The sequence below is a fragment of the Tindallia californiensis genome, assembly GCF_900107405.1.
Taxonomy (GTDB): Bacteria; Bacillota; Clostridia; order Peptostreptococcales; family Tindalliaceae; genus Tindallia; species Tindallia californiensis.
Genome location: NZ_FNPV01000002.1, coordinates 230,686 through 428,605, shown reverse-complemented (window position 1 = coordinate 428,605; position 197,920 = coordinate 230,686). Strand labels below are relative to the sequence as shown.

174 protein-coding genes, 12 tRNA genes, 2 riboswitches and 1 other annotated feature (1 of these 189 cut by a window edge) are annotated in these 197,920 nt (G+C 39.0%); of the genes, 160 read left to right on the top strand and 26 right to left on the bottom strand.

From position 1 onward, the window contains the following. Position 1 precedes the first annotated feature (1 nt). The 6 genes from BLV55_RS04130 to BLV55_RS04105 all read left to right on the top strand — a co-directional run bounded on the left by BLV55_RS04130 (position 2) and on the right by BLV55_RS04105 (position 645). Positions 2-77 (top strand) — tRNA-Val (locus tag BLV55_RS04130). Positions 78-81: 4 nt separating this feature from the next. Continuing rightward, a tRNA-Asp gene (locus BLV55_RS04125) sits at positions 82-158 on the top strand. 63 nt (positions 159-221) lie between these two features. Beyond that, positions 222-297, top strand: a tRNA-Thr gene (locus BLV55_RS04120). A 6-nt stretch (positions 298-303) separates the two neighbouring features. Continuing rightward, positions 304-388: transfer RNA gene (locus BLV55_RS04115), tRNA-Tyr, on the top strand. A gap of 81 nt (positions 389-469) precedes the next feature. Then, positions 470-552: transfer RNA gene (locus BLV55_RS04110), tRNA-Leu, on the top strand. 17 nt (positions 553-569) lie between these two features. After that, positions 570-645 (top strand) — tRNA-Phe (locus BLV55_RS04105). Positions 646-684: 39 nt separating this feature from the next. On the opposite strand, the gene BLV55_RS04100 is transcribed toward BLV55_RS04105, so the two are convergent. Both BLV55_RS04100 and BLV55_RS04095 read right to left on the bottom strand, forming a co-directional pair. Continuing rightward, entirely contained in the window at positions 685-1,308 is a 624-nt protein-coding gene (locus tag BLV55_RS04100; RefSeq protein WP_093311446.1) for a VanZ family protein, read from the bottom strand. 138 nt (positions 1,309-1,446) lie between these two features. Further along, the gene (locus BLV55_RS04095; protein ID WP_093311444.1) at positions 1,447-2,658 is read right to left on the bottom strand and encodes an argininosuccinate synthase; all 1,212 of its coding nucleotides are present in this window, start codon (positions 2,656-2,658) and stop codon (positions 1,447-1,449) included. A 192-nt stretch (positions 2,659-2,850) separates the two neighbouring features. On the opposite strand from BLV55_RS04095, the gene cdaA reads away from it, so the two are divergent. The 59 genes from cdaA (at position 2,851) to BLV55_RS03805 (ending at position 61,516) form a co-directional block, all read left to right on the top strand. Further along, complete coding sequence (gene cdaA, locus BLV55_RS04090) at positions 2,851-3,678, top strand: diadenylate cyclase CdaA (RefSeq protein WP_093311441.1); 828 nt, start codon at positions 2,851-2,853, stop codon at positions 3,676-3,678. Next, positions 3,671-4,900 carry a CdaR family protein gene (locus BLV55_RS04085; protein ID WP_176968248.1) on the top strand — a complete coding sequence of 410 codons (1,230 nt, stop codon included), beginning with the start codon at positions 3,671-3,673 and terminating at the stop codon, positions 4,898-4,900. The genes cdaA and BLV55_RS04085 overlap by 8 nt, the downstream gene beginning before the upstream one ends. A gap of 15 nt (positions 4,901-4,915) precedes the next feature. Continuing rightward, complete coding sequence (locus BLV55_RS04080) at positions 4,916-6,637, top strand: sigma-54 interaction domain-containing protein (RefSeq protein WP_278279992.1); 1,722 nt, start codon at positions 4,916-4,918, stop codon at positions 6,635-6,637. A 213-nt stretch (positions 6,638-6,850) separates the two neighbouring features. Continuing rightward, positions 6,851-7,936, top strand: a complete 1,086-nt coding sequence (buk, locus tag BLV55_RS04075; RefSeq protein ID WP_093311438.1) for a butyrate kinase — start codon at positions 6,851-6,853, stop codon at positions 7,934-7,936. Further along, the gene (gene ptb, locus BLV55_RS04070; RefSeq protein ID WP_093311435.1) at positions 7,936-8,844 is read left to right on the top strand and encodes a phosphate butyryltransferase; all 909 of its coding nucleotides are present in this window, start codon (positions 7,936-7,938) and stop codon (positions 8,842-8,844) included. Before buk (BLV55_RS04075) ends, ptb begins: the two co-directional genes overlap by 1 nt. A gap of 27 nt (positions 8,845-8,871) precedes the next feature. Then, positions 8,872-9,966, top strand: a complete 1,095-nt coding sequence (gene buk, locus BLV55_RS04065) for a butyrate kinase (protein ID WP_093311433.1) — start codon at positions 8,872-8,874, stop codon at positions 9,964-9,966. 1 nt (position 9,967) lies between these two features. Next, complete coding sequence (locus tag BLV55_RS04060; protein ID WP_093311431.1) at positions 9,968-10,654, top strand: nucleotide-binding protein; 687 nt, start codon at positions 9,968-9,970, stop codon at positions 10,652-10,654. A gap of 38 nt (positions 10,655-10,692) precedes the next feature. Continuing rightward, entirely contained in the window at positions 10,693-10,917 is a 225-nt protein-coding gene (locus tag BLV55_RS04055) for a 4Fe-4S binding protein (protein WP_093311429.1), read from the top strand. Between the two features lie 24 nt (positions 10,918-10,941). After that, positions 10,942-12,006 (top strand): 3-methyl-2-oxobutanoate dehydrogenase subunit VorB, encoded by a 1,065-nt coding sequence (locus tag BLV55_RS04050; protein ID WP_093311426.1) that lies wholly within the window; start codon positions 10,942-10,944, stop codon positions 12,004-12,006. Beyond that, the gene (locus tag BLV55_RS04045) at positions 12,006-12,755 is read left to right on the top strand and encodes a thiamine pyrophosphate-dependent enzyme (RefSeq protein ID WP_093311422.1); all 750 of its coding nucleotides are present in this window, start codon (positions 12,006-12,008) and stop codon (positions 12,753-12,755) included. Before BLV55_RS04050 ends, BLV55_RS04045 begins: the two co-directional genes overlap by 1 nt. 1 nt (position 12,756) lies before the next feature. Beyond that, complete coding sequence (locus BLV55_RS04040; protein WP_093311419.1) at positions 12,757-13,311, top strand: 2-oxoacid:acceptor oxidoreductase family protein; 555 nt, start codon at positions 12,757-12,759, stop codon at positions 13,309-13,311. Between the two features lie 130 nt (positions 13,312-13,441). Next, complete coding sequence (locus BLV55_RS04035) at positions 13,442-13,717, top strand: EsaB/YukD family protein (protein WP_093311417.1); 276 nt, start codon at positions 13,442-13,444, stop codon at positions 13,715-13,717. A gap of 1 nt (position 13,718) precedes the next feature. Next, complete coding sequence (locus BLV55_RS04030) at positions 13,719-14,891, top strand: HesA/MoeB/ThiF family protein (protein ID WP_093311414.1); 1,173 nt, start codon at positions 13,719-13,721, stop codon at positions 14,889-14,891. 6 nt (positions 14,892-14,897) lie between these two features. Further along, on the top strand, positions 14,898-15,470 hold the full coding sequence (locus BLV55_RS04025; RefSeq protein ID WP_143033165.1) for a ubiquitin-conjugating enzyme E2: 573 nt from the start codon (positions 14,898-14,900) through the stop codon (positions 15,468-15,470). 59 nt (positions 15,471-15,529) lie between these two features. After that, entirely contained in the window at positions 15,530-16,519 is a 990-nt protein-coding gene (locus BLV55_RS04020) for a LysM peptidoglycan-binding domain-containing protein (RefSeq protein ID WP_143033164.1), read from the top strand. A gap of 6 nt (positions 16,520-16,525) precedes the next feature. Beyond that, on the top strand, positions 16,526-16,864 hold the full coding sequence (locus BLV55_RS04015; protein ID WP_093311407.1) for an RING finger protein: 339 nt from the start codon (positions 16,526-16,528) through the stop codon (positions 16,862-16,864). Positions 16,865-17,016: 152 nt separating this feature from the next. Next, entirely contained in the window at positions 17,017-18,711 is a 1,695-nt protein-coding gene (locus tag BLV55_RS04010) for a sensor histidine kinase (protein ID WP_093311404.1), read from the top strand. Positions 18,712-18,721: 10 nt separating this feature from the next. Continuing rightward, positions 18,722-19,504 (top strand): LytR/AlgR family response regulator transcription factor, encoded by a 783-nt coding sequence (locus tag BLV55_RS04005; RefSeq protein WP_093311401.1) that lies wholly within the window; start codon positions 18,722-18,724, stop codon positions 19,502-19,504. Positions 19,505-19,657: 153 nt separating this feature from the next. After that, on the top strand, positions 19,658-20,155 hold the full coding sequence (locus BLV55_RS04000; RefSeq protein ID WP_093311398.1) for a DUF8052 family protein: 498 nt from the start codon (positions 19,658-19,660) through the stop codon (positions 20,153-20,155). A 37-nt stretch (positions 20,156-20,192) separates the two neighbouring features. Beyond that, positions 20,193-21,806, top strand: a complete 1,614-nt coding sequence (locus BLV55_RS03995) for a carbon starvation CstA family protein (protein WP_093311395.1) — start codon at positions 20,193-20,195, stop codon at positions 21,804-21,806. Between the two features lie 176 nt (positions 21,807-21,982). Then, on the top strand, positions 21,983-23,218 hold the full coding sequence (locus BLV55_RS03990; protein WP_093311392.1) for a patatin-like phospholipase family protein: 1,236 nt from the start codon (positions 21,983-21,985) through the stop codon (positions 23,216-23,218). Between the two features lie 98 nt (positions 23,219-23,316). Beyond that, positions 23,317-23,460, top strand: coding sequence for a hypothetical protein (locus BLV55_RS14550; protein WP_176968247.1), 144 nt, complete (start codon positions 23,317-23,319; stop codon positions 23,458-23,460). Positions 23,461-23,582: 122 nt separating this feature from the next. After that, positions 23,583-23,849: an HPr family phosphocarrier protein gene (locus tag BLV55_RS03985; protein ID WP_093311388.1), complete on the top strand. Its 267-nt coding sequence runs from the start codon at positions 23,583-23,585 to the stop codon at positions 23,847-23,849. Positions 23,850-23,955: 106 nt separating this feature from the next. Beyond that, a complete protein-coding gene (locus tag BLV55_RS03980; protein WP_093311383.1) occupies positions 23,956-24,477 on the top strand; it encodes an RNA polymerase sigma factor in 522 nt (173 codons plus the stop codon). Then, positions 24,470-25,360: a hypothetical protein gene (locus BLV55_RS03975; RefSeq protein ID WP_093311380.1), complete on the top strand. Its 891-nt coding sequence runs from the start codon at positions 24,470-24,472 to the stop codon at positions 25,358-25,360. Before BLV55_RS03980 ends, BLV55_RS03975 begins: the two co-directional genes overlap by 8 nt. Positions 25,361-25,395: 35 nt before the next feature. Next, positions 25,396-26,547: a tRNA nucleotidyltransferase/poly(A) polymerase-related protein gene (locus tag BLV55_RS03970; protein ID WP_093311377.1), complete on the top strand. Its 1,152-nt coding sequence runs from the start codon at positions 25,396-25,398 to the stop codon at positions 26,545-26,547. A 70-nt stretch (positions 26,548-26,617) separates the two neighbouring features. Next, the gene (locus BLV55_RS03965; RefSeq protein WP_093311374.1) at positions 26,618-27,943 is read left to right on the top strand and encodes a diguanylate cyclase domain-containing protein; all 1,326 of its coding nucleotides are present in this window, start codon (positions 26,618-26,620) and stop codon (positions 27,941-27,943) included. Positions 27,944-28,022: 79 nt separating this feature from the next. Further along, positions 28,023-30,413 (top strand): ATP-dependent helicase, encoded by a 2,391-nt coding sequence (locus BLV55_RS03960; protein ID WP_093311371.1) that lies wholly within the window; start codon positions 28,023-28,025, stop codon positions 30,411-30,413. Between the two features lie 19 nt (positions 30,414-30,432). Beyond that, positions 30,433-32,448 carry an NAD-dependent DNA ligase LigA gene (ligA, locus tag BLV55_RS03955; RefSeq protein ID WP_093311369.1) on the top strand — a complete coding sequence of 672 codons (2,016 nt, stop codon included), beginning with the start codon at positions 30,433-30,435 and terminating at the stop codon, positions 32,446-32,448. Continuing rightward, on the top strand, positions 32,441-32,728 hold the full coding sequence (locus tag BLV55_RS03950) for a thiamine-binding protein (RefSeq protein WP_093311367.1): 288 nt from the start codon (positions 32,441-32,443) through the stop codon (positions 32,726-32,728). Before ligA ends, BLV55_RS03950 begins: the two co-directional genes overlap by 8 nt. Beyond that, positions 32,703-33,491, top strand: coding sequence for an ABC transporter permease (locus BLV55_RS03945; protein ID WP_093311366.1), 789 nt, complete (start codon positions 32,703-32,705; stop codon positions 33,489-33,491). The genes BLV55_RS03950 and BLV55_RS03945 overlap by 26 nt, the downstream gene beginning before the upstream one ends. 29 nt (positions 33,492-33,520) lie before the next feature. Beyond that, positions 33,521-34,264, top strand: coding sequence for an ABC transporter ATP-binding protein (locus tag BLV55_RS03940; protein ID WP_242870022.1), 744 nt, complete (start codon positions 33,521-33,523; stop codon positions 34,262-34,264). Between the two features lie 18 nt (positions 34,265-34,282). Beyond that, entirely contained in the window at positions 34,283-34,990 is a 708-nt protein-coding gene (locus BLV55_RS03935; RefSeq protein WP_093311363.1) for a TIGR01906 family membrane protein, read from the top strand. Between the two features lie 15 nt (positions 34,991-35,005). After that, positions 35,006-35,989, top strand: a complete 984-nt coding sequence (locus BLV55_RS03930; RefSeq protein ID WP_093311361.1) for an AIR synthase family protein — start codon at positions 35,006-35,008, stop codon at positions 35,987-35,989. A 123-nt stretch (positions 35,990-36,112) separates the two neighbouring features. Then, the gene (locus BLV55_RS03925) at positions 36,113-38,359 is read left to right on the top strand and encodes an N-acetylmuramoyl-L-alanine amidase (RefSeq protein ID WP_176968246.1); all 2,247 of its coding nucleotides are present in this window, start codon (positions 36,113-36,115) and stop codon (positions 38,357-38,359) included. Positions 38,360-38,437: 78 nt separating this feature from the next. After that, entirely contained in the window at positions 38,438-38,956 is a 519-nt protein-coding gene (locus tag BLV55_RS03920; RefSeq protein ID WP_093311358.1) for a DUF2179 domain-containing protein, read from the top strand. A 23-nt stretch (positions 38,957-38,979) separates the two neighbouring features. Then, positions 38,980-39,720 carry a ribonuclease PH gene (gene rph, locus BLV55_RS03915; protein ID WP_093311356.1) on the top strand — a complete coding sequence of 247 codons (741 nt, stop codon included), beginning with the start codon at positions 38,980-38,982 and terminating at the stop codon, positions 39,718-39,720. 9 nt (positions 39,721-39,729) lie between these two features. Further along, positions 39,730-40,344 carry an XTP/dITP diphosphatase gene (locus BLV55_RS03910; RefSeq protein WP_093311353.1) on the top strand — a complete coding sequence of 205 codons (615 nt, stop codon included), beginning with the start codon at positions 39,730-39,732 and terminating at the stop codon, positions 40,342-40,344. Positions 40,345-40,347: 3 nt separating this feature from the next. Further along, positions 40,348-40,824: a metallophosphoesterase family protein gene (locus BLV55_RS03905; RefSeq protein WP_093311351.1), complete on the top strand. Its 477-nt coding sequence runs from the start codon at positions 40,348-40,350 to the stop codon at positions 40,822-40,824. A gap of 55 nt (positions 40,825-40,879) precedes the next feature. Beyond that, positions 40,880-40,953: transfer RNA gene (locus tag BLV55_RS03900), tRNA-Gly, on the top strand. A gap of 8 nt (positions 40,954-40,961) precedes the next feature. After that, a tRNA-Arg gene (locus BLV55_RS03895) sits at positions 40,962-41,038 on the top strand. 37 nt (positions 41,039-41,075) lie between these two features. Beyond that, positions 41,076-41,151 (top strand) — tRNA-His (locus BLV55_RS03890). A 4-nt stretch (positions 41,152-41,155) separates the two neighbouring features. Continuing rightward, positions 41,156-41,231, top strand: a tRNA-Gln gene (locus BLV55_RS03885). A 28-nt stretch (positions 41,232-41,259) separates the two neighbouring features. Next, positions 41,260-41,334: transfer RNA gene (locus tag BLV55_RS03880), tRNA-Gly, on the top strand. A gap of 8 nt (positions 41,335-41,342) precedes the next feature. Further along, a tRNA-Arg gene (locus tag BLV55_RS03875) sits at positions 41,343-41,419 on the top strand. Positions 41,420-42,272: 853 nt separating this feature from the next. Beyond that, a complete protein-coding gene (locus tag BLV55_RS03870) occupies positions 42,273-44,609 on the top strand; it encodes a cache domain-containing protein (protein WP_093311350.1) in 2,337 nt (778 codons plus the stop codon). Between the two features lie 63 nt (positions 44,610-44,672). Then, the gene (locus BLV55_RS03865) at positions 44,673-44,864 is read left to right on the top strand and encodes a DUF3006 domain-containing protein (RefSeq protein WP_093311346.1); all 192 of its coding nucleotides are present in this window, start codon (positions 44,673-44,675) and stop codon (positions 44,862-44,864) included. 30 nt (positions 44,865-44,894) lie between these two features. Continuing rightward, positions 44,895-46,079 carry a stalk domain-containing protein gene (locus BLV55_RS03860; RefSeq protein WP_093311344.1) on the top strand — a complete coding sequence of 395 codons (1,185 nt, stop codon included), beginning with the start codon at positions 44,895-44,897 and terminating at the stop codon, positions 46,077-46,079. A 32-nt stretch (positions 46,080-46,111) separates the two neighbouring features. After that, complete coding sequence (locus BLV55_RS03855; RefSeq protein WP_207646015.1) at positions 46,112-47,038, top strand: copper amine oxidase N-terminal domain-containing protein; 927 nt, start codon at positions 46,112-46,114, stop codon at positions 47,036-47,038. Positions 47,039-47,267: 229 nt separating this feature from the next. Further along, complete coding sequence (locus BLV55_RS03850) at positions 47,268-47,834, top strand: GNAT family N-acetyltransferase (RefSeq protein ID WP_093311339.1); 567 nt, start codon at positions 47,268-47,270, stop codon at positions 47,832-47,834. A 61-nt stretch (positions 47,835-47,895) separates the two neighbouring features. Beyond that, a complete protein-coding gene (locus BLV55_RS03845; protein WP_093311337.1) occupies positions 47,896-48,882 on the top strand; it encodes a PAS domain S-box protein in 987 nt (328 codons plus the stop codon). A gap of 12 nt (positions 48,883-48,894) precedes the next feature. After that, positions 48,895-52,380 carry a PAS domain-containing protein gene (locus tag BLV55_RS03840; protein ID WP_093311335.1) on the top strand — a complete coding sequence of 1,162 codons (3,486 nt, stop codon included), beginning with the start codon at positions 48,895-48,897 and terminating at the stop codon, positions 52,378-52,380. Positions 52,381-52,421: 41 nt separating this feature from the next. Then, positions 52,422-53,555, top strand: coding sequence for an FIST signal transduction protein (locus BLV55_RS03835; protein WP_093311332.1), 1,134 nt, complete (start codon positions 52,422-52,424; stop codon positions 53,553-53,555). A gap of 4 nt (positions 53,556-53,559) precedes the next feature. Next, the gene (locus BLV55_RS03830) at positions 53,560-56,490 is read left to right on the top strand and encodes a response regulator (protein WP_093311330.1); all 2,931 of its coding nucleotides are present in this window, start codon (positions 53,560-53,562) and stop codon (positions 56,488-56,490) included. An 18-nt stretch (positions 56,491-56,508) separates the two neighbouring features. After that, positions 56,509-57,522, top strand: a complete 1,014-nt coding sequence (locus BLV55_RS03825) for an HD domain-containing phosphohydrolase (protein ID WP_093311328.1) — start codon at positions 56,509-56,511, stop codon at positions 57,520-57,522. A 12-nt stretch (positions 57,523-57,534) separates the two neighbouring features. Next, a complete protein-coding gene (locus BLV55_RS03820; protein WP_176968245.1) occupies positions 57,535-59,739 on the top strand; it encodes a response regulator in 2,205 nt (734 codons plus the stop codon). Positions 59,740-59,744: 5 nt separating this feature from the next. Further along, a complete protein-coding gene (locus BLV55_RS03815; protein WP_176968244.1) occupies positions 59,745-60,074 on the top strand; it encodes an Hpt domain-containing protein in 330 nt (109 codons plus the stop codon). A gap of 158 nt (positions 60,075-60,232) precedes the next feature. Beyond that, complete coding sequence (locus tag BLV55_RS03810; RefSeq protein WP_093311321.1) at positions 60,233-60,595, top strand: response regulator transcription factor; 363 nt, start codon at positions 60,233-60,235, stop codon at positions 60,593-60,595. 18 nt (positions 60,596-60,613) lie between these two features. After that, positions 60,614-61,516 carry a cyclic di-GMP-binding domain-containing protein, MshE-related gene (locus tag BLV55_RS03805; RefSeq protein ID WP_093311318.1) on the top strand — a complete coding sequence of 301 codons (903 nt, stop codon included), beginning with the start codon at positions 60,614-60,616 and terminating at the stop codon, positions 61,514-61,516. A gap of 131 nt (positions 61,517-61,647) precedes the next feature. Here BLV55_RS03805 and BLV55_RS03800 read toward each other — a convergent pair whose 3' ends face one another. Further along, a complete protein-coding gene (locus BLV55_RS03800) occupies positions 61,648-64,149 on the bottom strand; it encodes a PAS domain S-box protein (RefSeq protein WP_093311316.1) in 2,502 nt (833 codons plus the stop codon). 282 nt (positions 64,150-64,431) lie between these two features. Between BLV55_RS03800 and BLV55_RS03795 the strand changes: the two genes are divergently transcribed. The 10 genes from BLV55_RS03795 (at position 64,432) to BLV55_RS03750 (ending at position 78,008) form a co-directional block, all read left to right on the top strand. Next, the gene (locus BLV55_RS03795) at positions 64,432-66,681 is read left to right on the top strand and encodes a PocR ligand-binding domain-containing protein (RefSeq protein ID WP_093311313.1); all 2,250 of its coding nucleotides are present in this window, start codon (positions 64,432-64,434) and stop codon (positions 66,679-66,681) included. A gap of 144 nt (positions 66,682-66,825) precedes the next feature. After that, positions 66,826-67,425 carry a TetR/AcrR family transcriptional regulator gene (locus BLV55_RS03790; RefSeq protein WP_093311310.1) on the top strand — a complete coding sequence of 200 codons (600 nt, stop codon included), beginning with the start codon at positions 66,826-66,828 and terminating at the stop codon, positions 67,423-67,425. Between the two features lie 15 nt (positions 67,426-67,440). Beyond that, complete coding sequence (locus tag BLV55_RS03785) at positions 67,441-69,561, top strand: chemotaxis protein CheA (RefSeq protein ID WP_093311308.1); 2,121 nt, start codon at positions 67,441-67,443, stop codon at positions 69,559-69,561. Beyond that, positions 69,542-70,039: a chemotaxis protein CheW gene (locus tag BLV55_RS03780; protein ID WP_093311305.1), complete on the top strand. Its 498-nt coding sequence runs from the start codon at positions 69,542-69,544 to the stop codon at positions 70,037-70,039. Before BLV55_RS03785 ends, BLV55_RS03780 begins: the two co-directional genes overlap by 20 nt. A gap of 16 nt (positions 70,040-70,055) precedes the next feature. Beyond that, positions 70,056-72,665 carry a methyl-accepting chemotaxis protein gene (locus BLV55_RS03775; protein ID WP_093311303.1) on the top strand — a complete coding sequence of 870 codons (2,610 nt, stop codon included), beginning with the start codon at positions 70,056-70,058 and terminating at the stop codon, positions 72,663-72,665. A gap of 18 nt (positions 72,666-72,683) precedes the next feature. Further along, positions 72,684-73,499, top strand: coding sequence for a CheR family methyltransferase (locus tag BLV55_RS03770; RefSeq protein WP_093311302.1), 816 nt, complete (start codon positions 72,684-72,686; stop codon positions 73,497-73,499). 2 nt (positions 73,500-73,501) lie between these two features. Then, complete coding sequence (locus tag BLV55_RS03765; protein WP_242870021.1) at positions 73,502-74,527, top strand: protein-glutamate methylesterase/protein-glutamine glutaminase; 1,026 nt, start codon at positions 73,502-73,504, stop codon at positions 74,525-74,527. Between the two features lie 31 nt (positions 74,528-74,558). Beyond that, positions 74,559-74,960 (top strand): response regulator, encoded by a 402-nt coding sequence (locus BLV55_RS03760; RefSeq protein WP_093311298.1) that lies wholly within the window; start codon positions 74,559-74,561, stop codon positions 74,958-74,960. Positions 74,961-75,001: 41 nt separating this feature from the next. Then, the gene (gene rnhA, locus BLV55_RS03755) at positions 75,002-75,466 is read left to right on the top strand and encodes a ribonuclease HI (protein WP_093311297.1); all 465 of its coding nucleotides are present in this window, start codon (positions 75,002-75,004) and stop codon (positions 75,464-75,466) included. A gap of 52 nt (positions 75,467-75,518) precedes the next feature. Then, positions 75,519-78,008, top strand: coding sequence for a hypothetical protein (locus BLV55_RS03750; protein ID WP_093311295.1), 2,490 nt, complete (start codon positions 75,519-75,521; stop codon positions 78,006-78,008). Between the two features lie 41 nt (positions 78,009-78,049). Here BLV55_RS03750 and htpG read toward each other — a convergent pair whose 3' ends face one another. Together htpG and BLV55_RS03740 are read right to left on the bottom strand one after the other, a co-directional pair. After that, the gene (htpG, locus tag BLV55_RS03745; RefSeq protein WP_093311292.1) at positions 78,050-79,927 is read right to left on the bottom strand and encodes a molecular chaperone HtpG; all 1,878 of its coding nucleotides are present in this window, start codon (positions 79,925-79,927) and stop codon (positions 78,050-78,052) included. A gap of 73 nt (positions 79,928-80,000) precedes the next feature. Further along, positions 80,001-80,300, bottom strand: coding sequence for an MTH1187 family thiamine-binding protein (locus BLV55_RS03740; protein ID WP_093311289.1), 300 nt, complete (start codon positions 80,298-80,300; stop codon positions 80,001-80,003). A 187-nt stretch (positions 80,301-80,487) separates the two neighbouring features. On the opposite strand from BLV55_RS03740, the gene BLV55_RS03735 reads away from it, so the two are divergent. The 7 genes from BLV55_RS03735 to BLV55_RS03705 all read left to right on the top strand — a co-directional run bounded on the left by BLV55_RS03735 (position 80,488) and on the right by BLV55_RS03705 (position 88,052). Continuing rightward, the gene (locus tag BLV55_RS03735) at positions 80,488-81,336 is read left to right on the top strand and encodes a methyl-accepting chemotaxis protein (protein WP_176968243.1); all 849 of its coding nucleotides are present in this window, start codon (positions 80,488-80,490) and stop codon (positions 81,334-81,336) included. 401 nt (positions 81,337-81,737) lie between these two features. Beyond that, positions 81,738-82,379: a hypothetical protein gene (locus BLV55_RS03730; RefSeq protein WP_093311283.1), complete on the top strand. Its 642-nt coding sequence runs from the start codon at positions 81,738-81,740 to the stop codon at positions 82,377-82,379. Positions 82,380-82,445: 66 nt separating this feature from the next. Then, positions 82,446-83,861 (top strand): Na+/H+ antiporter NhaC, encoded by a 1,416-nt coding sequence (gene nhaC, locus BLV55_RS03725; RefSeq protein ID WP_093311281.1) that lies wholly within the window; start codon positions 82,446-82,448, stop codon positions 83,859-83,861. A 135-nt stretch (positions 83,862-83,996) separates the two neighbouring features. After that, entirely contained in the window at positions 83,997-84,962 is a 966-nt protein-coding gene (locus BLV55_RS03720) for a threonine ammonia-lyase (RefSeq protein WP_093311278.1), read from the top strand. 90 nt (positions 84,963-85,052) lie between these two features. Beyond that, positions 85,053-85,958 carry an arginase gene (gene rocF / locus BLV55_RS03715; RefSeq protein ID WP_093311275.1) on the top strand — a complete coding sequence of 302 codons (906 nt, stop codon included), beginning with the start codon at positions 85,053-85,055 and terminating at the stop codon, positions 85,956-85,958. Positions 85,959-86,106: 148 nt separating this feature from the next. After that, positions 86,107-86,535: a flavodoxin gene (locus BLV55_RS03710; RefSeq protein WP_093311273.1), complete on the top strand. Its 429-nt coding sequence runs from the start codon at positions 86,107-86,109 to the stop codon at positions 86,533-86,535. Positions 86,536-86,714: 179 nt separating this feature from the next. After that, the gene (locus BLV55_RS03705) at positions 86,715-88,052 is read left to right on the top strand and encodes a cyclic 2,3-diphosphoglycerate synthase (protein ID WP_093311270.1); all 1,338 of its coding nucleotides are present in this window, start codon (positions 86,715-86,717) and stop codon (positions 88,050-88,052) included. A 41-nt stretch (positions 88,053-88,093) separates the two neighbouring features. Here the strand turns inward: BLV55_RS03705 and BLV55_RS03700 are convergent, their stop codons facing one another. Next, a complete protein-coding gene (locus BLV55_RS03700; RefSeq protein WP_093311267.1) occupies positions 88,094-89,221 on the bottom strand; it encodes a GGDEF domain-containing protein in 1,128 nt (375 codons plus the stop codon). A 269-nt stretch (positions 89,222-89,490) separates the two neighbouring features. Between BLV55_RS03700 and BLV55_RS03695 the strand changes: the two genes are divergently transcribed. Both BLV55_RS03695 and BLV55_RS03690 read left to right on the top strand, forming a co-directional pair. After that, positions 89,491-89,712: a YdbC family protein gene (locus BLV55_RS03695; protein WP_093311264.1), complete on the top strand. Its 222-nt coding sequence runs from the start codon at positions 89,491-89,493 to the stop codon at positions 89,710-89,712. Between the two features lie 138 nt (positions 89,713-89,850). Next, the gene (locus BLV55_RS03690; protein WP_143033163.1) at positions 89,851-91,413 is read left to right on the top strand and encodes a hypothetical protein; all 1,563 of its coding nucleotides are present in this window, start codon (positions 89,851-89,853) and stop codon (positions 91,411-91,413) included. 33 nt (positions 91,414-91,446) lie between these two features. Here the strand turns inward: BLV55_RS03690 and BLV55_RS03685 are convergent, their stop codons facing one another. From BLV55_RS03685 to BLV55_RS03675, 3 genes are all read right to left on the bottom strand, one after another. After that, a complete protein-coding gene (locus BLV55_RS03685) occupies positions 91,447-93,261 on the bottom strand; it encodes a GAF domain-containing protein (protein ID WP_093311258.1) in 1,815 nt (604 codons plus the stop codon). 15 nt (positions 93,262-93,276) lie between these two features. After that, positions 93,277-94,863 carry a DUF342 domain-containing protein gene (locus BLV55_RS03680; protein ID WP_093311256.1) on the bottom strand — a complete coding sequence of 529 codons (1,587 nt, stop codon included), beginning with the start codon at positions 94,861-94,863 and terminating at the stop codon, positions 93,277-93,279. Between the two features lie 155 nt (positions 94,864-95,018). Then, the gene (locus tag BLV55_RS03675; RefSeq protein WP_093311254.1) at positions 95,019-95,831 is read right to left on the bottom strand and encodes a MerR family transcriptional regulator; all 813 of its coding nucleotides are present in this window, start codon (positions 95,829-95,831) and stop codon (positions 95,019-95,021) included. Positions 95,832-95,914: 83 nt separating this feature from the next. Here BLV55_RS03675 and BLV55_RS03670 point away from each other — a divergent pair, with 83 nt between their 5' ends. Next, entirely contained in the window at positions 95,915-97,222 is a 1,308-nt protein-coding gene (locus tag BLV55_RS03670; RefSeq protein WP_176968242.1) for an MATE family efflux transporter, read from the top strand. A gap of 68 nt (positions 97,223-97,290) precedes the next feature. Here BLV55_RS03670 and BLV55_RS03665 read toward each other — a convergent pair whose 3' ends face one another. From BLV55_RS03665 to BLV55_RS03650, 4 genes are all read right to left on the bottom strand, one after another. Next, positions 97,291-98,397, bottom strand: coding sequence for a leucine-rich repeat domain-containing protein (locus tag BLV55_RS03665; RefSeq protein WP_093311249.1), 1,107 nt, complete (start codon positions 98,395-98,397; stop codon positions 97,291-97,293). 42 nt (positions 98,398-98,439) lie between these two features. After that, positions 98,440-99,339, bottom strand: a complete 900-nt coding sequence (locus BLV55_RS03660; protein ID WP_093311247.1) for a DNA-3-methyladenine glycosylase family protein — start codon at positions 99,337-99,339, stop codon at positions 98,440-98,442. A 142-nt stretch (positions 99,340-99,481) separates the two neighbouring features. Beyond that, on the bottom strand, positions 99,482-100,708 hold the full coding sequence (locus tag BLV55_RS03655) for a DUF4317 domain-containing protein (protein ID WP_093311244.1): 1,227 nt from the start codon (positions 100,706-100,708) through the stop codon (positions 99,482-99,484). 111 nt (positions 100,709-100,819) lie between these two features. After that, positions 100,820-101,494 carry a Crp/Fnr family transcriptional regulator gene (locus BLV55_RS03650; RefSeq protein ID WP_143033162.1) on the bottom strand — a complete coding sequence of 225 codons (675 nt, stop codon included), beginning with the start codon at positions 101,492-101,494 and terminating at the stop codon, positions 100,820-100,822. Positions 101,495-101,710: 216 nt separating this feature from the next. Here BLV55_RS03650 and BLV55_RS03645 point away from each other — a divergent pair, with 216 nt between their 5' ends. From BLV55_RS03645 to BLV55_RS03600, 11 genes are all read left to right on the top strand, one after another. Beyond that, positions 101,711-105,742: an acyl-CoA dehydratase activase gene (locus BLV55_RS03645; RefSeq protein WP_093311238.1), complete on the top strand. Its 4,032-nt coding sequence runs from the start codon at positions 101,711-101,713 to the stop codon at positions 105,740-105,742. Position 105,743: 1 nt separating this feature from the next. Further along, positions 105,744-106,517 carry an ABC transporter ATP-binding protein gene (locus BLV55_RS03640; RefSeq protein WP_093311235.1) on the top strand — a complete coding sequence of 258 codons (774 nt, stop codon included), beginning with the start codon at positions 105,744-105,746 and terminating at the stop codon, positions 106,515-106,517. Further along, a complete protein-coding gene (locus tag BLV55_RS03635; protein WP_093311231.1) occupies positions 106,450-107,487 on the top strand; it encodes an ABC transporter substrate-binding protein in 1,038 nt (345 codons plus the stop codon). The genes BLV55_RS03640 and BLV55_RS03635 overlap by 68 nt, the downstream gene beginning before the upstream one ends. After that, positions 107,462-108,217: an ABC transporter permease gene (locus BLV55_RS03630; RefSeq protein WP_093311228.1), complete on the top strand. Its 756-nt coding sequence runs from the start codon at positions 107,462-107,464 to the stop codon at positions 108,215-108,217. Before BLV55_RS03635 ends, BLV55_RS03630 begins: the two co-directional genes overlap by 26 nt. A 139-nt stretch (positions 108,218-108,356) precedes the next feature. Beyond that, positions 108,357-108,695 (top strand): cupin domain-containing protein, encoded by a 339-nt coding sequence (locus BLV55_RS03625; RefSeq protein WP_093311225.1) that lies wholly within the window; start codon positions 108,357-108,359, stop codon positions 108,693-108,695. Position 108,696: 1 nt separating this feature from the next. Further along, positions 108,697-109,029: a cupin domain-containing protein gene (locus BLV55_RS03620; protein WP_093311222.1), complete on the top strand. Its 333-nt coding sequence runs from the start codon at positions 108,697-108,699 to the stop codon at positions 109,027-109,029. 278 nt (positions 109,030-109,307) lie between these two features. Then, a complete protein-coding gene (locus BLV55_RS03615) occupies positions 109,308-110,255 on the top strand; it encodes a YbgA family protein (RefSeq protein WP_093311219.1) in 948 nt (315 codons plus the stop codon). 210 nt (positions 110,256-110,465) lie between these two features. Next, entirely contained in the window at positions 110,466-110,972 is a 507-nt protein-coding gene (locus BLV55_RS14920; protein WP_330386567.1) for a hypothetical protein, read from the top strand. After that, entirely contained in the window at positions 110,941-113,643 is a 2,703-nt protein-coding gene (locus tag BLV55_RS03610) for a DEAD/DEAH box helicase (protein WP_330386571.1), read from the top strand. Before BLV55_RS14920 ends, BLV55_RS03610 begins: the two co-directional genes overlap by 32 nt. A 44-nt stretch (positions 113,644-113,687) precedes the next feature. Continuing rightward, positions 113,688-114,074: an 8-oxo-dGTP diphosphatase MutT gene (mutT, locus tag BLV55_RS03605; RefSeq protein ID WP_093311216.1), complete on the top strand. Its 387-nt coding sequence runs from the start codon at positions 113,688-113,690 to the stop codon at positions 114,072-114,074. A 110-nt stretch (positions 114,075-114,184) separates the two neighbouring features. Next, positions 114,185-115,309, top strand: coding sequence for a threonine synthase (locus tag BLV55_RS03600; RefSeq protein WP_207646014.1), 1,125 nt, complete (start codon positions 114,185-114,187; stop codon positions 115,307-115,309). An 81-nt stretch (positions 115,310-115,390) separates the two neighbouring features. On the opposite strand, the gene mgtE is transcribed toward BLV55_RS03600, so the two are convergent. The 3 genes from mgtE to gap form a co-directional block, all read right to left on the bottom strand. Further along, positions 115,391-116,761, bottom strand: a complete 1,371-nt coding sequence (mgtE, locus tag BLV55_RS03595) for a magnesium transporter (protein WP_093311214.1) — start codon at positions 116,759-116,761, stop codon at positions 115,391-115,393. A 132-nt stretch (positions 116,762-116,893) separates the two neighbouring features. After that, on the bottom strand, positions 116,894-117,583 hold the full coding sequence (locus BLV55_RS03590; RefSeq protein ID WP_093311210.1) for an MgtC/SapB family protein: 690 nt from the start codon (positions 117,581-117,583) through the stop codon (positions 116,894-116,896). Positions 117,584-117,699: 116 nt separating this feature from the next. Next, positions 117,700-117,870: riboswitch (M-box (ykoK) riboswitch) on the bottom strand. A 73-nt stretch (positions 117,871-117,943) separates the two neighbouring features. Further along, the gene (gene gap / locus BLV55_RS03585) at positions 117,944-118,960 is read right to left on the bottom strand and encodes a type I glyceraldehyde-3-phosphate dehydrogenase (protein ID WP_093311207.1); all 1,017 of its coding nucleotides are present in this window, start codon (positions 118,958-118,960) and stop codon (positions 117,944-117,946) included. A 242-nt stretch (positions 118,961-119,202) separates the two neighbouring features. On the opposite strand from gap, the gene BLV55_RS03580 reads away from it, so the two are divergent. Further along, positions 119,203-120,948 (top strand): sensor domain-containing diguanylate cyclase, encoded by a 1,746-nt coding sequence (locus tag BLV55_RS03580; protein WP_093311204.1) that lies wholly within the window; start codon positions 119,203-119,205, stop codon positions 120,946-120,948. Between the two features lie 107 nt (positions 120,949-121,055). Here BLV55_RS03580 and BLV55_RS03575 read toward each other — a convergent pair whose 3' ends face one another. Next, complete coding sequence (locus tag BLV55_RS03575; RefSeq protein ID WP_093311201.1) at positions 121,056-121,553, bottom strand: QueT transporter family protein; 498 nt, start codon at positions 121,551-121,553, stop codon at positions 121,056-121,058. 347 nt (positions 121,554-121,900) lie between these two features. On the opposite strand from BLV55_RS03575, the gene BLV55_RS03570 reads away from it, so the two are divergent. From BLV55_RS03570 to BLV55_RS03545, 6 genes are all read left to right on the top strand, one after another. After that, the gene (locus tag BLV55_RS03570) at positions 121,901-123,277 is read left to right on the top strand and encodes a tryptophanase (protein ID WP_330386566.1); all 1,377 of its coding nucleotides are present in this window, start codon (positions 121,901-121,903) and stop codon (positions 123,275-123,277) included. Positions 123,278-123,345: 68 nt separating this feature from the next. Further along, positions 123,346-124,092: an IclR family transcriptional regulator gene (locus tag BLV55_RS03565; RefSeq protein ID WP_093311199.1), complete on the top strand. Its 747-nt coding sequence runs from the start codon at positions 123,346-123,348 to the stop codon at positions 124,090-124,092. An 83-nt stretch (positions 124,093-124,175) separates the two neighbouring features. Beyond that, entirely contained in the window at positions 124,176-126,167 is a 1,992-nt protein-coding gene (locus tag BLV55_RS03560) for an alpha-amylase family glycosyl hydrolase (RefSeq protein ID WP_242870020.1), read from the top strand. A 154-nt stretch (positions 126,168-126,321) separates the two neighbouring features. Continuing rightward, positions 126,322-128,256 (top strand): DUF2207 domain-containing protein, encoded by a 1,935-nt coding sequence (locus tag BLV55_RS03555; RefSeq protein ID WP_093311196.1) that lies wholly within the window; start codon positions 126,322-126,324, stop codon positions 128,254-128,256. Between the two features lie 80 nt (positions 128,257-128,336). Next, positions 128,337-128,891 (top strand): LemA family protein, encoded by a 555-nt coding sequence (locus BLV55_RS03550; protein ID WP_093311193.1) that lies wholly within the window; start codon positions 128,337-128,339, stop codon positions 128,889-128,891. 202 nt (positions 128,892-129,093) lie between these two features. Beyond that, the gene (locus BLV55_RS03545) at positions 129,094-131,040 is read left to right on the top strand and encodes a BCCT family transporter (protein ID WP_093311192.1); all 1,947 of its coding nucleotides are present in this window, start codon (positions 129,094-129,096) and stop codon (positions 131,038-131,040) included. 95 nt (positions 131,041-131,135) lie between these two features. Here the strand turns inward: BLV55_RS03545 and BLV55_RS03540 are convergent, their stop codons facing one another. Both BLV55_RS03540 and BLV55_RS03535 read right to left on the bottom strand, forming a co-directional pair. After that, positions 131,136-131,831: a type 1 glutamine amidotransferase gene (locus BLV55_RS03540; protein ID WP_093311189.1), complete on the bottom strand. Its 696-nt coding sequence runs from the start codon at positions 131,829-131,831 to the stop codon at positions 131,136-131,138. Between the two features lie 55 nt (positions 131,832-131,886). Beyond that, on the bottom strand, positions 131,887-132,654 hold the full coding sequence (locus tag BLV55_RS03535; RefSeq protein WP_093311187.1) for an esterase family protein: 768 nt from the start codon (positions 132,652-132,654) through the stop codon (positions 131,887-131,889). A 190-nt stretch (positions 132,655-132,844) separates the two neighbouring features. Here BLV55_RS03535 and BLV55_RS03530 point away from each other — a divergent pair, with 190 nt between their 5' ends. After that, positions 132,845-134,032, top strand: coding sequence for an amidohydrolase (locus BLV55_RS03530; RefSeq protein WP_093311185.1), 1,188 nt, complete (start codon positions 132,845-132,847; stop codon positions 134,030-134,032). On the opposite strand, the gene BLV55_RS03525 is transcribed toward BLV55_RS03530, so the two are convergent. Together BLV55_RS03525 and BLV55_RS03520 are read right to left on the bottom strand one after the other, a co-directional pair. Next, complete coding sequence (locus BLV55_RS03525; protein ID WP_093311182.1) at positions 134,011-134,748, bottom strand: rhomboid family intramembrane serine protease; 738 nt, start codon at positions 134,746-134,748, stop codon at positions 134,011-134,013. The genes BLV55_RS03530 and BLV55_RS03525 overlap by 22 nt on opposite strands. 153 nt (positions 134,749-134,901) lie before the next feature. Beyond that, positions 134,902-135,366 (bottom strand): universal stress protein, encoded by a 465-nt coding sequence (locus BLV55_RS03520; RefSeq protein WP_093311181.1) that lies wholly within the window; start codon positions 135,364-135,366, stop codon positions 134,902-134,904. Between the two features lie 104 nt (positions 135,367-135,470). Here BLV55_RS03520 and BLV55_RS03515 point away from each other — a divergent pair, with 104 nt between their 5' ends. The 5 genes from BLV55_RS03515 to BLV55_RS03495 all read left to right on the top strand — a co-directional run bounded on the left by BLV55_RS03515 (position 135,471) and on the right by BLV55_RS03495 (position 142,465). Beyond that, positions 135,471-136,424 carry a nucleoside recognition family protein gene (locus BLV55_RS03515; RefSeq protein WP_093311179.1) on the top strand — a complete coding sequence of 318 codons (954 nt, stop codon included), beginning with the start codon at positions 135,471-135,473 and terminating at the stop codon, positions 136,422-136,424. A 181-nt stretch (positions 136,425-136,605) separates the two neighbouring features. Continuing rightward, complete coding sequence (locus BLV55_RS03510; RefSeq protein WP_093311176.1) at positions 136,606-137,430, top strand: DegV family protein; 825 nt, start codon at positions 136,606-136,608, stop codon at positions 137,428-137,430. Between the two features lie 242 nt (positions 137,431-137,672). Further along, a complete protein-coding gene (locus tag BLV55_RS03505; protein WP_093311174.1) occupies positions 137,673-138,935 on the top strand; it encodes a Glu/Leu/Phe/Val family dehydrogenase in 1,263 nt (420 codons plus the stop codon). 112 nt (positions 138,936-139,047) lie between these two features. Next, positions 139,048-140,679 (top strand): amidohydrolase, encoded by a 1,632-nt coding sequence (locus tag BLV55_RS03500; protein ID WP_093311172.1) that lies wholly within the window; start codon positions 139,048-139,050, stop codon positions 140,677-140,679. An 85-nt stretch (positions 140,680-140,764) separates the two neighbouring features. Continuing rightward, the gene (locus BLV55_RS03495) at positions 140,765-142,465 is read left to right on the top strand and encodes a phosphoenolpyruvate carboxykinase (ATP) (RefSeq protein ID WP_093311169.1); all 1,701 of its coding nucleotides are present in this window, start codon (positions 140,765-140,767) and stop codon (positions 142,463-142,465) included. A 29-nt stretch (positions 142,466-142,494) separates the two neighbouring features. Here the strand turns inward: BLV55_RS03495 and BLV55_RS03490 are convergent, their stop codons facing one another. Then, positions 142,495-144,108, bottom strand: coding sequence for a putative manganese-dependent inorganic diphosphatase (locus tag BLV55_RS03490; protein WP_093311167.1), 1,614 nt, complete (start codon positions 144,106-144,108; stop codon positions 142,495-142,497). 198 nt (positions 144,109-144,306) lie between these two features. Between BLV55_RS03490 and BLV55_RS03485 the strand changes: the two genes are divergently transcribed. The 7 genes from BLV55_RS03485 to BLV55_RS03455 all read left to right on the top strand — a co-directional run bounded on the left by BLV55_RS03485 (position 144,307) and on the right by BLV55_RS03455 (position 152,763). Further along, complete coding sequence (locus tag BLV55_RS03485) at positions 144,307-145,548, top strand: GGDEF domain-containing protein (protein WP_143033161.1); 1,242 nt, start codon at positions 144,307-144,309, stop codon at positions 145,546-145,548. A 64-nt stretch (positions 145,549-145,612) separates the two neighbouring features. Continuing rightward, positions 145,613-147,796: a TIM-barrel domain-containing protein gene (locus tag BLV55_RS03480; protein ID WP_093311164.1), complete on the top strand. Its 2,184-nt coding sequence runs from the start codon at positions 145,613-145,615 to the stop codon at positions 147,794-147,796. Between the two features lie 66 nt (positions 147,797-147,862). Continuing rightward, positions 147,863-148,810 (top strand): diguanylate cyclase, encoded by a 948-nt coding sequence (locus BLV55_RS03475; protein ID WP_093311162.1) that lies wholly within the window; start codon positions 147,863-147,865, stop codon positions 148,808-148,810. Positions 148,811-148,842: 32 nt separating this feature from the next. Beyond that, complete coding sequence (locus BLV55_RS03470) at positions 148,843-149,271, top strand: peptidylprolyl isomerase (protein WP_242870018.1); 429 nt, start codon at positions 148,843-148,845, stop codon at positions 149,269-149,271. 114 nt (positions 149,272-149,385) lie between these two features. Further along, positions 149,386-149,739, top strand: coding sequence for an ArsR/SmtB family transcription factor (locus tag BLV55_RS03465; RefSeq protein WP_242870017.1), 354 nt, complete (start codon positions 149,386-149,388; stop codon positions 149,737-149,739). Positions 149,740-149,754: 15 nt separating this feature from the next. Then, the gene (locus tag BLV55_RS03460) at positions 149,755-151,878 is read left to right on the top strand and encodes a heavy metal translocating P-type ATPase (RefSeq protein WP_093311160.1); all 2,124 of its coding nucleotides are present in this window, start codon (positions 149,755-149,757) and stop codon (positions 151,876-151,878) included. Positions 151,879-151,962: 84 nt separating this feature from the next. Then, positions 151,963-152,763, top strand: coding sequence for a mechanosensitive ion channel family protein (locus BLV55_RS03455; RefSeq protein WP_242870016.1), 801 nt, complete (start codon positions 151,963-151,965; stop codon positions 152,761-152,763). 65 nt (positions 152,764-152,828) lie between these two features. Here BLV55_RS03455 and BLV55_RS03450 read toward each other — a convergent pair whose 3' ends face one another. Beyond that, positions 152,829-153,140, bottom strand: a complete 312-nt coding sequence (locus BLV55_RS03450) for a hypothetical protein (protein ID WP_093311159.1) — start codon at positions 153,138-153,140, stop codon at positions 152,829-152,831. Positions 153,141-153,377: 237 nt separating this feature from the next. Continuing rightward, positions 153,378-153,483: riboswitch (TPP riboswitch) on the top strand. Positions 153,484-153,573: 90 nt separating this feature from the next. Here BLV55_RS03450 and BLV55_RS03445 point away from each other — a divergent pair. The 9 genes from BLV55_RS03445 to BLV55_RS03405 all read left to right on the top strand — a co-directional run bounded on the left by BLV55_RS03445 (position 153,574) and on the right by BLV55_RS03405 (position 164,092). Continuing rightward, positions 153,574-154,599, top strand: coding sequence for an ABC transporter substrate-binding protein (locus BLV55_RS03445; protein WP_093311156.1), 1,026 nt, complete (start codon positions 153,574-153,576; stop codon positions 154,597-154,599). Positions 154,600-154,715: 116 nt separating this feature from the next. Beyond that, a complete protein-coding gene (gene pgeF / locus BLV55_RS03440; RefSeq protein ID WP_093311155.1) occupies positions 154,716-155,543 on the top strand; it encodes a peptidoglycan editing factor PgeF in 828 nt (275 codons plus the stop codon). Between the two features lie 36 nt (positions 155,544-155,579). Continuing rightward, on the top strand, positions 155,580-156,080 hold the full coding sequence (locus BLV55_RS03435) for a prolyl-tRNA synthetase associated domain-containing protein (protein WP_093311153.1): 501 nt from the start codon (positions 155,580-155,582) through the stop codon (positions 156,078-156,080). Between the two features lie 111 nt (positions 156,081-156,191). Next, positions 156,192-157,040: an HDOD domain-containing protein gene (locus tag BLV55_RS03430; RefSeq protein WP_093311152.1), complete on the top strand. Its 849-nt coding sequence runs from the start codon at positions 156,192-156,194 to the stop codon at positions 157,038-157,040. A gap of 162 nt (positions 157,041-157,202) precedes the next feature. Continuing rightward, positions 157,203-157,871: a hypothetical protein gene (locus tag BLV55_RS03425; protein ID WP_093311149.1), complete on the top strand. Its 669-nt coding sequence runs from the start codon at positions 157,203-157,205 to the stop codon at positions 157,869-157,871. 31 nt (positions 157,872-157,902) lie between these two features. Next, complete coding sequence (locus BLV55_RS03420) at positions 157,903-158,526, top strand: class D sortase (RefSeq protein ID WP_176968240.1); 624 nt, start codon at positions 157,903-157,905, stop codon at positions 158,524-158,526. Between the two features lie 55 nt (positions 158,527-158,581). Then, positions 158,582-160,117: a bifunctional GNAT family N-acetyltransferase/carbon-nitrogen hydrolase family protein gene (locus tag BLV55_RS03415; RefSeq protein ID WP_093311145.1), complete on the top strand. Its 1,536-nt coding sequence runs from the start codon at positions 158,582-158,584 to the stop codon at positions 160,115-160,117. A 15-nt stretch (positions 160,118-160,132) separates the two neighbouring features. Then, a complete protein-coding gene (gene recD2, locus BLV55_RS03410; protein WP_330386565.1) occupies positions 160,133-162,295 on the top strand; it encodes an SF1B family DNA helicase RecD2 in 2,163 nt (720 codons plus the stop codon). Positions 162,296-162,544: 249 nt separating this feature from the next. Next, positions 162,545-164,092: an AbgT family transporter gene (locus tag BLV55_RS03405; protein ID WP_093311142.1), complete on the top strand. Its 1,548-nt coding sequence runs from the start codon at positions 162,545-162,547 to the stop codon at positions 164,090-164,092. 18 nt (positions 164,093-164,110) lie between these two features. Here the strand turns inward: BLV55_RS03405 and BLV55_RS03400 are convergent, their stop codons facing one another. Beyond that, complete coding sequence (locus tag BLV55_RS03400) at positions 164,111-164,716, bottom strand: TetR/AcrR family transcriptional regulator (protein ID WP_176968239.1); 606 nt, start codon at positions 164,714-164,716, stop codon at positions 164,111-164,113. A gap of 144 nt (positions 164,717-164,860) precedes the next feature. Here BLV55_RS03400 and BLV55_RS03395 point away from each other — a divergent pair, with 144 nt between their 5' ends. Further along, positions 164,861-166,045 carry a cation:proton antiporter domain-containing protein gene (locus BLV55_RS03395; protein WP_093311138.1) on the top strand — a complete coding sequence of 395 codons (1,185 nt, stop codon included), beginning with the start codon at positions 164,861-164,863 and terminating at the stop codon, positions 166,043-166,045. Positions 166,046-166,290: 245 nt separating this feature from the next. Next, complete coding sequence (locus BLV55_RS14545; protein WP_176968238.1) at positions 166,291-166,812, top strand: YdcF family protein; 522 nt, start codon at positions 166,291-166,293, stop codon at positions 166,810-166,812. Positions 166,813-166,881: 69 nt separating this feature from the next. Here BLV55_RS14545 and BLV55_RS03385 read toward each other — a convergent pair whose 3' ends face one another. Then, the gene (locus tag BLV55_RS03385; RefSeq protein WP_093311135.1) at positions 166,882-167,064 is read right to left on the bottom strand and encodes a hypothetical protein; all 183 of its coding nucleotides are present in this window, start codon (positions 167,062-167,064) and stop codon (positions 166,882-166,884) included. Between the two features lie 124 nt (positions 167,065-167,188). Further along, positions 167,189-167,407 (bottom strand) — a binding site (T-box leader). Positions 167,408-167,667: 260 nt separating this feature from the next. Here BLV55_RS03385 and rarD point away from each other — a divergent pair. The 4 genes from rarD (at position 167,668) to asd (ending at position 170,863) form a co-directional block, all read left to right on the top strand. Further along, positions 167,668-168,603, top strand: coding sequence for an EamA family transporter RarD (gene rarD, locus BLV55_RS03380; protein ID WP_093311132.1), 936 nt, complete (start codon positions 167,668-167,670; stop codon positions 168,601-168,603). Beyond that, entirely contained in the window at positions 168,600-169,217 is a 618-nt protein-coding gene (locus tag BLV55_RS03375) for a histidine phosphatase family protein (protein WP_093311131.1), read from the top strand. The genes rarD and BLV55_RS03375 overlap by 4 nt, the downstream gene beginning before the upstream one ends. 71 nt (positions 169,218-169,288) lie before the next feature. Continuing rightward, a complete protein-coding gene (locus BLV55_RS03370) occupies positions 169,289-169,783 on the top strand; it encodes a ferritin family protein (RefSeq protein WP_176968237.1) in 495 nt (164 codons plus the stop codon). Between the two features lie 174 nt (positions 169,784-169,957). Next, positions 169,958-170,863 carry an archaetidylserine decarboxylase gene (gene asd / locus BLV55_RS03365; RefSeq protein ID WP_093311126.1) on the top strand — a complete coding sequence of 302 codons (906 nt, stop codon included), beginning with the start codon at positions 169,958-169,960 and terminating at the stop codon, positions 170,861-170,863. A gap of 62 nt (positions 170,864-170,925) precedes the next feature. Here asd and BLV55_RS03360 read toward each other — a convergent pair whose 3' ends face one another. Next, on the bottom strand, positions 170,926-171,483 hold the full coding sequence (locus BLV55_RS03360; RefSeq protein ID WP_093311124.1) for a rubrerythrin family protein: 558 nt from the start codon (positions 171,481-171,483) through the stop codon (positions 170,926-170,928). A 140-nt stretch (positions 171,484-171,623) separates the two neighbouring features. Between BLV55_RS03360 and BLV55_RS03355 the strand changes: the two genes are divergently transcribed. From BLV55_RS03355 to csaB, 29 genes are all read left to right on the top strand, one after another. Then, positions 171,624-172,592, top strand: a complete 969-nt coding sequence (locus BLV55_RS03355; RefSeq protein WP_093311122.1) for a 3'-5' exoribonuclease YhaM family protein — start codon at positions 171,624-171,626, stop codon at positions 172,590-172,592. Beyond that, positions 172,589-173,242 carry a DUF47 domain-containing protein gene (locus BLV55_RS03350; protein ID WP_093311119.1) on the top strand — a complete coding sequence of 218 codons (654 nt, stop codon included), beginning with the start codon at positions 172,589-172,591 and terminating at the stop codon, positions 173,240-173,242. The genes BLV55_RS03355 and BLV55_RS03350 overlap by 4 nt, the downstream gene beginning before the upstream one ends. 96 nt (positions 173,243-173,338) lie before the next feature. After that, positions 173,339-174,358: a TAXI family TRAP transporter solute-binding subunit gene (locus BLV55_RS03345; RefSeq protein WP_143033160.1), complete on the top strand. Its 1,020-nt coding sequence runs from the start codon at positions 173,339-173,341 to the stop codon at positions 174,356-174,358. A 17-nt stretch (positions 174,359-174,375) separates the two neighbouring features. After that, positions 174,376-174,888, top strand: a complete 513-nt coding sequence (locus BLV55_RS03340; RefSeq protein WP_176968236.1) for a DUF1850 domain-containing protein — start codon at positions 174,376-174,378, stop codon at positions 174,886-174,888. A gap of 52 nt (positions 174,889-174,940) precedes the next feature. Next, positions 174,941-178,327, top strand: coding sequence for a helicase-exonuclease AddAB subunit AddB (addB, locus tag BLV55_RS03335; RefSeq protein WP_093311110.1), 3,387 nt, complete (start codon positions 174,941-174,943; stop codon positions 178,325-178,327). After that, complete coding sequence (gene addA / locus BLV55_RS03330; RefSeq protein WP_093311108.1) at positions 178,320-181,841, top strand: helicase-exonuclease AddAB subunit AddA; 3,522 nt, start codon at positions 178,320-178,322, stop codon at positions 181,839-181,841. Before addB ends, addA begins: the two co-directional genes overlap by 8 nt. Positions 181,842-181,977: 136 nt before the next feature. Further along, complete coding sequence (locus BLV55_RS03325) at positions 181,978-182,247, top strand: hypothetical protein (protein WP_093311106.1); 270 nt, start codon at positions 181,978-181,980, stop codon at positions 182,245-182,247. Positions 182,248-182,290: 43 nt separating this feature from the next. Continuing rightward, entirely contained in the window at positions 182,291-182,809 is a 519-nt protein-coding gene (gene dcd / locus BLV55_RS03320; RefSeq protein ID WP_093311103.1) for a dCTP deaminase, read from the top strand. A 54-nt stretch (positions 182,810-182,863) separates the two neighbouring features. Further along, positions 182,864-183,352, top strand: a complete 489-nt coding sequence (locus BLV55_RS03315; RefSeq protein WP_242870015.1) for a CBS domain-containing protein — start codon at positions 182,864-182,866, stop codon at positions 183,350-183,352. A gap of 164 nt (positions 183,353-183,516) precedes the next feature. Then, entirely contained in the window at positions 183,517-183,684 is a 168-nt protein-coding gene (locus BLV55_RS14540) for a hypothetical protein (protein WP_176968235.1), read from the top strand. Between the two features lie 10 nt (positions 183,685-183,694). Then, on the top strand, positions 183,695-184,048 hold the full coding sequence (locus tag BLV55_RS03310; RefSeq protein WP_093311101.1) for a hypothetical protein: 354 nt from the start codon (positions 183,695-183,697) through the stop codon (positions 184,046-184,048). 12 nt (positions 184,049-184,060) lie between these two features. Further along, positions 184,061-184,468: a hypothetical protein gene (locus BLV55_RS03305; RefSeq protein WP_093311098.1), complete on the top strand. Its 408-nt coding sequence runs from the start codon at positions 184,061-184,063 to the stop codon at positions 184,466-184,468. 162 nt (positions 184,469-184,630) lie between these two features. Further along, entirely contained in the window at positions 184,631-185,143 is a 513-nt protein-coding gene (locus tag BLV55_RS03300) for a Na+/H+ antiporter subunit E (RefSeq protein ID WP_093311095.1), read from the top strand. Further along, positions 185,137-185,403, top strand: a complete 267-nt coding sequence (locus BLV55_RS03295; protein WP_093311092.1) for an MrpF/PhaF family protein — start codon at positions 185,137-185,139, stop codon at positions 185,401-185,403. Before BLV55_RS03300 ends, BLV55_RS03295 begins: the two co-directional genes overlap by 7 nt. A gap of 12 nt (positions 185,404-185,415) precedes the next feature. Beyond that, entirely contained in the window at positions 185,416-185,733 is a 318-nt protein-coding gene (mnhG, locus tag BLV55_RS03290) for a monovalent cation/H(+) antiporter subunit G (protein WP_093311088.1), read from the top strand. A gap of 7 nt (positions 185,734-185,740) precedes the next feature. Then, a complete protein-coding gene (locus tag BLV55_RS03285) occupies positions 185,741-185,980 on the top strand; it encodes a hydrogenase subunit MbhD domain-containing protein (protein ID WP_093311085.1) in 240 nt (79 codons plus the stop codon). Further along, complete coding sequence (gene mbhE, locus BLV55_RS03280) at positions 185,977-186,282, top strand: hydrogen gas-evolving membrane-bound hydrogenase subunit E (protein ID WP_093311082.1); 306 nt, start codon at positions 185,977-185,979, stop codon at positions 186,280-186,282. The genes BLV55_RS03285 and mbhE overlap by 4 nt, the downstream gene beginning before the upstream one ends. Then, complete coding sequence (locus tag BLV55_RS03275; protein ID WP_093311079.1) at positions 186,275-186,703, top strand: MnhB domain-containing protein; 429 nt, start codon at positions 186,275-186,277, stop codon at positions 186,701-186,703. The genes mbhE and BLV55_RS03275 overlap by 8 nt, the downstream gene beginning before the upstream one ends. Position 186,704: 1 nt before the next feature. Continuing rightward, a complete protein-coding gene (locus BLV55_RS03270; protein ID WP_093311078.1) occupies positions 186,705-187,085 on the top strand; it encodes a cation:proton antiporter subunit C in 381 nt (126 codons plus the stop codon). Further along, positions 187,078-188,562 (top strand): complex I subunit 5 family protein, encoded by a 1,485-nt coding sequence (locus BLV55_RS03265; protein ID WP_093311075.1) that lies wholly within the window; start codon positions 187,078-187,080, stop codon positions 188,560-188,562. The genes BLV55_RS03270 and BLV55_RS03265 overlap by 8 nt, the downstream gene beginning before the upstream one ends. Before the next feature lie 68 nt (positions 188,563-188,630). Next, positions 188,631-190,700 carry a complex I subunit 5 family protein gene (locus BLV55_RS03260; protein WP_093311073.1) on the top strand — a complete coding sequence of 690 codons (2,070 nt, stop codon included), beginning with the start codon at positions 188,631-188,633 and terminating at the stop codon, positions 190,698-190,700. Between the two features lie 28 nt (positions 190,701-190,728). Beyond that, on the top strand, positions 190,729-192,567 hold the full coding sequence (locus tag BLV55_RS03255; protein ID WP_093311070.1) for a complex I subunit 5 family protein: 1,839 nt from the start codon (positions 190,729-190,731) through the stop codon (positions 192,565-192,567). 33 nt (positions 192,568-192,600) lie between these two features. Next, positions 192,601-193,227 carry a hypothetical protein gene (locus tag BLV55_RS03250; protein WP_093311068.1) on the top strand — a complete coding sequence of 209 codons (627 nt, stop codon included), beginning with the start codon at positions 192,601-192,603 and terminating at the stop codon, positions 193,225-193,227. Between the two features lie 35 nt (positions 193,228-193,262). Continuing rightward, positions 193,263-193,673: a holo-ACP synthase gene (gene acpS, locus BLV55_RS03245; protein ID WP_093311065.1), complete on the top strand. Its 411-nt coding sequence runs from the start codon at positions 193,263-193,265 to the stop codon at positions 193,671-193,673. Continuing rightward, on the top strand, positions 193,660-194,850 hold the full coding sequence (gene alr / locus BLV55_RS03240; RefSeq protein WP_093311062.1) for an alanine racemase: 1,191 nt from the start codon (positions 193,660-193,662) through the stop codon (positions 194,848-194,850). The genes acpS and alr overlap by 14 nt, the downstream gene beginning before the upstream one ends. Before the next feature lie 54 nt (positions 194,851-194,904). Beyond that, the gene (locus BLV55_RS03235) at positions 194,905-195,195 is read left to right on the top strand and encodes a ribbon-helix-helix domain-containing protein (protein ID WP_093311059.1); all 291 of its coding nucleotides are present in this window, start codon (positions 194,905-194,907) and stop codon (positions 195,193-195,195) included. Further along, positions 195,174-195,536, top strand: coding sequence for a type II toxin-antitoxin system PemK/MazF family toxin (locus BLV55_RS03230; RefSeq protein WP_456300628.1), 363 nt, complete (start codon positions 195,174-195,176; stop codon positions 195,534-195,536). Before BLV55_RS03235 ends, BLV55_RS03230 begins: the two co-directional genes overlap by 22 nt. Before the next feature lie 124 nt (positions 195,537-195,660). After that, positions 195,661-197,853 (top strand): DUF5693 family protein, encoded by a 2,193-nt coding sequence (locus BLV55_RS03225; protein ID WP_093311054.1) that lies wholly within the window; start codon positions 195,661-195,663, stop codon positions 197,851-197,853. A 14-nt stretch (positions 197,854-197,867) separates the two neighbouring features. After that, positions 197,868-197,920, top strand: the beginning of a protein-coding gene (gene csaB, locus BLV55_RS03220; protein WP_093311051.1) for a polysaccharide pyruvyl transferase CsaB. It continues 1,021 nt past the right edge of the window; 53 of the gene's 1,074 nt are visible here — the first part of the coding sequence; it begins with the start codon at positions 197,868-197,870; its stop codon lies off the right edge, out of view.

Here is a 197,920-nt window from a genome sequence, read left to right as displayed (position 1 = left end):
AGGGCGCATAGCTCAGCTGGGAGAGCACCTGCCTTACAAGCAGGGGGTCACAGGTTCGAGCCCTGTTGCGCCCACCATTTAGGCCCGGTAGTTCAGTTGGTTAGAATGCCAGCCTGTCACGCTGGAGGTCGAGGGTTCGAGTCCCTTCCGGGTCGCCATATTATACTTGAAATTCAATAAATAATATGGTAGTATAGATAAGTGTCATAACTTAATAACATGCTGGTGTAGCTCAATTGGCAGAGCAGCTGATTTGTAATCAGCAGGTTGCGGGTTCGAGTCCCATCACCAGCTCCATGAAGTGGAGGGGTTCCCGAGTGGCCAAAGGGGGCAGACTGTAAATCTGTTGTCAACGACTTCGAAGGTTCGAATCCTTCTCCCTCCACCATTTTTATGCCTTTTTTTAGTGGTAAGTAAGGTGACGAGAAACAATAACCAGTTATAGTAGACCTTTAGTGTCTATGACCATGCGGGTGTGGCGGAATTGGCAGACGCACTAGACTTAGGATCTAGCGGGCGACCGTGGGGGTTCAAGTCCCTCCACCCGCACCATACATACTCATCGATATGCCCAGATAGCTCAGTCGGTAGAGCAGAGGACTGAAAATCCTCGTGTCCGTGGTTCGATTCCGCGTCTGGGCACCATTAGGTCGGCTTTTTGCAGAGGTTGCGAAGGGTCGATTTTTATTTTTGTTTTTTGAACTTTCCAGTTAGTTCTGGATGTTTGTTTACTTTAGGATACAATGATTTTTTCTTCATTTTTTTATGCTTTAAAAACCGATACCGTTCTCCACTCGTGATGATTAAGGCAAAAAGGATGAAAAGTATTCCAAGTGAAACACCGATCATATCAATAAAAACGTCTACAGCGCTTGCGACTCTTCCTGGTACAAAGGATTGTCTGAACTCATCTAAAACGGCTAAGACAAAACCTAAAAAAAAGGAAAGTATCATAGCAATACTGGCTTTAGAAATATATTGATAAAGAAGAATAAAAATAGCAATAGTAAGAAAGAAAAAGATGATTACATGTGCTAGTTTCCGAAGAAAAAACTCTATAAGAACTGGATTTTCACGAATGTAAGTCAAGAAGTCTCTCATAACAGCATCAATGTACGCTAACTCACCAAAATCTAAAGGTATTCGCTTGGCGATCCACTCAGACAGACTCTGGAAGATATAGTCAAAGCCTGTTGCAATATGAGTTAACTGCCTGAGGACTGGTAGTACTCTTAAACCAGGAATAGAGGAAGCAATATAAAGAAATCCGATAATACCAAGAACGAGAAACCAAGCTGTTTTGCGCATTAAAGATCACCACTTTCTTATAATTATCTGTTTAATCCGTAAATATCTGTGCATAAAGTATATATATCAGAAAAAACTCCGCTGCACAAGGCGGAGTTTTTTCTATTAATATAATAACCATTATAGGGAGCGGAAGTGCTATTTTTTATTTCTTTTCTCCTTCATGATAGCCCGGATTGTTAGTGGCAAAGCAAATAAGTTGATAAATCCTTCGGCATCTTTTTGATTATACACTTCATCTTCACCAAAAGTAGCAAATTCTTCGCTATACATAGAAAAAGGAGAAGAGGAGCCAGCGTTCGTACAGCTACCTTTATATAATTTTAATCGTACTTTCCCGGTAACTGGCTTTTGGGTAACGTCTACAAAAGCGTCCATGGCCTCTTTTAAGGGAGTGAACCATAGTCCGTCGTATACTAGTTGGGAATAACGCTCAGCTAAAGTTCGTTTGAAGCTTTGAGTCATACGATCTAAAGTCAGTTTTTCCAGTATTTTATGTGCTTCATACATTAATGTTCCACCAGGAGTTTCGTATATACCTCGAGACTTCATTCCAACCAATCGATTCTCAACAATATCAATGACACCTATGCCGTTATCCCCAGCTAATTGATTTAATTTTTTCAGTAGAGATACTGGTGCAAGTTTTTCTCCATCAACAGCTACGGGGATACCCTCTTCAAAATCGATAACCACATAGGTAGCTTTATCAGGTGCATCTTCCGGGCGGATAGTCATTTTATAAATTTCAGATTCATGTTCATTCCATGGATCTTCTAAATTCCCGCCTTCATGGCTTAAGTGCCATATATTTTGATCACGACTATAAATATCTTTCTTTGTTACAGGTATTGGAATTCCATGTTTTTCGGCAAAATCGATACAATCTTCCCGGGATTTCATCTCCCATTCTCTCCAAGGTGCAATGATTTTCAAATGAGGATTTAATGCTTTTACAGCTGTTTCAAATCGCACCTGATCATTGCCCTTACCAGTACAGCCGTGGGCAATAGCTACGGCGCCTTCTTTTTCAGCTATTTCAACAAGAAGTTTACCCATTAAAGGTCGAGCGAAGGATGTTCCAAGTAAATATTCTCCTTCATACATGGCGCCTGCCTTCAAGGTTGGATAGACATAATCTGTTAGAAATTCTTCAGCAACATCAATGACATAAGATTTTATCGCACCTGTTTCCAAGGCTTTTTTATCGACGGATGATAAATCTTCATCCTGTCCGACATCAACACATACGGCGATAACATCATAGTCGTAATGAGTTTGCAACCATTTTAAGATGACGGATGTATCTAAACCGCCAGAATACGCTAACACTGCTTTTTCTTTGCTCATAAGATAACCTCCTAAAATAAAACTACTTGCATAAATAATACACTATAATGAATAAAAATACAACCCTAAGACGAAAAAATCTTAAATGAATCTACTAATATTAAGTGTAAAGACCCCATAGGCATATTAAGGCGAGAGTGGTATAATATATAAAATAAGTAAAAAAGCTTATACATAATCAGGGGTGTCGCTATGCAGGAAATATTAAATATATTAAGGAATATTGGAATATGGGATATGGTTGACATGGCAATTGTTGCCTTTGTCTTCTATAAATTATATATGCTCATTCGTGAAACAAGAGCCCAACAGCTGATAAAAGGCATATTGGTATTGCTAATTGCTACTCAGATGAGCGATTGGCTTCAGTTGCATGTCATTAACTGGATTTTAAGAAATACGATGACTGTAGGGCTTATTGCGCTCCTTATTGTTTTTCAGCCGGAGTTAAGAAGGGCATTGGAGTATATCGGCAGAACAAAGTTTTTGACCAAATCAATAGCTGATATCGAACATGAAGAAATAAATCGCTTGGTAGAAGAAGTGGGAGAAGCAACGGGTTCTTTATCCAGACAGAAGATAGGTGCTTTAATTGTTATCGAAAAAGATACCGGGTTAAATGAGGTTATTGAGACGGGAACCCCCATTGCGGGAGCCGTATCAAGAGCTTTACTGATCAATATTTTTATTCCGAATACGCCATTGCATGATGGTGCTGTGGTTATTAGAAAAAATAAAATCATGGCAGCCGGCTGTTTTCTGCCATTAACAGAAAACCCTACTATTAATAAAGAATTAGGGACACGTCATCGTGCCGGACTTGGTGTTACAGAAAAATCCGATGCCATTGTTGTGATTGTTTCAGAAGAAACAGGGGCGATTTCGATTGCTGAAAATGGTAAACTGACTCGTTTCTTAGATGTGGACACATTGAAAAAATATATTGATAACAGTTTTGAGATTAAAAGCAAACAGCAATGGAAGTTTTGGAAGTATAAGTGGAGGCGTAATGATGAGTAAATTTCTTAGTAAAAATTTAGCGGCAAAAATCATCTCGATTCTATTTGCACTTTTATTATGGATTTATGTAATGAGTGTAATCAATCCCAGAATAACAAGAGAAGAATTGAATATACCTGTAAAACTAGTCAATGAAAACATTATACGTCAATCAGGGTTAGTGGTATATGGCAATCCGGAACCCACCATCAGAGTTAGGCTTACAGGAAATAGGGATCAGGTACATCGCGTTACACGAAATAATATTGATGCAAAAGTTGATTTAAGAGGCTATGAAGAAGGGACTAACTCAATTCCAATAGAAGTTAGTGTGCCGGGCGGAGTAGAAGTAGAGTATAGTCCCCGTTATGTCACCGTAGAGCTGGAAAGAATTGTTGAGAAACAAATACCTGTGGGGTTAAATGTCGAAGGTACTCCTGCATCAGGTTTTGTAGTAGGAGAGACACAAATCAAACCGGAGGAAGTGTGGGTTGAAGGACCAGAAAGCTATATAAACTCTATCGAAGAAATCGTTGCACAACTTCAGCTGAGCAATGAAAACAATAATATTTCGAAAAGCCTTCCTTTACGCGCTATTAATAGTAGAGGGGAGGAAGTGGATCAGGTTGAAGTAAAGACGGGCTTTGTTGAGGTTAATGTAATGATTGATCAGATTAAGTCGGTACCGGTAGAAATAGATATGAATATTCAGGGAGCAGAAGGATATAGGATTGTGAGAGTTAACAGCGAACCAAGATCGGTAACGGTTAGAGGTCAATCGAATGTATTGGAGGGCATTAGCCGGTTAAAAACAGAGCTGGTGGAGCTAAGAGATCTTACGGAAAGCAAACAAGTGAGGGTGCCGATTCTTTTTCCTGACCAAGTAAGACCTCACAATGAGAGAGAGATACTGTTGGATATTGAGGTTAAAGCAATGCAAGAACATATACTAGAAATTGGCCGGGAAAATATACGCTACGAGAATAAAGATGCAGATCTCACTCTTGATGAAGGCTCTCTACCGGAGAAGGTTCATGTAAGGCTTACAGCTCTTGGCAATTCTCTGGAAAATCTTGATACACGAACGATAATGATATTTATCGATTTAGAAGGCCTAGAGGCTGGAGTGCACGAAGTCTTTCCAAGAGTGTGGTTACCAATGAATGTGGAAAATATTGCCACGGATGTTGTGATAGAGCCAGAGTCTTTTGAAATTCAATTGTTGGACCCTGAAACAGAATAAAGGTGGATTCTGATAATGATGACTAAAGAAATGGAAACAATTCTAGACTCTACAAATGATGGAATGATGATTATTGATAAAGGTGGCGTGGTTACATTGTTTAACCATGCCGCCGAAATAATGACAGGACTTTCTAAAGAGAAAGTAGTTGGAAAATACATTTCTGAAAACTTTCCGGAAACCCAGTTAGTTGACGTGATGGTTCTTGAAGAAATAACAGCGGACAACTTCTTGAAAATTGGTAATAAAGAAATAACTATCAGAAGGATGCCGATGCATAATGATCTTGGACAAGTGGTTGGTGCTGTAGCAATTTTTCGTGATATAAGTGACCTGACTAGTTTGAACGATCAAATTGATCGATTAAAAGAAATGCAAAGTCTTTTAGAAGGAATCTTGCATTCTACTCAAGATGCTATTTCGGTTTGTGATGAAAAAGGGATTCATGTGTTGATCAATCCTGCCTATACTAAATTAACCGGCTTATCAGAAAAAGATATTATTGGAAAACCGGTAACGGTTGATATTTCTGAAGGTCAAAGCGTACACTTGCAAGCTCTTAAGAAGCAAAAACCAGTAAGCAATACCAAGCTAAAAGTAGGAAAGCATCATAAAGAAATTATAGCAAGTGCGTCACCTATTATCGTAGATGGGGAGTTGCGCGGAAGCGTAGGGATTTTACAGGATTTAACCGAAATGAAAAAATTGAACCGGGAGTTAATGTTAGCCAGACAAATTATTAGGAAGCTAGAAGCTAAATACACCTTTGATGATATCATTGCGTCTGATCAACAAATGACAGATTGTATTGAAAAATCAAGACAAGCAGCAAAAACACCGGCAAATATCCTATTAAGGGGAGAAAGTGGTACGGGTAAAGAACTGTTTGCTCATGCCATACATAATTTGTCAGACAGAAGATATAAACAGTTTGTGCGGGTGAATTGTGCCGCTATTAACGAGTCTCTCCTGGAAAGCGAACTTTTTGGATACGAAGAAGGTGCCTTTACTGGTGCGCGCAAAGGCGGTAAAATAGGTTTGTTTCAGGAAGCACATAATGGGACTATCTTTCTTGATGAAATAGCAGAAATTCCTACCAGCACTCAGGTGAAGCTATTGAGAGTATTGCAGGAAGGAGAAGTAATGTCTGTCGGATCTACCAGATCTATCAATGTGGATGTAAGAGTAATAGCAGCGACTAATGTTCACCTTGAAAAAGCGGTAGAAGAAGGGCGTTTCAGAGAAGATCTTTACTACCGACTAAATGTAATACCCATCCGTATTCCTCCATTAAGAAACAGGATGAACGATATTTATCCTTTGATTCTTAGTTTTCTTAATAAGTACAATCAGGAATACGGTAGAAATGCAAAAGATCTGTCTCCGGAAGCTTTAAGGCATTTGAAACAATACCACTGGCCGGGGAATGTCAGAGAGCTTCAAAACTATATAGGAAGAGCGATGGTGAACATGAAGCTTCAAGATACATTGCTGGAAGCAAAGCATTTACCAAAATTCTTTGATAGCGAAACAGACTTTTCCAACAACTATGCGGCATCATTATCGGATAAAAAGATGAAGGTAGCAAGTCTTGACCAAGCATTGAAAGAAGCTGAAAAAAAGATTATAGAAGATACATTGGAAAGGCATGGAAATAATCGGACCAAAACAGCCGAAACCTTAAATATTTCTATTCGAAGTCTATATTATAAAATTAAAAAGTTAGGAATTGACTGAAGCCATGCAAGATATTGCGTGGCTTTCTGCATTTTATTGCATGCATTTTATTGCACTATCTCTATTGAGTTTTGTTTGTGAACCATGAATCCGGTAAAGAATGTGAGTATAGCAGAGAAGGTAAAGTTGTTTTTCGGAAAAAGATTAATGGCATGGTTATTGCTTAACATATAAGAGTAGTGTTAATCATATTTTGGGAGGTGAAGTGAATCCTTGAGTAAAGAATATGTATTGGTGATCAACCCGGGATCAACATCAACGAAAGTAGCCATTTTTAAGGAAGAAGGAATTGTTCACGAAAAAAAGCTAGAACACGCCGTTGATGAGTTGAAGCAGTTTGAAAAATTGGCTGATCAATACAGCTATCGTAAAGCCTTAATTGAAGACTGGATGAAAGAATGTAGTATTAAGGTAGGCTCTTTACGAGCTGTAGTAGGTCGAGGAGGTTTATTAAGGCCTATGCCAGGTGGTACCTATAGCGTTACAGATGCTATGATAAAAGATTTACAAACGGGATATCAAGGAGAACATGCTTCTAATTTAGGAGGAATCCTTGCAAAAGCAATTGCTGATGAAGCGGATGCCGAATCATATATTGTTGATCCGGTGGCTGTAGATGAATTTGAAAATCTTGCACGTCTTTCCGGTGTACCTGAGTTGGAGCGTAAATCTTTAGGGCATGCATTAAATATCAAAGCTGTTGCCAGGAGAGCGGCAGAGGAACGGCATAAATCCATTGACAATGCCAACTTTGTTGTGGCCCATCTTGGCGGTGGAATATCCGTTGCACCTCTTTTAAAGGGAAGAGCTGTAGACTATAACAATGCTAACGAAATGGGGCCCTTCTCACCTGAAAGAGCCGGAGGAGTGCCATCCGGTGATTTGATGCGCATGTGTTTCTCTGGGAAGTATAACCAAAAAGAAATTATGAATAAGCTTCGCGGTTATGGTGGTATGACGGCTTATCTTGGAACCAACGATGTAAGAGAAGTGGAAAAACAGATAGAAGATGGAAACCAGGATGCTAAACGGGTATATGAGGCAATGGCCTACCAGATTGCCAAAGAGATTGGCGCGATGGCCACCGTTCTAAAAGGAGAGATAGATGCCATTATTATTACAGGTGGCATGGCTTATTCAGAAAAACTAATCGCCGCCATTAAAGAATATATAGGCTTTATGGCTCCTGTGATGGTATATCCAGGAGAAGATGAGATGATTGCTTTGAATGAAGGAGCTTTGCGAGTGCTTCGTAGCGAAGAAAAAGCTAAAGTTTATGAGGAAGAGGTGGAATTATAATGATTAAATCCATGCAGGATCTAATGGACTTTGCTCGTGAAAGAGGACCTAAAACTGTTGCTGTTGCGTGTGCGCAGGATTTGGATGTCTTAAAGGCAGTTACAAGAGCAAAAGAGTCGAGGGTTGCGGACGCTATATTGGTGGGAGATCAGAATAAAATAGAAGCTCTTGCCAGTGAAAACAGTTTGGATCTCAGTAGCTTTGAAATAATAAACATAGTGGATATGATGGAGGCTTCTCTGAAAGCAGTGGAACTGGTTTCTAGTGGCAAAGCACACATGGTGATGAAAGGCCTTGTAGATACTTCTATTTTTCTAAAGGCTGTGCTTAACGCAGAAATTGGCCTTCGGACAGGTAATGTATTGAGCCATGTAGCTGTTTTTGATATTAAAGGTTTTGATCGATTGTTCTTAGTGACAGATGCCGCCATGAACATTGATCCAGACTTGGAAACCAAAAAGCAAATCATTGAAAATGCCGTGGTAGTAGCAAAGGCCCTTGATATTGAAGAGCCTAAAGTAGCTTCTATTTGTGCAAAAGAAAAAGCTAACCCTAAAATGCCAGATACGATGGATGCAGCTGCTTTAACAGAGATGAATGAAAAAGGAGAACTAACAGGTTGCCTTGTCGGTGGTCCTTTTGCTTTGGATAATGCAGTGTCAGAAGAAGCCGCACGGATTAAGGGGATAGAACATCCCGTTGCTGGAAAAGCAGATATCTTATTGGCGCCGGATATTGAAGGTGGAAACATTCTTTATAAAACCTTAGGATTTATGATGTTTGCCAGCAATGCAGCGGTTATTGTCGGAGCAAAAGCACCTATTGTGCTAACTTCCAGAGCAGATAGTGATGAATCAAAACTAAACTCCATCGCCCTAGGCGTTTTATGTGCAGCAAAACTATTTTAAAATGGAAAAAAAGAAGGTGGTGAAAGAATGCCAGATATCTATCGGATATTAGCGATTAATCCAGGCTCAACTTCAACTAAAATAGCCATTTATGACAACGAAAAACCTGTTTTTGAAGAAGTGCTTCGACACTCTTCGGAAGAAATTGCGAAATTTGATAATATTTTTGATCAGTATGAATTTCGAAAAGAAGCGATCTTGGAGACGCTAAATAACAAAGATATTAATATTCAAAAGTTGGCAGCCGTAGTGGGTCGCGGGGGGTTGCTACATCCCATACCAGGAGGCACTTACGAAGTTAATAAAGCGATGCTGAAAGATCTGAGAAAAGGCATACTGGGACAGCATGCTTCCAACTTAGGTGGTGTTTTAGCCTATGAAATTGCAGGACAACTAAATATTCCCTCGTATATTGTGGATCCAGTAGTGGTCGATGAAATGCAAGAGATTTCACGCCTCTCCGGAATTCCGGAAATACCGAGGAAAAGTATTTTTCATGCATTAAATCAAAAGGCAGTTGGCCGAAGAGCCGCAAAAGATATGGGAAAAGAGTATAACGATGTGAATGTCATTGTGGCCCATCTTGGTGGAGGAATATCTGTTGGAGCCCATCAAAAGGGACAAGTAATCGATGTCAACAATGCGTTGGACGGGGAAGGACCTTTTTCACCAGAACGTAGTGGTGGTTTGCCTTCCGGAGAACTGGTAAAGTGGTGTTTTTCTGGTAAAAATACTCAAGAAGAGATCTATCGCAAAATATTGGGAAAAGGTGGTTTAATGGCATACCTTGGTACCAATGATGGGCGCGAGGTTAATCGAAAAATCAGCGAAGGGGATGCAAAAGCACAACAAGTCTATGAAACAATGGCGTATCAGGTTGCAAAAGAGATCGGTGCTTGCTCAGCAACTCTGAAAGGCGATGTTGACGCCATTATATTAACAGGCGGCTTAGCTTATGATGAACTTTTGACTGGATGGATTCAAGAACGGGTTTCTTTCTTGGGAGAAGTGAAAATATATCCGGGAGAAGATGAAATGATTGCATTAGCAGAAGGAGCTCTCCGAATTCTTCGGAAAGAAGAAGCTGCCTGCACCTATGAACCGGAAAAGGGAAGATCTTAGGATGAGTAGCCAATGGTTAAACGATCATCGTATTAGAATTATCACTGGAAATTACGGTACAGGTAAAACTGAATTTTCAGTGAACTACGCAATGAAACTGGCACTGAAGGGCCAGAAAACAGCTTTAGTAGACTTGGACGTGGTAAACCTTTACTTTCGGAGTCGTGAACAGCAGCAGAAACTTGAAAAAGCTGGCATACGAGTAATCTCCAGTTCTATCGAAGGCAGGGGAGCTGATCTTCCGGCAATATCGGCGGAAGTAGTGTCTCCATTACAAGATGACAGCTATCAGGTTGTACTGGACCTTGGCGGCGATTCGATGGGTGCAAGGGTTTTAGCGATGTATAGTGAATACTTTCAAGAAGAAAATACTTTCGATATGTTCTTTGTAGTCAATGCCAATCGACCAGATACGGCAACGAAAGAAGGCGTATTGAATCATATTGATGCCATTGCAAAGGTGTCGAAGGTTTATCCGACAGCTTTGGTAAATAACACGCATTTGCTCAGAGACACCAGTATGGAAGATATTGAGAGAGGGCAAAAGCTTTGCAGAGAAGTGTCGGCAGAAACCGGTCTGCCGATCCGATATATAAGCGTATTGGATCATTTGGCAGACCAACTGCCACCGCATTATGAAGGAATTGTTTTCCCTATAGATCTGACGATGCGGGAAAGCTGGATGTAAAAATCAAAGCAGTCAATACTACAGTGGGAGGTAAGATGATGGCAAAAGCTAGAGGTCGCGTTGAGTTTGATACTGGAAGATGCAAAGGATGTGCTCTTTGCGTCATTGCTTGTCCAGTAAAGATAGTGGAATTAGAAAAAGATAAAATTAACAGCAAGGGTTATCATCCGGCAGGTGTGAAAGATATGGAAAAATGCATTGCATGTACTAACTGTGCAACCATATGTCCTGACCTGGTAATAAGCGTATATAAACAAGACTAATTGTCCATCGAGGAGGAAAAAAAGATGAGTAAAGTACTGATGAAAGGAAACGAAGCAATCGCAGAAGCAGCAATTAAAGCTGGTTGCAAAGCTTTCTTTGGATACCCGATAACACCCCAGAATGAAATTCCGGAGTATATGTCAAGAGAAATGGGGAAACATGGTGGTGTGTTTGTACAAGCAGAGTCAGAAGTGGCGGCTATTAACATGGTGTATGGAGCGGCAGGAGCAGGCGTCAGAACGATGACATCATCTTCTTCTCCGGGAATTGCCCTCAAGCAAGAAGGGATCACCTATATTGCTGGTGCTGAAATTCCTTGCGTTATTGTAGATGTTAGTCGTGGTGGTCCTGGCTTAGGAAGTATTCAACCTTCCCAGGGAGACTATTTTATTGCTACCAGAGGTGGTGGGAATGGTGACTATCGACATGTTGCGCTAGCGCCAGCCAGCATTCAGGAAGCTGTAGATTTAGTGATGGAGGCTTTTGATATTGCTGATCAGTATCGAAATCCAGTGTTTGTTTTAGCGGACGGTATGATTGGTCAGATGATGGAACCAGTGGAGTTCAAAACTCCTCCTAAGAGGGAACTGCCAGCAAAGGATTGGGCGAGTACCGGTACCAAAAATAAACGAAAACCAAATATTATTAACTCTTTAGCCTTAGACCCTGCGCTTTTAGAACAACATAATCTGAAACTGGATGGTAAATATCAGGAAATGATAAAGAATGAAGTACGGGTAGAGACCTTCAATATGGATAAGGATCCGGAAATCGTATTAACGTCTTACGGCATTACCTCCAGAGTAGCAAAAAATGCCATTGAAATCCTTGAAAAAGAAGGTATACGAGCAGGACTTATTCGTCCTATATCTTTATGGCCTTTTCCTGAAAAAGCATACCAGGAAATACCTGCCAGCGCAAAGGCTGTTCTTTCTATCGAAATGAGCATGGGACAAATGATTGACGATGTGAAAATTGCATTAGCTGGTAAGCTTCCGACGTATCTTTATGGAAGACCTGGCGGTATGTGTCCGGAACCACAGGCAGTAGCTGATAAAGCCAAAGAAATTCTTGGAGGTGTTAAGTAATGGAAACCATGATATTTGGAAAAACTCAAGGACTAACGGATAAACAGTTCCATTACTGTCCTGGATGTACACATGGAATTATCCATCGACTGGTAGCAGAAGTTTTGGAAGAAATGGATCTTATTGGTGATACAGTGGGGGTTGCGCCAGTAGGTTGCGCAGTTTTAGCTTACGACTATTTTAATTGCGACATGCAGGAAGCAGCCCATGGTAGAGCACCGGCGGTAGCAACGGGTATTAAAAGAGTCCATCCGGACAATACGGTATTTACGTACCAGGGAGATGGGGATTTAGCCGCTATCGGAACTGCTGAAATTATTCATGTAGCTCATCGGTCAGAAAAGATGACCACCATTTTTGTGAACAATGCTATTTATGGAATGACTGGCGGACAAATGGCACCCACTACTCTTATTGATCAAAAATCAACCACATCACCTTATGGAAGAAGTGCGGCAGAAGCAGGACTGCCACTTAAAATGTGTGAACTGATGGCGACTATTGATGGCGCTGTATTTGTTGAACGGGTATCGGTGCATGATGTGCCACATATCAGAAAAGCTAAAAAAGCGATTCGAAAAGCTTTTGAAGTACAACAAAAGGGGCTTGGATTTGCGATGGTAGAAGTGTTATCTACTTGTCCGACTAACTGGGGAATCACACCGGTGGATTCCTTGACATGGTTAAAAGAAAACATGCTTCCTTACTATCCCCTAGGGAATTTCCGAACACCAGAGGAGGGAAAATAAAATGGCTACAGAAAAAATCATAATGGCTGGTTTTGGTGGACAAGGGGTTATGTCCATGGGACAGCTAATGACATATGCAGGAATGATTCATGGAAAACAAGTATCCTGGCTGCCAGCTTACGGTCCTGAAATGAGAGGCGGTACAGCTAACTGTTCAGTCATTGTATCTGATAGTCTTGTTGGATCTCCTATTATTACGGAAGATGCCAGTTGTGCTATTGTTATGAATCTACCCTCAATGACAAAGTTTGAAAACAACCTGGTTCCGGGAGGAAAATTAATTATCAACTCTTCCTTGGTACAAGAAGATCCTCAGAGAAAGGATATCGATGTTTATAAAGTTCCTGCAAATGCCATAGCGGCGGAAGCAGGAAGTCCAAAAGTTGCCAATATGGTAATGCTGGGTGCCTATATCGAGCTAACAGGAGCCGTTCCTTTTGAAGCTGTTTATGAAACCTTGAAAAAAGTGTATGGAGCAGGTAAAGAACATTTTATCCCAATGAATGAAAAAGCTCTTCAAATGGGAGCGGAAGCGGTTAGAAAAAAAACAGCTTAACTTCATTAGAGCTAGAGACATAAAAACCTGATGTGAGAATGCATCAGGTTTTTTTATGTCTGTTTGCTCGTAATCTGGGAACTGTGGTACAATGAATAAAATAAATGCTGTTATACGAGGAGGAATAAAAATGGAAGAAAAAGTGAATGTGTACATTATTGACACGACTGGAAATAAGGAACAGCAGGCAAGTTTGCCAACGGATGTGCCGGTAAATCGAATTTTAGTGAAGCTGGCAGAAAAAATGGAGCTTCCGATGACAGGACCAGATGGGAATCCAATAAGTTACAAATTTATTCATAAAGCATCCGGGAAGCAGTTGACGGACGAACAGACACTTGCGGAAGCTGAAGTTCAGGAAGATGATGTCCTAAGACTCCAACCGGAGATTACGGCAGGGATATAGCATGAATATAAACCTGGACGAGTTACAGGAAGACCGGTATGCCAGACTACGGTTAATTCCATGGTGGGATCAAGAAAAATTGAAAAACGCAAAGGTAATGGTAGTAGGAGCTGGTGCCATTGGAAATGAAATATTAAAAAACCTTGCGCTTTTAGGAGTAGGAACCATTATTATTGTTGACTTGGACCGGATTGAAAACTCCAACCTATCCAGAGCGGTACTGTTTAGAGAATCAGATGAAAACAAATCAAAAGCGTTCGTAGCGGCTGAAAGAGTACGAGAGATAAACCCGGAAATAAAGACCATTCCCATAGAGGGAAGCATTATCACTGAGGTAGGGAAAGGTTTTTTTCGTCATGTTGACCTGGTTCTTGCTGGTCTGGATAACCGGGAAGCCAGACTTTCCATTAATCAAAAATGCTGGAAAACCAATACGCCATGGATTGACGGCGCAATAGAGGTTTTTCAAGGATTTGCACGAGTGTTTATTCCACCGGATAGTGCTTGTTATGAATGTACCATGAATGAGGCAGATTATCGGTTGCTTAACTTCCGAAAGTCATGTTCGCTTTTAACCCGAAAGCAAATGGAAGAGGGAAAAGTCCCTACGACCCCAACAACGGCTTCTGTTATTGCGGGAATTCAAGTACAGGAGGCTGTAAAGCTGTTGCATCCGGAAACGGACTTACAACCATTGGCTGGGAAAGGATTTGTGTTTAATGGTTTATCTCATGATTCCTATGTGGTTACCTATCCGATAAAAGAAAACTGCCTTAGCCACGAATCATGGGAACCTATACAGGCGTTGGCCTTGAAATCAGAAGAAACAACTATAAAAGACCTGGTGTTTCTTGCAAGAAACAAACTAAAAACAAAGGAAGTCGTGATAGAAACAGATATGGAAATGGCGATTAAGGCAGCATGTCACTGTGGAAAAGAAGAATCTCTTTTCAGACCACTGACAGATATTAGTCTTGAAGAAGCAACATGCACAAGCTGTGGAGAAGAACGTGAAATACAGATGACACATAGTTTTTATGGAGATGAGCCCTATGCTCCGTTAACACTTCAGCAAATAGGGTTTCCGCCGGGAGAAATCTTCCAAGGCAGAAGTGAAGAAGGGTTGGTTTATTTAGAAATGACAGGTGACGTAGATTCTATTTTAAAGAGGTGACATGTGGTGAAGGCACGATTAAAACGGCTAGAGTCGGATTTTAACAGTCTTAAACTTGAATTTTCCAGACACCCTTATATCGATATTGAACCAATTGCGGGAGAACCGCCAGAAAAATATTTGATAACCTATAAAATGAAAGGCTATAAAATGGATGAAAAAATAGGAAGGCCAACGTTGACAAATAGACATCAGGTCGAAGTATACCTGCATGCTAATTACCCGAGAGAAAAACCAAAATGTCAAATGAAAACCCCGATTTTTCATCCTAATTTCAGGTATCAGGTTTGTATTGGTGATTTTTGGGGTGCCGGTGAACGATTGGTGGATATTATCATTCAAATTGGAGACATGATTCAGTATAAAAATTACAACCCTAAAAGCCCATTAAACATTGAAGCTTCTCGATGGGCTAAGGAAAATCAGCATCGATTTCCGGCTGATAATATTGATTTATGGCAACCGGAGCCGGATGTAAACTTTTCTGGCGCTAAAAAAGATCATTTTAGCATTACCTTAATGCCATCTAAAAGAAAAAGTAGTAGTGCGAACCAAGAAGTTGATATTAAGTTATTATAGAAACAGTTGAAAAAGAGACTAAATGGAGTAAAAGTAAATACCAGGAAAGGAGATTGCCCGTGGAGTTTGAGATTGAACTGGGGGAATCCAAATCACTGGAAAAACCATCTGATCGATTTGTAATAAAATTTGATAAAGAAGTGCAACGCCAAATTGACCGTTATGCGACAACGGATACCAATAGGGAACTGGGGGGCGTTTTGCTGGGAAAGGTAGAAGAAAGGGCAGAGGGACAAACCCTCTTTGTTTCGGGTATGTTGACAGCTGAAAAAACAACAGCTGATAGAACTTCCCTTACTTTTACCCACGACACCTGGGCTCAGATTCATCAGGATAAAGAAGCTTTTTTTCCTGAAGAAAAGATAGTAGGATGGTTTCACACACATCCTGGTTTTGGTATTTTTCTGTCAAAATATGACTTGTTTATTCATGAAAATTTTTTTAACTTACCTTGGCAAATAGCTTATGTAGTTGACCCTGTTCAAAAGAAATGCGGGTTTTATCGCTGGGAACAGGATCGAATTGTAGCGACAGACTATACCTCATTTTCTTCTCAAAAGCTGATGGTTTCTAAGGCAGAAAAACCGATAAAAGACAATTCTATTAGCCAAAAGAGCACAGTGGAAGAACCGATGAAGAAATATGCGACCAAAGAGAAAAAACTAATCGCCGCTCTTAGTATTAGCATTGCGCTGCTACTGGTGACAAATATGCATCGTTTAGATTCTGATGCATCAGTCGATAAAGCAATGAATGAGCCTCAGGACGAAAAAATAAAGGGGCTACATGAAGTCATTCGTGATTATCAGACGGATATTGAAGAGATCCAGAAAAAAGTTTCTCAGTTAGAAAAACAGGTGGAAAGCTATACGGAAGATAGATTGTTTTTTTATACAGTTCAAGAGGGAGACAACCTATGGTCTATCAGCAGACAATTTTATGATAATCCTTTTGAATATCAATACTTAATGCGTCTCAATCACTTAGAAAATCCAGACAGTTTAGAAATTGGACAGCGATTGCTTTTATATCATCCGATGGGAGAGTGAGTTTCATTGGTTTCCAACAATATGGTTATATGTCCTTACTGCCAGACAGCGATTCGAGTAGGTGAGGAAAACATCTTATGCTCTGATTGTAAAATGCCTCATCATCGTGAGTGCTGGATCGAAAATGGAAAATGTACGACCTATGGTTGTAAGGGACAAATGAAACCTAATCTGAGAATAGCGGCTCATCGCAGGCAAAACCTTCCTCCTATTGAAATCACATTTGCGGAGACAGAAGAAAAGTCTTTTAAGAAACTGTTTTTTCGATACCAATGGGTATTCATTTTAGGAATATTATTTTTGCTGGGGCTAGGTTATTACTTAAATCATGTCTACTTGCCTTGAAAGGTAAAAATCTTTCTTGTTGCTCTTAAATAAGATTCTTTATTACCTCGCTGAGATGATATCCGGATGATATTCAGGGAGGTTTTGTTTTGGGTTTTAAGGTTGGGTGCTTATCAGGGTGTTTATAAGGCTATAAGGAGAAGAGGATAAAAATGATGATTGAAATGCTTTTTGACTTAATCAACCGATTAGGTGTGATCATTATATTAGCCGTGATCATATCAAAAATTGGAATTTTTAGACGTTTAATTATCAAAAAAAATGCAAGACTATTGGATAAGCTAATACTAGCGTTTATTTTTGGGTTAATAGGAATTCTAGGAACTTATTATGGAGTGCCGGTACAAGGAGCTTTGGCCAATACCCGGGTAGTAGGGGTGATGGTGGGAGCTCTTTTAGGAGGCCCACTGGTAGGTTTTGGTGCTGCTTTAATAGCAGGAGGACATCGTTTCCTAATTGATATTGGAGGCTTTACAGCTTTAGCCTGTGGAATTTCAACCATAGTGGAAGGAATCATGGGAGGCTACTTTTATTTTCACCTTCGAAATAAAGAACAGAAATGGAAATATGCGCTACTGATTGGAATGCTAGCGGAAGCAGCTCAGATGGTTATTATACTTCTGATCGCCAGACCTTTTACCGATGCATTGGCGCTTGTGAAAATAATTGCAGTGCCCATGATTATTGCAAACTCCATAGGAATCGCCCTGTTTGTAGGAATCTTAGAAAATATCTATAAGGAACAGGAACGAATTGCAGCCATTCAAGCTGAAAAGGCATTAAAAATTGCCAACCTAACCTTACCCTATTTTCGAAAAGGGTTAAAGGAAGAGGTGGCAGGAAAAGTAGTCGAAATTATTTATCAAACCATCGATATTGCTGCTGTCTCCATTACCAATGAAACAAAAATTCTTGCGCACTGCGGTCTGGGAGGAGAACATCATCGTACGGGCGAGTTAATAGGCACAGGAGCTACTTTAGGGGTGATAAAAAGTGGAGAGCATCGAGTGATTAACAAAAAAGAGGAAATTAACTGCCATTACCAGGACTGCCCTCTGAAAGCAGCCGTTATCGTTCCGTTGAAAGAGCAGGAAAAAATTGTGGGAGCGCTGAAGCTATATAGAGAGGCGGAGCACTCGATCTCTCACTTAGACGAAGAGTTGGCATTGGGGTTGGCACAACTTTTTTCAACTCAAATAGAAGTCGGCCGTGTAGAAACCCAGGAAAAACTACTGGTAGATGCAGAGTTGAGGGCATTGCAGGCTCAAATAAATCCCCACTTTCTTTTTAATGCCATTAATACTATCCAATCTTTTATGCTTTTTGATGGAAAGAAAGCAAAATTTTTGCTGAACTCACTTTCGGTGCTGTTTCGGAAAAGTTTATCAGCGCAAGGGGATTTAATAGACTTCGAACAGGAAATAGCCTATATAAAATCCTATTTAGAAATTGAAGAAGCACGTTTTGGGGATCGGCTGAAAGTGGAATATGACCTCCAAGATGGAAAATCGATAAAAATGCCACCGTTAATTCTGCAGCCGCTGGTTGAAAATGCGGTGCTCCATGGGATTTTACCTAAAAAAGAAGGTGGAGTTGTGAAGATTTCATCCTCGCTGATAGGCAAAGACTACTTAGTAACCATCGAAGATAACGGTACCGGTATCGATCAGGCAAAAATTCCGATGCTGCTGGAAGAAGATCATGAATGCGGAGAACGAAAATCTGTAGGACTGGTGAATATTCATAAACGGCTGATTACTTTATATGGAAAAAACTATGGAATGAAAATTGAAAGCAATCAGGGAAAAGGAACCAAAGTAAAGGTTCGCTTTCCCATAGGTGCATAGGAGGAAATGTATGAAAATATTAGTGGTTGATGATGAAATGCCCGCAAGAAAACAGATTGCTGCCCTACTTAATGAGTATGGAGAATCAAACTTCATGATTGAAGAAGCTAACAGTGGCGAAGTCGCATTGAACAAACTGAAAAATAAGGTTTATGACGTGGTTTTTTTGGATATTCATTTGCAGGATATGTCCGGTTTGGATGTTGCGGAAACAATGGTGAACAATGAAGTGGATGCAAAAATTGTTTTTGTGACAGCCTATGATGAATATGCGCTGAAAGCTTTTGAATATGCAGCGGTAGATTATCTTCTTAAGCCTATCGATGAAAGACGGTTTGAAAAAACACTGCTGCACTTAATGCATGCTTATGAAAAGCAGAGTGAAGCACAACTGACGAATCCCTTGTCAGCCGTAGAAAAACTTTTAATAGAGCATTTTAAGGAGGAGCAGCGGAAAAAGAAATTAACCCTCGAAAGAGATGAACGGCTCTATGTTATTGATTTAGAAGATATTTTATACATAGAAACGGAAGAGGGAAATACAAAAGTGATCACAGCAAAAGGAAATTTCACTTCGACCTTAACCTTATCGGAATGGGAGGAAAAGCTGCCAGATCCACCTTTTTTTCGAACTCATCGAAGTTTTCTTGTCAACTTAGAGGAGGTAAAGGAGGTTTTATTTTGGTTTAACAATGCGTTGCAACTTAAAATAGAAGAGGATAGCAATCGTTTGATTCCGGTCAGTCGAAATAATACTAAAAGCTTCAAAGAAAGAATGAATATTATTGGATAGGCGTTACCATTTAACCAAAAAAACATACCGTTCAACTCTTCTTACAGGCTAGTTAAGAATTTAAAAGAGAATCAATAAAACATAAGAGTATAATTAAGTTGATAAAAAAGGATTAAGTGGGTATAGGCAATAAAAAAGTAAAAGGAGTATACCATGATATTTGATCGCTATCTGGAATTGATAGAAAATCGGCTTTATAACTATTTTGACATTGAAAGAGAATACGAATATCAACAAAAGACATTTAATCTATATGCACAGTCGAAAATCCGAAGTGAACGCTATTTCGCCAGTAAAAAGTTAAAAGTATATGCAATGGAGAATCACGAACACGTCTTCCTGCATAAAACCGAACAGCTAACCGGAAATGAGCTGGATCATTTTTGGAGAATATTGGTAAAGGCAACGGAAGAAAAGGTAAGCCCTCACAATGAACATATGTCTACTATTATTACTGGCGTTATTGTGTCGGAGAGAGAACCGGATGCCATTGTCCTTGAGCAACTTCAAAAGGCGAAGCATAATAAAAGCTTTGCTCTTGGGTTTAAGGGATGGGTGTATATTCGCCTCTTATTAGTTAACGCTGATACAGGGAGCGTATATTTTAATAAAAGAGGAAAGGAGGTTAAGGAAGTATATTCACCAAAGTAAATCACAAAAAAACCGCAATAATAAAAGGAGGATCGGTATGAGTGCATTATTATTAGTTCTTATTTCAATTGTTGCTTTTTTAATTGCTTATGTAACTTATGGCGCCTGGCTGAGCAAACAGTGGGGCATTGATGATTCAAAACCAACGCCAGCCCATACAAGAGGTGATGGTGTCGATTATGTACCAGCTTCTTCAGCTGTGTTGCTGGGTCACCATTTTGCTTCGATCGCTGGTGCTGGTCCTATTGTTGGACCTATCGCAGCAGCTATATTTGGATGGATACCTGTATTACTATGGATTATTGTTGGAAGTATTTTCTTTGGAGGAGTCCAAGATTACAGCTCACTTTTTGCATCCATCCGACATGATGGAAAATCCATTGGAGAAGTTATTCAAGCCAATATGGGAGCAAAAGGAAAAAAACTCTTTTCAGTGTTTGCATGGCTAACCCTTTTGCTAGTAGTAGCGGCATTTACAAATATTGTTGCTAATACATTTGTATCAGTGCCAGCAGCGGGTACAGCATCTTTGCTGTTTATTGTAGTAGCCGTTGGTTTTGGGAACTTGGTTTATCGACGTGGCTTTTCCTTAAAAATAGGTTCTGTTATTGGCGTTGCATTGCTATTAGCCTGTATTGCTTTAGGAAATATGTTCCCCTTAGTTCTTTCTAGGAATGTATGGATTGCATTTTTATTGGTATATATTGCGATTGCTTCCGTTACTCCGGTGTGGATTCTATTACAACCTCGTGATTACCTGAATGCTTATCTGTTATATGCCATGTTAGCAGGCGCCGTGTTAGGACTTTTAATATCCAGACCGACATTGCAGCTAGAAGGATACATGGGTTTTAATGTGGGGGGACAGTATCTGTTCCCGATGCTATTTATTACCGTTGCCTGTGGTGCGATTTCAGGCTTTCACTCTTTGGTAGGGTCAGGAACTTCTTCGAAACAGCTGACAAAGGAAAGTGATGCAAAGATTGTTGGTTATGGTGGTATGCTGATAGAAGGGGTACTGGCTACGATTGCGATTATAACAGCTGCTTATGTAGCTGGACCAAGATTAACAGAGCTATTAGCGGATGGTGGACCTGTTAATGTATTTTCTGATGGCATCGGTGTTTTTATGACCAGTTTTGGAATACCTTTTGAAATCGGAAAATCCTTTGTGGCTTTAGCTGTTTCGGCATTTGCCTTAACAAGCCTTGATACAGCAACACGACTGGGAAGATTTATTTTGCAAGAATATTTTGAACCAGAAGATCCAACAGAGAAAAAACCGATCTTTACAAATATGTATGCAGCAACAGGTGTGACTGTTGTTTTAGGTGGATTGTTAGCCGTTACTAGTTGGGATTTAATATGGCCTATTTTTGGGTCAGCTAACCAGCTTTTAGCCGCTTTAGCCTTAATGGCTGTAGCTGTGTGGCTTAAAAAAGCCAACAAAGGATACAAAATGTTTATCGGACCTATTGTCTTTATGTTTGCGGCCACTTTGGTAGCCTTATTTTTCCTTGCACGAACAAATCTAATAGCACAAAACTGGATATTAGTAGTATTCCCTGTTGTTCTATTTGTATTAGCGATTATTCTTCTTGTAGAAGGCTTCGGTATTTTATTTAAGACAGAAGCACCGGAACAAAAATAAGAAAAAACAGTAGAACAAGATGATTGTTTCAGAAGAGAAGATGTTTTAATCTTCTCTTCTTTTTAGTTTTAAAAGAGAATAGCAAAAGGATGGATAATAAATGGTATAATAAGTAAAGAAGTAGGATATGTCGAAAAAGAAGAAAAGAACTTCTGACGAATGAGGAGAGAAAAGCAATGGTTGGTTTGACATTAGAAGGTGGAGGTGGGAAAGGTGCTTATCAGATAGGTGCCTGGAAAGCTTTTAGACAAAAGGGAATCACTTTTTCTGGCGTAACGGGTACTTCTGTCGGAGCTCTAAATGGTGCTATGATCCTACAGGATGATTTTGAATTGGCATGGAATACCTGGTATACGGTGGAACCCAACAAAGTTTTATCGATTGATGATGATATTAATGAACTGATAACAGACTGGAAGCTGGATCAAAAAAATGTTAGTATTCTATTAGAGGAAATACGAAAAGTAGTAAAAAATGCAGGAATTGACACCTCGCCACTATACCAGCTTATTCAATCCATGATCAATGAAGAAAAAATACGCAAGTCGTCAAAAGACTTTGGGTTTGTTACCTATTCTCTAACCGATATGGTTCCGCTAGAACTGTTTAAGGAGGATGTACCGGCAGGAAAACTGGCTGATTATCTGATGGCATCTTCTTACTTACCAGTGTTCAAAGAAAAGAAGTTTGATGGAAAACGTTTTTTAGATGGTAGTTTTTATAATAATTTACCAATTAATATGCTGTTAAGAAAAAACTACTCTAAAATATATGCGGTGCGGCTCTACGGAAGAGGGCGGATTATCAAAGTGAATCCTGGAGATGCGGAGATTGTTTATATTTGCCCTAATCGGGAACTGGGAGGAGTGCTTAATTTTTCTAAAGAACAAAGCCGAAGAAACTTAAAGCTAGGGTACTTGGATACATTACGTGTATTGGACTCGTTAAAAGGAACCGTTTATTATTTTTATGACATGCCTGCGGAACATATTGCTTTAAAAATGCTTTTCAGCTGGCCGGATGCATTACAAAAGGAAATTTGCATAACCTTGGATTTAGATCAAAAAAAAGCGTTAAACAGAACCTTTATGGAAGAAGCTATTCCAACAATGATCGATATTTTTGATCTGCCAAAGGAGGCGCGTTATCAAGATCTGTTAATGACAATCATCGAAGCTATAGCGAAATATTTTGATATTGAACCATTACAGTTATATGGCTTCGATGAAATGATAAGAACCATTCTTGCGTTGCCAGACAAGCAGCAAAAAAATAAAGATAGCGATCATAAAATGACCTATTTCTTTAAGCCTCCGGAAACTTTTCTGAAAAAGGGAAAAGAAAAAAAACGCCAGGACTTGATAGCGCTTCTGAGCACTTATAAGGCAGTGTTGTTTCGATGTAGTATTTAGGCGGATCGAGGTAATGAGTAGAAAATAGACAAAAGGGTAAACATAAGAAAAGCATCCAATCATTTCGATGGAACTCTAAAATGCCAGGGGGAGAGGTAATGTCTCAAACGAGAAAAATAAAACGCAATCAAGCGAAAAAAACTGTAAAGACAGATAAAGGAAAAAAAGTGATTAAGATAGTAGCGGCAGCTGTGGTAATACTGATAGCAATAGTCATTTTTCTGGGAGTGCAGTCCCTTTGATAAAATAGGAAATTTTTCTTTTTTTATCAATAGATATGAGGTACAATGGAATGAGACAATTCAGAAATTTTTAGCGATATCATACATTTGAGTTTATGACATAGCAGAAAGGATCGATGCTTATGCTGGAAAAAAACATCCTAATTAAAAATGAAACAGGAATACATGCCAGACCAGCCGCTATTCTTGTTAAGTATGCCATGCGTTTTGAATCAGATATTAATATTTATCGGAGTGGCAATGTATACGATGCAAAAAGCATTATGAACGTTATGAGCATGGGTGTCAGACAAGGTGAAGAAATACATTTAGTCGTAAAAGGTCCTGATGAAATTCAGGCTTTTGAAGAAATAGTAAAGCTAATTGAAAATAACTTTAAAGAAGCGTGACAAAACTCTGTCGCGTTTTTTTATTGAAAAAATGCAACCCTTTCAAGGAGATTACGTATTAATGGATAGAAACGGAAATGATAGTAGGAAAAGAGGGTGACAATCAATGACATCTGTTTCATCGCAGCATAAGCTATTTCAAGAGACCTATGAGCGTCTATGGCCTCAAGTTTATCAATACGCATATTATCGCCTTCAAAGTAAAGAAGAAGCCGAAGAAATATCTCAGGAAGTATTTCGAAAAGTATTTCAGCAGGTAAAAAAAGGAAAGATAGAAGAGGAAAAAATTCGTGCTTATATTTTTGCTGCCTTAAGAAATACGATCTATGATACCTGGAGACAAAAAGGAAGAAGTCCTAAAGTGGTAGAGTTTGATCAAGTAAGCGACAAAAACATGTTTACTTCTGAAAATCAAAAAATTGAAGAAAACATGATGGTTCGAGAAGCGCTGAAAAAATTGCCGGAGACTTATCAGCAGGTGGTTGTATGGCGCATCGTTGAAGGCTATCCATTGCAGGAGGTAGCAGAACGTTTGGGGAAGCCTGTGGGGACAGTTAAAAGTTTGCAATTTAGAGGTGTCAAAAAGTTAAAAGAAATACTGGAGGAAGGAGGGTATTTCAATGGATAAAAATAAATCCTTATACCATGAAACGGAATATCTTAACGATTTCATTGATGAATTAATAATGGAATGTAAACCCACCGAACCTCCCTATTTAGATCAAGATATGGCTAATATGCTGGAAACGGTGAGAAGTGTCAAAAGGTTAAAAAATGATGACGAAAAATGGGAGTGGCAGGAGCCACAGCAGAAGAGTGAAACGCCAACCCTTTTTCTTTCTCCTCAAAGAAAGAAGTGGATCAAGTGGATTTCTGTTGCAGCCACTATTGTTTTAATAGTAGGAGCATTACAGATGCAAAGAGGACCGGAAGAAATACTGGAATTGGCTTCTACAGATATGGCGATGGAAGAGTCAGCAGACATGCAGAAAGATGCGGCACCACGGGCTTTTTCGGTGACGGAGGAAGCACTCGAAGCTGCCATGATGGATCCGGTAAGCAAAAAAAGTACGGCTACTGTCTTTAATGTGATTGATCGAAACTATTTAGAACTTAATTTGTTAGAGGAACCCTTTGGAGTTCATCAATTCAAAGTGAGTGAAGAACTTCGGGAACAGTTGACAGCCTACCCGATTCAACCAGGAGCATTAATAAGCATTAGCTTTGAAGCAATAGAAACGGAGCAATGGAAACTGACCAACCTAGATCAAATCGATCAAGTAGTGGTGACCGGCGTTTTTCATGGAGCCGTAGATAGCAATTCTGTAGAAGTATCGATAGATGGACATTACCGAGTATTATCTGTCAGCCAAGAAGCGGCTGAGAAGATTAAACAGATTTCCGGGAGAATGGCAGAGGAAGCAGGTATAGAAAAGCCTGTGAGAATAACCATAACATCATCAGATATTATGTTGAATGGTGAAGTGAAAAAAATAGAAGTGTTAGAGTAAAAAGCCATAGGTTCGAGGAGAAGTGGAGCTGTTCAATGAAAAAAGAAGATTTAATTCAACAGATTGTCAACATGAAAGGCCAGCCATACTGGGTCGGTGGGTGCGTAAGAGATCCGCTACTGGGATACAAGGCAAAAGACAAAGATCTAGTTATTTTCAACCTATCGGCAATGAATTTGGAACATATTTTATCTTCACTGGGAAGATGGAAAAAATATGGAAAGAATCAGTTGATTTGGGCTCCTGCTGAATTGAAAGTTGAAATAACATTGTCTGGTGCATCCCTACAACAGGATGCCTTCGGAAGAGACTTTACAATGAATGCCATTTATCAAGAGGCGATAACAGGAAAAATAGATGATCCTCTCGGCGGGATAAAGGATATAAAATCCAAACAGATAAAGATGACGGGTCCTGAAACTTTTAGGAAGGACCCTTTAAGAGTATACCGTGCGATTCAATTAGCATCACGATTTAATTTGTCGATAGAAGTAAGCACCCTACAATTGATGAAAAAAGAAAGCATATCTCATATTCCAGCCGAACGGACTTATGCGGAAATGCAAAAATGGATAATGAGCCCTTTTCCACAAATTGGATTTGAATATATGGTTAAGACAGAAAAATGCTTGTCTTTTATTAAGGGAAAGCAAGAAGATGAGATAAAAAAGAAAATTGAAAAAGTGATCTTTTTTAGGGATAAAAGCAAGAATCCAGAGTTGTTTATGTGGGCATTATTGATCTGTTATGCGTACCAGTCTGTTTTTTCAAATACTGAAAAAGCATTAGGAGAGATGGATTTCAAGAGCATTCGAGAAGCTTTTTACCAAATGAGTCGCCATCATGAAAAAAGTAATGCGCTCATGAAAAGGCTAAGTGCTATCAAAAGGTTGTTGAACTATGAAAATGCTGCCGATTGTCGACGCCTCTCCTTATTGCTGGATAAAGAAGAAACCCTACTCTTTGCAAAAGCCTTAGAGAGAAATGATTTGGAAAAAATGATTCATCAGCATTGGCCGGCACAAGAAATAGCCCCTTATTTTACCGGCAATCGTCTAAAAAAAATGGGTATTCAAGAAGGCACGGAAATTGGAAAATGGCAAAAGATAGCTTTTGAACTCCAACTGGAAGGAGTTGAAATAAGAAAAATAGAAGAATACATTAACAGGCACATACAGTTATCTTAAATGGGAATATACCTCTGGTCAAAAATATGGTAAAATTGAGGAAAGAGCCTTGGACTGAGGTGTAAATGTAATGGATGAACGTGCAAAGATATTTTTGGTGGAAGACAATTTAATGGATACGAAGGCAATCGTAGAAACATTAAGGAAAAAGCAGTACTTATTGGTGGGCACGGCCTATTCTGTTGAAGAAGCCATCCCGCTGGTTGCCAGGACAAAGCCCGACTTAGTGCTGATGGATATTCATCTAAAAGGTGAAAAAGATGGAATTTACGGAGCCTGTGAAATACAAGAAAACCTGGGGATACCGATTTTGTTTATATCCGGGTTTTTAAATGATGATGTTCAGCAACGCGTTCTAGAGGCGGATCCAAGTGGATTTTTAGTAAAACCCTTTAACGAGCAGGAACTTCTGATTAACCTAGAACTAGCTCTATATAAAGCAAAAATGAAGCAGAAACTGGATCAGCAGGAAATTCGATTTCAGTCAATGGTAAAAGCACTGCCTGACTTGTTAATCAATTATGATAAAGATGGCAATTACTTAGAGGTAACCACTCAAGAGGTTGACATCATGCCGGTAGGATTTGATGAAATCAAAGGAAAAAATGTGATGGAAGTATTACCACAACCCCTGGCAGAGACAGTTTTGCTATATATTAGCAAAGCTATTAAAACCGGTAATATGCAGACGGTAGAATATGATCTGGAAACCCCGAAAGGGCTACGTAAGTTTGAGATGCGTTTAGCAGGCAGCGGAAAAGAAGAAGCCGTTGCCATTATTAGAGATGTTACGGAAGCTCGGAAAACAGAAGAAGCCTTACTCCATATGAGGTTTCGTGACCGGATGACCGGCTTATATAACCGAGATTTTTTTGAAGAGGAACTGCAAAGACTGGACACAGAGAGGCAGCATCCCTTGAGTGTAATCATTGGAGATATTGATGGATTAAAAATGGTGAATGATATCTTGGGTCATCAGGAAGGGGACAAGCTGCTTCAACGAACTGCTCAGGTGATGAAAGACTGCTTTCGGGAGGAAGACATTATTTGCCGGACCGGTGGAGATGAATTTACGATTTTATTGACGCAGACCGATAGAATCAATGCTCGGAAAATGATGCGTAGAATACGGGCAAGATGTCAGGAGCTAACAGCGAAAGGAGATTTCACTCAATTAGCCCTGGGATCAGCAACGAAAGTTGATGACCGTAAAAGCATAGAAGAACTATTAAAAGAAGCCGATGATAATATGTATCAAAACAAACTGACTAATAGAGAAAACAAGTTAATAGACCTTTTGAAAATATTAGAAAAAAATCCGAATCTTGACCCTGAAGCCAATAAAAAATACTGGGAAAGAGTATCAAGGTTTAGACCGTTAAGAAAAAAGACGTAGCTTATAAGGAGTGGGTTCGTCACCATTCCTTTTTTTTATTTATTTATGATATACTATTTTTCGGAAAGGAGTTTTTCTTATGAATGGAAAAACCTGGCAACAATCCTATTGCCAGCTACGCGATAAAATCATTGAAAGCAATTATGATCACTTAAATCAAGCACAACAAAAAGCCGTTTTACATACGGAGGGACCTTGTCTTGTATTGGCCGGAGCGGGATCTGGTAAAACAACCATGCTTGTTAACCGGATCGGTCATATGATACGGTTTGGTTCCATTTATAGACAGAATCATGTGCCCGAAAGGATGGCTGAAACAGAATACAAGCAACTCAGGGAATGGTATGATCTAAAGGCTGATGTAAAAACACCGATGCCACTGAACTTATCCAGACTTCTTGAGTATCAATCGGTAGATCCGTCGCAGATTCTGGCAATTACCTTTACCAATAAAGCGGCCCGTGAAATGAAAGAACGGGTAGAACAGTTGTTAAAAGGAACTTGCCAGCGAATGTGGATTAGCACCTTTCATGCGGCTTGTGCAAGAATATTAAGAAGTGATATTCATCGGCTGGGCTATGGGAGTAATTTTGTGATCTATGATGCTCAGGATCAGCAAGTTCTATTAAAAGAATGCATTAAGCAACTAAATCTGAGCGATAAAAAATATAGCCCAAGAGCTGTAAGCGGCTGGATTGGGAAAATGAAGGACAGCATGGTAAGTGTTTTGGAAAGTAAAAAACAGAATGAAAAAGACTTTTATAACAAGCAACTAGCGAACATATATGAGTTATATGAAAAAAAACTATTTCAAAATAATGCCTTGGATTTTGATGATCTAATCCTTAAAACCTTACAGCTTTTTCGCCAACATCCTGAAGTACTGCGTTACTATCAGGAAAAGTTCCGCTATGTGTTGGTCGATGAGTTTCAAGACACGAATAAACCTCAATACCTATGGGTGAAAGCCTTGGCAGAAAAACACCAAAATCTTTGCGTAGTTGGAGACGATGATCAAAGCATTTATGGATGGCGAGGTGCGGATATTGAAAACATCCTTGGTTTTGAAAAAGACTTCAGCGAAACGGTGACCATAAAACTGGAACAAAACTATCGATCTACAGAAACCATTCTAAATGCAGCAAATCAAGTGGTTTCAAATAATCGACATCGAAAAGCAAAGAAGCTTTTTACAGAAGGCTTAGAGGGTGAAAAAATAGCTTATTGTCAATGCAGGAATGAATATGCAGAAGCGGATTTTATGGTTCAATCTATGCAAGAGCTTCATGAAAAAGGGAGAAACTACAGCGATTTTGCGGTTCTTTATCGAACCCACGCCCAATCCCGTGTACTGGAAGAAGCTATGATGAAAGCAGGAATCCCTTACCGGATTTATGGAGGAACTCGGTTTTATGACCGGAAAGAAATAAAAGACATTCTGGCTTACTTAAAAGTTATTGAAAATCCGAAAGACGAGCTGAGTTTAAAGAGAATTATTAATACACCTCGTCGTGGAATTGGCGATAAAACCGTAGAAACCTTAGAAGGCTTCGCTGTGGATCAAGAAAAAAACATATGGGAAATGCTGACAGAAACAGATCAATGGAAGCATCGGATCAGCAGCCGTGCCGCTAATTCATTGACTAAGTTTGTTCACATGCTGGATAAATGGATAAAAGAGAAAAGCGCCTATCAAGTAACGGAATTGGTGGAAGAGGTATATTCAGTAACAGGTTACCTTGAACTGCTTAAAGAAGAAGGAAGCATTGAGTCTCAGGGAAGAGTCGAAAACCTGATGGAATTTCTTTCTCTGACCCGTGAGTTTGATCAGACGGCAGAAGAAGAAAAACTGGAAGATTTTTTGGCTGGTACATCCTTGGAAGCAGCGGTGGATTCTTTGGGAGAAGAAGGAAGCGGCGTTTTGCTGATGACCCTTCACAGCGCAAAAGGCCTTGAATTTCCAGTAGTCTTTATGCCGGGCATGGAAGAAAATGTTTTTCCTTCCAGCATGTCCTTAAAAGAAGGAAACGAAGAGGAAGAAAGGCGCCTTTGCTATGTTGGGATTACTAGAGCGAAGGAGAAATTGATACTGAGTAATGCTATATCACGGACGCTCTATGGATTTACCGGCTATAATGAACCCTCTAGGTTTATAGAGGAAATACCTTCGGATTGTGTTCAAAATGCGGGAGGAAATCAGGAATCCGATCAGCAGCAGCAAGACGCTTTTCGTAAAAAACTACAGCGTCAACGATGGCAACGAAAAGAAATGAGGCCAATGGAAACCGATACAGCACCAAAGCACGTCGGTGAAAACAAAACCCTGCAAGCAGGGCAAAAAGTGAATCATCCTGCTTTTGGAAGCGGTACCGTTGTTTCAAGAGTGAATGAATTAGTCACCATCGCTTTTCCGGGCGGAGGACTAAAAAAGATTAACTTGGATTATGTGAAGTTAACGATAGAAGAATAAAAGAACGAGGTGAAGTGCATTGCATCAGAGCAAAGCCATAGAAGATATACATCAGATGGTTAAACAGCTCAATCGTTATCGATATCATTACTATGCTCTTGATCAGTCCTTAGTCAGTGATGAGGAATATGATCGATTATATGAGAAATTAGAAAAAATGGAAAACGAAAATCACTACTACTTACCAGATTCTCCGACACAGCGTATTGGTGACGAACCACTTGAATCATTTCAGCCCCATCAACATATACAAGCTTTATGGAGCTTGGATAAGGTTAAAACGCCACAGGAGCTTCGAAACTGGGAACAACGAATACAAAAAAACCTTCCTCAGGAAAAAGAAAAGATTTCCTATGTGCTGGAATACAAATATGATGGCTTAACCATCAACTTAACCTATCAGGATGGTTACCTGGTTCAAGCAGCCACAAGAGGAAACGGGCAGGTTGGTGAAGCTATTTTACCTCAGGTGAAAACCATTCAAGCGGTTCCGCTATCAATTCCTTACAAAGGAACCTTAGAAGTGCAAGGAGAAGGATTAATGAGGCTATCCACCTTTGAAGCCTACAATAAACGAGCCACAGAACCGTTGAAAAATCCAAGAAACGGTGCGGCAGGAGCGCTTCGGAATTTAGATCCTAAAGTTACGGCTACCAGAAAGCTGGATATTCTCTGTTATCAGACTGGTTATTGCGAGGGAGAGGTATTCAATACGCATAAAGAGATGTTGGACTTTCTGCAAGAAAACTTTTTTCCGGTTAGCCGAGAAGTGTACCATGTGGATTCGATGGAAGAAGCAATACATCAAATAGAAAAGATGGAGAAAAAGATACCTTCTCTTGATTATATGGTAGATGGAGTCGTTATTAAAGTAAACCAGATGGATCTGAGAGAAGAATTGGGATATACCCAGAAATTTCCTCGCTGGGCTGTAGCCTATAAATTTGAAGCCCAGGAAGTGACTACGGTTCTGGAAGAAGTGGTCTGGCAGGTAGGGCGAACAGGGAAACTGACACCGGCCGCCATTTTAAGCCCTGTTGAAATTGGCGGTGTTACGGTAAAGCGAGCAACCCTTAATAACTGGGGAGATATTTGCCGAAAAAAACTAAAGTTAGGGGTTTTGGTATGGCTTAGGCGGTCTAATGATGTTATCCCTGAAATTATGGGTCGGGTAGAGGATGAGACCCCGGGGAAAGAGATCGAAAAACCAATTGCTTGTCCGGCCTGTCACACAGAGCTGGTAGAAAAAGGGGCACATATTTTTTGTCCCAACAGTTTACAATGTAAACCTCAGCTGGTTTATAAACTCACACATTTCAGCAGCAGAAATGCAATGGATATTGATGGGTTTAGCGAGAAAACAGCTGCACAGCTTTATGAAGCATTAGGGCTGGTCAGTATTCATCAGCTGTATGAATTGAAAGAGGAAGACTTACTAACCTTGGAAGGATTTAAGGAAAAAAAAGCAAAAAACTTGATAGAGGCTATCGAAAAAAGCAAGCAAAGGACCCTTGATCGCTTTCTTTATGCCTTAGGCATACCGAATGTAGGACGAAGAACGGCCAGTGATCTGGCGCAATATTTTGGAAGTATTGATGCTTTGAAAAAAGTAACGGTGGAAAGACTAATGGAATTGCCGGACATTGGGAATACCGTAGCCGAAAGCATTGTTACTTTTTTTCAAGACCAGCAAATCGCGGAAGCCATCGATGCTTTGATAGCGGCTGGGGTCCATGTAAAGCCCTTGGAAGAGCCTGAATCTATCAGTCACTCATTCTTTGCCGGAAAAAATGTTGTTGTGACAGGAAAACTTTCGACCCTTTCTCGTAAAAGCGTTAAAGATAAGCTGGAAAATATGGGTGCTAAAGTAACCGATAGCGTGAGCAACAAAACCGATATTCTTATTTATGGAGAGGATGCCGGCAGTAAATTATCCAAAGCACAGAAGTTGAAAGAATCAGGAAAAAATCCAAACCTTCATCTGATGGATGAAGAGGCTTTTAATCGTGAGTTGGGAGGGGAAACACATGGCTAATGCAAATATAGGATTACAGGTAATTCCATCTGTATCGGAGGAATATGTTTATGGAGTAGTAGATCAAGTAATTCAGCTTATTCAAGATTCTGGGGTTAAGTATGAAGTAGGCCCGTTGGAAACCACCATGGAAGGGGATCTAGATGAATTGATGGATATTGTAAAAGAAGCACAAAAAGTATGTATTCAGTCTGGAGCAGGTAGCGTAATATCAATGGTGAAAATTCAATACCGTCCGGAAGGCGTGAGCATGGATGAAAAAGTGGAGAAGCATCGGTGATTCTTTTTTATCAGCAGGGGTAGGGGTTGCTTTTGTAATGATTTGGGAAATTATTAGCCGGTTTCAGTGGATACCCCCCTACTTGCTGCCAGCACCCAGTCGTATTATCATGGCAATCATCCAAAATGCTCCATTGCTTTGGCAACATGCAAGAGTAACACTGTTACAGGCACTGATCGGTTTTATGGTAGCCATTTTGCTTGGATTTTTATTGGCAGTAATATTGGATTTTATGCCCTTACTTAGAAAAACGCTATATCCTTACCTGGTGACTTCTCAAACAGTACCTATTATTGTATTAGCCCCTTTATTTGCTATGTGGTTCGGCTTTGGAATGCTTCCAAAAGTACTGATTGTCGTTTTGGTATGTTTTTTTCCGATAACCATCAGTTTAATGGAAGGGTTGGCAGGCGTAGATCGGGAGTTGATGGATCTAATGCAGGCAATGGATGCAACCCCATGGCAACAATATCGGTGGGTAAAACTTCCAACCGCAATGCCATCCTTGTTTTCGGGACTCAAAATTTCTGGCACTTACAGCATTATGGGGGCGGTAATAGGTGAATGGATTGGTGGTCGTATGGGGTTGGGCGTGTACATGCTTCGAGTTCGGCAATCCTTTGCTACGGATCAGGTTTTTGCGGTGATTACAGTTATTGTGCTGCTTAGCATTATGGTGCTTAAAATCATACAAATCATTGAAAAAAAGATGATGCCATGGCAACATCATACCAGAAAGCATGAAGAGGTTCTTGATCAGTAAAATATTTTCAGGCTGGGAGGCGGCTTCACTTGGATAGAATTTTAGAAGTCAGTCATATTCAAAAAACCTTTACGGAATTGCACACCTTAGAAGATATCTCCTTGCATCTAAATCGCAAAGAATTTGTAACAATTTTAGGCCCTAGTGGTTGTGGCAAAAGTACTCTTTTTAGTATTATTGCGGGAATTCTCAGACCAGATGGGGGAGAGGTGTTGATTGATCATCAGCCATATACTGGAGTGACAGGACGGGTAAGTTTTATGCATCAGAAAGATTTACTACTTCCATGGAAATCTATTTTGGACAATGTTTGCTTGCCACTATTCTTAAAAGATTATTCCCGGAGACAAGCTTATGCAAAAGCAATGCCTTACTTTTCTTTATTTGGCCTTGAAGGATTTGAAAAATATTATCCAGGACAGTTATCCGGTGGCATGAGACAACGAGCAGCACTTTTAAGAACACTTTTGTTTACAAAAGACATTATGTTATTAGATGAACCCTTTGGAGGGCTGGATGCGTTAACCAGGCAGAAAATGCAGCAATGGTTAATGGGCGTAATGGAAGAGATAGAATCCTCAGTGCTATTAATCACTCACGATGTGGATGAAGCATTGTTGCTATCAGACCGGATATACGTGCTTACGAACCGACCGGCCCGAATAAGAGCTGAATTTCGAGTGGACCTAAAACGACCGAGGAAGATAAACTCTTTTACAGAACCAGCCTATATTCAATTAAAGGAAGAGGTATTAGCCTGCCTGATTCATTAAACTACGGAGGAAAAAAGGATGAAATGGAAAACAAGGATCATTTATCTGCTAATGGGCATTTTTCTTACAGTGGTAGCCTGGGTTACAGCCCTAGAATATGTTTCTTATGATGTGGAACATTATATGACGGAATTTGAGAAACAAGACTGGGTGCCACAGGCAGGGATGGATCGTGAAAACTTAAAACACACAGCAGAAGAAATTATTTTGTATCTTCAGGGAGAAAAAGAAGACTTTCAGACCATGGCGGTTAAAGGTGGGATCTATCAGCCACTTTTTGATGAGCGGGAACGATTGCACATGATAGACGTGTTAGAACTTTATGATTCAGCCAGATTATTACGAAATATTTCGATAATAGGGTTGCTGTTGTTACTGGCATGGGTGGTTTATCAAGATAATAAATGGAAAAATCGTGTTTTGCGTACTTTGTTTTTTACAGGACTAGCAAACGTGGATATGATGATCCTGTTAGGACTTTTAATATGGCTTGATTTCACCAAGTATTTTACCTACTTTCACCTGTTATTATTTGACAATGATTTATGGATTCTTAATCCTCAGCATCATGTGTTGATTCAACTACTACCAGAATCATTTTTTATCAATACAGCCATTAAAATAGGTCTTTACGCTATGGGGAGTTTGTTTGCGCTTGGAATCATCGCATGGCAACTAGAAAAAATGTTGTTCCGCTATCAAGCTATACGAAACGAACATTCTTAGGAGAGGAAGTAAGTGATGAAAATAGGAAAGGTTCCGACAGATTTTTTAAGGGAAAAAATTATCGGCAATGTAAAAAACATTCGAAAAGAAGTATTGGTCGGCGCTGGAATTGGAGAAGATTGTGCAGTAGTAGATTTGGAAAATCAGCTATGTGTGATCAGTACAGATCCTATCACCGGAGCTGTTACAGATATAGGAAGCTTAGCGATTCATATCGCCTGTAATGATATTGCTTCCAACGGTGCTGAACCCATAGGTGTGATGTTAACGGTGTTAGCTCCCTCGAAGACAACGGAAATAGAACTGGAGAAAATGATGCAAGATGCTGTAAAAACAGCGGAAAGCCTGTCAGTTCAAATAATGGGTGGACACACTGAAATTACCGATACGGTTAATCAGACGATCATTAGCACCGTTGCCATAGGAAGACAACACCGGGAAAAGTTAATCAAAACAGGAGGCGCCAAAGCAGGAGATATTGTGGTGATGACTAAATATGCAGGACTAGAAGGAACAGCGATACTAGCGCATGATAAAGAAGAAGAACTTTCTTGTTACCTGAATAAAAACCTTCTTGACGAAGCAAAAGAACTAAAACATCAAATAAGCGTTGTTCCGGAAGGACTATTGGCTGGAGAGCTAGGAGTAAGTGCGATGCATGATGCAACAGAAGGTGGTGTCATGGGAGCGCTTTGGGAGTTAGCGGAAGCTTCACAACTTGGGCTTGAAGTAGAGCAGAGTAACATTCCGGTTTTGGAGTCAACGAAAGCTATTTGTCATTATTTTGAGATTGATGCATACCGTCTGATTTCCAGTGGCGTGATGATAATGACCATACATCCAGAGAAATTAAACAATTTAATTGAAACTTTGAGAACACAAAAAATCCACACTACCGTTATTGGTAAGATGATAGAAAAAGAAAGAAGAATTCTGGTTGAAGGAAAAACGCTAACCTTAAAAGAACCGGAAGCAGACGAATTGTATCGGGTACTTTAATATCCACGTTACATTGTGATTACATTCCCTTTTGTCCCATTGACATAAGCGGATTCAGAGTGATATATAATAAGAATATGGAGTCGAAAGAATAGAAATAATTATATGCCGGGAGGCGTTCGCATGAAAAGAAAACGAAAGGTAGGGTTAGGGTTATTAGCGCTATTGATATTTTTTGTATCGATGCCTGCCTTTGCCGACGTACCAACAATAAGAGCTGAAGTAGATGAAAAAATGGTTGACATTCCTGTTGTTCAAATGACCATGGACGGAGAAGCAATAGCGTCCGATGTACCACCGGTCTTATTGCAACATCAGGAACAATACAGAACATTGGTACCCGTGGCGGTTATCGCTGAAAAAACTGGTGCCACTGTAAGTTGGGATGGAGAAAAAAGACAGGTAAGAATAGAAACAGAAGAAAAAGAGATCAACCTGACAATTGATAGCGCCAATGTCGAAGTAAATGGAGAGAAAAAAATACTTCCCAGTCAGGTTCCGGCAAAAATTGTTACGTATCAGGAACGGGGAAGAACGATGGTTCCTGTTGCTTTTGTAGGTCAGGAACTGGGCTTAGACGTTGGTTGGGATGAAGAAAATAGAAGGGTTGTTATTACCTCGCCTGAAAAAGAAGAAACAGAAGAAACAGAAGAAACATCGGAGCCGGAAGACACATCAGAAGTAGAAGAATCCACCTTAAGGCCGGATGAAGAAGAGAAAACTTATGAAGAAAGTCTTTTGGAAGAAGCACCAATAGGGGATGAAGTGCTATTAAAAGATATTAGCATAAAAATAGTTGAGGGAATGCCGGAGATACGTTTAAAAACAGGAGAAGAAGTTACTTTTAATACAGCCCAGTTGATGAACCCTCAGCGGCTGGTCTTTGATCTGAATCATACCCGCCTGAGCATGGATGGATCGGATGCAGTGCAAGAAGATAAAACGGTAAAAGTGACAGCGCCAAGCAATGCTTATATTAGTGGGGTGCGTTCATCTCAGTTTGAAAGAACACCCTGGGTAACCCGACTGGTATTAGACATGAAAAATGAGATTGGTCATGATGTTCGATACGATGAAGATACAGGCGAAATGGTGATACGCCTAATTCATTATGTGGAAGATGTCAGATTTGAACGGTATAATGCAAAAGAAGTAGTAGTGATTGCCGGAAGTAACGCCCATCAATATAATCTGATGAAGCTGGATAGTCCTCATCGGTTGGTCATTGACACAATGGATTCCGTACTTAACCCGGGTCATCATTTTCCGGACTTTAATGTTGGGGGAAGGGTAGCTGATCGGGTAAGAGTTTCTGAATTCACGCCAGACCATCATTATGATCCGGACGATAAAATTGTTCGTACGGTGATTGACCTAAACAAAGTACCCGATATGGATGATCTTTATTTTGATAAACAGAACGGCCGCTTAGTGGTTCATTTAGAAGGAAAACCGGATGAAGGCTATCGCTATGTAGAAACTGGCTGGACTTCAGCTCACCTAACCTTTTTTGGAGATAAAGCAGTAGACTACGAATTGGAAGTAGATGAATCAGCAGGCATTGTAAAACTGATAATGCCCAAGGATAATATGGATATACCTTTTGAATTACTGGATGTAGATGATCCGTTGATTGAATATATTCAAATCACAGAAAATACGGATGGCGATAAATTGATTGCCAATGTGCACGTAAAACCAGGTGTAGAAATAAGAAGTCCTGGGATAAAAAGCACAAGGAATTTATCCTTGGAGTTTACGAACCGTGACCTTCGCTATCGAGAAAGACTCATCGTTATTGATCCTGGTCATGGAGGTAAAGATCCCGGAGCGACATCGCCCACCTTAGGTATGACAGAAAAAGAAGTTGTTTTGGAAGTAGCGCTGGAAGCAGAAAAACTCCTACAGGAAGCCGGCTTTAGAACCTATATGATACGAAGGGACGATACGTTTGTATCTTTACAAGATCGGGCATCTATTTCTAATCAGATGAATGCACATCTCTTTGTCAGTGTACATGCTAATGCAGCACCAAGATCAGATATAAAGGGTGTGGAAACCCTTTACTATCCAAGTGAAAACAGCCCTACAGATTTTCGGGATAACCTACGCTTGGCAGAAATATTTCAGGAAGAAATGGTGCGAACCCTTAATGCATCAAGCCATCGAATTAATGCGAGAGACCGCCTTTACGTTCTTAGAGAAACCAATATGCCAGCCATTATTACAGAGATTGGCTTTCTCACAAATCCTGAAGAAGAAAAGTTATTGGCGACCACTCAATATAGAAAAAGAGCGGCAGAAGGCATCAGAAATGCTGTAATTCGGTATGTGGAAGAAACAGGAACACACCTCTCTGAAATAAGATAACAAATAAACACAAAGACCACAAACGATAGACTACCGTTTGTGGTCTGATATTTTGGCAATCGAAGAAGGAGGGCTACGATGGAACTAGTATTAGGGTATTTATTAATCTTTACAGCAAAAACAGCGGATATGAGTATGGCTACAGTAAGAACTATTATGTCAATGAGAGGGAGAAGACTGGAAGCTTTTTTAATTGGTTTTATTGAAGTGATTATTTGGATTGTTGCCATTGGAAGAGTGCTGGACAACCTGGATGATCCCTTTAACGTAATTGCCTATGCATTGGGATTTGCATCTGGTGGATATGTTGGTATAATATTGGAAGAACGAATGGCCTTAGGAGATTTAATTGTCCAGGTAATTACGTATAAAAAGGCGATGAACCTTGTGGATAGCATCCGGGAAGCAGGATTTGGTGTTACTGTAGTAGAAGGAAATGGACGTTACGGGATTAACCATTTGTTAAATGTGACCATACAACGAAAAAACCTGGCAAAACTTCATCGTATTTTGGATCAGCACGATGCTACCGCATTTGTCACTGTAACAGATGCCCGCGCCATTAAAGGCGGTTATTTTACAAAAATGAAAAGATAATAAAGAGTTGAAGGGAGACCATTATGAGAATTGACGGAAGAAAAACAGATCAGCTACGACCAATTACCTTTGAAAGAAACTATACAAAATATGCATCCGGCTCTGTTTTGGTAACAATGGGGAATACGAAAGTAATATGCACCGCCTTTATGGAAGAGAAAGTTCCACCATTTTTGAAAGGAAGCGGAAAAGGATGGATTACCGCCGAATACTCCATGCTTCCAAGTGCAACACATACACGAAAAATCAGAGAATCTAGCAAAGGAAAAGTAGAAGGACGAACGCAGGAAATACAACGATTAATTGGACGAGCGCTTCGCTCTGTAGTGGATCTGAAAACAATTGGAGAGCGGACCATATGGATTGATTGTGATGTGATACAAGCAGACGGTGGGACAAGAACCGCATCCATTACAGGAGCCTTTGTTGCTTTGATGGAAACCTTAATAAAAATGAGAGAAAACAAACAGATTAAAGAAATACCAATCAATCATTACCTGGCAGCTGTCAGCGTAGGAATCGTGAAAGAGAAAGCTTTACTAGACCTCTGTTATGAAGAAGATTCCACAGCAGCCGTGGATATGAATCTGGTGATGACGGAAGCAGAAGAACTGGTAGAAATTCAAGGTTCAGGAGAAGAGGCTACCTTTAGCCTAGATCAAATGTATCAGATGATCGATCTTGGTAAAAAAGGAATTGAACAGCTAATCCAGGAGCAAAAACGTATTATTACGGAGATTTATTCCGAGAAAATAAAAGCATAGGAGGCACCCATGGAACAAGAAAAAGCAAAGGCGGTTATTGCAACAGGCAATCCACATAAATTATTGGAAATAAAAAAAATGTTGGAAGATTTTCCTATCGAAGTGGTATCCATGAAAGAAGTTGGTTTAGAAAATATGGAGATTGAAGAAACAGGGGCTAGCTTTGAAGAAAATGCTCTAATCAAAGCCATGGTCGTTTGCGAAGAAACAAATACCATTGCTTTAGCCGATGATTCAGGCTTGGAAGTAGATGCCTTAGATGGAAGACCGGGGATTCATTCAGCCCGGTATGCAGGCGAAGGCGCAACAGACCGTACCAATAAGGAAAAACTGTTAAATGAGTTACAGGGAGTACCTATTGAAAAAAGAAGTGGCCGATTTGTATGCGCCATAGCCGTTGCTTTTCCTAATGAAGAGGTATTAGTAACAAGAGGAGAGGTAGAAGGCTATATCGATTTTGAAGAAACAGGAGAAAATGGATTTGGCTATGATCCGATGTTTTATGTGCCGGAATATCAAAAAACCTTTGGGCAACTAGAACCTGAAATAAAAAACCGGATTAGTCATCGTTCAAAGGCATTAGAAAATCTAAAAAAAATGTTAACAGAGCATTTCAAGGAGTAACTTATGAAGATAGGTATATTAGGAGATACTCACGGGGATATTGGACAGCTAAAGAAAGCATTGGATGCATTGAAAGATTGTGAAAAGATTTTGCATACAGGCGATTATTATCATGATATCAGTAGTGTAGCCCCATCAGTAAAACAAAATATAATGGCCGTTGCTGGTAATTGTGACAGAGAGCTGGACTTGCCAACAGAAAAAATAATAAAACTTCACCAACACACCATATTGCTTTGTCATGGGCATCGATACGGTGTTAAGACAAACCTGCAGCGCCTTTATTATAAAGCTTTGGAATCAGCATGTACGATCGCTGTATTTGGTCACACTCATGTGCCTACTTTAGTTCAGGAAAGTGGGATTTATTTAGTGAATCCAGGTAGTGCCACAGAACCAAGAATAAACGATCAACCTACCTGTCTGCGCTTAGACCTTAATAATCCATTATCGAGCGAGTTTATTACAATTTCTGCTTGACAAAAGTGTAATAAGATGGTAAATTATAAGACGTGGCAAAACAAAAACAGATCTTGCGGGTGTAGTTCAGTGGTAGAACTTCAGCCTTCCAAGCTGATCGCGAGGGTTCGATTCCCTTCACCCGCTCCAATGAATCTGTGCCCATAGCTCAGCTGGACAGAGCAACGGCCTTCTAAGCCGTGGGTCCGGGGTTCGAATCCCTGTGGGCACGCCATAGGGTCGAGCTAATAAGCTTGGGCAAACTTAACATGGTGGGTGTAGTCAAGTGGTTAAGACACAGGATTGTGGCTCCTGCATTCGTGGGTTCGAATCCCATCATCCACCCCATCTTTGGGATATAGCCAAGTCGGTAAGGCAACGGACTTTGACTCCGTCATTCGCAGGTTCGAGTCCTGCTATCCCAGCCATCATTGTGGTGTATTATTGCCACAATCAGCGGAAGTGGCTCAGTGGTAGAGCATCGCCTTGCCAAGGCGAGGGTCGCGAGTTCGAATCTCGTCTTCCGCTCCATTTTTTATGCGGCATTAGCTCAATTGGATAGAGTACCTGACTTCGAATCAGTAGGTTGAAGGTTCGAGTCCTTCATGCCGCGCCAGCTATTGTAAAAGACCATTCTCAGAAATGATGAATGGTCTTTTTGTGCGTTTAAAGACAAAAAGATGAAAAAGATGGGGTCAGGCTTGAATAATTTACTTACGGATGATGAATGATCGGTTTATAGAAGATCATTGATTGAGGTGATTTTAACGGCAAGAGAACGAAGGATCCACTACTCTGAAGCAAACTACCATAGAATAACTAAAACAAAGGATGAAAAAAAGGAAACACACATGCAATGAGAAGAAAACCATACAATCTAAGCAGTGAATAAAATAGGTGCACGATCAAAATCCGGTGATTCATCTAAAAACAAAGAAAATTAAGCAAGTAAATTATTCAAGCCTGACCCCGATGTCTTACCGATGTCTTAAATATTTCCACTAATGAGGTAACTGTACTGAAGGAAGAGGGGTCTAAAATATTAACTGAGCTGGTAGAAAAGACGGACACTAATAATAAATCAGTAGAAAAAGTACATCAAACGATTGTAAAGACTAACGAAAGTACAGAGAAAATTGAGAATGCCAGTCAGATGATTAAAAGTATTGCAGAACAAACGGCAACGATTCAAGAAATAGCAAATGCCAGTGAAAGACTAGCAGAAATTGCTAATGAAATGAAAAAGAATGTTGAAAAATTTCAATATTAAAAAGAAATATACTTCTAAAGAGAGACAATTGCTGTCTCTCTCTTTTTTGTACAGATCCGATGCTCAAAGATTCCAGAGGTTATGAAGTTTTGCTTCGCTTAAAAATACAAAACATTCTAAAATATCAATTGTTCAAAACTGCTGAGCGTGGTAGAATAGTCCTAAGAGTTATGCCTAGGAAAGAAGGACGGGATCTGCGATGGAAAAAACACTGAAACAATTTCAATATATCGGGTGGGCATTGGTGATCATTGTGTCTTTAGGCTTTATGATCCAGTTTTATTCTGCGGGAGAAATACTGAAGGAAATGACAGAAGAAAATCTGCAGTTAGTCAGTCAAAATACGGCTAAAGCCATCGAAGGATGGTTGGACGTAAAAGGGGAAGTGGTAGAAAGTTCAACGGCTTACCTTCGACTAGCGGAAGAGGAAGAACATATACTGGAGTTGCTGAAACAGCAAATGAAAAGGCAAGAAGCCTTTTTTTCTCTTTACTTTGGGACACCGGAAAATCAGATGATCAATGCCAGCGGATGGATTCCTCCGGAAGGCTTTGATCTTCGGACCCGTTCCTGGTATCAAGAAGCGGTTGAACAGGAAGGTCGGATACAAACCAATGTATTTCTCAACGCTTCAGAAGATCACTATATTATGACAATTGCCAAGCCGGTTTATGGTCGTGATGGAGAATTAAAAGGAGTTGTCGCCGGAGATATTACTATTGAGGAAATGATTGCCTATATTCATCAGCAGCGCATTTCTGACCATGGATATGCCTTCCTGTTGGATGGTGATGGTACTATTTTGGCTCATTCGGAAAATCAGAGGGATCAGCAGCCGACACTTCAGCATATCCAGCATGTAAGTCCCGCGTTATATGAGCAGATGAGTCAGGATTTGGAGGGGCTTTACCAGGTAGAGATAGACAGGGAAAAAGGCATAGCTGTTTCCAAAAATGTGACAGGTACAAACTGGAAGGTAGTTGGATTTATACCGGAAAGAGAGTATAAAGAGAATGAAACTCAATTGATGATAATCCTGGCAGTTGTCGTGCTTTTCACCGTAATGGCGGTACTCTTTCTTATGAGTCGGCAGCGTAAAACCGTTCTTTTGCCTCTGCTACAACTGGATAATGACATTAAAAGAATTGATATGGAAAGCAATCTTACTTATCGGTTACCGGTGGTGAGGGATGCATTTTATGGAACCCGTACACTGTTGAATCTGGTCCTTGATCAGGCAGAGGTATGGTTTTTAAGGCTGAAAGAAAATGAAAAAAAGGTGACGGCCTCCAATAAAGAATTATCAATAGCTAATCAGCAACTGATAGAAGCAAAAGAAGATGCAGAGGTGGCAAATCGGACAAAAACCCAGTTTCTCGCCAACATGAGTCATGAACTTCGCACACCGTTAAATAGCCTTATGGGATTTTTGCAAATTCTGCAAAATACCCAGGCTACAGAAGAACAACAACAATATGTGAATTATGCCCTTCAATCCTCCAAGTCGCTTACTACCATTGTGGAAGAAATACTAAACTACACTGGTCTGGAAAAAGGCACACAAAAAACAATAGAAGAACCCTTTGATCTTGATGAACTTTTGCAGGAAGTCAAAGAGTTGCACCAGAATACCGGCCATCAGAAGGGGCTGGTAGTTAGTGTGAAAAGAAAGGAGTCTCTTCCAAAAAAGCTAGTAGGGGATAGGTTTAAGTTAAAACAAATCCTGGGCAATCTGATGGGGAATGCTGTGAAGTTTGCTAATCGAGGAATGGTTCAGATTATTGCTCAAAAAGATACGATTACTCAAAAAGATGCTGATGATACAGGGTTAGGGCGCGTAGGGGTTCAATTTCAGGTAAAAGACACAGGAATTGGCATTCCCCCAGAAAAACTGGAATATATCTTTCAATTTTTCAGCCAGGTAGACGAGTCGGATAACAGGGAGTTTGGTGGCTTAGGTTTGGGACTTGCTTCAGCCAAAGAACAGGCAAAAATGATAAATGGAATGCTGACGGTTGAAAGTACTCCGGGAAAAGGAAGTGAGTTTCGTCTTCTATGTGAAATGGGTGTGGTAGAGGAGACAGATCAGGATATACAAGGAACTGATTCGAGAGAGTATGATCATGCTGAAAAAGATCTTAGTAAAGCGCATATACTAGTGGTAGACGACGATTACGTAGGACGAGTTATGTTACAGATGGTTTTACAACGAATGGGATGCAGCGTATCCATGGCTGCTAATGGAAAAGAAGCATTGGAGAAAGTGAATAGCCAGGATTATCACCTAATTCTCATGGATTGTCAGATGCCGGTGATGAATGGGTATGAAGCGACACGTCAGATTCGGGAAAAGGAAAAAGGAACAGGACAGCACATACCAATTGTGGCTGTGACGGCGAAAGTAATGCCGGAAGATCGGCAGGAATGCATGGAAGCTGGCATGGATTATTTTCTTGGCAAACCAATTTCAAAAGAGCAGTTGGAGAAAACAGTGAGAAGCCTTACTATCGATGATGAAACAGAAATTTTGCTGTAAAGCCAATCTTTTTTCGTGTATAATAATGATAAAATTGAAAATTGATAAAGGATGTGACAGAGGATGAAGGTAATCATCGATCGATTGGAAGGAGAATATGCTGTAGTAGAGTTAGACAACGGAGATTTTGCTAATGTTCCAAGGAATGTTCTTCCTAATTTGGTGGATGAAGGGGATGTTATCACCATTGAGATTGATGAGGAAGCAACAGATCAACGCAGAAAGCGATTAGAAGGATTGATGGAGGGTTTGTAGAGAAATTTAATAGACTCAGGGGTGATCTGTTTGAAGAAAAAACAGCAAGAAAAACAAAGTTTTCGGAATTGCAAAAAGAATATCCTAGCACTTATAACGATTCTTTTATTAGTATTCGTCAGTATGAAAACAGCAGGAGCAGCATCTGGAAGTATACAGAGCGAAAGAATGGAAGTAATGGGAAAAACGGTTAATGTGGTAACGATTGATGCGAATAATCCGAATGTCCGATTTGATGTTGCAAAAGGAAAAGATCAACGGGTTGGTTGGGAATCTTTTCAAAGCATCCTTGACAGAAACCAACCGATAGCAGCCATCAATGGAAATTATTTTGATGCTTACGCCGATGATGAATCAGCAATTGTTCCTTGGGGTTACATCATTAAAGATGGAGAGATGATTAACAGTGGTGCGACCATTAACCGGGGATCCTTTGCCGTAACCTTTGATGGGGAAATTATCATTGATCGTGGCGAAGCTTTTTCAAAGGAAAACATTGAAACCATGATAGAAGCCGGTCCACTCTTGATGAAAGATGGAATCATTGTCTATGACCCGGACAGCGGTCAGTTTACTCAGGATAGAATAAACCGGAATCCGGCACAACGATCCGCTATAGGTTTTCGTCCGAATGGTCAGGTTGTAATGGTTACAGGTTCAGGTATAAGGATGACGGAGTTAGCGGAAGTAATGAAATCCCTAGGCTGTTATGCAGCAACTAATCTGGATGGTGGTGCTTCTTCGGCGCTGTATGCTAATGGTAAGATGCTGACATCGCCAGGAAGAAAGCTCAATACAGTGTTGACTGTTTATGATGATAGCGATGCTATTGGTAGTAGCGGTGCAGCTTCATATGCTGATCAAATTCAAGTGATGGTTAATAATAAACCCCTTGATATGGAAGTAGCACCGGTTGTCATCAACGGAAGAACCTTGGTGCCTTTAAGAGCAATCTTCGAAGAATTACAGGTAGAACTGGAATGGAATTCAGAAACCAGAACAGCTTTTGCTACTACGGAAGATGCAGAAATAGGATTATCCATAGGTCAGGCGGAGGCTACGGTAAACGGGGTAAGCATACCCCTAGAAGCACCTGGAACCATTATAGAGGGACGAACAATGGTGTCGGTACGGTTTATTGCCGAGAGCCTTGGTGCAGAAGTAGACTGGATCGCTGAAACCAGAACCGTTGTTATTGAGATGAGTCATGAATAACTTAATAAAATAGTGAATGGAGGAGATGGATGATGAAAAAAAGAATAGGGATAGCGCTTCTAATAGTGCTACTAGTAAGCGTATCAGCTTACGCAACTGGCGGAGATTTTGTTATTATGACGGAAGAAGGACCGATTCGTTTTACGGAGGAATCAGGATATCCATTTATTGATCATCAGAGTCGGACGATGATCCCGCTTCGATCTGTGTCTTCAGGCCTGGGTCATGAAATTCAATGGGATGGAGAAAACAGAACGGCACTGATTGATAATGGTGCGATCAAAATTGTCGTCGGAGAAAGAACAGTCCAGACACCAACAGGGACCATTACAATGGATACAACGGCAGATATTATTAATGGCAGAATTTATGTGCCACTTCGTTTTGTAGGAGAAGCCTTAGGCTATGTCGTTGCTTATGAAGGACCGAATCAATCAAACGATGGAAAGCATAGGATTGGCATCGCTGAAAAATCAGAAACAGATGTTGAGGAAATACCTCAGCCGAGAGAAATATCCTTTGAAGTTCATGGAGAGTACAAAGGGTTTCAACTTCCTGCTCATCGAGATCTCGAAGCTGAGGAGTACACTCCTACGCTATACGCAGAGGACATAGAATTTGCGGATAAAGGCATCCAGATCACCTATTTTGGATACGCTCCAAACCCTCAGGAAGTGTTTGTTGTGTATACAAAAAGTTCAGCAACGGATGCGACGCTTATAAGAGCAGGAGAGGTATTAGCCAGCAGGTTTGGCTGGGAAAAAGTGGAACCGGCGCTAGACTATTATCGACAAAGAGGTAGCTGGGTAGAAGGTAATTTTATGTTGACGTTTTTCCCTACCAATGAGGAAAATTATTATATTGAAACACACCAGAATGAAGGGTTTAGCTTTAGAGTATATACAAAAGAGGCTGTGGAAGAAATGGTAGCAGCTGGTGTGGGGAAGTATGCAGAGTAGTAATTCCATCGAGAAACTACCACTGTTTTAAGACGAAAGACAAGAAAAGATAGGATAGTAAACAAAACGTTATTCCTGATAATGAATCAATTGGGAATGACGTTTTTTTATGTAAATAAAAATAATTTGGGTATGAATATTGAAAAATATGAAAAATATAAGGGAAGGTAATAATTCTAGAATCAAAAACAGTGAAAGGGATAAAAGAAATTAAAGGGGTGGTTAGGAAATGGTAAAAATCCAAACATACTGTCAGGAAGCACATATATGGGATTTATTAAAAATTGTTCAAATTAACAGAGGTTCCGGCTATAAATGTGTAAAGGAACTGGAGGATACTTTAAATCGTTCCGTTGTTTTTGTTGCTACATATGAAGGAGAAATCGCTGGATTTGTTGCTTTTAGGATGTGTCCCCTGGAAGAAGCTGTTTTGGTAGAAGGAGCCGTTAAACATTTTGAAAAGCGGCTCACCTTTGCTGTTGGAGGTCATCTGGTAGGAAGCATTAACCTGTTGGTAGTAGATCAAGGCTTTCAGAAAAAAGGCATTGGCCGAAAGCTGATGGAAAAAGTACTGGAAGAACTAAAGGGTAAGGTGAGTGCTGTCTTTTTACAAGCTTGGAATAACCCTAATAATCCGGCCGTTGAACCACTAATGCATTCTCAAGGATTTAAGACCTGGAAAGTCTACGAAGGATTTTACCGAAAACATAAAGTTGGTATTGCGGCTCAATGTCCTGCATGTCCTGGAGTTTGCCAATGCAGCATGACGATTTATTATCGTTGGTTAAACGATTAGAAAAAAGAATCTGTTAGCCCAAAAAACAGGTTAGGCTTGCGTTAAGGAAGGATGGGATGGAATGAGCAAGGGGAACTATTCAGATAAAGATTGGCTAATAAATTTGCCAGAAGCATACGCCTATCATCAGATTATTGTTGATCAGCAAGGAAAGCCTGTTGATTATGTCTTTTTACAGGTAAATCCTGCTTTTGAGGAAATGACTGGTTTGAGGAGGGAGGATATCCTTGGTAGGCGAGTAAGAGAGGTGATGCCAAGTATTGTTACTGGCTCCTTTAACTGGATTGATGCTTTTGGTGATGTAGCACAGACGGGAAAGAAGCAGTATTTCAAGCAGTATTCGCAACCCTTGGGCAGGTGGTATAGCGTTACGGCCTATAGCGATGAGCCCGGATACTTTTCTGTTCTTTTCCATGATATTACCATTCAGCAAAAGGAAAAAGAAAACCTACAAACGATTCTGGAGTCTACTAATCGATTTCTGGAAGAAGAAGGAACCATTGATCATCAACAATTGGTGGAAGACATGAAGGTGATTACAGGAGCATCCTATGTAGCTTTTCATTTGTTTGATGAAAATGGTAAAGAGTTTACAACCATGGCCATTGCTGGAATTTCAAAAAATGTAACGAAAGCGTCTCAAATATTAGGTTTTAATCTGATTGGCAGAAAATGGGCTTACGATCCTGTCCGTCAGAAGAAAATTAGCAAAAGTACGATCACCTCTTTTCAAAATCTAAAAGAACTTTCGGGAGAAATGATTCCTGAAGCTATTTTGGGGCTTTTGGAAAAAAAATTTCAGATTGGGCAAGTAACTGTCATTAACATAAAGAAAAAAGAAAAGTTAATCGGTGATTTTACGGTACTGATGGCAGCGGATAAATCTTTTATGAACCAAGAGATGGCATTGTTTTACGCTAATCAGACAGGGCTTTTTTTAGATAGGGAAAAGGCTATGAACCAATTGAGGAATCAACAGGATCTATTTATGGCTGGTCCTGTTTTTACGATTACCTGGAGTCCGGAAAACATGGATCGGGTGATGTGAGTATCACCCAATGTGCTGGAAATTCTAGGGTATACAGCGGAAGAAATGACCTCAGATACATTTGAGTATGCGTCTATTGTACATCCGAAAGATTATGAAGAAGCTAAGAAGGAAGTGGTTAAACACACAGAAAAGGGAAGTAATTCCTATCAGCAAATCTATCGGTTGAAAACAAAGGGTGGTGCTTACCGCTGGTTTTATGATCAGACTCAGTGCATTGTGAATCAAAATGGTGAAGTAGTTGAAAGACGTGGCTATTTAATGGATCAAACACCACTAAAAGAAGCGGAAGAGCAGGCATCCCAAAAACAAAAAGAACTGGACCGATATTTTGAGAGTAGTTTAGACCTTTTATGTATTGCAAATGTAAAGGGAGAATTTGTTCGCCTTAACCCGGAATGGGGGAAAGTGCTGGGTTATCCGAAAGAGAAACTGGAAGGAAAATTATTTCTAGACTTTGTTCATCCTGATGATATGGAGAAAACCTTAGAAGCGATTCAAGACCTTTCGAATCAGCGAGAGGTGGTTAAATTTGAAAACAGATATCGTTCGGCGGATGGCTCTTACCGATGGATTGAATGGAGAAGTCGGCCGGAAGGTGAATTAATATATGCCGTTGCCCGTGATATAACCGATAGGATTGATTATCAGGAAAAACTTAAAGACTATCAATCTCGACTGTCGCAGGCCCAACTATTTACCAAAGCAGGAATATGGGAATACAACATTCAAAAATCAACTTTAGAATGGTCGCCGGAATGCGAAGCGTTATTTGGACTGGAAAAAGGAACTTTTGAAGGCACCTTTGAAGCATTTATGGGATTTGTTCATCCAGAGGACAGGGACTATGTCACACGGATGAATCGGCCGGTTATAGAACTTAAAGAAGGGACATCCTTAAGATATGAGCATCGTATCATAAAAACAACAGGAGAAATTCTCTGGGTTCAGGAAACGGCTGGAGTGATCCGGGACTCAGAAGGCGAACCAAATAAAATAACAGGTTTTGTCATAGATATAACAGAAAATAAAGAAAAAGAAAAAACGTTAAGAGAAAGAGAAAAACAGCTGGAAATGTTCTTCAATCAATCTTTTCATGGTTTTTTCTTTTGCATGCTTGATGAGCCGATAGAATGGAATGAAACGATTGAAAAAGATAAAGTCTTGGAGTATGCATTAGATCATCAAAGAATGACGAAGGTTAATAAGGCCGTACTGGATCAATATGGAGCTAAGGAAGAAGATTTTCTTGGTATTACGGTTAGGGAATTGTTTCAACATGACCTGCATCATGCTAGAGAAATATGGCATGGTCTTTTTGACAAAGGGCGCTGGCATGTTGAAACAAAGGAGCAAAAAATGAATGGAACACCGATTATTATTGATGGCGAATACACCTGTCTCTACGATGAAAAAGGGCGCATTACCGGTCACTTTGGCGTACAGATGGATGTGATGGAACAAAAGAAAGCTCAACAACAGTTAGAGGAAAATGAAAAAAGGCTGGAGCTAAAAAATCAGGAACTAAAGAAGGCTAGTCAGGATGCACAGGCAGCTACAAAGGCAAAGAGTCAGTTTTTAGCCAATATGAGCCACGAAATCAGGACTCCAATGAATGGGATTCTAGGATTCTTGCAACTTCTGGAAGAAACAGAAACGGATCAACAACAGAGCAAATATATCGATTATATTAAAACTTCCAGTGAAACCTTATTAATCTTGATAAATGATATTTTAGATGTGAGCAAAATTGAGTCGGGTAAAATGGAATTAGAGTCTATTTCGTTTGATCTTCGTTCGACAATTGAAGATGCTATTATTCCTCAAAGCCATCGTGCTCATAGCAAAAATATAGAACTTCATCTGTATATTCATCCTTACTTACCCGGACAGGTAAAGGGTGACCCGACAAGAATACGACAAATTATTAGCAATCTAGTTAGCAATGCTGTGAAATTCACCGCTACTGGTAGCGTGACAGTAGAATGCCGGCTTTTAGAGAAAAAAAAGAAAAATGCTAGGGTGGTGATTGTGATCACCGATACTGGAATAGGCATATCAGAACAAGCACAGCAAACACTTTTTAATAGCTTTACCCAGGCGGATCCTTCCAATACCCGAGAGTACGGTGGTAGTGGGTTGGGACTTACGATTACCAGAGATTTAGTTCAACTGATGAAGGGTGATATTACAGTGAAAAGCTCTCTGGGAGAAGGGAGTACCTTTACGGTTACACTGCCTCTAGAAATAGATAGTACGTCAGTGCCTAACCTTGTAGATCATCAGCTATTAAAGGGGAAGCATATCGTCGTTGTGGATGATACGACCAGTAATCGGGAAATGTTTCGTAACTACCTGGAAGAAGCCGGTTGTTTGGTAACAGAGGCGAGCAGGGGAAGTGAAACGATTGAAATCCTTTTGAAACTTTCCGGGCAGAACCAAAATGTTCATGGCGTTTTGATAGATCAACAAATGCCCGGTATGGGTGGAGATGACTTAGCCATAGCACTTAAGGCGATTCCAGATACGAAAGAGATACCGCTGTGTTTAATTACGTCTGTCGTCACAGCAAATAATGCTCAACTGGCAAAAGAAAAAGGGTTTCAAGCTTATTTGACAAAACCTCTGAGAAGAAGAGATTTACTTGATGCCGTTGCTTCTATGCTATTTCAAGAGAAGGAAGAAAGGCAACAGGAACAGAACCTGATCACTCGGCATAGTATTAGGGAGGCACGTGATCATGAAAAATCAAGCGTTCTAGTGGTAGAAGATCAGGCTGTTAACCGCGCCTTAGCTGTTCAATTATTGAGTAATAGAGGCATGCGTTGTGAAGTAGCCGTAAATGGCAAAGAAGCGGTAGAAGCTTGTCGTAGCAATCATTATGACTTAGTATTAATGGATGTACAAATGCCGGTAATGGATGGATTGGAAGCTACTCGACAGATTCGGAAATTAGATATTATCCAGCAACCACGAATTGCAGCAATGACAGCCCATGCTATGAAGGAAGATGAAGAAAAATGCTTAGCGGCTGGTATGGATGCCTATTTATCAAAACCAATAGACTTTGATGAGGTAAATGCTCTTTTGCAGGAAAATATGGCTTTGACGCAGGTGAAAAAGGAAACAGGTAAAGAAGTGAAGCCTGATAATCTTGGACAGCAAGTATTGGAAAAGATAATGAAGGATACTGGTTTTGATAAGGATTTTGTATCGTCTCTTTTGAAAGAAGGCATTCAAGGGTGTTTGGAGAGCGCAAAAACAGTTTTGCTAGCAATGGAAAAAGATGATTTTGATGAAGTGAAAGCTCAATTGCACAGCATCAAAGGAGTGGCTGCAAATCTTAGATTGCATTCAGTCGCTCTATGGGCAGAAGAAGGAGAGAAACAGGTAGAAAAAAAGGAAAAAGAAGCCATTTCTCAATCAGTAACGAAAATTCAAAATTGCCTATGGGAGATCGCTGACAAGAAGGATGAAGAGATTGGTGAAAAAAATTAATGAAGTGGTGAAATAAGGTTAAGAGGAAGGAGCGTGCATGGGTGAAAAAATTAATCGATACTACGGGAGAGGCAAAGGCTTTATGTGAGATGATTCATCAGTTTAACGATGATCCGGAGGTTCGGTCGATAATGATTCTCTGCTGTGACGAAAACGGGATAACAGCAGAAAGTGTGGAAAAAACACTGAAGCAGTGTCATAAATCTCTGTGGGGAGGCATTTTTCCTAAAATATTGGAAGGCAGTCAGGTGATGGAAAAAGGATCGATTTTGATTGGTTTTTCTCAGGAATCAGAAGTGGTGACGATTACTGGTCTTAGCAATCCGGAAGAGGAATATGAATCAATAATGGAGCCTTTGTATAATCCTTCTTTAGAAGAAAAAACCATGTTTGTTTATGTTGACGGACTGAGCACACGAATTGCTGATTTGAAAGATGCTTTATTTGACAGCATTGGTCTGGAACCCAACTATATCGGTGGTGGGGCCGGGTCCCTGTCTTTTGAAAGGAAACCATGTATTTTCACAAAAGAAGGTTTGTTAGCAGATGTAGCTATTATTGCTTCAGTGGATATTAGGAGTGGGGTAGGAGTGGCTCATGGGTGGAAACCAGTGACGGATATGATTAGGGTAACACAGGCAGAACAAAACAGAATCATGAGCTTGAACTGGAGGCCTGCTTTTGAGGTTTATCGTGAAATTGTTGAACAGCAATCTGGCAAAAAATTTGTTGATACAGCGTTTTTTGAGTTGGCTAAAGCATATCCACTGGGGATTCAGAAAGTTGCCGGAGAAATGATTGTAAGAGATCCAATAAAAACATTAGAAGATGGTTCCATTATCTGTGTAGGAGAAGTGCCGGTAAACACCTTTATTTCGGTTCTCACAGGAGATACCGAGTCTCTCTTGGAAGGAGCATCTGAGGCCAGGCTCCGCGCGGAAGAATCTTATCAAAACTATTTAAGGGAAGTGGAAAAGAAAAAATACGCAACGGTTTTTATTGATTGTATTTCGAGAGTATTATTCTTAGAAAATGATTTTAAGAAGGAATTGGAATGTGTTCAAACCCAAGGACTCATGATAGGAGCATTAACCTTAGGGGAAATTGCTAACACAGGAAAAACCTACTTGGAATTTTATAACAAGACTTCTGTGGTAGGGCTAATGGAGGATTAATACAATGGATTATCAAGTGTGGAGTCATATTTTATTGGAGTTGGCACTTTCGGTGAGTGGTGAGCAGGAATTGAAAAAGCTTCTTAAAAAATCATCCCGAGCCTTTTTGAATCGCTTAGGAAGTGTGTATATTGGCTTTTACCAATGGGAGCAACAGGGAGCGGAAAGGATACTGTCACTACCAAGAAGGGCTGCCGATAACCCGACGTTTCAAAAAGGCACATTAGAAATTGAAAGAAGATTGATAGAGGGACACGAGTTAGAAGTAGTGATAGCAAATGAGGAATACTACTTTTATGGATACCCATTAAAAAACATTGGTTTCTTAATACTGGCACAGACAGAGCTTCTTTCGAAACAACTGGTCTATGAGTTAACGCCTATTGTGGATATGTTAGCACAAAACATGAGAGCCTGCCTGGAAAGTGAAAAGCGTAAAGAAATGGAGACAGCCCTTCAAAATGAAAGAAGCTTCTTGAAGGCATTGATTAATACCATACCGGATATTATCTTCTTTAAGGATGATAAAGGAACTTATCAGTTAGTGAATCAGGCAGCAGGAAAATTGATAGGTAAATTACCAGATGAAATTATAGGCAAAACAGATGAAAATCTTCACCTTTTTGAAAAAGCAAAGGCTTTTCGGGAAAGAGATCTTATGGTGATGAAATCGGGAGAAATACATTTTTCAGAGTCTTTTTATGAAAACCAATGGAATGAAGAAGTACCTTATGAAACCTTATTGACGCCGTTTTATGGTCAAACCCGTACGCTTCAGGGAATTATAGGAGTTTCCCGAAATGTAACGGAAAGAAAAAAATATGAAGAAGCGATGGATGCCAGAATAAGATTCCAGTATTTACTAATGCATTTAGCAACGGATTTTATGAATGTGACGATCAATAATATAGATGAAGCGATAGATCAAGCCTTGTATCAAGCTGGAAAATATACGGAGGTTGATCGAGCCTATGTGTTTGAATATGATTTTGATGCCGGAATCATGAACAATACCCATGAATGGTGCAAAGAAGGGATTTCTGCTTCTATAGACATTTTGCAGAACATTCCTTGTAAAGATTTTATGGAAGGATGGGTTCGTGAACATCAACAAGGAAAAACCGTATACATAGAGAGTGTGGAAAAGTTGAAGGAAGGAAGTTTATTAAAGGAAATATTAAATCAACAAGCAATAAAGAGTTTATTGACAATTCCGATTTTAATGGAGAAAAAATGTCTTGGATTTATTGGGTTTGATAGTGTAAAGAAAGAAAAAAAATGGATAGAAGATGAAATTGTATTATTAAAAGTTATGGCAGAATTGTTTTCGAATGTGTGGATCAGAAAAAAAAGAGAGATGGATTTAATTGTAGCCAGAGAAGAAGCGGAAAAAGCAAATGTGGCAAAATCGGAGTTTTTAGCAAATATGAGCCATGAAATTAGAACTCCATTAAATGGGATTGTATCCATGCTTTATTTATTGCAAGACGCGGATTTGAGTATAGAGCAGCGAGAGTATGTTAATACGGCTAATGACTCTATCGATTCTCTTTTGTCTATTATTAATAATATTTTGGATTTATCCAGAATTGAAGCTGGATATTATGAGGCTAATGAAGAAATCTTTAACTTGGAAGCGGAGATTGACCGCATGATTGCAATTGTTTCTAAAAAAGTTCAGGAAAAAGGACTGGTAATCGGTACGAAGTATCCTGAAGACGTGAATCGCCTATTTAAGGGGGATCGTATGAGGATACGGCAAGTCCTCTTGAATTTAATTGGAAATGCTATAAAATTTACGGCAAAAGGACATATTAAAATACACTGCAAGGAAGAAATACAAGACGAAAAGAGTAGCAGGCTTTCTATTGCTGTAGAAGATACAGGTATTGGGATTGCTGAAGATCGGAAGGAAAGAATATTTGGTAAATTTGAGCAAGGTGATGCATCCACTTCAAAAAAATACGAAGGGACAGGACTAGGACTAGCTATTTCTAAAAAATTGGCAGAAATGATGGGTGGAGATATTCTGGTAGATAGTCAGTTGCATCATGGAGCTATTTTTACCTTTATCATTACCTTGCAAAGAGTGAAGTGGATAGAGCAAGAAATCACCACTCCGATTGTAGCCGTAGAAAAATGGAAAGAAAAGGAAATATCAGAAAAAAACATCAGTATCCTACTGGTTGATGACCACAAGAGCAATCGGAAAGCAGCAAAAATGATATTAGAGAAAAGAGGATATCAAGTTATTGAGGCGGAAGAAGGATATGAAGCGATAGAAAAAATTCAGAAAATACCGGTGGATTTAGTGTTGATGGATATTCAAATGCCCGTTATCGATGGTTATGAAACTACCCGCCGCATACGCGACTTAAAAGGACGTTACTCGACAATTCCTATTGTTGCCCTAACAGCGAATGCAACAACGACAGACAGGGAAAAATCCTTAGAAGTTGGAATGAATGATCATCTTCCCAAGCCATTTCAGCCCAAAAAACTTCAGGAAATGGTGATGAAATATGTAAGGAAGGATCAAGAATCCGGGAAGAATGTTAGCCTGAAGAACAAAGAATTACAGCTTGAAGAACCGATGGTTTTTGATGCGGAAGCGTTCTGGGAAAGGTATGAAAAAGACTTTGAAATGGCTTCTGTTGTCTTGGAAGCATTTTGTGAAGATCTGAATCAACAATTAGATAAATGGGACCATGATGTGGATAAAGAAAATATGAAGGTCATTATGGAAGAAGCTCATAACTTAAAAGGAGCCAGTGCTTATGCAAGCGCACTTTCGGTGAATAAAAAAGCCGTGGAACTTATGGAAGTAGCAGAACAGCAAGATGTAGAATCGGTGAAAAAGATCGTGAAGGCTTTGTGGGTTGAAAAAGGAAAGTTTGAAAAACAGATTAGTTTATGGATCAGGAGCTTTTCTTAATAAAAAGGAGCGCAAATCATGAAAGTTCTTATAGCGGAAGATAATCGAATTGCCAGGATGACATTGGTTTCTTTTATTAAACAAATGGACTATGAGCCAATAGAAGCGGAGGATGGGTTGAAAGCCATCAGGTTGTGGGAAAAAGAACAGCCTTCTATTGTATTGACGGACTGGTTAATGCCTAACAAATCAGGCACAGAGGTTACAAGGCATATTAGAGATAGTGAAAGCAATGCGTACACCTATATTATTATGATCACTTCGAAGGGAGACCAGACAGATCTTGAGCAAGGATTTAGGATAGGGGTAGATGATTATCTGACAAAACCGGTGAATAAACAGGAATTGTTGTTACGCATGAAAGCAGGCGAACGGCTATTAAATCTTCAGTCAAAAGATACTTTAATTTTTGGTTTAGCAAAGCTTGCAGGCTTAAGAGATAAAGAAACCGGCGATCACCTGGAAAGGATTCGGATATATAGCAAGATACTGGCGGAGGTTCTGGCCGAGCAGGAGGATTTTTGTCAAGTGATTAATAGGCGGTTTATCGAGAGTATTTATGACACCAGCCCTCTGCATGATGTGGGAAAGGTGGGCATACAAGATAGAATATTATTAAAAAACGGAAAGTTAACAGAAGAGGAATTTGAGGAGATGAAGCAGCATACAGTGATTGGACAACGCACCTTGCTGAGTGTTCAAGAAAACGGGAGTAACAGCAAACACATCCAAATGACGGTTTCCATGGCAGCGGAAATTGCAGGATCACATCACGAAAAATGGGATGGTAGTGGGTATCCCTTAGGATTGAAGGGGGAAGACATTCCATTGGCCGCTAGAATTGTTAGCTTAGCAGATGTTTATGATGCCCTTAGAAGCATTCGTGTCTATAAAGAAGAAAGAAGTCATGAAGAAGCCAAGGCTGTCATCATCAAAGAAACAGGGAAACATTTTGATCCAAGGGTCGTTCGTGCATTTTTGGAATCGGAAGAAAAGTTTTTTAGACTCAGTAACCTTCCGGAAAAAGAATAAAGGATGATGCTAATGGAAGATAAAAATAATGAAATCAAGAAGAATATGTCGCTTGAAGAAGAAATCAGCAGACGCAGAGAATTGGAAAAAAAGCTAAATAATCAATTGGAATTTCAGTCTTTAATGATTAGCTTATCTAATTCCTTTATCAATACAACACTAATTGATATTGATAATGCAATTGAACAGGCGTTAGCATCTGTTGCCGTATTTGCAAGAGTAGACCGGGCTTTTTTAATTCGATATTCCTTTCAGAATAATAGCATGAAAATGACACATGAGTGGCGCCGTTCAGGTTTGGGACTTCAAAAAAATGGGTGGGCGGAGGAACGTTTGGAGGAGTACTGGGAAGACTTGGTGGTAACCCATCAGGAGGGGGATAAGGTTTATATCCCAGGTCCGGAATATTTGTCATCCAACAGCAAACTGAGAAAAAGAATGGAAGAGCAGCAAATACGCAATCTGGTGACGGTTCCTTTAATGAATAATGTACAATGTTACGGGTTTATTGGATTTGAATCTGTGGTGACAGAAAAAAACTGGCGTCAAAATGAAATTGACTTGTTAGGTATTCTTGCAGAATTATTTAGTAATGCAACAACCAAAATTTTACGGGAGGAAGAATTGGTAGAAGCCCGTAAACAGGCAGAAGAAGCCAATCAGACAAAAAGTCAGTTTTTAGCCAATATGAGTCATGAAATCCGAACACCGATGAATGCTATCATTGGTTTTGTGGACTTATTAAGTAGAACGAATCTGGATCAGGAACAGCAATCTTACTTAGAAGAAGTAGCAACTGCATCAGATGCCTTATTATATCTGATCAATGATATTTTGGACTATTCTAAAATTGAAGCCGGAAAAATGACACTGGATCATCAAGTGATGGATGTACACCGGGTAGTGGAATCGGCTGCCTTTCTTTTTTCATTGAAAGCAGTGGAAAAAGAAACAGAAATGATTGTGTACATTCATCCGGAAGTACCTACATCAGTTCGGGGAGATACGGGGAAAATACAACAAATGCTCAATAACCTTGTAAGCAATGCGGTAAAGTTTACAGACCAGGGAGAAGTATTAATTGAATTGAAGGTGGCGGAAAGAAAAGAAAGCAAAATTTTTCTGGAGTTTGCTGTTAAAGATACTGGAATTGGCATTAATCTAAAGAATCAGAAAAGACTATTTGATATTTTTGTTCAAGCGGACGGAACAGCTACAAGACAGCATGGTGGAACTGGATTAGGGCTAGCTATTACTAAAAAATTAGCTGAATTACAAGAAGGAACCATACAACTGGATAGTGAGCCACAGAAAGGTAGCGTGTTTAGTTTTACGATACCTTTTGAATATCATGATGATGCTAGGGTAGAAAAGAAGAAAACTTTCGGTATGGGTGAAGGTCTACGAGCGATGATAGTAGATCCTAACGATACAAGTCGGTTGGTACTTGCTGCTTACCTAAAAGAATATAATAGCGATGTTAGGGAAGTGCAGAAAACAGAAAAAACGCTAGAGATCCTAGAATCTCTTGAAATATCAGACCTTCCGGAGCTGATATTTATCAATCACCAAAAGTCGGGCGACGAAGGGCTTAGCCTGGCAAATCGAATAAAGAATACAGCAAAATGGTCTCGGATTAAAATAATTTTGATTGCTTCTGCTTCAACGGCATCGAATGTAAGCAAAAAGCTGGAAGGCGTTTGTGAGGGGGTAGTAAGTAAACCGGTTCGTCGGTGGGAGCTATGGCAGGTGACGGAAAAAGCCATTGGTAAATTCAAGCAGGAAAAAATGGAAGGGAGAACAGCGTCAAAGCCTTCTTTTTTTGACAATACATATTCAGAAGTGCTTTTAGTTGAGGATATGGAGTCAAATCAACGATTGGCAATGATAACACTGAGGCAAATAGGGTTTTCTGTGGAATTAGCAAGGAATGGAAAGGAGGCTGTTGAAAAATCCAAACTAAAGAAATATGGACTGATTCTCATGGATTGTCAGATGCCTGTTATGGATGGCTATGAAGCAACGAGGCAGATACGAAAAAAAGACAATCTCAATCAGGATACATTAGTAATCGCCTTGACGGCTCATGCCTTAGAAGGTGAGCGACAAAAATGTATGGAGGCCGGGATGGATGATTACTTAACAAAACCGTTCAAAAGGCATACATTGGAAAAGAAACTTCAACAAGTAACACAGGCAAATAGGGCGAGGGAGTGATGGTTATGATCGATATAGAACGATTTATGAATGAAGCAGAAATTGATCAAGAAACAGCTAGGGAGTTATATGGATTGTTTTTAGATGATTTGGTGCAACAAAAGGATTCTTTAGAAAAACAAATAAGGATGAAAGATGTTTCTGAAATTTGCAGAACGGTTCATTCGATTAAGGGAATAGCAGGCACTTACTATGCATGTCAGTTAGAAAAAAAAGCAGCATTTGTGGAGCGGGTCATTCTCAGCAGAGAATTATTTCCGGCGGATCAGTGTGATGCTCTTTTAGAGGAAATAATAAAAACAATCCATGACACCAAAATGATCATGGAAAGATAGAAAAGGAAGGATTAAGGGAAAATAGTTTATAAGAAATAGAGGACAAAAGTACTTTTCAATGTTAAAATGATGAAAGGAGAAGCAAGAACCCAATCATAAGTTCTTGGTAGTATTTTTAGAATGTGCAAATAATGGAAGACATGGAGGAGGGTGTGATGATGAAAAAAATCTTAATTTGTGATGATTCTTTGTTAATTAGGAGGCAACTTAAACAGTTTTTTCATTATAACTGGAAAGAATTTGAGATTGTTGAGGCGATAAACGGGAAGGAAGCTGTAGAGCTATATCGTGCAGAGAAGCCTTTTTTAGTCTTTATGGATATTGTTATGCCGGAGATGGATGGAGTTAGTAGTTTGAAAGAAATATGTCAGACTGATTCTGATGCAAAAATTATTGTATTGTCATCGGTTGGGAATCGTGAAACACTCAGGGAAGCCATTGATGCCGGAGCCATCGACTTTGTTCAAAAACCATGGACAGATGAAGTGATGAATAAAATTATTAAAACCTACTGTTCCTAGGTTCGAAGGAGGAGAAAGATGTTAAATATATATCTTGGAAACTATCTACTTCGTAAAGGGTTACTGACATCAGAAACCTTAAGAGAAATGATGGATATGGAAAAAGAGATACGATTACGTCTGGGTGTATTGGCAATGCACAAAGGAGTCATGACATCCGCACAGGTAACGGAAGTAAATGAGGCACAAAAGAAAGTCGATGCTCGTTTTGGTGAGATAGCTATTGGGAAAGGTTTTTTAACAGAAGAGCAACTGGAAGAATTGTTAACTGAACAGGTTCAAGGTGGTGCAAGACTATCTCAAGCGTTGATTGACAAAGGAATATTTACTTCAGATGAGATGGAAAAAATTCTTAATGATTACAGACAAGAAAATAATTTATCAGAGGAAGAATTAGAAGCCCTAAAAAAAGGAGATGCTGAACAACTCTTAGCACCGTATATAAAGTTGCAATGTGATTTGGCGGAAATGAAATATTACGAAGCTTTTCAAGCCTATGGAAGTTTATTTATGAGAAACTTGGTTCGTTTTATTGATCACAGAACGATTTTAGATATTGAAAATCACAGAAACCCTTCTGAAAATTTCAGAGGATTTCGGCAGAGAACCGAAGGAGCTCTCTCTCTGGTTACTTATATCGTTATGGATAATGAAACCTATTACGATTTTGCAGAAAAACATGGAAAGATTCCGGTTGAAAATGATGAAGAATTAGCAGCGGCATCGGTGAATGAATTCCTAAACTTGCATAATGGTCTTTTTTCTGTATGGGCATCAGAGGCAGAATTGCCGATTAAGCTATATCCGCCAGAAAAGGTGTCAGAACTTCCTGATCCTGAGAAAGACTCTTTTATTGCTGTGCAGTTTCAGACAGGAGTCGGCATGGTGATGATGATGGTTGCATCAGAAAAAGAAAAATAAGAAAATAAAAATTGTATAGATTGGAATGAAAGAAAGTCTCCGTTAAATTATTAAAAAGCGGAGACTTTCTTTGTTTATCAATTCTAAATGCTCAATTCAAAAGACGCAAAGCGGCTTTGTTCGTAAAGAGGCTAGGTTTTTATGGGTACCCATTTTCTAACCTGGTCCATTATTTGGGTCATACCATAAGGTTTACTGAGATAATCGTTCATTCCGGAGCGTAGACATTTTTCTCGATCGCCAGCCAGAGCATTAGCAGTAAGTGCAATAATGGGTACGCTTGTTCTTCTCTTTTCGAGACTTTCGATTTCTCGGAGGCGGGAAACGGTCTCATATCCATCCATTTGTGGCATTTCAATGTCCATAAAGATAATGTCAAAAGAATTACTCTGGAAATAATGGATGGCTTCCTGACCTGAGGAAGCAGCTGAGACTTGCCATTTTTTCTTTTTACCAAGAACTTGTATCACTCGCTGACTGTCTTTTCGATCATCAACCACCAAGACTCTCAAGTTTGGGTTTTGAGGGTAAGAAGTAATTTTTTCTGTATCAGAATTTGTTGAATGGGATAGAATCTGGCATAAATCAGCGGTTTCGAGAACGCATGTAAAGTAAAAAGAACTACCAACTCCTTCTTCACTTTCTGCCCAAACCTCTCCACCCATCAGATGGGCAAGGCTTCTGCTGATCGCAAGTCCTAATCCGGTTCCGCCATAACCTCTGGTAGTACTTGAATCAGCTTGGGTAAATGGTTGAAAAATAGTATCCAGTCGATCTTTTGGAATGCCGGCACCAGTATCTGTTATCGTCCATTTCAACATAATCTCTGCTTCTTTAGAACCTTCAAAAGTTGGATCAAGTTCTACCAGGACTTCAATACTACCTTTCTTAGTGAACTTTACAGCATTATTAAGTAAATTATTTAAGACCTGCATGATGCGGAAACTGTCACCAAGAACGCATTTAGGAACTTCTGGTGCGGCTAGGATGCGGCATTGCAAAGATTTATCTTCAATGTAAGGTCGGAGGAAATTCTTTATTTTTGTCAATAAATCCTCAATGCTAATTTCCTGATGCTCGATTTGAATGGAAACCGACTCAATTTTTGAATAGTCTAATACTTCATTGATAAGTTGGAGTAACGTTTGTGCCGATTGTTCTGCCATAGAGAGGTAATCTTCTTGCTCTTCATCTAAATCGGTCATTTGCATTAATTGAATCATTCCTAAAAAAGAATTCATGGGAGTTCTAAGTTCGTGACTCATGGTTGCCAGAAATCGGCTTTTGGCAATGTTTGCTTTTTCAGCTTCTTCCTGAGCGGTTGCCGTATCCTCTAAAAGCTTTAGATGTTCCGAGACATCACGAGCACTGGCAACGATCATTTGTTCACCAGCGGAATCAAAAGTCTGCAAATGAATTTCTACGGGAAAGACACTACCATCTTTTCGCTGATGCAGCGTTTGTAGGATGCCTTTTCCTTCATTGTCAACGGCTATTTTATCAAAAATGAGTTCCAGCTCTTTCTGGCAATATTCTGGTTTAATATCCTGAGGTCCAAGTTGTCTTAACTCTTCTATGGTATATCCCAGCTCTTGAAAAGCGGAAAGATTGCAGTCAAGAAACCGCATGCGGTGGCGGCTAATCAAATAGATCCCATCCGGGCTATTGTCAATAGCTTTACGGAAGCGTCTCAATACTTCCACTCTTCGCTTTTCTTCCGATATGTCTCTCCCAAAAGCATGGATGACTCCTTTGCCTTCCCGGGAAATAACACTAGCATTTATTTCAGCGACGGTTTCTGAGCCATCCTTTCGGAGAAATACAGCTTCAAAATAGCTGGTTCCAGAGTGTATTAATTCCTGGGCCCTTTTTTTCATGATATCCATATCTTGTTTTCGATGAATTAGCATTAAGTTTTTTCCGTAAAGTTCGTGGGGTTCATATCCAAGGGCAGCTGGGAAGCGAAGGTTGTAATCAAGAATAGTACCTTCAAAGTCATGGACAACCATAGATTCGTTCATGTTTTCGACAATATTTCGATAACGTGCTTCGCTTTTTTCTAATGACTCTTCTGTTTTAGTCTGAGATGTAATATCCATTAAGCTGATGCGGATTTGATGATTGGAATCAATAAGGGTTCGATTTCCTTCCAATTGTACTAAGCGTTTTTTACCATCAGAGCGCAATAAATGGAATCTTTTTGAGTCGAAAACCGTATTTTCTTCTAAGGCTTTCAAATAAAAAAACAAATCATCCTGATTCTCAGGAGCGATAAATTTGGAAAAATTTTCCCCTTGAAGTTCATTTGCGTCTAATCCGGTTAACTCAGAAAATTTACGATTCACCGATTGAATGATTCGATCTTCATTAATGGTGACATAGGCTACGGGAGCTTCGTGATATAACTCTTTGAAAAACTCATGGGCCCGATCTAATTTATCTTTTGACTGTTGAAGTTCTTCATGGGTTCTCATCAGTTCTTGATTCTGATATTCCAGCTCCTGATGGTAAACGCTGATTTCTTCGACCATTTCCTCTAAAGATGGTAAGGAGAACTTTTCGTTGACTTTTTTATTTGTGAGAACAGCACGAATTTTTTCTTGCAATGAAGAGGGGAGAGGATCTGAGGTCAAAATAGTCACCTCCTGTCAAGGTAGTGGTTACGTATGTGGCATAAATATTAGGGTTAAGGATTCGTTGTGAGAATTTTTACCCAACGAAGAAAAAACAAAACGTAAACAGGTGATAAAGTTCACATTTCGTCAGAAGCTAAGAATTCTGCTTATAATAAGGAAAGTAAAAGATTAAAGCTGGGAGCATTTGGTAGAAATAATGTAAGGGATAAATTTTTTGATAAGGCTAATGATTTTTGTCAGGAATAAGGGGCTGGGGTAAATAAGTGAGGAGAACTTTTTATGAAAAGTGTGAAAATCAGTCGACAAAGGATAGAAAAAGTATCTCGAAGAAATCATAATAGACGATCATCTCAGCAGAATGTTTTTTCTGATAAGCAGGAAGCAGAAAAATTTCGGAATATATTCGAATATGCACCGATAGGCATCTTTTATTTTGACCAAAGAGGGATTATTACGGATTGTAATGAAGTTTTTGTCAAGATTATTGGATCCAGTAAAATAGAGCTGATGGGAATTGAAATGCTGAAACTAAGAGCTGTATGGGTGGTTAGAGCCGTAAAAGTGGCATTGCAGGGAAATCAGTCCTCTTATGAGGGGGAGTATGTTTCAGAAACGGCTGGAAAACGCATATTTGTGAAAACTGTTTTTTCGCCGGTTTGGTCAGAAAATGGGCATGTGATAGGTGGTACGGGTATTGTTGAAGACATAACAGAACAAATGAAAACAAAAATAGAATTGCGTGAAAGTGAGTTAAGAGTAAGAAAAAAATTGCAAGCAGTGACTGAGCCAGAAGGCAATCTGGAAACCTTGTCGCTGACAGACATCATTGATGTGAAACAGTTTCAGAGAATACTTGATACATTTCATGAAGTAATAGGGCTTCCGATAGCATTATTAAATCCTTCGGGAGAAATACTTGCTAAAAAGGGCTGGGTTGAATTGTGCACGGATTTTCACCGAAAAAATCCAGATACTCTGAAAAGATGCGAAGAAAGTGACCTGAAAAAAATGAATCAGGCGACGGAAAGGAAAATTCAGTTTGGTCGTTGCGAGAATGGGTTATGGGATGCTGTTTTTCCTTTAATCATAGGAGAAAAGACTTTTGGATATATTTTCGTGGGACAGTTTTTATATCAACAGGAGGAAATAGACATCAATTTTTTTCAACAACAAGCTAAAACTTACGGATTTAATGAATATGCATATATGAATGCTTTGAAAAAAGTGCCACGACCAAGTGAAAAAGAAGTTAAGAATATTATTAATCTGTACGCTGAACTAATACAAATGATTTCTGAACTGGGATATGCCAATGTAAGGTTGGCGAGAAGTTTTGAGGAGCAAAAAAAACTAAAGCATCAGATGAAAGATGCTTTAGAGAAAGCCGATATAGCTAATGAAGTAAAAGAACAGTTTCTTTCAAACATGAGCCATGAATTGCGGACACCTATTAATGGATTAATGGGAATGATACAGCTACTACAAAGTTCTTTAATAAAGGAGGAACAAAAAGAATATGCCGATTATGCTTACCAAGCCTGCCTTTCCTTAACGGCTGTTGTTAATGAGATATTAAACTATGTCAAAATTGAAAAAAAATCAGAGCCCCTGGTCGAAGAGGTTTTTTCCATAAAAGAACTTGTGAAAGAAGTATCGGATTTGCATGCCGTGGCGGCCACACAAAAAAATATCGATATGAAGATTGATGACTCAATGGATATACCTCTTTACTGGAAAGGGGATCGGTATAAAATAAAACAAATTCTAAACAATCTGACAGGAAATGCGGTGAAGTTTACCAAAGAGGGATTTGTTCATTTAGATACGTATGTAGTAGAAAAGGAGGGTGAGGAACGGAAAAATCTGGTTATTTCTGTAAAAGATACTGGAATCGGGATCGATCCCAGCTTACAGGAAAGTGTTTTTCAAAAGTTTTCTCAGGTGGATACTACCAGTACCAGAGAGTATGGAGGGACAGGATTAGGACTTGCTATTTCAAAAGAGTTAGCCGAAATACTTGGAGGAAGCATTGATGTCAAAAGTCGTCCTGGGCAGGGGAGTTGTTTTACCCTTAAAGTTCCTCTGACTCCGGCGATTCAAAAAGGTCATAAGCCTGCAGGTGAGGTAGAGGTGCTGATAAATCCTGCAAGAAGTAAAAAAAGAAGCATCTTGATTGTAGATGATGACCGAATAGGGCGGGAAGTAGTCAGTAGAACCTTAAAAAAGGAAAAGTTTTTAGTGGACACGGCTGTTAATGGAGCAGAAGCTATTGAAAAAGCAAGAGAAAGGTCTTATGATCTTATTCTAATGGATTGTCAAATGCCAGAAATAGATGGGTATGAAGCGACCAGAAGTATAAGGAAATACGAGGGGATGAAAGAAAGAAAAACACCAATTATTGCCTTAACAGCAAAAGCTCTACCTGGTGATCGGGAAGCGTGTCTGAAGGCTGGAATGGACGCCTATCTGGAAAAACCATTGAACTTAGAACTGCTGAAAGAATGGATGAATAAGTTAATCAATAGATGACAGATTTCTCAATGCGAAAACACCTCTAAAAAGGGGTGTTTTTATATACAAAAATAAATATTCAGAAAATGTTGACATTTTAGTGATGAGGAGCTACAATGTAGTTAGTTATTACTAACAAACTAAAGGAAGAAGGTGTGCAGATTGTATCATCAATATATCAATAGAAAAGAGCAAATCATTATATCTGCCATCGAAATAATGGATGAAAAAGGTATTAATGGGTTAACAATGAAAGAAATAGCTATAAGACAAGAAGTAACAGAACCAGCTATTTATAGGCATTATAAAAATAAGCAAGATGTTATCATGACTATTTTAAAGCGTTTTGCTGCTTTTGATGAAAGTCTTTTTGATACGGTTTTACAAGGAGAAATGAATGCGGTAGAGGCTATTGAATACTTTATGACTTCTTATGCAACTTACTATGAAAGCTATCCAGAGTTGATTACCATTCTTTTTTCCTTTGATGCTTACCGCTATGAAGAAGAAACAATGAACATGATGGTAGCCATTATCGAACAACGCGAAGCATTTCTTTGTCGGGAAATTGAAAAAGGCACCCGACAAGGCATTTTCAATCAATCTCATTCAGCAAAACAAAATGCCAGGCTGTTGATGGGGCATGTATGGTCGACCATGTATTACTGGAAAATGCAAGAGTGCAAAGGTTGTCTCAAGGAAGAAATCATGAAAGGGATTCATTTCATATTGGAAGGAATGAAAATGGAAAAAGAGGAATAAAGAGGAGGTGAAAAGATGGCCGACAGACCAATGGAACCCATGCTGGAGATGTATCTTTTTGAAAATCGTCAACTGTTGGAGCAGTTAGAAGAAATCTTGTTAACCAGTGAAGAAAATGCGGAGATGACAAAAAAAAATATTGATGAAATTTTTCGGATCATGCATACCATTAAAGGGTCTTCTTCAATGATGATGTTCACCGGGCTGGCAACTTTAGCCCACCGAATTGAAGATTTGTTTTTCTATATCCGGGAACAACAACCAGAAACCTTGGATTACACTTCCTTATGCAATCTGATCTTTCGTGCTCAGGACTATATATGCCGGGAGATGAACATGCTGGAATCAGGAAAAGAAGCAGAGGAAGATCCAGCAAAACTCTTAGAGGAGATTGATGCTTACATTGCACAGCTTAGTGGATCTGAAAGCCAGCCGGTGTCAGTAAAAAGTAAAGAAAAAGAAGAACAGGAAGTTCAGTATTATATACGACCGGATCAGACAACAATAGCAAATCCCAAATATTACCAGGTGAAAATACATTTTCAGGATGATAGTCAGATGGAAAATGTACGGGCATTTACACTGGCTCATAGCCTAAAAGAAATCTGCAGTGAGGTGATACATTACCCATCAGATCTTTTTGAAGATGAAACAGCCAGTGAAAAAATTGTTGAAAATGGTTTTTTCATCTTGATGGTTAGTGACTTAGAAGAAGCCAGCATACAGGAGCATTTACAGGAAGCACTTTTTGTGAATGATATTCATCTCAAAGAAATTAAGTACGAAGAATATCAAAAACAAGGGCAAGAAATGAAGGTAATGGAAGAAAGTAAAAGTCAGGTGGAAGAAAGTTTTGTCATAGAAGAACAAGAAATTCCTTCATCAAATCAGGAAGTTTCTGAACTGCAAGAAAGCCTTCGCAATCAAAAACAAAGCATGATTACAGTCAACATTAACAAGTTGGATAAGTTGATGGATTTGGTAGGGGAGATTGTTATCACGGAATCAATGGTGATAAAAAATCCAGACTTAGAAGGTTTGGAATTAGATAATTTTCAAAAATCTGCCCGACAACTTCGGAAACTAACAGATGATCTGCAGGACGTTGTGATGTCTATACGAATGCTTCCGATAGGCCCTACCTTTCAAAAAATGAAGCGATTGGTGCGAGATATGGCTCAAAAAATTGGAAAAGAAGTAGAGTTGGTTTTGACAGGAGAAGAAACAGAAGTAGATAAAAATATTATTGACCATTTAAGTGACCCGTTGATGCACTTAATCAGAAATGCCGTAGATCATGGCATTGAAGCTCCGGAGGAAAGGATAGAGCAAGGAAAGCAGGAAAAAGGAAGTATCCGGCTAGAAGCAACAACCAGTGGTGGAGATGTAGTGATTAGTATTATCGATGATGGCCGCGGACTGGATCCAGAAAAATTAATCGAAAAAGCAAAAAGAAAAAACTTGCTCCTAAAGTCAGTGGATGAAATGAGTGATGAAGAAGCGTATCAGCTTATCTTAGCTCCCGGGTTTTCAACAAAAGATAATGTATCGGAATTTTCTGGCAGGGGAGTAGGAATGGATGTTGTAAAGAACAATATTGAAAATGTTGGAGGAAGTATTAGTATCGATAGCCAGAAAGGGCTTGGAACCAGCATTCACCTTAAAATCCCTATGACCCTGGCCATTGTTGATGGAATGCAACTTCAAACAGGTTCAGCCAAATACACAATTCCCACGGTCAATATCCAAGAATCTTTTCGTGCGGAAGAAAAGATTCTTTTTCAAGATCCGGACGGAAACGAGCTGATTATGATTCGTGGTGAATGCTATCCAGTCTTACGATTGCATAGATATTTTAAGGTAAAAGCAGAAACGCAAGTGTTAACAGAAGGCATTATGATTATGGTGGAACAGGATCAAAAAGCAATCTGTCTCTTTGCGGACAGACTGCTGGGAGAACAACAGGTGGTGGTCAAACCCTTGCCAAAATACTTGGTGCGGTTTCCGGTGAAAGCCAAGGGGATAGGTGGATGTACCATTCTCGGAAACGGCGAGATTAGTTTAATATTAGACATAGCCGGCATGATCAACGGAACGTTACAGGGAGGTGGCGACAATGTCAGAAGTGTTGGATGAAATGGTATACATTGAGGAAGACACACAGAAAGGAAAGTACTTGACTTTTAAGCTAGGAAAGGAAGTGTTCGGTATCGAAATCCGGTACGTTACAGAAATCATCGGAATGCAACCTATTGCCGAAGTGCCAGAAGTACCGGATTATGTGCAAGGAATCATTAATCTACGAGGCCAGATTATCCCTCTCATTGACGTACGGATTAAATTCAAAAAAGAAGCCATGGATTATCACGATCGAACCTGTATCATTGTCATTGATGTAGAAAACGTTGCCATCGGTCTGATTGTGGATGAAGTGGCGGAAGTACTTAGTATTCCGGATGAAAACATCGTCCCGCCTCCTGAGTATAAGACAGGGTTCCAAAATCGGTATATAAAGAGCATTGGACGGGTGGGGGAAGAAGTTAAACTGATTTTGGACTGTGAAAAAATATTGAGCAGTGACGAGTTGGAAACCCTTGAACAGGTATCTCAATAAGGAAGGAGAATAGGCGATGAAAAATTTGAAAATCCGAAATAAGATATTAGCTATTTTCTTGGTAGCAGGGTTGATTCCGATGCTAATTATTTCTGTAGTAGCTTATCACCAGGCAAGAAGTGGTATTCAATATGTGGTCTTGCAAGAAACGCAACTGTTTGGAGAAATGACAGAAAGAAGGATGGACCAATATTTTGACGAAAAATTAACGAACGGATGGATTTTATCTCAAACGGCCAGGATACAACAAGCCGTAGAAATTTATGATGAGTTTGGTCCGGGAAGCACCGAGTGGCAGGAAGCCTATAGAGGATTGGAAGCCTTTTTACCTGGATATGCGGAAGAATTTGGATTGCTGAGTATTTTTATTACAACGGATCAAGGGGCGGGTATTTATGCAAGTGGACAAATAAAAAACCAAGTGGAAGGTGCTGACTTTTCTATTAGAGAATACTTCCAACAGTCTATGGCGGGTACGCAGAACATATCGGAGTTTGATTATTCTGACATTATCAATGAGTATTATATCGTTGTATCAACGCCACTGAGAAGAGGCGGAACGGGAGAAGTGATAGGGACTGTTAATGGATATGTACCGGTACCTGTGGTGCAGGCCATGTTACAAGATGGGATTGAGCAAATAGGAGATACAGCGGATGTGTATTTGATTGATGCCGATGGGCTTTTGTATACGAATACAATGCGGGGAGCTTATAGCCAGAATGCGGCCTTTAATGAACGGATTCAGACCCAAGCTTATGAAGAGTTGTCCCCACAGATTCGGGCAGCTAACGATTCCTTTGTTGGCGTAGGTACTTATGAAGACTATGCAGGAGTAGGGGTAGTAGGCAGCTTTGGTGTGATGAGCATTGGTGCTACGGATTTGGGTTGGATCGTAGAGATAGATAGAGCGGAAGCATTGGCGGCAGTAAACACATTGATGATGGTAATGATTATTTTGACGGTTGTTGCGCTTTTGTTGGCGGTGGTGATTATTATGTTTAGTGCGAAGTCTATCACTAAGCCAATTCAGGAATTAGTAAAGGTGGCGGAAAAATTAGCAGTAGGCAATACAAAAGTGGAAGTAGTGGCTGACTCAACGGATGAGATAGGGCAGTTAAAGGATGCTTTCGCTAAGACGATTGGAAATCAGCAGCACGATGCAGAGATTGCGATGGCCATTGCTGCCGGTAACCTGGATGTGGAAATTCAAATTATGTCGGAAGATGATGAATTGGCAAAAAGCCTTAAGGCGGCTGTGACGTCTATTCAGGCCTTAGTGCAGGATACGCGAAATCTGGCAGAGGCTGCCATCGAAGGAAAACTGGATACCCGGGCCGATGCCAGTCGTCACAATGGTGATTTTGCTCTGGTGATACAAGGAGTGAATGAAACTCTGGATGCTGTTATTGATCCGGTGAAGGAAGCGTCAGCCGTGTTGGAGGAAATGTCTCAAGGTAATCTTAAAAAACGTGTTGTCGGCGATTATAAAGGGGATCATGCGCTTATCAAAAATGCATTGAACTCTACTTTGGATGCGCTTTCGGGATATGTGACAGAGATTTCTGATGTGTTAACAGAAATGGCAAATAAAAACATGAATGTAGGAATTGTAAAAGAGTATAAAGGTGATTTCCAAGCCATTAAAGAAGCTTTAACCTTGATTATTGATTCTTTGAATGAGGTGTTGGCAGAGGTCAATGAAGCCGCTGATCAAGTGACTTCCGGTTCTGGCCAGGTAGCGGATTCAAGCCAACAGTTATCTCAAGGTGCTACAGAACAGGCTAGTTCTGTGGAGCAGATAACGGCTTCTATGGAAGAATTATCGGCTCAAACAACGCAAAACGCCAATAATGCAGGGGAAGCCAATGATATTTCACAGAAGGCTATGACGGATGCAGAACAGGGCAATGCCCAAATGAAAGAAATGCTAAACTCCATGCAGGAAATTAATGAATCTTCAAATAAAATTTCGAAAATTATTAAAGTAATTGATGAGATCGCTTTCCAAACCAATATTTTGGCATTAAATGCTGCGGTAGAAGCAGCCAGAGCGGGTCAACATGGAAAAGGATTTGCGGTTGTTGCAGAAGAAGTACGGAATTTAGCGGCAAGAAGTGCGGACGCTGCCAGAGAGACAACAGAAATGATTGAGACCTCCATAGAAAAAGTAGGTAGTGGAACTGAAATCGCTAATAAAACAGCGGAAGCACTGGAAAACATTGTCACCGGTGTGGCTGATGCTACCAGATTGGTAGGGGAAATTGCCGATGCTTCTAATGAGCAGGCTTCCGGCATTGAAGAAGTCAACCAGGCAATTATGCAAGTATCACAAGTAGTACAGACAAACTCCGCCACATCGGAAGAAGCGGCGGCGGCCAGTGAAGAATTATCCAGTCAGGCACAGTTATTAAAAGAAGCGGTGAATCAGTTTAAGTTAAAGAAAAATAGTCAAAAACGAAAACGTTCAGGATTTGATGACATGAGTCCGGAAATGTTGAAAATGTTAGAAGAAAAAAACGATTCTGAAAATTCTGAAAATGAGGTGGATTACTCTGAGCAAGAAATAGAAAGCAAGGGAAAAAAACGAATATCTTTAGATGATAAAGAGTTTGGAAAATACTAAGTGGATTAGGTGATTCGAATGCTCTCAATCACAGAACGAGAATTTTATCAACTAGCTGGGTTTATTCATGAGCATTATGGAATCCGTCTCAAAAAAGAAAAGAAAACCCTGGTACTTGGCAGGCTGGGAAATACCATTACACGCCAGGGTTTTCAAAACTTTTCTGAGTACTATCAGCATTTGCAGTCGGATAAAACAGGGAAAGCTGTTTTTGAACTATTGGATAAAATCACGACAAATCATACGTTTTTTATGCGGGAACCTCAACATTTTGCTTTTTTAAAGGAAGAGGTGCTTCCCTGGTTAGAAAAAAGTGTTGCTGATAAAGATTTAAGAATTTGGAGTGCTGGCTGTTCAAAGGGTCAGGAACCATATACCTTGGCGATGATTCTTAATGATTATTTTGGATTGAAAATCGATCAGTGGAATACAGATATCTTAGCGACAGATATTTCTTCGGCGGCTTTAAAATCAGCAGTACAGGGAGACTACTCTGCGGAAGAAGTTCAAGGATTACCAAAATACTGGCTCAAAAAATACTTTTTAAAGCAACAAGAGGAAAAATATGTAGTAAAAGAAGCATTGAAGCAACAAGTTGTCTTTAGAAATTTTAATTTGATGAACGTCAGTTTTCCTTTTAAAAAGAAATTTCATGTTATTTTTTGTCGCAATGTTATGATATACTTCGATACAGAGACAAAAAAACAACTAATCAAAAAGTTTTATCATCAATTGCAGCCTGGCGGCTACTTGTTTATCGGTCATTCAGAAACGCTGGGGAACGATAAATGTGGGTTTCACTATATTCGTCCGGCTACTTATCGGAGAGGATAACAGTGCAAAAAACAAAACCAATCAGAGTACTTATCGTTGATGATTCAATGATATCGCGGGAAGTAATAAAAAAAGGATTAACAGCGGATCCGGGTATTATGGTTGTAGGAACAGCGGCAGATCCCTATGAAGCTGTGGAAATGATTGAAAAAACAAGTCCGGATGTATTAACCTTGGATGTAAATATGCCACGAATGGATGGCATTACCTTTCTAAAAAAGCTAATGCAGCAACATCCCATGCCAGTAGTTGTCATTAGTGGATCTGAACATTCTGTATTAAAAGCTTTGGAAACCGGTGCCGTAGACTTTGTGAAAAAGCCGGATATTAAAACACCGGAAGATCTAAAAGCATTTTTAGAAGAAATCGTGTATGTGATCAAGGTGGCTACCGTATCTAAAACAAAACCACTTTGCAAAACACCTGTTGCTGTTGAAAAAGTGATCAAATCACCAAACAAAAAAGAAATAGAGCTTATTGCCATGGGAGCTTCTACAGGTGGAACAGATGCATTGATGAGAATTTTGAAAGAGTTCCCGACTACCGCTCCGGGAGTTGTAATTGTTCAGCATATGCCACCAACTTTTACTCGGATGTATGCCGAAAGGCTGGATAGTTTGTGTGAGATAGAAGTGATGGAAGCTAAGACTGGTGTTTCTATTCTTCCTGGTAGAGCTCTTATTGCTCCGGGAGGTCTACAGATGAAAGTTCTTAAAAATGGTAGTGGGTATAAGGTGAAATGCTATTCTGGAGAAAAAGTAAGTGGACATTGTCCATCTGTAGATGTATTATTTGAATCTGTGGCTGATACGGTTGGGAAAAAAGCGATGGGCGTTATTTTAACAGGCATGGGAAGTGATGGTGCAAAAGGACTCCTGAATATGAAAAAAGCGGGAGCCTATACCATAGGTCAAGACCAAAAAAGTTCTGTGGTGTATGGAATGCCTATGGTTGCGTATAATATTGGAGCGGTGGAAAAACAGTTACCGTTGGAAGAAATAGCCAGACATATTTTTAGGTCTCTTTAATGTGACTGGAATATGAGAAAGGGTGAAAATCATGAGAATTCTTATTGTTGAAGATGATTTAAGTAGTCGTAAAGTCATGCAACAATTTTTAGAGCCCTATGGACGTTGTGATATTGCGGTTGATGGTATTGAGGCTATTGATGCGTTTTTAATGGCTTGGGATGAAGAGGATCCTTATGAAGTGATTTTTCTCGACATTATGATGCCAAGGTTGGATGGAAACAAGGCATTAAAAGTTATCCGTAAGATGGAGAAAGATAAAAAAATACCTGAAGAAAACAAAGCAATTATCATTATGACAACCGCATTAAACGATCGAAAATCGGTCAATGAAGCGTTTGAACTTGGGTGTGAGGCTTATGCCGCAAAGCCGATTAATCGGGAAAAATTAACAGAAGTAATGGATAAACTAGGAATATCCAAGAAAGAATAAGGGTTTCAGAAGATTTGAATACTAAAAGGAGCATTGGCAGAATGAAAAAAGTAGAAATATATACAGATGGAGGCGCTTTGGGAAACCCGGGAAAGGGTGGTTATGGAGCCATATTAGTTTATGGAGAACACCGAAAGGAAATCGCTGGAGGATATCAGCATACCACTAATAACCGTATGGAAATGATGGCCTGTATAAAAGCATTGGAAACCCTGAAAGAACCTTGTGAAGTTGATATTTTTAGCGATTCAAAGTATTTAGTAGACAGTGTGATGAAAGGATGGGCAAAACGCTGGCAGGCCAATAATTGGAAAAGAAATAAAAAAGACAAGGCAGAAAATAGCGATCTTTGGAAAACATTATTGGAATTGCTAGAAAAGCATAAAGTGACCTTTCACTGGGTGAAGGGACATAATGGTCATCCGGAAAATGAACGCTGCGATGAAATGGTAAAAGAAGCAGCCGATAAAGAAAACCTGCCGATAGACGCTGGTTACCAGAAATAGAAATCAGTGGAAGATGATGTTATTGAAGGTTCCGTTGAAGAGGAGATAGACCATGAATACAAAAAAGGATCTTGCGACAGGTAAGTGGGAGCTATGGCGACGATTGTTACTTTTGCTATGTTGTGCACTGGCTGCATGGTTCTATATGTATGTATCCACCACACCGCTTTTGCGTGTTCACAATGCTCAAATGGAAAGAAGGCAGGAGCGGGAAATAGCAGGACAATTTGTAACAGAGCGGCAACGACATTTAGCCGTTCTTCCCTTAGAAGAATATGCATCCGTGATCGCTGGTGAAAACCTTGTATTTGTGGAAGGATCAGAATGGGAAATATTTATACGGAAAATAGCAGAGCAAAATGGGACTAATCACAGCACGATAGCTCCGAGATTTTTTTTCGGAACAGAAAAGGAACCCTTGCGAAAAGCCTGGATTCAAGCCGCAAATCCACAAGATCCAGTGTTTATTGAGTATATAAAAGCAGATGGTTCAAAAGGCTATATGCAGGTAACCTACATGACCTTTACAAATGACGATTTTATGATTGGCGGAATCGGCGGGTCCTATAACACCCCTCCTGACGATTTATTGTATCCCATACGTTCTATGGCCTATGTCTTTATGCTGGTGGGGGTGCTTCTTTATGTAAAAATACCAAAACCTAAGCGATACGCCGACAGTATGCACTATTCATCTTGGAAAAATCGGCTGTTAGATATCATTGGTGTTGCCTTATTTACGATGTTTTTCGCATTGCCTCTTTTCATAACAGGAGGATCTGTTCAATCTCTGGCATTGATGATGCCACTGGTGATTGTTTTCTGGGGAATGGCGATTTTGTGCAGCTCTTTAATGTATATAGCGGCATGGAATGCCAGCTTTTCGATGAAAGTAAAAGAAGATCAATTAATGATCACCAATTATCGGGGAGGGTACAGGATTTCGTATCAGGATATTAACTTTATTCAGCCAGCAGATAAGCGGTATCCTGGATGGTTTAAATGGGTGATGTTCTTTGCCATGCTAGGATCAAAAGGTTCTATGGCATCAGTAATGACATCCCACTGGATAAATTCGACAGGTGTTCAAAGTCAAGGGCTTCGAATACACATGAAAAATGGAGAAAGGATAGATTTCTGGTTGATGGATCAAATGGGAAATCCGATTTTTTCTAGAGTGGAAAAATTGGTGCACTCCTTGTCAGGAGCGGATATTCCTTGTCGGGAAGAGGTTGTAACAGATCGAAGTTTGACACATGTGCCAGGAGGCGTGGGATTCTGGGATAAAAAACCGGTGATGATTCCTTATGTAGCGACCTGCACTCTTTTTCTGTTAGTAATGATTGGTAGCCTGTGGGTAAGTAGAGTAGCTATGGTTTCTGAAATTCCATACACTGAAGAAAGCGTTTCTATTGAGGAACAAGTAACTTATCCAGAATTTGATGGAATACCCTTGGGAATAGGCGAAAAAGAATGGGTTCGCCACTTTGGGGCTGAGGGAGTAGAAAGAGGCGTTGTCCTTAAGCAAATTCCTGAAGGAGGGTATATGATCGCAGGTGTTAGCAATTCCGGAAACTATACAAGACCAGCCTCTTATTTAATACAAACCGATGAAGAAGGCAACTTAATATGGGAGGAACGCTATCCAACGCTAGGGAAAGACAGCATTAATCAAGGAATGATCATAACGCAAGCCGGTCATTTTTTATTAACGGGGAACGAAGGTGATTATCGGGGGCGGGATATATTTGTAAAAAAAGTAAGTGGAGCAGGGGAAGAACAGTGGCATCGTCATGATTCGTCAGAAGAAAATAGTGGGGGAGTTGATTTGTGGGAACACCCTGAAGGAGACTTTTTTGTACTTCTGAACAGAGGCGCATTAGCAAAAATGAAGCGAATGGATTCCCGGGGGAATCTTATCTGGGAAAATCCGATAGGAATCGATAATAAGAAAAGTAGTGCTAGCAAGATAGTGAGCTTATCAGAAGAACATTTTCTTATAAGTGGATCTGTTGTGAAGGAAGCAGAGGAGTTTTGGAAGGCAGCAATTATGATGGTGGATAATAATGGCAATACTTTATGGCAGCGCGAATATGGCAGGGATGGGGATGACCGAATCCTGGATGCGACATTGTTGGATGATGGATCTATCGCCTTTATCGGATTTACTCATGCGGATTCCGGACTTTTTAGATCTGTTTCTTTACTGATAACGGATGTGGAAGGAAAAGAAGAGCGAAACAAATCTTACCCTATCTCTCATTATCATGGAACTGGTACGGCAATCGTAGAACTGAGTGATGGTAATCTGGCTCTTCTTGTTAATGTCAATAAACACAGCACCACTCATGACTTTGCGTTAATAGCCATTTTAGATCGTCAGGGAAACATTGTTTCAGTTCATGTTTTGGATGCAGACGGAGACGTAAGAGGAAGTGACATGATTCTTTCGTCGGACGGCTCCATCCTTATAACTGGAAGATCCGATGGGCAAGACATGTTTGGTAGTACCAATGCTTTTCTGATGAAAATTTCCTATTAAAAAGAGCGTCCAAAATGCAGACGCTCTTTTTAGCAATGGTACTATTTCATGATTTTACATATTTTATTGGACAGTTCGACCGGATCATCTACAGGAAGTCCTTCGATCATTCGTGCTTGTTGATATAATAGCTCGGTAAAGAGTTGGAACTTTTCCTGATCTTCCTGATAAGCGGATTTAAGCGACTGGAAGACCTCGTGATTCATGTTCACCTCTAATATTTTATCAGCTTTTACTTCCTGATCATTCGGCATTGAACTTAAGACTTTTTCCATTTCAATAGAAATATCCCCTTCGTTTACTAGGCATACCGGATGCTGTTTAAGTCTTTTAGAAGCTTTTACACTCTTAATTTGATCAGAAAGCAATTCCTTCATATTACTGAATAGACTTTCGTGTTCTTTTTCTGCTTCTTCAGATTCTTTATCTTTTTCATCATCTAGGTCTAAGTCACCACTAGCAACAGACTTGAAAGGTTTTTCCTGATATTCGTTCAGCATTTTTATAGCAAACTCATCGACATCTTCTGTAAAATAAAGGATTTCGTAACCTTTATCTTTGATTAACTCTGTCTGTGGCATTTTTTCGATGCGAGAAACAGAATCACCCGCCGCATAATAGATTTCCTTTTGAGCTTCTGGCATACGGGAAACATAATCTTTCAGAGAAACCAGTTTGCCCTCTTTAGAGGAATGGAACATTAGTAGATCTTGCAGATCATCTTTATGAGTTCCAAAATCGCTATATACTCCATATTTTAACTGCCGACCAAAAGAATCATAAAACTTTTCATAATCTTCCCTGGCATTTTCCATCAGATCCAACAACTCTTTTTTGATTTTACTTTTAAGGTTTTTCGCAATTACTTTCAGCTGACGATCATGTTGTAACATTTCGCGGGAAATATTCAGGGAAAGATCCTCTGAGTCCACCACGCCCTTTACAAAGCTGAAATAATCTGGCAGTAATTCAGCACATTTTTCCATAATAAGAACACCGCTGGAATATAATTCTAACCCTTTTTCATACTCGCGGGTATAAAAATCAAAAGGTGCCTTTTCTGGAATAAACAGAACGGCTCGATAAGAAACAGTCCCTTCTGTATTGATGTGCATATGCCGTAAAGGTTTGTCAAATCCAAATCTTTTTTCAAAATAAAACTGTTCATAATCTTCAGGAGTCAGTTCATTTTTATTTTTCTTCCAAATCGGAACCATGCTATTTAATATTTGCTCTTCGATAACATCTTCAAATTCATCTTCGGTACCTTCTTTTTTTTGCGAGCGAGTAACATTCATTTTAATTGGGTATCGGATAAAATCAGAATATTTTTTTACAAGGGAGCGAAGGGTATGTTCTTCTAAATACTGATCATAGTCTTCTTCATCGGCGTTAGGCTTAAGGCTTAGGATTACATCGGTTCCATAATGTTCTTTTTCGCAGGGTTCAATGCTATACCCATCCGTTCCTTTGGAAACCCAGCGGTAAGCTTCCTCATTTCCAAAGGCTTTACTGATAACTGTGATTTCTTCGGCTACCATAAATGCAGCATAAAAACCGACACCAAACTGGCCAATAATATCGTAACCATCTTTCAACTCATTTTCTTGCTTAAATGCTAAGGAACCGCTTTTGGCAATAACACCGATATTGTTTTCTAGTTCTTCTTGAGTCATGCCAATGCCAGTATCTTTAATAATCAGTTGCCGGTTTTCCTTATCAGCAGAAATGGTAATGTAGAAGTCTTCCTGATTAAAAGTGATAGCATCATCGGTTAACGCCCTATAGTATACCTTGTCGATGGCATCACTTGCGTTAGAAATAAGCTCCCTCAAAAAAATATCTTTGTTGGTATAGATAGAATTAATGACGATTTCTAACAGTCTTTTTGTTTCGGCTTGAAATTCTTTTTTATGCAATGATATTTCCTCCTTATGATGAAATTTTTTTTCAATCATTATATACCAAAATAAAATTAAGATGTCAAATGATTTACCACTTTTCTTGCACAGAACGAAGTTTTTCTGACATGGTAGCCTGTTTATCTCGCCGATCATCAATTTTGATAGAGGTAGAAACACGTTGTGCTCCACTGGTAAAAGGAACCTCATGCATTTTTTCGATCACTTGGAGAATTGTGGATAATTCTCCTTCGAAAATAGTTCCCATAGGAGTCAACTGATATTTTATCTCCGGATAATGATTTAGCACTTTATGACAATTGGCTACATATTGACTTATACTGGTAGAAGCAGTACCCAGTGGTGTAATGGTTGCTTCAACGATGGCCATTTCCTCACCTCCTTCAGTATGATAATATCATTTATTTTATCATACTTGGAGTATAAAAATGAATAAGCGTAAATGTTTTCAAATTGTTGAAAAAATGCTACAATTGAAACAATACAAAGGAGATAGATTTTAGGAACCGAATGGACGCTGTTTTAGTAAAAATACCATAATAAAGGAGGCATCAATGATGAAAAAAATCATTGGTCAAAGTGCGTTGAGTGCATTTCAGGAGGTAGTACCTTTTTTAAAAATGTTATATCCGCAGGATGCAGCTGTTTTTGCGTGTGATCGGCAAAAATATCTAGCTTTTGAAGAAGCTGAAAGCTTTAAGCTTGGAATTAAAGTAGGAACATCCTTAAAAGAAAACAGCGCTGAAGAACAAGCTATGAAGAAAAAAGAAAAAGTATCTAGCAACGTATCGAGGGATAAAGCTGAGATACCTTATCATGCAATGGCATTACCGGTTTGGGATGATGGTAATACAGTGATAGGGGCTGTAGGTGTTTGTTTATCATTAGAGCATTACGATAGTTATCAGGAGATTTCGGGAAGGTTTGAAAAAGCATTTCATGAAGTTGGAAAAGGTGTGAAAGAAATAAGTGCGAGTGCAGAGCATTTGGCTGAAATAGGCGAAAAACTATCTTGGTTATCAAAAAATGCAGCAGAAGCGGTTCAAAAGACAGATGAAATTATGAAAATTATTGGTGGAATATCCAACAAAACAAAAATGCTCGGAATGAATGCATCGATAGAAGCTGCTCGTGCAGGTCAGGAAGGAAAAGGGTTTGCTGTCGTAGCCCAGGAGATACAAAAGCTATCTAATAGTACACAACAAGCTGCTTCTGATGTTGCTAGTATTATTAAAGATATGGCCGATACGATTGAATCTGTAAGCCGAGAAACCCAGGAAACGAGTGCTATTAGTGAAGAACAAAGTGCATTCGCAGAAGAAGTTTCATCTACGATGGATGAATTAAAAGATCAACTAGAATCTTTGGGGGAACTTTTTGAAATCTTAATAGAAGGAACAAGTTGATGCAGTAGATTGAATTTTCGGACGAAAGTAATAATGTTGACATATTGAAGGAGGAAAGGTATAATTTTTTTAAGATTTGAAAAAGTGAAACATGAGAAGAGCTGATGAAGTAATCATCTATAAAGTGATTCGTTACAATAGTGCGATTGTTGAATTAATATCATAAATAGAGGTGCAGTTATAGGGTAGCCGGAAAATGTTAAGAAGATACACCTTCGATAATTCTGGTAAAGGTTGTAGCTGCCGAAGGAGGCCGTGGTGTATAATGGTTTTTCTGACAGACGGGATAGTCTCGATCTGTTGTCGTTCGAATCAAAGTGCGATGAGCTATTTATGTAATGGGAAGTCATTGCATAAATAGCTTTTTTATGAAAAAGAAGATGCTTTAAATAGGAGGATTTATGGTAGAAGCCAGAAAAAAAACAAAACATGCCAAAGGGATAGAAGTCATTGGAAATCCCATCATCAATAGATTTCTAACAGCTAATATGGAAATAGATGAGAAAAGCAAAGAGTATAAGATACAAACATTACTTGGTTTTTTAGGGATAGCCTTAGTTTTTAGTAGTTTTCGATATCCACCAGCTTTTTTTCTTGGCGCAGGAATATTGTTTTTTAGAAGAGGTTGGAGGAAAAAAACGGATCGATATCAAGTATGTTATCAAGATGCACAAATGGCTCTGAAGAAGAAAAACTATCAGAAATGCATCGAAAATCTGGAAAGTATCAGAATCGATTCTCCTAAAACAAGAGAATTGCTACTAGTTCAAGCGAGTTGTTATTTAGAGTTGGAAAATGCAAAAAAAGCCTATCACTTATACACTGTTTTTTTTCAACAAATTACAGACAATCAATATAAAGAAGAATGGTACAGTCCTGCGGAAGAAAACGCCTTACTACTAGCGCTTGAAGAGCAAGATATGGAGTTTGCAAAAGGAATGATAGAGAGAATGCTCCATTTGCAACGTGATGATGCCATCCTTGCTCCTATAATAAAGCGATTCCAAGAATTGGGAGGTGAACTTTCAAAAAAGAAAGTATAGTCATCAGGTTTCTCTCACAAGAAAAGAAAAGGCTCATATGTTAGATTAATTAAAGGGGGACTGAGCGTGTTAGAGAGTAAAGAACCTAAAAAGGCAAATTTGGGACAAGCGTTGTTTGTAATTGTATTCTTAATAGCTGTTTTGTTTGTGTCTTTGGTTTTGATGGGAGCCGATCCACATGTGCCATTAATTATTGCAACGATCGCTGCTGGATTAATTGGTATTGTATCTTTGGGATTCAAATGGTCTGATTTAGAAGAGGCGATGATTCAATCTATTAGTATGGCAATGCAAGCTGTTCTAATCCTCATGGTTATTGGATCAGTGATAGGAACTTGGATTTTGAGTGGTACGGTACCCAGTATGATTTATTATGGATTGCAAATATTATCGCCAGGAATATTTCTGGTAGCAACTGCTATTATTTGTTCAGTTGTTTCTATTTCAACAGGGAGTTCATGGACAACAGCTGGAACTGTTGGTATTGCATTATTAGGAGTTGGGATTGGCCTAGGAATTCCCATAGGCATGGTAGCTGGTGCGATTGTTTCAGGTGCTTACTTTGGTGACAAATTATCACCTCTGTCAGATACCACCAATCTGGCGCCGGCAATGGCTGGAGCAACCTTGTTTGACCATATTAGAAGCATGATATGGACAACCATACCGGCTTTTATTATTTCTATTATTTTGTATGGAATTCTTGGAAGTCGATATGCTGGACAGGAACTAAATGCAGAAGAGATTAATATGATGTTAAGTGCCATAGGTGATAACTTCATGATTAGTCCAATGCTATTTATTCCACCGATTGTTGTTATTATTATTGTTATTAAAAAAGTACCGGCTTTGCCTGGTTTGTTAAGTGGTGTGATTCTTGGTGGTATTTTTGCAGCAATCTTCCAGGGAGCGAGTCTGGGAGATGTTATTGAAGCGGCTCATTACGGCTTTTCGATGGACAGTGGATATGAAGTGGTTGATAGTTTATTGAGTCGTGGTGGGTTAGATGGTATGATGTGGACCATTTCCCTTATTCTTATTGCTCTTTGTTTTGGGGGGATTTTAGAAAAAACCGGAATGCTTCATGCTATTGGAGATTTTATCCTAAGGTTTGCCAAAGGAACAGGATCTCTTGTTGCAGCCACTGTACTAACATGTTTTGCTGTTAACTTTCTTGCTGGTGAGCAATATATTGCATTGGTTATTCCAGGTCGAATGTATCGTGACACCTATAAAGAAAAAGGAATTCATCCCAAAATCCTATCAAGAGCCTTAGAAGGTGGCGGAACCATCACTTCGGCATTAATTCCTTGGAATACTTGTGGTGTGTTCATGTGGGGAACCTTAGGGGTACATCCTTTTGTATATGCGCCTTATGCGTTCTTAAATTTGATCACTCCGATTGTTAATATTGTATATGGATTTACTGGGTGGACGATAGAGAAATGTGATGACAATGAAGAGGCAACAGAAGTCGAGTAAAAACAGTTATTGAGTAAGCGCAACCTATGATATAATACAATAAGGATACTGGTAATCTTACTAGTATCCTTATTGTATTGCTTGAATAATCAAAACGATAAACTAGAAATAACGTAAAAGAGCTAGGAGGTGAGTATGATAGACTTGAATTATTTGGAGATAGAAAAAGCTCATCAGCGAATTAATGATTATATACGAAAAACGCCTTTAGAAAGATCGATGTATCTGGGAAGCGAGGATCAAACCATTTTTTTCAAGCTTGAATCCTTGCAAAAAATGAAAAATTTTAAGGTGCGTGGAGCTTTTAATAAGATCTTAAGCTTATCAAAGGAAGAAAAAGAGCTGGGAGTTGCCACTATATCATCAGGGAATCATGGGAGTTCAGTTAGCTATGCGGCAAACTTGATTGGAATCAGCAAAGCAGTTGTGATAGTTCCGGAAAGAACACCACAAAGTAAGATTGAGAAGATTCAACATTATGGAGCTGAAGTCATCAAAATAGGCAAAGATTATGATGATGCTCATACGAAGGGAATGCAATATATTAAAGATAGGAAGATGACGTATGTAGATTCCTATTACTCGGACCCACAGGTGTATGCGGGACAAGGTACTATTGCGATTGAATTATTGGAACAAAATAAGGAACTGGATTTAATAGTAGTGCCGATAGGTGGAGGAAGCTTAATAACGGGTATAGCTGTGGCAGCAAAAGCGATAAAACCTGATATCAAGATAATAGGAGTTCAGACAGAGGCATGCCCGGCAATGGTACGATCATTGAAAGATGGTGTTTGTTATGAAAAATATCCTACTAAGCCTTCGCTATGTGATGCGTTGGTAGGTGGTGTAGGGAAGCTTAGCTATCAGTTGTTGCCTACCTGTGTAGATGAGTTGTTGCTAGTGTCAGAAGAAGGTATTGGAAAAGCGGTCAGTATGATGGCAAAAAAAGAAAAATTAATAATAGAAGCAGGTAGTGCAACAACAGTAGCTGCTGTTATGGAACATGGGGATAAATGGAAAGAAAAAAATATTGCACTTATTATATCCGGTGCAAATATTGATGGGGAAGTATTAACCGAATTAATGCAACAGTACTGATATAACATCAGCAAATAAAGTGAAAATGGTTTTTACAAATAAGGAAATATAGAATTTGTTATTTTGTATAAAAAACAAAGGAGGAGTACCATGAATCAAAAGAAGGTATCAATTGTAGGTGTACCGATGGATTTAGGCCAAAATAGACGTGGGGTGGATATGGGTCCCAGTGCTATGAGGTATGCTGGTGTTCGATCCAGAATAGAGAAATTAGGCCATCAGGTTGAAGATCATGGAGATCTTCACATTGACTTTTCGGAGAAAAAAAGTTCTGAGAAAAAGACAAATCTAAAAAACCTAATGGAAGTAGAAAGAGTGAATGCAATGTTGGCAGAAAAGGTAAGTCACATTGTGGAAGAAGGAAGCTTTCCTCTTGTTTTAGGTGGAGATCACAGCATTGCGATAGGAACGATCGCTGGAGTTTCTAAGCATTATGAAAACTTGGGAGTTATTTGGATTGATGCTCATGCTGATTTGAATACAGAAGACACCTCCCCATCAGGAAACATTCATGGAATGCCTTTGGCAGCAAGCTTGGGAGTTGGCAATGAATCTTTGACAAGTCTTTTTTACCCTAAGGCAAAAGTAAAACCAGAGAACGTAGTGATGATTGGACATAGAGATTTAGATCAGGGTGAAAGGGAATTGGTAAAAGCGAAGGGAATTAAAATGTATACCATGCATGAAATTGATAGAATGGGAATGACTAAAGTGATTGAGGAATCTTTGACATATTTGAAAGGGAAAACGGATGGGATTCATTTATCCCTTGACTTAGATGGATTAGATCCTACAGATGCTCCGGGAGTAGGGACACCAGTTATTGGAGGTATTAGCTATCGGGAAGGGCATCTTGCTATGGAAATGCTAGCGGAAACGGACTTAATTGTCTCCGCTGAGTTTGTTGAGGTAAATCCAATTTTAGACGAAAAAAACAAAACAGCGCAGGTAGCCGTAGCGCTAATAAGTTCTTTGCTGGGAGATCGATTACTCTAAAAAGTTGCTCTAAAGGTAAAAAACAGTCTTGAAAAAGGCTGTTTTTTTATATAGCGCTTACGTATTTGTTCCTTGACAAAGGAAAAACAATCTGAAATAATGATAATGATAATTGATATCAAATAACTCGAAACAAGGAGGTAACAGGATGAAAAAAGTTACTATTATTTACGGCAGTACAACAGGGAATACAGAGAGAGTGGCTGAACTATTAAAGAGCAACATGGATGGTGCTGATATCACATTAGCAGACGCTAGCAATGCAGAGAAAGAAATGGTTCAAACTGCGGATCTTATTCTTCTCGGTGCTTCAACTTGGGGTTATGGAGATATACAAGATGACTTTCAAGCATATTATGACTCAATGAGTGAGGATCTTCTCAAAGGAAAAGATGTGGCTGTATTTGGTTGTGGCAATAGTGATGATTTTCCGGATGTTTACTGCGAGGCTGTCAACTTGATAAAAGATAAAGCAGCTGAATGCGGCGCAAATATCATAGGAGAAGGATTGAAAATAGATGGTGAAGTTGATGACAATATTTCAGCAATAGAATCATTTGCGAAATCTCTTTTATAACTGGCAGTAGATTCAAACTTATGTAGAGAATGATCGTTTCCGAAAACATTACGAATAACTTGTTTTTTAGCCAAAATAGAGAAGCAGAAATGTTTCTCTATTTTAGTGTAGAATGACAGGGATGGGGTAGATTGAAGGATAAGATAGAACAAATAAAAGAGGAATAGGAGGTTTGGAAAATGAAAGAGAAAAAAGTGATTATTATTGGTGCGGCAGGTAGGGACTTCCATAATTTCAATACTGTTTTTCGCGAGAATGATCTTTATAGAGTAGTTGCTTTTACAGCGGCTCAAATACCCGATATCGACGATAGAAAGTATCCAGCAGAGCTTGCAGGAGAACGCTATCCACACGGAATCCCAATCTTTCCTCAAGAAAGACTGAGGGAACTGATTTGTGATTTAGAAGTCGATGAATGTATCTTTGCTTACAGTGATGTAAACTATCAGTTTGTAATGGGGATAGGGGCTCAAGTAAATGCAGCTGGAGCTGATTTTCGATTGATGGGGCCGAAAAGCACTACCTTAAAAAGTAATAAGCCTGTCATTTCTGTATGTGCGACCCGGACTGGATGTGGTAAGAGTCAAACAGCTCGAAAGATCATTGAAAATCTAATGGAAATGGATTTGAAAGTAATCGTTGTGAGACATCCTATGCCTTATGGAAATCTGGTAGAACAAAAGGTACAACGATTTTCTACGGTGGAAGATCTGCATCGTCATCACTGTACCATTGAGGAAATGGAAGAGTATGAACCACATGTGGTCAGAGGGAATGTTATTTATGCTGGGGTAGATTACGAAGCAATTCTTCGAGAAGCAGAAAAAGATCCAGGTGGGTGCGATGTCATTGTTTGGGATGGAGGGAATAATGATTTTTCATTTTATCAACCAGATTTAGCGGTGACGGTGTTAGATCCACATCGACCAGGGCAAGAGTTGTCTTATTATCCTGGAGAAGTAAATCTTCGCACAGCGGATGTAACTATTATTAATAAGATAGATAGTGCTGATCCTGATGCGGTACTACAAGTAGAAAACCATATTAAGCAAGCTAACCCAACGGCCATGATTATTAAATCGGAGTCAGCAATTCATGTTGACCGGCCAGAACTAATAAAGGATAAGCGGGTAGTGGTGGTAGAGGATGGGCCTACATTGACCCATGGAGAAATGAAACTAGGGGCTGGTATTATAGCAGCACAACGTTTAGGAGCTTCCGAGATTATTGATCCACGTCCCTATTTGACAGGAAGGCTGATAGATACATTTAAAGAATATCCTGATATTGGGGCTTTGATACCGGCTATGGGATATGGAGATCAGCAGCTTAAGGATTTGGAAGCGACCATCAATAAGATAGATTGCGATGCTGTTGTCATTGGAACACCGATAGATTTAAGCCGAGTGATAAACATCCAAAAACCATTTGTCAGAGTGCATTATGAATTAAAGGAGCAAGGAGAAATAAAGCTGGAAACAGTATTGACATCGTTTGTGAAACAATATGTAAAATAGAAGGTAACCGCACTTTTTCTCTGAGAATTTAAGACACGGTTTCATGATACCGTGTCTTTCCAAACGGTTTGATTGCGACCGTTTCTTTTACCGACATATAGGAAGTGATCAGCTTGTTCTAAAACCATTAAGTAATCACCCTTTGTGCTTCCTTTAGCAAAACCAATGGTCACGGTAAGGGTTATAGTGAAATTTTTGATGTGAATTGGTGTGGACTCAAGGGTTTTGCGTATCCTTTCGCATACTCTATGGACATCATTATCTTTCATTCCTAAGAGAAGGACTAAAAACTCCTCGCCTCCAAATCGAAAGGCATAATCTTCCTTCCTTAAAGAGTTTAAGATAAGATCAGAAAATATTTTTATGACAGTGTCACCAACGACATGTCCATATTTATCATTAATGATCTTAAAATGATCAAGATCTAGAATAACCATATGCATTGTATGGTCTTCGGACTTTTCTTGATAAGAGTGCATCAATTTTTCTAAATATCTTTTGTTATAAAGACCGGTAAGGCTATCCTTTTTTCCTTCATCTTCCATGACATTTACTTTCGCTCGTAAAAAACGATAAAAATAAAAGGCTCCAAAAAAAACGGAAAGTCCGCCCAACACGGTTACTTCTCTGGAAAAGTTAATGCTATTTTCATTTTTAATTCTTCTTTCAGTATAGAGTTCGTATTGATGCAGAATAATTCGATCGGTAAAAGTGGTTGCAAGATTGATCGAGCTGACATAGGCAACGAAGGAAGTATATCGTTCTGATTCATCTGTAATGCTTCTGCTTAGTAATGTTTCTAATGGAGCATCGGTAGCTTTTAGGGTTCTTACAAGTCTTTTGTAATCTGTCGTATCGTCGGACTTTCTTTGTAAATCACCTAGGTCTGTGAGCATCTTGTGGATCTCTTGCTGAAGTTTCACAATAAAATAATAACTGGCAGGATCTTTTTCATCCATATACCTGACTAATTGAACTTGTTGTTCTGATAATAAACTTTTTAAGCTACTACCAGTCATAATAACTTCCATATGTTCTTCCTGCATGATTCGATAGTTTTCCTGAACCTGATTAGTGGAAGATAGAATGATAATAAAAGTAATAAAGAGCAAGCTCATAAGCGTAAGATATCCGATTTTTATCCGATTTATTTTCTGTGAAATTCCCATAGCGAACCTTCCTTATATTCAGTATACTCAATGAAGTATGAGCTTTCTTATTATAATACCACAACCTATCAAAACTATGCGTAACGTTTTATTGAATTTGAGAGTGACGGTCAACAGATACAAGAATAACAGATCGCATTTCTGAATGCGGCTATGGTACTATATTGAGAGAGAGAAAGTGAAAAAGGACAGGCTTTGTGATAAAGTGTTAGGAAGTAGATCGGTTTCAAAATATATCATTGGTTATTAGCTAAAGGAGGAAGGGTGAATTGACGTCACTTAATTACAATATTGAGAAAGAATATGGAGTTATTTCAGAATCTAAAAAAGGTTGGAAAAAAGAATTGAATTTAGTAAGTTGGAATGATCGGAATTCTAAATATGATTTGAGAGACTGGGCTCCTGGACGCGAAAAAATGGGGAAGGGAATCACGCTTACTGGAGAAGAACTGATTAGATTAAGAGACTTATTGAATGAGATGGATCTATAGAATTTTGTTAACGCAGATACTGTTTAACAATAGCCCTCTAATGATGGAAAGAGGGCTAAATTAGTATCTTGCTTGATAATGCCTAAAGAAAATAAGGTTGTATGGAACATGATAAAGTCGCAGAGGAAAGGACATTATATGGCGAAAAAAACATGGAAATCTTTAGGGCTGGTGCTTGCGTTTTTAGGGTTTAGCTACGGATCTCTCATTCTAAGCTCTGAGATAAATAGGTCTTTTGGAGAGAATACTGGCAATTTGAAATCTTTGGTATTAATGGCAATTCCCTTTGTGTGTTTAACGGCAAGTTTATTTACTTATGTTATTAAAAATCACCTTAAGGAAGATGTGAACGAGGTTACAGATAAAATCAGTGTCTTGTACTTGGTGGCAGGATTAGTAATTGTTGTGACAATCGTAGTTGGGTTTTACCGGATCTTACCGAAGCCTGACAGCGAGTTTTCGTTCCCATTATTAGATATGATGGTGTGGACAATTTATATATTATTGCCTATTGCAATAGGTATAGCCGGTTTTGCTTTTGTAGGGGTGACTTTTCTAATACTTAGATTAAGCAATAAATATCCAAAGGCTATCTATTTGATAGCAATGATAAGCATGATTATATGGTGGAATGAACTACCTGGAGAGGGTGGCTTGGAAGCAATTGCTCGACCAGCTGGAGCTGGATCGTACTATAGTGATACAAATTGGTATTTTATGAGAGATAATCGAGTCTATGTATATGAGTGGCATAATGGTGAAGATGTTTTTTTTCATGTAACCCTAGAAGGAGACAAAAAAGAAATAATTTCATCATCGGATAAGCTAAGAAATGCAAGATTTTTCTTAGCTTATGAACAAGAAGCTATTTATTATACAAGTTTTCATAACCGCGTTAAAAAAGTGGATTTAAGGAATGGAAAAATAGAAGAACTATATAGTGGATCATTGGCATTGATACCGGACACACTGGTAAAAAATCATGTATTAGCTGGATATTCTTATGGGCCGAATAACGATCCAGCAAATGCAATAGTAGGGTGGTTACATTTAGAAACGGGTGCTTTGGAGAAGAAAAAAATCCTAAAGCTAAGCGAACATGGATATCATTATTCAGAAGAAGAGGATACTATATACTATAGTTGTAAAGAGAAAACACAATACCATATATACGAAGATGAAGATATTGTGTTTACGACAGAGCGAGAAATAGATGCTGTTTTTGTACAAAATAATTTTTTGTATTCTATATCACCCAATGCAATAATAAAAATAGATTTGGAAAATTATCAGGTAGTTGAAGAAACAGAAGGTTCAGGGTTTCGGAAAATGCCTGTGTTAAACAATCCAAATCGCAACATGATAGAACTGGGAACAGCGATGTCTGGGTTAAACTATTTCTATGATTACGATGGTGGTCTTTATGTTTTTGATGATAAAGCGATGCAATTTGAATGGATAACGAATTTTGGTTTTGTAAAGCATGGCAGCACCTATGGAGAATATTCGCTTTTTCGATCAAAAGAAGATGTTCTTTTATACCATCCTCAAAAACGAACATTGCATAAGTATTCAGGTGTGATGAATTATAGCATACAAGACAATATCCTGTATTTGCTAAAAATAGAAGGTGAGCGATATCAGCATGAAAAAGAACCACACTTTTATATCGAGAAAATAAATTTGTCAGCAGAGAAATAAAAGTAATGATTCTTTTGCTTTTGTTGAAATAGATTAATCAATGTTTTGCAGGGTATCCGCCACATTTTCCCAAGAATCTGGAACAAAACTTCCATCAAAAGATGCTGAGAACACTGTATCTGGAACTCGTTCGATGACGATGATTAACTGATCAAAGTAGAAGCTTTCCTGATATTCGAGCAATAGAGGATGTCGAGGAGCTTCAAAAGGTTTTTTTCTCCATCTTTTATAAAAGACTCGAAGTGGAGGTAACGGATTGTCTTTTTGAAAAAAATATTCTTGTATTTTATCTTGAAAAATAACCGCCTGATTATCCATTTTAAGATGTTGATTCATATTTTTTTCATGTAAGTGTTTGCAAATGGGAGCGATCGTATTTGCGAAAGTTTGTATAATCAGCAGCATTTTTTCATCAACAGCACCAGGAAGTCCTGTGATAACTAAATAACCTATGGGCGATATTTCAACAGCAAGCTCATCGGTTTTGATAGGTGCAATAATGAGTCCATTATGTTCTTTCCCATCACTAGCATGGACGAAATCTTCAGAGGCATTTTCACCTTGCAAAAAATAGAATTCATTGACGTCGCGGTTCCAAAACAAGTCTTTCATATGAATGATAGATTCTTCTGGATAGCCGTATTGGTAGAGTTGATGTTGTTGCTGAGTTCCTAATACAAAAATGGATTGCTTTACATTAAAACCGAAGGTGAGGGTTTGGAGCGTTATTTCAACAAGTTCTTCCAGATTATTGCAAGAGTTTACATTTTTCATCATACGGTTGAATTTTTTTATCGCTTCTAATTGAGAAGCGATTTCTTCTTTTTGATCTTGAATCGTAGCGATATGCAAAGCATTTTGAATAGCGATGTAAATTCCTTTGGTAATACTTTCAATCTGTTCAAGCGTTCTGGCGTCGTACTGTTTGCCAGAAGCAGCTTCTCCAATGGTAAGAAAGCCTAGTAAATTTTCGTCGGCTAGTAGAAAGAGGTAAACAGCATCTAGATCCTTAAGTTTTTCTGGATTTGAAAATATTTTTTCCAGCATTGCTCGATCATGATCTATATGGAAGATACGTTGATCACCAGATATTTTTTCCGTTTGAACAGAAAATGAACAAGCATGGCAGGCTTTATGATCCAGAGAAAGAAAACCCTTTACTTTCATTTTTTGTTCGCCAGGGTCATAAAGGCCGAAGGCGGTGGCTCGACTGGTAGTAATTTCTCGAACGACATCAATACATAAACGGTATAGCTGTTCCAGATTCGTTTCGGCCATGATCATACGGCTGCATTGTGCGGCCATGGTCATACTAAAGATTTGCTGATTAAGCTCTTCTTGACTATGCTTTAGTTTAGAACGCTCTGTCGCCATGGTAAGGGACATGTTCATTAAGTCTTTTAAGGATTCCATTTCTTCTTCAGACCAAGGGAAATGTTGATTTTCATCATCAGAAGCAACCACAATAAAAGCTTTAAGTTCATCCTTAACAATCATGGGGATACTAATAACAACCTTATTCTTCTGACAAAAATCAGGACTCAAAAAATTAATATATGGATGATACAAAACTCGTCCCTGAAGGACAGGCCATTGTTTTAGTTTTTCGGTGGCTGTATGCTGCTTTATTTCAGAAATCATTCCAATTTCGCTTTTACAGATATATTCATGATCCTGTAGAACAAAAATAGCAGATGAAGTCCATTCAGAGATATCATGAAGAAATTGATAGCCATAGGTATAAATTTGTTCCTCTGTTAATACTTGCGTAAAAAAGGCTACGCAATCGATCCATTTTTTTCCAAACTGCTGGGATACAACATTTTGATTTGTATCAAGCTGACTCAAACAGAACACTCCTATCTATTCACTTTTTAAGTGGATTTCATTATCTTTGACAAAAATAGATCCACTCATTAAAGATTTTACTTTTTTTTGCAAATTTTTAATTTCTAGCATGGTATTTGGATGAGCATTATCCAAAACAGTGATCTCACCCTCACCACGGGTGAGAAGCATAGTTTCCAAACGCCTTAGTTCTGCGTTCAGTTCATTGATTTCATCAATTAATTTTTCGTACTGGAACATTAAAGCATTATAGGTATTTAAGGCTTTTTCATCTAAGGAGTCTTGATTTATTTCAAAGATTTCAAGTTGTCTTTTGAGCTGATTTCCTTTCGTTAAGGCTTCGCTAAACTGAGATTTTATGACCGTTAATTCTTCTGTTACTTTTTTTCGGCTAAAGCCGGATACTTTTACTTGGGTTTCTTTTTCAAATCGATTTCCAATAGAGCCAGCCATCACCCGATGAGTTGCATCGATGGTTCCGCCAATAATGCGACCATTCTCCAAAGAGGTGATAAAGTTAGCTTTTAGATGACTATCAATAGCATATAAACCTACATTAATATCATCACCTGCTTCTACAGATGCTTCGCGAACAAATTTGGCATAAACATTTCTTCCCGCCTTTATTTTTGCCACACCTTTACCGTTAATACCGCCTAATATGGCGATATCTCCGGATTCTGAATGAATGAGATCGACAGCTCCGACTCCTATGTCACCCTTAATAAGAATATCTTTCTGTGCAACCACTGTAAACTTATCTTCGACGGTTCCGTCTATGGTTACATGGCCGTTAAAGCGAATATTTCCTGTTTTATAATTAACATCTCCCGAAATAAACAGATGATCTTCAACGGTGATTTTACCTTGACGAAACCGGACGGCACCTTCTATTTTTGCTTTAAGTTCGGTGATACCGTCAGACTCAACCGCATCAATGGCTTTTTTGTCGAATTTAAGAGGGAAATCTCTTCCTTTTTTTGCAGGAATAGGATTTCCGAAGACCGTTTTTCCGGGCGTTCCGTCTGTTGCATGGATTTTTTCGCCAACCCAATCTCCCTTTTGGACACAATCTAAAAGATGAATTTCATAATGATCTACATTCCCGTCTTTTTTCACTTGCGGCTTCTTTTCGCCTAGTTCATAATAGGTTACTTTGGCATCTTCTCCAGGAACAGAATCAATACCATAGGCAACAACGACGGTTTCCATGGGTTTTAAGGATTCTATTGCTTCCTTTTGAATACCAACACTAATGCTTTTCTCTTCCAGTAATCGAAAAGCTTGTGAAAGGATTTCCTCTTGGTTAGCTTCTTCAAACTGTGATTTAGTAAGATTTAAGGTCATGTGGCATTTCATTTCATCCTTGGAAACTGTTAAATCAATTAAAGGCTTAAAGTCGCCGATCAAAGATTGGTGTCCAGGTGCTTCAAAAGCTTCTTTTAGGCCCTTAAAGTTACTTACTTTTACTCTTGGGTTTTCTTTGGTTACAGCGTCAAAAGAAGCCATTTTTGCGTCTTTATCGATCACGGTAAGATAAAGTTGTTGAGTGGATTCGTCAACATCTAGCTGAAGAATCTGATTTTCATATACTTTTTTCATTACATAAACACCTCTTTTGAAATGGTTTCAAATATCTACTCAATCTACACAGAATGATCATTAAAAGACCTTTGTTCATTTTATCGAACATGAGAAGGAATGCCAAGAAGATTATGACAATTTCGGTTTTTTAGTCTAAAAATGCATACAAAGTACTATATTTCCGAAACAGGAATTTGGATTTCTGTTAAAAATTCATTTTCATCAGCCGTGGTATGGATGTCGAGGCGATAGATCTCCATGGCTTTTCCGGCAATGCGATATTTATTGGAGTGAATATCAGCAACGACTTTCTCAAACGCTTCTTGGCTTTGGGAATAGGGGCCTTGATACATAAAACAGGCAAAAGTACCTTCTTTAATCATACGGTGCCATGTTTTTGCTTGATCCTGAACAAAGAAAAAAGCAGTATGATAAGAAGTGTAATTGTGGGCTTGGAAGCTTGTGTCATCAATAAAAACACCCATATCTTGATTACCCACTAAGGAAAGTGTTTCGTCATCGGTTTTTTCCAGTTCTCTAAAGGCCAAGTCGATAGCTTCATCCTGAGCGAGAAAACCATCGACAAAAATGATTTTGCGAGCGTCAATTTTTTGGTAATGAATCCTGTTAAGAAGTTGGAAGGATTTCAGTTTTTTTAAGTCAGTTAACTTTTGATGGAGTTTCTTTTGAAGTAATTCTAAGGGCTTGATTTTACTTTGAATAATCTTTATTTCTTTTTCCAGCATAGAAATAGAATGAGTTAAGGTCCTGTTTTCAATGTAACTTTTGATTTGAGGAATCGAAAAGTCAAGTTTACGTAAATCTTTAATAATATTAAGTCTCCAAATGTCGTTGAGGGTATAGACCCGATAGCCGTTTGGTTTTCGGGTTGGATGTAGCAATCCTTTTTTTTCATAATATCGCAAAGAATCAGGTCCTAATTGATATAGCTGACATATTTCTCCAATAGAGTACTCTTTTTTCATATTTCCTCCTTGACCTTGGTATAATACTAGGGTTTATGATGAGTATATTCTATATTTTATCACACTTTGAGAGGAAGCGAAAAATGTCAGTAAAGAAAAAGTTTTTTCAGTATTTAGTACCATCAGTTAGTGCTATGTGGTTTTTTTCTATCTATACGATGGTAGACGGGATGTTTGTGGGAAGAGGCGTTGGTGATCAGGCTCTGGCCGCCGTTAACTTAGCAATGCCTTTTGTGAATACGGTATTTGCTATTGCACTGCTAATTGCTGTAGGCGCATCTACCTGGATTACTTACTATATGGGACAGGGCAATACGGAAAAAGGCAATCATTTGTTCAGTGTGACGGTTTTTATTGTTGCCGGCATTGGCATTCTTATCACCAGTTTGTCTCTTTACTTTTTAGATCCACTGGTAACATTTTTAGGAGCAACAGAAGAAACCTATGGATATGTAAAAGATTATCTAGGGATTGTTATTAGTTTCAGTACGTTTTTTATGGTTGCCTATACCTTGGAAGTGTTGGTCAAGGCAGATGGTTTTCCGTCATTATCCATCACCTATGTTACGTTGGCGGCGTTTATTAACATCGTATTTGACTATTTGCTTGTTATTCGACTAGGAATGGGAATTAAGGGAGCTGCCTATGCAACAGGACTTGCACAGTTTTTATCATGTATAGCTTTTTTAATTCATTTTATTAGACAGAAAGGTTCTTTAAAGTTTATAAAGCCTGTCTTCTTATGGAGTGACATTAAGGGGATTTTACGGGTTGGGTTTCCGGAGTCATTAACAGAGTTATCCATTGGATTTACAACTTTTGCATTTAATTTCGTTATTATTCGTTGGATTGGCCCTCATGGTATTGCCGCTTTTGGGGTACTTATGTACCTTAACAATCTGGTCATGATGACGATGATAGGCATCAACCAGGGAATGCAACCATTGGTCAGCTACTTTAATGGTAAAAATGACCAGGAAAGTATTCGAGAAATTACGATGTTATCCTTTAAGACTGTTTTAGTCTTTTCCCTACTATTCTTTTTTATCTCTCAGCAATTGAATGAATATGTAGTGAGATTATTTATTAGCCCGGAACACGAAACATCCTATCAATTATCGGTTTCAGCATTGAAGTGGTTTGGGTTTGGATTTCTGGTGACCGGATTGAATGTGTTTATTTCTGGATTGATGACAGCCCTTAAACAAAGTCAAAAAGCGTCGACAATTTCATTTTTAAGAGGATATGTATTGGTAGTAGTAGTGCTGTTGCTGATACCTGGCGTATTAGGGAGTCATGCTATATGGATTGCCCCGGTTATTTATGAATTAATGACCTTAATAATTGCCGGCACCATGCTGTTTAACATGAGGCGAGTTGGAATTTTATAGAAAGGAAAAGTAATAACAGGTGAATAACGCTGTTTCACGACTATTGTCAGTACCAAAAAGAGGATCGGTTAACCCCGATCCTCAAAAATAATGGAATGTTTTTCTAGCAGATCCATTAAAAGAGATTGATCTTCAATGTATACACTTTGAACAGAAAATTTTTCTAATTGTTGAAAGTCTTGGATGGACTCAACACCTCTTATTCTTAATCGAAACAAGCGAAGTACTTTCAGGTTTTCTAAATGAGATAATTCTTCTAAAGCAAATTCATTGGTTGCACCAAGACTTAATTCTTCAACGGATACGGGAATATCTAAATCAGCTATTTTTTCATAGTGCTGAGGAGAACGCACACCTTGAAGATATAAATTGATTAAATTTGGAAAGGCTTGAAAAGAACTTATTTTTCCTCTGTCGGGATAGGTGATTTCCAGATTTTTAACGGTTTCCATTGTTTCAATACTGTCTAAACGACTGAGGTCTCCGTCGGCAATCACCAGCCTTTCTAATGTTGGGAGTTTTGATATAGGTGAAAAATCATGGATGATAGAAGCATTATAGAAGCCAACTTCTTCTAGTCCAGTAAAGTATTCTAATCCTTCCAGGCTTGACACCTTGTGACGATAAGGAAGATAGAAACTGTCTATTTGTGCTAGATCTTCTTTTGTAATAGGATGAGACAGATTGAATTCATGACGAATAAATCGATCAAATTCATGATCTTTCAATAATCTTTCCTGGTAATGTGCATAATCATAAGCAATAAAAAGTGCCAGCACCAACAGTACCACAGATGCCTGGCGCAGAGATGACAAACTTCTTAATCGTAAACGATCATAAACTAAAAAAAGACCTACAGTAACAAAAAAAACAATGTAATTATAAAAGAAAATACCAAGGCGATAAAGAAAGTAGTTGATGATTAGGACGAAGCAGAAAATAAGGAGTCCACAGGAAGCTCGGTCAACTGTCTTTTTTTGATGAATTTGAAAAAGAATACTAATTCCACTGGTGATAAACAGCAGGATAGGATCTAGCGGAAAATCTCCTGTGGGTGAAATAAATAAATAATATCCATTTAGATGCAAAATCAGTAAAGAAGCCCAAGCAAGAAGGATAAAGTGAAATTCGAATTTTTCTAATGTAGTTTTCAAAAGAGTAAACATTTTTTTCATAATGATGTCTCCTTGAGATATTAATGTTGATAAACAGGATTTTCAATGTTTAGTAAAATATGAGCGGGCATGAAAAAAAAGATACTGCTGTGCAAATCCGGCATCATCTCCAAAAAGATGAAGAGCATCTTTTTGAAGTTGAAGGTCACTTTGTTTTCCGGAGGGATTATAAAAATGCATCATCGCTCGTCGAACCCAGACATCGATCGGAAAAACATCTCGCTGTGGTGTTCCGAATAGTTGAATGCAAGAAGCGACTTTAGGACCTATACCAGGAATCTTTTGAAGAGAGCGTGAGGTTGTCAGTGTTGAATCCTTGCCTTTTAGGTGAAGAATTTCATTCACTTCCTGATAAAAAAGATGCCAGGATGCCACCGCACTAACCAAGTAGGGTGCGCGGTAACCAACATTGAGTTCTCGCCAATCTTTTTCTGTCAACTGTTTAAGGGAGGCGGGTTTAGGGAAGCTAAACCATTGTCCTGGTAAGGAAGAGGCAAGCTTTTCGCCGAAGAGTTGACTGATTGATTCGATGATTTGGCTAATTCGCGATATATTATTATTGGAAGATATGATAAAAGAAATAAAGATTTCCCATAAATCTTGATGGAAAACATGAATTCCATTTCCGCTGGAAATCGCCGTTTTGATCCAAGGGGCTTTATGGATGAGTCTTTTTTGAATCGCGTCGTAATTGGTATAGAGGTCAAAATAATGGGCCCAAAAGCTTTGAAACTCTGATAAAGATGTACCCTTTAATAGGATTTTTTGGTTTTCAGATCGTACATTTAATACCCTGCTGGAAACAACGCCAGTATAAGAACCATCAGGCTGGCGCTGCCATCGAAAGCATTGGCCGCACTCAAAAGATTTATAGGGGTCGAAGCCTTTCGCGTTGAGAATGAGTCCGTTTTTATTTACTTCAACAATGGGATTATTTTGCATATAAAGTTCACAAACCTTTCGGATGAATAAAAATAAGTTTGAAATAATCTCATTTTAGCATAACTGTTTCTAAGAAAATAAGCAAGAGAACAAAAAAGCTTGCGGGGAGCATACACAATAGGTGCTCTCCACAAGCTTTTTTTTAGAAAGAATGCTCTTGTCCGTTAATAATAGCATGCTCATTTTCATCGAGCGGTATAACCAGACAGCGTTGGCCATTGATTTCTTGAGAAGTAATGGCAGAGGCTTTTTCAGGGTTAACATGAAGAACGACATCCTCTTCATTTGATTGAGGTATCGTGTTTTCTAGCTTTTCCTGCAAAGTAATCACTTGTTTTTGTAGCTTAAGTTCTTTTTCTCGTTGTTCAGTTGCTTTGGCTATTTTGGAATCAATAAGGTTTTGGGCAATGGGAAAATCTTCTTCAAAACACTGCTGATAAGAGGTTTCAATTTTAGGAATCACATCTTCAGGGAGATCACTATCAATCAACAATTGCTTTATTTCTTTGCTAGATAAGCGTAAAGGTTCTTCCTTTCCACCATCAAATAATGTTTCGTGTTCTTCCACCATATGTTCCAGAGCACTATGAATTTCTAATAAGGCGTTTTCGCCTATTTCTTCATTCGGTCCCATTGAGTCCTTGACGATCATTTGAAAAGATTCCTTTTGAATTGCGGCGGTTTGTTTCGGAGTGCAACCCAATACTTCTTCCATCATTGATAGATGAGGATTTTTGGGGTTTTTAGTGTAATACATAATCGCATTCACATCTGCACTTCGATTAATAAAAGCAGGAAAAACAAACCCGATGGTTGGTTTCTCGACAACCCAATCGCGGATACGAGCTTTAATCTTTTGCTCTTCTTCAAAATATCGAAGGCCAGGCTTGCTTAATGAAACAGGACAGATGGCACACAAAATGTATTCATATACTTCTTCGGACTCGTCTAATTTGGAGCGGTCAGAAGTTTTGGTGATCACATCATAAGCATCATGGAAAAGTAAAATTAAATAGTTTCCTTCCTGAGGAAATTCGTCAATGATGGATTGATAAAGAGAGTCCAATAGTTCGTCATCTCTTAGTTGACTCTTTTTTAATTGATAGAAAAAGGTCTGTTTTGGATTTTCCAAGTTTTCATCTAAAGGAAATTGTAATTCCAACAGATGATTATCTACTGTGCCAGAAAACACTTTTCGGACAATATCCATATACTTAAAAGCGTCATCTTCTTCCAGATTGAGAAAACTTTCTCTAAATTGAAGTATTTTATGTTTTTCACTATTGACGTAACATCCACATACTTTTGTAAAAGTGCACTCATCTTTTTTATATCTTTTCTTCAGCTCAAGAATATCTTGTTTTTGCATTGTAAAGCTCCTTTTTTAACGGATAAGATTTTAAGACAACGAACCTATTATAGCATATTTTTGTAGCGAAGAAATCCTATGCTAGTCAAAAAGCGTGGTGGATGTTTAGGGTCAGCAAAAGTTTTCAAGTTTTTCGATGTCAAGAATTTGAATGCATTTACGATTGAAAGAAATAATCCCTTCTTTTTCCATGTTTTTTAGTTCTCTGGATAGGGTAGTTCTCGAAACATTCAAATGTTCAGCTAATGTTTTTTTTGAAAATATCATTTGAATGCAGGAACGGTGTTGTTCATTATATTGATCGATTAAATACCAGGCAATTTTAGAGGAGACAGAGTTTATGGAAAGAATATCGATGGATTTATTCAGCATAAGAACCCGGTTAGATACGGATTGTAAAAAGCTTGCCATGATTGGTTCATTCCGGGTAAAAAGAGCAAGAAGATTTTGGCGGTTGATCAGAAGTAGTCTTGATTTTTCGCTGGCAATAATATTGGATGGATAGCGCTGAATATCAGCAAAGATAGATGCGTCAGCGATAAGATCAGGAGCAAATCTGCGATTAACGGTAACGGTTTTGCCGCAGGAAAAAATCTTCTGGACGTCTACGGCTCCCTCCAGAAGAATCCCCAGAGTATCGGCCCTTTGATGAGGGCTGAAAATCACTTCGTTTTTTTCATAGATGCGAACCCGATATTCAACGGCTGATAAAAGCTCCATCATCTCATCCTCCGTCAAATGCTGAAAGAGGACACAGCCGCCAAGGCCTGAGAGCATTTTTTCCATATTATCACTCTTTTCTGTAGTAAAGAATTCTTCTTTCTTCAAGAAGAATTGTCTTCCAAAATGAAAGACATAATTTTAGCAAAAGCAAATGAGAAAAGTTCTCAAAGTGTATCCCTGGATACATTTTTTTTGTACATTTCCTGTTATGATATACCTATTATAAACAATAATGATAATTGATGTCAATTGATGTAGGCGTATTAAGGAGGATAATAGATGTATAGTGTGGGAATCGATATAGGATATTCTGCCTTTAAGGGGGTCCTGATTAATGAAGATCTGGAGATACTGAAAAGCAGCTATGTATTGCATAAAGGAAGAACAAAAGAAGTGGCAGAGGACTTCATTGACGCTTTAACAGAAAAATATCCAGGAAAAATACATTTTGGCGGGGCAACCGGTCAAAGCGTTAAAGCACTGGTAAACTCCGGCGGCATCTGTGGAATGAATGAAGTAACTGCTTTGGTGGAAGGCAGCCGAATCACCGATGGACGGGCTCAATCCATCATCGAAATTGGAGGACAAAGCTCAAAATACATTACCAGACTGCAGGAAAAAGCTTCAGGACTAACCATCTCCATCAACAGCAACTGTTCTGCCGGTACCGGTTCTTTCCTGGAAGAACAGGTGTCCCGGCTGGGGATGAAACTGGAAGACTACGCCCCTCTGGCAGAAAAAGCAACGGAAATCCCAAGGATTGCAGGCCGATGCAGCGTTTTTGCCAAAACAGATATCATTCACCACCAACAGGAAGGACAGTCGATTAACAATATTTTAAGAGGGCTTGCCTATGCGCTGGTGAAAAACTATCGTGCCAATGTCATCAAAAAGCATCCTGTCCAAAAGCCGATCCTGGTGACTGGAGGCGTCGGAAAGAATCAGGCCATATTGGAAGCCCTGAAATCCGTATTAAAGCTTGAATCCGATGATATGATTCTTCTGGAAAATAGCGGAATCATTTCGGCTCTGGGAGCTGCAAGCCTGGGGCTAAAGGAAAAAGCTCATTTAGATCTGAAAATACTGCGTTCGGCTACAGCCAACATCCACCGGGAAGAGCAGGCAGCGGATGGCGTAAAGTTCTCGCCGCTGGGATCTTACGGTAAAGCTGATAGTAAGAACAAACATCTCAGTCATTCCCCGGGCCGGAACCAGCCCCTTACTGGTTTTCTGGGGATGGACATCGGTTCCACCAGCACCAATGTGATATTCATGGATGAGCAGCAGCGGGTTATCAGTCATCAATACCTGAGAACCAAAGGTGACCCTATTGCCGCTGTAAACCAGGGAATCGAATTGATTAAAAAAGAAGTGAGCGGCCCCCTCCGGATACGAGGCGCTGGCGCTACCGGCTCCGGAAGACATCTGGCAGGAAAGCACGTGGGAACTGATACCATCGTAGACGAAATCACAGCACAGGCCAAAGCGGCACACAGTATAGACCCGGAAGTGGATACCATTATTGAAATCGGAGGGCAGGATTCCAAGTTTATCAAAATGGATAAAGGCGCTGTGGTGGACTTTGAAATGAATAAAATCTGTGCCGCCGGAACGGGTTCTTTTATCGAAGAGCAGTCTAAAAAATTGGACATCCCCATGGAAGCATTCGGAGATTTAGCTATCTCCGCAGAAAGTCCGGTGGATCTGGGAGATCGGTGCACGGTTTTTATTGAAAGCAATATTGCAGGAGCTCTCAGTCGAGGCGAAGAAATGGCGGATATCGCTGCCGGCTTATCCTATTCCATCGCCAATAACTATCTTAATAAAGTGGTGGGGCGAAAAACTATGGGAAAGAAAATTTTTTTCCAGGGAGGCGTGGCTTATAATCAGGCTGTAGTGAACGCTTTTCGTTCCATACTGGGAAAAACGATTGAGGTTCCACCGTTTTTCAGTGTGACAGGAGCTTACGGAGCGGCAATTCTGGCTCAGGAAAGAATGGGAAGAGCCTTTGATACAGAAGAAAATAATTCGGTGCATCCAAAGCAACAGGGAGTGTTTCAGGAAGTAGAGCGTTATTATTTGGAAGGCTACAACTCGGAGAGAAATCCCCGCCAGAAGACAGTAGGCATTCCCAGAGTGCTGTTTCTGCATAAACTCTTCCCTCTCTTCAACACCTATTTCAGGGAACTGGGGCTGAATGTAGTGCTTTCTGACAAAAGCGATGAAAAAACTGTGGAACGAAGCCAGGAACACTCCATAGAGGAAACTTGCTATCCGGTTAAACTGATTAACGGTCATGTGGCAGAATTGATGGAACAAAACGTGGATTACCTGTTTCTGCCTTCCCTTCACACCATGGCGCATCCTGTCTCCCAAACAAGACAGAATTATGGCTGCGTATATATGCAGTGCATCCCTAAACTGGTAGAAAAGATGATGGAACCGGAGAAAAAAGGCATAACCCTTCTGACACCGGAGCTTTCTTTTGATTTTGGCAAGCGGCATATGATGAAGGTGTTGATGGAGCTAGGAGAAAAGCTGGGAAAAAACAAAATCCAGACAAGTGCGGCCTTAGCCAAAGGGATGATGCATTTTAAATCCTTTGAAAAAAAGGTAGAAGAGCTTGGTGAGAAGACTGTGAGGGAACTGAAAGATCAGGAAAAAGCCTTTGTTATTGTCACCAGAGCCTACGGAATTACAGATCCGGTTTTGAACATGGGGATTCCTGAAAAGCTGGAAGCCATGGGCCACAAAGTGCTAACCCTATCCAACCTGCCTGCCCATGATTATGATACATCTGAGGAATACCCAAATATGTACTGGCCCTTTGGCCAGCATATTCTGTCCGGGATTCGGATCATTAAAGAGCATCCCAACCTGTATCCTATCTACCTGACCAATCATGGCTGTGGACCGGATACAGCATTGGTACACCTGGTAAAAGCTGAAATGGGAGAGAAACCCTACCTGCACCTGGAGGTAGACGAACATTGCTCGACGGTGGGGGTCATAACCCGTCTGGAAGCTTTCATTAATGCTCTGAAATCTGAAAAAACAGAGTCTGAAAAGGCGTTGAGTCTGAAAGAATATGGAACGAACCGAGAGAAGACTTCCCTCAATATGAAAATGTCTTTTGGAGAGCTGGATAAAGAAACAGAATGGTATATCCCCTATATGGACAGCTACAGCCATTTATTAGCGAAGTTCCTTCAGCAGAAAGGATATCACATAAAAGTACTCCCCAAAACCAGCAAAAGAACCCTGGATATTGGCCGGAAAAAGACGCTGACGAAGGAATATCTATCCTTTACCGCCCTGTTGGGTGATGTGCTGGCAAAGGCCAGGGAGACAGACGGGGAAAAGTCGCAGATAGGCTTTGTCATCCCCACTACTGAAGGAGCGGAAGCGGGAGGACAGTACCATCAGCTGATCAGAGAAAAGCTGAATAGCGAAGGTTTTGAAGATTTGAAGGTGTTGGCACCTTTTGTAGAAGACCTGATCAAAGAAAAACCAATTATAGATGACCTCTTCCTGCTGATGTTGGCCGGAGATCTGGTTCACCTGGCACCTGAAAACAGGAAGCGTGAGTATGAGAACACTTTCCTTTATTTAATCCGTAATAAAAGCCTGAGCATGGATAAACTGGAAAATGTGGCAGCTGAAATCAGAAGCCTGCATCAGAAGGAGCACAGCCGGAAAACCTTAAGACTTGTGGGTGAAACGGGAATATTATTTAACCCGCTGCTAAACAATGATTTAAGCAAAGTAGTTGAAAAGAAAGGCATCCGCCTGCGCTGCCAGCCACTTAGCGAAAGCCTCTGGTTTCTATGGAAAGACTTTCTTGCTCAGGGAATCAATAAAAATCAGCATTCAGCCCATCAAGAACTGAAGAAACTGGAAGCATACATTAAGCGAATTCATCTCGTTCTTAAAGAAGAAAGCCCCTTTGAGGAACAACCAGAAGCATTGCTGCAACGAGCAAACAGCAGTCTTAAATATTTTGCAGGAGGCAATGGTCGCTATCGGATTGCAAAAGCTTCCGGCGGAGTCGGAGATGATATGGGAATGTTAATAATTGCATCCATGTACGAGAATACGGATACCATCCTGACGATCCTGCAGGAGGAAGAACTTCTAAAAAACAATACGCCCCCTTTGCATATGACCTTTGATGGGGACGAAAACGAGACAGACAAATCAAAGCTGGGATCTTTTATCTACTATAGGCTGAAGGAGCAGGAAGAGGAGGAGCAAAAGAAGCGGAAGAAAGATGAAATGAAGCAGAAGGAAGACGAAAGGAAGGGTGCCTAGGATGATTCTAAAAAACCTGTCAAAATGCTTTGCAGATTTGAAGGTGCTGGAGGACTTCCATCTGGAGATAAAAGAAAAGGAAATCACCTGCATTCTGGGACCATCCGGCTGCGGGAAATCAACCCTGTTGAACATGATTTCCGGCATCACAACGCCAGATCAGGGAGAAATTGTCGGTAAGAAGGAGAGAATTGGCTATGTCTTTCAGGAAGACCGTCTGTTACCCTGGAAAACGCTGGAAGAAAATATCCGGATGGTAAAAAAGAAAGGACATCCATCAGAAATAAGAGATCTGATTGAAATGGTGGGGCTGAAAAACTTCGAAAAAAGTTATCCGCATCAGCTAAGTGGAGGAATGCGGCAACGATGCGCCATAGCCAGAGCCTACCATTATCAGTCTGAGATGCTTCTGATGGATGAGCCCTTTAAATCTCTGGATTACGACCTTCGGATGAACATGGTGAAAATGTTGCAGGATCTATGGACAAAATGGGGAAACACGGTGGTCTTTGTCACCCATGAAATTGATGAAGCTCTTCTTTTAGGCAGCCGGATCATTCTTCTGAGAAAAAACCCCTGCACTGTAGATCAAGTGATTGAAATCAAAACACCTCAAAGTCAGAGGACTCTTACGGACAATGATTTGGTAAGGGCCAGAGAAATCATTATTGACGGAATGACAAATAAAAAGAAAAGGACGTGTCATCATGAAAAAAGTGCTAATGATCGTATTAATAATGGTATTAACGATAAGCTCCTTTGCTGCTTGCAGTAACAATAACCAGGTAGCGGAAGATCAGGAAATAGTAACGGGTATTCAGGAAGAAGCCGCAGAAGAGCCGAAAGAAGCAGAAAAAATCAGTGTGAAAGTGGCAGCTCCCACTGGTGCGCCCACACTGAGCATGATCAGAATGTTTAAGGAGCAGCCTTCTTTTGGGAATCATGTAAACGTTCAGTACGAATCTGTACAGTCTCCGGACCTGATGGCCTCTCGAATCCTATCCGGAGAAGTGGATATTGCCGTTGTCCCCACAAATCTGGCGGTTTCTCTGTACCACCAGGGAGCTGATTTTCAGCTGGCGGCCTCCAGCGTATGGGGAGTTCTCTACATGGTTGGCAGCGAAGAAATTGATCAATGGGAGGATCTGAAAGGAAAAGACATTCATACTTTGGGTCGCGGCCTTACTCCGGACATCATACTGAGGCACGTACTGTCCGGAAACGGAATTGATCCGGAGCAGGATGTAAACCTGCATTACATGGGTGGAGCAACAGAGTTGGCTCCGGCATTTATTGCCGAACAAATTGACTTGGCAGTCATTCCTGAACCAGCACTGACTAATATATTAATGAACCGTGAAGATGCAGTGGTTCTATACGACCTGCAAGAGGAATGGAGCCGTCTGAATGAAGGAAATAGTTCTTATCCTCAGGCATCACTGATTATCAGCAGAGATTTGATCGATAATCAAAGAGAATTTGTAGATGCCTTCCTGGAAGAGTACGAAAGCAGTATCGCCTGGTTGTTTGAAAATCGCGTACTGGCTAGTGAATACAGCGAGGAACTTGAAGTAGGTATGCGAAAAGGTGCAGTGGTTCAGGGGCTTGAACGAATGAACATAGAGTATCAGCATGCATCCGAAGCTAAACCCTCTATTGAAGCTTATATCCGTGTTCTTCTGGAAGCTGCTCCTGATACGGTAGGGGGGAAAGAGCTGGATGACAACTTCTATATGGAAAAATAGCATTAGACTGAAGATGCTTTCGACGGTGATCCTTCTCCTGGTCTGGCAAATGTTGGCCATGGCTGTGGACAGGGAAATCATCATTCCCTCACCGGCCAGCACTCTGGTTGAAATAGTCCGAATCATAACACTGCCAAACTTTTTACTGATTATCATGAACACCCTTCGGCGGGCCGTTATTGGGTTTTTCATCGCACTGACCTGCGGTCTTGGCCTTGGAATTACAGCAGGATATTCAAAAGCCGTCTACCACTTACTCAAACCTCTGGTTTTAATCAATCGGGCGGTACCAACCATGGCCATCATCCTTCTTGCTCTGATATGGCTGGACTCTGAAAAAGCGCCTATTCTGGTGGGTTTTGTAGTTATTTTTCCCATTCTCTATGAAAGCATTGTTCAGGGGATTCGCAATGTGGACGGAAAGCTGATCGAAATGATGAATCTGTATGAAATCCAGGGGTTTCAGCGACTGAAAGATCTCTACCTTCCATCCATGACGTCATACCTGCAAAGTGCCATGACGGCCGCCATGGGTTTGAATCTGAAAATTATAGTAGCGGCAGAGGTTCTGAGTCAGCCGGCGCTTTCCATAGGAACCAGCTTTCAAATAGAAAGAGTTCACCTGAACACGGCAGGAGTATTTGCATGGGCCATCATCACAGTAATATTGGCCGCCGTTTTGGAAGCCTCTATCGGACTGATGAAATTCAAAAAAGCAGACCAAGGATAAGCGGTGAAAAGAGGCAATGTGGACAGCTCTGGATTTTCCCGTCTGCAACCTGATTTTGCAGGGAAAGATAGGGTAGTAACTTAATAGTAATTGATAATTTATATCAACATATATAAACAAGAAGAACAGGAGGATTTTAATGGAACTAATTAAAAACATTGCAAAAGCTAAAGCGGTGAACTTTGATGAAATGGTGAACTGCAAGCCGGGAGAAATTGAAAGCAAGACCTTAGCTCAAGAAAAAGGCGTTGGTATTACCTTGCTGGCCTTTGGAAAAGGAGAAGGAGTAGGTCCTCACACCGCCAACGGAGACGCACTCATCTATGTCCACCAGGGCGTAGCCAGTGTAACTATTGGCGAAGAAACTCAGGAAGCCGTAAAGGGTCAGATGGTGCTGATGCCCTCTGGTATTTCTCATCAGGTGCAGGCGAAGGAAGATATGAAAATGCTTCTGATGGTGGTCAGGAAGGAGAAATAAGATGAAAGTGGTTAAAAACATTGAAGCTTTGTTGCCTCTTTCTATTAATCAAATCATTTCTAACAGCAAAAACACTATTGCCAGCAAGGCAATTTGTACAACGGATCATACAGACATACGTTTTTTTTCTTACGCAAAAGGAGAGAGCATCAGCAAGGAGTTTCAGGAAGAAGACAGCATTATTTATGTGTACCAGGGAAAACTGAAAGTTCTTTATCGACAGAATGAAGAAAAAATCCTAAGTACCGGAGAGATGATGGTGATTCCAAGCAACGTGGAGTATGGCATAGAAGTATTGGAAGATGCAAAAAGTTTCAATATACTGGTGAAATAAAGAGCAACATCGAAAACTCACTCCGATCCTCGGCCAAGAGAAGGGAGTGAGTTTTTAAGTGCGAATAAAAGGACGCTATCATGACTCCTATGCTATAATACGATTATGAAGAATAACGGATAGAAAAGGGTGTTACGTTAGCAATGAACTTTCTTTAGGAGAACAGGGGGTATGCTCATTGAAACAGCATGGGAAAATTGCTTTTTCTTGTTACCAATGTGACAGAAAGATGCCGGTAGAAACGTTGGAGGGACGAGTTGGGAAGGAGGTAAAAGAACATGTCGAAAATTAATGTCGGAGTTAGCACCTGTCTTTTAGGAGAATCTGTGCGATATGACGGAGGTCATAAGCTGGATCGGTATGTCAGGGATGTTTTAGGGGAATACTTTGAGTATTACCCTGTATGCCCTGAACAGGAATCCGGAATGCCTACTCCAAGAGAGGCAATGCGTCTTGTAGGAGACGAAGAGAATCATAGGCTTTTGACTAACAAAACCGGGGTGGATAAGACTCCGATGATGAAATCCTATATTGACAAAAAACTCCCCATGCTAGAGAAAAAAGAGCTTCATGGTTTTATTTTTAAGAAAGATTCTCCAAGCTCCGGGCTTTATCGTGTGAAAATTTACCATGAAAACGGAAATCCTATTGGTAAGGGAAGTGGAATGTTCGCTGCAGCCTATAAAAAGGCTTTCCCAAACATCCCTGCTGAGGAGGACGGAAGACTGAACGACCCTCATTTAAGGGAAAATTTTATCGTAAGAGTCTTTGCCCATCACCGATGGAAGGAGTTCTTAAAAAAAGATCCCAGTGTAGGAGAACTTGTCGAATACCACACAAGAGAAAAAATGCTGATGATGGCCCACAGTGTAGAGCACTATAAAACCCTTGGAAAGATAACGGCTCTTGGAAGTACTATTCCAAAAGAGGAGTTGTTTGCAAAGTTTGAAAAAGAATACTTAGAAGGTCTTACTTTCCATGCCACGGTGAAAAAAAATACCAATGTTTTACACCATATCCTAGGGTACTTTAAAAAAGAGTTGAGCCCTTGGGAAAAGCAAGAGGTGTTGGAGCTTGTGGAACGTTATCACCGAAGAGAGGTGCCATTAGTGGTTCCCCTGACCCTTTTAAACCATTTCATTAGAAAATATGAAAAGGAATATTTAATAAAACAACGCTACTTAAATCCACATCCCAGTGAATTAATGCTTCGTAATTTTGGGTAAAAAACCTGCTGAACAGGAGGTGGATTGGCTTTTTTCACATCATGGAATGCTCAATGCCTGACCCGAGGAAAAGGGTGGTCAGCCTTGATGAGATTAAACCTAAAGAACATCACTTTTTGAAGCTTGAATTATAATGGGATACGTAGATCTCTACTATGGACTCAAGCGAAGCTATTACCCTAGCTATTAACCAATCAGGATGGTGAACCCATGCTAAAACAAGGAATCTACGAACAAGTGATAACGAAAAAAATACATGATGCGTTAGATCTTCTGCAAAAGAAGGATCCAGACGCTTATTATATAAATATCGAAACCATTGATGTCGAAGAAGGGAGAAAAAAACTGGCAGCTTATATTTATGAGGTAACGCGAAAAGCCCTTCATCATGTACGGGATAAGGATAATCGTGAAGATGATTCCTTGGCATTGCAGGTGAAGCTGTGCAACGAAATCATTGATCAGTTGGCTGATGCACTTCCGGAAGAGGAATTTGAAGAGCTAAAGATCTGGGAGCAGGGAGAAATCCTTACTTCTGTATACGAAAAACTCAACCATCCTGCTGGGTTAAGTGAACGCAAAGAAATTCGACCAGTAACACCCATTTCCGAGAGCTCACTGTTTACAGGTTCGCATTACGAGCCAAACATAATGGAAGAATTAAAGAAGGAAATCCTTTCAAGTGATGCCATTGATTGGCTTGGTATCCTTTATTAAATGGAGCGGCTTAAGGTGTTTAATGGATGAGTTGAAGACCTTTGCAAATCGTGGTGGGAAACTGCGAGTTATTACAACTTCTTACATGGAAGCTACAGACTACAAGGCGGTTGAAGCATTAAGTAAATTACCCAACACCGAAATAAAGATATCCTATGATACCGAAAGAACTCGGCTCCATGCAAAATCCTATATGTTTCAACGAGAAACTGGGTTTTCAACGGTATATATTGGTTCATCCAATGTATCTAATCCAGCGTTAACTTCTGGTTTAGAATGGAATCTGAAAGTAACTGAAAAAGACTCCTTTGATATTATTAAAAAATGTGAAGCTACCTTTGAAAGTTATTGGAATGATAATGAATTCACTCATTTTAACGTAGAAGAAGATAGCCATCGCCAACAGCTAAAAGAGGCACTAAGTCAATCGAAAAGATCTGAAAAAGCGGGATGGATGAGCTTTCTAACCATCACCCCTTACCCATATCAAAAAGAGATCCTTGAAGAACTTCAAGCGGAGAGAGATATTCATAATTGCTACCGAAATTTGTTGGTAGCCGCTACGGGTGTCGGTAAAACAGTGATAGCTGCTTTTGATTATAAACGGTTTTATAAACAAAACCCTGGAGCTAACAAGCTACTATTTGTAGCTCATCGTGAAGAGATCTTAAGGCAAAGTATGCAGACCTTTCGGCAAATCCTGAGAGAACCGGATTTTGGTGACTTACACGTGGCGGGAAATCAGGCGGAACAAATGGACCATCTTTTCATCAGCATACAGAGTTTTAACAGCAGGGAAATGATAAATAGAACCAGTAGTTGTTATTATGACTTTATTATTGTTGACGAATTCCATCGTGCAGCGGCTAAAACCTATCAAGACCTCTTAAACCATTATAACCCTTCCATTCTGCTTGGGCTTACAGCTACTCCGGAAAGGATGGACGGGAAAAACGTTTTGGAATATTTTGACGACCGTATAGCCAGTGAAATGAGGTTGCCAGAAGCTATTGATCGAAAATTATTATCGCCATTTCAGTACTTTGCTGTTTCAGATACCATTGATTATTCTCAGCTAAAATGGCAGCGTGGTGGGTATGATGTTGCAGAAATGGAAAGTGTTCTAATTGGAGATGATGTACGTGTTCGGGAGATACTTCGGAGTTTAGATCGGTATGTTACGAATATAGAGGAGATTATTGGATTAGGCTTTTGTGTCAGTATCGAGCATGCCAAGTATATGGCAAACAAGTTTAATGAAGCTGGAATAGCTTCTAAGGCTCTTTATGCACAGGTAGAAAAAGAAGAACGAAGAAATGTGCAAAAAGAACTGCTAAGAGGAGATATCAAGTTTATTTTTGCAGTAGACTTATACAATGAAGGTGTTGATTTGCCTGAGCTCAATACTGTGTTATTTCTTCGCCCGACAGAAAGTTTAACGGTATTTCTTCAACAGCTAGGCCGTGGGCTTCGGTTAGCAGATGGAAAAGAATGTCTAACCGTATTGGACTTTGTAGGACAGGCCCATAAAAATTATAATTTTGAAGAAAAATTTCGGGCACTTATTGGAAAAACCAAACACTCGGTCAAGTATTATCTGGAAAATGGCTTTTCGAAATTGCCAAGAGGATGCTACATACAGCTTGAAAAGCAGGCGAAGAAATACGTGCTTCGGAATATAAATAACATGGCTCGGAATCGTTTATCATTGATCACTCAGATGAAATTTTTCGAAGAAGATACCGGAAAAACCTTAACCCTAAAGAACTTTCTGAACCATTATCAGTTGAGGATGGTAGACTTTTATGGTGGTAGTGGAACGAAAAATCGTATTTTTACTCGAATGAAGGAAGAAGCTTTAGATCTTCCATCGAGAAAAAGTGATTTTGAGGAACTAATGAACAACAAAAAACGATTTAGTGCCTTTTTTCACATAGATTCTGCAAGCTTTCTAACGTTCATCGACAATGCACTGGAAGATAGATCTATCCTTCGTCACGAAAAGCATGAGAAAGAAGTTGCGATGGTTTTTTATAGTTTCTTTCATCAAACACCTCTTAAAGAAGGATTTGAGAGCTTATACGAAGGAGTCGAAGCGCTTTTTAAGGATGATTTAGTTAACAAAGAAATGAGAGAGTTAGTAGATGCATTATATGAAGATGTTAAAATTGTGGAAATTGACCATGTGTTGGGTTTTGATTGTCCGTTAAAGGTACATGCAAGATACTCTACCAGTCAGATTTTGGCAGCTTTTGGTTATTACAACAATGAAAAGTGTCCAGCTTTTCGAGAAGGAGTAAAGCATTTCGATGACCTTCAAACAGATTTGTTTTTGATTACGCTGAATAAGTCAGAAAAAGACTTTTCGCCTTCGACACTTTATGAAGATTATGCCATAAATGAAATACTATTCCACTGGCAAACCCAGAGCAGAACACGATCACATCATGCGACAGCAAAAAGATATATTAGTCATCAAGAAAAAGGAAATCACATTGTCCTTTTTGCTCGCGAGTCAAAAAAAGAAAATGGGTACCCAATGGCTTTTGTTTTTCTTGGAAGAGCTGATTATGTGGAACATTCCGGTGAAGCACCTATGAGTTTTGTATGGCGGTTGAAAGAAGAAATACCTCCGTACTTTCTACCGAAAGCAAATAAGAATATATTGTAGGTTTTTTATGTTAAAGCAAATAACCTAGAAAAGGAGCCATCCCGATGATCCATGTAACCGCAGCCATTCTCAGAAACGAATCCAATAAAATCCTCATTGCTCGCCGCCCGCCAGGAAAAAATTTGGCTGGCTACTGGGAATTTCCAGGAGGAAAGATTGAAGAAAATGAGAGCCCGGAGGAAAGCTTGAAACGGGAATTGAAAGAAGAAATGAATATAACGGTTGAAGTGGGAAAACAGCTGGGGGAGACCACTCATACTTACGATACTTTTACCGTTCACTTGATGCTTTACGAAACTGCTCTTCTTTCCGGTGATATTCAACTGAAGGAACACGACCGGATGGCTTGGGTTGCTGCGGAAGAGCTGTTGGATTATCTCATGGCTCCGGCGGATTTGCCGATGATTGAGAATCTTATAAACACAGACTAATTCGAACAATAAAGGTAGAGAAGTGAATGTGGCATGTCAACGATTAATAGGATGCAGGAAGGAATCTCGTTAGCAATGAACTTTCTTTAGGAAAATAGGAGGTATGCTCATTGAAGCAACATGGGGAAATTGCTTTTTCTTGTTACCAATGTGACAGAAAGGTGCCAGTAGATACGTTGAAATCAACCTGTATCTGTGGCGGCCTTTGGAATATTGATTATCGACCACCTAAATTTCATCTTTCTCTTATTGATACACAATGCTGGAATATTTTTCGCTATCGGGCATTTATGCCGATAGAGGGAGAGACTTGGCAGCAGATTAGTTTAGGAGAAGGAATGACACCTATTATTTCATTAAATGAAAATGTAAAAATGAAAATGGATTATTTCATGCCTACGCTATCTTTTAAGGATAGAGGTGCGGCTGTAATGATAGCTCATGCGAAAAAAATAGGAATTGAATCCGTAGTGCAAGATAGCAGTGGAAATGCCGGAAACAGTGTGGCGGCATATAGTGGAAAAGCAGGTATTGCCTGTGAAATTTTTGTTCCGGAAGGAACATCCCAACAAAAGATAAGCATGATTCAATCACATGGAGCTAAGGTTCGAATAGTTCCGGGAAACAGGGATCGTTGTGCTGATGCGTGCAGAAAAAAAGTCAAAGAAGCAGAAGTACACTATGCCAGTCATGTCTATAATCCGTTTTTCTTCGAAGGAACAAAAACCTATATTTATGAAGTTTATGAACAACTGGGGAGAATACCAGAGACCATTTTTATACCCTTAGGGAATGGAACTTTATTTATTGGAGTAGTCAAAGCGTTGAAGGAGTTTATAGAAAGCGAGGCTATTAAAGAGATGCCAAAGATCATTGCTGTGCAGAGTGAAAACTGTGCACCTATTTATCGGGCAACGATCACAAAGGAAAAAGAAGCCATTTTGTTAAACCCTACGTCTACTTTAGCAGAGGGGATTGCTATTGGTGCTCCAATGAGAGGTAAAGAAATACTAGCATCTATTTATCATCATAAGATAGAAGTAGTAACAGCACCGGAGCACCGCATTTTAGAAGCAAGAAATGCTTTAGCAAAAAAAGGGATTTATGTTGAACACACTACGGCGGCTACCTATGCAGCCTATCTGAAATATATTGAAATAAATGGACCACTAAAAGACTGCCTAATACCGATGTGTGGTGCTGGATTGAAATCTGATAAACACCAAAAGTTCTAACCGCTTAGACAATCTACTGATAGAGAGCATACCCTTATCTTCTGTTGGAGCAAAACTCTGCCAGAAGATAAGGAATCTCGTTTATAGTAAAAAAGTAGAGGCTAAAAAGAAATAAATAAGAAGACCGGAAATATCTTTGATGGTAGTGATGAAAGGATCGGATCCGGCTGCCTGATCAAAGCCACTTTTATAAAGAATGTACGGAATCAAAAAACCGAGTGCTGTTGCAATGGTCATGGTAGCTGCCAAAGCAGTTCCTACTACAAGACCTAAATCCCAGCCCTGCCAAAGGCCTCCAAGAAAAGCGGCTACGACACCCATTATAATACCCATAGAAAGACCGATTTTCACTTCTCGTAACCAATGTTTGAAAAAATCACTCATATCGATTTGTCCTAAGACCAGAGCCCTGGAAAATATAGTGGAAGACTGGGTCCCTACATTCCCACCCATATCCATGACAACAGGAACGAAAAAAGCAATGGCTACGATAGCCTCTAAAGCTTCTTCAAATCCTTCGATAAGAGCTCCGGCGATCAGGCCTCCGATCAACGTCACTATCAGGAAGGGCAGACGAACTTTGAAAACATCTACCATAGAGCCGCTTACTAGCCGTTGACTTCGGTCTGTTTCTGTACTGGCAATATCGATCAAACCCGCTTTATTATAAATATCCTCCGTGGTTTCTTCTTCCAGAATATCCATCGCGTCGTCGATAGTGATAATACCTACTAATCGCTCTTCTTTGTCTGTGACAGGAATCGAAAACTGATCCCGGTCTTGAAGCATTCTAGCGACATCTTCTTGGTCTGTATCTGTAGAAACCCATCGGATATCTGCATTCATCACTTCTTTTACCAGTCTTTTCGGTTCTTCCATAATTAGGTCCTTTAGGGTAATTGCTCCTTCGATTTTTCGGGTATCATCGGTTACATAAATATCGGTAATGGCTTCTCGCTCTCTTTCTTTACCAGCTTCTCGAACTTTTTCAGTAGCTTGTAGAATCGTCATGTTTTTAGAAACTCGAACATATTTAGGGGTCATAATCCGTCCAGCACTTTCAGATGGATAACCCATTAAATCCATGGTGATTTTTCGATCTTCCTCATCTAATAAAGAAACCAGTTTTTTAACTACCACGGCTGGCAATTCTTCCATCAGCTGAACTCGATCGTCTGGCTCCAAAGACTGAAACAATTCGGTTGTTCGATCATCTGTAAAAGCTTTTAATAGCTGTTGTTGAGCATTAACCTCTAAGTTGTGAAATACTTCCAATGCTTTGTTTTTGTTTAGCATTCGAAAGACAATGACCTGTTTCTCTGGATCCATGACATCAATTATGTCAGCCATATCAAAAGAATCCAAATCATTGACGAGTTCTTTAAGTTTTTCCATGTTTCGGGTGTCCAAATACTCCCGAATCAGCTTCAGTGCTTCCAGTATGTTTTTCATTGTGAATCACACTCCTTTTTTCTTTTCTTATTAATAGTAATAAAGTGCATAAGTGCGGGTCGGGGTCAATTGATAAGGAAAGCATGAACACCACCACCTTTCAATAGTATTTTAGTGTAAGCGATTCCTAGATTAATCCGTAAGGACTTTCCAACTTATGAGCGAAACCGTTTCCTCCAGACTCAGTTGACTTACTATTTTTTCTATGGACTGTCGTTGCCCTTGACTTGCCAGCAAATCAGCGTTGACTTCAATTTTTCCGGCATACTCGGCATCTTCACTCTGAAGAGAAGTCATTACTAGTGGACCTTCGCTAATTAAGTTCAGAAGCGTGGCTCTTATATGCCCTTCATCTTTTTCATGACATATAATTCTAAGCCGATAGGGTAATTCTAATTCTTCACGATTCAGATGTTCTCGAGCAATGGTTCGTTGAAGAAAGCGAAGACCAATGTTAGCAAGTAAAATCATAAAAGTTCCAATGGAAGCAGCGATGAGATACCCACTACCGGCTAAGACGCCTACAGCGGCTGAACACCAGAGCGTGGCGGCTGTATTGAGACCTCTTATGTTTAAGCCATCTCTCAGAATAACGCCACCGCCCAGAAATCCAATACCTGAAACAACGGAAGCCGCTATTCTGGTAGGACTGGCTTCTTGTTCCACCATCACAGACAACAATACAAACAAAGCAGCTCCTACAGAAACTAAGGCATTGGTTCTTAGACTGGACATTCGCTGTCGCCATTGCCTCTCCGCTCCGATCATCGTACCCAGTAATAAAGCAGCTAAAAGTCTGATTGTAAAATCTACCCAAATCATGTCCAGCACCTCCTTGATGATTATTAAGATATTAAATAAAATAAAAAAACGACTCCGAAGAGTCGTTTAATGCACACTAAAACTAAATCCTTTTTTAGAAATAAAAGGGTAGCATTACGATAACTCCTCGTCTGAGTTTTAGCACTGAATGACGTAGATTTCCCGGGGAAATCAGCTACCTTAAGCAGACCTTAAGCCGATCTTGCCTGTTCTACCCATTGGCGTCTCTGGACATTTTTGGGCAGCAGCCTGTGTTCATTCAGGAGCCTCACCTAACGAATTATTTGTTTTTTAATACAAAAGGAATAGTATCAGAGGAAATGATGAATGTCAAGCTTTTAAAATATTTTTTTTAGGAATCTATAAATTTCCCATATGACTCATTGTTCGAACCAATTGATGAACATAACTCATTTCGTTGTCATACCAAGAAACAACATGGACCTGGAAAACTCCTGTACCACTTCGTGCGACAAGGGTTTGTGTTGCGTCAAAAAGGGAACCGTAAGTCATACCGATGATATCACTGGAAACCAGACGCTCCTCTGTATAGCCAAAACTGTCATCAGTAGCCTTTTTCATGGCTTCATGGATGCCTTCCAAAGTAACTGTTTCTGATGAATCTTTTAGCACAGCATCCAGAATAGTGATAGAGCCTGTTGCAACAGGAACTCTTTGCGCTGATCCCATGAGCTTGCCATCTAATTCAGGAATAACGAGACCGATAGCTTTGGCAGCACCAGTGCTATTAGGAACAATATTAACAGCGGCAGCTCTTGCACGTCGAAAGTCATTTTTTCTATGAGGGCCGTCCAGGATCATCTGATCGCCTGTGTAAGCATGGATGGTAGTCATAAAGCCTGTTCGCAGTTCCCGATAATCATTTAAGGCCTTAGCCATTGGTGCAAGACAGTTTGTTGTACAGGAAGCAGCAGAAACAATAGTATCTTTGGCAGTAAGGATTTCGTGATTAACGCCATAAACGATCGTAGGAAGGTCATTACCAGCAGGGGCAGAGATCAACACTTTTTTGGCTCCTGCGTTAATATGAGCCTGCGACTTGTCTTTGGAACAAAATAAGCCAGTACATTCTAATACTAAATCAACCTCCAACTTTGCCCAAGGAAGTTTTGCCGGGTCTGGCTCTTTATAGATTTCTATCTCATGATCATCTACCGTAATAGAATGATCCGTGTGAGTAACCGTGTGGTTATGAAAGCCTCCCTGGGTGCTGTCGTATTTTAATAAATAGGCCAGCATATCTGGTTGAGTCAGATCATTAATAGCGACTACTTCAAAATCATCCCTATTGAAAATTTGTCTAAAGGTCAACCGACCAATTCTTCCAAATCCGTTAATAGCTACTTTTGTTTTCATTTCTTTACTCCTCCTTTGTCATCATAGCTTGCATTTATCATATTTGTTAAATAATACACAACATTTACATATCCATATTGTATCATATTTAAGCTTTTTTTTTGAAGTAAAACTATTTTTTGTCATGCAACTGTGGGGCGATGAAAGAATTAACGTAATCCTTTGGATTGAGTTAATGAAACAGAGTAAAAGGGTATAAACAAAGAAACTTTACTGAAAAAAATATTTTTTAGGAGACAACGATGAAAACAAAAATAGTCATAGGCATATGGATTGGTATAATGATCCTGACCGGATGGATAACAGGTTGGGCAGCAGAGGATACTAATAATAAGCCGCCACTCATGGTAGGCGAAATAGCACAATTTTTGGTAGATCCAAGCGGTGAAGTTGTTTTTGAAGAAATGATAGCAGATGCGGATTCGGATTTTTTTGAATTTCAAAATCATGGGTCACGAGTTTTTCAGTTTGGACTTACAAAAGACGTTCACTGGATACGATTTAAGGTGAATGATTTTGAAGAAAATATATTAGCGTCTTGTAATCAATACCTTTTATATTTTGATTATTCAGGGATAGAGTCGGTAGAACTTTACATTCCGATACAGGATAAAGAGAAGACTAGGTATGTTCAATTTTTAGGTGGATTTCGTCATTCAGGGGTACAAGATGAAACCGGATACATTTTTCCTGTTTTTCGATTACCTCAAAATATTGATTCGGAAAAGTATGTTTATGGTAAAGTTGAAAGCATCTATTCAAAAAACTTTTCAATAGGGCTGGTGGAAGAAAAAGATTTTGCAGGAACTCAGCACCGGATCTTGATGAGTCTGTCCTTCGTATATGGTGCGATGTTAGCGATGATGCTTTACAATATGGTGCTTTATTTTGCGATGAAAGATAAGACATATCTGTATTATGTTGGATATATTTTGTTTATGACGATTTATCAAATGAGTGTAACTGGGATTATTAAAATAATCGACTTTGATTTAGGGGAGGTATTGGAATTATATACCCTGGCAACAACGTTCATTGCTATTATCTTTGCTCTTCTTTTTGCTTGGTCTTTTATTAACCTGCCTATTTTTGTTCCGCAAGCAAAATATCCAGTTTATGGTTGCTTTGCTACGTGTAGCGTGGGAATTATTTTAGTGCTATCTGGAAATCAGTTTTATGCAAATGGCCTTGCTTATTTAATGGGCACTGTATTACCCTTCTTGCTCTTTACTACAGCGGTCACTGCCTATTACAAAGGTCAGATTATTTCAAAGTATTATATCAGTGCAACAGCCGTTTTGTTCACTACAGTGATCGCTTATGTGCTTAGAGGACTAGGGTATCTTGAGCATAATCTTATGACAGCTCACGCTGTCACAGCCTCTGTCGGCATAGAGTCAATTTTATTATCTTTTGCACTGGCTGATCGAATTCGTTTGCTGAGGAAACATCGTGAACAGGCAGATCAGAGAGCGACAGAACTGACGCATATTAGTATGACGGATAGCCTTACGGGTGTTTTTAATCGTCGTTACTTTGATACAGCCCTTTCAAAATTACAGGAAAACACTGACCGTATGAAAAACAGAGTAGCTTTGATATATATTGACATCGATTTTTTCAAGAAGTTTAATGATACTTATGGACATCCGAAAGGGGATTGTGTTCTAAAGGATCTGGCTAAGGTCATCAGGAAAAGTATTCGCGAAGAAGATGCGGCCTGTCGAATTGGTGGTGAGGAATTTGCGGTTATTTTCTATCATATCGATGAAAATAAAACGGCACAGATTGCTGAAAGAATCAGAGAAACCTTTGAAAAAACAGATTTTAGCGATATAGCGCCTAAAATTCCAACAGTGACGGTAAGCATTGGAGTAGCTGGGCTTCGAAGCGATGAAACCATTGAAGCTTGGGTGGGTCGCACAGACGAAGCTTTGTATCAGGCGAAAGCAACTGGTAGAAATAGAGTGGTAGTTTCAGAAAAATAGATATCTTAAGGAGGCATATTCGTTTATAATCGTTGAAAAATTGGCAAGACAAGGATTCGAAGCAATAAAAAAGGCACCTGAAATTAAGGTGCCGATGTTTGATCGGATTAATTAGAAGAATTAAGGATGTCTTTTTTGCTAATCCACCAACGGGATCCGTACTTTTCGATGGCCATCATAAAAGGGTATCCAAGGCCATAGCATGCTACTACTTGTCCCAATCCAACATAAATCATGGTAGGCAGCAAGGGTAGCTGAAATAAATAACTGAGCATAGCACCAATAATCACAGCATTTACCAAGACTGGTGGAAGAGGAGCGAACATTTTTCGTTTCATCTTAAATGTAATTAATGCAGCGATTAAGGTTGCTGAACTTCCAACAACTACATCAATTATCCCCAGTCCGCCATAAGCATTAGCGATCAAAGCGCCTATAAACAGCCCTGGAATTGCAGCAGGGGTAAAGAAAGGTAGAACCGTCAGCATTTCCGATATTCGGATTTGAATTGGTCCATAACTGATGGGTGCAAAAGCAATAGTGATAACGACATAAATAGCCGCTAATAGAGCTGCATGCACCATAAAACGTGTTTTTTTGTTCATTTTTTATACCTCCGTAGTTTTGTTTTGAGTCGGGATGGTTTCGAACCGACTTTTCTAAAATAGCTAATACAGGATATCATCTTCTCTTGAAAAATGCAAATAATTTTCAAAATGGCAAACAAAAAAACACATAGATAGTGCATGAGGTGGATTTGAAATCAACATTTGAAATCTGGATATCGAGTAAATAACGGATAAAATATTTACAAAAGCCTTCTGAAATACTTGTAAAAAATGATGCAATCAGATAAAATTGAGATATCGGAAGCGAGTTCCGCTTTTTTTAGCCTTGAAAAACGGGAACGATTCCCATGATGTGGGAAAAACAGAAGATAGGAGAGGATCATGTGACGAAGTATTATGCAGAGCCGTTTAAGATTAAAATGGTAGAACCGATTAAAGTATTAAGCAGAGAAGAACGGGAAGAAAAAATTCAACAGGCTAATTATAACGTGTTTGCTTTAGATTCTGATGATGTGTACATCGACTTATTGACAGATAGCGGCACCGGAGCAATGAGTGATCAACAATGGGGCGGTGTCATGATGGGTGATGAAGCTTACTCTGGCTCCAGAAGTTTTAAACGATTAATGGAATCGGCAAAAGATATCTTTGGATATGAATATTTTCAACCTGTCCATCAGGGAAGAGCGGCGGAAAAAGTAGTGATGCCTATGTATCTTGAAAAAGGAAAGGTAGCTATTTCAAATATGCATTTTGACACGACACGAGCCCATGTAGAATTGGCGGGAGCAAGAGCTATTGACTGTGTTATTAAAGAAGCTCAGGATACGGTGAATTACCATCCTTTCAAAGGAAACATGGATAACGAGCGTCTGGTCACACTGATAGAAAAGTATGGTTCAGAGAAAGTAGGACTTATTATTATAACCGTTACCAATAATAGTGCAGGTGGGCAACCGGTTTCGATGGAAAACATTCGTGAAACCAGTAAAATAGCAGCAGAATACAATATACCGGTTTGTATTGATGCGGCTCGCTATGCAGAAAATGCATACTTCATCAAACAACGTGAGGAGGGATATGCGGATAAATCGATTAAGGAGATCGCCAGAGAGATGTTCAGTTATGGAGAGATTTTCACCATGAGTGCCAAGAAAGATGCGATCATTAATATGGGCGGGTTAATTGGCATCAAAAAAGATACAGCTTTATATGAAACGGTTAAGGCACGAACCATTCCTTTGGAAGGGTTTATATCTTACGGAGGACTTGCTGGTCGTGATTTAGAAGCAATGGCAATAGGACTACAAGAAGGAACCGGTTTTGATTATTTACAGTATCGAATCGGGCAGATAGAATACCTGGCAGCAAAACTGGATAATGCAGGAATAGCTTACCAATCCCCTGCAGGAGGACATGCTTTGTTTATCGATGCGAAAAAAATGTTGCCTCATATTCCGTATTATCAGTTTCCGGCACAGACATTAGCCTTGGAGCTATATAAAGAAGCTGGTATAAGATCTTGTGATATTGGATCTTATATGATGGGTAACAATCCTGATACAGGGGAACAAATTGAGTCTGAATTCGAATTTACAAGGTTGGCGGTTCCTCGCAGAGTTTATACACAATCCCACTTGGATGTTATTGTAGAGGCATTAATAGCTATTAAAGAGAGAGCAGATCAGCTAACAGGATATGAAATAACGTGGGAACCCCCTATCTTAAGACACTTTACAGCTAAACTAAAACCACTGTAGTTCTATTATTTCCATAAGCCGGAGGTGGACTCTCTGGCTTATGGAAATTTTTGGGAGGATATTGAGAGATGAATACCAGCAGCATACAATCAGTGATAAAAGCACTAAAAGTGTTGGAATTGTTCATGGTAAAACCCGCATGGAGTATTTCGGAAATCAGTGAAGCGTTAACCTACCCAACCAGCACATCTCATCGGCTTATTGTAACATTAGAAGAAGCTGGTTATGTTTATCGCGAGAATGAAACGAAAAAATATTATCTAACGATTAAACCTTATTTAATTGGGAGTAAGACAGAAATCGTTAGTCAACTGAAAAAAAGAGCGCAGCATAAGATTCAATCTTTGGTACAGGAAGTGAATGAAAGTGTTAATATTTCCATTGTTCAGGGTCTCTATGCGGTAACGGTTTTGAAAGCAAATCCTGAAAGACAGTTTTCAGCGGCTCCTACTATTGGTGATAAAAGAAAGCTATATGCAACCTCTGTAGGAAAGTGCCTGTTAGCTTACAATAGCAATGGATGTTTAGATGGCTTGATGAGTTCTTCTGAAGCATTAGAACAGTATACAGACTCAACGATGATTGATAAGAAGCAGATCATGAACCATATTCAAATGGTTCGACAAAAGGGGTATGCAGTCGATAGGGAAGAGGTAGAAGCAGGACTTACCTGTTATGGAGCCCCTATTTTCGATGAGTTATCTCATTGTATTGCAGCCATCAGCCTTTCAATTCCAACTTTTCGAATTGAAGATGAAGAAAAAATGATTCGAATCGTTAAAGAAGCCGCTAGTGATATCTCGGCAAAGTTTTAATAAGATTTTGATAAAATTGCGAAAAGAGATGCGACAGGGTATAATGACATTTAGAGAAAGAAATCGGCGTTAGGAGTGGTATTGTGAAAATCCTGGAAATAGATCCGTGGGTAAAGCCGTATGCAAATGATGTAGAGCTAAGGATGAACCGGTATCAAAAGTTAAAAGAGGTACTTCTTAAAGAGAAAGGCAAACTTTATGATTTTGCAAACGGACATCATTACTTTGGCTTTCACAGACAAAAGGATGGATGGATTTACAGAGAATGGGCTCCGGCAGCAGATGCATTATACTTAATGGGCGACTTTAATCACTGGGATCGGTATCGACACCCACTAAGAAAAAAGGAAAATGGAATATGGGAAATATATTTATCGGGTAACCATGTTCTTCACCATAGTTCAAGAGTCAAAGTGCATGTTGTGAAAGAAGGGCAGGGGAAAGATAGAATTCCTCTTTATATACGAAGAGTTGTTCAGGATAAAGAAACCCATGATTTTTCTGGACAAATATGGAATCCGGAAAAACCGTTTCAATGGACAGATAAGGATTTTAAGGTAGATCTAGGGCAACCGCCTTTTATTTACGAGGTTCACATAGGGATGGCGCAAGAAAAAGAAGGAATAGGAACATATCGTGAATTTGAAGAGCTGGTTTTGCCGCGAATCAAGGAGCAGGGATACAATACAATTCAAATGATGGCTATCATGCAACACCCTTATTATGCTTCTTTTGGGTATCATGTTTCAAATTATTTTGCGGCTTCTTCCTGGTTTGGTAATCCGGAGGAATTAAAATCGTTAATCAACAAAGCTCATGAAATGGGAATAACGGTTTTGATGGATATAGTGCAATCCCACGCTGTGAAAAATGTGGCAGAAGGTATCAATGGATTTGACGGGACCGTTCAACAGTTTTTTCATGATGGAAGCAGAGGAACTCACTCGGCCTGGGATTCAAAATTATTTAACTATGGAAAACATGAAGTCATTCACTTTTTACTGTCCAGCTTAAAATACTGGATGGAGGAGTTTCACTTTGATGGTTTTCGGTTTGATGGTGTTACATCCATGATCTACCATGATCATGGATTAGGAACAGCTTTCGACCATTACGAAAAATACTTTAGCCTTAATACAGATGTAGAAGCATTGAACTACTTGCAGCTTGCTAATGAGCTGATTAAAGAAGTCAGACCTGATGCTGTTTCAATAGCGGAAGATATGAGTGGTATGCCGGGGATGTGCCTTCCAATTCATTATGGTGGTATTGGTTTCGATTATCGTCTTTCGATGGGTATGCCAGACTTTTGGATAAAAACCTTGGAAAAAAATGATGAGGATTGGGATATGAATGCGATGTATCATGAATTATCTACCAGTCGCCCCAATGAAAAAAGAGTTGGATACGTTGAGTCTCATGACCAGGCATTAGTGGGAGATAAAACATTTATTTTTCGACTAGCTGATAAAGAAATGTATGATAGTATGGGAAAGGGAAGCCAAAGCATTGTGATTGACAGAGCCATCGCTTTGCATAAAATGGCGCGGCTGATTACGATTTCCTTGGGATCAGAAGGCTATCTCACCTTTATGGGGAATGAGTTTGGTCATCCGGAATGGATTGATTTTCCCAGAGAAGGTAATCAATGGAGTTTTAAGTATTGCCGACGGCAATGGTCCTTAGCAGAAAGTCCGTTTCTTCGCTATAAAGATCTCAATGCTTTTGATAAAGCGATGGTTTCGCTAATGAAAGAACAAGACCTTATGGGCGAGACAGATCTAAAATGCTTAACTATCGATAATGAAAAGAAAATAATTGGTTATCAAAAGAAAGGCTACTTGTTTTTGTATAATTTCCATCCTGAAAAATCATTTGAAGGCTTAGAAATTCCGACTTATCAAGACAGAAAATACCAAGTGGTCTTAAGTACCGACGAAAAGCGTTTTGATGGTGATGGGCATATTGACCATCAGCTTGTTTATAAAACCGTAGATCTGAAAAATCACCCAAAAGACCGAGGTATCCTTGTATACTTGCCTAGTCGGACGGCAATGGTTCTGAAAGCATTCTAAATCAATCCCCCTACCCATTTTGGGTAGGGGGATTTTGAAGTTTTTGAATCTAATTTGAAACAAACTACCCTTAAAGGGTGGTTAAAAGAAAAAGGCTGCATGATACGATTTTACTATCAAAGTACTCATTCAGGATATAAAAGGGGGGAAAAAAGTGTCTAGTGGAAAAATTTGTAAAAAGTTAGTGGTTATTATTTTTACGGTAATCCTTTGTTTGAGCATTGGAAGGATAACTTCAGTTCATGCTAGATCTGTAGATATGGAGTATGTAAGTGTTGTTGCAAAAATAAACTCAGATGGATCCATGGACGTTATGGAATATTATGATGTTCGCTTTGATGGCCAGTGGAACGGGATGTCCCGGTGGATAAATTTATTTCATCATATGGAAATATCAAATATTGCGGTTTATGAAAATGGAGAGCCTTTAACCTATCATAGTGGTGATCCTGCAACCTCTATAGAAGAAATAACCAGTGTCCAAAATAATCAGGAATTCCGTTATTGGGTAGGACCTGTGGGCACCTTTGTTGCGATAGAACGAGGTGGTAGTGTTTTGTTGGATTGGAGCATTAATGCTAACAATACAAAAAAAACGTATGCCTTTCAATATCGGGTACATGATGCCGTAACCGTACATGATGATGTCGCGGAGTTATATTACCAATTTATGGGTGTTGATTCACCACGTCCTTTTGGAAGTTTTGTGGTTCAGCTTGAATTACCTGAAGGAGCTAATCAGGATGAAATTTTAGCTTGGGGTCATGGTCCTTTATATGGTGAGGTAGATATACTGAGTGGAAATGAAGTCCGGTGGCACGTTTCGCCTTTGCCTGCAGAGACGATGTTTGAAGGAAGAGTGGTGTTTCCTACTTTCTTGGTTCCGGAAGCAAATTATCTCTCCAAGGGACCTGGATTAGCAAGAATTCTTGAAGAAGAAAAAGCATGGGTGGATGAAAGTAATCGAGAAAGAAGACAGGCTAGAGTGGATCTATATGGTTTTCCGTTGGTGTTGGTTGTAGGAGTAGGGTTCTTTTTTGCAAAAAGGTTTCAATTTTCAAGGTACCATAAGGCTGAGTTTGTAGGAGACTATTATCGTGAACTGCCAGGAACCTATATTCCTGCCGTGCTAGGTCAGCTTTGGAATAAAAATAAGCATAAACCAGAAATGATTATGGCAACCATTATGGATCTTGGAAGACGTGGTTATTTAGTTATTCAAGAATTTGCACCTGAAAAAAAAGGAATATTTAGTCGAGGAAGAAAGACGGATTATAGATTGATTCGCCAAAACAAACCCATAGAAGATTTATCCTTCTATGAACAAAAGCTTTTACGTTTCCTTTTTTGGGATATTGGACAAATGGATGAGCATCAGCCGAATGCACAAGTAACGCTGGGGCAGATTGAAGAGTTTACCAAGAAAAAATCAAATCGACATACTTTTCACAGCAATTATGAGGGTTTAAGTTATGCCATTGAACAAACGACACAAAAAGATGATTTTTTTGAAACTTTATCAAAAAAAGAAAAAATCATTCACTTTGGGTTGGTGGCTTTTTTTGCAGGGATTGGCGTTATACTAATAAAATGGTCAGCATTTCACTTTTTAGGCATAGCGTTTATTTTGGTTTCTGCTGTAGGAGCTTTAACAATAAAAGGAATGACCAGGTATTCGAAAAAAGGGTTAGAAGATTATGTGCGATGGAAAGCTTTCCGGAAATTTTTACAAGACTTTTCAGCCATGGATCAACATCAAATTCCTTCTCTTGTTATTTGGGAACAATACCTGGTGTATGCAATACCATTAGGTGTTGCAAAAGAAGTAATAAAACAACTGCAAATGGTATTTCCTAATATGGAACAGGATGGACGTCAATTTGGTTACGGATGGTATATGAGCGCAGGCATGATGAATTTCGAAGGATTTAACCGAATGATGGAAGATTCTGAGAAAAGCATTGCCAGATCAGTAAAAGAAAGTTATAAGGTAGCTCAGAGCAAAGACTCTGATAGCAGTGGTGGTGGTGGAGGCTTTTCTGGTGGTGGCGGAGGCGGCGCCGGTGGAGGTGGTGTTGATTTTCGTTGATATCGAAAAAAACATCATGTTTAAGGTAATAAGAAAAAAATTTAAGGCGATAAGAAAAAAATCGTGAAAGGGGAATGCAGATGCAATATGTAATGGTGATTTTAGCACCAACGATGATACTCTTTATCGTATTGGTGATTTTCTACAATAATACAGTGAAATTACGGAATTTCGTTCAGAACGCATGGGCACAGATCGATGTTCAGTTAAAACGTCGTGCAGATCTAATACCTAATTTAGTGGAAACGGTGAAAGCTTATGCGGCCCATGAAAAAGAGACTTTTGAACAAGTAACGAGGGCCAGAGCAGAAGCATTACAGGCACAGTCCATTGAACAACGCCAACAAGCAGAGAATCAACTTTCAGGAGCGCTGAAATCCTTATTTGCTGTTGCTGAAGCCTATCCAGAGTTAAAAGCCAGCGATAACTTCTCGAAACTACAACAAGATTTATCGGATACAGAAAATAAAATTGCCTATAGCCGACAGTTTTATAATGATACAGCGATGAAGTATAATACAAAGATTCAAACCTTCCCGGGCAATGTATTAGCAGGAGTCATGGGTTTTCAATTTATTTCCTATTTCGAAGCGGTTCAAGCTTCGGAAAGAGAAGCGGTACAAGTTCGTTTTTAGTGGTTGTCACCTGTTTATAAGGATTGATAAAGGGACCTAGTTTATGGCTGGTCTCTTTTCTGTTTGGGAAAAGCTTGACCTTAAAGCTGGAAAAATAGCTGGTTATCTGTTTGCCGATTGGATTTTTGGTTATATACATGTTAGAATCGAAAACTGAATATATCATATGGTTTTATCTATATTGCTTGGAGGGGTTTTGTGTATGGAAGAAGAACGAAAAAGACTCAAGGACGAAGAAAGAAAGCTTAAAGAAGAAGAGAAAGAACTGAAAAAAGGATATGAAGAGAAAAAAAAAGAGCTGGCGAAGCAGAAGAGAGAAGAGGAGAAACGGCTTAGAGAGGAAGAAAAGCGGTTAAAAGAAGAGAAAAGGCAGGAAATATTATCAAAAAGAGCCCTTGCGAAAAAATTAAAAAAAGCGGAGGCAGAGGCAAGAAAAAAAGCGATTAAAGAAAGACCACCCTTTAAGGGCCTTCAGATTAAACCGACGGCGTCATTATTTGATGAATCCGGAATGGAAGAGCCAGGCGAAAACAATTGGGAAGGCTTTGGTTTTGACATCCATCCTCAGGTAACGTTGCTTTCTTCTTTTTTATTGGTTATTTTTATTGCAATGACATTGATTTACCCTGCTCAGGCTGAAGCTGTATTTCAAAATACGTTGAATTTTATTACTTCCAATTTTGGTTGGTTCTTTGTAATGGTGGCTAATATATTTATTGTAGCTGCATTGGTATTTGCTTTTGGGAAATTTGGAAAAATTAAAATTGGTGGGCATGATGCTCAGCCAGAGTTTAGTAAAATTGGTTGGTATGCAATGCTAATGAGTGCCGGGATGGGAATTGGTCTTATGTTTTGGAGTGTCGGTGAGCCGATTCTACATCTTAACACACCCTCCCCGATGTTTGGAAGCATTGAACCAAACTCGGCTAAAGCAGCCCAAGCATCTATGGTAACCACTTTTTATCATTGGGGAATTCATCCCTGGGCAATTTACTCTATTGTAGGCTTGGGACTGGCTTTTTTTGCGTTTAACAGAGGACTTCCTCTAACCATTCGATCTATTTTTTATCCGTTAATTGGAAACAAAATATATGGATTTTGGGGAAATATGATCGATGTTTTGTCAGTATTAGCAACATTGACAGGGCTAGCTACGTCTTTAGGGCTTGGAGTTACTCAGATCAATGGAGGGTTAAATTATTTATTTGGACTTAGTATTAATACAGGAACACAGGTTATATTGATAGCGGTTATTACTGGTTTTGCAACCATATCCGTAGTATTAGGACTAGATGGCGGCGTCAAAAAATTAAGTGAAATTAATATGGGACTAGCAGGCATCTTTATGCTTTTAGTGCTAATTCTTGGGCCTACCGTATATATTCTAAATGGTCTATCTCAATACATTGGTTATTATATCGCTAAATTTTCTGAGCTGAGTATGTGGACAGAAACTTTCAGAGACACTAATTGGCAAGGTGGCTGGACTATTTTTTATTGGGCATGGTGGATTTCTTGGTCACCTTTTGTGGGAATGTTTATCGCAAGAGTTTCTAAGGGGAGAACTGTACGGGAGTTTATTCTCGGAGTCATGTTGTTTCCTACCCTCGTTTCCTTTCTATGGATGTCCGTCTTTGGAAGTACGGCCATTAATATTCAACTAACAGGCGTTGCTGATATAGTATCGGCGGTGGAGATAGATGCTTCGATTGCATTGTTTGCCATGCTGGAAAATCTTCCGATGGCAAGGCTCTTATCGGTGATTGGTATCATTCTTGTGACGGTCTTTTTTGTCACTTCTTCTGATTCCGGATCATTAGTAGTTGATCACCTAACTTCTGGTGGGAAATTGGACTCTCCTGTTCCTCAACGTGTGTTCTGGGCTTGCATGGAAGGGGTAGTAGCGGCAACTCTTTTAATTGGAGGCGGATTGATAGCCCTGCAGACAGCAACAGTTATTACAGGATTACCGTTTGCGGTGATATTACTTTTAATTATTTATTCTCTGTACCAAGGTTTTAATCAGGAGTTTGAAGTGGAAGAGGCGGTTCGTCTGAGATTGAAACAAGTAGAAGAGAAACATATTTTAACAGAAGCAATTTCTGAGGTAGTGGTTGATGATGCTTTAGAAGAAGAATTTAAGGAATAAAACAAAGAGTCAGGTTGAAAAAGCCTGACTCTTTAGGTTTTTGCCAAGGAAGAACATGGGGAAATCAATGAAATCAACTGTAATTAAAATGAGTTCTATAATGTCATCGTGACAAAATTAGTAAAAAGCAGTTTGTTTTGTTGAAGCTGATTGGCATGGGTCAGCTTGTTTTCATAATAAGCATGGTAATGGGGGTCATTGGCTTTCAGATCATCAAACAGTTCTTGTCCAGACTCCGGATCATACTCTGGATGAAACTGAACTCCCCAAACGGGAAGCTCCCTATATTGGAAGCCATGGACAGCGCATTTTGCAGAAGAACCTAAAATATGGAAATCCTCCGGCAGGTCTATGGCTTCGTCGTAATGAGCTAAAAGACAAATAGGATCCTTAATTCCTGAAAACAGAGGGTTGTCAACGATGTTTATGTGCCCCCAACCAATTTCTGGATGGGGTGACTTTTGTAAATATTTTTTCCCAGCTAGGAGCCTTACTAAAAGTTGGTGACCATAGCAGATTCCAAGAATTGGCATTTTGCTTTCCATAAAATAGGTAACAATTTCCTGGATTTCTTTTTCCCAACCCATGTCATCTAACGTAGACGCTTCTGATCCGGATAGAATCAAATGGGTAGCGTCGTGACTCTGTAACTGTATTTCCTTGGTTGTAGTAGCTGTAGAAATACGTATAAAATTGCAGGATACATTTGCGTCATCCAGTTGTTTTTGGATCACCTGATTAAAAGTATCCGCAAATGCATCTTTTAGAAAGAAATTGAGTACCAAAACCATAAAAGAGATTCCTCCTGTTGTTAGGAATAATGTTATTAAAGTAAGGGTAGATTTGTTAAGGGATAGGCTGTGAAAGTTTTCCTTGCCGATGGAGTTCTCCAAGGAAATAGGCTGTTTGTTTTCGCCACCAAGGCCAGTCGTGATTTACATCACTTCCCCAATAGTCGATCCAGGCAGGTATTTCTCTTTCTTCTAGGACGCGTTTTATTTGATTGGTATGTTGGATAGAATTTTCTTCCCAGTCTCCGGTTCCTGTACAAATGATAATAGTACTTTGTTTATACTGTTCAAGGAAGTTTGAATCGGATAGGTTTGCCAGGTAGTCAACAGGAGAATTGATATAGACATTATGGATATCCAAATGATGTCCTACAAAATAACGAAGGTCATAGATTCCACTTAAGGCAATTAATGTGTCGAAGATGTAGGGATGTCGGAAGAAAAAGTTTGCAGCATGATATCCGCCCATACTGTATCCTGTAGTGATCAGTTTGCCTTGATAATCGGCTTTACTAAGAATAAAGGGCACGAGTTCCTGGACAATATACTGATCATATAGATTGTGTTTATGAGCCCTGTCTCCAGGCCAAACATCGTCCTCCAGCCAACTTTCGTGATCAATACTGTCAGGTGTGAACACCTGAATAAGACTTTGCTCGATAAAAGGTTGACAAGCTTCGATCATTTTAAAGTCTTCATACTCAAAAAATCGTCCACCCGAAGAAGGGAATGCCATCATCGGTTTACCGCTGGAACCATAACGCTTAAATTCCATGACACGGTTTAAGTATTTGCTGTGAAAGTGTTGATAACAAATATCCATTACCTTAACCTCCTAACCACAGTTCGTTTCCGGCGAAAATACTTGGGGCTATACTAAAAGGTACTATTTTCCTGCTATTATTGTATCATGATTCTGAAATGATTGAAATCGTTAACACTTCGAATAAGGAATTCTTTCTGATATAATGGTGCTACAGTATCAGGGAAAACAATTTTTGGAGGTGCATTAAATGGAAGCTACAATGGAGTGGATACTTGAACGCGCTAAAAAACATGTCATAAAGAAACAATCTGTATTATTAGGACTAAGTAAAAAGTTGCATGAAGAACCAGAGCTAGCTTTTTGTGAATATAAGGCATCGGATGAAATTGCATCCATTATGGAAAAGGAAGGGTTTGCTGTTGAAAGAAAGACAGCTAATATTGAAACCGCATTGAAAGCGAAAACTTGTAAAGGAGAAGAAGGTCCGGCGATTGCTTTTTTGGCAGAATATGATGCATTGCCAGAAATAGGTCATGCTTGTGGTCATAACCTTATTGCGGCAAGTTCCGTTGGTGCGGCGCTAGCGCTTAAGGAAATGGCTGGAGACCTTTGTGGCTCTATTATGCTTTTAGGAACACCGGCAGAAGAAAATGGAGGAGGAAAAATTCTTATGATTCAGGGAGGAGCATTTGATGATGTGGATTTTTCCTTGATGATGCATCCATCCAATCAATCTCTGATAAAAAGAAATAGCACAGCCTGCTGTGAACTCATTATTGAATTTCATGGTAAACCTGCCCACTCATCAAAGCCGGAAAACGGAATCGATGCATTATATCCTTTGATACAAGTATTTAATCGAATAGAAAAACAAAAATCAAAATATCCCCCTAAAGTGATTGTAAATGGAATTATAACAGCTGGAGGCTCTGCTTCCAACGTCATTGTTGATTATTCATGCGGAAAGTTCTTGATCCGCGCAAAACGAAAGACTGAAATACAACAGGTTATAGAACAAATAAAAAGCTTTGCTAGGGAAGAAGCAGATAAAAATGGCTCGCAAGTTGAGTTTTGTCATGATGAAATATATGCAGAGCGATATTCTAATGGTAGTATGGAAGAAAGATTTAAGGCATATATGGAATTACAAGGGGAAGAGATGAACGTTGCTGATCCGGAAGAACCAGCCGGATCTTCGGACATTGGAAATTTATCGGATGTAATGCCGATCATGCATCCCTATGTGGGAATTGTAGATGCAGCCGTTGCGCCACATACCTATGAATATGCAATGGCCAGTTCTTCAGAAAGAGCCGATGAAGTCATTCTTAAAAGCGCGATTGCATTGGCAGCCATTGGTTATGAACTTTTAACAGATAAGACATTTAGGAATCAGGTAGCAAAAGATTTTACTCATCGGTCTGAGTTATCATAACAGTTGTAATGTTCATCATAAGGTGAACATCGATAACGCCATGATTGAGTACGAATAAAGTTAATAATAAGGGTTCCAAAGATAAAACCACCAATATGAGCCCACCAGGCAATACCGCCGCCTAGCTCAGTATGAATAAGCGTTGATATACCAGAGGTTATCTGAGAAAAAAACCATATCCCCATAAAGAAAATAGCAGGAACCTTGATGAAAAAAGGAATCCATAAAAGAGGAATTAGCGTTGTGATTCGTGCAAAAGGAAACATAACCACATAGGCGCCCATAACAGCCGATATAGCTCCTGATGCGCCTATAACAGGTATAGGAGAAGAGACATTGAAAATAAAATGAATGAATGAGGCGAATATACCGGCGAGTAGATAGAAAAGAAAGTATTTGATATGTCCCACATTGTCTTCTACATTATCTCCAAAAAGCCATAAACTCCACATGTTACTGATAAGATGAAACCAGCTTCCGTGAATGAAAAGGCTGCTCACCATAGGAAGGATCGCTTCGGTGATTACTACCGATGAGTCATGCAGAAGCAGGGATGACAAGCGGGCAGGAATAAACCCAAAATGAAAAACAAGAAGATGAAGTTGGGTACGGCTTAAGGTTTTGATAAAAATAAAAATAAGCACATTGGTTGCAATGAGTAGATAGGTAATAAATGGAATTTTTCGGCTGGGAACACTATCTCGAAGTGGAATCATAGGGATCATCCTTTGTCGTTATGATAAACAGAGTTTTCACGGTAGTAGTCATCGGATAAAAAGAAAAAGGATCGAAAAAATTGCCTGTTGACTGGAGGTTATCTGATGAATAATGAAATAGGGGCACCATGCTTATGTGCCCCTTGCACTAACCTATTTTACTACCAGAACACTTGCTTTGGTTTCTTGAATGACAGCATTGCTGACACTACCCAGGAATATTTTTTTAAGTCCTCCTAAACCTCTATTACCCATAATAATCATATCGTAATTACCATCGTCGGCAATTCTGGCAATGGTATGGGCGGGGTGACCTTCTTCTAAAAGAATTCCTGGATTGATACCTTCTTCCTTGAACTTGGCCGCACATTCATCTAACATTTTTTTACGTTTTTCGGCCATGTTTTGCTGAAGACCTTTTAATTTTTCAAAATCCTCTTCTGTTGGATAATAACCTTCACCAGTTGCAATCCAATAGTTTTTTTCAACACTTTCATAGACATGGATGAGGGTAACCTCGTTAATGGAACAACCGGAAGCGATTTCAATTGCCTTGTTCAAAGCTTTCCAACCTTGTTTGGAACCGTCAACACAAACGAGTAATTTCAATACAATCACACCCTTTCGATTTTATACCGATTCACTCAAATAAAGAAGCATCTATTACTTAAATACCCCATTTGAAAGAATTTCACTCAAAACTATTATCAGGAGGAGTTATGATGCAATCTGTTGTTAATATGATTCTTGACGCTGGAAAAACAGGTGTTGAACTTTCGCTATACATTATCTTGCCAGTAATGGTTGTGATGATGGCCATTATGAAATTGCTGGAAGACAGAGGTGTTTTACAAAAAACAGCAAACCTATCAGCTCCTTTACTATCAAAAGTTGGCTTGCCGGGAATGGGCGTCTTTGCCATTCTGCAAATGTTGTTTGTTAGCTTTGCTGCACCGGTTTCTACCTTAAAACTAATGGAGCGTGATTCGCAGATAAGTGATGCAAAGATAGGAGCTACGATGGCTGCTATTTTGGTTATGGCACAGGCAAATGCGACGTTTCCTTTAGCGGTTGTTGGGCTTAATATTCCTGTTGGAATGGCAACTTCTGTTATATGTGGATGTGTTGCAAGTCTTGTAGCGTATAAAATGATAGGAAAAGATGATGAGTATATAGTTGAAACTGGAAAACAAGAGCAGGTCGTTGCTACTAAAGAAGAAAAAATAAAAGGAAAAACGGGAATGATTGCTGTTTTATTTAAAGGTGGAGAAGAAGGGATGATGATTGCAGCAAAATCAATGCCTCCACTAATTTTAGCTGTGTTTCTTGTTAATATGATGCGAAGCATAGGACTTATTAGCTGGATGGAAGTTTGGGCAGGACCGCTGCTTGAAATGATAGGGATACCAGGCGTGGCCGTATTGCCCATCGTAACAAAATTTATTGCAGGTGGAACAGCTATGATGGCCATTGTAATAGAGCTAGTAAACGAAGGGGCCATGACGGTCGAAGAGTTAAACCGAATAGCAGGGTTTACCTTAAATCCTTTGGATCCTGTTGGAGTTGCCATTTTTTTAGCGGCGGGAGAGAGGGTGGCTCGAGTAGCAAGACCAGCAATGATAGCGGCTGTTTTAGGCATTATACTCAGAGGAGCCATGCATATGCTTATATTTTAACAAAAATACAAACCTTGTTGTTAAGAGACGGAAGCGTATTGACAAATATGCTTGCATATGACTATGTGGATGGATATAATAGCGATAGTAAAGATGAGAAAGAAAGTACATTGGTATACATAGTAGAACATATGGAAGATGATCAATAAGGAGCATCACATTTGATAAAGGGGGAGAAAGTGTGAGAATTATTACAGACAGTTCCTGTGATTTACCTAGTGAATTAATTGAAAAATTTAATGTTTTAGTAGTGCCTCTAAGAATAGAAATTGATGGCATTGATTATGTGGACGGAGTAAATCTGAGCCACGAAGAATTTTTTGAAAAGATGTCCACGTCTGCTAGCTTGCCCAAAACATCCCAACCATCTCCACAATCCTTTATAGACCGATTTACGGAAGGCTTAAAGGAGAGTGAGGATCTACTGAGCATTCACTTATCTTCTTGTTTAAGTGGTACATATGAAGGCGCTCGACAGGCAAAAGAAGGAATAAAGGGTAATATAGAGGTTTTTGATACGCTTAGTGGCTCCTTGGGCGTGGGTCTTCAAGTATTAAAGGCATGTCAGTTGGCAAAAGAAGGTCTTGAAAAATCAGAAGTTCTTGAAAAAATTAAGGAATATCGAGAACAGCTAAGAGTCGTTGTTTATTTAGAAACATTGGAGAACGCTGTAAAAGGCGGGCGGGTAAGCAGACCAAAAGAGTTTATTTCCAACTTGTTAAACCTTAAACCAGTCGTTCACGTAGAAGATGGCTATGTTCGTGTTCTTAAAACTCTAAGAGGAAAAAAGAAGGCCATTAGGGTATTGTTAGAAGAAATGGAGAAAAAGAAAGCAGATTATAGCGATCAGATTGTTGGGATTACCCATTGTGATTGCTTAGAAGAAGCACAGAAGCTAAAGGATGAGATTATTGAAAGGTTCAATCCTTCGGAGGTTATCCTAACTACTATGGGGCCGGTGATTGGGACTCATGCAGGAATTGGTGGGCTTTTAGTCTGCTTCTAGGCGAATACCCATATTTTTAGGGAAATACCTACCACTTTCTAAACAGGTATGTTATAATTCTAACTGAGTATGAGGGCGTGATTAGGTTTTTTCAATAAACAGAGCTTGTTGAAAGGTTGGAATTAACAGAAAACGGTTGCAGAATGAAAGTTCTCAGACGGCAAGGGGAAAACGTTTTTGTTAATCTCAAAAAACTTAAACCGTCACTCGAAATATCAACCAAAGATAAAGGAGGCAGTCAAATGGCAGAAAAAGGTGTGAACAATCCGTTTGTAATTGCACAACAACAGGTTAAGTCAGCGTGTGACAAGCTAGGTACTCCACAGGAAGTGTATGAAATTCTTAAAAATCCGATCCGAGTTCTTGAGGTTTCCATTCCGGTAAAAATGGATGATGGAAGCATCAAAACTTTTGTAGGTTATCGTTCGCAACATAATGATGCAGTAGGTCCCTTTAAGGGTGGAGTTCGTTTTCATCAAGATGTAAATGAAGATGAAGTAAAAGCATTATCTACGTGGATGACCTTCAAATGTGGCGTTGTTGGAGTTCCATACGGTGGTGGTAAAGGCGGAGTCATTGCTGATCCTTTCGAGCTTTCTGAAGGAGAAATGGAAAGACTTTCAAGAGGTTACGCAAGAGCCATTGCGCCTATTATCGGAGAAAAAATAGATATTCCTGCTCCTGACGTTGGCACAAATGGTCAAGTGATGGCATGGATGGTAGATGAGTATGAAAAAACAACCGGTCGCTTTGAGCCAGGAGTATTTACTGGTAAACCGGTTACCTATTATGGATCGCTTGCCAGAACAGAAGCTACTGGATTTGGTGTTGCTATTATGGCAAGATATGCAGCGAAAAAACTTGATCTTAATCTGGATGGAATTCGTGTTGCTGTTCAAGGTTTTGGAAACGTAGGTAGCTATGCGGCTATGTATATGGAAGAAATGGGTGCTAAAGTGGTTGCTGTTTCTGACGTATCCTGCACTCTTGTGAATAACAACGGATTGAACATCAAAGAATTGATGGAGTACGCCAAAGGAAACAAGAATAAAATGATTACCGGTTTCCCTGGGGCAGAAGAAGAGATTGATCGAAATGCCGTGATTGGTCTTGAAGTTGATATCCTTATGCCTTGTGCACTTGAAAATGTCTTTACATCTGAAACAGCAGATCAGGTAAAAGCAAAAATAGTTGCTGAAGGAGCGAATGGTCCAACAACGCCAGAAGGCGATAAAATTATGAACGATAAAGGTATTTTGGTTATTCCTGATATACTAGCAAATGCTGGAGGCGTTACAGTATCCTACTTTGAATGGGTACAAAATCTTATGAGATATAGTTGGACATTTGACGAGGTTCAGAAAAAACAGGAAAACTCTATGAATAAAGCCTTTGATGATATCTGGGCACTGAAAGAAGAGCATAATGTAGATATGAGAACAGCCGCTTATATGATGTCTATTAAACGTGTTGCTGATGCAATGAAATTACGCGGGTGGTACTAAAAATAAATGCTTTCAAGCCGTCTCTATTGTAGAGGCGGTTTTTTTCTTTTCTTGACCTGTTCAGGGAACCAAGGTATGATCAAGGTAATCTCTCAGAAGGAGCTGATTAAGAATGGACAGCAGGAACAAAGTGTTTATGAATGGAATAATATATACCATGGATGGGCGGATATGTGAAGCGATGGCTGTAGAAGAAGATCGAATCTTACAAGTAGGCAGTCAAAAGGAGATCATGCAGTTGGTGAATAAATCAACGCAAATGATCGATATGAATGGAAAAACAATGTTGCCAGGATTTATTGACACACATACTCATTTGGTCGGATATGGAATATCTCTGATGACGGTTAATCTTTCCGATGCCGATGGTATTGAGGATATCATAGAACGTTGCAGGCGCTATATAGAAGAACATAAAGTTACTGATAAACAATGGATTATTGGAAGAGGATGGAATCAAAATAATTTTGGGGAAGACCCTCGTTTTCCAAATCGGCATGATTTAGATAAGATCAGTACCAAAAATCCTATTTTACTTCTTCGGACCTGTGGTCATATTGGTTCTGTTAACAGTTTAGCCTTGGAAGAGGTTGGTGTGGATAAACATACGCATATAGCAGGAGGTTCCTTCGACTGTGATAATGCAGGCTTACCTAATGGCATTATTCGTGAAGCTTCTTTGGAATGGTTTAAGAAGAATCGGTGCGTCGTAGATGACCACGCCTATATTCGTAAAGGAATTTTGAAAGGTTCAGCCGAATTGCTTAAATACGGTATTACTTCCGTCCATACAGAAGATTCTTATGATTTGGGATATAGCGGAGATTTTGAACATATAGCAGAGACTTATGGCAGAATGGCTAAGATGAAAGAATTGCCAATACGGATATACCAAAAGATATCATTACCGAAAAAAGAAGATATTCTACGGTTTTTACAGGGAAGTAATAGAACTGGACAAGGGGATTTTTATTATAAAACAGGTCCGATAAAGCAATGGTGCGATGGAACCATTGGTGCTCGGACGGCAGCGTTGAGAAAAGATTACTCGGACGATCCTGGGAATAAAGGAATACTGGTTTATGAAAAACAGGAGCTGTATGAGAATGTTAAGTTAGCTCATGAGGAAAATATGCAGGTATGCCTTCACTCTATTGGCGATGCTTCTTTAGAAATGATTATTGAAGCTTATGAAAAAGTGCAGAAAGAAAATCCCAAAAATCTTCGCCACCGTATTGTTCATTGTCAGGTGGGAGATAGAAAACTATACGAAAGATTAAAAAAAATAAATGTATGCTTAAATATACAAACAGCACAAACAGCGACAGACTGGTCCATGATGAGCAAACGCATAGGAAACGATCGGGAGAAGGATGCACATAACTGGAGAATATTAACAGATATGGGAATCTGTTTAACCGGTGGATCCGATATACCGGTGGAGACACCGGATGTTTTCTATGGGATTTACGCAGCCGTTAATCGTAAAGATCGAGAGGGAAATCCTAAGAATGGGTGGCTTCCAGAACAGGCATTAACAGTGGAAGAGGCAATAAAAACCTATACGGTGAATGCGGCATACGCTTCTTACGAAGAGAATGACAAGGGAAGCCTTACGGAGGGGAAGCTGGCGGATATGGTGTTAGTAGATAAAGATCCCTTTGTGGTAGACCCAATGGAATTGAAAGACATCAGTGTATGTATGACAATGGTTGGCGGAGAAATAAAATGGTCGAAGGAATAGCTTCAAGTATTTAGGATAACATGTTACAATAAGGAATGGTTGACTGTTTCAAGGTGAAGTTTTAATATATTTCGGGAGGGAAAGCATGAGTACCATCAATCGGTTTAAGGGGAAAGAAGAGTTTGATGCGATTAAATCACAGATTCGAACTACGATTCAAACGGCATTTTATCAAAACAATGTACAGTCTGTCAAAACAGTAGCGCAAGCATATCAGCTAGCCAAAAAAAGCCCGGGAACAATTCCACTTACAGGTATTCCTATTTATGAACCAGAGAAGCAAGGGTTGCCGGAAGATGCTCATGCACTTTTGTTCAATGACGGTAATACCTTTGGTAGAGCGGCGGCTGCCAGAAGAATTTCAGGAGATCCGGAGGTTGATCTAAAATACTATTCGGCCATTATTAGGGATTCAATTTATGATACGCGCAAAAAATCAATGTATCATGGTGAAGTGGTAATAGGATTGCACCGAAACTTCATGATTAAAGCACATCTATTAATACCGGAAGACCATGAAAACATATTTTACAGTTGGTTATTAAATTTTCAATATGTTAATGAAGTATACTCAGAAATGTATAAATACTCGAAAAAGATACCAGAAGGAGATATTATTATTTTTTGTGATCCTGACTGGTCTCATCCAGATCATCCGATGGGGCTAACTTTTTTCGACCCTACCCATAACTGTGCGGCTATACTAGGGATGAAATATTTTGGAGAATACAAAAAAGGAACCCTGACACTTGCTTGGGGAACGGCAGCTCGAAATGGTTATGCGGCCTGTCACGGTGGATTGAAATGCTATAATTTGCCTGGTAAAAAGCATACGATTGCTGTTTTTGGACTTTCTGGCTCAGGAAAGTCAACGATTACCCATGCAAAACACGATAATAAATACAACGTAACCGTATTGCATGATGATGCTTTTATTATTAATATTGAAGATAAGACATCGATTGCCTTAGAGCCTACTTATTTTGATAAAACCCAAGACTATCCCATGAATTGTGAAGATAACAAATATATTTTGACCATGCAAAATAACGGAGCTATTATGTATGATGACGGTAAAATATATCCTGTAACCGAAGACTTAAGAAATGGTAATGGACGTGCTATTAAATCAAAGCTATGGGCAGCCGATCGGGTTGATCGCATTGATGACCCGATAAACTCTATCTTTTGGATTATGAAAGATCCGACAATGCCACCAGTGATTAAAATAAAAGGAGCCGCGCTGGGTTCAGTGATGGGGGCGACATTAGCAACAAAAAGATCTTCTGCAGAAAAACTGGCGGAAGGCATCAATCCGGATCAACTAGTTGTTGAGCCTTATGCAAATCCATTCAGAACATATCCACTTAGCGTGGATTACAAACTGTTTAAGAACCTTTTTGAGGCAGGTGTAGATTGTTATATCATTAACACTGGACATTTTATGGGTAAAAAAGTGGAGCCATCGCACACGTTGCAAATTATTGAATCTATTGTTGAAGACAGAGCTGAATTTGTTAAATGGGAACCTTTTGAAGAGATAGAGATTATGAAAATCGATGGATTTGATGCAGATCTTGAAAATGCACAATATCGGAGAGAGTTTATGATTCATTTTGTTCAAAGAATTCAATATGTCGAATCGAGGCAAACAGTAAAAGAAGGAGTAGATGCACTTCCTGCAGAAGCCGTAAAATCGCTTTATGCTGTTATGTCTGAACTTCATGGTGATGAAGATAAAAAATTACAGGAAACATTACTTAATGGAATAAGTGAAATAGAGTAAAGAAAAGCTGGCTACGTAGAGCCAGCTTTTTATTGTTGAGACAGTAATGCTTCCGTAAGCTTAGGAATCACCTGTTTTTTTCTGGAAATAATACCGGGGATAAAAGTCCCTTGCTCGACAGATACAGAAAAAGCGGATGATAGAAGCCGGCTATTTTTTGGAACGTAATACACGTAAGAACCTTCTCTCATAATATCAGTAACAAGAAGGAGAATCATGCTGTAAGAACCTTCTGATTGAACTTGTTGCATGAGTTCTTGCAAGTGAGTTCGTCGATTGACGATTTCGCCCAGATCGAGTGTGAAGATTTGGCTGATGCCAATTTTCTTTCCTTCTAAATAAAAAGATTTGAAATCCTCATAAAAAACCTCTTCAGTGCTTTGTCCTTCAAGAGAAGTTCCTGCCCGAAACATTTTCATAGCAAAAGACTCCAAATCCAAATTCAAGTGATGGTTGAGGGATTCAATAGCCATGTGATCTTCTTGGGTGGTAGTAGGGGATTTGAAATATAAAGTATCCGAAATAATTCCGGCTATTAATGCTCCGGCAATATTATCAGGAATAGGCATAGCTGCTTCCTGGAACATTTCTGTAATAATCGTACAGGTGCTGCCCACTGGTTTGTTTCGAAAGTTAATGGGAATAGTAGTAGAAATATCTCCGATTTTGTGATGGTCAATAATTTCTAAGATGTGAGCTTCCTCTATTCCTTCAGCGCTTTGGTTGGATTCATTATGATCTACCATAATAACCTGTTTGCGTTCAGGGTTCATTAAATGTTTTCTATTGATAAAACCAAGAAATCGATTATCTTCATCAACAACCGGGTAGTTTCTATAGTGAGTCGTAGAAAGTTCATCCTTTAAATCTTCCAGGTATTGAGTATTAGTGAATTTCATAATATTTTTTCTTCTCATGATAGTAGAGACATAATTACATTGGTCAATCATTTTAGCGATATAAAAAGTATTTTGGGGTACGGATAATATAGAAACTCCGCTGGTAGAGGCTAAGTGCAATAGTTCTTCAGGAAGCGTATTAGATCCTGTTAAGATAATAAGTTGCACCTTGGATTCGATGGCGTGCTCAATAATATCATAACGATCGCCTACAATAATAATGCTTTCTGGTCCCAAGGTTCCGTAGATGGTTTTGTAGTAGAAAGCAATAACGGAGATGGTGCCATCGATGTGCTGACATTCCTCTGTTAGAAGACAGCCTCCTAAGGTAGTTGCTAAATTTCGCAAAGAAGTTTTCAAGCGATAAAAATCTCCCTTAATAAGTCCCATAGCGATATCTTTCATGCTAATGATGCCTTGCAATTGACCATCTTCGGATAGAACGGCTAATGTTTCAAAATGGTTTTGTACCATTGTCTGGTAGGCTGTCAGAATAGAACATTCGGGTGTAATCCCTTTTGTGAAATCAAAACGAATATCATTTACTTGAATTTTTACATTATCAATAACGTGAGGTGCGTCAAGGTTAAAAAAATCAAGGATAAACTCTGACTCTTTATTTAAAGAACCTAAGCAACTTGGAATCACTGACATTCCTTGTTGCTGTCTTAAAAAGGCGAGGGCTATCGTTGAAACGATGGAATCTGAATCTGGATTTTGATGACCAAAAATATAAACGGACATAAAGAACCTCCTATAGAATAAAAAGCATGGTTAAGGCGATAAATATATTCACTGTATTATATCAAAAAAGAAAAAAACATACATCAAAGAGATACTAATAATAACATAAAAAAAGGAATTTGAAATTTACTGTCGAATAACTAACGATAAGAAAAACACGATGAAAACCCGATATTAATAAGATGGGCGTGTGTGAAAATGAAAAAGAACAGAACCAGGCTAATAAAATCAGGATATATAGTAGTAATTATATTTATTTTTCTAGCTTTTGTTAGTTCTATTTACTATGCCATGGACTTGCAAAAGACACATCAAAGCTTATCGGAAAAGAATTTGAACATGATTTTGTTAACCAGCGACTTAAAAACAAAGATTACTTCTCAGCAGTATCACTTGGCGAACTTTTTTGAGAGAAATGATCGTAACAGCTTGTATTTTATTGAACAAAATGACAGAGAAATAACAGGATTATTAAGAGAACTTTTCTCTTTTTCTCTAACGGAAGAGGAGTATCATTGGCTCAATGTAATTAATAAAAGTTATGAAGCGACAAAGCTTAATACCATTACATTGACTAGCCAGAGCGATGATGATGGATATAAAATGAGGAGAATGTATCATACAGCTATTAATGCAATGAGTGTAGCGATCAACTTTTCTAATCAGTTAACAGGGCTTTTGCATGAAGATTATGAAGAACAACGGAAAATTAATGATCAGAAGTTTATGGAGTCCATAGCAATCACCTCTTTAGGCGCCTTGGTTGCCTTAGTGTCTTCCTTTTATTTCTTTGGTTTCTTTAGCAGACAAGTGGATGACATGGAGATACAAGGGACTCGTGACGGGCTGACAGGCATCTACAATAAAAAAACAATAACCATGATCGCGGATCAAATAGTAAAAAAAGATAGAGATAAGCATCGGTACATATCGGTGGCACTTTTAGACCTAGACCACTTTAAAATGATTAATGATACTTACGGACATCTTGCTGGTGATGTAGTGCTGCGAGAACTAGCAACAATACTTCAAAAATCTGTTCGGAGTAACGACTTTTGTGGACGTTTCGGAGGTGAAGAATTTTTGATTATTTTCACCGATATATCTCAAAAGGAAGCCTGGAAAGCTTGTGAAAGAATTCGGGAACAAATAGCAGAAACAGCATTTTGTGTTCAAGGAGAAGTGATCCATATTACAGTGACGATAGGCCTCGCTTTTGGGAAGTCTGGAGACAATACAGGTGATTTACTGAAAAGGTCCGATAAATATCTGTATATTGGCAAAAGAAAGGGGAGGAATCGAACGGAATCCGAAGAAATATCAGGAGATGACAGGAAAGACAAGGGAGACAGCGATATAAGTGGTCAAGATTGGGTAAGTAACAGTTACGATAAAAAAGATTTAATACTCCATAAAAAGAAGAACCATGTAGAATCATAGCGGAAACTTTATAGGTGAAGCTGGCGTTAATCAATAACAGACTAATAGATGAAAGGATGAAAAAATGAAAACTTACTCCTTGAACTCACAGGTAAAGCTATTTAGGTTTGGAAACCCAGTAAGAACAGATAGTCTTTCTTACTCTGAAGAAACAATGGAACTACAGCCAGAGCCTCTCGAAATTCCTTTTTTTATTGAAAGCCATGAAGAGAAAAGCGTTACCTTGAAGGGAAGGCTAAAAAAAACAGACAAGGTTCTTGGTTTGGGAGAGTCTGTTGGCAGTGTCAATAAGAGAGGACGCTGGATTGAATCTTATGCTACAGATGATCCGATACATACGCCTGATAAGTCCTCTTTGTATGGGGCTCATAACTACTTATTTATAACTGGTGACGAACATCATGGTTTTTACATCGATTTTCCTGGAAAAGTGATCTATGACATTGGATATCACCACCCGGATGAAATTGAGATTAAGATAGAAGGAATGGATTTTGATTTATATCATTTTAAGCATGACAGCTTAAAAAGTACTATCAAATTATTTAGAAGGCTTCAGGGTGAAGGGTATGTGCCGCCTAAATGGGCATTTGGAAATCAACAGTCCAGGTGGAGTTATGAGACGGCGGACATCGTTCGAGAAGTAGCTGATACCATGAGAAAAAAAGGCCTTCCTTGTGATGCGATTTATTTAGATATTGATTATATGGAAGACTATAAAAACTTTACAGTAGACGAAACGCGTTTTCCGGATTTTGGAAAATTTGTTGACGAAATGAAAACCGATGGATTTAGGCTAATCCCAATTATTGATGCCGGTGTCAAAGTGGAAAAAAATTACCAGGTTTATGAAGAAGGAGTTGCTAATCACTATTTTTGTAAAGATGAAAAAGACGAAGCTTTTTTAGCTGCCGTATGGCCTGGGTGGGTTCATTTTCCGGATTTTCAATTACCTGAAGTACGCAAATGGTTTGGAAATAAGTATGAGATACTGACGGATTTTGGGATTGAAGGTTTTTGGAATGATATGAACGAACCGGCTATTTTCTACACAGAAGAAAAAATGAAAGCATTTACGGAAAAAGTGAAATCCTTAGAAGGGAAAAACTTGGATCTGCAGGAATATTTTGAGTTGAACAGATGTTATGAAGCTTTGACTGGTGACGAGAAAGACTATAAGAATATGTTTCAAAAAATGGATGGTCAGATGATTTCTCATCATCAGATTCACAATTTGTATGGATACAATATGACAAGGGCTGCAGCTGAAGGATTAAGAGAATTGGCCCCGAACAAAAGGCACCTTCTTTTCTCCAGGTCTTCTTATACTGGTATGGGGCGGTACGCTGGATTATGGACAGGGGATAATCATTCCTGGTGGGAACATATTTTATTGATGCTAAAAATGATGCCAGCATTAAACATGGGTGGGTTTATGTATGTTGGAGCTGATATAGGTGGTTTTGGAGGGGATACAAATGCTTCTTTACTGATTCGTTGGAGTCAGGCCAGCATATTAACACCTTTGTACCGAAACCACTCTGCAAAATACACAAGAAGTCAAGAGCCTTATGCATTTGATGAGAAAACAACAGATACGATGAGAAAGGTTTTAGAGCTAAGATACTCGTTAATACCATATATTTACTCAGAGTATATGAAGGCTACTCTTAATCAAGACCTTTACTTTAAGCTTTTGTCTTTTGAATACGAAGATGATCACTCGAAAGAAATAGAAGATCAATTACTGGTTGGAGAATCAGTTATGATAGCACCTGTCTACGAAGAAAATGCAAAAGGACGATATGTATGGGTACCTGAAGAAATGCTTTTATGGAAAACGGTGACTAATCATCAAGATGAATTTCAAGTGGTATCAAAAGGTCATCATTATATGCATTTAGAAATGGATGAAACATCCCTTTTTGTAAGAAAAAATAAAATGATCATACTGGCGGAGCCTGCTCGAAATGTTGATAGTATGGATTTTTCAGCATTAACGGTGCTTGCGTTTGTGGAAGATACAGCAACGTATTATTACTATGATGATGATGGTGAATCAATGGATTATAAAGCAAATAAAGCAAATGGGATTATGATAAAAGTTACTCTAGTTAAGGATCACTATGAAATAGATGTTTCTCAAATAGGTGAATCTAAGGTGCGTCGATTAAACTTGATGATGGCTAATGTAAAAGGCGAATTAGTGGAATATGGCTATGACGTGAAAAATCAGCAAATTATTTGAGAGTTGTGGTCGTGGATGTACCATTGACGGACACTTTGTGATGCCAATATAGAAAGGACGAAGCAAATGGATACCATGAAAAAAGACCAGACGATATTAGTTGTCGATGATAGCCCTGTCAATATACAAATGCTAGGGCAATTGCTGAAAAATGAATGGACTGTAAAAGTGGCAACGAATGGTAAAACAGCCCTAAGTATTGCCAATTCTGACGATCCTCCAGACTTAATTTTGCTGGATGTAATGATGCCGGAAATTGATGGTTATAAAATATGCGAGATACTAAAAGCGTCAGAGGCGACCAAGGATATCCCTGTTATTTTTGTTACGGCGATGTCTCAACAGGAAGACGAAGCAAAAGGGTTGGAACTTGGTGCCATAGACTATATCACCAAACCCTATCATGCCTCTATTGTAAAAGCTCGTGTCAGAAATCATCTGGAGCTCAAACAATATAGAGACTTACTGAAAGATGCCAGCCTTATCGACGGATTAACAGGCATACCCAACAGAAGGCGTTTTGATGAAGTTTTATCAACAGAATGGAAAAGATCTTTTCGTGATGGGAAACCAATTTCAGTTTTAATGGCTGACATTGATTACTTTAAACGATATAATGATCACTATGGGCATCTGGAAGGAGACGAGTGTCTCAGAAAAGTAGCCGACTGCTTGCGAAAAACGCTTAAAAGACCAGGTGATCTGGTTGCTCGTTATGGTGGAGAAGAGTTTGTAGGAATCATGCCGATGACGGGAGAAGATGGTGCTTTTACCATTGCTGAAAGTTTTCGCAAAGCGATTGAAGCTATGGAAATTGAGCATATAGATTCTCCTATCAGTGAGGTGGTTACGATTAGTGTCGGTGTTTCGACAATGATTCCTTCCGATAAAGTAGAGGCTGAAAAATTAGTGGAAAAGGCTGATAATGCACTTTATGAAGCAAAAAAAGCGGGAAGGAATCAAGTGAAAAAAATGAAAAACGATCAAGAACCATCAAAAGGACAAGAACAATAGGGTTGATTTTAATCTAAAGGAGTGTGGCCGTAGTGAAACATGTTAAAATGGAAACGGAAAAAGGACAGATTCATATTGAACTATTTGAAAAAGAAGCACCGGGAACAGTGTCTAATTTTCTTAAACTGATTAAAGAAGGTTTTTATGATGGCCTTAGTTTTCACCGTGTGATTGATGATTTTGTGATACAAGGTGGATGTCCGCAAGGGACAGGGACTGGTGGACCGGGCTACACCATTAAATGTGAACTGAAAAACAATCCGCATAAACATGAGCGGGGAAGTCTTTCGATGGCTCATGCAGGCAGAGATACTGGTGGCAGTCAATTTTTTATTTGTCACAGCCCACAACCTCACTTGGATGGGAATCACACTGTATTTGGAAAAGTGACAGAAGGTATAGAGGTAGTAGATGAAATTAGAGCAGGCGATAAAATGCTTAAGGTAAGTGTTGAAGAATAGAAAACCATCAGAAAACGAATAAAAACCTCGAATATGCCTTGACATAAACGAGGTTTTCTTTTATCATATTACATGAACACATGAGCAGTTATTCATACAAAGGAGGGTTTTATGATGACCAAAGACTATTGTGAAGTCACTGTGATTCACCATGATCAAATAAAAGAAACAGAAGGAAAAATGATTTCTAATGAACAAGCAACAGAGTTGGCTTATTTTTTCAAGGTGTTTTCGGATCCTACCAGAGTAAAAATTTTGTATGCACTATCGCTTCAGGAAATGTGCGTATGCGATATTTCTTACTTGCTAAACACCAGCCAGTCGGCGATATCTCATCAGCTGAAAATGCTGAGACAGGCCCGTGTAGTTAAAAGCAGGCGTGATGGTAAAATTATATATTATTCGCTGGATGATGACCACATTCAACGTGTTTTTAACCAAGGATTAGAACATATTAATGAAAAATAAAAGCGAGGTGGAAAGATGAAAAACCTTAAATCCAGACAATATCAACTAAAACATTTGGCGTGTGCTGATTGTGCAAATAAAATAGAAAAAGAGGTTAATGATTTAGCATTTATTTCATCAGCTCAACTGGATTTTGTCACACAAAGATTAAAGGTACAGCTAGGATCAACGATTGATAATAATGTTTTGAATAAAGAGATTAAAAGAATTGCCACCAATATAGAAAACGATGTTCAAGTGATGGAAGTGACAACAGAGCAAGAAATAGATCAGCCAGAATCATTTCATGATCATGATCATCATAATGAAAAAATGGCTGTAAGCATTATCATGATCAGCAGTATTTTGTTTGTGTTACCATGGATTTTTAAGACTTCTGACGGGATATCCTTCCTGCTGTATTCGACAGCCTATTTGATAGCGGGAAAAGCGGTATTAAAAAAAGCTTTTTTTAATATACTAAAAGGAAAAGTGTTTGATGAAAACTTTCTTATGAGCATTGCAACCTTGGGAGCTTTTATGATCGGCGAATATCCGGAGGGTGTTGCCGTTATGCTTTTTTATCAAATTGGTGAGTATTTCCAAGGCAGGGCTGTTAATCAGTCTAGAAGATCAATTGCATCCTTAATGGATATAAGACCTGATTATGCCTGGTTAGTGACAGCTGATGGAGAAAAGAAAGTGATGCCATCTGAAGTTGAACCTGGTCAGCATATTTTAGTCAGACCTGGTGAGAAAGTACCCTTAGATGGAAAGGTTGTTTCAGGCATAAGTTCTGTGGATACCTCAGCCTTAACAGGAGAGTCGATGCCAAGAGATGTAAAGAATGATAGCCAGGTGTTGAGTGGATTTATAAACCAATCAGGACTTCTAACGGTAGAAGTGGATAAAACCTATAGAGAGTCGGCCGTATCTAAAATTTTAGAGTTAGTACAACATTCAAGTTCTCAAAAAGCGAAAACGGAAAGATTTATTACTAAATTTGCTCGGTTTTACACACCTATAGTTGTGGGTATCGCAATAGGAATTGCGGTAATACCACCGATCCTTCTGTCGGCAAATATTGACGAATGGATTTATCGGGCACTGATATTTCTGGTTATTTCTTGCCCTTGTGCGTTAGTTATTTCCATTCCACTAGGTTTTTTTGGTGGTATAGGAGGAGCTTCAAAAAAAGGTATTTTAGTAAAGGGTGGTAACTATTTAGAAGTATTAAAAGAAGTGGATACCATTATTTTTGATAAAACAGGAACATTGACACAAGGTGTTTTTAAGGTTGAAGAAATCGTTGCGGTGGAACCTTTTGCACAGGAGGAAATTCTGGAAACAATGGCAATGGCAGAATACTATTCCAACCATCCCATTGCAGAATGTATTCGAAACGCTAATCGCCGTGTCATTGATGAAAAATTGATTGAAGAACAATATGAAATTCCAGGAGAGGGGATACGCAGCATCATAACGGGTCAGGAAGTGTTAGTAGGAAAAAAAGAATTTCTGGAAAAAGAAAAGATTCGGCCTCTGGAATACACAAAACCAGGGACGGTTGTGCACATATCTATAGGTAAGAAGTATGCAGGGTACGTGGTAATTAAAGATCAAATAAAAGAAGATGCGGCTGAGGCTATTCGACGTATTCGAGAAATTGGAATTAATAGAATTGTTATGCTCACAGGAGATCGGGAAGCTATTGCTGGGCAAATTGCAAAAGAGCTACAAATTGATGAATACTACGCAAATTTGATGCCGGAAGACAAGGTGACAATAACAGAAAAAATAATGGAAGAAAAAACGTCGAAGGGGAAAACAATGGTGGTGGGAGATGGAATTAATGACGCTCCGGTATTAGCTAGAGCAGACATAGGCATATCGATGGGTGGCTTAGGATCTGATGCCGCTATTGAAGCTTCGGATGTCGTGATTATGACAGACAAACCTTCAAGCATTGTGACTGCTTATAAAATTGCCCAAAAAACCCATCGGATTGTTTGGCAAAACATCATTGCAGCGCTGGGTGTAAAGGGGATGGTTATGGCACTAGGAGTTTTTGGAATGGCTTCAATATGGCAAGCTATCTTTGCTGATGTAGGGGTTGCGTTGCTTGCCATCTTTAATGCCATGAGGATGATTCGATCTTAATTCGTTTATCAAATTTACTTTAGGGTAAAAAAGTGATGTGGCAACAGCTAAGCCAAGATTAACAATAGAATAGGGAGTGATTGAGTGGGTGTTGTGACGGAAATGGTTTATGCGTACGCAGGAAAAGTGCTTTTAGCAATTTTTTTTCTGGTTGTAGGATTAACCGTCGTTAAAAAAATTTCGACTTTGATTGCAGAACAAATGGATAAGTCAAAGATGGATCAGTCGCTAAAATCCTTTTTAGTGCCGTTGGTGCGTATACTGCTTCAGGTAATGCTTATTATCAGTATTGCATCTATGCTTGGTGCAGAGATGACTTCTTTTGTTGCTGTATTAGGTGCGATGAGTTTTGCTATCGGTTTGGCACTTCAGGGAAGTCTGGCGAATTTTGCAGGGGGAGTATTAATTCTTATCTTAAAGCCTTTCAAGGTAGGGGATTATATTGAGGCAGCAGGGCATGCGGGAACAGTAAAGGATATTCAAGTATTTTACACAGTCCTTAATACACCTGATAATCGCAAAATAATTGTTCCGAATGCCAATCTCTCTAACAGTAGCGCTGTTAATTATTCAGCCTATACAACCAGAAGAGTGGATTTTAAGTTTGGTGTTGGATATGGAGCGGATATTCGACAGGTAAAACAGATTCTTCAAAGAATTGCCGATGAACACCCGCTTGTGATGAAAGATCCGGCGCCGATGATTGTTTTAGGGGAGCATGGGGACAGTGCAGTTGTTTTTTATTTTCGTGTTTGGTGTCAGGCAGAGGATTATTGGACTATCTATTTTGACATGATGGAAAGAGTAAAGGAAGCCTTTGATGAAGATGGAATAAGCATTCCTTATCCTCAAATGGATGTTCATTTACAAAATCATCCTGGATAATGACCTAAAAAAGACCTTTCGCATTAAATGGGAAGGTCTTTTTAAAAGTAAATGATAGGGTAGTCTCATTTAGATTGAATATAAAGTTGTCGAGAATCCCAGTTTGCAAAGTAACGTCGGTTACCATCATCATCCAAAAGGATATATGCCTTAGATTCATCAATAGGCTCATTAGTGATCTCGTCTGTTACCATTATTGCTGGTTCGGGTTTTTGGTTCTCTGATTCGGTTGCTTCTACATTTGCAGGAGCAATTGGCTGTCGCTGTTTTCGTCTTATTGAACGGGTAGAAAAACCACCACCCATCAGCCGGATGACTGTGCGGAAAATCAAAATCATTAGCGTTACTCTGATAAGAGAATATACCAATGTATCCATTTATAACACCTCCTGTGTGCTGATTCTTAGCTTGCATATAGTAAAAGCTTTGGCTGTTGTGGTGCCAAAGCTCTATTGGCTTCTATGTAATTGATACCCAGTTTAGATGAGAATCTATCAAAATCATAAACGATTTTCACCAATTAATCAAGCAGAAGTTTGAATGGTTAATAAAAAAGGGTGAGGCGTATGAATTGACAGAAAAAAAGGAAAACATTATAATGATAAAAGACATCTGAAAAATATAAGGGGAGCTGGCGTGTCTGGCTGAGAGGGAGTTGTTTGTTCCGACCCAAAACCTGATCTGGATAATGCCAGCGGAGGGATAGTAGAAAAATGTGATGTGAAAATCTGCAATCCAAAAAGGAAGCAGATTTTTTTGTATTAGCTAAAAAAGCAACTTATAATCATTTGAAAATGAGGAGGTTTGTCAATGAAGAAAGCAAGTAAAGGGATAAGATGGATTAGCTTTGTGATGGCATTGTTTATTTTTATCACCGGATGCAGTCAAGCAGAGAAGGAAAAAGATGAACAGGGTAGTGCATTAGAAAAAGTGACGGTAGTCCTGGATTGGGTACCCAACACGAATCATACAGGTTTATATGTGGCCATAGAGCAAGGTTATTTTGAAGAGGAAGAAATTCAGGTAGATTTGATTCAACCAAGCCAGGGTGGGAGTGCGGATCTTATTGGCGCTGGACAAGGGGAATTTGGAATTAGTTACCAGGAAGAAGTAACTTATGCAAGAACAGCGGAGGAGCCTTTGCCCATTAAAGCCATAGCCGCGATTATTCAGAACAATACGTCCGGGTTTGCTTCGCCTGTCGGCAAAGGGATCGAAAGACCCAGAGATTTTGAAGGGAAAGATTATGGTGGATGGGGTTCGCCGGTTGAGAAGTCAACGATAAGAGCATTGATGGAAAAAGACGATGCTGACGTTGAAAAAGTAGGGTTTGTAAATATTGGAACGTCAGATTTTTTTGATGGTGTAGAAAATCATGTTGATTTTAGTTGGATTTACTATGGGTGGGACGGTGTTGCTGCTGAATTAAGGGACTATAAAATAAATTTTATTCCTTTGCAACAATATGAGGAAGCACTTAATTTCTATACACCCCTTATTATTACAAATGAAGCTTTAATTGAAAAAGATCCGGATTTAATACATCGATTTTTACGAGCAACTTCTCGAGGATATGAATATGCGATTGAAAATCCTGAAAAAGCAGCACAACATCTACTAAAAAATGTGCCTGAATTGGATGAGGAAATGGTAGTAGCCAGCCAACTGTTCTTATCAAAGGAATACCAGGCTGACGCATCAAGGTGGGGAGAAATGAAAGAAGAAATATGGAAAAACTATGCTGTCTGGATGTATGACCAGGGACTTTTGAATGATTCGTTGACGGCTGAAAAAGCCTTCACAAATAAGTTTTTACCTGAAGAAGTAAAAAGATAAAGATTCTAATGAACGGCCATCTAGGTCCTTTGTACTGGATGGCTTTGTTTTTGAAAAATATGTGTTAAAATATAAGTAAGAAGAAATAAGAAAAGACGGACAGGAAGGAAAATAGGATGACTATTAAAAAAGATAAATTTTCTTGGTATCAACAACAGCAGGTAGAATATGGAGCCTTTGAAGGCTGGAATCAGCAATATAATATAACTCATGGATTTAGCAGTCGAAAAGGAGGGGTTAGTGAAGGTTGTTACAAAAGCATGAATCTTGGATTTGCTTCAAAAGACGATGAAAAACTGGTTAATGAAAACTTTCGTAGGTTTACGAAAGCCCTGGGAATTCAAAAAGATAACCTGGTACTGTCGGATCAAACCCATGAAACAAATATTCGGGTTGTTTCCGAGCAAGATACAGGTAGTGGAATGACCAAACCTAAAACCTACGTTGGGATAGATGGTTTAATTACCAATGTTCCGGGTATTCCACTAATGACATTTCATGCAGACTGCACCCCTCTTTTTTATGTAGATCCAATGCAAAGGGTAATTGGTGTTGCTCATGCAGGGTGGCGAGGAGCCTTTTCAGGTATGGCTTCCAAAATGGTTCAGGCGATGAAGGAAGTTTACCATTGTCGGCCGGAAAATATTCAGGTAGGAATTGGACCATCAATAGGTAAATGTTGTTTTCTTATTAGGCACGATGTGTATAAACATGTGAAAATTTTTCCAAAATATGTTACAAAAATATCAAAAGCAAATGCAGAACAATGGCGTTTATCATTGGAATCAGTACACGAAAACTTTTTAAGGCTGGAAAACATTCCTGAAGATAATATTTGGAAGTCGAATCGCTGCACTTTCTGCGAGGCAGATAAGTTTTTTTCTCATCGCAGAATGGGTAACGACCGAGGGAACCATGCAGCTGTCATGCAGCTAAATCAGTAACATATAATTTATGCAGACAGAAAGGAAAGATACTAGATGCCAAAGAACAATCCGGAAGTAAAAAAAGTGTTAGATGTCTTAAATGAATTGAATATCGTCTATACGTACCATGAACATCCTCCGGCGAACACGGTGGAAGATGCAAAAAAATATGCAGATGGAATCGAAGGGTTACATTGTAAAAACTTGTTTCTTCGTAACTATAAAGGGGATCGACATTTTCTAATGATTACAGAAAACGAAAAACCCTTAAAAATTAAAGCAACAGGCAAAAAACTAGGTTACGGAAATTTGAGTTTTGGTTCTCCTGAAAGATTGAAAAAATATCTGGGAGTAGTCCCGGGTTCTGTTAGTCCTTTTGGTTTAGTGAACGATACGAATAATGAAACGCTAGTATTATTAGATAAAGTTACAGAAGTTCATGAACTGATTACTTTCCATCCCAACGACAATCGAGCTACCTTATCCATTAAATATGCTGACTTAATTAAATTTCTTGAGTGGAGCGGAAATCCATACAAAATCGTAGAATTATAGTAATAAGGTCATTAGTAACCTGGTGTGAGATGCTGGATAAACGATTCAACCTAACTACATAAGTGTAGGGTTTAGATTGGGTATAGAATAATATGGAAAGGAAGCGATTCGATGAAAAAAATTTCCATTCAGGAAGTAATTGATCGTGTTCAAGATATTCCCGCTTTTCCAATGACTGTCAGTAATATTATTAGGTTAACAGAAGATCCAGATTCGACCGTACAAGATATTGAGAAGGAAATTACGAAAGATCAGAGCCTTACAGCTAGGGTGCTACGTTTCGCTAATTCAACGCATTATGGATACTCTAGAAAAATCAGCACGATATCACAGGCAACCGTTGTGCTGGGCTTTCAGGCTATTAAAAGCATTGCACTTGCAGCGACGGTAAGTAAAATGATGGCTCGAGAGCTTCCTGGGTATGCAATGGAAAAAGAAGCTCTATGGAGCCAATCTCAAACATGTGCTATTGCAGCCCGATTAATTGCAAAAAAAACACGCTATCCGAGACCTGACGAAGCTTATGTAGCTGGACTTTTAAGAGATGTTGGAAAAGTAATACTAAACCATTATTTAACAAGTGAAATGTCAGCGGTACAAGAAGCGGTGGAAAGAGATCAAATTTCTTTTATGCAAGCAGAAGAAAGTGTTCTTGGATTTCATCATGGCCAGATAGGAGCTAAGATTGCAGAAAAATGGAATCTTCCTGATGCGTTGGTAGAGGCTATAGCCTATCATCATGAACCGGAGCAAGCCAACATTAATGAAAAGCTAGTAGCTATTACTCATGTGGCGGATGCAACGGTGATGATGCTGGGAGTTCATATGGGGGCAGACGGATTGCAATATTCTTTTTCTGCTAATGCAATGGAAAAACTAAATTTAACAGAGTCGCAGTTACAGGAAATTCTTTCTGATTTAATTGATGTAACAAGTGATGAGGAATCCTTTCATCATTAAATAATATGAATCAATAGAAACGAAAAAGAGTGTGGTTTACCACACTCTTTTTCATTTATTATTTTGTGAGGAAAGATTGATTTAAGGGTATTTAACCGAAGGATAGTATTACTAAAAATTATTTTTAAAGCAGCGATTCTGAAAAAAGAAAGAAGGGATATGATGACAAGGAAACGTTTCTTCATCATCAGTATTTTAACAGCATTCGTCTTAATCACTTTTAATGTGACAAACAGTTCGGCTGATAGCTGGCAACAAGTATTGCAAAAGTCTCGGGATTTAGAGGGTTATTACTATAAAACACCGTATAAGTTTTCTAATAATCATATAGGTATTATGCAAGTTTGGCATCAAGGCTACCATCGGCGAGTCGAGATGACAAATTCAATAAACGGAGAAACAATGGTTTTGTTGACGAGACAGACAGACGGAGCTTTTTATCAAATAGATCCCAAAGCAAATGAAGGAATTGTCTATTACTATACAGATGTGGAATTATTACCACAGGACCTGGATGAAACTAGATATGCTGTAGCAGAGAATCGATTTGATCAGACGTTTATAGAAAAAGTATCTTCAGTTGAAGAGCTTGTTTATCAGAATCAACCAGTGTATCGGCTGGAAAACAAATCAACTCATGGCGGGAATGAAGAAGTATACCGTGTTTGGATTTCTAAAGAGTTGGGATTGCCATTAAAAGAAGAGATGCATATGGCTGATGGCAGGGTTCACCGCCGTATTTATACAGAAATCCAGGAAGGGCCTTTTTCGCAAGAGATATTTCAATTACCGCAAGAGCTAAAAATAGTTAAAGAAATACAATTTAATTGATAATGAATGCCAGATGAAAGAAGGGGAAATAATGAAAGGCAAGAAAGTAATGGTGGTAGCAATTGTTTTCTTAGGGATAATGTTGGTAATTGCAAATAGATACTGGTTGCAGAGAGAAGAAGTTTTTTTTGAAGAATTGGAAGAGACTGTAGAAAAACAAGAAAAAGAGATGATTGAGCCAATAGAAAAGAAAGAACCTTATGAATCAAAATTAGATGATTTGCAAAAAGAATCACCCTATACATACGGTGAAAATATTGGGACGTTAAAGATTCCTGTGATAGCTTTAGAGATGCAGGTTGTTGAAAATGCCAGTCCGGCTAACCTAAATAAGAGTCTTGCACGAATGATTAGTAGTGATTTGCCGGGGGATTCAGGTAATACAGTGATTACGGGTCATCGTATGTATCAATTTGGAAGTCATTTTAACCGGCTAGATGAGTTGAAAGTAGGAGATGAAATTACCTTTGAAGATGAACAATATAGACATGTGTATGAGGTGGAATCAATTACTTTTGTTGAACCGTCAGAACTATGGATTATGATGGGGAGTAATAGAGAAAGGATTTTGACATTGGTGACGTGTACACCGATAGCCAGAGCTACTCACAGACTGGTTATTTTTTCTAGTCACAAGCATACAACCCCTTTGTAACATAAGGGATCAATGTTATACTATAGTTGCTAATGCTAAAGAAGGAGTGGTTTCGTTGGAACAGATAAACTTACAACAGATGGAAAAAAATCTTATTGTAAGAAATGTCCGACAGGAAGATATTCTTGCGGTAGTTGAATTGTCCCAAATTTGCTTTCCTAAAATGGATCCATGGGAAAAGGATCACCTAGAAAGTCAGATAGCCGTTTTTCAGGAAGGTCAGCATTGCGTTGAGTATGATGGGAAAATTATTGGAGCCTCCTCTAGCTTGATAATAGATTTTGAGCAGTATGAGGATACACATAACTTTGATGAAATATGTGATTTTGGATATATAACCAATCACGACCCGGATGGGCTCCATCTATATGGTATTGCAATGATGGTACATCCGGAATATAGGCGACTTAAAATCGGTACAAGACTTTATGAAGCAAGAAAAGAATTAGTGGAAGAACTGAACTTAAAAGGAATGATTATTGGTGGACGAATACCTTATTATCATAAATACGCCAAAACCATGAAGCCAAGAGAGTATGTTCAGCAAGTCGTTAAGCGAGAAATATATGATCCTGTGTTAACGTTTCATATAATGAATGAGTTTGTCGTGAAAAGAATTATTTCTGAATACCTAGAGGATGATCAAGCGTCTTTACATCATGCTGTTCTGTTAGAATGGAGCAATGTAGACTATCTTCCGAAATCAAAAAGGCACTTTATCAGAGCTTTTCCTGTCAGGATATGCGCTGTTCAATATAGCCTGAAAAGGGTTGATTCTTTTGAAGAATTTGCTAGGCAATGTGAATATTATGTTGAAACTAGTGCGATATATGAAAGTGATTTTGTTGTATTTCCAGAATCCTTTACGGTGCAATTGCTTTCTTTCTTAAATGAGCGAATTCCTAGCAAACAGGTTCGCAGGTTAACAGAATATACGGAAAGATATATTCTGTTATTTTCTGAGCTGGCGGTAAAAAACAATGTGAATATTGTTGGTGGATCCCATTTTGTAGAAGAAGAAGGTTCTATATACAATGTTTCATACTTGTTTCACCGGAATGGAAAGATTGATAAACAATATAAAATACACATCACTCCAGAGGAAAAAAAGTGGTGGGGACTACAGCCGGGCAACGAGGTCAATGTCTTTGATACAGATAGAGGAAAAATAGCCATTTTAATTTGTTATGATATTCAATTTCCGGAGCTGTCTCGAATGGTGATGGAAAAAGGAGCAAATATTGTATTTGTCCCCTTTTGTACAGATGATCGCCAAGGATATTTACGAGTTCGTTATTGCTCTCAGGCCAGAGCGGTAGAAAATCAGGTATATACGGTTATAGCAGGAACGGTTGGAAATTTGACACATGTGGAGAAAGCGGATATGCAGTATGCACAATCTGGAATTTTTGCACCTTCGGATTTTTCCTTTGCTCGTGACGGCATTGTAGGCGAGTGTACGCCAAATATTGAAACCATTGTTGTTGGGGATGTAGACTTGGAAATATTAAGACGCAATAGAAAAACTGGTACCGTTACTCAGCTTAAAGACAGACGAAATGACCTGTATGAAACATATCCGGTAAAATAAGCGAAAAGTAAAATAATGCATCAAAAAAGAAAGGAACAAGCGATGGAAACTCTTAATGTCTTAGTAGAACGAATTACCTTTCTGAACGAAAAGAATGGCTATGTTGTTCTTAAAGCAAAAGCTAAAGGGTTGAAGGATCTAGTGACTGTAGTAGGTATAATGGGACATATCAATGTGGGGTCAGTTTTGGAAATAAAAGGAAGTTGGAAAGTAGATACGAAATATGGAAAACAGTTCCAGACCACTGAATTTAAAGAAAAAATTCCTGCTACCCGTAAGGGGATTGAAAAGTATTTAGGAAGCGGATTGATCCATGGAGTAGGGCCGGTGAATGCAAAAAGAATCGTAGCGCACTTTGGAGATGAAACCATCCATGTGTTAGATCATCAGCCTGAGCGGCTGGTAGAGGTTGAAGGAATTGGTTCCAAACGGGCTATAATGATCAAAGAAGCATGGGAATCACAAAAGGATATTAAGAATGTGATGCTGTTCCTTCAGTCTCATGGCGTATCGACAGCCTATGCGGTGAAAATATACAAAGCTTATGGAAAAGACAGTGTTTCTATCGTGCGGGAAAATCCGTATCGATTAGCAGATGATATATGGGGAATCGGTTTTAAAACGGCAGACCAAATTGCTAAGCATATGGGATTTGAAAATGACTCGCCAGTAAGAATTCAATCTGGACTTAAATATGTACTTTCTGAGCTGTCAGGTGAAGGGCATTGCTATGCAAGAGAGGATCAGTTGATAAAAGCCGCGATGTCTATACTGGATGCTGGTGAAGAGATCGTTCGGGATAGCATAAAAAAAATGATTGAAAATGGAAATATTATTGCTGATAAAGAAAACGCTATTTATTTACCGGTGTTTTATCATAGCGAAGTGAAAGTAGCTCAAAAGGTTTCGGAAATAATGGTAAATCCTTCGAAGTATAAAGATTCGGATGTGGAAAAAATAGTGAAGGAGGAAAATCGAAGAATTCAATACCACGAGATACAGCTTCAGGCAATTCATACAGCCATCCGATCGAAAATGATGATTTTAACAGGGGGGCCCGGAACTGGAAAAACAACTACGACACTTGCTATTATAAAAGCTTTTGAACACTTAGGAGCGAAAGTGATGTTATGTGCACCTACAGGAAGAGCTGCGAAAAGACTATCAGAGACAACAAGGCGGCATGCCAAAACAATACATAGAATGCTAGAGTACAAGCCCGGTGAAGGATTTCAAAAGAATAAAGAATATCCTTTACAATGCGATGTGTTGATTGTTGATGAGGCATCCATGCTGGATATTGTCCTTACAAATCACTTGGTAAAAGCCCTTAAGAATGATACGGTGTTGATACTGGTAGGTGATGTGGATCAATTACCATCGGTTGGTCCGGGTAATGTTTTGAAAGATTTTATTAGTTCTTCCTGCATACCTGTCGTTAAGCTGGAGCAAATATTTCGTCAGGCAAGAGGTAGTTTGATCATTACCAATGCTCATCGCATTAATGACGGAGAGTTTCCTTACTTAAAGGGGAGGAAAAATCGAGACTTTTTCTTCATTGAATCCGATGAACCTGAGGAAATTCCAGATAAAATTCTTTCGCTATGCCAAAAAAGGCTGCCGGAATACTTTGGGATTGATCCAATTAATGATATTCAAATCCTTTGTCCGATGCAAAGAGGTTCCACGGGAGCTTATCAGTTAAATCAGTTGCTTCAAGAGCATTTGAATCCTCAGGAGAAAATGATAAAATATGGTGGCACCACCTATAGATTGATGGATAAAGTGATGCAGATTCGAAATAATTACGATAAAAATATATTTAATGGAGATATTGGTCGGATTACAGGCATTGATGAAATAAATCGAAAAGTCTATATTCATTTTGATGGACTTGTGAAAGAATATCAGGATACAGAGTTAGATGAAATTGTATTAGCGTATGCCATGACGGTTCATAAAAGTCAAGGAAGTGAGTACCCGGTTGTGATAGCGCCTATATCAACCCAACATTTTATGATGTTGCAGAGGAACTTATTGTATACCTGCGTGACGAGAGCAAAAAAAGTACTGGTTTTAATCGGATCTAAAAAAGCGATTGCCATGGCAGTAAAAAACAACAAGGTAAAAGACCGAAACACATTGTTAGATACACGCATTATAGAACAGAATCATTAATGTGACGAAACCTTTTGTCCGCGATGCGTGGACAAAAGGTTTTTTTTAATGACTAAAAATTTTTAGTAAATTTGGGATTGATTGATAAAACAGAGTTTGAGAAAGTGGCACATCAATGATAAAAAATTCTGATAGTTGACACGAGTCATGTTCTTGAATATACTCTTATTGCACATCCGAAAATGCGAAAAAGAGTATTTTTTTATCATTATTTTCGGAAAAAATTAAATGGGAGATAGGAGTGAAAAAATGAGTCAAGAAGTAAAACGAAAAAAAGGTCTTTTTAATCGGTTTCTTGATATGGTAGAAGTGGTAGGAAATCGATTACCTCATCCTGTGACCTTGTTTGCGCTTTTTAGTTTGGCTGTCATTGTAATTTCTTTCTTTGCAGCGCAGGCAGGTGTGTCCGTAACTTTTGAACGGATCGTTATTGGCACAGGTGAAATGGAAGAAGTAGTAGTAACCGCTGTCAGCCTTCTTTCGGCAGAAGGGATAAGACGAATTTTCTCAGAAGCAGTAACAAACTTTACAGGCTTCGCTCCGCTGGGAACTGTTTTAGTAGCAATGCTAGGGGTTGGTGTAGCAGAAGGTACCGGGCTAATTCAGGCGGCTTTAAGAAAACTAGTTTTATCGACACCTAAAAAACTAGTTACGGTTGTTGTTGTATTTGCTGGAATCATGTCCAACATTGCTTCTGATGCTGGTTATGTTGTACTTGTACCACTTGGAGCCTTGATTTTTCTAAACTTTGGACGACATCCATTGGCAGGACTGGCAGCTGCTTTTGCGGGAGTGTCTGGTGGATTTAGTGCAAACCTTTTAGTTGGTACCATTGATCCTCTCTTGGGAGGCATTAGTCAACAAGCCGCTCAAATGTGGCAGCCGGATTATACGGTGGATCCTACGGCAAACTGGTACTTTATGATTGCATCTACTTTTGTTATCACGGTACTGGGTACCCTAGTAACAGAACGGATTGTTGAACCGAGACTGGGTGAATATAAAGGCGATACAGAAGTAAGTATTGATCAAGTAGCTGAAAACGAAACCAAAGGCTTGAAATGGGCAGGTATTTCTTTGGTGGTATTTATCGGAATTATACTGGCGCTGGTTGCTCCAGAAAATGCTGTCTTGAGAGCAGATGACGGTCAGATTTTGGCAGGATCAGCATTTATGGCAGGCTTGGTACCTATTATTGCGTTATTCTTCTTGGTTCCCGGTATTGCCTATGGTATTGCTGCTGGGTCGGTGAAAAGCGATAAAGACGTTGCTGGATTTATGGGTAAAGCCATGGCGTCAATGGGTGGTTACCTTGTGCTGGCCTTTGCGGCTGGCCAGTTTGTTGCTTACTTTAGCTGGAGTAATTTGGGAACTATTCTAGCTGTTAAAGGGGCAGACTTTTTGGAAGCTACTGGAATGACGGGTATTCCGATGCTCATTGGATTTATCATTGTTTCTGGTTTTATCAACCTGTTTATTGGTAGTGCTTCGGCGAAATGGGCCATTATGGCGCCGGTATTTGTGCCAATGCTGATGGCTGTTGGTTATACGCCGGAATTAACTCAGCTGGCATATCGTATTGGTGACTCTGTGACCAATATTATTACACCACTGATGTCTTACTTTGCAATCATCGTTGCTTTTGCTAAAAAGTATGATGAGAATACAGGCATTGGTACGTTGATCTCATCCATGCTACCTTATTCCATTGTGTTTATGGTTGGCTGGACCATTATGTTTATTGTTTGGGCGGTACTTGGATTACCTCTTGGACCAGGTGTCACCATGTATTTATAAAAAACTTGAAAGAACTATCTACAGCCTCTCTCTTGAGAGGCTGTTTTTATGTAGATGCTGTTGGACGCCTTTCCAGAAAATATGAAAACTATGATCATAGGGAGTGACTCGGTGTTCAAAGACAAAAAGAGAATAGAGTGTTCCTAAAAGAAGAACCATGAAAGAATGGCGAAAAATATCAACGTTTTTTTCGTCTAGATCATTCGTTTTGGCATAATCAATGTACAAAGTAGTAATGTACTCAATATTACGCTGATGTATTTTCATATGAGTTTCTTCTACTTTCTTCTTCAAAGGCCCCTCAGACATAAGCATACACCGTTTCCAAAAAACAAGCTTGGTAGGATCGTTAAAATAGTATAGAATAAAATAGTAGAAATCACTAACTGTTTTCTTGAGATCTGTAGAATCACTAGTTTTCAATACATCTAAAGTTGCTTGGTCAAATTTTTGAAGTTCTAAGTCGATTACGTGAAATAGTAAATGGTCCTTACTGTCAAAATGCGCATAAAGTGATGATTTTTTAATAGAGGTGGCGTTAGCGATGGCACTTAAAGATAAAGCATCTCCATATCTGGAAAAAAGTTCATAGGTTCTATCGATAATTTCCTGCTTTTTACTCATAAAAGTTGCTCCTTTAATTAATGATGAAATAACAAGTTGTATGTATAGATACCCAAAACCCTTACCATTACTCGAATAATTGGTTGAATACATATGGTATAATGGGAAAAGAAAAAGTAGGGTGTTAGGAGGAATTGATACATAATGGCCTTTAGTTTGGCTTGGCTCACTATACTAGGATTATTTGCGCATAGCGCTTTTCGAAAAATAGGACTCCCTGGTCTTTTGGGTTTACTTTTACTGGGAGCCCTAGGGGGACCTTATGGTTTCGATCTTATTGACCAACAAGTTATGGAGATATCTTCTGATCTCAGAAAAGTGGCGCTTATTGTTATTTTATTCAGAGCGGGACTAGGGATCAAAAGAGATACATTGAATAAAGTTGGAAAGAATGCATTTAAGCTGAGTTTTATCCCTTGCATGATGGAGGGAGCGGCGGTTATGCTAGCGGCTTACTACGTTTTTGGATATCCTTTTTTAGAAGCTGGCATGTTAGGGTTTATCCTTGCAGCTGTATCGCCGGCGGTGATTGTTCCGGCGATGCTTAAACTTATTGAAGCAGGAAAAGGAGAAGAAAAAGGGGTTCCTACCATGATTCTTGCGGGTGCTTCTTTAGATGATGTGGTGGCAATTACATTTCTGACTTCTTTTTTGGGCATTTTTGCTGGTAGCCAAATGGCCTTGTGGAGACAGGTAATGTCGATACCTATATCGATTATATCGGGACTTCTTCTAGGGTTAGTGGTTGCGATAGTGCTGTTAAATTTATTTAATAAAGTAGATATGAGACATACGAAAAAAACACTAATCATTGTAGGTGCCGGGATTATCATGACAACGATAGAAGATGTGATGGAGCCATTCTTGCCGGTGGCTAGTCTGATAGGCATTATGTTTGTAGGATTTATCATACTGGAACGCAAGCCTAAGATTGCAGAAGCTCTTGCTGAGAAGTTGAATAAAATATGGGTATTGGCCGAAGTGCTGCTGTTCACGATGGTAGGTGCAGTAGTAAACATACCTCTGGCTATTGAAGCTGGTTTAATAGGGGTGGTTATTATTATCATAGGCCTTTTAGCTAGGAGTGTAGGTGTGTTCCTATCTACTCCATCAAAGGAGTTTACAAGGCGGGAACGTTTATTTTGTATCCTGTCTTATATACCGAAAGCAACGGTCCAGGCAGCTGTCGGAACATTACCACTTGCGGCAGGAGCAACTAAAGGAGAAGAAATTCTTGCTTTTGCGGTACTGGCCATTGTGATGACGGCACCTGTAGGTGCCTGGCTCATTCAATGGGGAGGAAAGAATTTGCTAACAGAAAGTCGGTGAACACGATAAAAAGGTGCAAGGTTGGATTTACAGTATTGATCGCTGGAATGTTTTATTCTTTGATAAGAGGAGGCTGGTATTTTGAAAGCCTGGCCACTATGATTCTTGGCTTGGCCTTAATCCTATTTTCTTATGTAAGCCATCTTTTTAATCATAAAATCCTTTGCTTTGAATCATACCCAAAAGTAAAAAAGGGATGCTTATTTCTTGCGTGGATGTTCTTTACGGTAATTGGCGTTTTTTTTATGATACAATTAATGATAATAGGGACTTTTTTAATGGCGGGTAATGATCAGGCTGATGATGCAGTGGTTCTTGGAGCAGGAATTATACGAAGAGAACCATCCTATACACTGGCCAAAAGACTGGATTATGCAGCAAAATATCTGGAGGATAATCCTTCAGGAATGCTAATAACCTCTGGAGGAAAGTCGGATGGACAACTAGCGTCTGAAGCAGAGGTAATGATGTGGTATTTGGAGAAAAAAGGGATAAGTGCTGATAGGATCATTCTCGAGGAAAAATCAACAAACACTTTAGAAAATATAAAATACAGTATGAATCAGTTGAATCAGAGGAATGATACAAAGGTGACAGAAATAGTTATTATCACGAGTGACTATCATTTGTTGAGAGCGCAGATGATTGCTAGAAGATTAGGTCTTAACGCTTACGGTATACCGGCACAGTCGCCACCGGACCTATACTGGCATTATTCAATAAGAGAGAGTGTGGCGATTTTTAAATCCATGTTGTTAGACTGGTAAATGGAAAAAAAGAAAGAAGCAGGGTGGCGTTTTGATTTTCCCTGCTTGCTTAAGAGAGACTTATCATCTTTACCAATTGCTCTTTATGGAACCAGTTCCAAAATAGTTCATAGTAGAAAAGTTTGAATCAATAATGGATTGATAGGAATGATACGAATTTTTTGTATTCTTTTCTTCGGCAGGACTTCCTTTCAAAGATTGTTTTGAGAATGATTGAGATTGGTTTTGATAGCTGACATTTGAATAGTTCATTATAACCCTCCTAAATTTGTAATAATGCGAATAAACAGAAAACAGTACTCCTTAGTGAATAATGAAGCAACCCCCTCTCTTGAATAATGTAAAGACAAAAATAAAAAACCCGTCCTTTAAGAAATGAAAGGACGGGTTTTTACCCGCGGTACCACCTTTTTTGCCTGATGACCAGACCACTCATACGGAAATAATCCTAGTGATAACGGAACCACCGGTTTCTACTACTATTTTTCACAGAAACAGCTCAGGAGTGAGTGACAATAAATTTGATGACGGTTTGCAGCTACCACCGACTCTCTGGGATCGAATATTTATTGCGTTTCTCCGTCAATGCGATAGATATAAACAAGCATTTTAGCGATGAAAATCATCGGATAAATAATTACTACAAATTATAACAAGAGAAAAACGCTTGGTCAAGAAATAAACTGAAAAAAGTAAAAAGTTTTACTATTTCAAAAAATACAAGAGTGTGTCAGTGGTGATGTAAAGAAAAGGTAATTTGCGTAGATTAACTTAAGGACAGGCTTAATTGCATTATCCGTATTTCAAGCGTATAATAATAGCTATATACGTCATTGTTGAAGGAGACGAAAACAGATGAAAAAAGGTGAGTTAACATCTTTGCAAGGAATTTACTTTGGGCTGGGAGCCTACTTTTTATGGGGTTTTTTACCAATTTATTGGAAACTGTTGCAAGACTTTTCAGCTGGGATTATATTGGCAAATCGAGTGATCTGGTCTTGTTTTTTTGTTGGCGGGTTACTGTGGTATAAAGATCAATTAAAAACAACAGCTCGATTGTTTGCTGATAAAAAGAAAATAATGTTGGTTTCAGCTTCCTCTCTCATTATATCTCTAAATTGGTTTACCTATATATGGGCTGTTAATGCGGGTTTTGTGATTCAAGCTAGCATAGGTTATTACATCAACCCACTGATGGTAGTGTTAATGGGTACCCTTATTTTTAAGGAAAAAATGGAACGAGTTGAAAAAATTGCTTTGTTTTTTGCTTTTTCAGGGGTTGTGATCATAACCTTTGAATATGGTTCCATACCCTGGGTATCGTTAATCCTTGCGACCACCTTTTCTGTTTATGGATTATGTAAGCGAGTAGTACAGGTGGACTCCATTGCTGCCTTAGGGATTGAAACACTGATGATAACACCCATTGCTGTGATCTATTTAATATATGCGACACGAAGCAATACGTTTGACCCTAGTCAAGTGTCCCTAAGTTCCTGGTTATTGCTGATGGGTGCAGGTTTTGTAACTGCAACGCCTTTGCTCTGGTTTGCCATTGCGGCTAAAACAATTCCTTTTTCAGTACTAGGGTTTATCCAGTACTTATCTCCTACGATTAGCCTTTTGCTTGGCGTTTTTCTTTTCAAAGAACCATTTACCGGTTATCATCTGATCAGTTTTTCGCTTATTTGGACGGGAATACTGATGTTTACGTATACAAGAACAAAAAGAATAAGGCAACAAAGAAAAATTTTGAAGAATAATCATCTAAAAAAAGGAGTAGAAAAATGACGACGATATATTTAGTTAGGCATGGAAAGACTCAATGGAATATGGAAAAAAGATTTCAGGGAAGTGGAGACTCACCTCTTACCGAGGAGGGGATTGCGGAAATTTCAAGACTGGCAAAAAAAATGGAAGATAAACCCTTGAAAGCTGTTTATTCCAGTACCAGGCAACGTGCTTTTTTAACCGCTAATCAAATTGCAAAACCTCATCATTTGAAAGTTAACTTTAAGGAAGGACTCGGTGAAATAAACCTGGGTAGCTGGGAAGGAAAAACTCATGAAGAGATACAGAGGGAAGATCCTGTTGGATATCATCACTTTCTATATAAGCCTCATTGTTTTAAGCCAGAAAGAGGCAATGAATCCCTGGAAAAAGTTCAGGAAAGAAGTGTTCAGGCACTTGGGGATATTGTTAAGGAGCATCAAAATAGCTGTGTTTTGGTAGTGACTCATGCAATAACGCTACGACTATTGTTGTTATATTATGAAAAAAGACCTCTTGAGGATTTGTGGGATGTTGCTAAGGTCAGGCAGACGAGCGTTACGGAATTAGCGTATCTTGAGAATGGGGTTGAAATTCTTCGAAAAGCAGATATCAGCCATTTAAACATTGAGTAGGAATCGATGTTTATCTTATGAAACAAGAGGGTATTTAGGGTGATAAACGATAACGAAAGGTGATGTTTTATATGGCGATCGATTTTAATGCAAGTAAACTGTTGCAAGTGTTAGTCAGAAATGAAGCAAGAGTAGCGGAACTCTATACAAATTTAGCGCATCAGATGGAGGAGGGGAAAGGGAAAAAATTATTTGAAATTCTTTCGGAAGATGAGTTGAAACATGAAAAGATTTATTCAGAATTGCTTAAAAAACTGTCGGATGAAGGAACGGCGCAGGTATCAGAAGAAGAATTGGAATATTTGGATTCTTTGATAGAAAATGATATGTTTGCGGATTCTGATAAGGCTATGGAAAAAATTAAAGGAAAGTATACCAAAGACGAAGCTCTTGAAATTGCTGAAAAAGTAGAACGAGATGGTATTATGTATATATATGAATTGACGAGACTATTCCCTGAATTGGCGCCAAAAGAAATGAAGAAAATTTTGAATGAAGAAAGAAGACATTTAAAAGCGGTACTTAGTCGGGCGGAGATTGATTTAGTAAAATATCTAAGGTATTAAACAAATTTGGGGATTGATATATACTGAACAGTATGAGATGATAAAAACTCTTTCGCATAGGAAGGGTTTTTTATGATGAAAAGGAATATGTGAGTCTGTTAGAGAGATGTATTTCCCGTTAATATACAGGATTCCTAACTGTAGGCGGAGTTTGTTCTGAAGGGGCGGCATTGAATGATAGAGTATATTGATAGGAGCACAGGGCAAAAGGAAAAAGAAGTGGTGGCTGGAGAAGCTTCTTTACGTTGGGCTTATGAGACAAAACTTGGTAGAATAGCTGTAGAAATGCTTGGAAAAACAAAGGCAATGTCATGTTTGTGTGGTTTTATTCAAAAAAGAAGGTTTACAAGAAAAAAAATTGCGCCGTTTGTAGAGGCGATGAAAATCGATATGACAGAAGCAATCCTAGAGAAGCCGGAAGAATATTCAGATTTTAATGATTTTTTTGTCCGGCAATTGAAACCTGGCAGCCGCATCGTAAATCCGGACCCTTTAAGACTGGTTTCGCCTTCTGACGGACGCATTTTAGTGTATCCTTCCTTGGAAGCAGATCAACTTATCCAGGTGAAGGGGAAGAAAAATTCTATTAAATCTCTTTTGGGGAACAATGAACTGTCTCGGTATTATTCGGGAGGATCGGCAGCGGTGATCCGATTAGCACCTTGCGATTATCACCGCTTCCATTTCCCGGTAAATGGTGTGCCGAAGGAAGCGAAGTTGATAAAGGGATATTATTATTCGGTAAATCCTTATGCACTGAACAAAACAGACGAGGTTTACAGTCGAAATAAAAGAATGATGACAGAAATACATATTGCTGGAAAAGAAAAAATAGTAATGATTGAGGTTGGAGCAACAATGGTTGGAAGTATCGTTCAAACCTATTATCCACACATGCCTGTCAATAAAGGAAGCGAAAAAGGATATTTTCAATTTGGTGGTTCAACCGTTATCTTGCTTACTAGGTCTAATGTGATTGAGTGGGATAGAGATTTAATCCAAAACACACAAGGCGGATATGAAACATTGATAAAAATGGGCGAGGCGATAGCTTTCTTGAAAAAATTAGGATGCGATTAAAGTAAAAGAACCTAGGCGATAAAAAAGCCTGGGTTCTTAAACGTTAAACGTAGAGCAAAGAACTATTCGGTTACAAAACTGGTAAACATTTCTGGTTTCGCTTTGCAAATAGGACAGTCATCTTCAACAGAGTCTCCGCTAAGCGTATAACCACAAATATCACAGACATGAATCTTGTTTTCGGCATAATCACTGCCGCTATCAACAGCCTGCTTAGCCAGAGTGAATAGATCCGCATGAGTTTTTTCGGCTTCGAGAGCAAACTGGAAGGAGCGTATGCTTCCTTTTTCTTCTTGAAGATTAGCAACGGTAATAAAAGCAGGATACATTTGCTCAACTTCATAATTTTCGCCATCGATAGCTCCCTGGAGATTTTCGGACGTATTTGTCATGCCGAAACCGGCTCCGGCGGTTACGGAGTCTTCGCCTACCTCTTTTTTAAGCTCTCGGAAGTGATTTCCAGCATGAACTTGCTCAGCATAAGCTACGGCCTTAAAAAGGTTTGCTACATTAGGAAACTTTTCTTTTTTTGCCGCTTCAGCCCACATTAAATAACGCATATGAGCCATGCTTTCTCCTCCGAAGGCGGATTTAAGGTTGCTTGATGTCATTGGATTCATATAATTACCCCTTTCAATAAATAGAAAATATAGTGTACAATCTAATTAGAATGTACCCGCAACTTAAAGAATACCCAATGGAATACCAAATAAACAATCATCGTAAAGATAAATTAGCCATTTTGATAAGGAGAGATAGGATGAGAGAACTAAAGTCAATTACGAAAGATGATTTAAATCAGGAGGTAACCTTTATTGCATTATTAATAGATGTTAAGATTAAAGCAACAAAGACTGGAGGTAAATATGCTGATTTAACAGTGCAGGATGCAAGTTCTAAACAATTGGTTAAACTATGGGATGTGGCTGAAGAAGATTGGTTGCAGAGAGCAAAAGACGAAATTCCGGTTATTGAAGTAAAAGCGTTGGTGGGAGAGTATCAAGGGAAACTACAGCTTACATCAAGAAGTATAAGGAAAGTTGATAAAGACAGCATTGATATGAAAAAACTAGTTCCTTCCAGTAAATGGAATTTTGATCAGATGCAACAGTGGTTAGAAGAGTTTCGTGACCGTATTCAAACCCCTCTGATAAAAACATTGGTTCATGAAATGGTTTTTCAGGAACCTTATTATGAAAAATTTTGTATATACCCGGCAGCAAAGTCGGTGCATCACAATTTTAGGCATGGAATCTTGCAACATACCCTTGAGGTGTTAAAATATTGTGTTGTGGTGGCAACGACCAAAAGGCTGAGTCAAAGACAAGTTGATCGTCTGATTGCAATGGCTTTTTTGCATGATTGGGCAAAAATCATTGAGTATGAGCCCTTGCCGTCAAATAAGATCAGTGATGAGGGGAAAATGCTAGGACATATTTTTATCGGTTCACATCATGTGATGAATAAAATAGAGTTATTGGAAGGGTTTGATAGGGAAGACGCTCTCGTTATACTGAACGGCATCTTAGGCCACCATGGAGCTCTGGAATGGGGGTCGCCAGTACTGCCTAAGTCTGTCGAAGCACAGATTCTTCACCAAGCTGATAAACTATCCGGCGACGTAGAAAGTATTTTATCCTTTATGCAGGAACAGGAAGAATCCAGAGAAACATTTACAGATAGATTGTGGAATATGGGAACAGACTATTACAAAGGAGGTATTTCATGAAATCGTTCTTTAGAAATCACAGCAGAGAATTAGAAGATGAGATTGATGCCTATCTCAAAGCGATTACCCGGGGAAGCCTTATTTTTAAAGAAGGAATTAATGAATATGTGGAAGGAAAAGAAGAAGCTTTTGAAAAAAGAGTTAAAGAAATGACGATTGCTGAGAAAGAAGCCGACGATAAGCTAAAAAGAATTAAATATAAATTATATGCATATAATTTGATTCCGGAGGCAAGTGGAGATATTTTAGAACTTACAGATGCATTGGACGAAATTGTGGACAGAGCAAAGGCGGTTCATTTGAGTTTGTCAATTGAAAAGCCAGTAATACCTAATTTTGCCCGAGAGTCTTTTATTAGTTTAAACAAAGCTTCTTGTGAAGCGGCTGATGAGTTAATGAAAGGTGTTCGTAGTTTTTTTCAAAATACCGGTATGGTAGAAGAACATGTGGCTAAAGTTTATTTTTATGAAGGAGAAGCTGACAAGCTGGAAGAAGAAATTGCGAGACAAGTTTTTAACAGTCAGGAAATCAATCGCCTTAGTCACAAAATACATCTTCGTTATTTTGTGGAAAGAATTGCATCCATTTCCGATATTGCAGAAGACGTTGCATTGAAGCTGTCTGTTTTTCAGTTGAAAAGGAATATTTAGATATCGCAAGATCTTAAGTATGATATAATCTTAGGTAGCGTTGTTGGTCAGGATGTTTAGGGAGGTGGATCTTGAGTGATTTTTTCGGAGGAAAATATGAAAAAACATTTAAGGAAAATGGCATTGATATTGGTAATGGTTGTGCTTTTGATGAGTGGATGTTCTATCTTGGAGGAAGCGGAAGATGAAGTGGATGATGTGGCTGTTCAAGAAATGCATCAAGACTATGAAGAGATGGAGATCACTATTGCTACAGGAGGAACTGGCGGCGTATATTTTCCTTTAGGTGGAGCCATGGCTACCATCTTTAATACCTATGTTCCCGGCTTAAAAGCAACGGCAGAATCGACAGGAGCGGCAATAGCAAACATTGATCTGATTCGCACAGGTGAAGCAAAAATGGCTTTTGCTCAAAATGATATTACCTATTATGCTTATACAGGCACTGAAATGTATTCAGATGAAATGGACCTGGCAGATAACGTACGGGGATTAGCTGTTTTATATCCTGAAATTATCCAAATTGTATCGTTGGTAGAATCAGAAATAGATGAGGTGGAGGACCTGCGAGGAAAAAGGATAGCAATAGGTGCTGAAAGATCCGGTACAGAGGCTAATGCGACTCATATTTTACAAATACATGGCATCGAGAAAGAGGATTTGGAGGAAGTGCATTCTATCTCCTTCGCTCAAGCAGTGATGAAAATGCGCAATGGACAAATAGATGCTGCTTTTGTTACCGCCGGGATTCCTACATCTGCTATTAGTGAAATGATAGAATATATGGACGTTAGCATTGTACCTATTCGACCAGAAATTATTCGAATGCTTTCTGACAGGTATCCGTTTTATGTAGAAGTGGATATTCCGGCAGGCACTTACGAAGGTCAGGAAACGGATGTTACAACGACGGCGGTAATGGCAATGCTTGTAGTTTCTTCGGACCTTCCGGAAATGCTGGTATACAATATGACACAAGCCATTTTTGAGCATCAGGAATTTATTGCAGAAATACATGAGCGAGGCAACGATATTATTCTTGAAACAGCGCTAATTGGAATGCCTGTAGATTTGCATCCCGGAGCTGCGCGTTTTTATGAAAAACACGTAAAGTAAACATGGGGAAACACAAGGTGAGAAGACATCTCAAGCTTTTATTGCATCTTCTGATACTTATCCTAATGCTACAGTGGCCCGTTTTTTACTTGCAAGCTTCTGATTATCAGGAAGGAAGGATTCTCTACAGACATCCAATAAAGCTGGATGAGAATATACAGATAATGTATCATCACTCTGTTGAAAAAACTCCGGTGATAGAGTTTTTTAAGGCAATGCCGGATCAAAGGTTGCTATTAACAGGACAAGTTTATGAATCTTATGGGGCTGGCTTGCCTACCCGAGCAGAAGGACTTTATGAAGTGGAAGAAGGTTTTTTTAAGATTACTGGGATAAACATGATTTTTGAATCATTACTATATCGCACGGAACCGGAAACATCGGAAATCAACTTTAAGCTAATCATTAAAGAAAAAGAAATTCCGTTCCATTTTTTTTCTAAAGAAAGAACGCTTGTAGAATTGAAAATCAAACGCGCTCCTATATGGCTATTCTGGATTCGAGAATGGCAAACCGAAAACCTCTCGTAAAAAGGAGGTTTTCCTTTTATCTGTATATTTCGGAAGAGAGGATGGTGAAATATTGTTTAGAATATGGTATGGAACAGATATAGAAGAAAAAGTACGCATTATGGTGCATGCAATTCAAAAAAAAATGAAGAAAGATCCTTGGAGAAAACAAATCATTCTAGTTCCGGAGCAATACACCTTGGAAATGGAAAAACAATATCTAAAACATTCCCAGGAAAAGGGAATGTTGAGGGTTGAAGTCCTTAGTTTTTCTCGGCTGGCCTATCGGGTTTTTTTAGAGACGGGTGGCCGAAATAGAGTGTTTATTGATGACCGAGGCTTGCATATGTTGGTAAGAAAAGCCCTAAGAGAACAGAAAGAAAATCTAAAAGTGTACCCTCATATGATTGGTCGTAAAGGATTTGTTGAATCTCTTGTCAAAGAAATTAATGAGTGCAAACAGTATGAAGTGACTTCGGAAATGTTAAAGCAACAATCTCAGCTATATAAAGATAAGGAATATATCTCTGGAAAACTTCACGATATTGCTATTATATATGAGCATGTTCAAGAAACATTAGAGGATTACTACCTTCATAAAGAAGATCGGATAGAGCTTTTTCGAAAACAGTTTCAAGATGCCAATCAGATGAAAATGGCTGACTATTGGGTAGAGGGTTTCTATAGTTTTACGCCTAATATGAAGAGTGCGCTCTTAGCTATTGGAAAGGAAGCTTATAGCCTCAACATTCTTACTTATGGTGGTGATGAGCTGACGAATCAATATTCGGTCTTGCATAAACAGATCAATCATATGAAAAACTATTTTTCATCCCAAGGTATCGAGGTGATAAAAGAAGAGGTTTCGTATGGTGAATCTTATGATAAAAAAGCAAAAGAAATAAAACACCTGAAAGAATGTTTTTACAAATTGCCAATAGATGCTTTTAATTCGGAGCCTTCTTCTATTGAATTGTTTTCTGCCAGCAATGATGAAAAAGAATTGGTATGGACAGCTTTGAAAATACAGGATTTAGTTCAGGAAAAAGGATACCGGTATCGTCAGATTGCAATACTGTGTCCGGATATGGAACAAAGAAAAAGTAGCATTCGAAGAGTGATGAAACAGCATAAGATTCCGGTGTTTATGGATGATAAAATAGTCTTAAAAAACCATCCGTTAATGGTGTTCTTAATCGAAGGCTTAAGAGCAATAGAGAGCGGATTTTCATTTCAACATATGATGACGTATATAAAAACAGGTTATGCAGGATTGGAAATAGACGAAATGGAAGAATTTGAAAATATTTGTATGCAACTGGGGATGAAAGGCAACAAATGGAAAAAAGAAATAGCAAACGCCTATGTGAAACCATATCAGGAAGATGCAGAAATATGGCGGAAAAAAATTATGGAACCATTAGGAATAGTAGAGGAGAAAATGAAGCAATCCCTAACGGTAGAAATGAAATCAAAAATTGTCTTTGAATGGATGGAAGCTCTGAATATTCCTGATATCCTTGAAAGGCAAATGAACCAGGCAGAAGCAAGGGATGCATTTGATCAAAAACAGGTATATGCTCAGTTATGGAATGAACTGATGGAGTTAATGGATCAAATGGTAGAAATGATGGGGACTCTGGAAGTTTCTCTAGATGAATACATAGATATTTTTGAATCTGGAATAGAAAGCATGGAAGTTGGCACCATCCCATCAACACTAGACCAAGTATTTGTAGGGACCATCGAGCGGTCGCGACTGTCAGATGTGAAATGTGTTTTTTTTCTCAGTGCTAATGATGGTATTTTACCAGCGGGAATAAACGAAGAAGCATTGCTATTACCAGTCGAAAAACAAAAACTTGAAGGCTCTGGCTGCAAAATCGGAGCCTCGCAAGAAGAGCGGGAATTGCAGGAAATGTTTTATATTTATTTGGCGATGACTAAGCCTTCTGATTTTCTTTTTATCAGCTATTCTTTAGCGACAGAAGAAGGAGCGGCCAGAAGACCGTCGGTTATTATTGACAGGCTCAAAGGCTTGTTTCCGCTTTTAAGCGTAAGAGATGATCTTTTTGCTACATCGGAAAATATTAAAAAAGAAATAACGCGACCGGAAAACACCTTTTCCAGTTTGACGGCAGAAGTTAGAAGGTTATTGGATGGCGAGGTGGTAGATCCGCTATGGTTGGATGCTTATCGATGGTTCTACGGGAATGAAAACTGGACAAAAGAAGTGAAGCGGATGTTGGAAGGGTTGGATTTTGAAAATCAATGCCAACCATTGGATTCAAAAGTTAGTGAAAAACTGTTTGGAAATCCATTATATTCCAGTGTTGCCAGATTGGAAAAATACCGAAAATGCCCCTTCTCGCATTTTGTTCAATATGGATTGAAGCCAGAAGAGCGTAAAGAGTTTGAAATTAAACCTGTAGAGCTTGGCAATTTTTTACATCAGGCCATGGATGGGTTTGCCAAAGCGATTAAAGACAATCATCAAGATTGGTGCTCTATCGATTTGGAAGAATGCGATCGTTTAATGGATCCCTTGATGGAAGATCTTTTAGATACCTTTAGAGATGGGATATTCCAAAGTTCATATCGATATCAGTATGCAGGAAAAAGGGTGAAGCAATTAGGGAAAACAGCTGTCAAAACCATCGTTGCTCATATTCAAAAGGGTCTTTTTGAACCACTATATCATGAACTTTCCTTTGGGAAAGAAGGTACATGGCCTGCTTTGATTTATTATGACAAAGAGAACACCTTAGTATCTTTAGAAGGCAGAATTGATAGGATTGATATGTTCGAAAAAAATGGAGACTATTATTATCGAATTGTCGATTATAAAACTGGTAACAAGGAAATGAAAATTCCAGAAGTGTTTCATGGCCTTCAAATGCAGTTACCGGTTTATTTGCAGGCGGTTCTTGATGCGCAAAGAAAGCAAATGATGGGAAATCATTATCCAGCAGGTCTTTTTTACTACCAAATGGATGATCCGATGATTGAATTAAATACGACGAAAATAGAAGAAATACAAAAGGAGAGGGTTAAACAATTAAAGCTGAATGGTTTTGCTTTACAGAACCAGGAAATTGTTGGTGCGATGGATCAAGAGATGATTGATAAATCGGAGGTATTACCGGTTTCTCTGAAAAAAGATGGTAGCTTTAGTGCTAATTCGATGGTCCTGGAATTAGAAGAATTCGATCTATTGCTCCAGCATACACAGCAATTAGTGGTGCGCATGGCAAAAAATATATTGTCAGGAGATATTTCAATACATCCGGTTGAATATAGTGGAGTTAGGGTTTGTCAATACTGTGAGTTTCATTCTGTTTGTCAATTTGATCAAAACATGCCGGATCAACAGGTGAACTACATGGAGCCGATCAATAAAAATGAAGCATTGGAAAAGATTCGTAAAAGGCTGGGAAAGAAGGTGAATTCTGATGCCTAAATGGACGAAAGAACAGGATCAGGCAATCAAAGAGAGAAATTGCAACTTATTAGTATCGGCAGCAGCAGGCTCAGGGAAAACGGCAGTACTGGTACAGCGTATTTTAGATCTTGTGATTCATGATGGTGTGGATATTGATCGAATGCTGATTGTTACCTTTACAAATGCGGCTGCTTCAGAAATGAAAGAAAGAATCGCTCGGAAAATGTTAGAAGCTTCAGGGGAATATCCGGAAAAAAGAGAAGAAATCCGCAGGCAATTAGCGCTATTAAACAGAGCTTATATCATGACAATGCATTCCTTCTGTCTAAAGGTACTTCGGAGTCATTTTCATTTGGGAGGCTTGGACCCTTCTTTTCGAGTAGGCAAAGAAACCGAAGTGACCTTATTGAAACAGGAAGCTATGAATAAAACCTTAGAGAGTTTTTATCAGGAAGCTAATCCGACATACTATCGATTAATAGAAAGTTTTTGTGATATGAAAAACGATTTATGGCTGGAAGCCGGTTTATTGAAACTTCATTCCTTTATTCAAAGCCAGCCAGAGCCACTAGAATGGTTGCATAATCAAGTAGAATCGTTTGATATCGATAAAGAAACCATGATGAAAAAAAAATGGATAGAAAGTCTTTTTGACATTTTGATGCTACGCCTTGATGGGATGATCAACCAGATAGAAATGGCTCTTTATGTTTCTGAAGAACCGGGTGGTCCGGAAGTTTATGCCGAATTACTTCATGAAGAAGTGCAAAAATTAGAAGAGGTGAAAGCGTTATGTAAAGCTAGAAATGAGAATGCATTTGAGTTGGTGAAAAGCTTCGGTTTTAAAAGATTGCCGGCGGCAAAAGAAGTTGATGAGGATAAAAAAGTAGCGGTACAAAAGATGAGAGATTTGGTGAAAAAAGATTTTAAGGCCCTTCAGGAACAGTGGTTTTTTAGAGAGCCAGAAGAATGGGCAGCTGATATAAAAATGATGAAAGAGCCTATGAGGGTACTGCGGGATTTAGTAGAAGCATTTCATCATTCTTTTAGGGTGTTAAAAAGCAAAAAGAATATTGTTGATTTTAACGATTTGGAACATATGACGTTGAAAATTCTTAAAAACCAAGAAGCGGCCGATTATTATAAAAATCAATTTCAATATATTTTTATTGATGAATATCAGGACAGTAACCGGGTTCAGGAAGCCATCACAGATCGAATAAAAAGAAAAGACAACCTTTTTATGGTGGGGGATGTGAAACAGAGTATTTATCGTTTTCGATTAGCAGAGCCCGGGCTATTTATGGAAAAACAAAGATCTTTTGTAAATAAACGGGGAGCGATCAATAAGAGAATTGATCTGAACCGAAATTTTCGAAGTGGAAAAGAGATCATTGATGGTGTTAATTATCTTTTTGAGAGATTGATGACTCCTTTTTTGGGAGAAATGGAATATACGGAAGAGGTTAAACTTCTGAGTGGTGATGTCATACCTGTAACGAAAGAGGCGCAACCAGTAGAACTGCATATTCTAGACAAAAAAAAGATGAAAAGGGAAGAGGACAGCCTGTTAAAGGATTGGACAGATCAAGAACTGGAAGCAAAAATGACGGCTGGAAAAATTCAAGATCTTCTGAAAACCACGATATATGATGCACAAATAAAAAAACAAAGAAAGGTTCAATATAGAGATATTGTGATTTTAATGCGTTCTACACGGCGCTATTTGCAAATATACGAAGACATATTGATGGAAGAAGGAATTCCTGTATTCGGTGATTCAGCAGAAGGTTTTTTTGAGACGGTAGAAGTACAGGTATTCATCAATCTTTTGAAGCTTATCGACAATATAAGGCAGGATATTGCGTTGATTAGTGTTTTGAGGTCACCAGTAGGCGGCTTTACTTCAGAAGAATTATCAAAGATCAGACTGATGGATCAAGGAAGTCCGTTTTACCTTTGCTTTATGCGTATGAATGAGCTGAATCATGATAATCCGTTGGTTCAAAAAGTGAAGAGTTTTCTATCTAAAATTAACCATTGGCGCTCCTGCAGGGACATATCTCTTTCGGCGTTTATTTGGCAAATCATGAATGAGTCCGGGTATTACGCTTTTGTGGCAGCTATGCCGGGAGGACAGCAACGTCAAGCAAATCTTCGCATTCTTGAGAAGCGTGCAGAAGAATTTGAAGAAAATCAGGACGGTAGCATCTATGGATTTTTGCAATATATCGACAAATTGAAGCGTGGTGGAAGTGGTGATTTAGGCGTTGCTAAGCTGATTAGCTCTAATAACGACGTGATTCGAATCATGAGCATTCATAAGAGTAAAGGACTAGAGTTTCCTGTCGTTCTGTTAGTGGGAACTGGGCGAAAGTTCAATCTGCGTGATGCACAAGAAAAACTTCTTTTGCATAAAGATCTGGGTTTAGGTCCTATTTGTGCTGAACCAGAGAAAAGAGTTTACCGAAACACCATGCTAAAGAATATTATCAAAGAAAAAATCAAACAAGAAAGTTTATCGGAGGAACTTCGGATTTTGTATGTTGCCGCAACAAGAGCTCAGCAAAAATTGGTTTTTATTGGAAGTGTCAATGATCCATTCAACAAATGGGAACAATGGGCAAATGCATTGCACCCGTATCAACTTGCGAAGGGGCAGTGTTTTTTAGATTGGATAGGACCGGCGCTGGCAGCAGAATATAGCATAAAAGAAGAAAGAATGGGTTTTTGTAATAGTCAATGGGACGTACAATTATGGAAAAAAGAAGACTTAGTGCTAAGTCAAAAGAAAGAAGAAAGTGAATCAGTTTATATCAAAAACCTGCTAAAAAAAGATCCGGAAAAACTTCCGCAGAAAGATCCTGCTTATGTGAAAAAAAGGTTAGAATGGGTATATCCCTATCAAAGAGATACCGTCACTCAAACGAAACTTTCGGTAAGTGATATGATTAGTCATCCGCAGAAAGATTTCATAAACAGAGGAGGCGCACTAACACCATCACTAATAAAAAAACCACTTTTTATGACACAGGAAAGAGAGCTTACAAGAGCAGAAAAAGGAACAATTTTTCATTATGTTATTCAACAACTGGATTTCAAGCAATATGAAGAAAAGAATAATATGGCATCGCAGATCGATTGGATGTTGCAAACAGAAATGATAAGCCGGGAAGAAGCAGAAGCAATTGATACGGGGCAGATAGAAGCTTTTCTTGAAAGCCCTTTAGGAAAAAGAATGATAAAAGCAGAATATCTGATGCGAGAATGGCCTTTTTTGATACAACAAGAATTAAATGGATCAACCGTAATGGTACAAGGAATTGTTGATGCTTGCTTTCTAGAAAAAAACCATTGGATTATAGTAGATTATAAAACTGACTCCATAAAGGAAAAAGATGTAGACCGGTGGAAAGAAAAATATCGGCAGCAAATAGAGCTATATACAGAAGCGGTTGAACAACTAACAGACAATAAAGTGAAAGAAAAATGGTTATTTTCTCTCACTCTGAACAAAGCAATTGAATTATAATATTGATCGAAAAAGAAAAAATGAAGTTATATATTTTTTAGGTCGTGAGACATGGTTATTATGAATGAGACAGGGTATACTATTATTACTGAAAGATTTGATTATTTGAAAAATGGGCATAGAGGAGGATACGCCTATGAATCATGAAGGTTTTGAAGTATATCTGAAAGATCTCGGGCTGGAGACGGAACATGAGGTTAGAGAAGTTATTTCAAGAGCTAGATGGGTTGAAACAACAATGAATATTAGCCTTGATAAAATGCAGATGAGCGATATAGAAGATGAAAATTTCAAAAACAACTTAGGCGAACTGGTAGGATCTCCTCACAAGACAGATTTGTTTTATCGTGCGCTATGTGCCTATATGGAGTTCTGTGGCAAAAAGGAAATGCTTAGCAGTAAATAAATCTTAGGAGTCTGCAAAGACTCCTTTTTTAAGGTGGGAAAAAATGATTCTTTCTGGACGAGAAATAAAACACAGGTTGGGAAAAGATATTTTTATTGAACCCTTTGATGAAAAACAGTTGAACCCCAATAGTTACAACTTGAAACTACATAATGAATTATTGACATACGACTCAGGCATGCTTGATATGAAAAAACCGAACGCTACCCGAAAACTTTCTATACCAGAAGAGGGTTTGGTACTAGAACCGCAACGCCTTTATCTGGGAAGAATAAAAGAATACACAAAAACCTTTGATCTTGTGCCGATGTTAGAAGGTCGATCATCCATTGGAAGGCTAGGCCTTTTTATTCATATAACCGCTGGATTTGGAGATGTTGGGTTTTGTGGGTATTGGACATTGGAAATATTTTGTATCCACCCGATTCGCATTTATCCCAATGTGGAAATATGCCAGATCTACTACCACACGATAGAAGGTGATTACGACTCTTATGAAAGTGGTAAGTATCAATTGAATAAAGGTATTCAGGCAAGTAAGCTTTATGAAGACTTCAAATAACTTCTATTTAGTTTTTCTGAAATGAACCACGGACAAAAAAGAGGAGGGATTGATATGACCACCAACCATGTGGTTGAACCAATGCAAGATGAGTTAAAAGCAAAAGATATTATGGTTAAAGATGTAATGACAGTGACTGAAGATCAAACCGTTGATCAGGTAATTCAGTTGTTGATGGATCACAATATAAGTGGATTACCGGTAGTGGATGAAGATAATCATGTAGTAGGTATTGTAACAGAAGGGGACCTTATTTACAGGAGTAAAAAATTGGAAATACCAAGGTATTTTACCATTTTAGATAGCTATATTTTTTTTGACAACACAAAAAAAGTAGAAGATCAGATCCGGAAAATGGTAGGCTATCGCGTAAAAGAAATAATGACAAAAGAAGTAATAGCGGTGGACATTGAAGACACAGTAGAAGATATCGCAACAACCATGACAAGGAAAAACATTAACCGGGTACCGGTGACGAAAGAAGGAAAATTGGTGGGCATTGTTACAAGAAGAGACATTATCCGCGCTTATGCCAGTGGGTAGAAAATGAAAAAATGAAATGATTAGAAACCACGAAAAATGAGCACTATCTTTCAGATAGTGCTCATTTTTCTGAAAACATAAAAAAAAATAACAATGGTTTGCTGGACATTTATTTAACAAAGTAATACAATATTTGTAAATGATATGAATGGAGGGAAGTTTTAATGGGGAGAAAAATGATTGGTTTTTTTGCTTTTGTATTGACTGGGTATCTGTTACTATTAACCAATATCTGGAGGCAAGAACACATGATGGAAGTAGTTATTTCTTTAGCGGTTATTGTTTTAGCGGCTATTGGCCTTAAGGGACATTACAAAGATCTGAAAGGGTAGGTGGTTTAGGATGGACAAAGGGAAAGCTCATATTATTATTGCAGCAATTATTGCTACAAGCGTTACTTGGTTTATTAATCATGAAATGGGTTATGGTGCTTTTATAGCGAATGGTTCAGTAGGAGTTATTGCAGCGGTTCTTTTACCTGGACCGTTGGCTGGGGCGGCTTATGCGGCATCCTTTGTTGGAATGTCTGGATTAAATGTATTGCCAACTTTTGGAGTATCGCTATTAGGTGGACTTGTCTGTGGAATTGTTTTAGCTCTAACAGGAGAAATATACGCTGGTATCGGTGGTAAGGGCGGAACAACGGCTGCTTTGTCAGCTCATATTACGAGATTTATTGCTAGTCTATTTACTTAAGGGGGAAGTGGTATGGAAAATATTGTCATTATTGTTGTATCGATGATTGCTGGGATGGCAGCATATTATATAAGTGTGGTAATGGGTAAAGGCGGCGTTTTTGGATCGGCTATTGTTGTTTTGGTTTCTGGATTATTGTTTCGATACTTAGAAGCCGAAAACTTGATCGCCGTTAGTGGACTTGCGGTTGTGGCAACAACAGCAAGCTATTCTGGAATGGTAGCACAGAAAAATGTGGCGAATCTTAAAGAAATGGCAATGGTTGGACTTATTACAGGTCTTCTATTTATTGCTTCTGTAAATGCCTATAATGGTGTAGGAGGGAAATTAGGAGTAATGGCGGCGCTTTCATGCTATGCTTGGATAGGAATTAAAAAGCTGACAAGCGGGACGGCGAAACCTGAAGAACCACGTTATTAACACTCTGTTTATATAAAAAAAGCCGGTATTTTTTAAAGCCGGCTTTTTATGGTTCGTTTTTAGGGATGTTTGTCACTCAAAAAGGAATTTGAAAGCTCTAAGGACTATGTTATACTAAATTGTGCAGCAGTATGAAAACAAGTATAATGAAGAGGTGTTTTGATGTCAAAGGATAAGGAAAAGAGTAAAATAAAAAAATATTTAATTCCTACAGTACTTCTTTTTATGTTTTGGATGATTCTTTCGCCTGGTTTTGGAGCGCAAACTATTTTTATGGGCATCCTTCTAAGCATTCTGGTGGTAGTCTATTCAAAGGATATTCTTTTTTCAGCAAAAGAAATGCCCTTATATCAAGGGAAACACTTTGTTAATATGCTCCGGTTTATTGGTGTTTTAATTATTGAAATATTTAAGGCTAATATAGAAGTCGCTAAGATTGTGCTGGATCCAAAACTTCCAATAGAGCCACACTTTATTAAAGTCCCCATGATGTTAGAAAATGACATGAATAAGGTGATCTATGGAAATTCTGTCACACTTACACCAGGCACCCTAACTGTTGATATTGTTGAAGACGGATTTATTATTCATGCATTAACGAAAGAAGCTGCCGAGGCAATGGAAGGAAGTTTTATTGAAACATGGATGGCGAAACAGGAGGATAAAAAATGTTAATGTATGCGTTTATAGCGACATCTGTTTTTTTGGCACTGATGACTTTTTTTTGCTTATACAGAGCATATGTTGGTCCAACAGCAGTAGACCGGGTCGTAGCTATCAATGTCATCACCACAAAAGTGGCGATGTTAATTGTGCTGATGTCTATTATGATTGGCCAGGAGTCGTTTGTTGACGTCGCTTTAATTTATGCAATGATGGGCTTTATTGCGACTATATGTGTATCTAAATACATAGAAAAAGGCAAACTGGGGTAAGGGAGAGTACAAATGATACTAAACGGACTAATTATCATATTTTTAGCAGGTGGATGCTTTTTTTTCATGGTAGGAACCGTAGGCTTAATACGTATGCCGGAAGCATTTTCCAGAATGCACGCAACAACAAAATGCGATACATTGGGAGCGGGCTTGGTGCTGGTTGCATTAATGCTCTATACTGGAATACAGATCATTACCGTGAAATTATTTATTATTCTGGTGTTTATTTGGATTACCAACCCGACCGCCGCCCATATTATCTCAAAAGCTGCTTATAATACAGATCCCGAAATTCCTAAGTCGCATAAAACGATAAAGAAAGGGTGATGGGGTGATGCAACTTTTAAACGTGATATTAATTATTTTTTTAATTGCCTGTGCGATTGCGGTTGAAAAAACGAGAGACTTATTAAGTGCTGTCATTATTTTTGCATCATATAGCTTAATAATGGCTGTTCTATGGCTTTTTCTGAGATCGCCGGATGTAGCCATGACAGAAGCAGCCATTGGCGCTGGCGTTACAACAATTATGTTTATCGCCGTTATCAGCAGAACCAGGAGGATGGAAAAATGAAAAAACTGATTATGTTTACAGCTCTTGGAGGCCTGTTGATTTTAATGATATCCAGCTATATGCAGATGCCACCAATGGGAAATATTGAAAATCCGTCCTACAATCAAGTGGCCGAATATTACCTAAAGGAAGCAGTAGAAGATACTCATTCGCCGAATGTTGTGGCGGATATTATCATGGACTATCGATCCTTGGATACCCTTGGAGAAGCAACGGTTCTTTTTACATCAATAGCGGCGGTATTGACTGTACTGGTGGGGAAGGATCCAAAACCGGAAGAGGAGGATGTTCATCATGGATGATTTAATTGTTAGGAATATTAGTCGGATGATTATTCCTTTTATTCAATTATATGGTATCTTTGTTATTTTTCATGGACACCTATCTCCTGGTGGTGGATTTCCTGGAGGTGCCATTCTGGGTGCTAGTATTATTCTTTATACATTAGCCTTTGGTGCGGAGAAGGGACATAAAAAACTACCACATTCTACATCAAAATGGTTAGAGAGTGGTGCTATTATTTGGTTTATCTTACTAGGTCTTTTTGGGATTTTTACCGGGCATGTTTTTTTAACAAACAAAGCGGCTGGATTTTATATGGGTGAAGTCGGAGATATTATTAGTGGTGGATTTATTCCTTTGGTTACCTTAGCTATTGGAATAAAAGTTGGTAGTACGATGATCACGTTATTTCATACTATGATAGAAGAAGAGGAGCATTGATGTGCAGATTCAATTTTTTCTCCAAAATATAAATTATATAGGGTCATCCTGTCTTTTTGTCATTGGACTTTATACGGTGCTAACCCATCCGAATCTGATCAAAAAAATAATAGGAATTAATATTATGGAAACTTCTGTTTTTCTTTTCTTTGTTTCTATTGGTTTTGTTCAAGGAGGTAGCGCACCGATTATTAAGGCATCTGGAAATGAAGCGATGCACTATGTTAACCCATTGCCTTCTGCATTAATACTGACCGGTATTGTGGTGGCTGTCAGCATTACAGTATATGGACTAAGCATGATCATAAAAATTTATGATGCTTACGGCACGATTGAGCTTGATGAGATTATGCAGATAAGGAGTGGAAAAGTTAATGATTAGTATGCATCTTCCTGTTTATGTATTACTTATCCTGCTGGCAACGGCCCTTATCATTCCGTTGGCATCAAAATTATCCAATATGGAAATAAAAATTCATATGACCTATTCGTTGGTAGTAGCTTGCCTGCTCTCTATTGCCACAGTTGTAAGGGTATTTCAGGCAGGTGCTTATACTTATCACTTCGGACTTAGAGATCCGATGATAGGGATAGAATTTGTGGTTGATGAGTTTTCGGCTATTATGGTGGCGTTGGTGTTAATATTATCAACATTGGTGGTGTTTTATTCTTACCGTGACATCGAACATGAAATATATCCACATTTAGTCCCGGGGTATTATACACTTGTTTTTTTGCTGATGTTCTCTATGATTGGGATGATCTTAACGAACGATCTTTTTAACTTGTATGTTTTTATGGAGATACTCTCATTAACATCCTGTGGTATTGTATCCATAAAAAGGAAAAAAGAAAATTTACTGGCGAGTATGAAATATCTAATGCTGGGAACAATCGGATCTGTTTCAATCCTTATGGGAATGGCCTTTTTATATATGGTGACAGGAAACTTAAATATGACTCTGAATTATGAAGTGATTCAGGAAGTATGGCATATCTACCCAAGAAATATCTTAGTTGCTTTAGGTTTTATTCTTACGGGTTTTGGTATTAAGGCGGCGGTTTTTCCACTGCACACCTGGTTGCCGGATGCACACTCAACAGCACCAACGCCTTCAAGTGCATTGTTATCTGGACTAGTAGTGAAAATATATCTTTTTGCAGTGATTAAAATGATTTATCGAGTGATTGGATTTGATATTGTCTATCAATTGGATATACCTCTTTTCCTTACATACTTTGCAATGATTGGAATGATTATGGGGTCTGTTTTTGCTATTGGGCAAAAGGATATCAAACGCATCCTTGCCTACTCCAGTGTTGCTCAAATAGGTTACATTGTTTTGGGTATCGGATTGGCGACGGAACGTGGGCTTTCGGTAGCTTTATTTCATGTCGTGACTCATGCCCTGATGAAATCTGCACTGTTTTTAAGTGCGGGAGCCATTATTTATCAAACGGGGAAAAGGGATGTCCGGCATTTTGAGGGTATTGGATATCAAATGCCCGTCAGCATGATCATTTTTACGATTGGTGCTTTGGGAATGATCGGGATTCCCGGAATAAATGGATTTATGAGTAAGTGGTATTTAAGTTTAGCTGTTTTAGATGCAGGTCGGCCATTGATTTTGCTTGTGATTTTATTAAGTAGTTTTTTGAATGCTGTTTATTATTTGCCGATTATCATTAGTGCGTTTCTTAAAGAAAGTGCTGACAGAGAGAATGTAATGGTAGTAGATGATGTTCCCAAAAGTATGACCATACCAATGTCCATTATTGCTGGACTATGTATTCTGATAGGTTTTTTTCCGCAGATCATTATGGTATTTATTGAGAGAGCTATTCCGACGTTTTTCTGATAATATTATAAACAGTGACCAGTATTGAACAAATGTAAAGGCCATGGTCGTTACGGAGGACTGTATCTATGGGGGAAATAGAAAATATGAAAAACACATCTCAGGGAAAACCGCTTAATAAATGGTATCAAAACATTACAAAAGATTATTTTTGTGTCAGCTGTATTATTATGTTTGGCATTTCGTTAATCCTGGTAGCTCTTTTTGTGATTGCTACTTATGGGTATCGGGAAGGCGAGCTGTATTGTCGATACCTTGGACTATGTAGTGGCAACTTTACGATCATTGATAGGGCGATTCATTTTCCGTACCTGCCCTTATTGGCAATGCTGATACCTTTTATTGGTGGTCCGTTGGAAGCTTATGTTGGAAAAAGGTCGGATCGCTTAAGAGACCTTATTGTTGTCTTTTCAACCTTTGCCACTTTTCTGGTTATTATGGCGATGTATCCCCAGGTGATAGATGGTGGTATTCAGAATGAAATACCAGGTGTATTTGGTTATGGTCTTCATTTTAATGTCGATATGTTAAGTTATATCATGGTGAGTACGGCTGGAATACTTTGGCTGATGGTAAGCATTTATTCTCATGAATATATGATGACTGAATACCATCGAGAACGGTTTTACTTATTTAAGGCAATTACCTTCAGTGGTGTGCTAGGCACTGTTATGGCTGGCGATATTTTGACCATGTTCTTATTCTTTGAAATTATGACCTTTAGCTCCTATCTTTTAGTAGCTCATAACCAGTCACCGGATTCGATTCTTGCAGGGAATAACTATATTTACATGGGTGTAGGTGGTGGTCTGGCTGTTTTAGTAGGCATGCTGTTACTATTATTTAATACGAATCATCTTGATTTTGTCTTTTTAGCCATGGAACTTAGTGATACGGGATGGCTTCAATATGCGATATCCTTCTTGTTTCTGGTGGGTTTTGGAATAAAAGCAGGAATGCTTCCACTACATATTTGGCTCCCAAAAGCTCATCCGGTTGCACCGACTCCTGCCTCAGCATTGCTTTCTGGGCTGTTAATCAAAATTGGCGCCTATGGCTTGCTAAGAATTGCGACAAGTTTTTTTATGCCTGCAGGACACCTTGTTTCAGGCAGAGATGACCCTTTATGGAGCTTGTCGACAAATATGGGCGCTATTGTTATCTGGATTGGGATTTTCACCATGGCTGTTGGTGTTTTTATGGCACTCCAACAAGGTGATATGAAAAAAATGTTAGCATATCACAGTATTAGCCAAATGGGATATATTATCATGGGTGTTGGTGTAGCGTCCTATTTAGGATATATTGGTGCCATGGGTTTTGCGGGAAGCATTTACCATACCGTAAATCATGCTTTGTTTAAGGCATTACTGTTTATGGTGGCAGGCGTAGTGTACCTTAAAACCCATGAGAAAAACATGTATAACCTGGGTGGCTTGTGGAGACAAATGCCATTTTCGGCTTTCGTATGTCTTGTGGCGGCTCTCGGAATTACCGGGATGCCAGGTTTCAATGGATTTGCCAGTAAATCCGTACTTCATCATGCCATTGACGAAGCTTATCAGTATGGGCATCACTCTTTTAAGTATGCGGAAGTGATTTTTACCATTGTAAGTGCGGGAACTGTATGTTCCTTTATAAAAATGTTTTCCTACGTTTTTCTAGGAAAATGTCCTGAAAAGCATCAGAACCTTTCGAAAAGCGGTAATGGCATGATGCAAATGGCAATGGGAGGCATTGCGTTACTAATTATAGGGATTGGATTGGCACCGAACTATCTAATGGATCACTTTATTATTCCGGCGGCAAAAACATTTACTTATGATCCGAATTTTATCGAAAGTTATCTGGTGGGTATGAACTTTTTTAATGCGAAAGATGTCATGGGAATGATTCCGGTTTATTTCCTTGGTTTTGGGATTTTCTTTGCAGGGAAAAAATTCGATCTTTTTCACCTTCACATGCCCAAATGGATGGATTTTGAATTTGTTATGTATAAACCGGTTGCAAGAATAGTAATGACTTTCTCTCGAAAGATAACAGATCAATATGAAGTGAGGACAAATAATGCGGATGTATATATATATGCAATGATCCTCGTCGCAACACTGTTTTTTCTAACAGTGTTTATTCGCTAATTCACTTAATAAGAAAGGGGTCAATCCTGTGAATCTGGCACGTATCATTATTCAAATAGGCTTACCGTTATTATTTGTTGCTTTTGTTGCCATGGAAGTCGTTGTTATCCCGTTGGTAGGCTCGAAAGAAAGACGACTGAGAAGAGCTTTAGTAAAAGCATATATTTTAATAACCACCATATTATTTCTTCTGACATTTCCGGAAGTATTAAGAGAACCCATTATTTATAATATTACCGGTGTTTTCGAAACAGGTATATTTTTCAAAATAGATCTGTTGAACTTTCCTTTGCTGATATTGGCAGGGATGCTATGGTTAGTAATTGGTTACTTTAGCCGCGAAGACATTAATTATATATTCTACACCGTAACCTATATTGCGACGATAGGAACGCTTTTAGCAGGGGATTTATTGAGTTTCTTCCTCTTTTTTGAAATCATGACCTTTGCTTCCTATGCGTTAATGGTATATCATCGAGGAGATGAACAACTAGAAGCTGGGTTTGTATATATTTATATGGGTATTATTGGTGGACTGATGATTCTTAGTGGTATTTTGATGCTGTCGGCTTACACGGCAACTTTCGAATGGACAACGCTAGCTGTTCGGTTCAGCGAACTGGGGTACATCAAATACATGATAGCATTTTTCTTAATTGTGGGTTTTGGAATAAAAGCAGGAATGGCACCCTTTCACTTTTGGATGCCTAAAGTCTATGATGGAGCACCTATTGCGGTAATAGCACTATCGTCAGGCGTTTTGATTAAAGTAGGAGCCTATGGAATCTTAAAAGTGTTGTCTGTAACTTTTTCTGTTGATGCAACGCAGGGCCTTCAATTTTATCCAAAGCTATGGGAAGTATCAGAAAATATAGGCTTTGTAGTGATATGGCTTGGTATTTTAACGATGGTAGTCGGTGTTTTTATGGCACTTCAACAGGCAAGCACAAAAAAAATGCTTGCTTATCATAGTGTTTCACAAATGGGTTATATCATTATGGGAGCAGGTGTTGCAGCGTATCTTGGTTACATTGGACCAATGGGATTTGTAGGAAGTATGTACCATATGTTGAACCATTCTTTATTTAAGGTATTGCTGTTTATGGTAGCAGGGGTGGTCTACTATCAGACCGGAGAAACGAACATGTATAAAATGGGAAGCTTATGGAGAAAGATGCCCATAACGGCTGCTCTTTGTTTAATAGCGGCTCTTGGTATTACAGGGATGCCTCTGTTTAATGGTTATGCTAGCAAGACGGTGTTGCACCATGCGATTGAAGAGGCGTTTCTCTATGGGCATCCCTCCTTTGAATATGCTGAATGGATTTTTACGGTGGTAAGCGCTGGAACCGTATGTTCATTTATAAAGTTTTTCTACTTTATTTTTCTAAGAAAGAACAAAGACAATGAAACCTTAACAATCGAAGACCCTAAAACCATGAATATCCCAATGGGAATTTTAGCTGCTTTTATTATTTTCTTTGGAGTAGCTCCCAACTGGCTGATGGATACAGCCTTAATACCTGCAGCAATGGCATTTTCCTATGATCCTGAATTTATATCTAATTATTTGATCGATATGAATTTCTGGAACTGGAAAGATCTTAGTGGTATGATTATCGTATATGCCCTTGGACTGGGGATGTTTCTTATAGGAATGAAATTTCATTTATTCCATCTTAAACTGCCTAGCTGGGCGAATGCCGAAAGATATATTTATTCACCTGTCCATACGGTGTGTGAAAAATTTCCGGACTTCTGTGTCCAAAGATATGAAAAGCCAATTATATTTGGTGACACATTAATTTATGCGATTTTATTGTCTGTTATTTTAGCGATGCTGGTGATTTCCCGGGTTTTTGTTTAGTGTGGCAACAACACTATGGGATAGGGTGATGAAATGATTTTTAAGAACAGACCAGATATTGAGCTTAATGAAGAGTTGGTGAAAAGGAACAAGGTTCCTTTGCTGATAAAAGATCCTTTATGGAAAAGTATGTCAGTTCACATCAAAGATCGTAAGATAGGCGCATTATCAAAAAAACTGGAACAGTTGATAAAAGAAGAAAAAATGAATGAAGCAGAAATAAATAAATTCAAAAAAAAGAAAACAGAAATTACTAAAAACATCTTAGAAATGTCTCATCACCTCAATGAAAATGATCAATATCATTTGATTGATAAGATGAATAAAACGAAAGAAGAGCTGCAGAAAACAAATCAGCACCTTGAGAATGCCTATGAAAAAAGAGAGAGAATGCCGGTGGAGATTCAAAATGCAAATATGGAACTGCTTAGTGCAACGGTTGAGAAGGCAGCACTTCATTTGGTCAAAGAAAATGAGGCGCATCAAAAGGTAGAAGTAGAAATTGAACAGGTTCGCAACAAACTTAATTTGCTGAGAGAGAACAAGGAAAAAGCAGAAGAAAGAATACAATTATACTATCAATTTCTACATTCTTTACTTGGTCCTGAACAAATGGAAAAACTGGATAATCAGATACAGTATACGGATGGTAAATTGTAAGATAGTTATGATTTACTGGAAAGCGAGAGATTTATATGATTGTTTCTACAGGTATCGATCTTATTGAAATTTGTCGCATAAAAAAAGCTGTGGAAAAACATACTGGATTTTTGGATAAAATACTGACAGCTGAAGAAAAAAAGCAATATCGGGAACGTGGAGGTAAAGCAGAGACTGTAGCAGGAATTTTTGCAGCAAAAGAGGCGGCGTCCAAAGTTTTGGGAACTGGTATAGGTAAAGTGGGATGGCATGATATTGTGGTGTTGAAAAACATGGAAGGCGTTCCATCTATTACCCTAAAAAACAATGCTTTGTCTGTTGCTAAAGAGAAAGGAATTAAGCATATCCATATTAGTATTACACACACTAAGGAGCTAGCAATGGCTTATGCAATTGGGGAAAACAACTCTTTTAAGGAAGGAGTATCACTCGATGAAAAAAGATAGTTTGCTTAGACCTGTATGGGCAGAAATTAACCTGGATCATTTAACCCATAATATGAATGAAGTTAGAAGGAACATACCGGACAGCACGCAAATATGTGCTGTGATCAAAGCCAATGGATATGGTCATGGAGCTGTTCAGATTTCCAGGCATCTAGAGGATATGGGTATTGAAAGAATGGCTGTGGCAACGTTAACAGAAGCGATGGAATTGCGCAATGCAGGGTATAAGAAAAACCTGATGGTACTAGGATATACCCCGGATGACAGTGTTGATGATGCCATAGAAAAAGAAATCATCCTAACCATTTATACATTTGAACAGGCCATATATTTATCAAAACGGTCACAAGTAATGAACAGAACAGCTGTTGTACACATAAAACTGGATACGGGAATGTCCAGGCTTGGGTTTCAGCCTAATGAAGAATCGGTTAAAGCAATTTTAGAAATAGGAAAGCTTGAAAATGTAAAAATAGAAGGACTCTATACCCACTTTGCAGCGGCAGACGAATCAAACAAAAAAGAAACATTGATACAAATGGAGCGGTATCATCAATTTTGTCAGCAACTAGAGGCTGAAGGTGGTCATATTCCTATAAAACATATTGCCAACAGTGCCGCAACAATGGATATGCCTGAAACTCATCTCGATATGGTAAGGGTAGGGATCATGATGTATGGGCTTTATCCTTCAGAGGAAGTAGATCATCAGAATATTAAACTTAAAAGAGTCATGGCGCTAAAAACAAAAGTAGCTCATGTGAAAGAGATTGAAGCTGGAACAGGTGTCAGCTATGGACTTACTTTTAGGGCTTCACAAAAAATGACTGTTGCGACACTGCCGATCGGTTATGCGGATGGATTTACCAGAATGCTTGGTGAAAACGCAACCGTAACCATTAGGGGATCTGAATGTCCGGTAATAGGACGAATATGCATGGATCAATGCATGGTTGATGTAACAGGGATAGAAGTAAACCGAGGCGATGAAGTGATCCTTTATGCCCTGGAGGAAGAACAGGGGAAAACCGTTGATGAAGTAGCTCGTAGCCTTGGCACCATTAATTATGAAATTGTATGCATGGTTGGAAGGCGGGTGCCGAGAGTATATATCTTAAATGACACAATAATAGAATATCATGATGATCTTCTTGAAAGCTGCGTTGACATATTCTGATCCAATCGGTTATAATATGCGGTAACAAATTACTTTTCGGTCCGGAGGTGCAATATGAAGAAGCCGGAACAGTTGCTAACCATTAGTTTACCAGAAAACTTAATACGCGAATTAGACCACTTCAGGAAGCGCGAACATAAGAGTAGAAATCAAATTGTCAAGGAAGCGATTCATTTTTTTATGTGTGAAAAAAGTAAAACACTCATGCATGAAGAAATGAAGAATGGATACGAAGAAATGGGAACTATCAACTTGGCTTTGGCAGAAATCGGTCTTTGTATAGAGTATGCGTTGTTAGAGAATTATGAAGACGAAATGCCGGAATGGAAAGAGGTGCCATGGTAAAACGAGGAGAAATATACTATGCTGATTTAAGTCCTGCGGTCGGGTCAGAGCAGGGAGGGATCCGACCGGTTTTGATTGTACAGAACAATATTGGGAATCGATACAGTCCGACGGTTATTGTTGCAGCAATAACAACGCAGATCAATAAGGCGAAACTTCCAACCCATATTGAAGTAAAAGCTCCTGATTATGGGCTGGTTAAAGATTCGGTAATTTTACTGGAACAAATAAGAACCATAGACAAAAAACGACTTCAGCAACGATTAGGAAGAATGGATGATGAATCGATGGATGAAGTTAATCAAGTGTTAATGATTAGTTTAGGACTTATGGATTTTTAGAATCAATACATAGAAAAAACAGTTATGTTAGCAACCTATTATAATAAAAGCAGGCAGGAGTGTAGACACTCATACACCTCCTGCCTGCTTTTGAGCCTATTATTGACATGAAAGGACTAATGAGATGAAAAATTTTTCTTTTGACAAAATGTTAATCCTGTTACTAGTCATTTCTATGGTAAGTGGCATTATGGTGATTAATCAACGCATGAACATAGAGTCTGAGCATAAGCAGATAGAGATATATATAGACTATTACGAAATAAAAGAATTAGCAGAGCAGTCTGAGTATAGCTTTGAGTGGTGGTTAAGTAAATTTAAGGAGTTAGGTGCCACTCATGTTGTTTTGGAAGAAGATAGCCTGGGGCTTTTGCGTCAGGAACTAGAGCCTTTAAGTGTCGAAGTAGGGAGAGATATTCTGAGAGAGTGGAATTGGGAGCGCTTTGCACCGGAATCCTTAGTACACTATCATAGTGAAACAGGCATTGATGATTATGATGTCGTTGTTATGACAGAAGAAAAAGACTTGTACGATAAAATCTCCAATGGGTTGATTAGTCGATACAAGGAAGAAAGGTTCACCTTGCTTGAAGAAGGAGAGACTTACGCGGTTGTTATTCATGGATCCATTAATGACGCTGTTTTTACGGAACCACAACAGTTAGAGGATACAGATGGAAGAAGTTATATGTGGGAACAACGAGTACATTCTTCACAACTAAACAGACTAAGCCTAGGTTTTAATCCGGACAAGGTAGAGGTCATCAAAAATGCAGGACTTGAAATAATGCCCAGACCTCACGGATACAAAGACTGGACCGGCGAAAAATATATAGACGCATTAATAGAAGACATGGCTTTTTATGATATTGAACCTTCGGTAATGTTTTTTTCGGGCAGACAGATACCGGGGTATGTTGATGGATCTATTTCGAAACTCGAGAGCCACTTGATTGAAAATGGCATAAACCTTGGGATGATAGAAACATCTTTTCAGCGAGAACATTTAGAGCTAGACGGTTTTGATGAGTTAGCGAACGGAATGAAGCATCATTCCGTTAGGGTTTTTAATATATGGCCTTTTGTTCAGCAAAGATACCAGTTTTATCATTACGAAGGAGCCGAAGAAATTGAAAATACTCTTTATCGAGCTGTAACGGAGAGAAATATTCGTGTTATTTACTTTAAGCCATTTATGGAAAATCCAAATGTTTATATTACAGACGCAGCAGAATATGAAAAAACCTTTGAAAGGTTTGAGGAAAGAATTTCGAGACATGGAATGAGTCTCGGAGAAGCATCTACCTTTAGCGAGCATCAGGCAGGGTTGATATGGATTCTTTTGATGGTGGTTGGTGTAGCAGCAGGCATGGTTTTAGTGATGAAAAAACTATTGCCGTTACCGAATATGTTGTGGGGGATCTTATTAGTGCTAGTGATTTCTGCATTATTTGGGTTATGGATGCTGAGACCAACCTGGGGCGAAAAATTAATTGCATTGGCAGGCGCCGTCATTTTTCCATCTTTAGGGATGCATTATTTCTGTGAAGATTTGTGGAAGATATCTCTAATGGAGAAAAAGCAGAAGGCTTTACAGGCGTTTTCAATTGGTATTTTAATATTATTGAAAGTAACGGCCATTTCTGCTATTGGTGCTATTATCGTTGCGGCTGTCCTTTCTGATGTCCGCTATTTATTGGAGATGGATATTTTTCGCGGGGTTAAAATAGCACAATTAATTCCTATTGGCGTTTTTGCTTTGCAGTTTATGTATTTCTTCGGATATAAACGAAAAGAGGAAGAGGTATATAGTCCTCAGATAAGGCTTTATGAAATCAGAAGCTTATTAATGGAAAATATAAAAATCATTTATGTGGCCGTACTCGGTTTGGTGATGATCACAGGGTATGTTTACCTTGCTCGAACAGGGCACGAAGGGAATCTTCAACCACTAGAATTAGAAATGATTATTCGAAACTTCTTGGAAGAAAAGCTATTGGTGCGTCCAAGAACAAAGGAGTTTACGGTAGCCTTTCCAGCTCTAATGCTTGGCGGATACATTGCATCATTAAGATTTAAATCCTTATTATTTCTTACAGGAATGGCGGCTGTAATAGGGCAGACTTCAATAGTCAACACATTTAGTCATTTGCGGACTCCGGTCTATGTATCTGTTATCAGAACTATTTATTCACTGATTGCTTCTGTTCCATTTTTTGCTGCCTATTTACTGGGATTAATGATGTTGGTAGCTATCTTTAAGCGATGGATTCGACCAATGTGGGATACGCTGGATCTTGACAGAAATCAATCGTAAGAAAGGAACATAATATGAAACGAATCTTTATGTTTGGATATTACGGATTTAATAATATTGGTGATGA

Coding starts and splice junctions, on each gene's coding strand:
- BLV55_RS04100 (WP_093311446.1), bottom strand. CDS start 1,308: ATGCGCAAAACAGCTTGGTTTCTCGTTCTTGGTATTATCGGATTTCTT.
- BLV55_RS04095 (WP_093311444.1), bottom strand. CDS start 2,658: ATGAGCAAAGAAAAAGCAGTGTTAGCGTATTCTGGCGGTTTAGATACA.
- cdaA (WP_093311441.1), top strand. CDS start 2,851: ATGCAGGAAATATTAAATATATTAAGGAATATTGGAATATGGGATATG.
- BLV55_RS04085 (WP_176968248.1), top strand. CDS start 3,671: ATGAGTAAATTTCTTAGTAAAAATTTAGCGGCAAAAATCATCTCGATT.
- BLV55_RS04080 (WP_278279992.1), top strand. CDS start 4,916: ATGATGACTAAAGAAATGGAAACAATTCTAGACTCTACAAATGATGGA.
- ptb (WP_093311435.1), top strand. CDS start 7,936: ATGATTAAATCCATGCAGGATCTAATGGACTTTGCTCGTGAAAGAGGA.
- buk (WP_093311433.1), top strand. CDS start 8,872: ATGCCAGATATCTATCGGATATTAGCGATTAATCCAGGCTCAACTTCA.
- BLV55_RS04060 (WP_093311431.1), top strand. CDS start 9,968: ATGAGTAGCCAATGGTTAAACGATCATCGTATTAGAATTATCACTGGA.
- BLV55_RS04055 (WP_093311429.1), top strand. CDS start 10,693: ATGGCAAAAGCTAGAGGTCGCGTTGAGTTTGATACTGGAAGATGCAAA.
- BLV55_RS04050 (WP_093311426.1), top strand. CDS start 10,942: ATGAGTAAAGTACTGATGAAAGGAAACGAAGCAATCGCAGAAGCAGCA.
- BLV55_RS04045 (WP_093311422.1), top strand. CDS start 12,006: ATGGAAACCATGATATTTGGAAAAACTCAAGGACTAACGGATAAACAG.
- BLV55_RS04040 (WP_093311419.1), top strand. CDS start 12,757: ATGGCTACAGAAAAAATCATAATGGCTGGTTTTGGTGGACAAGGGGTT.
- BLV55_RS04035 (WP_093311417.1), top strand. CDS start 13,442: ATGGAAGAAAAAGTGAATGTGTACATTATTGACACGACTGGAAATAAG.
- BLV55_RS04030 (WP_093311414.1), top strand. CDS start 13,719: ATGAATATAAACCTGGACGAGTTACAGGAAGACCGGTATGCCAGACTA.
- BLV55_RS04010 (WP_093311404.1), top strand. CDS start 17,017: ATGATGATTGAAATGCTTTTTGACTTAATCAACCGATTAGGTGTGATC.
- BLV55_RS04005 (WP_093311401.1), top strand. CDS start 18,722: ATGAAAATATTAGTGGTTGATGATGAAATGCCCGCAAGAAAACAGATT.
- BLV55_RS04000 (WP_093311398.1), top strand. CDS start 19,658: ATGATATTTGATCGCTATCTGGAATTGATAGAAAATCGGCTTTATAAC.
- BLV55_RS03995 (WP_093311395.1), top strand. CDS start 20,193: ATGAGTGCATTATTATTAGTTCTTATTTCAATTGTTGCTTTTTTAATT.
- BLV55_RS03990 (WP_093311392.1), top strand. CDS start 21,983: ATGGTTGGTTTGACATTAGAAGGTGGAGGTGGGAAAGGTGCTTATCAG.
- BLV55_RS14550 (WP_176968247.1), top strand. CDS start 23,317: ATGTCTCAAACGAGAAAAATAAAACGCAATCAAGCGAAAAAAACTGTA.
- BLV55_RS03985 (WP_093311388.1), top strand. CDS start 23,583: ATGCTGGAAAAAAACATCCTAATTAAAAATGAAACAGGAATACATGCC.
- BLV55_RS03980 (WP_093311383.1), top strand. CDS start 23,956: ATGACATCTGTTTCATCGCAGCATAAGCTATTTCAAGAGACCTATGAG.
- BLV55_RS03975 (WP_093311380.1), top strand. CDS start 24,470: ATGGATAAAAATAAATCCTTATACCATGAAACGGAATATCTTAACGAT.
- BLV55_RS03970 (WP_093311377.1), top strand. CDS start 25,396: ATGAAAAAAGAAGATTTAATTCAACAGATTGTCAACATGAAAGGCCAG.
- BLV55_RS03965 (WP_093311374.1), top strand. CDS start 26,618: ATGGATGAACGTGCAAAGATATTTTTGGTGGAAGACAATTTAATGGAT.
- BLV55_RS03960 (WP_093311371.1), top strand. CDS start 28,023: ATGAATGGAAAAACCTGGCAACAATCCTATTGCCAGCTACGCGATAAA.
- BLV55_RS03950 (WP_093311367.1), top strand. CDS start 32,441: ATGGCTAATGCAAATATAGGATTACAGGTAATTCCATCTGTATCGGAG.
- BLV55_RS03945 (WP_093311366.1), top strand. CDS start 32,703: ATGAAAAAGTGGAGAAGCATCGGTGATTCTTTTTTATCAGCAGGGGTA.
- BLV55_RS03935 (WP_093311363.1), top strand. CDS start 34,283: ATGAAATGGAAAACAAGGATCATTTATCTGCTAATGGGCATTTTTCTT.
- BLV55_RS03930 (WP_093311361.1), top strand. CDS start 35,006: ATGAAAATAGGAAAGGTTCCGACAGATTTTTTAAGGGAAAAAATTATC.
- BLV55_RS03925 (WP_176968246.1), top strand. CDS start 36,113: ATGAAAAGAAAACGAAAGGTAGGGTTAGGGTTATTAGCGCTATTGATA.
- BLV55_RS03920 (WP_093311358.1), top strand. CDS start 38,438: ATGGAACTAGTATTAGGGTATTTATTAATCTTTACAGCAAAAACAGCG.
- rph (WP_093311356.1), top strand. CDS start 38,980: ATGAGAATTGACGGAAGAAAAACAGATCAGCTACGACCAATTACCTTT.
- BLV55_RS03910 (WP_093311353.1), top strand. CDS start 39,730: ATGGAACAAGAAAAAGCAAAGGCGGTTATTGCAACAGGCAATCCACAT.
- BLV55_RS03905 (WP_093311351.1), top strand. CDS start 40,348: ATGAAGATAGGTATATTAGGAGATACTCACGGGGATATTGGACAGCTA.
- BLV55_RS03870 (WP_093311350.1), top strand. CDS start 42,273: ATGGAAAAAACACTGAAACAATTTCAATATATCGGGTGGGCATTGGTG.
- BLV55_RS03865 (WP_093311346.1), top strand. CDS start 44,673: ATGAAGGTAATCATCGATCGATTGGAAGGAGAATATGCTGTAGTAGAG.
- BLV55_RS03855 (WP_207646015.1), top strand. CDS start 46,112: ATGAAAAAAAGAATAGGGATAGCGCTTCTAATAGTGCTACTAGTAAGC.
- BLV55_RS03850 (WP_093311339.1), top strand. CDS start 47,268: ATGGTAAAAATCCAAACATACTGTCAGGAAGCACATATATGGGATTTA.
- BLV55_RS03845 (WP_093311337.1), top strand. CDS start 47,896: ATGAGCAAGGGGAACTATTCAGATAAAGATTGGCTAATAAATTTGCCA.
- BLV55_RS03830 (WP_093311330.1), top strand. CDS start 53,560: ATGGATTATCAAGTGTGGAGTCATATTTTATTGGAGTTGGCACTTTCG.
- BLV55_RS03825 (WP_093311328.1), top strand. CDS start 56,509: ATGAAAGTTCTTATAGCGGAAGATAATCGAATTGCCAGGATGACATTG.
- BLV55_RS03820 (WP_176968245.1), top strand. CDS start 57,535: ATGGAAGATAAAAATAATGAAATCAAGAAGAATATGTCGCTTGAAGAA.
- BLV55_RS03815 (WP_176968244.1), top strand. CDS start 59,745: ATGATCGATATAGAACGATTTATGAATGAAGCAGAAATTGATCAAGAA.
- BLV55_RS03810 (WP_093311321.1), top strand. CDS start 60,233: ATGAAAAAAATCTTAATTTGTGATGATTCTTTGTTAATTAGGAGGCAA.
- BLV55_RS03805 (WP_093311318.1), top strand. CDS start 60,614: ATGTTAAATATATATCTTGGAAACTATCTACTTCGTAAAGGGTTACTG.
- BLV55_RS03795 (WP_093311313.1), top strand. CDS start 64,432: ATGAAAAGTGTGAAAATCAGTCGACAAAGGATAGAAAAAGTATCTCGA.
- BLV55_RS03785 (WP_093311308.1), top strand. CDS start 67,441: ATGGCCGACAGACCAATGGAACCCATGCTGGAGATGTATCTTTTTGAA.
- BLV55_RS03780 (WP_093311305.1), top strand. CDS start 69,542: ATGTCAGAAGTGTTGGATGAAATGGTATACATTGAGGAAGACACACAG.
- BLV55_RS03775 (WP_093311303.1), top strand. CDS start 70,056: ATGAAAAATTTGAAAATCCGAAATAAGATATTAGCTATTTTCTTGGTA.
- BLV55_RS03770 (WP_093311302.1), top strand. CDS start 72,684: ATGCTCTCAATCACAGAACGAGAATTTTATCAACTAGCTGGGTTTATT.
- BLV55_RS03760 (WP_093311298.1), top strand. CDS start 74,559: ATGAGAATTCTTATTGTTGAAGATGATTTAAGTAGTCGTAAAGTCATG.
- rnhA (WP_093311297.1), top strand. CDS start 75,002: ATGAAAAAAGTAGAAATATATACAGATGGAGGCGCTTTGGGAAACCCG.
- BLV55_RS03750 (WP_093311295.1), top strand. CDS start 75,519: ATGAATACAAAAAAGGATCTTGCGACAGGTAAGTGGGAGCTATGGCGA.
- BLV55_RS03740 (WP_093311289.1), bottom strand. CDS start 80,300: ATGGCCATCGTTGAAGCAACCATTACACCACTGGGTACTGCTTCTACC.
- BLV55_RS03735 (WP_176968243.1), top strand. CDS start 80,488: ATGAAAAAAATCATTGGTCAAAGTGCGTTGAGTGCATTTCAGGAGGTA.
- BLV55_RS03730 (WP_093311283.1), top strand. CDS start 81,738: ATGGTAGAAGCCAGAAAAAAAACAAAACATGCCAAAGGGATAGAAGTC.
- BLV55_RS03720 (WP_093311278.1), top strand. CDS start 83,997: ATGATAGACTTGAATTATTTGGAGATAGAAAAAGCTCATCAGCGAATT.
- rocF (WP_093311275.1), top strand. CDS start 85,053: ATGAATCAAAAGAAGGTATCAATTGTAGGTGTACCGATGGATTTAGGC.
- BLV55_RS03710 (WP_093311273.1), top strand. CDS start 86,107: ATGAAAAAAGTTACTATTATTTACGGCAGTACAACAGGGAATACAGAG.
- BLV55_RS03705 (WP_093311270.1), top strand. CDS start 86,715: ATGAAAGAGAAAAAAGTGATTATTATTGGTGCGGCAGGTAGGGACTTC.
- BLV55_RS03700 (WP_093311267.1), bottom strand. CDS start 89,221: ATGGGAATTTCACAGAAAATAAATCGGATAAAAATCGGATATCTTACG.
- BLV55_RS03690 (WP_143033163.1), top strand. CDS start 89,851: ATGGCGAAAAAAACATGGAAATCTTTAGGGCTGGTGCTTGCGTTTTTA.
- BLV55_RS03680 (WP_093311256.1), bottom strand. CDS start 94,863: ATGAAAAAAGTATATGAAAATCAGATTCTTCAGCTAGATGTTGACGAA.
- BLV55_RS03675 (WP_093311254.1), bottom strand. CDS start 95,831: ATGAAAAAAGAGTACTCTATTGGAGAAATATGTCAGCTATATCAATTA.
- BLV55_RS03670 (WP_176968242.1), top strand. CDS start 95,915: ATGTCAGTAAAGAAAAAGTTTTTTCAGTATTTAGTACCATCAGTTAGT.
- BLV55_RS03665 (WP_093311249.1), bottom strand. CDS start 98,397: ATGAAAAAAATGTTTACTCTTTTGAAAACTACATTAGAAAAATTCGAA.
- BLV55_RS03660 (WP_093311247.1), bottom strand. CDS start 99,339: ATGCAAAATAATCCCATTGTTGAAGTAAATAAAAACGGACTCATTCTC.
- BLV55_RS03655 (WP_093311244.1), bottom strand. CDS start 100,708: ATGCAAAAACAAGATATTCTTGAGCTGAAGAAAAGATATAAAAAAGAT.
- BLV55_RS03650 (WP_143033162.1), bottom strand. CDS start 101,494: ATGGAAAAAATGCTCTCAGGCCTTGGCGGCTGTGTCCTCTTTCAGCAT.
- BLV55_RS03645 (WP_093311238.1), top strand. CDS start 101,711: ATGTATAGTGTGGGAATCGATATAGGATATTCTGCCTTTAAGGGGGTC.
- BLV55_RS03640 (WP_093311235.1), top strand. CDS start 105,744: ATGATTCTAAAAAACCTGTCAAAATGCTTTGCAGATTTGAAGGTGCTG.
- BLV55_RS03635 (WP_093311231.1), top strand. CDS start 106,450: ATGAAAAAAGTGCTAATGATCGTATTAATAATGGTATTAACGATAAGC.
- BLV55_RS03630 (WP_093311228.1), top strand. CDS start 107,462: ATGACAACTTCTATATGGAAAAATAGCATTAGACTGAAGATGCTTTCG.
- BLV55_RS03625 (WP_093311225.1), top strand. CDS start 108,357: ATGGAACTAATTAAAAACATTGCAAAAGCTAAAGCGGTGAACTTTGAT.
- BLV55_RS03620 (WP_093311222.1), top strand. CDS start 108,697: ATGAAAGTGGTTAAAAACATTGAAGCTTTGTTGCCTCTTTCTATTAAT.
- BLV55_RS03615 (WP_093311219.1), top strand. CDS start 109,308: ATGTCGAAAATTAATGTCGGAGTTAGCACCTGTCTTTTAGGAGAATCT.
- BLV55_RS14920 (WP_330386567.1), top strand. CDS start 110,466: ATGCTAAAACAAGGAATCTACGAACAAGTGATAACGAAAAAAATACAT.
- BLV55_RS03610 (WP_330386571.1), top strand. CDS start 110,941: ATGCCATTGATTGGCTTGGTATCCTTTATTAAATGGAGCGGCTTAAGG.
- mutT (WP_093311216.1), top strand. CDS start 113,688: ATGATCCATGTAACCGCAGCCATTCTCAGAAACGAATCCAATAAAATC.
- mgtE (WP_093311214.1), bottom strand. CDS start 116,761: ATGAAAAACATACTGGAAGCACTGAAGCTGATTCGGGAGTATTTGGAC.
- BLV55_RS03590 (WP_093311210.1), bottom strand. CDS start 117,583: ATGATTTGGGTAGATTTTACAATCAGACTTTTAGCTGCTTTATTACTG.
- gap (WP_093311207.1), bottom strand. CDS start 118,960: ATGAAAACAAAAGTAGCTATTAACGGATTTGGAAGAATTGGTCGGTTG.
- BLV55_RS03580 (WP_093311204.1), top strand. CDS start 119,203: ATGAAAACAAAAATAGTCATAGGCATATGGATTGGTATAATGATCCTG.
- BLV55_RS03575 (WP_093311201.1), bottom strand. CDS start 121,553: ATGAACAAAAAAACACGTTTTATGGTGCATGCAGCTCTATTAGCGGCT.
- BLV55_RS03565 (WP_093311199.1), top strand. CDS start 123,346: ATGAATACCAGCAGCATACAATCAGTGATAAAAGCACTAAAAGTGTTG.
- BLV55_RS03550 (WP_093311193.1), top strand. CDS start 128,337: ATGCAATATGTAATGGTGATTTTAGCACCAACGATGATACTCTTTATC.
- BLV55_RS03545 (WP_093311192.1), top strand. CDS start 129,094: ATGGAAGAAGAACGAAAAAGACTCAAGGACGAAGAAAGAAAGCTTAAA.
- BLV55_RS03540 (WP_093311189.1), bottom strand. CDS start 131,831: ATGGTTTTGGTACTCAATTTCTTTCTAAAAGATGCATTTGCGGATACT.
- BLV55_RS03535 (WP_093311187.1), bottom strand. CDS start 132,654: ATGGATATTTGTTATCAACACTTTCACAGCAAATACTTAAACCGTGTC.
- BLV55_RS03530 (WP_093311185.1), top strand. CDS start 132,845: ATGGAAGCTACAATGGAGTGGATACTTGAACGCGCTAAAAAACATGTC.
- BLV55_RS03525 (WP_093311182.1), bottom strand. CDS start 134,748: ATGATTCCACTTCGAGATAGTGTTCCCAGCCGAAAAATTCCATTTATT.
- BLV55_RS03515 (WP_093311179.1), top strand. CDS start 135,471: ATGCAATCTGTTGTTAATATGATTCTTGACGCTGGAAAAACAGGTGTT.
- BLV55_RS03505 (WP_093311174.1), top strand. CDS start 137,673: ATGGCAGAAAAAGGTGTGAACAATCCGTTTGTAATTGCACAACAACAG.
- BLV55_RS03500 (WP_093311172.1), top strand. CDS start 139,048: ATGGACAGCAGGAACAAAGTGTTTATGAATGGAATAATATATACCATG.
- BLV55_RS03495 (WP_093311169.1), top strand. CDS start 140,765: ATGAGTACCATCAATCGGTTTAAGGGGAAAGAAGAGTTTGATGCGATT.
- BLV55_RS03490 (WP_093311167.1), bottom strand. CDS start 144,108: ATGTCCGTTTATATTTTTGGTCATCAAAATCCAGATTCAGATTCCATC.
- BLV55_RS03485 (WP_143033161.1), top strand. CDS start 144,307: ATGAAAAAGAACAGAACCAGGCTAATAAAATCAGGATATATAGTAGTA.
- BLV55_RS03480 (WP_093311164.1), top strand. CDS start 145,613: ATGAAAACTTACTCCTTGAACTCACAGGTAAAGCTATTTAGGTTTGGA.
- BLV55_RS03475 (WP_093311162.1), top strand. CDS start 147,863: ATGGATACCATGAAAAAAGACCAGACGATATTAGTTGTCGATGATAGC.
- BLV55_RS03465 (WP_242870017.1), top strand. CDS start 149,386: ATGACCAAAGACTATTGTGAAGTCACTGTGATTCACCATGATCAAATA.
- BLV55_RS03460 (WP_093311160.1), top strand. CDS start 149,755: ATGAAAAACCTTAAATCCAGACAATATCAACTAAAACATTTGGCGTGT.
- BLV55_RS03450 (WP_093311159.1), bottom strand. CDS start 153,140: ATGGATACATTGGTATATTCTCTTATCAGAGTAACGCTAATGATTTTG.
- BLV55_RS03445 (WP_093311156.1), top strand. CDS start 153,574: ATGAAGAAAGCAAGTAAAGGGATAAGATGGATTAGCTTTGTGATGGCA.
- pgeF (WP_093311155.1), top strand. CDS start 154,716: ATGACTATTAAAAAAGATAAATTTTCTTGGTATCAACAACAGCAGGTA.
- BLV55_RS03435 (WP_093311153.1), top strand. CDS start 155,580: ATGCCAAAGAACAATCCGGAAGTAAAAAAAGTGTTAGATGTCTTAAAT.
- BLV55_RS03430 (WP_093311152.1), top strand. CDS start 156,192: ATGAAAAAAATTTCCATTCAGGAAGTAATTGATCGTGTTCAAGATATT.
- BLV55_RS03425 (WP_093311149.1), top strand. CDS start 157,203: ATGACAAGGAAACGTTTCTTCATCATCAGTATTTTAACAGCATTCGTC.
- BLV55_RS03420 (WP_176968240.1), top strand. CDS start 157,903: ATGAAAGGCAAGAAAGTAATGGTGGTAGCAATTGTTTTCTTAGGGATA.
- recD2 (WP_330386565.1), top strand. CDS start 160,133: ATGCATCAAAAAAGAAAGGAACAAGCGATGGAAACTCTTAATGTCTTA.
- BLV55_RS03405 (WP_093311142.1), top strand. CDS start 162,545: ATGAGTCAAGAAGTAAAACGAAAAAAAGGTCTTTTTAATCGGTTTCTT.
- BLV55_RS03400 (WP_176968239.1), bottom strand. CDS start 164,716: ATGAGTAAAAAGCAGGAAATTATCGATAGAACCTATGAACTTTTTTCC.
- BLV55_RS03395 (WP_093311138.1), top strand. CDS start 164,861: ATGGCCTTTAGTTTGGCTTGGCTCACTATACTAGGATTATTTGCGCAT.
- BLV55_RS14545 (WP_176968238.1), top strand. CDS start 166,291: ATGATACAATTAATGATAATAGGGACTTTTTTAATGGCGGGTAATGAT.
- BLV55_RS03385 (WP_093311135.1), bottom strand. CDS start 167,064: ATGAACTATTCAAATGTCAGCTATCAAAACCAATCTCAATCATTCTCA.
- rarD (WP_093311132.1), top strand. CDS start 167,668: ATGAAAAAAGGTGAGTTAACATCTTTGCAAGGAATTTACTTTGGGCTG.
- BLV55_RS03375 (WP_093311131.1), top strand. CDS start 168,600: ATGACGACGATATATTTAGTTAGGCATGGAAAGACTCAATGGAATATG.
- BLV55_RS03370 (WP_176968237.1), top strand. CDS start 169,289: ATGGCGATCGATTTTAATGCAAGTAAACTGTTGCAAGTGTTAGTCAGA.
- asd (WP_093311126.1), top strand. CDS start 169,958: ATGATAGAGTATATTGATAGGAGCACAGGGCAAAAGGAAAAAGAAGTG.
- BLV55_RS03360 (WP_093311124.1), bottom strand. CDS start 171,483: ATGAATCCAATGACATCAAGCAACCTTAAATCCGCCTTCGGAGGAGAA.
- BLV55_RS03355 (WP_093311122.1), top strand. CDS start 171,624: ATGAGAGAACTAAAGTCAATTACGAAAGATGATTTAAATCAGGAGGTA.
- BLV55_RS03350 (WP_093311119.1), top strand. CDS start 172,589: ATGAAATCGTTCTTTAGAAATCACAGCAGAGAATTAGAAGATGAGATT.
- BLV55_RS03345 (WP_143033160.1), top strand. CDS start 173,339: ATGAAAAAACATTTAAGGAAAATGGCATTGATATTGGTAATGGTTGTG.
- addA (WP_093311108.1), top strand. CDS start 178,320: ATGCCTAAATGGACGAAAGAACAGGATCAGGCAATCAAAGAGAGAAAT.
- BLV55_RS03325 (WP_093311106.1), top strand. CDS start 181,978: ATGAATCATGAAGGTTTTGAAGTATATCTGAAAGATCTCGGGCTGGAG.
- dcd (WP_093311103.1), top strand. CDS start 182,291: ATGATTCTTTCTGGACGAGAAATAAAACACAGGTTGGGAAAAGATATT.
- BLV55_RS03315 (WP_242870015.1), top strand. CDS start 182,864: ATGACCACCAACCATGTGGTTGAACCAATGCAAGATGAGTTAAAAGCA.
- BLV55_RS14540 (WP_176968235.1), top strand. CDS start 183,517: ATGGGGAGAAAAATGATTGGTTTTTTTGCTTTTGTATTGACTGGGTAT.
- BLV55_RS03310 (WP_093311101.1), top strand. CDS start 183,695: ATGGACAAAGGGAAAGCTCATATTATTATTGCAGCAATTATTGCTACA.
- BLV55_RS03305 (WP_093311098.1), top strand. CDS start 184,061: ATGGAAAATATTGTCATTATTGTTGTATCGATGATTGCTGGGATGGCA.
- BLV55_RS03300 (WP_093311095.1), top strand. CDS start 184,631: ATGTCAAAGGATAAGGAAAAGAGTAAAATAAAAAAATATTTAATTCCT.
- BLV55_RS03295 (WP_093311092.1), top strand. CDS start 185,137: ATGTTAATGTATGCGTTTATAGCGACATCTGTTTTTTTGGCACTGATG.
- mnhG (WP_093311088.1), top strand. CDS start 185,416: ATGATACTAAACGGACTAATTATCATATTTTTAGCAGGTGGATGCTTT.
- BLV55_RS03285 (WP_093311085.1), top strand. CDS start 185,741: ATGCAACTTTTAAACGTGATATTAATTATTTTTTTAATTGCCTGTGCG.
- mbhE (WP_093311082.1), top strand. CDS start 185,977: ATGAAAAAACTGATTATGTTTACAGCTCTTGGAGGCCTGTTGATTTTA.
- BLV55_RS03275 (WP_093311079.1), top strand. CDS start 186,275: ATGGATGATTTAATTGTTAGGAATATTAGTCGGATGATTATTCCTTTT.
- BLV55_RS03265 (WP_093311075.1), top strand. CDS start 187,078: ATGATTAGTATGCATCTTCCTGTTTATGTATTACTTATCCTGCTGGCA.
- BLV55_RS03260 (WP_093311073.1), top strand. CDS start 188,631: ATGGGGGAAATAGAAAATATGAAAAACACATCTCAGGGAAAACCGCTT.
- BLV55_RS03250 (WP_093311068.1), top strand. CDS start 192,601: ATGATTTTTAAGAACAGACCAGATATTGAGCTTAATGAAGAGTTGGTG.
- acpS (WP_093311065.1), top strand. CDS start 193,263: ATGATTGTTTCTACAGGTATCGATCTTATTGAAATTTGTCGCATAAAA.
- alr (WP_093311062.1), top strand. CDS start 193,660: ATGAAAAAAGATAGTTTGCTTAGACCTGTATGGGCAGAAATTAACCTG.
- BLV55_RS03235 (WP_093311059.1), top strand. CDS start 194,905: ATGAAGAAGCCGGAACAGTTGCTAACCATTAGTTTACCAGAAAACTTA.
- BLV55_RS03230 (WP_456300628.1), top strand. CDS start 195,174: ATGGAAAGAGGTGCCATGGTAAAACGAGGAGAAATATACTATGCTGAT.
- BLV55_RS03225 (WP_093311054.1), top strand. CDS start 195,661: ATGAAAAATTTTTCTTTTGACAAAATGTTAATCCTGTTACTAGTCATT.